Below are 230,686 nucleotides of genomic sequence, written 5' to 3' on the forward strand. Positions count from 1 at the left end.
ATGGTATCGTGAGTTAGTCCAATCGATGAACCACGCATTTACAAGCATTCATACTTTTCCAGATGTGCCTCTTTTGCTAATGCAAGCTGGGGATGATTTAATTGTAGACAAAGAAGCCTCAGCTATTTGGTTCAATTCCTTATCGATAAAAGCAAAAAGCTATCGAGAGTGGGAAGGACTCTACCACGAGATTTTTAATGAGCCAGAGAGAGATCAGGTCTTTCGCTATGCCAAAGCCTTTTTTAATTTACAGTTAGAAGGAAGTGAATAAGCTTGAAGGTACCCACTCATCCATTTTCTCTCATGAAAAGGGTGTATCGAGATGTATTTCCGGTAGTTTATGAGGAATTAGGTTTTTGGAAAAAAAAAGCGCTGGATATTCCTAATCCAGAACTAAAAGCGCAGGCATTGGCAAGTATAGAGTCCAAGGCATTTCATTGTGAAGGTGGCGGAATCCTTGCTTTGCTAGCTGGTCCGAATTATAAGGAAGCAATTAAGTTTATTGTTGCTTATCAAACCATTAGTGATTACTTAGATAATTTATGTGATCGAAGTACCTCACTTGACCCAGAGGATTTTGCCGCCTTGCATGAGTCGATGCCAGATGCGCTGACTGTTGGTGCAGCGGTAAAGAATTATTATCGCTTACGTGACGATCAGGATGATGGTGGCTATTTGGCTGAACTTGTACGAACTTGTCAACGAGTGTTGAAAGAAATGGCTAATTATGAGATTATTTTTCCTCACTTATCAAAGCTTGCTGGATTTTATTGTGATTTACAGGTACATAAGCATGTAGTGGTTGAGGAACGTGTTCCACGGTTAGAGCAATGGTTTTCAGAATATGAAGCGGAGTTACCGTCTATGAAATGGTATGAATTCTCGGCATGCTCGGGTTCGACACTTGGGATATTTTGTCTAGTATCGCAGTCTTTTCGAAAAGACTTTACAAGTGAACATGCTGAAAAAATCGTAGGAGGTTACTTTCCATACATACAGGGGCTCCACATCTTACTTGATTACTTTATAGATCAAGAGGAGGATCGTATAGGAGGAGATTTGAATTTCTGCACCTACTATTCGGATAAGTCGGTTTTAATGGAGAGGTTAAATCATTTTTTGCAAAAGGCAGATGAACATACTGCTGGCTTGCCGTTTGAAAAATTCCACCGTTTAATCAATCGAGGATTACTAGGTGTATATCTATCTGATGGAAAGGTTCATGATTGTAAAGATGTCGCTGTAATGGCGAAAAGAATGATAAAGGCGAGTGGGGGAACCGCGTACTTTTTTTATGTAAATGGACGGGCATATCGACGGATTCAGCGGTGGAGGGAAACATCGTAGAACGCCTAGAGGAAGAGAAAAGCAGGAAGGATGAGTGAGTTGACCCATCCTTCCTGCTTTTTTTAGTGTGAATATTCAGCATATTGTTGATAAGTACGAACGTATGATCTATAATGTTGTAGAAGAAGAAATATTAGAAATTAGGGGGAGAAGGATGAAAAAAGCAGCGTTACTAATAATTGATGTTCAAAAAGCGATGTTTAACGAGGAAAATCCAGTGTTTAACGGGGAAAAACTTATCATGAATTTGCAGCAACTAGTAATGAGTGCTCGAAAAGAGAATATACCTATTTTCTATATTCAGCATAATGAGCCAATTGGAGAGGAATTAGAGCCAGGTTCAGAGGCGTGGGAGGTTCATCCAGGGGTTTTCCCTACTTTAACAGATAAGTTCATCCAAAAGACTACCCCAGATTCCTTTTTAAAAACAGATTTAAATGAAGAGCTACAGAAACAAAATATCGGCCATCTAATACTAGCTGGCATTCAGAGTGATTTATGTGTAGATACAACTTGCAGAAAAGCTTTTAGCTTAGGTTATGATGTTACATTAGTGACAGACGCTCATAGCACTTGGGAATCCACCGAATTGTCAGCGCAGCAAATCATAAACCATCACAATCAAGTTTTACGGTGGTTTGCAAAAACGAAGGAAACGAAGGGAATTATCTTCCAAAATACGGAGCTAATACGGTAAAGAACAAAAGGTTGCCCGATGGTTGGACAACCTTTTAAAATGACTTAACTTACATTTTGCTGAGTTGTTTCAGCAGTTGCTGGATTTTTCTTGAATGCAGATGCTATCACCAAAAGTGCACCTCCTGCACCAATTGCTGCTAAACTAATAGTAGCACTATTCCAGCCTAAACCTTTCCCAAAGAAAAGTAACTCGCGTAGCCCCTCTACCATAAAACGCATTGGTAGCCAAGAGTAAATCCAATCACGATAAAAAGGTGACATGAACTCAGGAGCTAACGCTAATAAAGGGCCTCCAAAGAACAATGCGAGAACAAAAAGCGCAATCCCACGAATTCCTAACCAAGAAAGAACAGCAGAAATCATTAAGAAATAGCAAAAATAAGTAAGTGTTAAAAATAGTGCGGTATTCATCACTTGTGGGATATGCAAGCCTAGCAGTCCATCTGCTAACCAAGTTAGCCCAAAACCGACAGTAAAAGCAAGAATAGCTCCCATCATTATTTGAATGAATTTAGCCACCAGCGTTTCTTTTCGATTTAGTTCTCCGAGCTTCGTCATGGCTAAGAAGATAATCGCAGCCCCAGCAACGCTTGCCATCCATAAAGGCTGAAATAAAGACACAGGTGCATTCCCGTTCGCACTATTAGTCCCTATCTCATTCACATTTGTTACAATTTTCGCAACAGGTGTCACGAGGCTTAAAGCCTGTTCGGCAGTGAGGGATTCGCCTTGCTGTGTAAACTCCTCTAAAGCCTGAGTTCGCAATTGGTTATTCATATTTTCCACAATACCATTGAGAATTTGTCCGGCTACGGTAGAAGCCATTGTATTCATACCCTGGTTAATGTATATGTGCAGTTCAGGAGTAGCAGGGGAGGGTGTTCTTAGCGAAACTTGTTTCTCACTAAAATCACTTGGAATAATAAGCGCCGCATAGTACAGCTGATCATTTAAACCACTAACTACTTCCTCATAGCTCTTCATTTCTATCCAATTTACCGTTGGAACCTCTTCTGATATGGCGTTCCCATTTTCATGTATCATATCAACTATAGTCTGCCCGATATTTAATCTTGCTTGATTAGGCAATTCGAATCCTTGATCCTCGTTAACGAGTGCTATAGGTAGATTTTTTGGTGTGGGTTGTACGGTTGGAATGAGTGTTAAAGAAAAAATAAAAATAACAGTTAACGCAATGATTGGTGCTAATAGAAATAATTTGTTTTTCATCAATTCCATGATTAAGCCCCCTTTTATAATTAATGAACATCGTGTTGATTAATGTTCACGATGTATAATATAATTTTTATGAAAGGATAGCAATAAACAATAATGAAGGAACTGTCTATTAACTAACACAATCGTGAAAAATGTTTATTTCTAATTAATATTTGCTACGGAATTGGGAGTTGTTTTGAATGAAAGAGTCTACAGATAGGCGTGTTATTCGAACAAAGAGCATGATAAGAGATGCCTTAACGCAGTTAATGGAGGAAAAAGGATTTGAAGCGATAACAGTTAGAGATATTACATCACGAGCGGATATTAATCGCGGAACCTTTTATTTACATTATCAAGATAAATATGATTTATTAGAGAAAAGTGAAGATGAGATTATCCGTGAAATAGAAGAACTAGGGAGAAGAGCAAAGGAGTTAGATTTAAAAGAACTTGCAAGCCTGCATCGCGAAGGTAAACCAGTTCCATTTCTGCAAAAGCTCTTGGAATATTTACAAAGCAATGAGGCTTTGGTCAAAGTAGTTTTAGGCTCACAAGCCAACCCATCTTTTCAAATCAAACTAAAAAATGTCATGAAAAAGAATATGCTTCAAAATATGGAGACAAAATTAAAAAAAGAAGATTTGAAAGTACCAGTAGAGTATTTAACAGCCTATGTAATGGCTGCTAACATAGGCGTTATTCAGCATTGGCTGGAAACTGGTATGCAGTTGTCTCCACGTGAGATTTCTTTAGTTTTATCAAATTTAACAATATTAGGGCCTTGGCAAGTAGCAGGAATAAAGCAAGAACTACTTTGAACGAGAGTAGAGTTTTTTGACCAGACACATCCTTGTTTTCAGGAGAGCCATACAGAAAAAAGCAGTGCATCGGAATTAGAGTGCACTGCGATTGTGTGGCTATTTTTTTTCGATGGCAATAATAAACGGCGGGTTGTTTACTTGATTCATAAAACGATACTGCAAAACATGCGCTTTCTTTTGATCTAAATTCATGACAAAATCCAACAGAGCATCACGTTCTACCTGTCCTTCTGGATGACCATGATAGACAACTAGCACAATGACAGCCTCCTTTGTCATAACAGATAAGAGCTGTTCAATCGCTGTAATTGTACTTTCCGCTAATGTGACAATTTCTTTATCCCCACCAGGGAGATACCCTAGATTGAAAATCGCCCCTCTAATGTTGGAGTGGTCCTCAACCGGAATATGCTCAAGCAAGCGTGCATGACTAGCTTTAAATAAAGTTACTCGTTTTGAAGCTTCTTTTTTGTCCAGTTGCTCTGCGGTTTCTTTTATTGCTTGTTCTTGTATGTCAAAGCCATACACATGACCAGACGAGCCAACTAGTTCTGCTAAAAACACGGTATCGTGCCCATTCCCGACTGTGCAATCTACAGCAATATCTCCTTCAGTAATGGCTAGCTTCAAAAGCTTTTTACTATATGGTAAAACTCGTTCTAGCTTCATAAAATCTCCTCGTTTGATCGAACATAATATTTGCCTTGGTAGCTATCGCGGCGTTTCAATTCAGCGTCAATCGCATTTAATACCGCCCATTTATCCACACTCCACATTGGCCCAATCATTATATCAATTGGCCCATCTCCTGTGATACGGTGAACAATCATTTCAGGTGGTAAAATTTCTAATTGATCACAAACTAAGTTAATATAATCATCAAATGCTAAAAATTCAAGCATGCCCTTTTCATATTGCTTTACCATCGGGGTTCCCTTAAGTAAGTGAAGTAGATGGATTTTTATTCCTTGGACATCTAATTTTGCTACTGCTTGTGCAGTTTCGATCATCATTTTATTGTTTTCTAACGGAAGTCCATTAATGATATGAGAGCAAACTCTGATACCGTGCTTTCGGAGCTTATTTACTCCCTCTTTATAGGTATCAAATGTATGTGCGCGATTTATTAAGAGTGCCGTTCTTTCATGGACGGTTTGAAGCCCAAGCTCGACCCAAAGATAGGTTCTTTTGTTTAACTCAGCTAAGTATTCGATTACATCATCAGGCAAACAATCTGGACGAGTTCCAATGGAAAGGCCAACAACACCGTCTTGATTTAAAACCGTTTCATACTTTTCACGAAGTTCAGCTACCGGGGCATGAGTATTTGTAAAGGCTTGGAAATAAGCCATATATTTACCGTCTTTCCATTTATGATGCATCTTATTTTTAATTTGGTTAAATTGAGTAATTAAATCGTCGGCACGGTTTCCAGCAAAATCTCCAGAACCAGCTGCGCTACAAAATGTACAACCACCATGTGCCACTGTACCATCACGATTAGGGCAATCAAACCCACCGTCTAACGCAACTTTAAAAACCTTATGTCCAAAAGATTGACGTAAATGATAATTCCATGTGTGATAGCGTTTATCCTCAACGGAAAATGGAAACGGATTTTGACTAGTTGCTTTTGTCATCCGTACTCCTCCTCTTTTTATATATCTGATTAATGATTTTAGCATGTTTTACGACGTTCATCCAATGCATTGAAATAGCTTAATACTTTTTATTATATTTTCCAATTGTTCATCGCATGGTCTAGTGAAAAATGAGCAAAATAAAATGGAGCATCATGATTACTTGTGAGGTGAAAAGGGATGGCAACAAGAGATTCAGTAGAACAATTTATTCAGCAATTTGAAGAGGCCATACACAATGCAGAAGTGCAATACAGTGAAGCACAAAAGCTAGAACATAATAATGATACAGAATTTACAATGGCACAGAAACAAATGGAAGCAACCTATAATGATCTAATGCATCTTTCCTTTAGTTGTAACGCACAACAACGAGAACAACTAAATCGCATGCGTCTACAACTACAGCAACTTCAAAATGAAATGACCCTACTAAGGCATTAAAAAGGAGACTATCTTGGTGAAAAAACGTTCCAAACAAAATAACCCAGAACAAAAAACAAAAAATGCCGAAAACAGCGTGGAAATGGGAGTGGAGTACAATCCCATTAAAGAAGTAAAACAAAAGAACCTAAAGCGTGCCCAACCAATTAAATCTAAAAACCATAATGCAAAAAAATAAGAGCAGCCACGGGCTGCTCTTATTTTTTGGGATGATTTGTAAAAAAAGGGCGCCGGGTAAAAAATGGTATTAATTGGGGTGGTTTTATGATTTGGTTCATCCTAGAGTCCTCCGGGAATTGTAAGAAAAATCATTTTTTCATATTTCCAATCTTTTGTATTGAAACTATGTGCAAAACACATTACAATTGTTTTGGATTTCGAAATAATTGGTTAAGGAGGGCATGTTATGTTGAAAATGCCCAGAGCCCTTTGGTTATTGATTGTTGGAATGGCAATAAATGTAACTGGGGCTTCTTTTTTATGGCCGTTAAATACAATATATATTCATGACATTTTAGGAAAATCATTATCAGTAGCAGGACTTGTCTTAATGGTTAATGCTGGTGCCAGTGTAATAGGAAATTTAATTGGCGGATTTTTATTTGATAAAATTGGTGGTTATCGTTCCATATTACTTGGGATTTCTATCACCATTGTCGCGTTAATAGGATTGACGCTCAATCATAGCTGGAACTTTTACATTGTGTACTTAACGATTATTGGGTTTGGTTCAGGAATTGTGTTTCCTTCTATGTATGCGATGGCGGGTTCTGTTTGGAAAGAGGGCGGAAGAAGGTCGTTTAATGCCATGTATGTCGCCCAGAATTTAGGAGTTGCAATTGGTGCAGCGTTAGGAGGACTTGTAGCAGACATCCGGTTTGACTACATATTCTTAGCAAACACCTTAACGTATGCCATCTTTTTTGTCATTGCTTTATTTGGCTATAAATCGATTCAAGCAAACCCATCCAATCAAACTTCTGTCTTGGATCAATCTAAGAAAATCAAGGATCATACGAAGCTCTATGCTCTCCTTATTGTTTGTATTGGATACCTTCTTTGCTGGATGGGATATGTGCAGTGGCAAACAACGATAGCTTCTCATACTCAATCCCTAGGCATTTCGTTGAAACAATATAGCATTCTATGGACGATTAATGGTGCACTTATTGTGTTAGCGCAACCGATTATTTCGCTCATCGTCAAAAAATACACGAAAACCTTAAAAACACAAATTATCGTCGGATTAATCATTTTCATAGTATCCTTTGCAGTCGTTGGAGTGGCACAGCAATATACGGCATTTGTGGTAGCGATGGTTATCATTACAATTGGTGAAATGTTTGTGTGGCCAGCAGTCCCAACCGTAGCTAATGAACTTGCTCCAAAAGGAAGAGAAGGCTTCTATCAGGGGATTGTTAATAGTACCGCTACTGGCGGCAGGATGCTTGGACCACTTATGGGAGGAATTTTAGTAGACTTTCATGGTATGGGAATGTTGTTTGGAGTATTAATGGGGTTAATGGTCATCGCGATCTTTACTACATTGGTTTACGATCGGAAGTTGAAAGCAAACCAGGCAAAAGTTCCTGAAATGTCAAAGAGTGTGTTATAAAAAAATAGGCTCTGTTAAAGTACAGTGTGGATTTCTAGGTACCTAGCTGTTGATTGGAGCACGAGGTGAAGACTCCTGCGGGAGATAGCGTTTTGTGGAGACCCCGGAGGCGAAGCCGAGGAGGCTCCACAAGCGCCCCGTGGAAAGCGAAGCCTCGTGCGGAAATCAACAGCGGTGTTTAACAGAGCCAAAAAATAAAAGCAGTGCATTTCTATAAAGAAAATCGCATTGCTTTTTCTATTTGGGAAGATATATGATCTAACCCATTCACATATTATCCACATGAAAATTTCTCTATCCTATTGACAGAAATTCTCCAAATGTGATAATTAAATAGAGAGATTAGCACTCTGTATACTAGAGTGCTAAAATACATATATAAAATTCTGGAAGGAGATAGTATAAGATGGCAAAAAAAGAGTTCCAAGCAGAATCCAAAAGGCTATTAGAAATGATGATTAACTCCATTTACTCTCAGCGTGAAGTGTTTCTACGCGAATTAATTTCCAACGCGAGTGATGCAATGGATAAAATCTATTACAAGACATTAACGGATGAATCACTAATATTTAATAAGGATGATTACTTTATCAAAATCATTCCAAATAAAGAGAATAGAACGTTAACGATCATTGACACAGGTATTGGGATGACAAATGAAGAGCTTGAAGCAAATCTAGGGGTTATCGCTAGAAGTGGTTCTTTAGCATTCAAAAAGGAAAATGAAATTAAAGATGGTCACGATATTATTGGACAATTTGGTGTAGGTTTTTATGCTGCATTTATGGTGGCAGATGTAGTGACGGTTATAAGTAAGGCATTAGGTAGTGAAACAGCTTATAAATGGGAATCAGAAGGTGCCGATGGCTATACACTGGTGCCATATGAAAAAGCTTCCATTGGAACAGAAATTATTTTAACAATTAAAGAGAATACAGAAGATGAGAATTACGACGAATTTTTAGAAGAGTATCGCCTAAAGTCTATCATCAAAAAGTATTCAGATTTCATTCGTTATCCAATTAAAATGGATGTAACGACTACAAAACCAAAAGTAGAAGATGAGAATGAATTAGAGGAAGTGCAAGAAGAGCAAATCATCAATAGTATGGTTCCGATTTGGCGTAAAAACAAAAAGGAATTAACGACAGAAGACTATGAGAAATTTTACAATGAAAAGCACTATGGCTTTGATAAACCGCTAAAGCATCTTCACATCAGTGTAGACGGTACTATTCGATATAATGCAATACTATATATTCCAGAAAGTATTCCTTTTGATTATTATTCAAAGGAATTCGAAAAAGGCTTAGAACTGTATTCTAGTGGAGTGCTAATTATGAATAAATCTGCTGATTTGCTACCAGACCACTTCAGTTTTGTGAAAGGCCTTGTGGACTCAGAAGACCTTTCGCTTAATATTTCTCGTGAAATGCTACAGCAAGATCGTCAGTTGAAATTTATTGCGAAAAACTTAGCGAAAAAGATCAAAAGCGCCCTTCAAAGCATGCAAAAAGACGAGCGTGAAAACTATGAAAAATTCTATCAAGCTTTCGGTCGTCAGCTAAAATACGGTGTTTACTCCGATTTTGGTGCAAACAAAGAGGCTTTACAAGACTTACTAATGTTCTATTCATCCAAAGAGAAAAAGCTTGTGACGCTCGATGAATATATCTCTAGAATGCCTGAGGATCAAAAGTATATTTATTATGCTACTGGTGAATCAAAAGAACGAATTGAAAAACTTCCACAGACTGAATTAGTTGCAGACAAAGGATACGAAATTCTTTACTTTACAGAAGATATCGATGAGTTTGCGATTAAGATGTTAATGACATATAAAGAAAAAGAATTCAAGAATGTATCTAGTGGCGATTTAGGAATTGAATCGGAAGATAACGATAAGAAAACAGAAGCGGAACAAGAAGAAAATAAGGATCTATTTGACTCCATGAAAGATTTGTTAGGTGAGAAAGTAGCTTCAGTAAAAGTTTCTAAGCGTTTGAAGACTCATCCGGTGTGCTTGACTACTAAAGGTGAAGTAACTATCGAAATGGAAAAAATACTAAGCGCAATGCCTGATAATCAAAATGTCAAAGCAAGCAAAGTACTAGAAATCAATACAAACCATGAAGTGTTCCAATCCTTAAAAGAAGCACATGCAACCGATAAGGAGAAGTTAGCTCTATATACGAACTTGCTTTATAACCAAGCGTTGTTAATAGAAGGCTTACCAATCCAGGATCCTGTTGAATTTACAAACGATATTTGTAAAGTAATGGTGTGATTTTTTATAAGTGAATAAATAAAGGGCTGTTCCGAGTAATATGCGATGCGTACAAGGAACAGCCCTTTACTAGTTCTTACTCTTTTTAATTTAAACTATGTTATAATGATAAGTGGCAGTGGAATAAATTGTATATCATGGAAAACACCTTACAGTATTTAGATTTAGGCTTTTTGCTTTCTACTATACTGTATAGGTGTTTTTTTTGTTTCAGTGATATAAATAGTTGTTAGCTATAAAAAAGAGTTTTGGGAGGAAAGAGTTATGAAAAAAACTGCGCTAATATATTGTGAAAATAATTTTGGAACAATGGATGGAAAAACAGCAAATGGGTTAATAAGAAGTTCAGGAAAATATCAAATTGTTGGGGTTATTGATAGCACAAAGGATGGTATGGATACAGGTGAAGTTCTTGAGGGTAAAAAGAATGGTATTCCAATATTCGCAAGTTTAGAACATGCTTTAGAAAATTTATCGTTCGTACCAAACCAGTTCATTTATGGAATTGCACCATCAGAAGCCTTTCTAAAAAAAGAAGAGAGAGATTTATTGTTGAAAGCCATGCAGCAGGGGATGAACATTGTTAATCCGCTTCATGAATTTTTTACAGACGATCAAGAGTTTATGAAGTATTCCATCGAGTATGGAGTAGAAATTAAAGATATTAGAAAACCGCCTCTTAAAAAAGATATGCATCTTTTCTCTGGAAGAATCTTAAATATCGAAACGCCAATCGTTGCTGTGCTTGGTACAGACAGTGCTGTTGGTAAACGAACAACATCTGTCATTCTTGAAGCTGCGTTATTAGAGCATGGTTTAAATGTTGCGTTTGTGGCAACTGGACAAACTGGATTAATCCAAGGAGCGAAATATGGTGTTGCCATTGACGCAATCCCGTCGCAATTCATGACAGGTGAAATAGAAAACGAAGTCATGAAAGCCTATGAAAATGAAAAGCCCGATATTATTATTGTCGAAGGGCAAGGAGCATTAAGTCATCCAGCCTATATTAGTTCTTGTGGAATTATAAGAGGAGCAAGACCTGGAGCGGTTATCGTCCAACATCCGCCTAAGAGGAAAAATCTAGGTGATTTTGATTTTATGGAAATGCCATCTATTAAAAGTGAAATTGAGCTCATCGAAAACTTCTCAAATTCGAAGGTCATCGCAATTACTATCAACCATGAAAACATGTCAGATATAGAGGTGGATGATATTATTTCAGAATATGAAAGTGATCTTAATCTTCCAACAACGGATGTTCTGAAACAAGGATGTGACAAGCTTGTAACTAGTATTTTAGATGCTTTTCCATTATTACAGGATAAGAAGAAAGTACTTGTAAATTGACCCAATCTGGGGGACCTAGAATTGAAATAAACCTTGCAAAAATTGCCCATAATGCAGAAGCGCTCTATCGGTTGTATGGGTCAAAAGGTATTGAGCTAATGGGAGTTACAAAAGGTGTTTGTGGGGGACCAGAGATTGCAAGGGTTCTAGTGAATAATGGGATTCGAATTCTAGCAGACTCAAAAATAACTAATCTGCAAAAAATGCGCGAAGCAAGAATTAATGCGGAATTTGTGCTATTAAGAACCCCGGCACTAAGTGAAGTGGATTCTGTTGTAAAATATGCAGATATTAGTCTCAATTCCGAGCTAGCTGTTATAAAAAGTCTTTCAGCAACAGCTATAAAGCACAACACTCAGCATAAAATCATCCTAATGATAGAAATGGGTGATTTAAGAGAGGGGATTATGCCAGAGAATCTGGAGGAGTTCATTGAAGAGGTTTTGAAACTTTCTGGAATTACCTTAGTCGGCATTGGTGCAAACTTTGCTTGTTTCGGGGGAGTCAAGCCGAACGAGGAAAGTATGAAAAAACTATCTGCACTCGCCATTGAAATTGAAGAAAGGTTTTCATTATCCCTTTCCTATGTTTCAGGGGGAAACTCCGCCAATTATAGTTGGTTTATGGATACTGAAAGTACGGGACATGTTAATAATTTAAGGGTAGGAGAGTCCATACTCCTTGGACGAGAAACACTTTGTCGGATGGCAATACCTGGATTATTTACAGACGCCTTTACCTTTGTTTCTGAAGTTATTGAATCAAAAATAAAACCTTCTGTCCCTTATGGAGAAATCGCTCAGAATGTATTGGGGGTATCACCTGAATTTCAAGAACGTGGAAAAATAAGGAGGGCGATTCTTGGTGTTGGCTTTCAGGATGTGCTTGTGTCGGGACTTACACCTAGGTTAGATATAGAAATTCTTGGTTCAAGCAGTGACCACACTGTTCTTGATGCAAAGAAAATCGACTTGCAAGTAGGAGACGAAGTAGCGTTCTCCCTCAATTATGGTGCAGTACTCTCGGTTATGACCTCTCATGATGTAAGGAAGAAATATATTAATGTCATATAAGTAAGCTATTCTTTGCTGTAAGGCATTTAATCCCTCGCTTTTTCTCCTTTGTTACCCCATTTATACCCCTCGTTATTTCTAAACTCGCAATGATAGAACAAAAACTAGATTACGCTTTGTTTGGGCCTAATCTAGCTTTTTATGAAAAAATCGATACGAACAAACGAGTCCAATAAAAAATAAACCTAAAGCAACATAAGCTGGAAATAAATGAATAAACGTCGTATACCCTATGGCGAAATGAATAGATACACCAGCGATAAAGGCAGGTAAACCTCCAATGAAAAAGGTCCACCATACCCATGTATTCCCTTGTTGAAATCCCCATAGTGCAAGCATCAATACTAAGAGTCCTACACTTAACAAGGCACTTCCGAATCCAGCTCGATCATGAGCCAAAACAGGGATAAGTTGTTGATTAAAGGTTTGTAACATCTCTGGTGGCATACAAATGTATAGAATATCGGTGGAGACAAAAACAGTTGTTACACCAATATAAGAGATAATTAGTCCACCTAGAACAAACGAAAACCCTAAAAGTACGAATGCGAGTTGTCCATATATCGCTTTCTTCCAAACAGCATCATTTTTTGTATTCGTTGAAACAGGAGTACCAGTCAAGCCTCGAGTTTTGAAAAAGCCGTATAGATAAAAAGGTAAAAGTACGAGCCAAAACATTAAATGCAACCAGTCGAAATAGCCATAACCTATGAAGGCGAAGATGCCAAGGAAACCTACGATTGCAGCAGCATCAGTTGCTTGCTTTGCCCAACGCAGTCCTTTTTTTATCCCATACTTCGCAAGCTGCATATAAACAATGCCACCAGAAATCATCGTACCAGCTAATGTCATTCGATCATGTGCCATGAATAACATAATTCGTTCATTAAATAGCCAAATCTCTTCCTTTTTCATCCCGAGAAAATGTTCATCGTAAGGTAGAATAATCGAAGTCAAACTAAAAAGCAGCGCTAACACTCCACCAAGAAAGATAAACAAGCCGAAAAGCCAATAGGACAACCAGCCGGGCTGAGTAGTAGTAGTATTTACTACTCTAGCTAACAATGCTTCATTAATCCGTTTCGTTAGCCCAGGTCCGGAGAAAACATAGCCATCAGATAACATGACTAAATCTGCCCCTGCATCTAATAACTGTAGAGCCTGTTCTGGCTCTACTATTCCCCCTGAAGTAACAATGGTGTTTTTGAATCCAAGTTTCTTTAAGTGTCTAATTTTTTCCGCTAGAGCCATAACCCCATTTTTTTCCTCTAATACAATACCAAAGAAATCATCTAACTCAATAGAGGAGAGTTCAGTACTATTAGTTGTAGCTAAAAGTATTGGTTTGTTAGTTAAAGAAGAGAGAGTATGTGAGGTGGTTTCCAAAATAAAACCATCTGCAAAAGGTTCGAGTGATGCGACCATTCTAGCCAACTCTGAATCATCGCCAACAAGTCTTATGAAAATGGGCTGTTTCTTCTTTAAACTCTTAAGTTTTCCAATTGTTTTTTCCAATCCTAGCGATTCCGTCTCCACGGGAAAATCAATACGATTTTTTTCCTTAATAATTTGTGGCGCTTTTCCACTGCTAGAAGGCTGATAAGAAACAGGCCCTATTTCTAAAAAGCCAAATCCTAAATTAGAAAAAGCCTTTGTGCCTGATAGAAGCGGGTCAATTTTTCCAGATAAGCCAACAGGATTCTTAAACTTAATAGGCTCAATGGTTTTATGTAAGAGGGGGGAGCATTCTTCTCGCCCTAAAAAGTTGATAATAAAAGAGCCAAGACCAAAAGGAAGAGAAGCAATATGGTTCATGCCTCGATGGATAAACTCTCTCGCTATTACCGGGGGAAGTTTTGATAAAAAGGGCTTGAAAATTCCATGATAGGACCAATCTGGCATCATGCATTCCTCACAATCAATGTATGTTACTTATAGTGTAACATGTTGCTAAACGACAAAAATATCTTTTATAAAAGATTACAAAATTTTCTTCCATACAATCGTTCTGTAGGTATGTCTGAATTTTGTGATATATTATTAAAGGGACAAGCAGGAGGGGTAATGATGGGAATAAAGGATAGTTTGCTGACGAGTGAAATGATGGACACAATCATTGCCAATGCATTCGAATGGATTGTGGTTGTTAATCATCAAGGGGATATTATTTACATAAATGATAGTTATTGCTCTTTTTTAGAAGTAGATTACAAGACAGTCATCGGAAGGCATGTAACAGAAGTGATTGAAAATACCCGCATGCATCTTGTCGTACAAACCGGTAAAGAAGAGATGGCTGACCTTCAGTATATTCGTGGAAATTATATGATAGCCAATCGTGTACCCATATTTAATGAGGAGAAGGAAGTCATCGGAGCCTATGGGACGGTGATTTTTCGTGATACGAGTGAATGGGATAAAATGAATAGCCATGTGAAAAGCATGCTAGGGCGTATCAGAAACTACTTGCAGGAGTATGAGCAACAAACGGGTGTAAAATACACCTTAGAGGATATTATTGGAAACTCCAATGTAATGAAGACTTTGAAAGAAAAAGTGAAGCATATTGCGGCTAGTGAGGTTTCTATTCTTATTCGTGGAGAGAGCGGGACCGGAAAAGAGCTATTTGCCCATAGCCTTCATCAGCTTAGTAATCGAAGCCAAATGCCATTTATAAAAATAAATTGTGCGGCTATACCAGAGCATTTACTTGAATCAGAGTTGTTTGGCTATGAAGAAGGTGCTTTTACAGGAGCTAAAAAAGGAGGAAAGAAAGGGAAGTTTTTACTTGCTGATGGTGGAACGCTATTTTTAGATGAAATTGGAGATATGTCATTACCGATGCAAATTAAGCTTCTTAGAGTCTTACAAGAGGGAGAAGTAGAGCCGGTTGGTGCAATCAAGCCAATACAGGTGAATGTTCGAGTTATTGCTGCAACGAACCGACCATTGGAAAAAATGATGGAGGAAAAGCGTTTTAGAGAGGATCTATATTATCGGATTCATGTTATTCCGTTCCACATACCTTCTCTAAGAGAGAGGACAGAAGATATCCCGCAGCTAGTAGAACATTTTATTCAGAAAATTTGTATGAGAACAGGGAGAAGGATAACGTCTGTTACACCAGATGCTCTTTTAGCGTTATCCCGCTACAGATGGCCAGGTAATATTAGAGAACTAGAAAATGTGATTCAAGCAGCTGTGCATTTTTCAACAGGAGAAAAGCTTATACATGAGGCACTTCCAGATTATTTAACGGACACATTTTCTATTCCACTTGGCTCTAAGCCTTTGAAGGAAACCTTGGAGGATGCTGAAAAACAAGCGATTATTCAAACACTAGAGAAATTTCATCACGATAAGCTAGAAGTCGCCAAACAACTTGGAATTAGTAAGTCGAGCTTATACGAAAAAATCAAGAAATATCATATTAGTTAGCAAGTCCAGAAATCTGGAATTCATTCCGATATTCTGGACTTCTTTTTTATATAGGGAATAAAGAAAACCTATATCTCTTGTCCGAATTTTCGGAAAGTAAAAGAGTTCGAAAAATTGAAACATTTATAAGGTAAGGGTTCTTTGGTTTGGCACGCTTATTGCATATAGAAAGGGGAAGAGAAAAATTGATTCGAAATTTATGAAAGCGTTTACGTAACGCGGAGGAGGATAAAAAATGCTCAGTATGATTGGTCTTATTGGGGGACTAGCACTTTTAATTTTTTTAACGATGAGAGGAATGAATTTACTTGTAGCGGGTCCATTATCAGCATTGGTCGTTGCACTATTTAGTGGGTTGCCATTGTTTCCACAGCTTGCCGAGTCAGGTGAGGCGAATTTTGTTGGAAGCTATATGAGCGGTTTTTCATCGTTTGTGACATCCTGGTATTTAATGTTCTTATTAGGAGCGATTTTTGGAAAGGTAATGGAGGATAGCGGAGCGGCAGATAGCGTTTCGAAGCTAGTTGTAGAAAAGCTTGGGATGAAGTTTGCAGTACTAGCTATTGTTGCTGCCTGTGCCATTTTGACATATGGTGGGGTGAGTTTGTTTGTCGTAGCTTTTTCTGTTTATCCACTAGCTATTAGTCTATTTAAACAAGCAAATTTACCACGTCGATTTATTCCAGCTGCACTTGCTTTTGGTTCTGTAACCTTCACGATGACATCAGCTGGCTCACCAGAAATTCAAAACTGGATTCCCATTGAATATTTAGGGACAACGCCTTATGCAGGTTGGGAAGTAAGTGCAATTGTGGCTGTGTTCATGATGATTTTTGGTTATTGGTGGTTAAAGCGCATGATTACAAAAGCTGTGAAACGTGGAGAGGTATTTGTATCGAGAGAAAATGATCCGAAAATGGATACCGAAAGACCGTTACCAAACGCTTTCTTAAGTTTGATTCCTTTATTGGTCGTGTTATTAATATCCTTCTTCTTACATGATAGGCTCATGCAGTCGGCGTTAATTGTCGCGTTGTTAGGTGGGGTTATCACGACGTATCTTCTTGGCAAAAAATATTTTAAATCGTTTTGGAACGCTGTTTCAGAGGGTACGATGGGTGCGCTCATTGCTATCGGGAATACAGCGGCGGTAGTTGGTTTTGGTGGTGTAGCTAAAGTGGTACCTGCTTTTGATGTAGCTGTAAATGCAATGACAAGTATCCCGGGCAGTCCATTGATTGGTGCTGCTATCGCGGTAAGTGTTTTAGCTGGAATGACTGGATCGGCATCTGGTGGTCAAGTCATCGCTCTGCCACTAATTGCCCCACATTATATGGATATGGGTGTCAACGCAGAAGCGCTCCATCGTACTGTCGCGATATCTTCGGGTGCTTTAGATTCTCTGCCACATAACGGATACGTCGTTACGACGGTTCGTGCGATTTGTGGAGAAACCCATCAAGCAGCTTATGGACCGGTCGCAGCACTGACCGTAATTGTTCCTGTAATTGGGGTAGTATTAGCAATTGTATTATTCTCACTAGGTTTAGGTATTTAATTGTAGTTGGAGGGAGACGTAATGGTTGAAAATAAAGTAGTTCTTATTACTGGGGCAGCCCAAGGGATTGGCTATGAAATAGGTAAGCAATTTGCAGAAGCTGGGGCGAAAGTGGTTCTGACGGATTTGAATGAGGAGAATGTTCATCAAGCAAGCGCTCAGTTGAATGGACAAGGGTTAGTAACGATTGGTATAAAATGTGATGTAACCATAGAAGAAGAAATAAAGGAAGCGATAGAAAAAACGGTAACTGAATTCGGTCGACTGGATGTCCTGATTAACAATGCAGGTCTCCAGTATGTAGCGATGATTGAGGATTTTCCAACAGAAAAATTCGAATTGTTGACAAGGGTGATGTTGGTTGCACCATTTGTCGCTATTAAACATGCTTTTCCCGTCATGAAGCAACAACAGAGTGGAAGAATTATTAATATGGCATCGATAAACGGCTTAGTAGGATTTGCTGGAAAAGCAGCCTATAATAGTGCAAAACATGGGGTTATTGGATTAACAAAGGTGACGGCATTAGAAGGCGCAGCACACGGTATTACAGTAAATGCCCTATGTCCTGGTTATGTGGATACTCCTCTCGTTCGAAATCAATTAAAGGATTTAGCAGAAACAAGAAATGTACCATTAGAGAAAGTATTAGAGGAAGTAATCTATCCGCTTGTACCACAAAGACGGTTACTACAAGTAAAAGAAATTGCTGACTATGCCATGTTTTTAAGTAGTGATTCTGCTCGGGGAGTTACCGGGCAAGCGGCAGTCATTGATGGGGGATATACGGTACAGTAGATAGATATTCATGCGAAGGAATACTTTCAGCTAATCCGACCATACTTAATAATGAAAATATCCCTTGAATTTTTCCAATAAATTCATTACAATGAAAATTAACAACTAAAATTAATTACGTTGAAAAGGATTAGTAGTGAACGAAACGAGCAAAGAGAGTTGACGGATGGTGCAAGTCAACAAACGAGCGTTCATGAACTCGCCTTCGAGTAGCAAATGTGAATCCTTCCTAAAAGAAGGTAGTAATATTTCGCCGTATCATCCGCGTTAAGGATTCGAGTGATTATCGCATATAGTGATAATAAACTGGGTGGTACCGCGGTAGGTTGATGTATATTCAAACCTCTCGTCCCTTTATTGGGATGAGAGGTTTTTTGTATTTATTTTTTTATTTTTAGGAGGAAAAGAAGATGTCGTTTCAACATCAAGAAATTGAGAAAAAGTGGCAGCATTACTGGGAAGAAAATAAAACCTTTAAAACGCATGAGGAAAAAGGGAAAGAAAAGTTCTATGCGTTAGATATGTTTCCTTTCCCTTCAGGTGCAGGGTTACATGTGGGGCATCCAGAAGGATATACAGCAACAGATATTCTTTCCAGAATGAAAAGAATGCAGGGTTACAATGTTCTACATCCAATGGGATGGGATGCGTTTGGATTACCGGCTGAGCAGTACGCTTTGGATACTGGTAATGATCCTGCTGAATTCACGGAAAAAAATATCAATACATTCCGTAGACAAATAAAAGAGTTGGGATTCTCCTATGACTGGGAAAGAGAAGTAAGCACAACGGATCCCGCTTACTATAAATGGACGCAATGGATTTTCTTAAAGCTATATGAAAAAGGTTTAGCTTATGTAGACGAAATTCCAGTTAACTGGTGTCCTGCATTAGGTACCGTACTATCTAATGAAGAAGTGATTGATGGGAAAAGTGAGCGTGGAGGGCATCCTGTAGAACGCAGACCTATGAAGCAGTGGATGTTAAAAATTACGGCCTATGCAGACAGACTTATTGATGACTTAGATGAATTGGATTGGCCAGAGAGCTTAAAAGAAATGCAACGCAACTGGATAGGTCGCTCAGAAGGTGCCAATGTCCATTTTTCAATAGACGGAACAGAAGAATCTTTCACGGTTTTTACAACGCGACCTGACACACTATTTGGTGCTACTTATGCAGTGTTAGCTCCAGAGCATCCATTAGTGAAACAAATTGTGACAGATGAGCAGAGAGATGCAGTTGAATCTTATATTACTAAAATTCAAAGTAAGAGTGATTTGGAACGTACCGAACTTTCAAAAGATAAAACTGGAGAGTTTACTGGGGCATATGCAGTAAACCCGGCTAATGGTGAAAAGTTACCGATCTGGATCGCGGATTATGTACTAATGGGTTATGGTACAGGTGCGATTATGGCAGTACCGGCTCATGACGAGCGTGACTATGAATTTGCAACGAAATTTGAAATCCCGATTGTGGAAGTTGTAGCAGGTGGGGATGTTTCAAAAGAACCTTATATAGGTGACGGTGAACATGTAAACTCCGATTTTTTAAATGGTCTTGGCAAAGAAGAAGCCATTACAAACATGATTCAATGGTTAGAGACAAATAGAAAAGGTGAAAAGAAAGTTTCCTTCCGTCTTCGTGATTGGTTATTCAGCCGTCAACGCTACTGGGGAGAACCAATCCCAATTATCCAATGGGAAGATGGAACCATGTCAGCGATTGATGAAAAAGAATTACCACTTCTTTTACCTAAAACAAAAAATATTCGTCCATCCGGCACCGGCGAATCTCCACTAGCTGCAATAGAGGATTGGGTAAATATCACAGATCCAGTTACTGGTAAAAAAGGTCGCCGTGAAACAAATACCATGCCAAACTGGGCAGGCAGCTGCTGGTACTATTTACGCTATATTGATCCAACTAATAGTGAGCAATTAGCAGATCCAGAAAAACTAAAAGAATGGTTACCAGTAGATATTTATATAGGAGGAGCTGAGCACGCGGTACTTCACTTACTATATGCTCGTTTCTGGCACAAATTCTTATACGATATCGGAATTGTTTCAACTAAAGAACCTTTCCAAAAGCTATTTAACCAAGGTATGATTTTGGGAAGCAATAATGAGAAAATGAGTAAATCAAAAGGAAATGTAGTGAACCCAGATGATATTGTTGAAAGCCATGGTGCAGATACTCTTCGCCTTTATGAAATGTTCATGGGTCCATTGGAAGCTTCCATTGCATGGTCTACAAACGGATTGGACGGATCTCGCCGCTTCCTAGATCGTGTTTGGAGATTATTCGTAGAAGAGAATGGAGAGCTAAGCTCCAAAATTATCGCAGGCACGGAAGAAAATTCATTAGAGAAGACTTATCATGCGACTGTGAAGAAGGTTACTGAAGACTATGAAGGGCTTCGCTTTAATACAGCGATTTCGCAAATGATGGTATTCATTAATGATGCTTATAAAGCGGATGTGATTCCGAAAGAATATGTTGAAGGCTTTGCGAAACTTTTATCACCAGTTTGCCCTCACATCGCGGAAGAGCTTTGGGAGAAGCTTGGTAACGAAGGAACTATCACTTATGAAGCTTGGCCAGTATTTGACGAGGCTAAGTTGGTCGAAGATGAAGTTGAAATCGTTGTTCAAGTGAATGGTAAGCTAAAAGCTAAACTTCATGTTCCTGCAACTGCTTCTAAAGAAGAGATGGAAAAAATCGCATTTGCTGATGATACGGTGAAAGAAACGATCGAAGGTAAAACAGTTCGTAAAGTAATCGTTGTTCCTGGAAAATTAGTGAACATCGTAGCAAACTGATTTTGCTGATTGATAAGTAAGGCTGCCACAAGTTTGGCAGTCTTCTTTTGTTTTCGATATAATGGAGGTAATTAATTATTTACACTACATAAAAGCGAGGTTTTTATAAAATGGAAGAAATTCAAACAATTACGACGGAAGAGCTAAAGAGTAAGATTGAAAGTGGAGAAGAATTATTTTTGGTTGACGTTCGTGAAGATGACGAAATCGCTACAGGAAAGATCAAAGAAGCAACACATATCCGCATGGGCGACATCCCAGCAAGCTTAGACCAACTTGATAAAGAGAAGGAGTATATTTTCATTTGCCGTTCTGGACGCAGAAGCGAAAACGTATGCTACTATCTACAGGAACAAGGTTATAAAGTGCGCAACATGGTCGGCGGCATGTTAGAGTGGGAAGGCGACGTAGAATAATTCTTATTTTGAAAACCGTTAACCAGCGAAGTGGAATGCTGGTTGGCGGTTTTTTGATTTATTGAAAGTAGCAGATAATAAGGGATATCGTTAGAAAACTAATTCAGAGAATGAATTTAGAGCAGAGGGGAGATAACCGACTAAGAGTTTATATACTTCCTCATTAATATTAATTTGTGGATGTATGAAACTTTTCTTTTTGCATATGCGTATTAAAATTATGGTGCTTTCTTCTAAGAATAGGTTCATTGGTGGATTTTCCAATAAGAAAGAAATACAAACCGATTTCAGCCTGTTTTCGGCCAAAGATGGAAAACAGTTTTGTACATAGTCACTCCAACTCTATCAAACTATTAAAAAGGATTATAAATAACACATCATAAAGAAAAGACTCATACCACATAGGAGGTAAAATCAAAATTTATGGAATTTTTTCAAGGGAGTAATCTTTTTTATTACGTTATCCTATTTTGTGGTCTTGGAATTATTTTTAATGGCTTTAAAAGTTACTGGCAGCAGGGGGTTTCTGCTGAATCGAGTATGACAAGATTTTTAAGTGTCCTGATCCCTGCAGCTATTGCTGGAATCATTACTTTTACATTAAGTAATCCTGAAGATATCCATGAATCTCTGTTTTTTATAATTATGCCCTTAGCAATTTCACTTTTTATTTTCTTGAGAAAACTAAAACATTTAGAAGTAACCATAAAAAAGTATATTCCAAATGAGTTCTTTAGCATTTTAGAAAATAACCTAGAAAAAAACGGTTACGAATATGTAAAAAGTCAAAAAGGGGAAGATGAATTTATTAGTAGTAATGTTACTACCTATTATGAAATTCCTAAAACGAATGAGAAAATCAAAGTCGATTGGAGAGATCTTGATCTTTGTGATATGAAACTGGTCTTTCAGAACTTCTACGATAAAGACCTAGTAAAAGAGATTATTCGAGATTTAAAAGAGAAAAGTTCACATGTAAGCTTTTTTCAACAGACAAAGTATCAATGGTTGTTTGGGATAGCCTTCATTTGGTTTAGTGTCATGAAATTAATAGGATATTAGCCTAACACTTAGATGAAATAGGATGTAAGTCCTTCTGTAAAGAGATGGAGACGTTATAAATAGTAAGATACTAAGAAAAAGCACGGAGTTCCTGCAATTGGAACCTCGTGCTTTTTAATTATTAAAATATTGTAAAAAATAAAAAACGCTCAAAAATCCACTCATACCAACCTATTCCCTTCATTTAGTCAAAAATACCTGTGTGATTATAACTAGGAAATATTTATTTGCATTTACCATTCATTAACACCTCTTTAATAGTGGGGTGCTAAGATTTGATTATTGTAGAAATTGCTATGAAGGATGGTGTTTATGAAGTCAATTCAAGTTAAGAATTTATATAAATCTTATAACCAAGAGAATTTTGTAGTGAAAGATGCAAGCTTCCAGATAGAGGAGGGTGAGTTTTTTGTGCTTGTTGGACCTTCTGGATGTGGCAAGAGTACTATTTTACGGATGATCGCTGGGCTTGAGGAGATTAGTAAAGGTGAACTATATATTGGTGAACGGAAAGCAAATTTATTAAGTCCAAGTGAGAGAGAGCTTTCGATGGTTTTTCAAAATTATGCTCTATATCCCCATCTTTCCGTGAAGGAAAACATTATATTTGGATTGCATGTAAAGAAAGTTCCCAAAAAAGAGAGGGAGCTGCGTTGTTACGAGGTAGCTGAAATGCTGCAGCTTACAAACTATTTACATCGGAAACCAAGAGAGTTGTCTGGTGGTCAACGACAGAGGGTGGCTTTGGCAAGAGCGATTGTGAGTAGAGCTCCTATCTGTCTGATGGACGAGCCTTTATCTAATCTTGATGCTAAATTAAGAGCACATATGAGAGCTGAAATTAAACAAATTCAACGATCGCTTGGGATAACGATGGTTTATGTGACACATGATCAGACAGAAGCGATGACCATGGGAGATCGAATGATGGTTCTTAAGGATGGGGAAGTCCAACAAGTGGGTACACCTCTTCAAGTTTATAATAAGCCGAATAATCCCTTTGTTGCGACGTTTATAGGTAACCCGCCGATGAATATCCAAAATGGAACCATTCGAGGTGGGGAGCGGGAGTTGGTTCTTGAAGGAATGAAGCCTTATAAACTAAAGCAAGATTATGGTGTGCATTTTCCAGAGCGAATTATGGTAGGAATTAGGCCAGAGTCCATTCACCTTGCGAATGAAAACTCTGCAGCAGACGAGCGCTATATTGTAGAAGTGAAAAATGTGGAGATTTTAGGGAATGATACGTTGGTTTCTTTTCTAGTAGGTACTAAAGAATGGTTTATGCGCTTGAATGGGCAATGGTACATCACTATTGGGGATAGGATTCCGATTTCTTTTGATTTTAATCATGTTGCCATATTCGATGAAGGTACAGGTGAACTATTAAAGGCACCAGAATCTAGAGAAATGTTTTCGTTACGTAAGGAGGCTGTGTCTAGGTGAGCGTAATAGTTCGGGAGACTAAGCGACAAATAAAGATGCAGAAGAATACTAGTTGGAAAAAATCTAAGAATCTACGGACAGCGATTTTGTTCTTACTTCCATCGATTATACTTCTAGGTGTTTTTGTCTTTTATCCAATGGTTAAAACTCTGTATTTAAGTGTCTATTTAACCGATCAGCTTGGAAGACCTGCTATATTTGTAGGTTTTGAAAATTTCTCCTATATCATGCAGTCAGAGAGTTTTCGTAAAAGTATGGTGGCAACTGTGTTATTTGTTCTCTATACAGTTCCAACAGGGATTATCTTAGCGCTTTTTCTAGCTGTTTTGGCCAATGAGAAATTAAAAGGAATCGGTTTTTTTAGAATGATTTATTCGTCAACGATGGGGATGAGCGTTGCAGCATCTTCGGTAATATGGCTTTTTCTATTTCATCCTAGCATCGGTTTTTTTAATAGAATCTTAATGACCATTGGATTGAACGAGGTCCAATGGTTATTGGATCCGAAATGGGCATTGATTTCGATTAGTATTACAACGGTCTGGATGAATACAGGATTCTGCTTTTTGATTTTGCTAGGGGGCTTGCAAAATATTGATCCTTATTTATACGAAAGCTCCAAGATAGACGGTGCTGGATATTGGTACCAGTTGCGAAGAATTACGATACCGATGCTCTCACCTACTTTATTTTTTATTATCACAATTTCATTGATTAATGCCTTTCAAACCTTTGGACAGGTAGATATTTTAACACGCGGTGGTCCTTCAGAGTCGACGAATGTCATTGTCTATTCTATTTATAAAGAAGCTTTTATTAACTATCAATTTGGAACGGCAAGTGCACAAGCAGTTATATTGTTTATCTGTATTTTAGTAGTGACTATTTTACAGTTTAAGTTGGGAGAAAAGAAGGTGCATTATCAGTGAGATGGACAAGTAAGGTCTGGTTTTATTTCTTATTAACGCTTAGTGCTTGTGTGCTATTCTTTCCTGTTTTCTATGCTATGATGATCAGTTTCATGGAAGGAAAAGAAGTAATGAGCGGAAACATTCTTCCGACTTCTTTTACATTAGAGAATTACATAACGGCTTTTCAAAAAGTTCCACTACTAAGTTATTTGTGGAATAGTTTCATTGTTTCTCTTGTCGTTATGCTTGGACAATTGTTGGTTTGTAGTTTAGCCGCATTTGCATTTGTATTTATCTCTTTTAAGGGAAGAAACATTCTATTCTTCCTTTATCTCTCTACGATGATGATTCCATGGGAGGCGACAATGATTCCGAACTTCTTGACCATCCAGAGGTTTGGATGGACCAACAGTTATGCTGGGTTGACAATTCCTTTTTTTGCCCTAGCATTTGGGACATTTCTTTTACGACAGCATTTTAAAACAATCCCGCATGAATTGTATGAGGCTTCTCAAATAGCGGGGATGAGTAAGTTTGGATTTTTTCTAAACGTAGTGCTTCCAGTTTCGAAAACCAGTTTGATTACATTAGGTGCTTACGGTTTTTTGACCACTTGGAATATGTATTTGTGGCCGTTGCTTATTACAACTAATGAGAGTGTTCGGACTGTTCAAATTGGGATAAAACAGTTGCAAACACAAGAAATCGCAACCGAATGGGGGGTGGTGATGGCTGGAGTTGTAACGATTATCTTACCTGCGTTGCTTTTACTATTCATCGGACAGAAACATCTGCAAAAAGGGTTAACACAAGGAGCAATTAAATGATATTTAGGAGGAAAAAATATGAGAAAGTTTCAACCGATATTAATGATCTTGCTGGGGCTTATGCTGCTTTTAAGTGCGTGTGCTTCTAATACTAATACACCTGCTACTAACAAGGATGAAGAAGAAAATACTACAGAAGAAGCTAGTGAAGGAACAGATAGAGAAAGCGATGAAAAAGTTGAAATTGAATTTTGGCACTCTATGGGCGGAAACTTAGGAGAATCCATTGATGTGATTGCGAAGGAATTCAGTGAATCGCAAGACACGTATGTGGTAAATGCAGAATTTCAAGGTTCTTATGAGGAGTCTTTAACAAAATTTCGTTCAATAGGTGGGACTACTGATGCTCCTGCCATTATCCAGACATTTGAAGTAGGTACAAAATTTATGATCGATAGTGGATTTATCGAGCCGATTCATACCTTTATTGAAAAAGATGGATATGATGTCACACAGCTCGAAGAAAATATCCTAAATTACTATACGTACGATGGAAAACAATATTCTATGCCATTTAACTCCTCTACACCAGTTTTGATTTATAACAAAGATGCCTTTAAAGAAGTAGGACTAGACCCAGAAAACCCGCCACGTACATATAGTGAAATAAAGGATGCGGCGAGCAAGTTGAAAACAGATGAGCGTTTTGGCTTTTCGATGCTGACGTATGGCTGGTTTTTTGAAGAGTTATTAGCTACACAAGGTGGAATGTATGTGAATAATGACAATGGCCGTTCGAATACGGCAACAGAAGCTACATTCAATGGGGTAGAAGGGTTACGTGTTTTTAAATGGCTAGATGAAATGAACCAGGCAGGTACTTTTGGAAACTTCGGTACTGTTTGGGATGATATTCGTGCTGCTTTCCAAACGGAAAAAGTAGCAATGTATATGGACTCTTCAGCAGGAACAAAAGGTATTATCGACAATGCGGATTTTGAAGTGGGAGTAGCATTTATTCCACACCCAGACGAAGTGGAACCTAATGGAGTCATCATAGGAGGAGCTTCTTTATGGATGTCTAAAGGGATCGCAGAAGAGGAGCAACTGGCTGCATGGGAGTTTATGAAATATGTAAACAGTCCAGACGTACAAGCAAAATGGCATGTAGAAACAGGTTATTTCTCTATTCATCCAGAAGCATATGAAAACGACATCGTAAAAGAACAATGGGCAGAATATCCTCAATTAAAAGTAACGGTAGATCAACTACAAGCCACGAAAAAGGGAGTAGCTACACAGGGAGCACTTATCTCTGTTTTCCCAGAATCTCGTCAACATATCGTAACAGCATTAGAAAAGCTGTATCAAGGAAGCGATCCAAAAGAAGTGTTAGACGAAGCGGTGATTCAGTCAAACCGTGCAATAGAGATAGCGAATAAAACCCAAGGGAATTAAATTCACCTAATTAAAAAAGGCGCCAAGATAGGAACGATTATCTTGGCGCTTTTCCATCCTATATTTCAGACACACCGTACATTCGACTCAGTCCACGATAATCCATCATAAATTATTTTATATTAAAAGAAAAACTCCTGTCAGTGCCTGGCCCCAAATAGATAAAAATTAAAAGAATACAAGTATAATTTCCCTCCTTTCGTCCTATACATAGTAATAAATAAAGGTGTTTTTTCATTAATGAAGTCTGTAAAGAGGAGGAGTGATTCACGTTGATTCAAATCAAAATGTTTGATGAGGAACATGAGCGGGATTTGGAGGAGGCAGTGAATGATTTTCTTGGAGGGCTTGCTGATCGAGACTTGATTGATATTAAGTATCAAGTTGGGTGTTTAATAGAAGAGGAAGAGCAGATTTATTGTTTTTCTGCGATGGTTATATTTAGAGCCTGAAAATATCTGATAGATGTTTAACAGGCTCTTTTTTGTGGGTATAGTTTATTATGTTATTAAAATTTCAAAACAAATATTATATTCTTGCAACGTTTCGGTTACATAAACCGTCTAAGTTGTTACCAATACATATTTGAAGGGATGTAATCAATATGAAACATACACAAAACGAAACAGTATTAGTAGAAGAAAAAACATTTTTCTCCGAGTTCGCGATGTATGGAGTAGGACTTGCTCTTGTCTTCCTTTTTGTTCTAATGGTAACTGCGTAGGCTAGCCGCTTTTTTACCAGCGTTTAAGCCAGCCAATCTACCCGTTACTAATGCCGAAGTTATATTGTAACCACCTGTGTATCCATGGATATCAAGTACTTCTCCACAAAAATATAACCCATCTTTCTGTTTAGAGGACATTTCTTTCGGGTGAATCTCTTTCACAGACACACCTCCACCTGTTACGAATGCTTTTTCAATTGAAAGAGTACCAGAAACCTCGAAACGGAATTGTTTACATGCTTTTGCGAGCTCTCTTATTTTTTCGTGCGCTAAAGTAGCACCGATTTCTTGTTCGTCAATCCCGCAAACTTCTAATAAAAACAATAAATAACGCTCAGGTAATAATCCTTTAAGGACATTTTTAATCGCTTTTTTAGGATCGTCTTTTAATAATTTGTGTAGCTGTTGGAAGACTTGCTCCTCATTTAAGCTTGGAAGAACATCTAAATTCATCGTGACCGTTCGAACATTAAATTTCTTCATCGTTTTCACCACATATTGGCTACAACGCAGTACAGCCGGACCAGAAATCCCAAAATGCGTGAATATCATGTCCATCTGATGGGTTTTCACTAATTTTCCTTTCGGATTTAAAACACTTAAGGCGACATCTCGTAATGATAGTCCCTGTAATGTTTTCTCCCGAATAAAAGATTCTGAAGAAGTTAAAGGCACCTCAGTAGGAAATAAGTCTGTCACAGTATGTCCAGCTTTCTTCGCCCAAGGATAGCCATCTCCAGTCGATCCAGTATGTGGCACTGACTTTCCGCCAACAGCAATCACGACACAAGTAGATTCAATAAACTCTCCGTTTTTTAATAATACGCCACGAGTTCGATCTTCCTCATATTCAACTGTATCCACAGCTGTGTTTGTTCGAATATCTACCCTCAACTGCTTCATCTTGTCTAAAAGTGCATCGACCACACTTTGCGCTTTATCGGTAACAGGAAACATTCGTCCGTGATCCTCTTCTTTTAACTGAATCCCGAGATTTTCAAAGAATTTAATAATATCCTCATTGCTAAACTCTGAAAAGGCACTATATAAAAATCGTCCATTACCAGGAATGTGTTTAATAATCTCATCTACAGGCAGACGGTTTGTGACATTGCAACGTCCACCACCGGATATTGCTAGTTTTCTACCCAGCTTATTACCTTTATCTAAAAGTAATACTTTCGCCTTTTGTTCTGCTGCAGCAATGGAAGCCATCAATCCAGAAGGACCTCCACCAATAATAATGACATCGTATTTCATTTTTTCACCAACCAACTATTTTTTGCAATCTATTTGTTATTATATACTTTAACTTGAAGTTGGACAAAAAGGGTAACTTTCCGTATGATTTTGGGAGATAACGTTTATATAAAGGAGTACATAATAGAATGACTTACTCGCCCAATATTACAGAAGCGCATATTCCTCATGATGGGGGATGGACGGAAGATAATGGGGTTCCTGTATTACTGCTATCCATACCTTCAATAGAATCAGTTATTCCACTAAAAATCCAGCGTTATTCATACACATGGTTATATGAAGGAGAGCTGGATGCTTATATCCTTTGTGTACAAATTAATAAAAAAGAAGAATTCGGAGTGGTTTTTTCACAACAGGAAGCAGGCCAACTATTACTCGATGCTCTTGCTTACGAGGAATTTACCATCGTTATCTGTAAAGAACCGATAGAAGAAATTGATGACCACACAGCGTATCTTTCACTTCCTAAAATTTCACTTATAAGAAGTGTACAGGCTGGTTGGTAAAATTAATTCGATAAAGCAATCCTTTATGGTAAAATAACAAGGTTGGACAAAAAGTTACAAAAAGTAGGGGTTTTATGTCAACATCCAATATTTTAAGAGGTACGTTTATTCTTACTCTTGGAACGATGATTTCCAGAGTATTAGGTTTAGTATATATCTTTCCTTTTTACACTTTAGTTGGAAACGATGGTGGAGAGCTATATACGTATGCATACGTTCTATATTCTGTCGTTCTAAGCATTGCGACTTTAGGTGTGCCCTTGGCAGTATCTAAGTTTGTTGCAAAATATAACGCATTAGAAGAATATGCAGTAGGAAGAAAGCTATTCCGTTCGGGTATATTATTGATGAGTTTAACGGGAGTGGTCTCGTTTTTAGCACTTTATTTATTGGCACCTGTTCTTTCACCGTTTATTATTGAGGCTGATAGTGTACATTCTTATGAAGACGTTACATTAGTAATTAGAATGGTCAGCTTTGCGTTACTCTTAGTACCTATCATGAGTTTGATACGAGGTTTCTTCCAGGGGCATGAATCGATGGGACCGACTGCTGTTTCTCAGGTAGTGGAACAAATTGCGCGCATCATCTTTCTTTTAGGTAGTGTCTATATCGTTATTAATGTCACAGATGGTAGTCTACCAACAGCGATAGGGTATGCAACATTCGCTGCATTTATCGGAGCGGTTGCTGGTCTATTGATACTAGTGTGGTATTGGTTTAAAAGAAAGAGCCACCTCGATACTCTTTTAGAACAGGATAAGGGAAAATTAGAAGTATCCTATGAAGATATGTACAAAGAGCTTCTATTATATGCTGCACCATTTGTATTTGTTGGTCTTGCAATGCCACTGTTCCAGTTAGTTGATACTTTCAGTTTTAATAAGGCAATGGCACAAGCAGGCTTTGATGGTAATTTCTCAGGGAATGCATTTGCAATTATTAACACATATGGACAAAAATTAGTTATTATTCCAGTAACCTTGGCGACAGCTTTTGCACTTTCACTTTTGCCAGCAATAACCAAATCATTTATAAATAATGAACAAGTTGTCTTACAAAAACAACTTAGTAAAACCTTTCAAATTCTACTATTTTTAACGATACCTGCTTGTATCGGACTGTCGGTGTTAGGTGGACCTGCGTATGCAGCATTTTATAACTATGATGAGTTAGGTGGGTATTTACTTACATGGTTTGCACCAACTGCTATACCGCTAGCAATTTTCACAGTAACAGCGTCTGTTCTTCAAGGAATAAATCAGCAGAAACACACGGTTTACGGGTTAGCAATGGGTATTGGTTTAAAACTTATTCTTAACTACCCACTAATCCTCCTAATGGGAGCAGAAGGATCAATCGTTGCAACTGCAGTTGGGTATACTGTAAGTGTCGCTTACAACTTATTAGCAATAAAAAAATACACAGATTTCAATTTTTCTATCGTTCTTAGAAGAACCTTATTAATGCTTATCTTCAACGTAATCATGGTAGGTGCAGTACTCCTCGTTTTACAATTGTTACAAGGGTACGTCCCATACAGCGAAGGTCGCTTACAAGCGATTATCGTAGTTTTCGTGAGTGCGGTTGTGGGAGCCGGGGTATACTTCTTCTTAAGTTATCGAAGTAATCTATTAATGTATTTGTTCGGAAATCGTTTCTCATTTTTAAATAGAAAAGTTAATGAATAGAGGTCTCAAGAAGAGGCCTCTTTCCCTATGAAAGGAGCACGACCCATGAGATTGGATAAAATATTAGCAAATAGCGGTTTTGGAACAAGAAAAGAAGTGAAGAAGTTATTAAAGACAGGTGTAGTAAAGGTAGACGGAGCGGTTGTAAAGGATGCAAAGGTTCATGTCGACCCGAATGAGCAGCAAATAACGGTATTGGATGATTTAGTGGAATATAGAGAGTTCATTTACCTGATGATGCATAAACCACCTGGACTATTATCTGCAACAGAAGATAGCAGACAGGAGACCGTTGTTGATATTTTACAGGAAGAGGACAAAATATTTGAACCATTTCCTGTAGGAAGACTGGACAAAGATACAGAAGGATTCTTACTTTTAACGAATGATGGTCAATTAGCGCATCAGTTGCTTTCACCAAAGAAGCATGTACCGAAAACATATTATGCCAAAATTGATGGAGAAGTAACAGAAGAAGATATCGCTGCATTTCGCGAAGGAGTCACGTTAGATGATGGCTATGAAACACTGCCTGCAGAACTAACCATCCTTCAAGCTGGCCCACAATCAGAAATAGAGATCACCATTGTTGAAGGGAAATTCCACCAAGTCAAAAGAATGTTCCTAGCTGTTGGTAAATCGGTAACTTATTTAAAGAGACTAAGCATGGGGGATCTGCCATTAGACCCGGACCTAGAACTAGGTGAATACAGAGAATTAACAGAGGAAGAATTAGAACTTTTAAAAGGAAATGGCTACCCCGAAAATAGATAGGAATCTGTTAAACACCCTTTAGATCTCCGTTGCAGGTGTTCGCTTTCCGCGGGCGGTTCTAGGGAGCCTCCTCGTCGCTATCGCTCCTGCGGGGTCTCCCTTCGACACGCATTCCCGCAGGAGTCTCTCACCTTCCACTTCGATCTAAAGGGGAGAACAGTTTAATTTAACGATCAACTAATCGATTTTCATATTTCATGGTGCAAAGATATTTTTACAATAGTGATTCTTTTAAAGTAAAATGTTGATTTTTAGATAACCTAGCTGTTGGTTGGAGCACAAGGCGGAGACTCCTTGCTTAGAGATAGCGTTATGTGGAGACCCCACAGGCGAAAGCCGAGGAGGCTCCACAAGCGCCCCGCGGAAAGCGAAGCCTAGTGCGGAAATCAACAGCGGTGTTCAACAGAGAGCCAAGGAAATAAATAAAAGTGCCGGAGCCCCTTTTCTAAATATGGGGCCAGGCACTTTTTCTAATTTATATAATAAAAGACAGTATATATGTAGTGTTTATGAAGTCAACCTAACTTTTTTCTGCGTAGTAGTCCATTTACCTTTCGTAGGACTTTGAACAAGACCATTAAAAGCTAACACATTTAAATCACGCTGGACGGTTCGAGGAGTAATCCCAAATTCATCGACCAACTGCTGTGTAGACACAGTTCCTTTCTCATGAATAAACATGTAGACGGCTTTAATACGGGTTAGCATACGGTTTGTTGAAGGCTTCAAAAAACCACTCCTTATCCGGTATTTAAAAATGACACTACTAGATAAATTCTTGATGTTAGGTTAGATTTAGTTAGTTTATATTGTACACGATTATGGGGAAAAAATTCTAGAATAATGATTTAATTTACATAATATTTACATGCAATTCATTTTTTAGAGTTTTTTCTGATAAATTAGACTCATGTGAATCCTTATTCACAATTTTACAAGACTTGACAAAATGTTGCTAGTAATTTTTTAAAAAATTCGAAACTTTCTCTCTCGAATTACGTAATGGTAACAAGAAGGAGGGATACCAACCTATTGAATTTACTAACTGTGAATCTTAAACGTGCAGGCTATGATGATGATATGAAGGTAATTGAGAATATTGCTATAACTGTTTCTGCTGGTGAAATGGTCGGATTAATTGGACCGAATGGAGCAGGAAAAAGCACAACGATTAAAACATTACTTGGAATGAACCCTTATTTTGAAGGAGAGGTTACGCTTCCAGCTAATAAGTCTTATGCTTATATTCCTGAAAAACCTGTATTCTACTACGATATGACACTTTGGGAGCATATTGATTTAATGGCCTCCCTTTTAGAATTGAAAGAAGAGGAGTGGAAGGGAAGCGTTCGTCAACTTTTAGAACTCTTTGACTTGGAAAAAGTAATACATGAATCTCCAGCTACTTTTTCTAAAGGGATGCAACAAAAATCAATGCTTGTTTTTGCTTTAATGGCACGACCTGCTTTATATGTGGTGGATGAGCCATTTATTGGATTAGATCCGATAGCGACCAAAAAGCTATTACATTTATTTGCCGAAGAACAAAAGCGAGGTGCAGGAATTTTGATGTGTACCCATGTGTTGGATACTGCAGAGAAAATATGCGATCGTTTTATATTGCTTACGGATGGTAAAGTAAAAGCTTCTGGTACGCTGCAAGCAATTCAAGAATCATGCGGGCAGCCTGGAGCTTCCCTTCTGGATTGCTTTTATACGTTATCTACTAGGGATTCCGTTTCATGAATGCACGTACCCTATATCGAAGTCGTTGGAAAAAGAATTGGAACTACCAATGGAAAAATGCAAAGACAGTAATGGACTGGACTATTTTTCTGTATAGTATCCTCACTATCTTATTTTTAGGTGCACTTCTTTATGACTCTTTTTCGTCAATATTAGGAATAATCAGAAAACTTCCGTTAGTTTTAACGTTGTTCTTCCTTTATCTAATTATTTGGAAGGGGAGTATTCGAGTGCTAGTAGAACAGGCTGATTCTTACTTTTTTCTCTACCGAAAAGATATTTTACAAAAATTAAAAGGATATAGTGTACTAGCCTCTCTATTCACAAACGGAATTAAGTCATTGCTGCTAGCGTTGTTTTCTTTTTATATGCTTGATTTAATTTTACCGAATTCCTTTCCTCTTGTAATGTTTATCCTTTTTGTGCTGTTACTGCGCTACTTTTTGATTGGTTTAACTACACTAATCAATCTCTATTGGAAGGGATGGAAGAATAGGGTAATTACCTTTGGAAGTTTTGTTTCGATGGGGATAATTAGCTATCTACTCATTGTGAACAATATGTGGGTGGTTGGTAATAGTAGCTTCCTAGTTATTACTTTTGCTATTTATGTTATCTACTGGAGATCAGATAGTTTTTCCTTAGACGTAGTTGAGAATGAGAAAATCAAACAAAAGTATGTAGGAATGATTTTTTATGCATCTGAATATGTACATGTTCCACGTGTTTCTAATCGTACCAAACCCTTGTTTTTTCGCAAATCGCAACGGATTTTTGAGAACCGTCGACCAGAGAATGGGCTAAGTGAACTTTATTTAAAATATTGCTTACGTAATTTCAAGAGTATGACCTCTTATTTTCAACTAATCGGTATCACGATTGCTGTGATGGTTTATCTACCGCTTTGGTTGAAGTATGCAGTTTTCCTAGCGTTTTTCTTTTTCATTAAAGAATGGTTAAATATAGTATATGATGAGCTAACGACCCATCCATTTTTAGAAATGCATAAAGGGAAAAAACTATTGCAGGATGATTTTCAAGATAAGGTGACAAGGTGGTTATACTACCCAGCCCTTGGAATGGTTGGTTTTGTTTTATTAATGAGCACTCTTTTTTATTTTTTATTGAAGGGATGATTGTATGCAGAGTATTAACTGGTTAGAAGAAGTTGAAAAACGTAAGGAAGCAATGATTAAAGATACGCAAGCTTTTTTACAAATTAAGAGTGTGTTAAATGAAGAAGAAGCAACTCCTGATGCTCCTTTTGGTAAAGGAATTGAGGAGGCTTTGCAATATTTATTACATAAAGGAAATACAGATGGCTTCCTCACGAAAAATGTTGATCATTACGCGGGTCATATTGAACATGGACAGGGAGAAGATCTTGTTGGAATACTATGCCATGTTGACGTGGTACCTGAGGGAGATGGTTGGACTGATGAACCATATAGTGCAACCATTCGTGATGGGAAAATCTTTGCACGTGGTGCGATGGATGATAAAGGCCCAACAATGGCAGCTTATTATGCGTTGAAAATTGTGAAGGAATTAGAGTTGCCACTATCTAAAAGGGTACGAATCATTATTGGTACCGATGAAGAGAGCAACTGGAAATGTGTCGATCATTATTTCAAAAAGGAAGAAATGCCGACAATAGGTTTTGCTCCTGATGCCGATTTCCCAATAATCTATGCTGAAAAGGGGATAGGGGATATTCTTTTTCAATTGAAAGAGTCGAATCAAGATACACGTGGTTCGATGACGCTTCTTACCTTCGAAGCTGGCCGTCGGTTAAATATGGTTCCAGATCACGCGAAGGCAACTGTTGTGTTTGAAAATGCGATAGATGATTTCACAAAGTCATTTAATGACTATTTAGAGGAACATGGGGTAGAAGGCGGATACACGAAAGAAGGTAATGCTTTATTCCTTTCGATTAAAGGTGTGTCTGCACATGCGATGGAGCCGGATAATGGGAAGAATGCTGGCTACCTTTTAGCTGGATTTTTACACGCGCATTCACTAGATGCAAAGGGTGCTGCATTTGTTAGATTTGTACAAGAAAAGCTTGCATTTGATTCTCGTGGGAAGAAGCTAGGTATCTCCTTTCAAGATGACATTACCGGAGACCTTACTGTTAATACAGGCGTATTTTCCTACAATCAGAGTGGAGTTAGTAAACTGGGTGTGAATATTCGTTTTCCAGTTACATGTAATACCGATGAAACGCGTGTTACCTTAGAAAAGTTAGCAGATTCCTATGGTTTCGAGGTTGTGGAATACAAAGTTTCTAAGTCTCATCATGTTCCACAAGACCACCCGCTAATTCAAACCCTACAAAAAGTGTATGAAGAGCAAACAGGAGATAAGGCGGAGTTATTGTCTATCGGTGGGGGAACCTATGCGAGATCTCTAGAAGCAGGAGTAGCGTTTGGTCCACTATTTCCAGGACGTGAAGATGTTGCGCATCAAAAGGATGAGTATATTATTATCGAGGACTTACTAAAAGCCACAGCTATCTATGCACAAGCGATTTATGAGCTTGCAAAATAATTGTATGTTTGAATAATGGTTGTGATAGAATGAAAAGGTTACTTACAAATGGTAACCTTTTCTTTTTGTAAGAAAAGTCATTTTTATTTTGTGAAAGAAGGTTCCTCGTGATGCAAGATACTTTAAGGGAAAATAATCATAACAAAAATAGCTATTTTTATAGTTTTTATTTTCTAACTTTTTTTAGTTTTGGAGCACTTTTTCCGTTATTGACCGTTTACTTAAAAGAAGATGTGGGACTTTCTGGCTCACAGATTGGAATGATTATGTCCATAAGTCCCGTCGTGATGATTTTGATCCAACCACTTTGGGGCGTTGTGAGTGATTATACGCAAAAACCGCGGCAAATACTGATTTGGACACTCGGTTTTACTGCCATTTCTGGATTCTTATTTTCTCTAATGGGGAGTTATGTAGGTTTTATTATCATTGCCTTCGTTTTAGCAGTTTCCCAAAGTGCTTTAGTTCCTATTTCCGATAGCATCACATTGAGCTATGTACAGCGCACAAAGGGGGATTATGGGGCCATTCGGTTATGGGGAGCGGTGGGGTTTGCAATTGCTGTTTTAATCGCAGGGTGGTTATCTGACTTCTTCTCCTTAAAAGTCATATTCTATACTTTTTCTGTGGCGTTATTCTTAGGAATGTTTGTTGTCTTTTTTCTTCCGAAAGAAAGCCAAACGATCAGTGTTAATGTACGTGATGGTATCGGTACCTTAATGAAGATGCCGAGGTTCGTACTCTTTTTAGTTACAACTTTTTTGATTTTTGGACCTGTTTTTGCAAACAATTTTTATTTTGGGTTATTTATTACGGATATTGGTGGTACCGTAACAGGTGTAGGTATTGCCTTTTTGCTAGCAGCTGGTAGTGAAGCACCTTTCATGCGAATTGCAGGGAAATGGATCGCTAAGTTTGGACTGCACCAGATTATGATTAGTGCTGCCATTATTGCGGCGATTCGATGGATCTTTTATTTCTTTGAGCCGCCACTTGCGGTTGTATATGCCACCACTATTGCGCAAGGCTTCTCTGTAGGCTTGTTTATTCCAGCAGCTCTCCAATATGTGCGTGATCTTGCTCCTACATCAGCTCGTGCCACAGCTGTTTCCTTATATACTGCTGTTGGAAACGGTCTAGGCAGCTGGTTTTGTACGTTTCTTGGGGGCTTCATTGTTGAATATTATTCTGTTGCCTATGTCTATCTGTTTTTTGGAATTCTTACATTAGGTGGGCTTGGCTTAATCATAATTATTAAACAAGTTGATCAGAAAGCTTTATTAAAAGCATCTTGACTAAAAAAGTCTAACCCTTTGGTTAGGCTTTTTATTTTGAAACTTAATGTCCCTCAAATTTAAAAACCGGGCAGCGTGAAAAATGCCCGGCTTTGTGCACTATTATGATCCAAAATCAAACAAATCCGTAGATAAATATCTTTCACCCGTATCGCAGGCGATACAAACGACAACATCGTCCTCAGTTAAGCGTTTTGCTACTTGGATTGCGGAATAACATGCTGCTCCAGAAGAAGGACCTACTAATATACCTTCTAATGCAGCTAACTTTCTTGTAATGTCATAGGCATCTTCGTCTTCAATTTTGAATATTTCATCATATACTTTTTGATTTAAAATATCTGGAATAAACCCAGGGCTAGTACCAACGAGCTTATGTTTTCCAGGTTTGCCTCCAGATAACACAGGGGAACCTGCAGGCTCTACTACATGTACTGTTAAGTCTGGATAATGTTTTTTTAGTACCTCTCCTGTACCTGTAATCGTTCCACCAGTCCCAGCAGTTGCAACAAACGCTGATAAGGGTTTTCCAATTAGTTTCATCCCATCCATTATTTCGAGGGCAGTAGTGTTTCGATGTGCATCGGAGTTTGCCTCGTTTTCAAATTGCATAGGCATAAAACTGTTGGGCACCTCTTTCACAAGTTGCTTTGCTTTGTTAATCGCACCAGGCATTTTTTCCTCTCCAGGTGTTAAAACGACTTCCGCTCCATATGCTTTAAGTAAGTTTATTCTCTCTTTTGACATTGTATCGGGCATAATAAGGATAGCTTTATATCCTCTAGCTGCGGCATTCATTGCGAGACCAATCCCGGTATTTCCACTGGTTGGTTCAATAATGGTAGCGCCTGGTTTTATTAGTCCATCTTTTTCAGCTTGGATAATCATATTGTAAGCAGCTCGGTCTTTTACGCTCCCGCTTGGGTTGAAAAATTCTAATTTCAAGTATACCGAAGCAGCTCCTTTTGGAACGATTCGGTTTAATTTTACTAAAGGTGTATGACCAATTAAATCTGCCATATTCGTCACAACTTTCATTGTAAATACACGACCTTTCACAATCAATATTCCAGTTAATTATAGGTATTGTATCATAAAAAGCTGATTAAATTGATGGATAAGGGTGGTATTCAAGAGATTATTCGATCATACACTGCTACTTAGTAGATTTATTTGTTAAACTATTTGTTAAAATAAGAAAGGTGAGATATATGTCCTTACATACACATTATTTTCTAGCAGTCCCTTTACCAGAAAGTTTAATAAATAGATTCTCGATGTACATAAAGGATCTCCAGCAGGATTTTGGCTTTTCTAGATGGGTCCATCCAGAAGATCTACATATTACTTTAGCTTTTTTAGGAGTCATAAATGACGAGGATCAAAAGCGATTGACAAATGAAATGAGAAAGATAGCACAAAATTATCAGCCATTCACTCTTAAATTAAAGGACTTAGGAACATTCGGAAATCCGCAAGCCCCCAAAATTTTCTGGCATGGCGTAGAAAATTCTGAATCCCTGTCTTCATTAAGGGAGCAACTTTATAAAGCTTGTGAAGCGCTTGACTTTTCTTTGGATCAACGACGATTTCATCCACATATAACGTTAGCAAGGAAGTGGAAGGGGGTAGCTTTTTCCGAGGATAACCTGATAGAGTCGCAAGTGAAATCAGAGAGTTTCGTTGTGAGTGAATTTATCTTATATGAGACACATCTTAATAAGCTTCCAAAGTATGAGAAAAAAGAAATATTTCCGTTTAAGCAGGAGTAGGAGAAGAGAATGAAGGGAATTAAACTTGTACTGCAAATAGCGATACTCTATTTATTTTATCAAGTAGGGTTATTCATTCAAGACATTTTGGCCATTCCGGTTCCTGGAAGCATTATTGGAATGCTTCTATTATTTATCTTGCTTGTGACTGGGATAATAAAAGAGGAATACTTGGGGAATGCTGCCAACAGTTTACTGCTATACATGCCCTTGTTTTTTGTTCCAGCCACAGTCGGCGTAATGAACTATTTCGATGTATTTCTAGGAAAAGGATTTTTTCTTTTACTGGCGCTGCTACTCAGTACATTATTAATTATGGGAACAGCGGGTGTGGTAAGTCAAAAAACGGTAGCATATGTCGATAATAAAACATGGGGAAAAAAGAGAGGATTATAAGGTGAAAGTCGTAACAGGAGTATTTTTTATTTTTATTACAGTAGTACTTTACATAGGCTTTAAAAAAATTTATGAACGTGTTCGAATGCCTATTTTCGTTCCAGTTGTAACTACGACTCTTTTGTTAATTTTACTGCTTCTTGTCACTAATACAAGTTATGAAACATATATGACTGGGGGGAAATGGATAAATGAGCTTCTGGGCTCTGCAGTGGTAGCGTTAGCGTATCCGTTGTATAAATATAGAAAGAAAATCTACCATTATCGACTACCTTTATTCGCAGGAGTGTTTACTGGCATTTTGGTTGGGTTTATCTCAGGCTTTGTTTTTGTTAAAGTAGCAGGATTAAATTTATCTTATTCTGCGACCTTTCTCCCGAAATCCGTAACTTCTCCGATTGCAATGGACATTGCCGCATTAACTGGTGGAATTCCTAGTTTGGCTGCTGCCTTTGTTGTGATTAGTGGCATAATGGGTGCGGTTTTCGGACCATTAGTATTAAAGATATTTCATATTCACCACTATTTAGGAATAGGGGTAGGGTATGGTAGTGCTGCTCATGGTATAGGGACTGCAAAAGCGTTGGAGTATGGGGTAGAAGAGGCGGCCTTTAGTTCTATTAGTATGACATTATCTGCTGTAGTGTACGCGTTAATTTTACCAATGGCTATTCATTATTTATTATAGGGCTACCTTGAAAATACAGTGTCAGCTTTAAACTTCCTGTTGATCTCCGTGCCAGGTGTTCGCTTTCTTTTTCCATCAATATTGTGTGGAAATTAAAGATAAGCTTTAACATATTATAGAAAAGAGTGACAGCCTGTGGGGCAATTAATTAAATTACAAGATTATATTTCTCGTTATGAAGTGGATGTGTATCGTTATCCCAGTCAATTTATTCGGCTGAAAAAACAACAATGGGAAGTTTTTTTACAACAGAAAGATCTAGTGGCTGAAATAAACACTTCATTTTCTTTGGAAGATGAAGAACCGATAAAGCAAAATAAATTCACTGCACTCATAAACTCTTTTAAAAAGAAAGAAGAAATGGATGAAGAGCTTCCTGTAGGGAAAATCAATCAAACGGATAGGGATTTAGAAGAATGGGAGTTACCGAAGCTAATAGGACAAAAAAGTCCAGAAGAAAAGAAACAGCTTTTTTTAAATGCTATCTTACCTATTCAGTTAAAGTGGGCGAGTTCTACTATTCGACATATGTCCTATCTACAAAAAAATTATAAGCGCGAATCAACGTTGCTTTATTTTTTACAACGGTTTCCTGATACGTTTTTCGTAATGTATAAACCTATTTTCTTAGTAAAACAAGCTCCAGTTGAATTAGAGATAATTCTTATTACTCCTACAGAGATATTAACTATTTATTTTATGGAAGAAGAGAAAAATAGCGTCATCCTCGGAAACACTGATAGATTTTGGACAATTAGAGAGAAGGAAAAGGAAAGAAAAATTGTTAATCCAACGATTAGTATAAATAGAATGGGGTCTATAATAAAGAATGTGCTATCTCAACATGAGATAGACTTTCCGGTGACAAAGATTTTGTTGCATCCATATGGATATATAGACAGTACAGAGGGTCCTTCTGATATACAGGTATTGGATAAGAGAAGTTATGATAAATGGTTTGAGAAGATGCGCGCCAATAAATTACCGCTTAAACATAACCAACTAAAGGCTGCTGGTGCATTGCTTTCCCATTGTCAATCGACATATGTGGATCGACCTGAATGGAAATAATATGATCATAGAGGAATACAAATAAAGAGCAGACTCATGTATTTGGCTGTTTAAAAGGGAGGTTACAGATGTGATTTTCATTAAAAGAGAATTTGAAGCTTATTTAGATGAATTGGCTAGTATTACGATTCTTTTACCAACTGAACGTCATCATGGTGAATCCACTCATTTTACCCTCCTTTTTCAAGAAGAGAGACACCAGCTGCAGATTATAGAAAGAAACCAATTGGCTGATTATGTGAAATATAGATGTGAAACAAAGATACCTATCTTAATTGGTTCTAAGTATATGGTGGAAGATGAACATGGTAGAAAAACAGATCTCCAAATAGGCGCGGTTATTAGAACGGAAGCCTTTGATGAAGCCTATTATTATGATGGGGAAGATTTAGGAACCACTTATTATCCTGGCGAGACCGTTTTTACACTATGGGCTCCTACAGCAACCGCTGTCAAAATTAAACTGAATGCTCCCGATAGTAATGAGCTTATTTATTACAGTTTAATTAGAGAAGAAAAAGGTATCTGGCGCATCACGGTTCAAGGAGATTTAGAAGGGTTCTTATATACGTATCTTGTCTGTGTGAATTTAGTGTGGAGAGAAGCGGTTGATCCGTATGCTACAGCAGTAACGATAAACAGTGAAGCTGGTGTAATCATTAGCAAGGAAAAAATAAATCTCCCTAAGATACCACTTCCTCCATTCCGAAGGCCAACTGATGCTATCATTTATGAATTGCATATTCGTGATTTCTCATCACATCCTAAGAGTGGAATGAACCAAAAAGGGAAGTACGCTGCTTTTTCTGAGCAACCAGCCTATTCTTCAGAAGTGGGAATAACTGGCCTACCTTATATTCAAGAATTAGGGGTAACTCATGTTGAGCTTCTTCCAGTAAATGATTATGGTGGGGTAGATGAAGCAGAACCAGAAAAGGCCTATAACTGGGGATATAACCCCTTGCTTTTCAATGTACCAGAAGGAAGTTATGCACTTGATGCGAACGATCCGTACTCAAGGATTTTAGAATTAAAACAGCTTATCACTACCTTTCATCAACATGAATTAAGAGTCATTATTGATGTCGTATACAATCATGTTTATGTGAGAGAGGATTCTGCTTTTGAAAAAATTGTACCAGGTTACTATTTCAGACATGACGTACATGGAATGCCTTCCAATGGAACAGGAGTAGGCAATGATATTGCATCAGAAAGAAAAATGGTACACAAATTTATTTTAGACTCCATAAAACATTGGCTAACAGAGTATGATGTTGATGGATTTCGATTTGATCTAATGGGAATTCTAGATATCCAAACGATGAACGCTATTAAGAGTTTAGTGGATACCCATAAGCCTGGGGCAATACTTTTAGGAGAAGGTTGGGAGTTAAACACCCCTTTACAGACAGATCGAAAGGCAATGATTATCAATGCAAAAAAAATGCCAGGTATTGCTTTTTTCAACGATATGGTTCGAGATTCAATAAAGGGCAGTACCTTTAATTTATTTGATCGTGGGTTTTCGTTGGGAAATACCCATAAAACTCAAGCTCTAAAGCAATCGCTTTCAGGAAGTATAAATTTTGATCCGCATTTTAAAGGATTATTTTTAGAGCCGACTCAATCGGTAAATTACGTCGAGTCGCATGATAATCATACGATGTGGGATAAAATGGCTTTGTGCGTTAGCCATGAGGATGAAAAAATACGGCAGTCCCGTCAGATGCTCGCCACTTCCATTATTCTACTTGCTCAAGGTATCCCCTTTCTTCACGCGGGACAAGAGTTCTTTCGGACCAAAAAGGGAGAAGAAAATAGCTATAAGTCACCAGATTCCGTTAACTGGTTCGATTGGGAAAGAAAGCAGAAGTATTCAAATGAAGTAGAATATTTTAAAGGTCTGATACAACTCAGAAAAAGTCATGGGGCATTTCGATTTTCTACCAGTCTAGAAATTAAAAAACATCTGACTTTCCCAATAGAAAAAGGGCATCTTTTAATGTGTCGTCTAAATGATGTAAAGTCGTACGGTAAATGGAATCAATTACTCGTCATATTTCATAACGGACTGCAGACAGAAACGGTAGCGCTACCAAATGATTCAGAATGGGATGTCTTGGTGTATGAGGCTAAAGTAAGTTTCAATGCCGTTCAGAAGGTAAAGAAGGAAATAATGGTAGGACCAATCAGTACAGTTGTTCTGGGGCAATATTAATTGTTCCACAAGGACTTGATTTAATTGGGAAATAACGATAAAATTTATAGGATAGCTATTGTGAATTACCTCAATAGCTGTTTTTTTGCTTGTTAACTATTTTGAAGCATTTATATATAGCACTTATGGATTAAAGCAAAGTGAGAAAATTTTTCTTTAACATAATATGTACTTTAGAGCTCCAGCGCCTCAAACCTAAATGAAGGCTTACATGCGCTTGTGCTTTTCTAATTTTTGATGAAAAGTTGTGTTGAATTTGAAGGTGAAATGGTTGGAACATTTATTAGGTGATGAGTGGAAAATCAGTCCTGCTGGTGGGTTAACAGGAGACGCGTATTTTGCTCAAAATGATGGGAAAAAGCTTTTCTTAAAAAGGAATTCATCGCCATTCTTGGCTGTTCTATCTGCAGAGGGTATTGTTCCAAAACTAGTTTGGACAAAGCGGTTGGAAAATGGGGATGTCATTACAGCCCAACATTGGATTAGTGCCAGAGAATTAAAGCCGAGTGATATGAACAAAGAAACAGTGGCACAACTTCTTCATAAAATACATCACTCCAAAGAGCTACTTGATATGCTCACTCGTCTTGGGAAAGAACCTGTGGAGCCATCCACCATTTTAAATGATATAAAAAGTGGAATGGCTACAGATTTACGCTCATTAAGTGTAATTCAAAAGTCATTAGACTTCTTACTTAAAGAGGTCACTAATGTTCAATATAAAGACAAAGTGGTCTGTCACAGTGATTTAAATCATAACAACTGGCTTTTATCACATAGCAACGAGCTATTCCTCATTGATTGGGATGGTGCAGTAATCGCGGATCCTGCGATAGATTTATGCATGCTTCTTTATTGGTATATCCCTGAACAGGATTGGCAAGATTGGTTAGCTACTTATGGGATAGAGTTAACAGATGATTTACGTCATCGTATGCACTGGTACGTGATTGCGCAAACGATTCTATCCGTTCAATGGTATCATCAGAAAAATATTGAAAAAGAAAAGTTGAATTGGTTAAATTATTTGGAACGTTTACTTCCGGTTGAACTATGAGTATTGATCAATGCTATCAATCCAGCTTGTAAACTGTCCTTGGTGTGATTGAACGTGTTCATTTACATTGCTTGAATTTTTTCCAGCTTGGCTGTATGAATAGATGTCGGTTAGTACATTTTTTACATCTTGATCAATCTCGTTATTAACCATTAACGATTTAATCACTCGTTCTAGCTGCTCATATTCGGCAACAGAACCACAGCAATCAATTTGATGATCCGCCAAAATATCCTTTAATAGATGTATTTGATCATGATAATTCAACGGCATAACATGCACTCCTTTTCTAAATAAAATATATTAACTAGCTTTTGTCTTATTATCATTCTTATACACAACAAAAGAATCGGTCTTTTAGATCGGTTTTTTTCTGTGAAAAAGGGCAAGACGTGAAAAATTTATTATCAACTAATGAGGTGACAGAAGAATGAGATTTCGAAATAAACCATGGGCAAAGGACTTTATTGCCGAAAATGCTTATTATTGTATCCCAAACCCGGAAAGCAATAAGGGAAACTGGTCAGAAATATTTGGAAACAACAACCCAATTCATATAGAGGTAGGAACAGGAAAAGGCACTTTTATCACGGAAATGGCAAAGGCGAATCCTGCTATTAATTATATTGGTATAGAATTGTTTGAGAGCGTGATTGTAAAAGCATTAGAACGTGCTGTAGATGCAGCTGTTCCAAATGTAAAGTTGTTAAATGTGGATGCGAAAAAGCTTACAGAAATATTTGAAAAAGGGGAAGTAGCGCAAGTTTATCTTAATTTTTCTGATCCTTGGCCAAAAGGACGTCATGAAAAACGAAGATTAACTTATAAAGATTTTTTGGATTTGTATAAGACCGTCCTAATAGGTCAAGGTGAAATACACTTTAAGACAGACAATAGAGGATTATTTGAGTATTCTTTAATGAGTTTTTCCTCATACGGATTACTTCTTAATTATGTTAGCCTCGATTTGCATAACAGTGACTTTGAAGGCAATATTATGACAGAATATGAACAGAAATTTTCAAGTCTTGGACATCCTATTTATCGTTGTGAAGTGAAATATCAGAATTAATATAAAGGGATTACTCTTTTTGTGGTTAGTACAAAAGGGGTAATCCTTTTATATTCTCTCACCTTATGAAGGCGCTTTCTTCTTTTCTTTGGTAAAATAAAGGTAGAGATATATGAAGGGAGAGACATAAGGTGGAGACATTAAAATTTGGTGACTGGAAACTCACATGGCTTAATGGGGGAGTTACACACTTAGATGGTGGAGCAATGTTTGGTGTTGTGCCCAAAGCGTTATGGTCAAAAAAATATCCTGTAAATGAACAAAATCAAATTGAACTCCGTACAGATCCAATTCTCCTGCAAACCGCAGAAAGAAACATCTTAATTGATAGCGGGATTGGAAAAAATAAATTGTCGGATAAACAAAAAAGAAATTTTGGTGTAACAGAAGAGTCCAATATAGAAAAAGACCTTAGGGCTTTAGGATTAACACCATCTAACATCGATACGATCCTAATGACACATTTACATTTTGATCATGCTTGTGGTCTGAGTCAATGGGATGAGGAAAAAGAACAATACATTCCGTTTTTCCCTAATGCAAAAATTTTCGTGTCCAGTATAGAATGGGAAGAAATGAAGAATCCTAATATTCGCTCTAAAAACACCTATTGGGAGATGAATTGGCAAGGAATAAAAGAACAAGTATATCCTTTTGAGAATGAAGTGCTTATCTTAGAAGGAATTAAAATGATACATACTGGTGGACATAGTGATGGACACTCTATTATTGAGCTGACTCAAGGGGGTGACGTACTTTTACATATGGCCGATTTAATGCCCACACATGCACATTCACCTTCCCTGTGGGTACTAGCCTATGATGATTATCCGATGACGTCCATCTATGCGAAAGAAAAGTGGATAAAAGAAGGAATTGAACGAAATGCCTGGTTTTCCTTTTATCATGATGCCCATTATCGCACAGTAAAATGGAATCGTTCTTTTGAAATCATCGAAAAGCTTGAAAGAGAAAGATAAGAAAACGAGTAAGTGGCTGGTAAATCAATTACCAGCCACTTACTCAAACTGTTTAGCATCAACGGATAACTGAACGAGTCGGCTTCACTTTTATTACTTAAGTTGATTCACATCCAGAAGAACACCAGTTTTTTTGTCTACAACGAATTCATATTGTTCTAATACATTATTAATTCTGCGCGATATTCCACCACGATACACCGAGTAGGTGATGTCATGTTTTATCACAGTTTCAGGTACCATTTGAATCCAAGATCCATCAACAGGCCCTTTTTTCTTAAAAGCGTCTTTTGCGATTTTTAATGCCTTTTCTGGTTTAATGGCTTGTTGCTTAGAAGCTTCGGTGAAGAAATAAGCAGCAGCAATTCCGATTCCAGCACCAAGTAATAAAGATTTCCATTTCATAGTCGTACCATCCTCTCTAATATTCGTGCCTGCTTTTAAAAGTAAGCCTTTACATAGGGATTTCCGAGAGTCTTGGCATACATACAGAGAAGCGCTGGTGCCTAGACTGTTTAGGATACTCAAAAAGATAATATGGCATAAATGTAGGGAAATTATTTAGTGTTGTTATTCTCTTTATACTATCTTAATTTATAGTATAACTCGTTAATCAAAGAAATGTCATGCTTATGCTGGAAAGAGTAGAGAAAGTCCGTTACAATAATAATAAAAATATTTCGATAATCTAACGAAATATAAATATTGATCTACATAGGTTAGATTTATTAATGGGAGATGAAAATTATGAATCAAGAAACGTTAATGCTTTTTAAAACTTTAACAGAGTTGCAAGGAGCTCCAGGCTTTGAACATGATGTGCGTCGTTTTATGCGTAGTGAATTAGAGAAATATTCAGATGAAGTGGTTCAAGATCGCCTAGGTGGAATCTTTGGGATTAAAAGAGGGGATGAAACAGGCCCTAGAGTTATGGTCGCAGGTCATATGGATGAAGTAGGCTTTATGGTTACTTCCATTACTGAAAATGGTATGCTTCGCTTTCAAACTCTTGGTGGTTGGTGGAGCCAAGTGTTATTAGCACAACGCGTTCAAGTAATGACTGATAATGGACCAGTAATTGGTGTAGTGGGTTCCATTCCTCCACATTTACTTGATGAAGCAAAACGAAGTAAACCAATGGAAATTAAAAATATGTTGATTGATATCGGTGCAGATGATAAAGCAGATGCATTGAAAATTGGTATTAAACCAGGCCAACAAATTGTACCAATCTGTCCGTTTACTCCAATGGCAAATGAAAAGAAAATTCTAGCTAAGGCTTGGGATAACCGTTATGGTTGTGGACTTTCTGTGGAGCTTTTAAAGGATCTTCAAGGAGAAAACATTCCAAACGTATTATACTCTGGAGCAACTGTTCAAGAAGAGGTGGGCTTACGAGGGGCTCAAACAGCAGCTAATATGATTAAACCGGATATTTTCTTCGCGTTAGATGCTTCTCCAGCGAACGATATGACAGGTGATAAAAAGGAATTTGGTCATTTAGGAAAAGGTGCACTTTTACGTATTTATGATCGATCTATGATTACACATACAGGGATGAGAGACTTTATTTTAGACACAGCAGAATCAAACAAAATTCCTTATCAATACTTTATTTCCCAAGGAGGAACAGACGCAGGTCGTGTCCATACCTCCAATGAAGGCGTACCATCTGCTGTTGTGGGAATCTGTTCTCGTTACATCCACACACACGCATCTATTGTACACGTAGACGACTACGCAGCAGCAAGAGAACTAATCGTCAAACTAGTAAAATCAACAGACCAAACAACAGTAGACGCAATAAGAGCAAGGTAACCAGAAAAGCGAAAGCGGCTCGCCCTGCTCCGACAAGCATAAGTCAGTTTTCCGAGGGAGGTTGAACTTAACCTCCGCAGGAAAAATGGCTTATGCCTCGGGGAGCAAGCCTGTGAAACTAGACATGAAGAAAAGCGGTGGGAGTGCTCACCGCTTTTCTTCATGGGAATTCTTAAGAAAGGAAGGACACCTAGATGATAAATATCGCCATTGGATCGAAAAATCCAGCAAAATATGAAGCGGTCATCCAAGCTTTAAATGAACTTGAAATATTCTACACATGGGAAAGTTTTGAAGTGGATTCTGGAGTCAGTGCCCAGCCACTATCAGATCAAGAAACGATAAACGGCGCCATTCAGCGAGCGAAAGGTGCGCTCCTAAAAAGTGGTGGAGATTTTGCGATTGGATTAGAAGGAGGAATTGTAATAGGAGATTCACCACAAATCATGGTTTGTAATTGGGGAGGTCTTGTGGACCGCACAGGAAAAGAATTTATTGCAGGTGGAGCAAGAATTGCGTTGCCAGATTATTTTAAAGAAGCAGTTCTCGCCGGGAAAGAACTTGGAGATTTAATGGATGAATATTGCCAAAGTAAAGATATTAGAAAACATGAAGGTGCAATAGGCATCTTTACAAATGGGGCAGTTACAAGGCTAGAGATGTTTAAGCATGTTAGTAAAATGCTAATTGGACAGTGGCAATACGCTCAAAAATAAAAGCAGGAATTCCTGCTTTTATTCGTAAATATAATGAAGGACTTTTAATGCTTGGCTGACTGTTTCAACGGTTACATTTGCTTTGTTCGAAAGTTCCTTTAATGGGTGATGTAATGATTCTGGTCGAATTAATATTAACGGTTTTTGTAAAGTTAGTGCAGCGCTAGCATCCATCGCAGTATTCCATTGCTTGTACTTTTCTCCAAATAGAGCGATAACAAGATCGGATTTTTTCATAAGTAGTTGGGTTCTCAAGTTATTAATTTGAGAAGCGACTTCATCTTTCGCTATGGCATTATCTTGCTTGCCTAGTATTAATTCGCCGATTGTATCAGAACGATCATGATCGGTCATAGGACCAACAAAGCGAATAGGTAAGTCTAAAGCTTTTGCTTTATCTTGTAACTCTTCTCTCCAACTTGTATGGATCTCTCCTGCTAGATAGACTGTAAGTTCCATTCTTATCCCTCCCAAATAGTACCTCTTGTGATTATCCTTCTATTTAGTCTATCATAGATAAAGAATAAAGTGACAATTCTAAAATATCCTTGTCAACTTGAATCAGTTATAGGTATGATAGGTTTAGTGTTGTTTTATAGTTATAATGTACTAAAGGAGTGGAAGCGTTGTACTTGGGAAGAGTAGTTATTATTGTTTTTTCAATTATAGTTTTAAGCGGTTGTTCCTTATCGATTGAAGAGGCTTCAGAAAAAACGTTGAATGCTGTAGAACAATCATTGAGCGAAGAGAATAATGAAGCAAATGAAAAGAGCGGGCAAATCAGCTACTATTTACCTCCGCAATACACTGTAGATAGTGAATCAAATAACAACATCGTATTAACATATAAAGACCAAACATTTATCTTGTTCGTTAATCCATATGAGCAAAAGGATTCTGAAGTACTTTATCAATCTACTGTTGAAAGTTATGATAGTCCAGAAGTGACGGAATCATTTTCTAATGAAGGTGAGTTTGGATATGTCATAATTGATGAAATAGATAATAATGAGGATGAACTCTATGAAATAACGGTTGGTGTCGGTGGGGTAAAGATGACCACTGTAACAAACACAAACAATATGGAAGAGAGCGCAAACGTGATGATGGATGTTGTGTCTTCTGTAATAGTGGAAGAGTTGGGGAATTAAATAGGACTACATTTGGCTAACCCTATTTTAATATGGTTAGTTTTTTTCTATGGTTTTACCCTGAAAATACAGTGGCGTCTTTTAACACCCTGATGATCTCCGTACTAGGTGTTCGCTTTCCGCGGGCTCCTTTCGATTCGAATTTTTAGAAGGGGTCTCACTCCTTGCCCTACAGTAAACAGGGCTTTGTCTATAAAAAAGAGCCTAAATCTGAGAGATTTAGGCTCTTTTTTCCGTTTTTATTTATTCTTATTATTTTCTTCGTCATCTTCTGTAGTAATTGCCACTTCATCATATCCTGATTTCATATAAGAAGAATCCTCGATAGGGTCAACTTCATCGATATCATCTTGGGTTATGTCTGCTTGTTCTTCGATTGTTTCATCAAGATGTGTTTCTTCCTCTACAGTAAACTGACTTACTTCTTCTTGTAACTCTGTTGCAATGTCAGAGAGAGAGAGTGCAGCTTCGTTCACTTGTTCGATTGCAAGGATTTGGTGTTCACTTGATGCACTTACTTGTTCAGATGCCGCTGCAGCTTCTTCTGAGATATAATGAACTTCTGTTAACTTTTTCTCTAACATTATATTTGATTGTGTTACTTGCCCGATGGCTTCTTGAACATCATTTACTTTAAGATTGATTTCTAATACATTATGAGCAATCTTTTCAAAAGATGTTTTGGTTTGGTGTACAGAATTTTGTTGAAGCTCTCGATATTCATTAAATTGTAGCGCATCATTGGATAGTTTACTCATTTGACTACCCATTTCGGCAACTAGTTTCTTTATTGATAAAGCTTCATGTTTAGAACGTTCAGCTAGTTTACGAACTTCTTGGGCTACTACTGCAAAGCCGCGACCAGCTTCTCCAGCACGAGCAGATTCTATAGCCGCATTCAGTGCTAATAAATCAGTATTTTCAGCGATTTCTTGAATTGTTGCTACGATAGAATGAATTTGCTGTGATTGCTTAGTTGCTTGTTGAACTCGTTCTGTTAAATGATTGGCAAGCTGCAAGAATTGTTCGGATGATTGGTGTAGATCTTGGACAACTGTTAATCCTTCATCTCCTACGACCTTGGCACCATCAGCCTGTGTTTTAATCTCTTTACTAAAACGATCTGTCTTTTCTACAGCTTCTTTTACATGGAAAAGTATTTCCGTACTTTCATCTAAATGCCGTGCTTGGTCACTGGATCCCATTGCTACTTGTTTAATTGCTTCATTGACTTCGGTCGATTGTGCTGTCGTTTCTTCGGAAATAGCTGCTAGGTTTTGAGAAGAGGAATGGAGCTTGTCGGTAGCTGCCATTACCTTTAATAAAGATACCTGCATTTTTTCAGCCATTGCATTAAATGTATGAGCAAGATCTGCCATCTCATCTTTCGTTGTAATAGGAACCCGATATGCAAAGTTTCCTTCGCCAATTTTAGAAGCGCCATCTTTTAGAGAACGAATAGAGATAGCTATTTTTTTATTTAGTAAATAACCAGTAATGCTTAAGAATAAAAGCAATAAAACACTAATAATAAGAGTCATTAGCATGATTGATTGTGATTTTGAGTTTAAGTCTTGTTGAAGCTCAGCTTGTAACGCTGTAACACTTGTTTCCACGTCATTTACACTTGTTTCGACTTCACTACTAATCTGTTCGAAATTACGGATGTATGTAACAGAAGCAGTATAGTTTTCATACAACTTTTCCATTGTTTCTTCGTATGGCTTAAGGCGATCTAAAATTCCTGTTTTTTGGGTATCTAAGAGATCAGTCTCTGCTAAAACAGTACGAAAGGTTTCGGTAGTTTTTTTGAAATCCCGATATCTAATTTCTTGTTTGGAAGCTAAATATTGCTGTTCGTAAAGGCGAAGATCTAATAAAACTGCATCTAATTCAGCAATATTGGCACCTTTTACATTAATAGTTAGATTTCGCATAGCATTGCTCATTTGTCCTTGAAGTCCATTTGATTCACTAAAACCAATTTCCGTATATAATTCTTCTACAGGCTGAAATTCGTTTAAATAATGAGTAGTGGACGTTTGTATTTCAGAAAATAAAGTAACTAAATCGTCATATTCTGAAAATTGACCTTGTAACTTTTCTGATTCTTCAACAATGCTTGTTAGGTTTTCTTTGATTTTTTCAGAGGTTTCAGAGCTTGGTATACGTAAAAATTCCTGCTCATTTTTCCTAGTGTCTGTAAAAGTAAACTTGATATCTTTACTTTTGCTGGCAGCTTCAAAGAGTGCTGCTTCTTGTTCCTTTGCACTTGATTGGGTAAAGTAAAATAAAAAATTAAAAAGCAATACAGTAATAAGTCCAAAAATTGCGGATAATAAAATAAATCTGACTCTGCCTCGAATTGTTTTCATGGTACCCCCCTAAATAAAAATATCTTTTCGGATTTTATATGTTTTATCAAAAATCAGATATTTTAAAGTAATTATAGACATAATACAACAAATTTCACAATATGATTTTGAAAGATTATGAAAATAAGAATGGAATTTCCTATTGCGCTGATACTATATTTAGCTATTATTAAGTTTGTGGAAAAGAAATTTGCAGAAATGAGTGAGAATATGAAATCCTTTTTACATAATAAGGGTATAACTCTATCACCTCGTGTGTATTTAATCGATGGCTTAGGCTATATGGCTTTAGGGTTATTTTCATCCTTGATTATTGGTTTGATTATTAAAACGATAGGGGACCAATTGGGCTTGACTTGGTTTACAGAGATGGGTGTGTTAGCAATGGGCTTAATGGGACCAGCTATTGGTGCTGCTGTTGCTTATGGATTAAAGGCACCACCACTCGTATTATTTTCAACCGTTATTGCTGGGGCTGCTGGGGCACAATTAGGTGGCCCTGCTGGGAGCTTTATAGCAGCATTATTTGCAGCTGAAATAGGTAAGATAGTTTCCAAAGAAACAAAAGTCGATATATTAGTCACTCCTTTTTTAACAATTACTACTGGATTTTTAGTTGCGAAATTTATTGGTCCAACAATTGACTATGGAATGACTAATCTTGGTGCATTAATAATGTGGGCAACAGATCAACAACCAATTGTTATGGGAGTACTTGTTGCTGTATTAATGGGGTGGGCACTAACAGCACCTATTTCAAGTGCTGCTATTGCATTGATGCTGGGGTTGGAAGGAATTGCTGCAGGTGCTGCCACCATAGGATGTGCTGCTCAGATGGTTGGCTTTGCTGTGAGTAGCTATCGAGAGAATAAAGTGTCAGGGTTATTAGCCATTGGAATTGGAACTTCTATGCTACAGGTACCAAACATAATAAAAAATCCGTTGATACTTATACCTCCGACTATTGCTGGAATCATATTTGCACCGATTGGCACGACCGTCTTCCAGATGACGAATGTTAAAGAGGGAGCAGGTATGGGAACAAGTGGCTTTGTTGGGCAGATTATGACATTTGCTTCTATGGGTTTTTCCGTATCTGTCTTGTTTAAAGTCTTGTTACTTCACATTATTGGTCCTGCTGTGGTAAGTTTAGCAATATCCGAATGGATGAGGAAGAAAGACTATATTAAATATGGTGATATGAAAATTAATACTGGAGGGTAAGTTAATTGGAAAAATTACAATCGTTAGAGCAATTTAATCAGCTAAAAGAAGATAAGGTGGTATTCATGTTTTCGGCAGATTGGTGCCCAGACTGCAGAGTAATTGAACCAGTTTTACCGGAAATTATGGAGAAATTTAGTGAATACACATTTATCTATGTGGACCGTGATGAGTATATTGATTTGTGTGCTGAATTAAGTGTATTTGGTATTCCGAGTTTTGTTGCTTTTAAAAACGGAGAAGAGGCTGGCCGCTTTGTAAGTAAGGATCGCAAAACACAAGAAGAGATTGAAGGATTTTTAGTATCATTAGGCTAATTGATTAGCTTACAAATAGAAAAAGGATGCTTGAAACGCAGCATCCTTTTTCTATTTAAATGTCTCTGTTAAACGCCGCTATTGATTTCCGCGAAAGTCTACGACTTTCGCGGAAATCAACAGCTAAGGTTAGTCAAAAAATCAATCATATACTTTAACAAAATTAATTAAATTACTAATCCTTTTTACTCGAAGTAGCAGTACCAGGCTCATTGATGAATAATTTTCCTTCTGCAAGGGCGCGTGTGACATTGCCAAATTCATCGGAAACTTTTACTTCAATTTCAGCTCCGCTAGCAACTACATTAGATGTTGCTGTCCAATAACCAACATATTTTCCAGGTGATTGTTCTAATAATGGAAGCTCTATTGCATTATAGAGGTCATTATTGTATAGATCTTTGGATGTATTGGTTAAAGGCATGCGAATCGAGAATGTGGCACGTAATCCAGGCTCACTGTTGAATTCGATTTTCACCGATTCACCAGCTTTTAAGTGCTTATCCTCTGTTGGTTTTAAGTTTTCAATGGTTGGAGCATCATATTTTGCAAATACTGTTACATCTTGGTTTGTGCTATTTCCGGCTTTGTCTTCGGCGATAACGCTAATGGTATTTTCGCCGTTATCAAGTAAAATCCGGTGAGAGAAAGCACCATCCACAACGGAAACCTTCGTACCATTAACTTTTACGAAGTCTAGATTCTCATCCGCTACTGTACCAGTTACAGTCGTTGTTTCACGATTTGTTTTCGAACCATTTTCTGGACTAGTAATAGCAAGCTCTGGAGCAGTTTGATCTAAGATGATCGTTACAGGCTCGGATTCATCAGTCGTACCGTTTTCTGTCGATGCTTTTGCTGTTAAGACGTTTTCTCCATCTACTAGACTAACGTCTACTGCAAATGTTCCTTCTTCAGTTGCAGTTGTGGTACTAATTTCTTCTCCATTATTTAATACATGCACCGTAGTGGTTGGAGCTGCATTTCCTTCTACTGTTACAGAATCTACATTTGTAAATGTGCCATCTGCTGGAGAAGTAATGGTTGGTGCGGTGACTTCAAAATTCACTCTTGCACGAATCATGTAGTTTCCTTCTGCTTCAGGAGATGGCGACCAAGCGCCTCCTACTAACTGCCAGTTTCTTCCGGAATTTGGTCCGTTTTCATCTGTTGCAAGTCCAGGAGTATTCGGGTTTGGATGAGACTGAATATAAACCATGTAGAAGTCTTGTTCTACAATGATTCCATGTTCAGAAAGGTCCACTTCCGTCCATTCTCCATTACGAAGTGCAGTTGCGTCGAATGGTCCTGCAAGTTTATTTCCAGGAGCACCGTCAGCGCCAGTTGCATCATATACTGCTACTTGGAAAGCTGTCCCCCCAGGTACTGGCCATTCCGTATCCCAGAAGCGGTATACTCCGCCAGTTACAAGTGCACTTTCTTGCCCGTCTGGTAGAGACATTTTCACTGCCCAACCATTTCCAGCATCAAAGAAGGCACGTGCATTTTCAGCTGTTCCATCATCATAACCTATTTCGCCAGGGTAGCCGATGAATGGACGTAGTTCAAGGTTTACTTCTGTTTCTTCGTTCGCTGAAATGGATACTTCCACATTTTCACTATAGAAGGATGGGGCCATAATTCTTAATGTATAATCTCCTTCATAAGCAGTGATGGAGAAGTTTCCATTTTCATCTGTTGTGACAGGTGTAACCGCGGCATCTTCTACTAGCAATAATGTAGCATTTGTTATTGGATCACCAGTTGCGCTGTTGTTTACTGTTCCAGAAAGTGTTCCTTGTGGAATTTCTTCTAGAACAAAGTTCGCAACTGCTTCGCCATCTACCGGAATTTCTACAGTTTGTTCAGCAGGGTAGTATCCATAGCTTTCTGCTTTTACTGTGAAAGAACCAGCAGCATGAAGTAATTCATATTGTCCATTTGCTGGGTTAGTATTAACTGTTCTGCCAGATTCTAAGACAGAGACTTGTGCATGTAAAGGAAGAATGTTTGGTTGTAATGAGTCTTTTTTTACATCTTCTTTTACTGGTGTTTTCATAGGGTGGATTTTATCAGGATTTACTTTTACCTCTTTAACTGCAACTGATTTCTCTGTTTGAACTCCAAGTTGAGCTGAGTTGGAAGCTGCTGCTTCTACATTCGACTCGTCAGAAAGCACGACATCATCTATATACCAACCAGGTCGAACAACACTGCCGTCAGTTGTTACATTAAACCCGATATAGATGCGTTCTCCAGCATATTCAGATAAGTCTACTTCTCTCGCTGTCCATTCTGTTGTAACGCCATCAAAACGTAGAAGCTGAGTCCAGTTTTCTTGATCAGATGAAACAAATACATGACCAAAATCATAGCGTGCTTCTAGGTTATGCCAATTCATAAATTGTAAATAAGCTGAACTATCAGCTGGCAAGTCGATAGGAGGCATTACTAAAGTCATATTTGCACTGTTCCCATAGTCACCTGAAAGATTAGTTGCATATACTTTTTCACCAGAATATGCTGCTCCTGGGCCGCTTGTTGGAACACCCCACTCCCATGAGTTTGCCGCTCCGAAAGAGTACCAACCAATTGGATCGGTTTCAAAGTCTTGAGAATAGCCTAGTGTTATTCCAGGTTGAACAGTAACTTCATAAGTATCTGAAGTTACTTCATTTCCGCCAAAGTCAACTATGTGCCAACGGTAAGAAACAGAAGGCTCGACAATATCTTCTCCCGGAATGGAAGCGCTAAATGTGGCATCATTATAAGTACCGGATGTTCGAGTAGCTTCAAGGTTTACCCATTCACCGGCTGCATCTGTATATTGAAGAGTGACAGATGCAATGCTTACATTATCTTGAACATCGATGCTAAGTGGTAAATTCATACCTGCATATGTTTCAGCAGGAGCCGTATGGTCAAATGTAGGTGGTTCGGAATCATCACCATCTCTTGCTACTTGACCTTTAATTTTTCCTAATCCAGAGATGATAGAAGATACCGCGTCATAAGCATTAACTAATCCATACCCATACCCATTGTTCGGTGATTCTGGGAAAGTAGAATCAGTTAATGGAGTTGCAGTAGTTGTTAAAATTTCTGCAATATCATCCACTGTTAAGGATGAGTTAACTTGTTTTAATAAAGCTGCGACTGCTGATACATGTGGACCAGCCATAGACGTTCCATTCCAACCGCCTTCATATCCGTTGCCAGGAACGGAAGAACGAATATTTACGCCTGGTGCTGAGATTTCCGGCTTTAATGTTCCATAAGGAGAGGGACCTTGTAAAGAAAAGCTAGCTAAACGCATGTTTATGTCCGTTGCACCTGTTGCGAAGGATTCTGGGTAGTTAGCTGGGTTAGCAACAGATCCGGGACCTCCTGGATTACCAGCACGTGTATTTCCAGCAGAGAATTCAGGGAAGATTTCTGCGGCACGCCATGCTTGCACCATTGGACGATACCATTCATCTAAACCAGGTCCTCCACCCCAAGAATTGTTAACTACATCTGGAGCCATTGCTGGATTTGGATTTCCGTTTGCATCTTTTGGTGCTAAAATCCACTCACCAGCTGCTAATAGGGCAGCATCTGTTCCACCAGCAGCAGTGAAAGCACGAACGGCAATCCATTTTGCACCTGGGGCTACACCAATTTGGTTTGCACCATTTGGTTCCGCACCAACCATTGTACCTGTCACATGTGTTCCATGACCATTGTCATCGTATGGAACAGATTGGTTAGCGGTTGCATCAAACCAGTTGTATTCATGGCTAGCATTATCAGGGTTATTTGGATCAAACCCACGATATTGTTCCTTTAAAGCAGGGTGGTTCCATTGAACACCTGTATCGATACTAGCGACAACTGTACCAGTACCATCGATGCCCATCTCCCAAACTTGAGGCACCCCGATTTGTTCAATATTCCACTCCACATTCTCCAAACCAGCAGCTGGTTTCTTCTCCTCAACAGCTAGGCCAGCACTGCTGGATTTAGTGGTTTGTACAGTTGGGTGGAGCTCGCGAGTTTCGTTCGGTAGAATTTTATCTACTTCCGGAAATTCAGCTAGTTTTTCCATTACCTCTTTCGTAGCTGTAACAGCCATTCCGTTTACGACGAAGAAAGATTGAATGTCCTTTGCATTTCCTGCTTCTACTTCCTTGTTAAGAAAACTTGTTACATTTGCTTGTGTTTCAATTGCAGTTGTTCTTAATTCAGAAACAATTGCATTTCTTTTCATTAGTTTTTCTTGATTCGCAGTAACAGATTTCGCTTCTGCAGCTTCAGAAGCTTCTTTTGCAACTGCCATGGTGTCTACCTGCTCCTTAAATTTAATAAGGAATGTAACTTTTTCCCCGTTTTTTGAAAACTGTTTGGTTAATCGTTCAGGAATTTTATTGGCCATAACCTCCTTCGATTCACCTAAAAAAGAAACCGAAGAGCCTTTACTCTGGGCACCTGCTTTGTTCGGAGTAAAGTTTGGCACAATCAAAAGTAAGCACATAATGATACTGAACAATCTTACTAAACTACGTTTTTTCCCCATTCAACATCCCCCTTAAAGTGGTATAACCGATACTTTGAACTTCCTCCTTTCATTAAAGTAAAAAGAGCTTGTTAGCTCATGGCAGAAGTCTAGCTATACCTTTGAACATGCACTAAAATATAGCTGGTTGTATGTAGGTGGTTCTCGTTGCCACTATTAGATTAATAAAGTGGGTAGAAGAAAAGTGTCGAAAAACAAAGAAAATAATCAGAATATTCAAAAGATGATCCCTTTGATGGAGATGGCTTTTTTTTGATAGGAAATTGGTTTAGGTAGGATAAAAAAACCAAAATGCATAAATGTTGGAAAAAATACCGGCAGCTATAAGGTTTTTGAACAAACTTTTCACTACTACTATTGGAGTGTGATCAATAGGTTATATTTACTATTTTCGTTAGAACTGGATGAAGGGAAAGAAAAACGAGAGTTTTCTACTAACCAAAGTATTCCTAGAAGAATAAAGCAATCATGTGTAAGTAGGATGAACTGGAAAGTTATTATGGAAAATGAGACTTATGTACCGGTATTTGATCTTTCAGGTATCTTTTTCCTATTTGAAGGAAAAAGTAGAGAAGGAAAAATAGATATGTAATATTGCAGGGCTCCCCCATTACACGTTGTCAGTTTTTGTTGTACAATAAAGGTTGACCAAAATGAGAAGGGAATGTTCCTCATGGAGAAAATGACTGTTCAGAAAATCAGAAGAATCTTGGAAGAAAAACTATCCCATCCAAATTGGATATTTACATATGATAGAGAGAAAGAATCACTTCGAGTGGAGGATAAGGAAACCAACAAAGGAATTAATATTGCCCTTCAAGGTGTCCTTGCAAAATATGAACTAGAAGATGACCAAAAAGCGATAGAAGAATACGTATACTATGTTAAAGAGGCATTAACTAGTATGAAAATGCCCATTAAATTAAACGGTGCCGAGCGTCATATTTACCCAGTTATTCGTTCAACTTCTTTTCCTACATCAAGTAATGATATACCATTAGTATTTGATGAACATACTGCTGAAACGCGTATTTATTACGCTGTTGACTTAGGGAAATCGTATAAGTTAATAGATGAAAAATTATTGGAAAAAGAGAATTTGCAAAAGAAAACTATAAAAGAGATGGCAATGTTTAATGTTCGCTCTTTACCTTCTAATGTAAAAGAAGATACGGTTGCAGGGAATACGTTTTATTTTGTTCGATCCAATGATGGATATGATGCAAGTAGAATATTGAATGAATCTTTTTTAGATACTTTTAAACATCGAATAACAGGTTCAATGACAGTGGCGGTTCCTCATCAAGATGTATTGATTATTGCTGACATTCAAAATGAGGTAGGGTATGATGTACTAGCTGAATTAACGATGAGCTTCTTCGTGAACGGCAAAATACCAATTACTGCTTTATCCTTCTTATATGAAGAAGGGGAACTTGAGCCAATCTTCATATTAGGGAAAAATAATAAATCATAAAGAATGAAAGGAAGATGAATCATGAATGTATTTTATAATAAAGAGGGAATTGGAGACACGCTCCTAATTTACATAAAAGATATTGAATTAAAAAATAGAGTAGCCAAAACATATGGCGATGTTACAAAGATTATTGACAGTGAAACAAACGAAGTTGCAGGTTTTAATTTATTTCAAGCGTCTAAATATATAGATGCCGAGTCATTTCAGGGGTTAGTTGATCTTACTGAAGGATTAGTTGCCAAAATTAATGCAGCATTTGAGAAAAACGGACTTGATGAGAGTCTTTCTCCCGATCTAAGTCCTAAGTTTGTTGTAGGACACATTGTGGAAAAGGATAAGCATCCAAACGCGGATAAATTAAGTGTTTGTAAAGTAGATGTTGGATCAGAAGTCCTGCAAATTGTATGTGGCGCTCCAAATGTAGACAAGGGTCAACATGTGGTCGTAGCAAAAGTAGGTGCTGTTATGCCAAGTGGTTTACTTATTAAAGATGCAGAATTACGTGGTGTCGCTTCTTCTGGAATGATTTGTTCAGCAAAAGAGCTTGATCTTCCAAATGCTCCGACAGAAAAAGGGATTTTAGTACTAGATTCTACTGAATATAATGCTGGAGAATCTTTTGTGAAGTAGTGGTAGCCTGACTCCTTATTTCGTTTCACTTTTCATGCCACTAGAATGATTCTAGTGGTATTTTTGCCTAAATGAATTTCTACACAATAAGTACGAAAGAGTGTGATAGATGTGAACTGGTTTAGAAAGCTGTTTGCTCAGCTAAATGACGATGTAGAGCAGGAAAGTATTGAGCAGAGTTATGCTGAGAAACCGGAACAAAAGAAGATGCAAGCGAAAGTTTCCTACCAATACCCTACAGGGAAATTTCGCTTTCCATTAAACTTGGATACAGACGAGGTAGAACAAAAACGCACTACCCACAGTCCGTCGGTGCGGCAGGCTAGAAACAGTGCAAAGACACCGACGCCGAATAAACAGCAGCGACAAGCTGAAGCTCCTACACCACCTAAAAAAGAAAGTAAACCAAAGATAAAGGTGGCGGAAAAGAAAAAAGAAGAGGTAAAGGTGAAAAACAAGAAGCCATTTCATCCAACAGAAGTGGTGTCTCCTGTATTCGGCTATAGCCTTCGTCCACCTGTCAAAAAACAAGAAGAAATTATTCCTGAAATTGAATTGGTCAGTATGGAAGAGGAGTATATTAATGTCCGTACAGAGACAGCAGTAACAATTGATACAATTGAAAAGACAGAGAGTGAAAAGGTTCAGAATTTTAGTAATGAACTTTTACATGAAGAAAAAGAAGAAGTAGCAGTAACCGTGTTGGAACATGAGGATGAAACTGAAACAATTAAGCAAGGTCTTGAGAGTCAAAGTCAAGTAACAGAAATGGTAATAGAGCATCTAAACGAGGAAACACTTGAATTTGAAGAGTCATATGCTTGTGATGAAAACGTACAGGTTCAACATATTGATGAAGATGAGTATCTTTCCGCATCAGTTGTGCCAGATGGGGTTATTGTCGAAGAAGAGGACATAGTCCCGGCAAGTGTAGAACAGTCAGAATCACAAAAAAGCAGCTCAGATGCTAAACCAAGTTTAGATTCAGATGTTACTAGACAGAAAGATTATAAGAAACAACATATTCCGTATAATGTGATTATGTTAAAACAAGACAAACGCACGTTAGAAAAAAGAAAACAAGTGGAAGAGCAACCAGTTCACTATGTGAAACCGCCAATTAGACTTTTAAATATTCCTCCTCAGCATTCAGAGAATGATCGAGAATGGGTAGAGGCGCAAAAGCAGCTACTGGATGAGACATTACATCATTTTCGAGTTGGAGCTAAGGTGGTAAAAGCAACGCAAGGACCATCTGTGACGCAATTTGAAGTTCAACCAGATCCAGGCGTGAAGGTTAACAAAATAACAAATTTAAGTGATGATATCAAACTTAGTTTATCTGCCAGAGATATTCGAATTGAAGCCCCTATTCCAGGGAAAAATACAATTGGAATAGAAGTACCAAATCGTGTTAGTAAATCAGTATTAATTAGGGAAATTATTAGACATCCATCATTCATACAGAATAGCTCACCTTTAACAGTTGCCTTAGGGTTAGATATTTCTGGTCAACCAGTAGTATTGGATCTTCAGAAAATGCCACATGGACTAATTGCTGGAGCAACAGGTTCTGGGAAAAGTGTCTGTGTAAACTCGATTATTATAAGTTTGCTCTATAAGAGTAATCCAGATGAAGTAAAGCTACTATTAGTTGATCCTAAGATGGTAGAGTTAACACCATATAACCATATTCCACACTTAGTATGCCCAGTCATTACTGATGTGAAGGCAGCAACAGCCGCATTAAAATGGGCAGTAGAGGAAATGGAAAGAAGATATGCATTATTTGTTCATGCAGGAGTCAGAGATATAGCTAAATATAACGAAGGTGCAACAAAGCATAATCAAGAAAAATTGCCGTATATGGTTATTATTATTGATGAGCTAGCAGATCTTATGATGGTTGCCCCAAGTGATGTCGAAGAGGCTATCTGCCGTATTGCACAAAAAGCAAGGGCTTGTGGAATGCACTTGCTTATTGCGACACAGAGACCATCTGTCGACGTAATTACTGGCTTAATCAAAGCGAATATCCCTACTCGTATCGCATTTTCAGTATCTTCCCAAGTAGACTCAAGAACTATTATTGATATTGGTGGTGCGGAAAGACTACTCGGAAAAGGTGATATGCTACTGCTCGAGAATGGCGCACCAAAACCAATACGAGTACAGGGGAACTTTGTCTCAGATGAGGAAATAGAACGAGCAGTTTCACATGTCAGAAAAGAACAGAAACCAACTTACTTATTCGAACAAACTGAGCTATTAAAAGAAAGCTCCATTCAAGAGGAAGATGAATTGTTCCTAGAGGCTTGTCAGTTTGTAATAGATCAAAATGTTGCGTCTACATCAAGCTTACAACGTAGATTTAGAATTGGATATAATCGAGCAGCGCGTCTAATGGAACTAATGGAAGACCAAGGTGTAATATCAGGTCCAAAAGGGAGCAAACCTCGAGATGTCTTGCTATCCGAAGAAGAGTTAGCTAATAGAAAAGACTAATGTTTTTACTACTTCAAAAAAGCAAAGGTTGTAAACGGATATAATCCTCTTATAATATAGATAATAGCTAATAAGAAAAGCGGAGCCGGCTCGTTCAGCTTCGAAAAGCATAAGACAGATTTCCGCAGGAGGTTGCTTTTTACCTCCGAAGGAAAAATGGCTTATGACTCGAGGAGCTAGCCGGAGAAGCTAGACAATAAGAAAAGCGGAGCCGGCTCGTTCAGCTCCGAAAAGCATAAAGACATAAGGAGCTTTTTACGGATGAAAGAAATAGAGCTTAAGCTACAAGGGAAGATAAAAAGGCTTACCAATCGAACATTTAAATTTGATGAGCGTATAAAAGAAGGCTGGTTCTCGGCTGTATATTTTTTAAAGACCCGCGAAATTGTTCGTGATTATAAACCAGATAATATGGTAACTATGCAATTTTTCCAAAAGGAACATGCTGTACTTTGTGGAACTGATGAAGTAATTGCACTAGTAAAAACATTTGCTGATGATCCAGATTCTTTGGAGATTTATTCGCTAAAAGATGGCGATAAGATTAACCCATTTGAAACAGTACTAACTATTAAAGGGCCATACCAGAACTTCGGCTTTCTAGAAGGAGTTATTGATGGCATTTTAGCAAGACGTACTTCTGTTTCCACCAATGTTTACAATGTGGTAAAGGCTGCAGGACAAAAGCCAGTAATATTTATGGGGGATCGTGACGATCACTTTACACAACAAGCTGGAGATGGGTATGCTGCTCACATAGGTGGTTCAACTGCTCAAGCGACACATGCAATGAATGAGTGGTGGGGGAAAAAGGGAATGGGTACGATGCCACATGCATTAATCCAACTCTTTAACGGCGATGTAGTCGAAGCATCAAAGGCCTATCATGAAAAGTTCCCAGGAGATGATTTATTAGTACTAGTTGATTATAACAATGATGTCATTACTGATGCATTAAAGGTAGCAAGAGAATTTGGTGACAAGCTGAAGGGAGTTCGTGTTGATACATCGAGAACCATGATCGATCAACACTTTATTCGTAATCAAGATGTATTGGGAACCTTTGATCCACGTGGAGTTAATGCACCATTAATGTTTGCATTAAGAGAAGCACTTGATAATGAAGGCTTTGAACATGTGAAAATTGTGGTAAGTGGAGGCTTTACTCAAAAAAGAATTATGGAATTTGAAGAGCAGAAAGTTCCGGTAGACATCTATGGTGTTGGCGGAAGTCTACTGAAAATCCATATCGGTTTTACTGGAGATAATGTAATGCTTAACGGTGATCCCCAAGCAAAGGCTGGTAGAAAATACCGCGCTAATGAACGCTTAGAAAAAGTGGATTAATGTAATGTTGATGAACTAATCTATATAAACCAAGCTTTTTGGAAAAACTGGTAGACAAGATATTCTATCAGTTTTTTTCTCCGGATATTTTTTAGTTAGCAAACGACTTACACGAAGTGTTTTGGCTGTAAGAGGAACTTGTGCTTTTCTTAGTGGAGTAATATCGAATTTGATGTTATAATAACAAGTTGTTAGGCAAGTGACTTTTTACATAAGGTTTGAAAGGCTTGTAGTTATGGGAATTATCACTTTAAGTTGTATATCATATAATGTAACTATCGAAGTTACAAAGGCATTGCCTACAAATAAAAAACTACTATTCAGTTCGTCTGCAATGAAACCATGTAAACGAATTATATATAGATAAATGTTGGAGGTTTTTTCATGACCATTTATCATTTTGTTGGTATAAAAGGTACAGGGATGAGTGCTTTAGCGGGTATTCTTCACGATATGAAATTTGAAGTTCAAGGTTCTGATATTGAAAAGAAGTTTTTTACACAAAAAGGTTTGGAAGAAAAAGGAATAACAGTCCTTCCATTTGATAAAGATAATGTCCGAGAAAACATGACAATTATAGCGGGGAATGCTTTTCCAGATACGCATGAGGAGATAGTGGCTGCACATGCATTAAATGTTCCAGTAATCCGTTATCCACAATTTTTAGGGCAATTTATGGAGAAGTTCACGAGTGTTGCAGTAACAGGTGCTCACGGAAAAACTTCTACGACTGGCTTATTAGCTCATGTTATTCAAGGTGCGAAGCCTACCTCTTATTTAATCGGGGATGGCACTGGTAGAGGTGCAGAGGAAAGCGAATATTTTGTATTTGAGGCATGTGAGTATAAAAGACACTTTTTATCCTACCATCCAGATTACACAATTATGACTAATATTGATTTTGATCATCCAGATTATTTTGGAAGTATTGATGATGTATTCGATGCTTTTCAAGAAATGGCTCTTCAAGTGAAGAAAGGAATTATCGCTTGTGGAGATGATGAGTATCTTCAAAAAATCCAAGCCAAAGTACCAGTTATTTATTATGGATTAGGAGAAGAAAACGACTTTCAAGCGAGACATATCGAAAAGTCTACAGAAGGTACAACGTTCGATGTATTTGTGCGTAACAATCACTATGCATCATTTAAGATTAAAGGATATGGCGACCATAATATTATGAATTCGCTTGCTGTTATTGCTTTATGTCATTATGAAGGAGTACCAGCTGAAGTAATTCAAAGTCAATTGCTTACATTTGAAGGTGTAAAGCGGAGATTTTCTGAAAAAGTGTTTGGTTCCCAAGTATTAATTGATGATTATGCACATCATCCAACTGAAATTCGTGCTACCATCGATGCAGTAAACCAAAAGTATCCTAATCGTGATGTGATTGCTGTATTCCAACCACATACATTTACAAGAACACAGACATTCCTAAATGAGTTCGCGGACAGCTTGAATGGAGCTGATTATGTATACCTCTGTGATATATTTGGATCAGCACGTGAAAATCAAGGGAAATTAACAATCAACGATTTAAAAGAAAAAATAGAACAAGCGGAAATCCTTACTGAAGAAGGGACAGAAAAGTTGTCTCGACATGACAATAGTGTCATTATCTTCATGGGTGCAGGGGACATTACGAAGTTCCAAGAAGCTTATGAGAAACTACAAGTCACAGAATAAAGAGAACGGACACTTTCGATAAAGGAGGTGTCTTTTTTCTATGGACCTAGTTGGTAAAGCATTATTCCCCAGTAATTCACCTTATTTATTCGCCCAACAGCTTATCTCTACCAGTATCAAAAAGAAAAAATGGCTGCACTGCAGTGCTAGCCATTTTTTCTTAATAATTTGTTATTCTTTAAATAATAGTTCTACACTATCAACTATTATTTTAAATTCTCTGGATTTAATCCTTCTAATTCCGAAATTACAAAACGACCATCTTTTCGGATAAGAACATCATCAAAATAGATTTCTCCACCACCGTATTCAGGACGTTGAATCATGACCATATCCCAATGAATATCAGAATTATTGCCATTATATGCATCTTCATAAGCTTGACCAGGTGTAAAATGGAAGCTTCCATCAATTTTCTCGTCAAAAAGTATATCTTGCATTGGATGTTGGATATAAGGATTCACGCCTATTGCAAATTCACCGATATAACGAGCACCTTCGTCGGTATCAAAGATTTTGTTGATACGATCTGAATCATTTGCAGTTGCTTCTACAATTTTTCCGTCTCTAAATGTCAGGCTAACATTTTCATAGGTAAAGCCTTGGTATGGAGAAGGTGTGTTATATGTGATTTTTCCATTAACAGAATCTCTAACAGGGGAGGTATACACTTCACCATCTGGAATATTCATTTCTCCGGCACATTTAATAGCTGGAATATCTTTAATAGAGAAACTAAAATCCGTACCTTCGCCTGTGATACGTACCTTATCTGTTTTGTTCATCAGTTCAACAAGTGCGTCCATGGCATCACTCATTTTCCCATAATCAAGATTACACACATCAAAGTAAAAGTTTTCGAATCCTTCTGTGCTCATTTTAGCAAGCTGTGCCATAGAGGAGTTAGGGTATCTTAATACGACCCATCTCGTTTTAGGAACACGGATATCACGATGAACTTTTTTGCCAACCGTGCTACCTTGAATCTTTTGCTTCTCATCTGGAACATCAGAAAGCTCATTAATATTATCGCCTGAGCGCAAGCCGATATAAGCGTCCATGTTTTGCATCACATTTGCTTCGAAATCAGCTTTCATGTTAAATTGTTCTTCATTGGCACCTAAAAGAAGTGCGCGGTCTACTTGTACATCTTTTAAAGAAACAAATGGATATCCGCCTGCTTTGTATGCTTCTTCTACTAAAGCAACAACTAGCTCTCTTTGTAAGCCAAAGTTTTCAATTAAAACTTTTTCTCCTTTTTGAAGACGAACAGAATAGTTAATTAAATTTTTTGCTAATGTTTGTATACGAGGATCTTTCAAACGTATTACCCCCAATTATTGTTGTATTGTATGTACCTTCTTTATTGTAACCGAATTGCGTGAATTTGTTGATTTTTTTGTTTGAAGACAAGTGAAAAATTTTAAAAAGTAGGGGGGGAAGTTAGGTTCTTGTCTAACTCCACGAGACATAGACAATCTTTCCAGCAGTGGTAGATAAACCTACCCTATGCTTGTCGGAGCAACAGAAAGGGGTGTTTTTGCTTTTAATGTGATAATGTGTATTTTTTTGCAGGAATTTAATATTTTTCATAGAATAAGAAGGGGTATAAGATGTTTAAACTTATTCATGAAGGGTATAGACTTAGTATGTAACTAACACATCAGGAGGTGTCATATTTGATTGATTTGCTTTACGTAAGTGCAATTATTGTAGCTATTGCTTTTTTAATATTAGTAATTTTTGTTTCAAAAACTCTACGATCTGTGCAAGGCACATTAGATCAGGTTGCAGGTACTCTTGGAAGTATCGAGAAGCAAATGCAAGGAATAACTACAGAGACGGAACAAATTTTACATAAAACCAATGTCTTAATGGATGACATTCATGATAAATCACAGCAACTTAATACCGTAGTTACCGCTGTAAAGGATGTCGGTACTTCCATTCAAGGGTTTAATCATTCCGTATCCCGTTTATCTACTAACGTTGCGCAACAGTTAGACCAAAATCAAGATAAAGTATCACAAGTTGTACAATGGTCGAATGTAGCAATGGAACTTGTAGATAAATGGAATGAAAGAAAACAGAAAAATAAAACAAGCAAATTATGAGGAGGAATCAGAAATGAGTAAAGAAGAGACGAACAGAGATGGAATTAACACAAAGGACTTTTTAATCGGAACTTTAATTGGTGGAATTGTTGGAGCAACTACTGCACTTTTCCTAGCACCTAAATCAGGACGAGAGCTTCGTGAAGATATTACGGATCAAGCTACTCAACTCAAGGAAAAAACAGACACGTGGAAACAACAAGCTTCAGAATTTTCCACGGATTTAGCAGAGCAAGCAAAAGAAAAATCTAATCAACTTACCAAAGCCATTTCTGAACAAACTCAACAAGTAATGGATAAAGTGAAACACCTTAAAGATAAATCAATTGAGGTTTCTGCAGAATTACAAGAACAAGTACAGGAAATTATCTCTGAGGCTGCTACTGCTATTGAAAATGGGACAGAAGATATGACAGAAGAAGTGAAAAAGAAATTAGAAGACACAAAGTCTGCTTTAGAAGACGTAGAAAAACAATTAACAGAAACTAAATAACTTGAGAATCAAACGGCGAAGTGGTATGATAACTTCGCCGTTTTTATTCGGGAAAATATGGAGGAGGGTGTTAGCGTATGAGCAAAACGTTAATCCAATCTATTGAGCAATTTGATGAGTTAGTTAAGGATAAAGGCACTTTCTTATTCTTTAAAAATAGTACAACCTGCCCAATCAGTCATGCAGCTTATGAGGAATTCGAAAACTTTGTGGCAGACCATGAGGAAATCCCTTGTTATTTCCTAAATGTTCAAGAAGCTAGACCATTATCGAACTATATCGCTGAGACGTTTGCTGTTAAACACGAGTCTCCTCAAGCGCTTCTTTTTAAAGATGGAGAAGTAGCCTGGAATGCTTCCCATTGGAAAATTACTTATTCTTCTCTTCAAGAGAACGTTAAAGCTTAAAAACAAACGAACGAGTCATTTGACTCGTTCGTTTTAGTTAGAGGGAGTATTCTATAAAGAGTTATAGACCCTATCTGCCCCTTTTGAACGCCCTGTAGATTTACGTGCCAGTTGTTCCCGAGGGCTCCCTTCGACTTCGCATTCAAAGCAGGAGTCTCACACCTTGCTACCCCAATCAACAGGGGAGAGGGGTGAGACTTATCATTCCCCTTTTTCTTCATCCATAGTGCAAATTTGGTTTGCATGGGTGTCTTATTCTCTAAATATTTATTTTCTTTTCCCATTGGATATCTAATGTATCTCCCTGTTGAATAAGGTCATAAAAAGATGCTTCTTCTTCATTTCGCTTTAGTTTAAAGGAGCCAGCACCTTGTGGTTTCTCAATGTCCACAACTCTAAATATGTCCTGAAAAATAAATGGTTCTTTTCTTTTTACCATTAGTTGAAGATGGTCCCCGTTTGTAAGAATGTCCTCTTCCGTTAAAAGTACTCCGTTTCTATAAAATTCAAGCAATGGTTTTTGAAGGACTAGCTTTTTATCTTTATAGGTTACAGATATTTCTTGTTTGTATTCGTAGTTTTGGATGATAGCTAATGTTTTTACAGTAGGGACAGTGCCCTTTTTCCATTCAATACGGTCTTCAGGAGAAACCTTATCCTGAAAAGTAGCTTTCCATCCATTTTTAAAAAGCTGAACTGAGAACTGAGGAATCTCTGTTTTCTTCTCATTTAAATAAAGTATGAATGGAGAAAACACTTCGTCTAGATCTGCATCTTTTAAGCTTACTAGCTCTTTAATTGTAGTTGGATAGTGAAAGCTAACCTTATCACGGTCTGAAACCTTCTCTTCTAAGGATGCTAACTTTTCATTGAGGAGAAGAATTGGTTCAACAGTAATAGATTTTTCGTTTACGATGATGGAATAGGACGGTAAGTCTTCTCCAATTATTTCTTTAAGAGTAGCTGTGGCGGTAATTCCATCCTGCCCTTTTTTGACCTCTATCACATCGCCATTTTTGATGGAGTCATAGCTTTGAGCAAGTTCGCCATTTTTATAGATTGTAGGTGAATCGCCAAAACTACCTGGAAGTGTTATGCTCTTCCCGTTCACTTCTATCATTAATGCAAGTCCTGGCCTTCCTACAAGCTTATTTATGGCTATACCTGCAGCTAATAGGCTATCACCTATGGTGAGCTTTTTTACATCAAAGAGTCGTACTTGCAAGTCATTTACTGTAACCGACACATACTCTATAGGCTTCTGTTTGGCGGCTATAGCAATACCAATCGGAGTGACAAATTCTGGCCCATTGATTATGATATCTGAGTCCTGTAATTGTTGAATAGCATCTACGCCTCGGATGGCAACTCGATTTTCTGGAAGTTCGAGAAGACTGGCGATTTGTGCAGGTAGCTCGGGTGTTAGACTACCTCCGCCAACTAACATAACAGCTTTAGGTGATTGCTTATTATTTTGCCGCTTGATCTCATCGGTAATTGCTTTTGCAAGCTTTTTAATTGAAGGCAGTATATGTTCTACCATTTGTTCTTTCGGAAGAGTATGGACAAAACCTAAAATATCTGTAAAAGTCACTTGCTCTTTGGATATCAAGTCTCTTTTAGCTTTTTCGGCTTCTGGAAAATCCAATAAAAATTGATCACTTATACCTTCCGTAATTTCATCTCCTGCTACAGGTACCATACCATAGGCTGTTACCGTTCCCTCTTTCGTAATGGCAACATCAGATGTACCTGCTCCAATATCAACAAGTGCGACATTTAACCGGCGCATAGACGGAGGGATAAGTACATTTATTGCAGCGATTGGTTCAAGAGTAAGAGCTTCTAACTCAAGTTCGGCTCGTTGCAAAGCTGAAATTAATGATTCGACAACGATTTTTGGTAAAAAGGTAGAGATAACCTCAGTTGCAGCAAGTTCTCCTCGTTGATCAAGTAAACTACCTATTTCTTGACCATCAAGGTAGTACCGAAGAACAGAGTAGCCTACACAGAAATATTGATTTGGTCCATCATTCATCTGATCATTTAATAAATGTACTTGTGCTTCTTGAACGGCCGCTAATTCTAATAGGAAAATATCTTCCTCAGTGAATACAGACTTCCCTTTTATATCTTGAGTAGAATAGGCAGTTTGTGTCTTCAGTGCTCTTCCAGCAGCAGCAACACAGACCTTGGTTAAGGGGCCGTGCTTAATTTCAAGCTGTTCTTTTACATAGGTGATAACTTTGGAAACAGCTAGAATATCATGGATTTGGCCATCAAGCATTGCACGCTCATCATGTTCTTTTACTACCATATCCACTACTTTAAATCGTTCCTTACTTTGTTCGAGCAAGAGTCCGACTACAGATCTTGTCCCAATATCTAATGCAAATACTTTTTCGTTAGCATTCAAAATTAGTACACTTCCTTAAGATGTGTCATATAATACTTTATCGCTTAAAAGCGTTTAATTAATAAAGAGATTTTTAGTGACAATATCGATTTGTTCGTTTATAATAATCACTAATTAATAGAAATGTACCACAAGTTGGTACTGTTATAAATAAGGAAAGGATGAAATTAAATGAGTCATAACGAACTAGACGCCTTGCGTAAACAAGTAGAAGAATTAAACTTACAACTATTAGAGGTCATCAATAAGCGCGGTGAGCTTGTACAGGAAATTGGAAAGCTCAAGGAAGCGCAAGGTGTAAATCGATATGACCCTGTGCGAGAAAGAAAGATGTTAGATTTAATTACGGAGCATAATGATGGACCATTTGAGACATCTACTTTGCAACATCTTTTCAAAGAAATCTTTAAAGCAGGACTAGAGTTACAAAAAGATGATCATAGAAAAGCATTGCTAGTTTCTAGAAAGAAAAAACCTGAGGATACAATAGTCGATGTTAAAGGTGTAAAAATCGGTGATGGATCTCAGCATTTCATTATCGGTCCGTGTGCCGTAGAAAGCTATGAACAGGTTGCACAAGTTGCACAAGCAGCTAAAGCACAAGGGATTAAGTTGTTACGTGGTGGAGCTTTTAAACCAAGAACATCTCCTTATGATTTCCAAGGATTAGGTTTAGAAGGACTAAAAATATTAAAGCGTGTCGGTGATGAGTTTGATATGGCCATCATAAGTGAAATTATTAATCCAGCAGATGTTGAAACTGCCCTAGACTATGTAGATGTTATTCAAATCGGAGCACGTAATATGCAAAACTTTGAATTATTAAAAGCAGCAGGTGCGGTTAGAAAGCCAGTGTTATTAAAAAGAGGGCTAGCAGCAACGATAGATGAATTCATCAATGCAGCCGAGTACATCATTTCACAAGGAAATGATCAAATCATTCTATGTGAACGTGGAATCAGAACTTACGAGCGTGCAACTAGAAACACTCTTGATATTTCGGCAGTGCCTATCCTGAAAAAAGAAACACATTTACCTGTTTTTGTGGATGTAACACACTCTACTGGGCGAAGAGATTTATTATTACCAACTGCTAAAGCAGCATTAGCAATTGGAGCAGATGGTGTTATGGCGGAAGTACATCCGGATCCAGCTGTTGCTTTATCAGACTCTGCTCAACAAATGGATATTGATATGTTTAACGAATTCATTACAGAGCTACGCAGTCATTACGCATATAAAGCATAAATAATATTTTTCTAAAGACGAGCATAAAATAGCTCGTCTTTTCCATTTTCAAATGATAGAAGAGAAATAATTTATGCATAATAAGGCAAGATAAACAAAAAGGCTGTAAATTCGTTGCTTGTCCCATCATAATAACGTATGATAATAAGCATAAATGCGCTTTTTTCCATTTTTATTTTTCAATTATAATAATTTATCCCTACATAGATGCATGTAAATTTAAGGAGTGTATGTGAATGAATGTAACTATTTATGATGTTGCAAGAGAAGCGAATGTTTCGATGGCGACGGTTTCCCGTGTGGTGAACGGTAATCCTAATGTAAAACCAACAACTAGAAAAAAAGTATTAGAAGCGATTGAACGTTTAGGATATCGTCCTAATGCAGTAGCTCGAGGACTAGCGAGCAAGAAAACAACAACTGTAGGAGTTATTATTCCAGATATTTCGAATATCTTCTATGCTGAATTGGCACGTGGAATCGAAGATATTGCTACGATGTATAAGTACAATATAATCTTAAGTAATTCTGATCAAAATGTAGATAAGGAATTGCATTTATTAAATACAATGCTAGGTAAGCAAGTAGATGGAATCGTATTCATGAGCGGGAATATTACAGAGGAACTTGTTACAGAATTTGAAAAGTCCCCTGTCCCAATCGTATTGGCGGCATCAATTGAAAAAGATAATAAAGTCCCATCTGTTACGATTGATTATGTACAAGCAGCCTTTGATGCAGTTACCGCTTTGGTTGAAAAAGACCATAAGCGAGTAGGGTATGTTTCTGGACTATTCGATGAGCCGATAAATGGTGAATTGAAACTAACTGGTTACAAAAAAGCACTCGAAGAAGCGGGAATTTCTTATGATGAAGAAATTGTAATTGAAGGAGATTACTCCTATGATTCCGGTATCGAAGCTGTTGAAAAGTTGATTAGTTTAGAAAATAGACCAACTGCTATTTTTGTTGGAACAGATGAAATGGCACTAGGTGTGATCCATGGCGCACAAGACAATGGTCTTCATATTCCTAATGACATCGAAGTAATCGGCTTTGATAACACGCGTCTGGCTACAATGGTACGCCCTCAATTAACAACGGTGGTTCAACCAATGTATGATATTGGAGCAGTAGCAATGCGATTATTAACAAAATTCATGAACAAAGAAAAAGTGGAAGATCAAACAGTTGTACTTCCTCATAGAATTGAATTTAGGCGCTCAACAAAATAAAAAATATGTCGATATATATGTAAAAGAGGACAAAATGTTAAATGATTTGTCCTCTTTTTCTATAAATTTTTAATAAGCGCTCTAATGTCAGGAGAGAAAGTATGAAAAAGTTTGATATTCTAACACCTATTGGACTAGTTCTTGGATTTGCAATGATTATGTTAGGAATTATAAGCAGTTCAGGTATTGCTGGCTCCCTTTATTTTATTGATATTACGTCTATATTCATTGTTATAGGGGGTACGTTAGGAGCATTACTAGTCAATTTCAACTTACAAGAAATAAAATCCATGCCACGTGTTATGAGAGTAGCCTTTTCTCGTGAAGATACTAAGCTATCAAACCTTATTGAAACGTTCGTAAGGCTATCTGATCGTGCTAGACGTGAAGGTTTATTATCATTAGAAGCAGAGTTGGAAGATGTGGAAGATAAGTTTATAAAAAAAGGGGTACTATTAGCAGTTGATGGGGTAGAGCCAGAAGTAATAAATGATATTATGAATGCCGAAATCTCTGCTATGGAGGAACGTCATATAAAAGGAAGAACCTTATTAGAGAAAGCAGGAGAGTATGCACCAGCTTGGGGAATGGCTGGAACATTAATTGGATTAGTTTTAATGCTAAAGAATTTAGATGATCCAAGTTCATTGGGTCCAAATATGGCTATAGCTATTCTTACAACTTTATATGGAGTATTATTAGCAAATCTTGTTTTTCTACCGATGGCAAGTAAATTAGCTAATAAAACGGAACAGGAAGTGTTTTTTAAGCAAATAATCATTGAAGGTGTCATTGGGGTTCAATCGGGACAAAATCCCAAATTGCTAGAAGAAAAGCTATCTGCGTTCCTATCAACAGAGGAACGTAAAAAACAAGGAATAGAAGAAATAGAAGTACCGGAGGGAATGGAGGAGAAAGTTCAATGAAGATAAGGAAGCGTAAGGCGTCAAAGAGTGGAGGCGCTCCGGGATGGATGGTTACATTTTCCGACCTAGTTACACTTGTGCTTGTTTTCTTTATCTTACTCTTTTCCATGTCCCAAATAGATTTAGTAAAATTCAAAGCAGTAGCAAATTCCTTTAATAAAGTAAATATTTTAGATTATTATCCTTCTGCTGTTCCTTTTGATCATCCTAGTGACTATTCTATTGACTATGAGTCTACCAATAATAGAGATGGTGATGTGTCTAATGAAAATCAAGGAAATGCAAGCTTACAAGAACTTTTACAAGAAGTACAAGCTTTTTTAGAAGCGAATAATTTAGAGGATGTTGTAATTGCCAATCGGACAGAACGAGGGATTGTCTTAGTTCTGGAGGAAAAGGTGTTATTTGAAACTGCAGAAGCTACTATTCTACCAATTGCTCATCCATTTTTGGATAAAGTGGGAAGGTTGTTAAGCAAAATCCCTAATTTAGTCAAAGTGGAAGGACATACGGATAATCGTCCAATCTCAACTGGAAAATTCCCATCTAACTGGGAGTTATCTGCTGCTCGAGCAAGTAGTGTTATCCGTTATTTAGTAGCGGAGCATGATTTGGATGCGGAACGATTTGTTGCGGTAGGTTATGGTGAAACAAGACCAATTGTGCCAAATAATTCTAGTGAGAATTATCAAAAGAATAGAAGGGTGGAAATTGTGATTTCTGACCCACAGCATGAGGAAAGGATCAATTGATATTGGTCTTTTTTTTGTTACCCTGAAAAATAAGTAGGTTGCCTGTTAAACTCCCTGTTGATCTCCGTTGCAGGTGTTCGCTTTCCGCGGGGTCTCCTCGGCTTTGCCTGGGTCTCCACAAAGCGCTACTTCCCGCAGGAGTCTCATACCTTCCACTTCAATCTACAGGGGAGACGGGGAAACTTAACATCTCCCTTTTTCATGAACCATGATGCAAATTTTCTTTGTATTGCATGGGTGTCTATCCAGAAAATAGATAGGTTATCTGTTAAACTGCCTGATGATTTCCGTTCTAGGCGCTCGTAACAAATATCGTTTCAAAGTTAAGAAGGAGCTAAAACTTACAACCTTTTTTAGAATATAACAGGAAAAAAGCCAACCTGAATTTGGTTTGGCTTTAGTTTCTTGGTAGTATTAATATTTCTACTCGTCTGTTTTGTGCTTTGCCTGTTGCTGTTTCATTGGAAGTGATAGGTTTGAATTCGCCAAAGCCTTTAGCACTGAACCAACTTGGGTCGAGTTTATCATTTTCTATAATAATTTTCATAAAATTAACAGCTCTCATGACACTTAATTCCCAGTTTGATGAAAATTGGGAATTGTTAATTGGGACATTATCTGTATGGCCACTTATAATAATGTTTCGAGGTGGATCCAATACTAATAAATCTGAAATTTCTTTAGCAATCACCAAATCTTCTTTTCTTACTTGATCACTACCAGATGTAAATAGTACGTTATCACGAATTAAGATTAATAGTCCTTCATCTGTTAAGGAAGTATCGAGATTATTATTTAACTTTTTATCTATAATATAAGTGTTAATCTTTTTTTGTAGTGATACTAGTTCTTGCCAGTCGATCTCCTTATCCCGCTTTTCTTCCTTTTCCTTATCGTCTTGCTCTTCTTGCTCATCTAAAACGGTTGCGTTCTCGCGAGAAATGGGACTTGGATACTCGAGGATACCTGTACCCTTAGTAAAAACTTCATTAAAAACCTCAGAAAGTGCTTGAAACTTTTTGGCATCGATGGAACTCATTGAGAATAAAACAATAAACAATGCTAAAAGGAGAGTTAAGAGATCAGCATAAGGAATTAACCAAGACTCATCAATATGCTCTTCATGGTTTTGCTTCTTCCGACGCCTACTCATTCTTTTCTAAATCACTTTCTTCAAGGATTTTTTTTCTTTCACTTGCTGGCAAATAGGAGGATAGCTTACGTTCAATAACTCTAGGCGCTTCGCCTTCTAAAATGGATAATATTCCTTCAATCATCATATATTTCAATTGTGCTTCTTGTTTTGATTTCCTCTTTAGCTTATTTGCAAATGGATGCCAAAGCACATACCCTGTGAAAATCCCGAGTAATGTCGCAACGAATGCAGCACTAATGGCTTTTCCTAATCCTTCTATATCATTCATATATTGTAAGGCAGCAACTAAACCAATAACTGCCCCCAAAACTCCTAATGTCGGTGCGTATGTTCCAGCTTGAGTAAATATTAATGCTCCTGATTGATGTCTGTCTTCCATCGCTTCAATTTCTTCTGATAATACATCACTGATAAAATCTGCACTTTGTCCATCAATTGCTAATGATAATCCATTCTTTAAAAAATCATCTTCCACTTCATTTGTTTTTGTTTCAAGTGCTAGCAGCCCTTCTTTTCTTGCCACTTGAGCCCAGCTTGAGAACATTTTAATTAATTCGATTGGGTCCATTAATTGCTTTTCTTTAAATAAAATACCAAAAAGCTTTGGCACTCTTTTGATTTCAGAGCTTGGAAAGGCGATTGTTACTGCTCCTACTGTACCTAACAAAATAATTAAAAGAGCTGCTGGATTGATTAACGCAACCGGACTAACTCCTTTAAAAAACATCCCTACTCCAACAGCTATTAACCCTAAGATTAGACCTATTATCGATGACTTGTCCATATGAAATGCCCACCTGTCTTTTTTACACGGCTGTTTGCTATTGTATAAACCTCGATACATTTGAAAGTATAGACATTTATTAATAACTAAACTCCTTCTATAATTATTTCGACAAAATCTCTTATTCTTTTAGGGATTGTTACTTATTATTTTATAAAATTATTGAAAGTTTGTTTAATAATAGGGGGAGAGGTAAAATAAATTACGTGGATATGAATATCACCAATAAGTTATTCATAAATCATGGCCTTATAGTTATGCGATAAAAAACACTCCCCCTATAATTAGGAAAAGTGTTAATTTTTATTGTTCAGCCGATATTGTGGTTATCTTTACGAAGGTGGCTGATAGGGTATAGAGCTTTTAATAGTATTTGTTTATTTTTTTCTGTAATTTCTTGTTTTCGCGGGATGTCCTTGTACATATTTGTTGGATCCTCCCATGTCACTGGAAGTTCGACAGGTGAAGCATCTTGCCAGGTTTCGAGCCACTCGTTTGGTATTGCACCATGTACATTATTTTTATCAATCATTTCTGCCCAAATATGGGACCATGCTCTCGGGACTACTCTCCAGATATCATAGCCACCGCCACCTACTGCGATCCAGCGACCGTTACAGTGTTGATGTGCTAGTTTATGTGCTAGCTTTGGAATTTCACGGTATACGTTAATGGTTGTGGAGAGATGTGTAAGTGGATCATAGTAATGGGCATCTACTCCGTTTTGCGTTAAGATAATGTCTGGTTTGAAAAAGTCTGCGATTTCAGTAAGCGCTTGCTCATAAACCTCTAGAAAGGATTCGTCCTCTGTAAAAGCATCGATGGGTACATTAAAGGAATAGCCATAACCCTCACCTTGGCCACGTTCATTGACATTACCTGTTCCAGGGAACAAGTATCTACCTGTCTCATGAATCGATAAGGTGCAAACGTCAGGGTCTTCATAGAAGGCCCACTGTACACCATCTCCATGATGGGCATCGGTATCTACATATAGTACACGGGCATTATACTTTTCTTGCAAATATTTAATGGCAACAGCACTATCATTGTAAATACAAAATCCAGAAGCTTTGCCACGAAAACCATGATGAAGACCTCCACCTAGATTTAGTGCATGTTCTGCTTTTCCGTTCATCACATAGTCTACGGCTGTTAATGTACCACCAACAAGCAGTGCACTAGCCTCGTGCATATTAGGAAAGATGGGGGTATCCTCTGTTCCAAGTCCATAGTTGCTTGCTTTTTCTTTTGATAATAATCCCTTACCAGCTAGTTTTACTGCTTCGATATAACGAGGGTCATGAATGGAAGTCAATTCCTCATCAGTTGCCATTCTTGGTGGCACAACATCTTGAAAGGAAAGTAGATTACTTTTTTGAAGTAAATCGTATGTCAACTTCACTCTAAGCTGGTTAAAAGGGTGATTTTCACTAAATTTATACGTTTGAAAATCATCCGAGTAAACAAAAACCGCTTTTTTCATGAGGTAACACCTGGCAAATTCGGCCATAGAACTTCATAGCCTTCCTTTTGTAAATCCTTAATTACCCCAGTAGGATTCATCGTATAAACTCTAAAAACTAGTATTTTATAGCGCTCGTCTTCATGTGGATACACAAGTACACTTAGAATATTAAGCTTTCTTTCTCGCAAGATAGAGGTGACCTCCGCTAGTTTTCCAGAGATATTTTCAACTTTCACTTCAAATTGTGATGCTGGCTGATTGGCACCTGTGAGTTGAACAAATGTATAAAGTAAATCAGATTCTGTTACGATACCCACTAGTTTTGAATCTCTTACAATTGGAAGACAGCTAATTTTGTATTCAAAAAATAATGCTGCAACCTCCTCGACAAAATCTAGTGGATGGCCTGTTAATAGATTCGTTTTCATCACCTTTGATAAAGGCTGTGTTAAATCATCATTTTTGAAATTCTCAGAAAGTGAGGAATGCAAGACATCCCGAACATCCCGGTCTGATATAATGCCGACTAATTGCTTTTTAGCATTAACAATAGGTATATGACGAATACTCTTTTTTTCCATTAGATCCAAAGCATGTTCAACCGTATCGGTTGGAAGTAAGGTATGAACATTGCTCTTCATAATTCTTTCGACTATCATTGATTCTCCCCCTTGTTAAACAAGTTCTCCTAAGACATCATATGCTAGTACATAAAGCGGTTGTGAAAGCGAAGTTGATCAAATCTTTGAACAGATTCTGAATCGACATTTTTCCCAATTCGAGCCATTAAACAATTGGCAGGATGAGAGCTGATTTCTGGATCATCTGTTGCGTAATATTCTAATCCACCAGCATTCATCATTTTTTCCATCACTTTTCGGTATTCCCAAACATTTAATCCTGTTCCCTTTAAATCCCAGTGCCAATAATATTCGGTAGTAATCACGATATAGTCTTCCATCATCTTATCCATCATCGATACTTGTAATAGAGTTTTACCAACAGAGCTACCACGAGCTTCAGGTACTACTTCAATGGCTCCTAGCTCAATCAAATTCTCCATTTTTCCTTCTGACCATCTTTCCATAGGATCTGGATATAAATAAGTTACATATCCTACGATAGTATCTTGGGTCCTTGCGATAAGAATTCTACCCTCAGGAAGATCAGCAATTTCAATTAATGCTTTTCTCTGTTGCTCTGGTGGTCTAAAAGCAATTAAATCCTCGTGGAATTCATAACTCGCTAATTTATCTGCTGAAACAGGTCCTTCAATTATTATGCGACTATTTTTCGTTTTAATTTCTTTTGCATTATACGTTTTTCTATGTTCCATCTAGTAATCCACCCACTTTTGTCTACGATAGTATAAAACTATTTTCTCATTATACTGAAAAAAAACAAGGGAAATAAAACGCTTTCAAAATGTTACTATTCCAGTTTACAAGAAAACAGAAAATTATTCATGCAATAATACTAATTTTTTTAAAATTGAGAAAAGATAGAAACTGTACTATAATAGAGGGTATATTTTACATAAGGGGGAGTTGTAGATGAAAGTGGAAGCGTTACCAGTAACAAAGGGGAACTATAATCTAGAAGACTATCAACAAACCTATCCAACTTTTGATTGGACGGAAGTAGAGAAAAACTTTAGTTTTGCAGAAACAGGTAGGGTGAATGTGGCATATGAAGCAATAGATCGTCATGCCCTAACACATCGTAAAAATAAAGTAGCTTTATATTATCGCGACACAGAACGTGAGGAAAAATACACGTTTAAAGAAATGAAAGAAATGTCCAACAAAGCTGGAAATGTATTAAGACAAATTTGTGATGTAGAAAAAGGGGACCGAGTATTTATTTTTATGCCTCGTTCCCCCGAGTTATATTTTGCAGCACTGGGAGCAATCAAATTAGGGGCAATTGTTGGGCCACTATTTGAAGCTTTTATGGAAGGTGCTGTTAAGGACCGTCTAGAGGACAGTGAAGCGAAGGTAATCATCACAACACCTGAATTAGTAAAGCGAATTCCATTAGATGAACTTCCGGGATTAAAGCATGTTGTATTAGTTGGAGAAAATGTAAAAGAAGAAGGGTCTGTTGTTGATTTCAAAGCCCGAATGAAGGTAGCGAGTAAAAAACTTCAAATTGAATGGGTTGAAAAGACAGATGGATTAGTGCTTCATTACACGAGTGGATCTACCGGAAAACCTAAAGGAGTATTGCATGTCCATAATGCGATGGTGCAACATTATCAGACTGCTAAATGGGTGCTAGATTTAAAAGAAGAAGATGTATATTGGTGTACAGCTGATCCAGGTTGGGTTACAGGCACCGCATACGGTATATTTGGTCCTTGGCTAGTGGGAGCTTCGAATGTTGTTGTAGGTGGACGCTTTAGACCAGAAGCATGGTATCAAACAATAGAAGATTATGGAGTTTCCGTATGGTATAGTGCTCCAACAGCCTTCCGTATGTTAATGGGTGCTGGTGATGAAGTAGTGAAAAAATTCGACTTATCCTCATTACGTCATATCCTAAGTGTTGGAGAACCTTTAAATCCGGAAGTGATTCGTTGGGGAGTGAAGGTATTTAGCTTACGCGTTCATGATACATGGTGGATGACAGAAACAGGTGCACAATTAATCTGTAATTACCCTTGTATGGAAATCAAACCTGGTTCCATGGGTAAACCAATTCCAGGGGTGCAAGCGGCAATTGTTGATGATCAAGGGAATGAGTTACCTCCATATAGAATGGGGAATCTCGCAATTAAAAAAGGCTGGCCATCGATGATGCACACCATTTGGAATAACAAAGAAAAGTATGAATCTTATTTCATGCCAGGTGGTTGGTATGTTTCAGGAGATTCCGCTTATATGGATGAGGAAGGTTATTTTTGGTTCCAAGGACGTATTGATGATGTGATCATGACTTCTGGAGAGCGTGTTGGCCCATTTGAAGTAGAAAGTAAGCTATTGGAGCATCCTGCTGTTGCGGAAGCAGGAGTTATCGGGAAGCCAGATCCAGTACGTGGCGAAATTATCAAAGCCTTTGTCGCATTGCGAGATGGTTTTGAAGCGAGTGATGAACTGAAAGAGGAAATTCGTCAGTTCGTTAAACGAGGTCTTGCAGCACATGCGGCACCTCGAGAAATCGACTTCCGTGATAAATTACCAAAAACACGAAGCGGGAAGATCATGCGTCGCGTGTTGAAAGCTTGGGAGTTAGACCTACCGACTGGCGATTTATCAACGATGGAGGATTAAGGATTAATTTAGCATTGTTTTAGATGTTGTGCAGCCATCCCTATTTGTAAGGGGTGGTTGTTTTTTTATGCTGTTATTTGGTGGGAATGTTTAATACAAAAAACGAGCTTGGAACTATGTCCAAGCTCGTTTTTCTTTAGAAAGAAATGTTAATCTTCATCGCCATCGCTACTTTCATCCGTAGGTGGTTCCGTTGAGTTGTCATCTCCATTACCTCCACCATTATTGCCTCCTGGAGGTTTACTAGGAGGTTTTGGCTTTGTATCCGGTTTTGGATCAGGTTTTGGTTTTGACTCTTCTTTCTTATCTGGATCTCCACGTTTCACAGAGCTAGAAGGACTGGATTCTTTTCCGCTAGCATTTATAGCAGTTACATAGAAAACACCTGTTTCTTGTGAAAGTTTGGTACTCATATTTTTGTCTGCTTGTACAGAAGCAATTTTTTTAGCAGAACTAGAGCTGTTAGCAGCATAGTATACATAGTAACCAATTACATCTTTTTCAGAGCTTGCGGACCAGCTTAAAGTAGACCCAGATACATTAACCCCACCAACTTGCTTGGGTGCTTGGTTATTAACAGGTAGTGAATTGGGCGATAAGACGGTTATGTTCTTTAAAACAGAACTATCCGGCATATATTTAGCGAGTTCTTCAACATTTGCTATATTTAATTTCTTTAAAAACTCAGGTTTCAGCATAGGACCATTCTTTACGAATTCTGATGGAGTAGATCCTAATGGCTCATATGCTACGTCCCCAATTTGAACGTACTTTCCAACAGTTAAACTATCATCAACCTTTGATGGAGCATGTGCAGCATTAAAAAGATCCTCTCCAACAAGTCCAGCTTGACGACATAAGTCAGACGGTAGTAATCCTGAAAGCTTACAATAGCTACGTCTTACAATTCCACCTGGCATTTGGAATCGCTCGCTAGGAGCTATTAATTCAGGGTTTACTTCATGTGCTCCATTTAATAATTGAGCCCAGAGCATTTGGCTTCGCTGTGTTGGTGTATATCCACTAACAGTTCTTAATACGCGTCTTTCGTCATACCCCATCCATAATCCAAAGGTTACATTAGGGTTAGATCCCATCATCCAGATATCTTGAGTATCTTGGGTAGTACCAGTTTTTCCTGCCCAATCTGCATTAAATTGAAGGTTATTTCGAGCAGGTATAGCAGTACCTCTACTAAAGACATCACGCATAGTATCTATCATTAGATAGGCTGTTTGTGGAGAATAGATCTTAACTGGATCTACTTTATGTTCATATACGATTTCTCCATCACTAGTTTCAATTCTCTCAATTAGATATGGCTCGACATAGTTTCCTTCATTTGCAAAAGTTACGTAACCAGCAGTGTTTTCTTCTACAGTAACTCCATAAGTAGGAGATCCAAGTACAGCTGAAGGATATTCAGCATCACCAGGGGTTAAACCAGTAAAGCCTTGTTTGTATAAAAACTCCATTGGTCTCTGAGGTAAGATTTCCATATATCCACGAATTGCTGATAGGTTATGTGAAAGTCTTACCGCATCACGAGCTGTAACTAATCCGTTGTTTACATTATTCCAGTTTCTTGGTTCCCAGTATCCGCCCCCAGGTTGAGCAACTCTTAAAGGAGTATCTGCAAGAACGCTTCCAGGTTGAAGTGTTCCTAACTCATATGCTGGAGCATATCCTAGTAATGGTTTCATGGTAGATCCATTATGTCGATAAGTACTTGTTGCAAAGTTAACAGATGATAAGTTAAAGTCACGTCCACCAATAAAACTCTTAATGGCCCCAGTTTTATTATCAATTAAGACTGCTCCAACTTGTTCTGCGTTATTTTCCATTAACTCTTCTGTATCAGGATTTATTTTCTCTTGATAGCTAAAAGTGCTGTCGAAATAGGCGAAGTTGTCTTTAACCTCTTGCATTTTATCGTAAATGTCTTTATCAATCGTTGTATAAATTCGATAACCATTTTGTCGTAAAGCGGTATCTGCCAATTGGCGATATTCTGTATTCAATTCTGGGTTGTTTTCTAAGTCTGTTAATTCATAGCCATCTTGAACAGCTAGTTGTTCTGAGATAATATTTCTCGCACGTTTTTCAAGTTCAAAGGTAACATGTGGATATTCCTCAATAGCAGAAGTACCAGGCTTCGCTAAATCCTTTGTGATGTCATAAGCAATAGCCTCGTTGTATTGCTCTTCAGTTAATTTACCCATGACATGCATACGATGTAGAACATAACGCATTCTCTCTATCCCTGGTGCTAAACCTTCCTCATCTTTTACTTCAGCTGATCTTGTAAAAGGAGTATAGTAGAACGGACTTTGTGGCAGCCCTGCAATAAAGGCTGCTTGTGGAATTGTTAGCTCACTAATTTGAACGCCAAAAATGCCCTCTGCCGCTGTTTGAGCACCTGCGATATTTCTTCCAGAAGAGTCTCGTCCAAATGGAGAAACATTTAAATAAGCTTCTAGAATTTCTTCTTTCGAAAAGTAATTTTCTAAGCGTAATGCTAACAGAATTTCCTTAGCTTTTCGGTCGAATGATACTTCATTCGTTAACACCTGATTTTTGATAAGCTGTTGTGTTAACGTACTACCACCTGTTTGATTCGCAGAATTTGTAACTTCTTGAACGATTGCGCGGGCAATTGCTTTTGGAACGACCCCTTCATGTTCAAAAAAGTACTCATCTTCTGTCGAAACTAAGGCGTTGATTAAATGCTCGGAAACGTCCTCAAGGTCTACTTCTTCACGAAGTAGATCAGCTCGATACTTCCCTAAGTACACATCATTTGCAAAAAACATCTCGGTTGATTCTTCGTAGTTGTAAATGTTTTTCCTCATATCTTCATAAGATCGAACTGGCTCATCTTTTACAAGCGCAGCAAAGTAACCAGCACCAGCACCACCTGCAAAGGCCGCTCCAATTAATCCTAGAACAAGGAAAATCAATATTAAATTCCACACTACTAAATATGTAATGTTTACGCCTTTTTTCGTGTATTTATTGACAAAAAACCGATAAAAGGACTGTGTTTTTTCTTTGAATCTGTCGTAGTTTGACATCATTTATCTACCCCCCGGCAAATCATAATAATTATAGCATAATGATGTTTTATAGCGACAATCTTTTTACATTTTCCAGTATTTTGTTGACTTTTGTCTTGTTTCTATGGTAAAAAGACTGTATATTATTTTTGGATATTAATAAGTTGAAAGCAAAGATAGGAATAAGTAGTGTATATAGGCATGCTTTAAGAGAGCTGATGGTTGGTGCGAATCAGTACACCTATATAGATGAATTACCTCCTGGAGCATCTTTTGGGAAAAGCACAGTTCGGGCTTAGTAGCAAAAGACGGTGAGAACCGTTACATTTTTGAGTGGGAAAGCATTTAGTGCTTTTCAATTAGGGTGGTACCGCGTTTAAACTCGTCCCTTCTTCGTTATGGAGGGATGGGTTTTTTTGTGTTTAATTTTAGAAAAAGGCACTGTTAAAGTACAAGGTTGATTTTATTATGTCCCTAGCTGTTGATTGGAGCACCAGGCGAAGACTCCTGCGGGAGATAGCGTTTTGTGGAGACCCCACAGGCAAAGCCGAGGAGGCTCCACAAGCGCCCCGCGGAAAGCGAAGCCTGGTGCGGAAATCAACAGCGGTGTTTAAACAGAGTCTAAAAAAGGAGCTTGAATATGAATTTATTAGAGGATTTAAAGTTTAGAGGATTGATTAATCAAGTAACAGATGAAGAAGGACTAGAAAAGCTATTGAGTGAAGAAAAAGTAAAGTTATACTCTGGTTTTGATCCAACAGGGGACAGCTTACACATTGGTCATTTGCTACCAATTTTGACATTAAGAAGATTTCAACAAGCAGGTCACCATCCGATTGCGTTAGTTGGTGGAGCAACTGGATTAATCGGCGATCCAAGCGGAAAGAAAGCAGAACGTACATTAAATACTTCTGATATCGTGGTGGAGTGGTCCAACCGTATCAAGGATCAGCTGTCCCGTTTCATGGACTTTGAAGCTGCTGAGAACCCTGCAGTTATCGCAAACAACCATGACTGGATTAGCGAAATGAATATCATTACATTCTTGCGTGATGTAGGAAAAAATTTCGGGATCAACTACATGCTTGCGAAAGATTCCGTACAATCACGTATTGAATCGGGGATTTCTTACACAGAATTCAGTTACATGATTCTTCAGTCTTTGGATTTCTTACACTTGTACAAAGATGTTAATTGTAAGCTGCAAATCGGTGGTAGTGACCAGTGGGGAAATATCACTGCTGGACTTGAGTTGATTCGTAAATCAGAAGAAAATGCGAAGGCGTTCGGTTTAACGATTCCACTAGTAACCAAAGCAGACGGTACAAAGTTTGGTAAAACAGAGGGTGGAGCTATCTGGTTAGATCGTGAAAAAACGTCCCCATACGAGTTCTACCAATTCTGGATTAACACAGATGATCGTGATGTTATGAAGTACTTGAAATTCTTTACTTTCTTAACAAAGGAAGATATTGAAGCATTAGAAATGGAAGTCAAAGAAGCACCTGAGAAACGCTCTGCTCAAAAGCGCCTTGCGGAAGAAGTGACAAAAATGGTCCACGGGGAAGCTGCATTAGAACAAGCAATTCGTATCTCAAAGGCATTGTTTAGCGGAAGTATTTCTGAGCTATCAGCAGATGAAATTAAACAAGGTTTTAAAGATGTTCCTTCCTTCCAAGTTGAAGGGGAAGAGGAGCTACTGTTAGTTGATTTGTTAGTAATGAGCAAAATTGCGCCATCTAAGCGCCAAGCGAGAGAGGATATCACCAATGGTGCCATCTCGATTAATGGGGAGAAGGAGCAGGATTTAGCTCGTGTTATGACGACAGCGGATCGTATCGAAGGTCAGTTTACGGTTATTAGAAGAGGGAAGAAGAAATACTTTTTAATTAAGTACTAATTGGAGGAAAGAGGCCGGCGGTGATGTCGGTCTCTTTTTTAGGTTGATTTTGAGGTTTGGACGAATAAGTGTGCGAATCGGACGAATGGAGGGGGATTTTGGACGAATAAGCGCGTAAATCGGACGAATGCAGGCGGATTTTAGACGAATTAGGGCGTAAATTGGACGAATGACTGGATGAATAAGCACGTAAATCAGAAGATTCACGCCTAAATTTGGACGAATGAACATAATATCGTATGAATAGACACGCAATAGAGAGAATACTATGTGTAACCTAGTTAGAAAAGCAAAAAAAAGCGCAAAAAAACACCACCGAAATAAATTCGGTGGTGTTTCATTAAGATTAACGAGAGTAGAACTCTACGATTAGAGCTTCGTTAATTTCAGCAGCTAATTCAGAACGTTCAGGTAAACGAGTGAACGTACCTTCTAAACCTTCAGCGTTGAAAGTTAAGTATTCTGGTACGAAGTTGTTTACTTCGATAGCTTCTTTAACAGTGCTTAGGTTGCGTGATTTTTCACGAACACCAATTACTTGACCTGGTTTTACACGGAAAGATGGGATATCTACGCGAGAACCCTCAACTGTGATGTGACCGTGGTTAACTAATTGACGAGCTCCACGACGAGTGCGAGCTAAACCTAAACGGTAAACTAGGTTGTCTAAACGAGATTCTAAAAGAATCATGAAGTTTTCACCGTGTTTACCTTGTAATTTACCAGCAGCATCAAAAATGCTACGGAATTGACGCTCATTTACGCCGTACATGTGACGTAATTTTTGTTTTTCTTGTAATTGTAAACCGTACTCAGAAAGCTTTTTGCGTTGGTTTGGACCATGCTGTCCAGGAGCGTAAGGACGCTTTTCTAATTCCTTACCTGTTCCGCTTAATGAAATGCCTAGACGGCGAGAAAGTTTCCAACTTGGACCTGTATAACGAGCCATGAATGACTCCTCCTTCGTGTTATTATTTGTTGTAAAATAATAACAGATGTGACTCATCTATTAGGAACATTTTGTTTTCATGTATCCTCGCTCTGCAGCAAAGAGTTACACGATACACCTCCGTTTTTCATAACGGGGAACAAAATGAAACAAAACAGCATACCACATAGGCTGCAATATTTTACACAAAGGCTATTATATCGCGAAAATGGATGGAAAGTCAAGGTGGTTTTTGTAGAGTATTGGAGAAAGAGAGAGACACTTTAAATTATAGCATGAATAAATGACCAATTCTAAAGCCATTAAAGTTTCTAGGATCAACATACACCTTCCCAAAACACCTGTGATATAATTTTCAAGACAATAGCTCGAGGTGAATGAAAAATGTATAAAGAGTCTAAAAAAGAAAAGGTTCTACGTTTTATTATTATAGGATTTATCGGATTATTTACCTTATATTTATTTTCTATCCAGTATAGTCCGAATAAAGAAAATCAACATGTGGAAATTCCTGACACGTTTAAACCATTGGCAGTCGTTATTCAAGAGCAAGACGAGAAAAATGAGTTTCCTATCATTACAATGGTAAAGGAGCATGAGGAAAAACCGCTACTTGCTACTTATAAAATTAATCTAACTAATGATTATAAATTTGAAACTATTTATGCGGTGGAATTAAAGTCAGTTCCAACTGCAATGGAAAAGGATGATCACTCAAGTGGAGTCTGGCTTTTGATGAAGGGAGAATGGATTCATTTTAATGAAGAGTTAGTAATGGAACAAGACGTGGAAAAACGAGCGAATGCAGGAGAAGAAGAGACGTTCAAATTGTCGATTGAACTTACAGAAACAGAACAGTACTTACTTAAATTATCTAATGAATCAGGGATAGTGATTCAGAAAGCATTTATAGAAGAACCAATTTCTGTTTTAAAGTTGTCATCTAGTGACGATTTGTGGCTTGTTTTATTCCAAAAAGATACTGTTTTGTTAATTCCATAAAATAAAGCTAGTGAAATCGGGATGGTTACCAGTATAATATAGGTAAATAGTAATGTAAAAGGTGAAAAAATGGACTCTCTAAATAAAATTCTCAAGATAAAAAGTAGAGTATTAGATTTTTTTCTATCGTCTTCAAATTATACCGAAGCTATATTTCTGACAGAGTTGCAAACTATCTTAAAAGAAGAATTAAATGCGGATACAATTGCCATTTCAGTTGAAGAAATTGCACCAATTTACAAACAGAACAAAATTAATGAACATGGTGTCTCATATAGTGAAAAGCTTGATAATAAAGAACATAATTTGAAAAATGTGAATATGCTGCTCTATGGGGAAAACGACTTTCAAGGCTTAATAGAGTTAACGTTCACCTCTTCTAGTATCCCTCTGTCTAAAGAAAGCTTTAATGAACTATCTAAAGAGCTTTCTACTATCTTTCAACAATATAGCGAATACATATATACTAGATTTGAAGAAAAACAATATGAAGAGCTTTATAAAGTGACTTCAAAGTTCCATTCTTCCATGAAAGTAGAAGGCATTTTAACTGAAATTGTTCGAACATTAAGAAATATGTACGAGGATTTTTCTTACCAATTATTACTTACTTCTGATAATGATCATCTTCAGCATTTACCTGTAAAAAAGCTGAATTTTGATGACTCGAATACAAGTGCTATGGAAGCATATGTAACAGGAGAATTGCAGGTAGAAAGCTCATTAATGGATAGAAGAAACTATGTATATGTTCCGATTAAAGGAGAACAAGGTATCTATGGAGTGTTACAAATCATCTCTTTAGACGCTGCCAGATTACCGAATAAAGAGCTTACGTTCATTACACTTCTAGCAAATGCTACAGGTACCGCACTAGAAAATGCTCAATTGTATGAACAATCAAAGCAGGTTATTTCAGACTTACAATTGATTAATGAAACATCGCATCAATTAAACTCTAATTTAAGATTGCAAGAAGTTACAATGTATATGATAAAGAAAATTTTGTATTTCTTCCATGCAAAAGAGGTAGCGTTTATCCTCTTTAAGCAGGAGGGGGCAGAGGTGTTGCCGGGTTCGACTGATTTTTTTCTTCAAGATGATATGGAAGATTATTTATCGGATATCCATGATCACCTGTATGCTGAGGGAGAACCCTTATTTATTGGAGATCTTCGGATACAAGAGCGTCTTACCAAATTACCGTTTTGTTCTTGTATGATTATTCCGATGCATCTCTCAAATGGGGTAAAAGGAGTATGTGTGGTAACACATTCGCTACCGTACTTTTTCAGTTTTGAACAATTTAAATTGCTACAATCCTTGATTCATCATTCAACCTTAGCATTTAGTAATTCTATGCTTCGGGAGGAATTGGAAAAATACGTAATTACTGATTACTTAACTAAACTCTATTCAAGAAAATATTTAGATGACAAGATAAAAAAATCCATGAAATATGATTCATATGGTACATTTATTTTATTAGATATTGACGATTTTAAAAGAGTTAATGACACTTTTGGGCATCAAATTGGTGATACTATTTTGATTCAAGTTTCCCAAATTATTCAGTCTAGCATTCGCGAAACAGATATTGGTGCAAGGTGGGGTGGGGAGGAGCTAGCAATCTACCTTCCAAAGATTAGTCTAAATCAAGGTGAGCAAATTGCAGGAAGGCTAATAAAAAATATAGAAGATCAAACATCGCCACAGGTCACGGTTTCATGTGGTGTCTCTTTCTGGAGCAAGGAAATGCAAGATTCTGCAAGAGATCTTTTCCGGCGTGCGGATTTTGCCCTATACAAAGCTAAGGATTTAGGGAAGAATCGTCTTTGTATCGAGTTAAAAGAATATTGTGGATGAACCACTATCAAAAAAAGCGGACCAATAAATGGGATCGCTTTTTTTTAGGTTATCTTGAAAATAAGGGTAGCACATTAAAGAGCCTGTTGATCTCCGACAGGCTCTTGGTAAGTTTCATTGGCAAAAGGCAGGGGGAGAAATTTAGAAATAGAGTGCTTGTTCAGATAAAAGAAAACGCTTTCATTTTTTAGCGATTTGCCATATGCTAGTAATGGATGGGAAATTGGAAGGGAGAAATTTTTATGGATAAGAAAAAATCTAGGTTTGAGACAGAAGTCATCCATCATGGATATGATAGTTCCATCTATCATGGAAGCTTGGCACCACCAATCTTTCAAACTTCTACTTTTTCTTTTCAAACGGCGCAACAAGGGGAAAATCGTTTTGCAGGTGTTGAGGAAGGATACATCTATTCTAGATTAGGAAATCCGACGGTGAAAATGCTTGAAGACCGCATAGCGGTACTGGAAAATGGGGAAGCGGGGCTAGCCTTTGGTTCTGGTATGGCGGCAGTTTCAGCTGTATTAATTGCTTTGACAAAAAGTAAAGAACATATAGTATGTTCTCAAGGTATTTATGGTTGTACCTTTGGTTTATTACAGTTATTAAAAGAAAAATATGAAGTAACTCATAGCTTTTGTGGGATGCAAACGGAGGCGGAGATTAGAGAAGCAATTCGACCAGAAACAACTTGCATTTACATCGAAACACCGATTAATCCTACGATGGCATTAATCGACATGGAGTTAGTTGTCTCAATTGCGAAGGAACATAATATTAAAGTTGTCGTAGATAATACGTTTTGTTCCCCTTATTTGCAAAAGCCACTAGACATTGGGTGTGACCTTGTTATTCATAGTGCGACAAAATATATCGGCGGTCATGGAGACGTGATTGCAGGATTAATTGTCGGTGCTAAAGATATGATTCAAGAAATTTCAATGACGACTTTAAAGGATATTGGCGGAGTGATGTCTCCATTTGATGCATGGTTACTCATAAGAGGGTTAAAGACTTTACATGTTCGAATGGATCGTCATTGTGACAATGCAGAATATCTTATTGATAATTTAAAGAATCACCCTGCTGTGGAACAAGTCTTTTATCCAGGAGATGTATCAAGTCCATCTTACGCTATTATGAAAAAGCAGATGAAAAGAGGCGGAGGATTAATTTCATTTGCTATTAAAGGTGGAAAGGCAGAGGCACAGCAGTTACTCAACGAATTACATCTAATTAAGATTGCTGTTAGTCTTGGAGATGCGGAAACATTAATTCAGCATCCTGCGACTATGACACATGCTGTCGTACCAAAAGAAAATCGGGAGCAAATGGGTATCACAGACAGTCTTATTCGACTTTCTGTAGGTTTAGAAGCGAAAGAAGATATTTGGCAGGATTTAAAGCAAGCCTTAGACAAACTATAAAAAGCTGACTAAAAAAAGTGTCTAGTTCCCTTCAAAAAAGGGTGCTAGGCACTTTTTTTTATTAGTTTTGACTTAGTAGCATGTCAACGAATTTTTCTAAATAAACTTTATCCACTTCGTCAAAACGGTCTTTGATTGGACTATCAATGTCTAGTACGCCAATAACTTTCCCGTTTTTCACCATCGGTACGACAATTTCTGATTGAGATGCTGCGTCACACGCAATATGACCTGGGAATGTGTGGACGTCAGCAATTAACTGTGTCTTAGCCATCGAAGCTGCAGTTCCACAGACACCACGTCCAAAAGGGATTCTAACGCAAGCTGGAAGGCCTTGGAATGGGCCTAATACTAACATGTCTTCTCCATCTGTTAAGTAAAATCCAACCCAATTGATTTTATCAAGAAATACATTCAATAATGAAGATGCATTCGCTAAATTTGCAACAAAATTTGGTTCATCAGTTATTAATGCTTGGAGCTGTTTTATGACTAATTCATAATTTTCTTCTCGTGTTCCTTTGTAGTTTTCGACTTGAAACATCATAATCCCCTCACTTTTTCCTAATAAAATGCGGAATAAACTACTTATAAGTAGAATTCCTATGTACTTTGTCGACATTTAATAAAAGGATAAACGGTTATTACCTAGAAATCAATAAAAGAGATCACCAAAAGGGGTGAAATGGATGGAAACGACAAAGCAAAGAATAATTGATGCTGCCATTCTATTATTTAATGCAAATGGTTATTCAGGGACGTCTATTCGCGAAATTGCAAAAAGGGCCAAAGTAAATGTTGCACATATATCCTATTATTTTACGAATAAAGCAGGGCTACAAGAATATTTAATAGCCACTTTTCTAGAGGAATATTTATCGGTTTTAGAAAAAATCTATCAGAAACTGACTACTTACTCGGCTAAAGAGTGTGCAATCCTCAGTGTGAAAAATGTGATGGCTTTTCATCGCGAAAATCGTCAACTTGCAAGATATGTCTATCGAGAAATGACATTAGATACAATGCTGGTCCGTGAAGTGATGAGTACTTATTTAATGAAAGAAAAATACTATTTAAAATCCATTTTTGAAAAAGGGAAAAAAAATAAAGAGTTCCAACAGATTTCTATTCCGCTTGTAGTAATGCAATTAAAGAGTATGATTATTATGCCATTTTTACAATCGCAATACTTGGCAGAAGTATGGCATGTCATGCCGTATGAAACCCAGACAGTTGATCAGTATCAAAAGGTCATTATCGAGTGGTTAGAGCATGCTGTTTTTTCTCACCATAGTGTTGGGAAAATTGCCCTTTAATCTAAGTGATCTTGAATAATTTGGTGATATCCTTGAGCTAATCCTTTTATACTATGGGCGTCTGACCCATAAATTAAAGGGATTTTTCTTTTTGCAGCTTCAATTGCAACTGATTGTGGTGGATAAGAATCCAAACATAAGGGTTTTACAAAACCGGCACCATTGTAATCTAATTCATACCCTTTCGCAGCAATTGCATCTAAAATAGGATTTGTATAGTGGTGAATTGGTTGTTGATAAGGGTATTTTCTCTTGAATTTCTCTACAAGTGTTATATGTCCAATTCGATGGGGTTTATATTTCCCAAGATTACTTTCAATGGATTTGTGAAGGGTGGAGAAGTAGGCATCGTAAATCTTATTTACTCCTCCAAAAACATGTATCATTTCACCAAAGTTTTCTTCGCTATAATCCATACAATAATAGGTCTCTTCATGCTGTAAAAAATGAACAGAAAGTATACTGTCATCTAAAAAGTGACCATATTCATTTAGCAATTCCGTCGTTTCCTTTTCAAATCCATCAATATAGTCTACTTCTAAACCGATATTGATAGTTAAGGCTGATGCATAATATGACTGCCACTTCTTCAATTCTTCTAAATAAGCAGGCAACTGGTTTAGCAACATTGCACTATCTTTTTCAGGTGTTGGATCATGGAATGTCAGGGGTAGCGGAGCATGCTCAGTAAAGGAAATTTCCTTGTAATTTAAGTTTATGGCATGTTCAATATACGCAACTAAAGCATCTGTGCTACCATGAGGACAATAGGGAGTATGAACATGTTTATCGATTATCATGAATCTCACCTCACTTACTTGAAGAAATATGTAAAAAAATTTAAAATATTGGTCAAAAAATGTCGTTTACATGGTATCATAAAAACATTGAAATACAAATAAATGGCCTGTATTTTCCGCTTTTTTTAATAGTTCATTCAAAATAATAACAAATAGTGAAATAAGACGGATGAATAGACCGTATTTGTTTCGAATTAATACTATTATAAACGTGTGTTTCAAAAAGATGGACGACTTTTTGAACATTATTTATATATTCACATAACCGTTACACCATCCAGGCAAAAGGGGATTAGGTATGGAAATTATCATTGGAATTTTATTACTTGTAGTTACTTTTTTTAGCGTAAGTTTCTTAAAAAGAAAAAAGATTTATTCAGAAGTGGATCGTTTAGAGACGTGGAAAGTATCGATTATGAACAAACCCGTTTCCGAAGAGCTTTCTAAAGTAAAAGATTTAAATATGACCGGACAAACAGAAGAGCTTTTTGAGAATTGGCGTTTTCAATGGGATGATATTTTATCATCTGATCTTTTAAACATTGAAGAGTATTTATTCGATGCAGAAGATCATGCGGATAAATATCGATTTAAGAAAGCGAAAGAAGTACTAGAAATTGCAAACCAAAAATTAGAAAACATCGAAGAACGCATAAAAGCAATCTTTGAAGAATTAGATGAGCTTATTGAGAGTCAGGCAAAAAGTGTGGAACAGATTGGGAAATTAGAAATAACGTACACAGAGTTGAAAAAGCTACTTCTAAATCAACGTCATCAGTACGGTAGTACTACAGCTCTTTTAGAAAAAGAAATAGATCAATTACAACAAATCTTCTTAGAATTTCATGATAGCATCAATAATGGGAATTACTTGGAGTCAAAGGAATTAGTAACCAAGCTAGCGAAGGAATTAGAGGAGTTCGAGTATAAGGTTTCAAACATTCCAAGTCTTTTAGTGGACTGTCAGTCGGTGATACCAAGCCAGCTGGCTGAAGTGGAGTCAGGCTACAGAGAAATGTTACAAGAGGGGTACATACTCGATCATGTGAATTTAGAAGAGGACATACATAGTTTTAAAGAGAAAATGAACCACATTACGAAGCTACTACTTGAGACAAAAGTGGCAGAGGCAAAAGAAGGCATGGAGCTTATGAAAGAGGATATGGATAAGCTTTATGACAAAATTGAAAAAGAAGTGATTGCAAAGCACTATATTGTAAAGGAATTGCCTTCAGTGCAATCCATTCTTCTGACGTTATCGGAAGCTAGTCAAAAAACGAAAGAAGAAACGTTTATTGTGCAAGAGAGTTATCATTTACAAGCGGATGATATTGATACACAACAAAAGATTGAGCACTCCATGCTAACGCTTATCGACCGATATGAGAAGCTTAGTGCACACTTAGAAAACCAAACAATTGCATTTTCTATTTTAAAAGAAGAATTAGAAGATATCTGTGAGCAAATTAATTCCCTGCAGGAAATTCATAAGCAATATGTAGAAATCCTTATGGCTCTTAGGAAAGATGAAATGGCAGCACGTGATCAGTTAGCTAATCTGAGAAAAATGTTATTTGAAGTGAAGCGTAATATTGAAAAAAGTAATATCCCTGGCTTACCCGAAGCAATATTTAATGAATTAACCCGAGCAAATGAACAAATGAAGAATGTAACTGAAAAGCTTGAAGAAAAGCCATTAAACATTGTTGAGGTTAATGCAATTTTACAGCTAGCTGTGTCATCGGTGGAAAAATGCCATGAGGAGTGTATGGACATACTTGATCATGCCTATCTGGCTGAAAATATTATTCAATATGGAAATAGATATAGAAGTAAACATTCCTTCGTACATGACAGCTTAATTGAAGCAGAACAGTTATTTAGAAATTATGAATACAAGGGTGCGTTAGAAGAAGCTGCTGCTTCGCTCGAGAAGGTAGAGCCTGGAGTACTGAAAAAGATTGAACAGATTCTAGATAAGGAAAGTTAAGAACGTGAACTATTTAAAGTACCTGCTTATCATTGTTTTATGTGTAAGTGGAGCAATTACTTGGTTCACCGTTCTTTCCTCGCCTCAGTTTAAGCAAAATGAATCACTGATTATTCAAGCCCATCGTGCAAGAGAAGGGGATTGGAAAGAACCGTTAACGGTACCGAGCGTACAGCATTCTATAACAAACGCTAACATTAGAGAAGGTCTATCAGAAAAGCATGTAGCAGAACTGAATTTAGTTAATTATCGAGTTGCGATTGATGACCTTCTTACTTACATTGAAAGTAAAGAGAGAGAAGAGTAGGGAAAAGCAATGTCGGTTATTTATCAGAACATTAAATAGAAAAATGCCGCTTGGATAAGTCATCCAAGCGGCATTTTTTATGCGATTCGTTCTTCTGATTTTTTTGTGTTCGGAAGAAAGGAACCGAGAATGATTCCGATTAAAGCTCCGATAATTGCAGGAATTAACCAACCCACACCAGTACTATAAAAAGGTAAGTGGCTGAATATATTTTGAAGGAAAACAATGTTGATATCTGCAACGGCTAAGCCGTCTACGAAGCTTATGATTCCCGTGAAGAAGAGAGAAAAGCCCATTACATAACCATCATTTTTCCATCGATAGAAAGATAAGACGATAAGTACAATTGCTAATGGATAAATCATTATTAATACTGGTAAAGAAAAAGCAATTAATTGATCTAATCCAGCATTTGCAACTACTAAGCTAAAGATGCTTAAAACGATAAGAAAAGTCTTATAGGATACAGAAGGAATAACTTTATTAAAGAATGAACTTGTTGCAGATATTAATCCGACAGATGTAGTTAAGCAAGCAAAAGTGATAGCAACCCCAAGAATTACAGCACCAATGGAACCAAATAAATAGTTTGAGGAAACGGATAAAATTTGTCCGCCATTGGTAGCATTTGCAATAACACTTGAGCTAGTTGCGCCTAGATATGCTAACCCTGTATAAACTAACGCTAATCCGATAGCGGCAATAAATCCAGCTCTTAAGCAAAGGGAGGTAATTGTTTTTTTATCAGTAATACCCTTTTCTTTAATAGCAGAAATCACGACAATTCCGAAAACTAATGCGGCAATTGTGTCTAAGGTTAAATAGCCTTCTAAAAATCCTTTGAAGAATGGAGAACTAGCGTAATCAGCAGTTGGCGCGCCAATATTCCCCATAGGTGTAACAATACTCTTAATCACAACAACACCTATAACTGCTAATAGTAATGGTGTTAAAATTTTCCCGATTCGATCTACAAGCTTAGCTGGGTTTAAAGCCAAGTAAAAGGTTAATCCGAAAAATAGTACCATATATATAAAGAGTGGCCAACCTGCTGAATTTACAGAAGCAGGAAGGAATGGTGTTGCACCAATCTCATACGCCACTGTTCCAGTTCTCGGAATTCCAAAAAATGGCCCGATTGCTAAATACATAATAAAAGAAAAAATAATTCCGAAAATTGGATTTACGCGATTAGCAAGTGTTTGAAGGTCTCCACCTGAATAAGCGATTGCCATAACTCCTAAAAGTGGTAACCCTACCCCAGTGATTAAGAACCCGATGATTGCAGTTGTTAACTCAGTCCCTGCACCTTGTCCTAATAATGGTGGGAAAATCATGTTGCCTGCTCCAAAAAACAAGGCAAATAACATTAACCCCAATACGAGAGTATCTTTATTAGAATATAATTTTTTTGACATAAAAATGTCCTCCTGAAGTAAAAAGTAAAATTGGAAATGATGAATCCGTTTACATCCTACCATAGTTTTGCTGGAATTTGTCGAATAAATTTAAAATTTAACAATTCGGTATATTAGAAAAATTTTGAGATTATATAAAAATCAGACTTGCTCTGTTTTTTAGTGAAAATTATATGATGTAAAGATGAATTTCTAGCTTATTTAATTACTCCTGTCTAGTTATCTTTTCCCGGATTACAAAGTATGCTACCATTAATATTTGCTTAGTAGAAGAAATTATTAATGGAAATGAATGAAACTTTTATAGTTGTACATAAACCTAGGTGAATAGGCTTAGTGTAAAAGTTGGAGGATTTGCAATGATATATTTAGATAATAGTGCAACTACAAAACCATATAAGGAAGTAATCGATTCCTTTGTAACTGTTTCTACGGATTACTTTGGCAACCCCTCCTCCCTTCATGCGTTAGGCGGAGAGACGGAAAAGCTCCTACACCATTCAAGAGAAGTGATTGCTGACCTTTTACAAGTTCATCATAAAGAAATTATCTTTACATCTGGAGGTACAGAAAGTAATAATTTAGCTATTAAAGGAAGCGCTTATAGTAAAAGGCACCAAGGTATGCATATTATTACAACTTCTATAGAACATCCTTCTGTTACAAATGCATTTGAAGATTTAGGTAAAGAAGGGTTTGAAGTGACGATCCTTCCTGTTAATGAGGATGGAAGAGTTACCGCAGAACAAGTGGAGCGAGAAATGAGGAAAGATACAGTTCTTGTTTCCATTATTCATGTGAATAATGAGACAGGAGTGATCCAGCCAATAGATGAGATAAAAGGTATTGTGAAGAAATTCCCGCTTGCATGCTTACATGTCGATCATGTGCAAGGTGTCGGAAAAGTCCCCTTGAATCTTGATGGTATTGATCTTTGCTCTATGTCAGCGCATAAATTTCACGGGTTAAAAGGAAATGGGTTATTGGTGGTAAAGGCTGGGGTGACATTACATCCGTTACTCAGTGGAGGAAATCAAGAGTGGACATTGCGATCTGGAACAGAAAATGTGGCTGGTATAGTCGCAATGACAAAGGCTTTAAGAATGTCGTTTGATAATAATCAAAAACGGAGTGCGGCGTTAATGCAATTAAAGGATTACTTATTGGAGAATTTAAAAGCCAATGGTAGCGCATGGATAAACACTCCTTTAAGAGGATCAGCTCCACATATCGTGAATTTTTCTGTCCCCCAAATAAAATCTGAAGTTCTCGTTCATGCATTAGGCAATAAAAATATTTTTGTATCTACCACATCAGCCTGTTCATCCAAACGAAAAGCACCAAGTAAAACTTTGACTGCAATGGGGTTAAAACAGGACCGTACGGAAAGTGCGATAAGAATAAGTATGACTTACAGTACGACTAAAGAAGAATTAGATATTTTTTTAAGCGAATTAATTAAAGAAATAGCCACTATAAAACAGGTAACGAGGTAGCGAAAAATGAATTATGATCATCTATTAATTAGATATGGCGAAATGTCTACTAAAGGAAGAAATAGAAAAGAGTTTGTGCAAAAGTTAAGCTCTAACATTCTGGGAAAAGTGAAGGAGTTTCCACGCATTGTGATCGAGAAAAGTAGAGATCGCATGTTTATTAAGCTCAATGGAGAGCCGCCTGAACCAATAATTGAAAGGCTTCAAAGTATTTTTGGTATTCATTCCTTTAGTCTAGCAGTTAAAACTAAAACTGAAATTGAAGAGATAAAAGCTGGGGCATTATTTGCTTTAAAAGCACTTCCGTATGAAGGAAAAACCTTTAAAGTATCGGCAAGGAGAGCTTATAAAAACTTCGAACTAGATACTAATGGATTAAATCATGCAATTGGTTCTCATTTATTGATAAATACAGAAAATTTAACCGTTAATGTCAAGCAACCAGATATCAATGTAAGAGTAGAGGTGCGCGAAGATGCTACCTATGTTACCTGTAAGGATATTGTAGGGGCAGGTGGTCTTCCAGTCGGAACAGGCGGGAAAGGGCTGCTTATGCTCTCAGGTGGTATCGATAGCCCTGTTGCCGGATATTTATCCATGAAGCGAGGGATTGAATTACAAATTGTTCATTTTTTCAGCCCTCCATACACAAGTGAGCGAGCAAAACAGAAAGTTATAGATCTGGCCGAAAAGCTCACGGAATTTGGTCCGAAAATTCAATTGCATATAGTTCCTTTTACAGCTATCCAAGTAGCTATCCAGAAACAAGTGCCAGCAAACTATACAATGACATCCACAAGAAGGTTTATGCTGTTAATAGCTGACCGTATCAGAGAACAAGAGAAGGGGCTTGCAATTATAACAGGAGAAAGTTTGGGACAAGTAGCAAGCCAAACCTTACAAAGTATGCTGGCAATTAATGAAGTAACGACCACTCCAATCATTCGTCCGTTGATCACCATGGATAAAACAGAGATCATGGAAATTGCTAAACGAATAGATACGTTAGAGATATCGAACCGACCGTATGAAGATTGCTGTACGATTTTCACTCCATCATCTCCTAAAACAAAGCCGAAAAAGGAAAAAATCAATTTTTATGAAAGTTTCTTTGACATCGATGAGATGGTAAACGATGCAGTAGCCAATACGGAAAAACTTATAATTACTGGAAAAAAAGATAAAGAAAGCAGTGTTTTTAAGGATTTGTTTTAAAAAAAAATCAACTGTGAACAATTACCATTTTCAAAAGATGAATGACGCCATGTGTTTTGACACATTCTATACTCACAAGGAGGTGAAAACACATGGCAAACAACAGTTCAAACCAATTAGTAGTACCTGGTGTACAACAAGCTCTTGACCAAATGAAGTACGAAATCGCTTCTGAATTCGGAGTACAACTTGGTCCAGATGCAACTGCTCGCGCTAACGGTTCCGTTGGTGGAGAAATCACTAAACGCTTAGTTCAAATGGCTGAGCAAAGTTTTGGTGGACATTAAGAAAAAGTAAATAGAAATGGCTACGAGGTGGGGGAAACCCCACCTTTCTTATATTTCGGAGGTGTCTTTTTCTATGAAAGAGCAAAACCAGATTGAAAAACAACAAAAGAAGCAAGGAAGAAAACGTAGAAATGAGCCGAAGCATGCAAAGAACTCGAATGAGCAGTAGTTTTTTAAAAGAGGATGCCTTAAAAGGTGTCCTCTTTTTATATGGAAAAAATTAAAAATAATATTTTTGAAAAACAATTCAAATTATTTGAAAAATTTTGTATGATAAGGGTAGTACATAAAAAAAGGAGATGACTTCATATGTTAAAAGAGGAATTATTAGCTCCGCAAAAGTACAATTTAGTAGAAGAAGTAGAAAAGTATGCAAAAGAAACCGAAAAGATTGCACTTAAATGGGAAAATGAGCAAGGGGAAGTAGAAGAAATTACATATGAGCAATTAATAAAAGCTGCAAATAAAATTGGAAACGCTTTAATTAGTGAAGGATTGAAAAAAGGTGATGTGGTATTAGTAATGATGCCAAGGCTAATCGAGTCTTATCAAGTGTATTTAGGTGCACTAAAAGCAGGATTAGTCGTTATTCCTTGCTCTGAAATGCTGAGAGAGAAAGATCTATCCTATCGAATTGAACATGGTGATGTAAAAGGAATTATCACTTATTATCCATATGTTGAACAAGCTCAAAAACTTGAAGAAGTGAAAGGACTAGTGCGTTTCAGTGTTGGTGGCTTTATAGAATCTGGTTGGATTCATTTGAATGAAGCGATGAAAAAGCAATCAGATGTTTTATCTTTTGCCGATACTTCAAAGGATGATATGGCATTTTTATCTTACACATCCGGTACAACAGGCAATCCAAAAGGTGCGGTTCATACTCATGGATGGGCATATGCTCATTTACGTACGACAGCATCGAATTGGTTAGGAATTGAAGACAATGACGTTGTATGGGCAACTGCAAGCCCAGGCTGGCAGAAGTGGATTTGGAGCCCTTTCCTTTCTACTTTAGGATCGGGAGCAACCGGGTTTGTGTATAATGGAAAATTCGATCCAAACACCTATTTAAAGCTTTTAGAGAAATACGAGGTGAATGTTCTTTGTTGTACACCTACAGAATATCGCTTAATGGCTAAAGTGGATAATTTAGATGCTTATTCTCTCCCACATCTTCATAGTGCGGTATCCGCTGGTGAACCGTTAAATCGGGAGGTAATCGATACCTTTAGACGTCATTTTCAAGTAGATGTGCGAGATGGCTATGGGCAAACAGAAAATACTCTGCTAATAGGTGTTTTAAAGGGAATGGAGATTAAATCTGGTTCAATGGGTAAGCCAACACCAGGTAATCGGGTAACAATCATTAATGAAGATGCGCAAGAATGCGCGGTGGGTGAAGTAGGAGACATTGCGGTTCATATCGAAACACCTGCATTATTTAAGCAGTACTATAAAGATCCTGAACGTACAACAAGCCAATTTAGAGGAGATTATTACATTACAGGGGACAAGGCGAAAAAAGACGAAGACGGCTATTTCTGGTTTGAAGGACGAGGAGATGATATTATCATCAGTTCAGGTTATACCATTGGTCCTTTTGAAGTAGAAGATGCTCTAGTTAAACATCCGTTAGTTCGAGAATGTGCAGTTGTTGCAAGTCCAGATGAAATCAGAGGTAATGTAGTAAAGGCATTTGTTGTTCTCCAAGAAGGAGTAGAACAAGAGGAGTCAAAACTAACTAAATTACTTCAAGAGCATGTTAAGGAACATACTGCACCATACAAATATCCTCGAAAAATCGAGTATGTAGCTGAGTTGCCAAAAACTGCATCAGGAAAAATTAGAAGAATCGAACTTAGACAAAAAGAATTATCCATACATTCACAATAAAGCTTCAGGCAGGTAAAAATCTATTTTACCTGCCTTTGTTCTGATTTTTTTGTGGCTTTCCTATACAAATGATAATCTAGTAGTAAATTGAATTTTACATAAAGGAGCAAGATGCATGATGGGAGAAATCTGGTATGGTGGAACTATTTATACTCTAAAAGAGGAAGGAGAGACGGTGGAAGCGGTTTATACAATAGATGGAATTATCCAGGATATTGGGTCAAAAGAGGAACTCATACGAAAATACGATTCTTCAAAAGAGATGAATCTTCATGGAGCAGTGATGTACCCTGGTTTTACGGATAGTCATATGCATCTTATTGGTCATGGAGAAAAATTATTGCGTTTAGACTTATCAACCTATACTGCTGCTCATGAAATGAAAGATGCATTAATCAAAAAGGTAGCAGAAACGGCACAAGGTGAATGGATTTTTGGGGAAGGTTGGAACGAAAATAATTTTATCGATCGAAAAATATTTCATCGATTAGAGCTAGATGAAATAACTTCTGCACATCCGATGATTCTATCTCGAGTGTGCCGTCATGCTGTATTAGTTAATTCTAAAGCTTTGGAACTTGCTGGAATAACAAAAGACACAGAAAGTCCTCCTGGTGGTGTAATTGTAAAGGATGAAAAGGGAGAACCAACTGGATATTTGTTAGATCAAGCTCAGGAAATAGTGAAAGCCATCATACCTAAAGCAACAGAAGAATATCTATATTCAGCATTAAAAAAGTCTATACAAGATTGTCTTCAACTTGGCTTAGTGGGTAGTCATAGTGAGGACTTGAGCTATTATGGGAGTTACTCCAAAACTTTTGATGCTTTTATAAAGTTAATTGAACGTGATCAGTTGAAATATCGAGCCCATCTATTAGTTCATCATGAAGTGATAGACGATATGCATAATGAAGGTCATCGGTATAAGGATTCCACGGATTTTGTCACATTAGGAGCGATGAAGATATTTGCTGATGGAGCACTTGGAGGACGGACGGCTCTATTAAGCCGGCCATATAACGATGCACCAGAAATATCTGGGGTCGAGATTCATTCAAAAAAGGAATTAGAAGAACTGGTTAAAAAGGCGAGAAAGTATGAGATGCCGGTTGCAGTACACACAATTGGAGATCGAGCATTTGAATACATGTTAGATTGTATAGAACGCTATCCTGCTCCTGAGGGAGAAAAAGATCGCTTAATTCATGCACAAATATTAACATATGACTTAATTCAACGCGCTAAAAAACTACCTATCATTTTAGATATCCAACCGCGTTTTGTTGCGACGGATTTTCCTTGGATTATCGAGCGACTAGGTGAAGAACGCCTGGAGTATAGTTATGCATGGAAGACATTACTTGATGAAGGATTAATTTGTGCTGGTGGTTCAGATGCACCAATCGAACCTGTGAATCCTCTTCTAGGTATACATGCTGCTGTGACAAGACAGATCCCTAATGATACAGAAAAAACGATCTATCAGCCGGAACAAAGATTGTCTATGTATGAAGCAATTCAGTTATTTACAACTGGGAGCGCACAAGCAATAGGTACAGAAAATAAGCAAGGATTATTGGAACGCGGCTATTATGCTGACTTTACGATATTGAACAAGGATTTATTTTCTATCTCACCAGATGAAATTCTAGAAACAAAGGTAGAGATGACGGTAGTAGATGGTACGGTGATGTACCGACGGAGAAATGGTTGAAGGTAGTTTTACAAAAAACGTCTTGCCCTTTTGAAAAAGAGCAAGACGTTTTGTAGTTAATCTTATATTAAGGCTGTTTTCGCATACTTTGTTGCTTTTCGTAAATAGAATCAACCCGTCATTATTGTTGCAATCGTGCTCTTTTCCATTATGTAATCGAGGGCATTTCTTCTATTTTCTAAGCAAAATGACGGTAAAAAGTCCAAATGCCGACTTTTTACCAGCTTAAAGCAACAATCTTTACGAAAAGAGCCTATATTAAAGAAAGTTTCTTTTTACTTTTTCCCAGAAGGAATTATCTTTGAGTTTAACGGTTTTGATTCGTTGGTTCGTTAGTTCAATGTCTAGTTTTTCGACATGTCTGATACTAAGTGCTTCATTATCGATGCCGATGGTTGGATAATCGTTGCCATCTTGTACGACCTTTAGTGTTAATTTTCTTGTCCCATCTAAGATGAAGGGGGAACCAAGTGTACGGTAGTTGTTATTGTTGATGGAAGCAAGTTCGCTAACCTGGAAGCATGGAAGCATCGGATCGACCACTGCCCCACGTACCGATTTATTATAGGCAGTGCTACCTGTAGGGGTGGATACAATCATGCCGTCGCCACGGAAGGTTTCGAAATGAAGCCCATCTATGTACACATCTATTGCAAATGTTTTAATGATAGCTGAGCGAATCGTACATTCGTTTAAACAATGGAACGTAGACTTTCCGTCAACCGTTACTTGAATAGTAGGGTATCTTCTTACTTCAATCTGTTCATTGGTCATAGCTTCAACCATTTTCTCCGTTTCATCTACATGAAAGTCACAATAGAAGCTAGATGTAGTTTCAGTTGAAACGCCTGCATAAAGGCAATCTTCTTTAAAGCCTGTCTTTTGTACAGCTTGCAAAAAAGTTCCGTCTCCACCAACAGAAACGATAATATTCGCCTGATGGAAGTCTGTAACAATTTGAAAATTACTTTGTTCGGCTAAAAGTTGAAGATTTTTCACCTTATTTTCTAGAAACTCTTCTTGTTTATAAAAGAAAAATATTTTTCGACGTTCTGGCATCCTTTTTGCCTCCTTTTGATAATAATAAATGGAAGAAAAACAAAAAATAACCATGAATTATTATCATTTTTCTGATTTTTTTAGTACAATTCTATATTGTGATTAGTTTACCATTTTCATGAAACTTTTTGAACGAATTTAACGTATTAGTACAGTACTATCATTTAGGAGGTATAAGTATGAGCGGAAAACGTTGGGCAGCTTTAGGAATAGCTGCATTGTTATTTTTAGTATCGATCGTTACAAGTTTTCAAACCAGTACTACTGAGAGTACTGAAACAACTTCTAGTATGTGGGGTTTCGGAACACAACAAGAGGGCTTTATTGAAAAGGTAATAGAAGAGGGAAGCCCTAATCGAAAATTAGTAGTATTAGAAGTAAATGGAGCGATTCAAGATATAGGCACAGATGTAACATCAATTTTCAGTGCGGGGTATAACCATCGTCAATTTTTAAAAATGTTAGATCAAGCAAAGGAAGATGACTCGGTAAAAGGAATTGTTTTACGTGTGAATACACCTGGTGGAGGTGTTTCAGAAAGTGCAGAGATCTATAAAAGATTAGTAGAAATAAAAGAGGAAACAGAGAAACCGATTTACGTATCCATGGGTGCTATGGCAGCTTCAGGAGGATATTACATAGCAGCACCAGCCGATAAGATTTTTGCTACAAATGAAACAATTACAGGATCTATTGGTGTTATCATGCAAGGGATGAATTATAAAGAGCTTGCTGAACGTTATGGTGTGAAGTTTGAAACATTAAAAAGCGGACCATATAAAGACATCATGTCCCCTACTAAGGACATGTCAGAGGAAGAGCGTCAAATTTTACAAACAATGGTTGATAATATGTATGACCGTTTTGTTAAAGTAATTGTCGATGGCAGAAATATGAGTGAGGCAGAAGTTCGTACTATTGCAGATGGTCGTATTTACGATGGGCAACAGGCAAAGGACCTTAACATTGTGGATGAACTGGGTTATTTTGAAGATGTGGTTGACGCGATAAAAGAAGATCATAATCTAGGTAATGTTAAAGTCGTTGAATATGAAGAAAATCTAGGGTTTGGTTCCCTATTTAGTATGAATGTTAACTCTCTAATTAAACCTGATTCTGAGATGCAAATGCTTGCAAGGTTAATCAATCAACCTAATTCTCCAAGACTTATGTACTTGTATGCGGATTAGGAGGGATGAAAATGAGAGAAGAATCTAAGAATGAAGAATTAAACAATCAAGATAAGATACAGATAAATCCAGTTGAAGAAGAAATAACGAGAGACGAATATAGGTTCCAAGATGAGGTGCATCTTACTAATACAGCTGCGGTAGTAACACCTGCCTATCGATTTGCAGGATTTTGGATGAGGGTATGGGCATATCTTCTTGATTTAATTATTATTTGGAGTATCGGTGGGATTGTTATTTTTCCTATCTTTCGAATGCTTAATATTCCGCTCAGCCAAAGCTTCATGTACTCACCAGCAACCATAGCTACAACCATTCTATGGTTTTCTTACTTTATTATTATGACTAAGTACTTTAAACAGACACTCGGAAAAATGGTGTTTGGACTTAGAGTGGTTGATTTAAAGGATACTGAATTATCTTGGAAAACAGTCCTATTCAGAGAAGGTATCGGTCGTTATATTGCAGGATTTTATGCACCTGTAACCTTTGTAGTCTATCTAGTGGCTGCTTTTACAAACAAGAAACAAGGCATCCATGATTTATTCGCAGATACAAGTGTGGTACACGAAAAATAAAAATAAACCTGCTAGCAGATGCTAGTAGGTTTATTTTTTTGTCTCTAGGAAATAATGGAAGGATGAAGAAAGGGCGTGAGAGCATGCTTTGGATTGGTGTTTTAGTAGGAATCGCTATTCTATTATTTTTGCTAATTATCTTCACTAAAATTACGATCCATTTCTATTTCCATCACGAACAAGATAATGATCAAATGATAGTGAAACTTAGTGCATGGTTTGGACTAATTCGTTATACGATAGATGTTCCTTTAATTAAAGTAGATAAAGATTCTGCTTCTATTCAGGTAAAGGAAAAAACAAAAATGGGTGCAGCGGGAAAGACAAAAGAAAAAGAAAAAGATTATTCACCAAAAGATATATTTCAAAGTATTGGTGATACATATGAACTGGTGCGTCATGTTGTGGGGATGCATGAAATAGTGCGCAGATTTTTATCTAAAGTAGAGATAAAAAAGCTGGAATGGCACAGTAATGTAGGGCTTGGGGATGCTGCATATACTGGAATGGTGGTTGGTGCTGCCTGGTCCTTAAAAGGAGGAATAGTAGGGTTTATGAGTCAGTATACGAAAATGAAAGCAGATCCAGTTCTCTCTATTACTCCTTTTTTTCAACAAGCAGTTTCTCAAACATTAGTTAAGTGTATGATTCGCTTTCAAATCGGGTATGCTATTCTAGCAGGAATAAGAACCGTTAAATATTGGAAGGGCGGGAGACCGAAATTCAAAACTCGTCCTCTATCCTTGTTGTCTAAAGAAGATAGACAAGAATCTATGTAAATGTAAAGAAGGAGGATCTATATGTCTGAACATCCAATTAAAAGTCTTATGACGACTGCAATGGAAAATTTAAAGGATATGATTGATGTAAATACGATCATTGGGGATCCTGTTGAAACCCCAGATGGCAGTGTTATTCTAACGGTTTCAAAGGTGGGGTTTGGCTTTGCAGCCGGAGGAAGTGAATTCCAAGGTGGAAGCTCTTCCGGACCAGAAAAGCATGAGGGTGGTGGGCAGCAACAGCAATCCAAGCTCCCATTTGGTGGTGGTAGTGGTGGAGGAGTTTCCATTACACCTATCGCGTTTTTAATTGTCAGTTCTTCCGGTGTAAAAATGCTCCATCTTGATGAAAGTACACATCTGTATGAACGGATTTTGGACCTAGCTCCACAAGCGGTTGAAAAAGTTCAGCAAATGATGAACAACAATAAAAAACATAATTCCAATCATAACAACTATTCTGACCACCAACATAAACAAGATTTAGATTTCTAGGAGGTTAGCTGCTATGCAGTTGACTTCTTTTTTTTGTATATGATTGGTCGTCGAATGTGGTTTGGTTATTGGGTTACAGTGGGATGGAGATGGTTTTACCGACGAATCGGGTGGTTTTATCGGCGAATCGAGGGAATTACCGACGGAAGGAGCGTCTTTACCAACGAATGGGGGGAATTACCGACGGAAGGACCGTCTTTACCAACGGATGGGGGGAATTACCGACGGATGGAGGGAATTACCGACGGATAGCCCGTCTTTACCAACGGATCGAGGAGTTTACCCACGGATAACACGCTTTTTTTTAAAAACTAAAACATAATTACCACATTTCAATAAGATCAAAGAAGATTTATTAAATAAGAGGTAGATTAATTGCAAATAACTTAGAAGATAGCTATTATTAGCAGTGTACATAACTTTATAAGGAGGGTTCTTTTTCATGGCAAACGTTACATTCAAAGGGAATAAAATGACTTTAGTAGGCAGTGAAGTTAAAGTGGGAGATAAGGCACCTAATTTTTCTGTACTTGCAAATGATTTATCACCAGTTACACTTGAGAATTCAAAAGGCTTCAAACGTTTAATCAGTGTTGTACCATCTATCGATACTGGTGTTTGTGATGCGCAAACTCGTCGTTTCAATGAGGAAGCATCAAAGCTAGATAACGTGAAAGTAATCACAGTAAGCATGGACCTACCTTTCGCTCAGAAGCGCTGGTGTGCAGCTAGTGGTCTTGAAAACGTAGCGGTTGTATCTGACCATCGTGATGCATCATTTGGTGAAGCTTATGGAGTATTAATGCAAGAGCTTCGTTTGCTTGCTCGTTCTACGTTCGTAGTAGATTCAAACGATAATGTAACGTATGTGGAGTACGTTGGTGAAGGAACTGACCATCCTAACTATGAAGCAGCTATTGAAGCATTAAAAGCTGCGGAGTAATTATAAATACAATTTCAATGCATCGTTATGAGCAGACTGTGAGAAAAATGCAGTCTGCTTTATTTATTGCTTGGCTTGGGGTCTGAACGAGTCGCTTGCGCTTTTCTTTGTCTAGCGCAAGCGGCTAACTCCTCGAGTCATAAGTCATTTTTCGCAAGAGGTCCAAGTGCATGACCTCTTGCGAAACCTGCCTTATGCTTTTCGGAGTTGAACGAGCCGCTTGCGCTTTTCTAGTAAGTTTAAGTAAAATATAGATACTCATTAATGGTAGGAAAAGGAGAATTATGATGTCGATTACGAAATTAGAAAATACTTTTAGTTTATTTGATACAACTGCTCAAATTTTGCAAGAAGAGTTAGAATGTACGTATTTAGAGGCGTTAGCAGAAACAGCTGAAAATATCTTTCATGAAGATGTTATTCAAGATGAGGTTTCGGAAGTGACGAAACGCCGTTTAGAAAAAGAGTATAGTAAGCTAAAGCTAAAATCCTTAGAAAAAGAAGAAATACGTAAAGGATTCCAGTTGGCAATCCTTAAGGGGATGAAGGATGCTGCACAGGTGAATCACCAAATGACTCCGGATGCGATAGCTATTTTTATGGGCTATTTAGTTGGGAAGTTCACAGCAGATCAATCACAACTTTCTATACTCGATCCTGCTGTCGGAACAGGAAATTTGTTAACAGCAGTTCTCAACCAACTAAATGGTAAGAAGCTGCAGGGGTATGGGATTGATGTAGATGATTTGTTAGTTAAGCTAGCATACAACAATGCTAATCTTCAGGAACAAGCAATTAGTCTATTTAATCAGGATAGTTTAAGTAATTTATATTTAGAGCCAGTCGATGTGGTAGTGAGTGATTTACCAGTAGGATATTATCCAAACGATGTGAATGCTGAAAACTTTACTTTAAAGGCGACAGAAGGGCATTCTTATGCACACTATCTTTTTATTGAACAGAGCTTAAAGTACACCAAATCAGGTGGAGTATTATTATTTTTGATACCTAATTCCATGTTTGAAGATGAAGAAGCACCTCAACTGAATAAGCTAATAAAAGAAGAGGCTTATATCCAAGGGATGCTCCAACTACCACCTTCCATGTTCCAAAATAGTAAACATGCAAAAAGCATTTTGCTTCTACAAAAGAAAGGAATTGGGGTTGAGCAACCTAAAGAAGCATTGCTTGCGACCTTACCAAGCTTCTCTAATATCCAAGCGATGGAGAAAATGATGAGTCAAATAAATACCTGGTTTTCAGAGGGAAAAAAGAAAAAATAGAAGTGGAATTCTTCTGAAAATAACGAATATATAAGGTAAGCGTTACCAATAAGGGAAGGCTCTTGCAATTGATTTATGACGGTGTTTAAATGAAAAAGGTATATATAATGAACGTGCATTGCACAAGATAGATAAAAGCATAGTCCGCTCTTTTATAAAAGAAATTGCTCAAGCTGATTTTAGAACGGTCGCTGCCACCTGGCACGGAAATCTACAGGTGTTTAAAGAAGCCGCTTTAATTTCAGGGTAGACTTTTTATAAAAAAGAGCGACAATATAAAAGGAGTTGTACATAAACATCATGTCAAAAGTTATTGCAATAAATGCAGGTAGTTCTTCTCTTAAATTCCAATTGTTCGAAATGCCAAGTGAAGCTGTTATTACAAAGGGATTAGTAGAGCGCATCGGTTTAAATGACGCGATCTTTACGATATCTGTGAACGGTGAAAAAGTAACAGAAATTACGGACATTCCAGAACACGGGGTAGCGGTAAAATTATTATTAAGCAAATTAATTGATTTAAATATCATTCAATCCTTTGATGAAATTACAGGTATTGGTCATCGTGTCGTTCATGGTGGAGAAAAGTTCAGTGATTCAGTTTTAATTACTGATGAGGTATTAGCTCAAATTGAAGATCTTTCAGAACTAGCTCCACTTCATAACCCTGCAAATATTGTGGGTATTAAAGCGTTCCAAGAAATTTTACCAAATATTCCTGCAGTGGCTGTATTCGATACGGCGTTCCATCAAACAATGCCAGAAAAATCATTCTTATATAGCCTGCCATATGAATATTATGAAGATTATGGCGTACGTAAATATGGCTTCCACGGAACAAGTCATAAATATGTTTCCGAACGTGCGGCTGAGCTTCTTGGTCGACCAGTAGAACAATTACGCTTGATTTCTTGTCACTTAGGAAATGGGGCAAGTATTGCGGCAATTGAAGGTGGAAAATCCATTGATACGTCTATGGGCTTTACACCATTAGCAGGTGTGGCGATGGGGACACGTTCTGGTAATATTGACCCTGCTTTAATTCCATTTATTATGGAGAAAACAGGGAAAAATGCTGATGAAGTGTTGGATGTATTAAATAAACGTAGTGGTATTTTAGGAGTTTCTGGGTTCTCAAGTGATCTACGTGACATTGAATCTTCTGCAAGTGAAGGAAATGAACGTGCAGAATTAGCATTAGAAGTGTTTGCTAGTCGAATTCATAAATACATCGGTTCCTATGCAGCAAGAATGTATGGTGTAGATGCAATCATCTTCACAGCAGGTATCGGTGAAAATAGTGATGTTATTCGTGCAAGAGTACTTCAAGGTCTCGAATTTATGGGCGTATATTGGGATCCAGCTCTTAACAAAGTACGTGGGAAAGAAGCATTCATCAACTACCCACACTCTCCAGTAAAAGTAATCGTAATTCCGACCAACGAAGAAGTAATGATCGCAAGAGACGTAATGAGAATAGCATTGTAAAAAGAAAAGCGGAAGCGGCACGATCAGCTCCGACAAGCATAAGAGGGTTTCTGCAGGAGGTCATGCACTAAGACCTCTGGAAGAAATCAGCTTATGACTCGAGGAGCTAGCCGCTTACGCTAGACAAAGAAAAGCGGAAGCGGCACGATCAGCTAGTTAGAAAAAAGCCTAAACCATGAGAATAATCATGGCTTAGGCTTTTTTTTGTTGGTAATTCCTATGCTATAATGTTTTTAACGATTAAGAAAGTAGAAAGTGAGGGGAAATTAGTGTCTGTTACCGAAAATGTACAACAGTGGCAGGATAAGTTGTCCGAATGGGAAGAAGCGCTTCGTACATATGAACCATCCCAGTTTAGTAACACATTAGATTATTGGTTAGATAAGGCATTCGACTATTTACCGTCGGAAATGAAAGATATGTTCTTTTCACAAATTGATACCTGGCTTTTTCACTTACACGGTTTTATTCAACAATCTTCCTTTCAACGTCAAGCAGAGGAACGAATAATAAAAATGGCACAAAGCTATAAGGAAGAAATAGAAACAATAGAGGACATCCAAAGCTTAACACTACGCCAAAAAGCATTTATTGCTGACCAACAGATTGCAAAACAGAAGCTTTATTCCCTTGTTCAAGGGGGGATGACAGGGACTGGAAAGTTTTCCACTCTTGCTGTAGATATTCCAGCCTTTGCTGCATTAAATATTCGAACAACCCAACTGATTGCACTCTCTTACGGATATCGAGCAAGCAGTCCGAATGAGATGGTAAAAGCTTTGCAATTATTTTACTGCGCAACAGTTCCCAAAAAGTATCAATATCAGCGCTGGCAATCGTTAAAGGAAGAGTTGGGACAAGAGCAAGATTTTTATTTTGATACTCTTTCAGAAAAAGATCATCCAGCTGTATGGCTCCAACAGCCTCTATTCCATTTAGTTAAATTAATTTTCGTGATTGTTTTATCTCGCAGAAAAGTGAACGGAATACCTGTTCTAGGGATACTTACAGCTGCTGGCTCTAACTATTTTTGGACAAAGGAAGTCTCAGGGTTTGCTCATCATTATTATGTGATGCGACATCTGTCGGAGTGGGAAAACTAAGAAACATCCTTCAAAAAGACCGAAACTCCATTAAATTGCGAGGTTCGGTCTTTTTTTATTTAAGAAATCATTATTTAATAGTACGATGCTTTTGTTCTGAAGATTTATGCATGTAGCTTGTCGTGTGAAACGTCTTGATTCATTCTGTACCAGAGCCATAAATCGTTGATAATGCTTGCTAGTTCAGCAATTTGGGAATTTAATATGCATGATCGTTCAAAGTTTAACTCATTATTTAATTGCTCTTGCTTTGTGTTAATTTCCTGTTCAAGATCTTTAATTCGATCGGGTATTATTCCTTTAATTCTTTCCCACTCTAACAATATGTCTTGCTGTGTTTCTTTGCTATATTGATTCCATTCCATTTCAAGCACAGGTAAAAATATTCCTAGTCGGTTATTCATTTTAAAAGAAAACATGGCTACTCCCTTCTGCTTTTTCTTGTTTTCTTTATTGTATAATAACCACTTTAAACAATCTATGAAAAGGAGAGAGGAAACTAATTCTTATCTGCACGTACCACTAATACATCACATTTTGCATGACGTACGATATTTTCTGAGACACTACCAAGTACTAATCTTTCCGCTAAATTAAGTCCTGATGACCCACATACCAGCAAGTCAATGTGATGTTCCTCTGCTAATTCTTTTGGCACGATATGTTTAGGGGAACCATATTCTAGGATGGTTTTTATGCTTGATATTCCGCTTGCTTTTGCAATCTCTCCATATTCTTCAAGTAGCTCCTTTGCATGAACCTCAGCCTGTTCTGGCATCGTAATATTATGAGCCTCCATTGTTGGAAAGGTTTGTGTATCGATGATATGAGCTAGATATAGTGCTGCATTATTTTGTTGGCACATGGTAATGGCTTTGTTAAACGCTAATTTTCCTTCTTCTGAGCCATCCACGGCCACTAGGATATTCTGATATGTATGATTCATATCTCATCACTCTCCATTCTGTTTATACTAGTTTTTACCACCATTAAAAGGATTATAAACGAGGAATGCTAAAATGAAAAAATTAGTAGTTGAAAGGTGGAGCTTGAACATGAAAGAGAAAGATCCAAAAGAAATTTTTTCCTATGATGAAGAAGCTGTTAATCAAGTGCATAACCAAATTACAGATGCATATTCGAGTGGAGTTGTAGGAGATCAATTTAGTCAAAATACTTATCAACCAACTGAAGAAGAGCAACATAAGCAAGAGGGTCAATAAAGAAAAGGTGCCAGCAGCTATTTGTAACTGGCACCTTATTTTTTAAGAGGAAGTTATTGCAATTTTTCATATCTTTACTTCTTATATGTTGTAAAATTTTCAATTGTGCATGAAAATAGAGAGAGACTTAAGTTTAAGGGGGAAGCCTGTTTTGCGTCATGCTTTAATAACAGCTGGGTCCAAAGGTCTAGGAAGAAAAGTATCGGAAATGCTACTTGAACAAGGTTGCTCTGTGTCGATTAATTATCGAAGTGATAAAGAGGCTGTAGAACATTTAAAAGGAAAATGGGCTCATTATGGAGCTGACCGTATGCATTTTTTTCAAGGGGATGTCACGAAAAAAGAAGACATGCAACGTTTCGTGAGCGAGGCAGCAGCTAAATTCGGAAGAATCGATTACTTAATTAATAATGCTGGACCATATGTTTTTGAACGAAAAAAGCTAGCAGATTACACAGAGGAAGAGTGGTATGAAATGCTTGAGGGGAACTTAAGTGCAGTGTTCCACCTTTTCAGAAAAACAATTCCAATTATGAGACAACAAAAATTCGGTAGGATTATTACTTACGGCTTCCAAGGTGCAGAATCATCTGCTGGCTGGATCTATCGAGCTGCCTTTGCTGCTTCAAAGGTTGGTTTAGTATCCCTAACTAAAACAATTGCTATTGAAGAGGCTGAAAATGGAATTACAGCTAATATGGTATGCCCTGGTAATATTGTAGGGGAAATGAAGGAAGCGGGTATTGATTTTTCACGACAAAAGACAGACAAGGAAACACCAGTTGGACGCTCTGGAACTGGAGAAGATATCGCAAGGGTTATTCAGTTTCTCTGTGATGATAATTCCGACATGATAACAGGTACTGTAATGGAGGTAACTGGGGGAGTAGATGTTATTAATCGCTATCGATAGCGTAACTAGATTGTTGTTCATCTTTTCCTCCATGAACAGCTCTTTTAAATAACCCATCAATAAATTTAAGCGCTTACATAAATGCATAAAAAATGGTTTTACATTTTCATTTTTAATGGTATATTAGTTACGTCTTTCTGATTATATAAAGGAGGTATTTGATCCATGCGTATTGGAGTGCCTAGAGAAATAAAGAATAATGAAAATCGTGTTGCCATGACCCCAGCAGGTGTTGTGAATCTTGTTGGCTTTGGACACGAAGTATACATAGAAAAAGAAGCAGGTATAGGCTCAGGTTTTACAGATGAGCAGTATGTACAAGCAGGTGCAAAAATCGTAGAAACAGCTGAAGAAGCTTGGTCTATGGATATGGTGATGAAAGTAAAGGAGCCACTTCCATCTGAATACAGCTACTTCCGTGAAGGGCTAATTCTTTTCACTTATCTTCATCTTGCTCCAGAACCAGAATTAACAAAAGCGCTTATTGATAATAAAGTAGTTGGAATTGCCTATGAAACAGTACAACTTCCAAACGGATCACTTCCACTATTAACACCAATGAGTGAGGTTGCGGGTCGTATGGCAACGCAAATTGGTGCGCAATTCCTAGAGAAAATCAAAGGTGGAAAAGGTATTCTACTTGGTGGGGTTCCGGGTGTACGCCGTGGGAAAGTAACGATTATCGGAGGCGGAGTTGCAGGGACTAATGCGGCAAAAATGGCAATTGGTCTTGGGGCAGATGTGACGATTATTGATTTGAACCCAGATCGCCTACGTCAGCTTGATGATATATTCGGAAAAGAAGTTCAAACGTTAATGTCCAACCCTTTAAATCTTGCTCTTGCAGTGAAAGAATCTGATTTAGTAATCGGTGCGGTTCTTATCCCTGGGGCAAAAGCACCTAAGCTAGTAACAGAAGAAATGATTCAAACTATGGGTGCTGGCTCAGTTGTAGTCGATATTGCTATTGATCAAGGTGGAATATTTGAGACAACGGATCGCATTACAACTCATGATGATCCAACTTATGTTAAGCATGAAGTGGTACATTATGCCGTTGCCAATATGCCAGGTGCAGTGCCACGTACATCAACGATTGCATTAACAAATGTAACGGTACCTTATGCTGTACAGATTGCTAACAAAGGTTATAAGCAAGCATGTTTAGATAACGAAGCATTATTAAAAGGTATTAACACGCTTGATGGCTATGTAACGTACGCTGCAGTAGCAGAATCTCATGGTCTAGCATATGAGAGCGCAAGTACTTTATTAGTAAACGCGTAATATCAATGGTCGATCGTAGTGCTTCATTCACTATGATTGGCCTTATTTTATTTTTCTATTATTTTTAAGGAGGGGCTAGATGACAAGTTTTACCGAACGGGCCATTTCTATCATAAGGCAAATTCCTCCTGGGAAAGTAATGACATATGGTCAAATTGCGAGGCTTGCTGGAAGTCCAAGAGGAGCTAGGCAAGTAGTGCGAATTTTGCATTCTATGAGTAGAAAATATGAACTTCCTTGGCATCGAGTTATTAATGCAAAAGGGCAAATTGGAATGAAAGAAGAGTCCCAATTCTTTAGACAAAAAATGCTGTTAGAAGTGGAGGGGATTGAATTTATAAATAATGATACAGTTGAACTTTCTTTGTATCTATATGAACCGATAAATTAAGTTTTATCTAAATAGTAAGAATTATATGAAAAGATGAACTTTTAAAAGTAAATTAACCTCCTCTTGGTAGTGGTCGATATATGATAAGAACACTACTAGAAGGAGTTTTTTTATGAAATTTTATCGAGTTTTTATCATTTTCGTATCTATATTATTTTTACTTGGAGGTTGTTCAAATAAAACGGTCAATGTGAACATGAAAGCCACCAAAAGCGTGGGGATTATGTTATCAGATGTTGGATTAGGAGACCAGTCTTTTAGTGATGCAGCATTTGCAGGACTTGTGCGAGCAAGAGATGAACTTGGAATTGTCTTTTCTTACAAAGAATTATCCCAAACAGAAAGCTATGAAAAAGGGTTAATGGAGCTAGTAGAAGAAAAGCATGACTTAATTGTAGGTTTAGGATTTATGGTTCAGGAAGATTTAGAAAAGGTGGCTGCTGCCTATCCTGACCAACAATTTTTGCTGGTGGATTCCATTTCAGACTTATCAAATATTGCTTCGATAACGTTTAAAGAAAATGAGGGAAGCTTTTTAGCAGGAGCTTTAGCTGCACAGGCTTCTACTACAAATAAGTTAGGTTTTGTTGGTGGGGCTGATGTCCCGCTTATTCAGAAGTTTTTAGTTGGCTTTGAACATGGGGCAAAATCAATGAATCCTAGTATAGAGGTAATTCCATACTTTGCGAATGATTTTGGTAATAGCGAATTAGGAACTCAATTAGCGAAAAAATTAATCGAAAATGACGTAGATGTACTATATGCTGCAGCGGGTTTAACTGGGATCGGTGTTTTGCATGAAGCACAAAATCAAGGAAAGCTTGCTATTGGAGTAGATAGTGATCAATTCTTCTATGCAGAAAAAGCGGTCATAACTTCTATGATGAAGCATGTTGATGTAGCGTTATTTAATGTAATGGATGAGTTCGTAGCAAGTGGGGACTTTCCAACAGGTACGATAGAACTAGGATTAGCAGAGGGTGGAGTTGGGCTTTCTCCTATTAGAATCATGAACCATTCGACAGAACAACAAGAGCAGCTGGAAGAATGGAAGGAAAAAATAATCGACGGAACTATTACCGTAAAGTAAGGAGAAGCATATGACAATTAAGAGAAGACTACTACTTAACTCTATTGCGGTTTTATTCGTTGCTTTGATTATGGTTGCTTACATCATTTTTCAGATGATTGCCATGCAAACAAGTAATCGTGACGTAGTTCAAGCCCTAGTGAATGTTCAAAAACTGGAATCAAGTACTCTCACACTAAAGCAAAGCTTGAATAATGCATCTATCTTAATGAATGATGCGAGTAAGCATGAAGTGAAAGTTACAAGAGACAACACGTTGAACTGGTTTAAGGATTTAGAAGCAATACTCTTTGATCAAGAAAGTAAAGCATACTTAGAAAAGGCTGCTTTCAAGCTAGAATTACTGAATAATAATACTGTAACTGCGATCAATGCGAATAATAGCGCAGAGTTAAAACGTCAGTCTATTCGAGTTGATGGAATAGCGAATGATATTTATATGTTAAATCTATATGTAACCGAGTATTATAACCAAATGCAAACGAATCTAGAGAATCAAGTGAAGTCTATAGTTTGGTCCGCAATAATAGGTGCAATTATTTTAATCCTAATTTCCGTTGCTTCTGCATTAAAGCTTACTTATAGTATAACGAATCCTCTAGATCGGATGACCGAGCAGGCAAAAGAAATAGCTGATGGGAATTTACAGGTGGAGCCTTTTATTTATCACAAAAACGATGAACTAGGTCAGCTGAATGGATCCTTTCAACAAATGACGGAACAACTGCATTTATTAATTAAAGAGGTACAGGTTGCGAGTAATCAAGTAAATAGTTTTGCAACTTTAGTAGAAACAGAAAATACGACATTAAGCGAAATAACTAAGCAAATTGCTGTATCTACTGATGAATTATCTGCTGGTTCCCAATCGATATCAAGCGAACTGCAAGATTCTGTTCATATGATTGCGGATATGGATGAACAATTTTCATCTAATGTTGTTATCACTAAACAGAGTGAAGAGTTAGCATACAAGGCAAAGGATGCGGTGAAAACAGGGTTAGAGACTTTAGTTTCTCAACAAAAAATAGTGGCAGAATCCCAAGATGCAACGCATTCTATAGAAGTTGCAACAAAACATTTCCAAACCCATGCTGAAAAAATTGAAAATGTAGCAATTGCTGTATCATCTATTGCTGAACATACTAATTTACTAGCATTAAATGCCGCAATTGAAGCAGCAAGGGCAGGAGAAGCAGGCAAAGGGTTTGCTGTAGTGGCATCAGAAGTAAGAAAGTTAGCAGATGAATCGAAAAGTTTAATGATGGAAGTATTTGCTGTTATTGGAGAATTAAAAACAGGCCTAGAAGAAGTTATTCATTCTGTTGATCATGGAGTAAAAATGGCAATTGAGCAAAAGGAGACAATGGTTATTGTTTCTAATGCCTTCACTGTTATAAATGATAGTATGGAGCAAATGGATTCCCAGATTTCTAACTTGGTAACGGGAGTTTCGAAGTCGAAACAGCTAGGTGAACAGGTTCTTTCAAATGTAGATAATATTAGCGCAGTAGTAGAGGAAACGGCAGCTGGAAGTGAAGAAATAAGTGCTGCAACTACTGAGCAAGTTCATGCGTTTGAAACGTTAAATGAGAAGGTTGTGGAGTTAAGAGCGCTTACTGGTAGTTTGCAGAATGCGATTTCTAGATTTAGGGTTTGATGTTGAATAGGTAGGAGGGTGAGCGCTTTGTGTGCTTGCCCTTTTTTGTGTGGTAGGAGGGTGTGTTCTTTTAGGATTTTGGTGTAGGTTGGTTTTTGGGTTTTTAGTTAATAGTTTTATTGGGAATTATGATGGCCCCTTTCTTTTTATTAGGAAAGGGGCCGGTTTAGGTTTTATTAAGCCTTTATGATGTGTAGATCTTTTGGGTAGCTTGTTAGTAATTCTATGCCGCTTTCGGTTACTAGGATGTCGTCTTCGATTCTCACTCCACCGACCGTTGGTTTGTAGATACCAGGTTCGATGGTGAAGACCATTCCAGATTGAAGAAGCATTGTGTTGGTTTCGTTCATAGATGGGTATTCATGTACTTCGATACCTAGTCCGTGTCCGATACGATGGGTGAAGTAATCGCCAAAGCCGCTTTCTGTAATAATGGAACGTGCAGTTTTATCGATAAGCCCGATTTCTACTCCTGGTTTGCAGATACCTATAGCTGCTAGTTGCGCTTTTAAAACGGTTTCATAGATTTCCTGTTGTTGATCATTGACATCACCAAAGGCTACGGTTCTAGTGATATCAGAACAATATCCATCAAGGACTACTCCTAGGTCGAATAGGACAAGATCTCCGTGTTGAATCGTGTCTAATCCAGGCTTACCATGTGGAGAGGCTGTCTTTTCTCCTGTAAGTGCCATTGTGGAGAAGGACATTTGGCTGATTCCTTTTTTCTTCAGTTCGTATTCAATGATTGCTACTAGTTCTTGTTCTGTACGTCCTTTTTTTATGTTATGGACGCCAACCTCTACTCCGAAGTCGGCAAGTTTTGCTGCTTCGCGTAAAATGGAGATTTCATCCGCATCCTTTTTTAAGCGCAAGTCATACATTTTCAATTCTGCACTAGTTAGCTGAGCTTGAGGGAATGTTGACTGCAGTTTATGTAGACGGGATACAATCATATGCTCTTGTTCAATCGCGATTTTTTCGATTGTTAAATTTTGATTGGTCACATATTTTTTAATTTTTTCCCATGGATCCTCTGTGTCGCTATATCCAATAATGCCATAAGCCCATCCTGTTTTTTTGACTTGTTCAATTTCCATATTTGGACAAATGATAGCGGGTTCTGTGTCAGGGAAAGCGAGTAATCCTAATAAGCGTTCGTGAGGATCTGTGTAAAAGCCACTAATGTAAAATACGTTAGGAGTTGATGTTAATAGACATGCAGAAATATTTTCTTGTTTCAACCAATCTACTAGTTGAGTTAATCGAGATTCTTTCATTGTATTCACATCCTGAATAATTTTTTTTGATTTTTGTGCTATGAAAGCTTATGTATTCTTATGTGTTTACATTTAGATTATCAGGGAATGATACTCCTGTAAAATATTAAAAGCAGGAATTTTTCTATATAAAGAGAAACTAATGGGAGAAAACTATTGATAGGAGAGGATAGCGGTGAAAGTTTCATTTCATGGACACTCTGTTGTAAAAGTAGAAGCAAAGGGTAAAACGATCCTGTTTGATCCATTCATTACGGGTAATGGGAGTACTGATTTAAAAGCAGAAGATGTAAAAGTAGATATTATTTTGCTAACTCATGGTCATAATGATCATGTTGGTGATACGGTTGATCTAGCTCTGAAAAATGATGCATTAGTAGTTGCGCCATTTGAGCTTGCAACCTTTTTAGGCTGGCAAGGTGTAAAGGTTCATCCTATGAGCATTGGTGGATCTAATACTTTTGATTTTGGTACTGTAAAATTAACACAGGCATTCCATGGATCTAGCTATGTAGATGAAGAGAAAAAAACGATTACATACACAGGAATGCCGAGTGGTATATTGTTAACAATTGGTGATAAGACAATCTACCATGCAGGAGATACGGCGCTGTTTTCTGATATGAAACTAGTAGGAGAATTAAATGATATTGACCTAGCCTTCTTACCAATTGGTGATAATTTTACAATGGGACCAGACGATGCATTAATTGCTGCCAAATGGCTAAAAGCAGATAGAGTAGTGCCAATCCATTACAATACCTTCCCTATGATTGAACAAAATCCAGAAGAATTTGTTGAAAGGCTACCCAAAAAAGTAGGATTAGTTATGAAGCCTGGGGATTCGATAAAGCTATAAAGTAAGAAAAAGGAGCAGAAATTTGCTTCTTTTTTTTGTCCTCCCGAATATAAATGAAACAAGCTATTATTAAATTTGGAGGGACTTTTGATGAAAAATAGAATCTTATTGTGTTTACTTTGTATTGGTGCTTTGTTATATATAGCGGTACCAAGGCTTCCGATGTTTGAAGATGGACTTGCAGGATGGTTTGCGCTTGTCTGGTTAGTTCTATGTTTAATGGCAGTAGGTGGAAATATTGCGGCTATCATGTACTTGCCAAAGAGAAAGCGAATGATTCGTAAAGTAAAGCTAGATCAAGAAAAAAGGGTCAGGCTACGTCAATATTAGTAAACTCATTGAATCCCCCACCTTTCCCCCGTATAATAAAGGAATAAATAATTATTTGGACGGGTGAAGAGTGTGACTAAGCATGAACAGATTATCCATTTTATTGAAGAACTACCTATTGGTGAAAAAATATCAGTTCGGCAAATAGCGAAAGAGCTTACAGTAAGTGAGGGGACTGCTTACAGGGCTATTAAGGATGCGGAAAACAAAGGCTATGTTAGTACAATTGAGCGTGTAGGTACCATTCGAATAGAACGCAAAAAGAAAGAAAATATTGAAAAGCTAACCTTTGCTGAGGTCGTTAATATTGTGGATGGACAAGTTTTAGGAGGCAAAGAAGGCTTACATAAAACATTAAATAAATTTGTTATCGGTGCGATGAAGCTAGAAGCGATGATGCGTTACACGGAAGCGGGAAATCTCTTAATCGTCGGAAACCGTACGAATGCCCATCAATTAGCAATCGAAGCTGGAGCGGCAGTACTAATTACAGGTGGCTTTGATACGGATGATCATGTGAAAAAGCTTGCAGATGAAATGAAAATGCCGATTATTTCAAGTAGTTATGATACGTTTACTGTGGCAACGCTTATCAATCGTGCCATCTATGATCAGTTGATAAAAAAAGAAATAGTTTTGGTGGAGGATATTTTGACGCCAATCGAAGCTACTACTTATTTAACTACAGAAGATACGATTAAGGATTGGTATGCGTATAATGAGCAAATCAAGCACAGTCGTTTCCCTATTATTGATAAAAACCTCAAAGTTCAAGGTGTGGTCACATCTAAGGATGTTCTAGGGAAGGATAATAATCTTTCAATTGAAAAGGTGATGACGAAGAATCCCATTACCGTAAATGGGAAAACATCTGTCGCATCAGCCGCACATATTATGGTTTGGGAAGGCATTGAGATGTTGCCTGTTGTTGATCCGAACCATCGATTATTAGGAATTATTAGTCGTCAAGATGTTCTTAAGGCCTTACAGATGATTCAAAGGCAGCCACAGGTTGGGGAAACACTTGATGATATCGTAACCAATCAGTTTGTCGATATGACGGAAACAAAGGGTGAGGAGCACTTTCAGAGTGAGGTAACGCCACAGATGACGAACTCTGTTGGAACCATCTCCTATGGTGTTTTTACGACTATTGTGACAGAAGCTGCTAAGCGAGCTATACGGAACTTAAAAAAAGGCGATATGGTCGTAGAAAATATCACAATCTATTTTATCAAGCCAGTACAAATAGATAGTACTATTGAGATAAAACCCAAAATTCTAGAGGTTGGTCGGAAGTTCGGGAAAGTGGATGTAGAGGTGTACCATGAAGGAAACGTGGTTGGTAAGGCGATGATGATGGTGCAGTTAATTCAATAGATGCAGTAAATAGTGAAACGAGTAGGAGCTAAGAATGATGCTTCCACTCGTTTTTTAGTTTTGTCCCATCCTCAATTAGTGACCGTCTTTTCCTTCATTTCTTGCTCTTTTACTGCTTCAGCTTCTTTTATCGCGTAGGGCAGATAATAGCGGTATGCTTTCAAGCCAGCAAGAAAACTTCCTAATCCTATTAAGATTAAGACAATTCCTACCACAATAGCAACAGTAGATAGAGGATTAATAACAGTATTGACACCAAAGAAAAACACAAAGCTTCCAAGTGCCATACTCGATTTTGCACTTAGCCATTTCTTCTCAACAGGTAGATGAGTCCGAAAATATTTTACTTTATATAACATGTAAAAGATTAATGAAAAGATAATCATGAATATAAAAATAGCCATTAGGAACACTCCTTATTTATTACTTTACATGAGGATAATATTAGTGTAACAAAGAATAACATTTATATTGTAACGTGTTCGTGACAAAAATTCTACTTTTCCTCTAGTTGGAGGGAAATATTAACAAGGAAATGTGACCTTTTCTACCTAAAGCACCTTTCCTTTTTCTTTGAGAAACATGAAAACTATGATTAAATGGAAGAAAAGAATGAGATAAATGAGGGATAGTATGAAGCAGCAAATATTAGATGAGATTCAATTACATAAAACGATTATTATACATCGCCATGTTCGCCCAGATCCAGATGCTTACGGGTCGCAATGTGGATTGGCCGAATTAATAAAAGAAACATTTCCGGAAAAGATGGTCTATCGAGTTGGGCAAGAAGAACCATCCTTACAATTTCTAAGTAGGTTAGATGAAATCCCTGACTCTAGTTATGAAGATGCTCTTGTTATTGTTTGTGATACAGCGAATGCGGAGCGAATTTGCGATGAACGTTATAAATTGGGTAGTAAGTTAATTAAAATTGATCATCATCCCAATGATGATAAGTATGGGGATTTAATCTGGGTAGATACAGATTCTAGCTCAACAAGTGAAATGATTTATGAGTTGTACCTTGCCGGTGAGAATCAAGGATGGAGAATGTCAAAGGAAGCAGCTAGACTCATTTTCGCAGGAATAATTGGTGATACAGGTAGATTCCTATTTAAGAGCACTAACACGAAGACTTTTCACTACGCAGGAGACCTGTTAAGCTATGGTTTTTCAATGACAGATTTGTATGATGAGTTGTATAGAATGAAGCTACATATTGCAAAGTTGAGTGGGTATGTTTTGGAGAATTTTACTCTTCATGAAGAAGGTGTAGCATCGATGAGAATTACCCGTGAAATTTTACAAAGGTATAATGCCCTACCTTCTGAAGCGTCTCAATTAGTTGGGATGCTAGGCAATTTGGAAGGAATTAAGGCGTGGGTCTTCTTTATTGAAGAAAAGGACCAAGTTCGGGTAAGGCTTCGTTCTAAGGGACCAATCGTGAATCAAATTGCAAAAAAATATAACGGTGGAGGGCACCCACTGGCATCAGGTGCATCCATATACAATTGGGAAGATGCAGAATTAGTGCTCCATGATTTAGTAGAAGTATGTAGAGCACATATGCAAGGAGAATAAATGAAAGGAGAGACTGATATCTTAGTCAGCCTCTCCTTTATTCCAACTTTTCAATCACTAAGTCGATTTCAATCGTGGTATCTATGATGACCAAAGAATATACTCGAAAATAATATGTCTTTTCATCCAACTTATAGCCTTTATTCTCAATCGTTTTTATAAGTAATTCTTGATGTTCAGCAATGCTTTCCACTTCTTCAGATATGAGATGGCTTAAATCATCCTTAATATCAGCAATGATGGAAAAACGACTTAATGAGTTAAGCATATACTTGTCGTGATTGATAATATCAATTTTTATATCATCAATTTTGAGTTTATCTCTTTCCTCTTTTAACTTATCATTGTCTTCTGTTAAAATGTGAATGGTCTTTTCATGTTGCTCCACTTGTTTCTTATACTTAATCAAATTTCCAACTTGTTTTTCTTGTAAGGCTCCGTAAATAAGAATAAATATAACCCATCCAATAACTGCTCCAAGGACAACTCCTGCGAAAAACCTTTGCCATCCAGGCTCTTGATGATAGGGAGGTACTCGCATTTTATAACTCTTCTTGTGTCAACCAAGTAATAATTAAAGCCCCAGCTTGTGCGCCACCTGTTGCAGAAATGATTAACAAAAGTTGCTTTACTAGAAATTTTGTTTCTCCGTCAAAAAGCCCCTTTTCTAAAGTATAAAACGTATCAAAGGTTCCACCTATTGCAGCTACAATTGCCCATATTTTAAGACTATTAGCTAAGCGGAATATTCGATTCAACGGTGGATCTCCTACTAAAAAAGCAGCGATTCCGCCGATAATAGCTCCCCCTATGATTACGCCTGTTGCAATAAAAAAACTAAATATTAGTGTTGCGATAAATGGATCCTTTACATCCATATTCATCATCCTTTCTGTCCATAGTTCATATATATGGACAGGGAGTCAGAAGTATGATGTGTTACACTTGAGTTTAATAGATTGTTTTTTCATAAAAGAAAAATTTATAATGAATTTAAAAATAGGATAGTGTGAAATAAGGTGATGATTAATGAGTGTAGTCCATCTACATATAATGAGTTCGTATAGTTTGCTCAATAGCTCTGTTCGTTTTTCGAAACTTGTAGAACGAGCGAAGCAATTAGGACTTACTTCGCTTGCATTAACAGATGAAAATGTGATGTATGGAGCGGTTGATTTTTATAAGCAATGTAAAAAAGCAAATATAAAACCAATTATTGGTCTTAAGTTAACCGTCCTTCCTTCTGAAGAAGAATTGGAGAACAATTATTCTGTCGTTCTGTTAGCGGAAAATAAGCAAGGCTATACTAATTTAATGAAGCTTTCTAGTGTTATCCAGACAAAGTCAAATCAAGGCGTGCCTAAGAAATGGTTAAAGCATTATGCAAAAGGATTAATTGCTATCCTTTCCGCAACGGAGTCTGAACTTGCAATCCATGAAAACGCTACAGAATTACAAGAAATCGTGGAACAATATGAGAACATGTTTGGGAAAAATCATGTATATCTTGGAATAGATAGAAATACAAAGGAAGCGTATGAACAATCCGAAAAGTGCCGTGAGAATCTTCCATTACCAATAGTAGCTCTTAGCAGAGTTCAATATCTTCTTCAAGAGGATGCCTTTGTCTATGAATGCTTACGCTGTATTAAAGAAGGAACGAAACTAGAGTCTTATCCGAAAGATACTCCCCATTACTTAAGAGAAGCAAAGGAAATGGTAGAGTTGTTTCAGGATATTCCAGAGGCGTTAGAGAATACGCTTCATATAGGTGAGCGTTGTAAAGTCGAAATGGACTTTCATCAAAACGCTTTGCCGAGCTACCCTGTTGCTGATGGACTTTCAGCAGATGAATACTTAGAAGAGATATGCTGGCAAGGTCTTGAAGAAAGATTAGGAAATGTAACAGAAGAATATAAACAAAGATTGAGTTATGAATTAACAGTCATCAAAGGGATGAAGTTCAGTGATTATTTTCTCATTGTGTGGGACTTTATGTATTTTGCTAGAAACGAAGGGATTTTAACAGGACCAGGTCGTGGTTCGGCAGCGGGTTCTCTCGTTGCATATTGTCTCTATATTACAAATGTAGATCCAATCAAACATCAGCTATTATTTGAAAGGTTCTTAAATCCAGAGCGAATAACGATGCCTGATATAGACATCGATTTTCAAGATAATAAACGAGATGACGTCATTCACTATGTTGCAAAAAAATACGGACAATTACATGTTGCTCAAATTATCACGTTCGGTACACTTGCAGCAAAAGCAGCTTGGCGAGATGTAGGAAAAGTACTTCATTTATCTGGAAAAGAACTTGATATGATCTCTAAAATGATTCCATCAAGGCCCGGTATCACATTAGTTAAAGCGTATAAAGAAAATGAGCAATTAAGACGAGCAATTGAAGAAACGGAAGAACGAAAACGCGCATTTGAAGCAGCGAAAAAGATAGAGGGTCTACCGCGGCATACATCTACACACGCAGCTGGTGTGGTTATTAGTCATAAACCGTTAACAGAATTAATTCCAATTCAAGAAGGACAACAGGATGTTTATTTAACACAATATCCGATGGAAACATTAGAAGAGCTTGGTCTTTTGAAAATGGATTTTCTTGGTCTTCGTAATTTAACAATGATCCAAAACATTCGCTTCCAGCTAAAAAAAGAAAAAAAGAAATATAAAAACTCAGAAGAAATCCCAGAAATAGATGCACCGACCTTTCGTTTATTAAGTGAAGGGGATACATCAGGTATTTTTCAATTAGAATCTCCTGGTATGAAGAAGGTGTTAACAAGACTTAAACCAAATTCATTAGAAGATATCGTGGCAGTAAATGCGTTATATCGACCAGGTCCAATGGAACAAATTCCGCTTTTTATTGAACGAAAACACGGAAAGAAAAAGGTTGATTACCCTCACCCTGTCCTCGAGCCTATCTTGCAAAATACGTACGGAGTAATTGTTTATCAGGAGCAAATTATGCAAATTGCTGCAGTCATGGCTGGTTTTTCATTAGGAGAAGCGGATTTGCTTAGAAGAGCTGTTAGTAAGAAAAAGAAAGAAGTGTTAGCAGAGGAACGCACTCATTTTGTAAGTGGATGCTTGAAAAAGGGATATAGTGAGCAAATAGCTAATCATGTCTATGATCTTATTGTCCGCTTTGCTGATTACGGGTTTAATAGGAGCCATGCCGTTGCATATAGCATGATTTCCTATGAATTGGCCTACTTAAAAGCAAACTATCCTACCATTTTTATGGCTACGCTTCTTTCAGGTGCTGTAGGAAGTGAACAAAGAATTTCTCAATATTTAACGGAAGCCAAGAGAAAAGGAATTCAGGTCCTTCCACCTTCTATTAATAAGAGCAGTTATTACTTTCAAGTAGAAAGAGAAGGCATTCGTTTTAGTCTGCTAACCTTAAAAGGCTTAGGTGCTCAAGCAATCAAAGCCATAATAGAAGAAAGAAAAAAGAAACCGTTTCAGGACCTTTTTGATTTTTGTAATAGAGCATCCACCAAACTAAACAGAAAAACAATGGAAACACTCATATTTGCCGGAGCCTTAGATGAATTTGGCGAAGATAGAGCCGTCCTTTTAGCAACACTTGATGTGGCTTTACAGCATGCCGATTTGATGATGCCAGCTGAGGAAAACCAAATTGATTTTTTTGTGGGAGACGAGTTTAATTTAAAACCAAAGTATGTACAAGCAGAACCATTACAATTAACAGAACAACTTCAATTAGAAAAAGAAGCTCTCGGGTTTTATTTATCCAAACATCCGACGGAACCATATGCTGCCTATTTTCAATTAGCTGGGTCCTTGTTTATTCAGGATATCCTTGGAGGAGAATATAAAAAGGTGAAGATCGGTAGCTTTATCTCAAATGAACGAGTTATCCGTACGAAAAAAGGAGACTTAATGGCTTTTCTTACGTTGTCTGATCAAACAGGAGATATAGAAGCTGTTGCATTCCCTGATATCTACAGCCGCTATTCAGCTATATTACAAACAGGACAGACCCTTCTAGTAGAAGGAAATATGGAACGGCGAGATGGAAAAGAACAAGTAATCATAAAACAGATTATCGAGACAGAGAAACTTAAAGAAAACTACTCTTCCTTGATTGGAAATGTCTATCTACAAATTGAAGAACATCTTCAGGATAGTGAAGTTTTACAACAGGTACAACAAGTGTTAAAAGAACATCAGGGACCCTCTCAAGTATACGTTCATTATATTAAAGATAAAAAAACAATAAAACTTCAACAAACGTACAATGTAGCTCCGGTAGAGGAATGTCTTGTTAAATTAATGGGTGTGCTCGGTGAAGGAAACGTTGTATTTAAAAAATCTTTACAATAGATAATATTATGCTATAGTTAACTTGGAGGTGGTCAGACCACCTTCATTTCTTATTCTTACACTTCCGCTTTTCTCCTACTCCTAGTAAAATAAGGCTGTAGAGATATGATAGTTTTTTTAATAACAAGGCTTAGTTAAAGTACAGCGTTGATTATTAGGTCACTAGCTGTTGATTGGAGCACGAGGCGAAGACTCCTGCGGGAGGTAGCGTTTTGTGGAGACCCCGCAGGCGAAGCCGAGGAGGCTCCACAAGCGCTCCACGGAAAGCAAAGCCTAGTGCGGAAATCAACAGCGGTGTTTAACAAAGCAAATAACAAAAGATAGTAAACTTATGAAAAATATATAGCGCAAGTGTTTCTAGAGGCACTTGTACTTAACGAACGAGGGGGACCCTAAACGTGTCTTTAAAAGAAGAAGCATTACATATGCATAAAGTAAATCAAGGTAAATTGGAATCAAAATCAAAAGTACCGGTCAGAAATGCGAGAGACTTAAGCTTAGCGTATTCACCTGGCGTAGCTGAGCCTTGTAAAGCAATATACGATGATAAAAGCAAAGTATACGACTATACCATGAAAGGTAATATGGTAGCGGTTGTTTCGGATGGGACAGCTGTGCTTGGTCTTGGAAATATCGGCCCAGAGGCTGCATTGCCAGTTATGGAAGGAAAAGCTGTTTTATTTAAAAGTTTTGCAGGTGTAGATGCATTCCCAATTTGTTTAAATACTACAGATGTAGATAAAATAGTAGAAACAGTAAAGTTGTTAGAACCAACATTTGGTGGAGTGAATTTAGAAGATATTGCAGCTCCTAACTGTTTTGTAATAGAAGAGCGTCTAAAGAAAGAAACGAATATCCCAATATTTCATGATGACCAACACGGAACTGCCATTGTAACAGTAGCTGGTCTAGTAAATGCATTAAAATTAGTTGGGAAAAATATTGGTGAAATCAAAGTGGTAGCTAACGGAGCTGGAGCCGCGGGAATTGCCATTATAAAGCTTTTATACAGATATGGGGTTCGAGATATTACCATGTGTGATTCTAAAGGTGCTATCTATGAGGGGCGTCCTTACGGAATGAATAGTGTGAAGGCAGAGGTAGCGAAATATACGAATCGCAGTAAAATAGAGGGAACTTTAGCAGATGTAATGAAAGGCGCAGATGTATTTATTGGTGTATCTGTCGAAGGAGCTTTGACCCAAGCGATAGTCGAGAGCATGAATGAAAAGTCTATCATTTTTGCGATGGCGAACCCGAATCCAGAAATTATGCCTGCTGAAGCTAAGCTTGCGGGGGCTAGTGTTATTGGGACTGGTCGCTCTGACTTTCCTAACCAAGTAAACAATGTCCTTGCGTTCCCAGGTATATTCAGAGGGGCATTAGATGTAAGAGCAACCCATATAAATGAACAAATGAAAATAGCTGCTGTAGAGGCCATTGCTAGTCTTGTATCAGCAGAAGAGCTAAGTGCGGATTATGTCATTCCTGCACCATTTGATCCACGAGTAGCTCCTGCAGTTGCGGCTGCAGTTGCAAAAGCTGCAATGGAAACTGGGGTAGCAAGAATTCAAGTTGACCCGGAAGCAGTAGCTGAAAAAACTAGGCAAGCTGCAACCATTGGAAAAAGTGAATAGTCTATGACGGTAACCCCTACAAAAATGTATTTAGAAATCGTTAAAAAAATCCGAGCCATTATTGTGGCAGACGGATTAAAAAGTGGAGATAAAATCCCATCTGAACGTGAGTTGTCCGATCGATTAAATGTCGGGCGCTCTTCCGTTCGTGAAGCACTGCGAGCTCTTGAACTTCTAGGATTAATTGAAACAAAACGTGGTGAAGGAACGTTTATTAAGGATTTCAAAGAGCATCATCTAGTAGAACTTCTCGGCACGTTTATATTAGAACAAGATAAAACGAAAAGTGATTTACTAGAAACAAAAAGTGAAATAGAAAAATCCTGTATCCAACTCTTCTTCAGAAAAAGAGAGGAAAAGGACTTCTCCCTATTAAAAGAAATAATAGAGTCACCTGGATTTTCTCGAACTGATTTTTTTAAGGCGATGATTACTCTCGTAGATAATAGTTTGATGCTGCGAATTTGGACTATTGTCAATAGTTATGCACTTATTATTGTAAAGGATAATATGATAGAGAGTAATAAGTATGAAACTTTCTTGCATTCCTTAGAAAATCAACAAATCGATGAGGCTTTATTTCTATATGAAAATCATTTCACGGAATTTGTCGATAAAAAATAGACAAGAATCTACAACATCTATCAAGGACTTTCCGTTACATTAATATATATAAGTTTATTGGTAAGTACAGGGAATTATTTATTACTATAATTTTAATAGCCTTGCTTGCCTAAATTATAATCTATTATTAGGACCAAATCCCAAAAGTAGATGATAAGAATTTTGGGAATGCATAAAAAGTAACACATACTATTTATACTATTAATTCGGCTTCTAAACATCCTACGATAAGGATGGAGTAAATGGAGAGATATTGTTACACGTCTTCCGATTACTTAAGAAAAGGGAGGTTCTATTGTTTTGTTAAAGGATTTATTTACCAAGAAGAAAAAATATGCATCTATTCCATCAGAACTAGCGAATCAAGATGTTCCAGAAGGCATCATGACGAAGTGTCCTAGCTGTAAAAAGATTATGTATACAAAAGAATTAATGAAAAACCTTAAAGTTTGCTTACATTGTAAACACCATCACCCTATGAACGCAAAGGAAAGAATACAAAGCATATTGGATAAAGGTAGCTTTGTAGCTTACGATAGCGACATGATTTCTGAAAATCCTCTTCAATTTCCTAATTATCTCGAGAAATTAGAAGGTGACAGAAAGAAAACCGGGATAAATGAAGCGGTAGTTACTGGAGAGGGAACACTTAATAGTTATCCACTTGTAATTGCAGTGATGGACTCTACATTCCGAATGGGTAGTATGGGATCGGTAGTTGGAGAGAAAATAACTAGAGCGATTGAGAAAGCTAAAGAAAAAGGTGTGCCGTTTATAATCTTTACGGCTTCTGGTGGTGCAAGGATGCAAGAAGGTGTGCTAAGCCTAATGCAAATGGCGAAAACTAGTAGTGCCTTAAAACTTCATAGTGAAAATGGTGGCTTAATTATTTCTGTTATGACCCATCCAACTACAGGTGGGGTTTCTGCAAGTTTCGCTTCCCTAGGAGATTATAACTTTGCAGAGCCTAAAGCACTTATAGGGTTTGCGGGTAGAAGAATTATTGAACAAACGATTAGAGAGGAACTTCCAGAAGATTTTCAAACGGCAGAGTTTCTCTTGAAATGTGGTCAATTAGATGCAGTTATTTCTCGTCTTGAGTTAAAAGAAACCTTATCGAATGTATTAGACATTCACCAAGCAGGAGTTGAGCATAAATGGTAGGGGAACTAGAGTTTGAAAAACCAGTAGTAGAATTACGCAAAAAAATTGGTGAGCTACGAGAGTTCACCAAAAACAGTGACATGGATCTATCAAGCGAGATAGAGAAGCTAGAGTTAAGGTTAGAAAAGCTAGAAAGTGATATATATGGAAACCTTAACCCTTGGGATCGTGTACAAATCGCTAGACACCCTGAAAGACCAACCACATTAGATTATATCGACCGTGTCTTCACAAACTTCTTAGAATGCCATGGTGACAGATATTATGGTGACGATGAGGCAATTGTAGGCGGTATTGGAAAGTTTCAGGGCGTTCCGGTTACCATCATTGGTCATCAGCGTGGAAAAGATACGAAGGAAAATATCCGACGTAATTTTGGAATGCCTCATCCAGAAGGTTACCGTAAGGCTTTACGTCTTATGTATCAAGCTGAAAAATTCAGAAGACCTATAATCTGCTTTATTGATACTAAAGGAGCCTACCCAGGGAAGGCAGCTGAAGAGCGTGGTCAAAGTGAAGCGATTGCCAAAAATCTCTTTGAAATGGCTGGTTTAAAAGTACCTGTGATTTGTATAGTGATTGGAGAAGGAGGAAGTGGTGGAGCATTAGCTTTAGGTGTTGGGAATCATGTGCACATGCTAGAAAACTCAACCTACTCTGTAATTTCTCCTGAAGGAGCTGCTGCGATTTTATGGAAGGATGCATCTCTTGCAAAAAAAGCTGCAGAATCAATGAAAATAACGGCGCCAGATCTTCAAGAATTAGGTGTTATTGATAAAATTATTTCAGAAGCAAAAGGTGGAGCGCATAAAGACGTTGATTTTCAAGCAAGAGGAATAAGTGAGATAATTAAAGAATCCCTCCAAGATCTAATGCCATTAACAGCAGAAGAACTTATTGAGCATCGATATGCTAAATATAAGCGAATTGGAGAATTTTCTTTTATTGAGCAACCTCAAAAGGTAAATCAATAATTTACAGGGAGAGTACACTACTCTTCCTCTTTTTGTTGTATAGAATGGTGTTAAGCGAGGGAATCAATCAAGATTCGCACCTGACCCTCGCGGTGGTGGGGTGTTAAGGGGTTTGTTGAAAGTTTTTTAGGTATTTTTGGGTTGTTCTATTTGATTTTTATGGTGGGTTTATCAGAAAGAAAGAGAAAAATTCTTTGTTTCGAAACAAATAATCGACCGTTTTCTATTGTTTTCGACAAACCTTCGTGTTAATTTTTAATAAAGTAACTTTGCATTCTAAGTGAATTTCTAATAAAATATATGATTGGATGCAAAGATTAAGTAAAAATGCCTAAGAGGTGAAACAGATGAAACGAATTGGCGTTCTAACAAGTGGTGGAGATGCACCAGGAATGAATGCAGCGGTACGTGCAGTTGTACGAAAAGCCATTTTTCACAACATGGAAGTATACGGAATTTATCGTGGTTATGCGGGATTAATTGATGGGGACATTAAAGAACTAGAAGTAGGTTCTGTTGGAGATATTATTCATCGCGGGGGAACGATGTTATATTCTGCAAGATGTGAAGAATTTAAAACAATAGAAGGACAGTTAAAAGGAATTGAACAACTAAAAAAGCATGGGATTGAAGCTTTAGTTGTGATTGGTGGAGACGGCTCATACCAAGGAGCGAAGAAACTAACAGAGCACGGTTTTCCATGTATAGGTGTGCCAGGTACAATAGATAATGATATTCCTGGGACAGATTTTACGATTGGTTTTGATACAGCCTTAAACACAGTTATTGATGCAATAGATAAGATTCGTGATACAGCAACTTCTCATGAACGTACATATGTAATTGAAGTTATGGGTCGACATGCAGGAGACATCGCTCTTTGGGCAGGTCTTGCCGGTGGAGCAGAAACGATTCTAATTCCAGAAGCAAAAGATGATATGAATGAGGTTATTGCTAGGTTAAAGCGCGGCTCTGATCGTGGTAAAAAACATAGTATTATTGTAGTAGCAGAAGGTGTTGGAAGCGGAGTAGAGTTTGGTAAAAAAATACAAGAAGAAACAAAATTTGAAACACGTGTAAGTGTGTTGGGGCATATTCAACGTGGTGGCTCACCAACAGCATTTGACCGAGTACTTGCGAGCAGACTAGGAGCAAGAGCTGTGGAGCTTTTACTAAATGGTAAAGGTGGAAGATGTGTCGGAATCCAAAGTAATGAACTAGTCGACCACGACATTATTGAAGCTTTATCTAGGAAACACTCGTTGGATCATAAAATGTACGACCTTTCAAAAGAGCTTTCCATTTAACAATGTAAGCGTTTTGGAATCGTTTTCATAACCAGGTTCTGTCTCCATTTATATTACTATTTTGCTGAATTGGCTTATAATAAGGCTAGATGGAACTAGAACGCAATTATAATTAGGAGGAAAAATTACATGAGAAAAACCAAGATTGTATGTACGATTGGACCGGCTAGTGAGAGTGTCGAAAAATTAACACAGCTTATTGAAGCAGGGATGAATGTATCTAGACTAAACTTTTCACACGGTGACTTTGAAGAGCACGGTGCGCGTATCCGCAATATTCGTGAGGCTTCAGAACGAACTGGTAAAAATGTAGCGATTTTACTTGATACAAAAGGGCCAGAAATTAGAACACACACAATGCAAGATGGCGCGATTGAACTAGAACAAGGTAAAGAAATAATAATTTCAATGGAGGAAGTAATTGGAACAACGGACAAGTTCTCTATTTCCTATCCAGGCTTGATGGATGATGTAACGATTGGTTCCAGAATTCTTTTAGACGATGGTTTAATTGGTCTTGAGGTAATGGAATTAGGACATAATGAAATTAAAGCAAAAATTTTAAATAGCGGAACATTGAAAAATAAAAAAGGTGTAAACGTACCTGGTGTAAAAGTAAACCTTCCTGGAATTACAGAAAAAGATGCGAATGACATTCGTTTCGGTATTGAGCAAGGGGTAGACTTCATTGCGGCATCATTCGTACGTCGCGCATCTGATGTACTGGAGATTCGCGAATTACTAGAGGCACATAACGCTGGAGACATTCAAATCATTCCTAAGATTGAAAACCAAGAGGGTGTAGACAATATTAATGAAATCCTAGAGGTTTCGGATGGATTAATGGTTGCTCGTGGAGACTTAGGCGTAGAAATCCCAGCGGAAGAAGTGCCACTTGTACAAAAAGATTTAATTAAAAAATGTAATCTTGCTGGAAAACCGGTTATTACAGCAACACAAATGCTAGACTCTATGCAACGTAACCCACGTCCAACACGTGCAGAAGCAAGTGATGTTGCTAATGCGATCTTTGACGGAACAGATGCAATCATGCTTTCAGGTGAAACTGCGGCAGGTAGCTATCCGGTGGAAGCTGTGCAAACAATGCACAATATTGCTTCTCGTGCAGAACAAGCATTATCTTACAGAACTATTTTAAGCAATCATAGTAAACAAGCATCTACAACTGTGACAGATTCTATTGGTCAGTCTGTTGCATACACAGCAATTAATTTAGACGTATCTGCAATTGTAACTCCAACTGAGAGTGGACATACTGCACGTATGATTTCGAAATACCGTCCGAAGGCACCAATCGTAGCAGTAACTTCATGTGAAGCTGTTTCACGCAAACTGGCTTTAGTTTGGGGAGTTTACCCACGTATTGGGCGACAAGCTACATCTACGGATGAAATGCTGGATGTTGCAGTGGAAGAATCGATTAATACAGGTATTGTTTCTCATGGTGATTTAATTGTTATCACAGCTGGTGTGCCAGTCGGTGAAAAAGGTACAACTAATCTAATGAAGATCCATGTAGTAGGCGACGTACTGGCAAGTGGACAAGGAATCGGCAGAAAATCGGCATTTGGTAGAGTAGTTGTAGCTAAAACTGCAGAAGAAGCTCAATCCAAAATGACACATGGTGCAATCTTCGTAACAATTGGAACAGATAAGGATATGATGCCTGCTCTTGAAAAGGCTTCTGCACTTATTACAGAAGAGGGCGGATTAACAAGCCATGCTGCAGTTGTTGGGTTAAGCTTAGGGATCCCTGTGATTGTAGGGGTAGAAGAAGCAACATCCATTCTTCAAGATGGCCAAGAAATTACAGTGGATTCTTCTAGAGGAACGATTTACACTGGCCATGCAAGTGTACTATAAGAATTAAGATAGACAGAAACCCTTTCTAACTTTTGTTAGAGAGGGTTTTTTTGAGGAGTGAAGGTTGTTATATTCGCGTTATTAAGCTTTGATTAGATATTGATTTTGATGAAAATTGTCAGAGCTGAAAACCTTCTATATAGGTTAAAATTAGAGTTCTTTCAATTAATTTGATATAATTAAAAGGAAGTTTTTTTCTTTTAGAATGGGGATGACCTATATGTTTAAAATACTTTTAGCACTTTTTATCGTTATTCCTGTGCTTGAAATTTGGTTGTTAATAGTAACAGGACAAATTATTGGACCAGGGTTAACCATTTTACTGATTATTTTAACAGGAATACTCGGTGTATGGTTTGCGAAACACCAAGGATTAGAAGCATTAAGAAGCACGCAACAAAAAATAAACAATGGTCAAATGCCTGGTGAGGTTATTATTGATGGTTTATGTATATTAGTCGGAGGGATTTTGCTAATTGCTCCTGGATTTATAACGGATGTAATGGGAATAATTCTGTTAATACCTGTAACGAGAAGCTTAATCAAGCCACTAATAATCCGTACGCTTCGTAATAGAATGAACAGAGGGCAGTTTATCGTTATTAATAGAAGATAGAAATTCCGGGCAGTGGAAATCCATTGCCTTTTTGTTAATCTATATAGAATTAAATGGCTCCACAAGCACCCTCTGGATAAGCGAAGCCTTGTGCGGAAATCAACAGCGGTGTTTAACATAGCTAATAAAATATGGGGGATATGAAAATGAAGATGTTACTTAAATTCTTACTAGTTTTTACCTTGATACTAACAGGAGCAGGCATTACTGGAGTTGCCAATGCAGCAAATGGTGACGATGATGATGACAGTATCAATGAAAAGTTTGGATTGCCAATTGTTGTGTATGGCGGCACTCTAACTGATGCGCAAAAGCAAGAAGTTCGTGACTTATTAGGTGTTAAAAACCCTGAAATGGTAGAAGAAATAATAGTAACTGGAGAAGATTTAGTAAAGTATATTGATGGGGAAGACCGAAATGCTAGAATGTTCTCCTCTGCAAAAATTACGAGAAAAGACAAAGGAAAGGGCTTAGTAATTGATAGAGCAACCCCTGAGAATATTACACAAGTGACTGATGAAATGTATGCAAATGCCCTTTTAACAGCTGGGATTGAAGATGCAGAAGTAATCGTGGTATCTCCAGTAAAGGTTAGTGGTCATTCTGCACTTGTTGGTATTTACAAAGCGTATGAAGTGAGCGGAGAAGTGCTTGATAAAGGACGTATGGAAGTAGCTAATGAAGAGTTGAGCCTTGCTACAGACCTTGCTGAAAAAGAAGGGATGGATCAAGAAAAGGTTAGTGAACTACTAACGGAGATTAAGAAGCAAATTGCAGAACAGAACCCTGCAACGAAAGAAGATGTAGAAAGAATAGTGGAAGAGCAACTTGCAAAGCTTAACATAGAATTAAGCCAAGAGGATCGCCAGTTGTTAATTGATTTGTTTGAAAAAATGCGTGGATTAAACATTAATTTCGATAATGTAAAGCAACAATTAGAGGATATTTCAAAGGATATAAAAAATAAAATAGAGAATGTTATCGGGGATACAGGCTTCTGGCAAGGTGTTGCTGATTTCTTCAGAGAGCTATTTCAATCTATTGCAAACTTGTTTAAATAAAATAAGTTTTTAGACATAAGTACAAAAAGGACGACTACTCCAAAGTTATAGGTGGAGTAGTCGTCCTTTTTTGTGAAATAAGAAAACGTACGGCAGATGGTGTGCGTTGTAATGGAACGTACATCGAGTTTCACCACTATTGTTTTTTTGCCTATTTTATTACGCGATTTCTACCTACAATAAAGGAGTAGATCTCGTGGAAAACACCAGCTTTATATAAAGTATTGAAAATGACCAAGGTAACAGGTCCGACAATTAATCCTAAAAAGCCGATTAGTTTAAATCCAATGAATAATGAAATGAGTGTCGCTAAAGGGTCAAGACCAATACTAGATGACAGTATTTTAGGCTCCATGAGTTGGCGTTGTACGATAACTATTAAATATAATACACCGAGACCAATTGCTAATGGTAAATTACCGCTAATAGCGAGAAAAATAATCCAAGGTACAAAGATTAGTCCCGTTCCTAAGTATGGAATTAAATCAACTAACCCTATAATTAAAGCAACTGTGATAGCATACTCTACTCGTAATATAAGTAACCCGATTAATACAATAATCGTGGTAATGGAAATTAAAGTGATTTGGGCACGGAGAAATCCGAAAAATGCCTTCTTTAGGCTTGAAAATACCTTCGTTAAGCTTATTTGTAATGTACCAGGTGTGATTTTTTTTAATCGAACGTGATGACGGTACCAGTCTTTGCTGATAAAAAATGTAGCAAGTAATGAAAAAATCAAGACGGTAGCTACATTAGGAATCCATGTGATAACTTTAGGAAGAGTTTGCAGAAAAGATTGGATAAACCCACCAACAGTAGTGGCAATGGTTGCACCCATATTCTCAATATTGGTTAGTACAGATTGTTGCTGTCCTTCTTCTAGGCTGTGAAACATCGCAGTTATTTCTTCTGCAAAGGGAAGTATTTTTGTAACGATAAATTGTTCGATATAGACAACTAGCGTTTCGAAATGCCCCGGTACTACCTTTGCTAAATATTCAGTGCCTGAAACTATTTCTACAATTAATAAAGTTACGATACCTGCAACGGCTGCGAAAACAGCGAGTAGGGAGATAAATACGGCAAAACTTCTGGGGATCTTCCCTCTTTTTTCTATTACATTCACAAGTGGATTGATGAGAAATGCTAATAATAGGGCGATGATGAATGGATAAGCGATAGAAAAAAGATAATAAAAAGAAAGTATTCCAAGCACAGAGATTAACACGACGAGAAGGCTTCTAAACACTATATGAACGTAATTCCAATTCAAACGCACCACTCCTTTTTTTACCAGAAATCTCTTAATACGTATTTTACATTCTCTTAATTTCTTTGCATAGCATTATGTTTAATAATTTGTAAAATTTCAGACAATCTCATTTCTTTTTCTTTCTCTTTTTAATATGTTACGATTACTTTAGGCTCTTGTTTCTTTGGAAGGATGGAACAGAATGTTAAGTCAAGCTACTCTATTTTTAATCATTTTATTAGTAATTGGCTTTATTGCGAAAAATCCCTCACTTATGTTTGCTGTTGGAGTCCTTCTCTTAATAAAAGTTATAGGATTGGACAATAAAATATTCCCCTATCTTCAAGCGAAGGGAATTAACTGGGGCGTAACAATTATAACTATTGCTGTGCTTGTACCAATTGCAACCGGAGATATTGGATTTAAGCAATTGCAAGAAGCGGTTAAGTCCTCCTATGCGTGGGTAGCATTAGGAGCAGGCGTGGCGGTAGCCTTAATTGCGAAAAGTGGCTTAACATTACTAGCCAATGATCCTCATATTACTACTGCCCTTGTGTTTGGAACGATTTTAGCGGTGGCTTTGTTTCAGGGTGTAGCTGTTGGACCGTTAATTGGTGCTGGAATAGCGTATTTAGCAATGAAGGTTGTAGAATACTTTACATAAGGCTATTTTCAAATCAGTTATTTTTTCTGCAAGGTTGACATGCGATGAATGATCAATACTTGTACCCTTTTATGTGGAATATTTTCTATTATCAGAAAGTAACACAAAAAATCATATTTATCGCCAAAGGAAAAAAGGCTAAGAAAATAGCTTTACATAAGGTTGTTTATCACAAATTGTTTTTTTGTAATAATATTTTTTCTAGTAGTTTTGTTCTTTTCATTCACAAAGTTCAGATAATTGTTTATAATAAGGACAAGGACACATCCTTCCTACAAGCAATGCATTTTTTGTTCGCCAGAATTGCGCGCACATCCCATGATTGAAATGGTAACGGCGCTTATTTTTTTGAATGGAAATGTAAGCATTTTCTTAATTTGATAGAGTCTTAGTAGTTTTCGTATGGATGCACAGAATTTTATAATCTTGTAATGAGTTGCATTCAATCATTATGGTGAGCAAGCGTTCGGATAGGCGAGAGTAGAAAAGGATATGGGGAAGTTTATTCGTAAAGGAGATGTTTATTATGACAACGACAAAAGGTCTAGAAGGAGTTGTTGCTACAACATCAGCTATCAGTTCTATTATTGACGATACGTTGACGTATGTTGGCTACAACATTGATGATTTAGCAAATCATGCTAGCTTTGAAGAGGTAATTTACCTTTTATGGCACCAGAAATTACCGAAAGCGGAAGAACTAGCTGCTTTAAAGAAAGAACTAGCGGAGCAAGCTGCCCTACCTCAAGAGGTCATTAACCACTTTAAAACTTATCCAATTGATAAAGTACATCCAATGGCGGCATTGCGTACTGCCGTTTCACTATTAGGATTATATGATGAAGACGCTGATAATATGGATCAAGATGCGAATTACCATAAAGCAATTCGTTTACAAGCAAAAATGCCAACAATTGTGACAGCGTTCTCAAGAATCCGTAAAGGCTTAGAGCCGATCGCTCCAAAGACGGATTTAGGATTCGCTGCAAACTTTTTATACATGCTAACTGGAGAAGAGCCAACTGATATTGCGATTGAAGCCTTCAATAAAGCATTAGTTCTACATGCAGATCATGAATTAAATGCTTCCACATTTACTGCTCGTGTATGTGTTGCAACATTATCAGATATTTACTCTGGAGTGACAGCGGCAATTGGAGCATTAAAAGGACCACTACACGGTGGAGCAAATGAAGCAGTTATGAAGATGCTTTCTGATATCGGAGAAGTAGAAAATGCAGAAAGCTATATTCGTGAAAAATTAGCGAATAAAGAAAAGATAATGGGCTTTGGGCATCGTGTATATCGCCAAGGAGATCCACGTGCGAAGCACCTTCGTGAAATGTCTGAAAAGCTTACGCATCTAACTGGCCAACCGAAATGGTATGAAATGTCTGTTAAAGTAGAAGAGGTTGTTACTTCTGAAAAGCCACTTCCACCAAATGTAGATTTCTATTCTGCTTCTGTGTATCATTCATTAGGTATTGACCATGATTTATTTACACCAATCTTTGCAGTTAGCCGTGTGTCAGGTTGGTTAGCGCATATTTTAGAACAATACGCTAATAACCGCTTAATTCGTCCACGTGCGGATTATACTGGACCTGGCAAGCAAGATTATGTACCATTAGAACAAAGATAATTTAATACTTTACTATGTAAGGGAGGCGCAATGTTTCCTCCCTAAAACTTACTATTCATTGGAGGTAATTACTTTGACACAAGGAACAAAAATTACAGTTACGAACGGTGCGTTAAATGTACCTAATAATCCTATTATTCCATTTATCGAAGGAGACGGAATTGGCCCGGATATTTGGTCAGCGGCGTCTAAAGTATTAGAAGCAGCAGTGCAAAAAGCTTATAACGGTGAAAAAGAAATCGTTTGGAAAGAAGTGTTAGCCGGAGAAAAAGCATTCAACCAAACTGGTGAGTGGTTGCCGAGTGAAACGCTTGATGTAATCCGTGAATACATAATTGCGATTAAAGGACCTTTAACAACACCAGTTGGTGGCGGAATTCGCTCTCTAAACGTAGCATTACGTCAAGAGTTAGACTTATTCACATGCCTTCGTCCAGTTCGTTATTTTCAAGGGGTACCTTCTCCAGTAAAGCGTCCTGAAGATACTGATATGGTTATTTTCCGTGAAAATACAGAAGATATTTATGCTGGTATTGAGTACGCACAAGGTTCTGAAGAAGTACAAAAGTTAATCAACTTCCTTCAAAACGAAATGGGTGTTAACAAAATCCGTTTCCCTGAAACTTCAGGTATTGGAATTAAGCCAGTATCCCAAGAAGGAACTGCTCGTCTAGTTCGTGCAGCGATTAATTATGCAATCGAGCATGGTCGTAAATCTCTTACATTAGTGCACAAAGGTAACATCATGAAATATACAGAAGGTGCATTCAAAAACTGGGGTTATGAGTTAGCAGAAAAAGAATTTGGAGATAAGGTATTCACTTGGGCGCAATACGATCGTATTGCAGAAGCTGAAGGGAAAGATGCTGCAAATAAAGCACAAGAAGCTGCAGAGGCTGAAGGCAAAATTCTTGTAAAAGATTCAATTGCTGATATCTTCTTACAACAGATTTTAACTCGTCCTCGTGAGTTTGATGTTGTTGCAACAATGAACTTAAACGGAGATTACATCTCTGATGCACTTGCTGCACAAGTTGGTGGAATTGGAATTGCACCAGGAGCAAATATCAACTACGAAACAGGACATGCTATTTTCGAAGCTACACACGGAACTGCACCTAAATATGCTGGTCTTGATAAAGTGAATCCATCATCCGTTATTCTTTCTGGAGTATTAATGCTTGAGCACTTAGGATGGACAGAAGCTGCTAAATTAGTGATGGATGCAATGGAAAAATCCATCTCTTCTAAAGTAGTAACCTATGACTTCGCTCGTCTAATGGATGGAGCAACAGAAGTGAAGTGTTCTGAATTTGGAGAAGAACTAATTAAAAATATGTAAGCCCAAATGCAACAGCACCTAGTTTTAGGCTATGGCTAGACGGATAGGAGGGAGCTGGCTTTCTTGTCAGCTTCTACATATACATTTTAGTGCTGGGAGGAAAAGATATCATGACAATTAGACGTAAAAAGGTTTCTGTAATCGGTGGAGGTTTCACAGGTGCTACTACAGCATTTTTACTTGCACAAAAAGAGCTTGGTGATGTGGTATTAGTAGATATTCCGCAAATGGAAAATCCTACCAAAGGAAAAGCTCTAGATATGTTAGAAGCAAGTCCAGTACAAGGCTTTGATGCAAATATTACTGGTACATCTAATTATGAAGATACAGCAAACTCTGATATCGTTGTAATTACTGCAGGTATTGCACGTAAGCCAGGTATGAGTCGTGATGATCTTGTTACAACTAATCAAAATATCATGAAGAGTGTAACAAGAGAGATTGTGAAATATTCTCCTGATTGCTATATTATCGTATTAACCAATCCTGTAGATGCAATGACTTACACAGTATTTAAAGAGTCCGGCTTCCCGAAAAACCGTGTTATTGGTCAATCAGGTGTACTTGATACTGCTCGTTTCCGTACATTTGTATCTCAAGAGCTAAACCTTTCTGTTAAAGATGTGACTGGTTTTGTTCTAGGCGGTCATGGCGATGATATGGTACCATTAGTTCGCTATTCTTACGCAGGCGGTATTCCACTTCAAACGTTACTTCCACAGGATCGCTTAGACGCTATTGTGGAAAGAACAAGAAAAGGTGGAGGAGAAATCGTTAACCTTTTAGGCAATGGTAGTGCATACTATGCTCCTGCAGCGTCCTTAGTGGAAATGGTAGAAGCAATTCTAAAAGACCAACGTCGTGTACTTCCATCCATTGCATACCTTGAAGGAGAATATGGACATGAAGGTATCTACCTTGGAGTGCCTACAATTCTAGGTGCAGGTGGAATCGAAAAAATTATTGAGTTAGAATTAACAGAAGAAGAAAGTTCTGCACTTGCAAAATCTGTAGAATCAGTAAAAAGTGTGATGACCGTATTATCTTAATGAAATATAGAATCGGGGAAAACTCCCCGATTTTTTAAAAATATTTGTAACCGCTTTCAATACTAGACGGAGGTGTCAATATTATGTTGCTTGGAAAAAAGAGAAAGCTAGGTAGAAAACTAGATGAAATTCAAGTAGGCGAAAAACTAGCGTTGACCGAAAAGATTGAAGATAAAGATTTGTTGTTGTACTTAGGATTAACGAATGATGCTAACCCATTGTATATTCAGCATGACTATGCTTCTCAGACACCATTTAAAAAACCAATTGTTCCTAGTATTATGCTAACAGGAATAATTACCTCTGCAGTATCGAAGTATTTACCAGGCCCGGGAAGTCATGTGATTGAACAACAACTTTCTTTCCCGAAACCTGTATATCATTACGGAACCATCCAATTTTTATTTGAAATTGTGGAAGTGAATAATGAAAAACATACTATTGAAATGACTGTTCATGGAACAAATGAAAAGGAAGAGACAGTGGCGAAAGGTACGATTACTGTGTGTCCTCCTCATCGTTTAGAGCCGATGGAAAGTAGTGCAATGGATAATTTTTAAAACGAAGAGCTCATTTGGGGCTCTTTTTTATTGCTATTTTACCCTGGAAATAAAGGGACATCTTTGAAGCCTTGTTGATCTCCGTGCCAGGTGTTCGCTTTCCGGGGGTGTCGGTGAGTTTTGTTAACTTTAATTGTAAAAAAATATAGAAATAAGAAGAATTGTGAAGTATAAAGTTAAGGTGTATGATAGTAATGTAAATAGATAGATAGAGGTTTTAGGGATGGCTAGGGGATTTCCAAAACAATTGGTGGAGGAAAAAGATGAAAAAAAAGATATTAATTGTGGATGATGAGCAATCCATTGTAACGTTATTACAATATAATTTGGCGCAAGCAGGATTTGACGTAGGAATCGCAATGGATGGTGAAAAAGGTCTTGAAATGGCAGTAGGAGAACAGTTTGATATGATTGTTCTTGATTTAATGCTTCCCAAAATGGATGGTATTGAAGTATGTAAAGAATTAAGACAACGAAAAATTAACACACCAATCTTAATGCTAACGGCTAAAGATGATGAATTTGATAAAGTACTCGGACTAGAATTAGGCGCAGATGATTATATGACAAAACCTTTTAGTCCAAGAGAAGTAGTGGCAAGAGTGAAAGCCATACTAAGAAGAACACAATTACTTGCAGAAAAAGTAATAGCTGTAAAAGAAGAAGATAAAACAGAGAAAATAATCATTGGTGAAATTAAGATTCTGCCGGAGCATTATGAGGCTTATTATAGTAATGAGCGGATTGAATTAACGCCAAAGGAATTTGAATTGCTCGTGTATTTATCGAAAAATAAAGGTAGAGTGCTAACTCGTGACCAATTGTTAAGTGCTGTTTGGAATTACGATTTTGCGGGAGACACAAGAATTGTCGATGTCCATATCAGTCACCTACGAGAGAAAATTGAAAAGGACACCAAAAAACCTACATATATAAAAACAATAAGAGGGCTAGGCTACAAGTTAGAGGAACCAAAGATAGATGAGTAAGTTTAGGTCTCGATTACTTTTTGCTCTAGTAACGCTTATTATTGTCGTGCTTGTTGGTTTGGGACTTTTGTTAGGTCAACTTTTTAAGAGCTTTCATTTGAATACATTTAATCAAAGGCTTGAAAAAGAAACAAACCTTGTTACTTTACTAGTGGAAGATGAAGAAACGATTTCCCCTACATTGCAACAGCATTTACAGGAGATTGGCAAAGTGTTAACAGCAAGAATAAGTATTACAGACCTAGAAGGTAGCATTCTCTATGATACGAAGATTGCTGAAGGTAGTGATTCTCATCAGGCATTATTGGAAAGTATCATACAAAAGAACAACAATAATGAGCGTATTTATTTTGAACAGAATGAAGAAATGTATTATTATGGTACCTCACTAACAAGATCTGGTGAAAAAGTTGGTTTTGTCGTTTTAAGCACTCCAGTAGAGTCACTACATCGTGTAAACCAACAAATTTGGGGACTTCTTGTCACAAGTCTAGGTGCTGCTCTTGTTGTTATTCTATTGCTTGGGGTAAGGATAACTGCACAGTATACCAAACCAATTGAGTCGGCGACAAAAGTGGCAATGGAGCTTGCAAAAGGAAATTATAAAGCCAGAACATATGAAGAGCATTTAGATGAAACGGGTATGCTTAGTCAGACTATTAATGTATTGGCAAGAAATTTGCAAGACATGACGAAAGCGGAAGAAATGCAGCAAGACCGTCTGCGTACCTTAATTGAAAATATGGGAAGTGGCCTAATTTTAATAGATGGCAGGGGCTATGTAAATCTTATCAATCGTGCATATAAAGAAACGTTTCATGTGAAGAAATCTGATTATTTATATCGCTTGTATTATGAAGCGCTAGAGCATATTGAAGTGGTAGAACTTGTAGAAGAGATTTTCATGACCGAAGTAAAAGTACGAAAGCAATTGTTGCTCCCACTCAAGATAGAGAGAAGACACTTTGAAGTTTACGGTGCACCGATCATCGGATTAAACGATGAATGGAAAGGGATTGTACTCGTTTTTCACGATATAACGGAACTGAAAAAGTTGGAACAAATGCGTAAAGACTTCGTAGCAAACGTCTCACATGAACTAAAAACGCCTATTACTTCAATTAAAGGGTTTTCAGAGACTCTTCTTGATGGTGCAATGAATGACAAAGAAACGCTTGAAAATTTTTTATCGATTATTCTTAAAGAAAGTGATAGGTTGCAGTCGTTAGTAGAAGACTTATTGGACCTGTCTAAAATTGAGAAGCAGGGATATAAACTTAACTTAGATTTTGTCAATATTCATGAATTGTTGGAAGAAATTCTGATAATTCTTGAGGGGAAAGCAAAAGAAAAGGAAATTCAATTGGAATTTCAAAAAGCAAACAAGGATTTATTTGTGTATGCCGATAATCCAAGGGTAAAACAAATATTTATCAATCTAATTAATAATGCAATTGCCTATACCCCAGCAGGTGGAACCGTAAAGGTAGCGGTGAAGGATGATGGAAATGAGGTTGAAATAAAAGTTGCAGATTCAGGGATTGGTATGGATGAAGAGGAATTACCACGGATTTTTGAGCGTTTTTATCGGATAGATAAAGCGAGGAGTCGAAACTCTGGTGGAACAGGATTAGGGTTAGCAATCGTTAAGCATTTAGTGGAAGCGCATCATGGAAAGATAACAGTAAGTAGTGAAGTGAATAAGGGGACAACCTTTACGGTGAAACTAACTAAAGATAATGAAGCTTTACAATAGTTTTACATTTTTCTATTCACTACTTTACAAAGCTCTGCTAATATAATTTGTGAAAACCCCTTCATCCAAGAAGCCAATCTTGGATAGGCAAGAGCACATTGTGTTCTTGCCTTCTTTTTTTTGCCTAGCTGAAAATAAGGGTAAAACATTTAAACGCCCTGTTAATTTCCGTGCTAGGTTAATTGTAATGTTTAACTGATCTAAGTCTCTTTTTCAGGTAAGTGTTTTGTTTGTATATAAGAGATGAACGGGTTAACTTCGTATTTATTTTAACCTTTTTGTAAAAATAAGAAACTTTTTCGTAACTTAGTCGTATTAATCATAGAGAACAAAAAAAGGGGAGAATCCAACATTGATGAGTTTAAAACGCATTTATACTACTGTCTTTCTTGTGTTACTTGCTTTGGTATTAGGTGTTACAGCCTTGACATCCTGGTATACCGTTGATCAGTCAGAGCAAGCCGTCATCCTTACATTTGGTAAGGTGGAAGAAGGAGTAAGCGAGCCGGGCCTTCATTTTAAGATGCCTTGGCCAATCCAAGACGTTGAAAAGCTGTCTAAAGAGACATTCAGTTTACAGTTTGGCTATGAAGAGAAAGATGGTCAAGTTGTCGATTTTACAAAAGATACAAAAATGATTACCGGAGATGAAAATATCGTACTTGCCGATATGGTTGTGATGTGGAAAATCACAGATCCTGGTAAATATTTGTATAATTCAGATAATCCGCAAGCAGTACTATACAATGCTACTTCTGCTTCCTTAAGAAGTATTATTGGTAACTCCCAAATAGACGAAGCGCTTACTTCTGGTAAAGGACAGATAGAAATAGAAGTATTTGAATTGTTAACTGGGTTAATGGAAAACTACGATATTGGAATTTCTGTAACAGCCGTTAAATTACAGGATGTCGAGCTACCAAATCAAGAGGTAAGAAAGGCATTTACAAATGTAACAGATGCAAGAGAGACGATGAACACTAAAACAAATGAAGCGAAGCGATATTTGAATCAACGAGTGAATGAAGCTAAAGGTGAAGTGAATGCAATTATTTCTAAAGCAGAAGGGGAAAAAGCAGCAAGGGTAGAAAAAGCCCGTGGTGATGTAGCGCTTTTCAATTCCTTACATGCTGAATATGTGAATGCACCAGAGCTAACAAGAAAACGATTGATGTTAGAAACAATGGAAGAAGTACTACCGTATGCTGAGATTTATATCATGAACGATGATGGAAATACAATGAAGTACTTCCCTATTCGCCCGATGGATCGAGCGGAAACTACCACACCGAAGCCGTCTACGAACCAGGAAGGAAGTGGGAATAATGAGTGATCAAAACATTATTGATTTAGAAGGCCGCAAACCTTCTTATTCATGGAAAAAAACTGTTAAAGGTGGAATACTAGCTGTTGTTCTACTTATAATGCTCGGTATTGTTCTTGCTAATGTGTTTATTGTTAAAGAAGGAGAATACAAAGTAGTTAGGCAGTTTGGAGAAGTAGTGAGAACTGTTGAGGAACCAGGATTGAGCTTTAAAATACCTTTTGTTCAAACCGTGACAACAGTACCAAAATACCAAATGCTTTATGATGAAGCGGAAGCCGAGATTAATACAAGAGATAAGAAAAGAATGCTCATTGATAATTATGTGGTTTGGCGTGTGGAAAATCCTGAAGCAATGATAAGTAATTTAGCGACCATCGTCAATGCAGAAGCTAAGATGTCAGAGTTTGTATTTTCTGTTGTTCGTACAGAGCTAGGTCAATTAAACTATGATGAAATAATTAATGATGAAAAATCTTCTAGAGGTAGTTTAAATGATCGTGTAACAGAAAGAGTAAACGAACTTCTAGCAAAAGATAATTATGGAATTGTAGTTACAGATGTTCGTATGAGAAGGACAGATCTACCTCCAGAAAATGAGCAGTCGGTCTTTACTCGTATGATTTCGGAGCGTGAATCTACTGCTCAAGAGTATTTATCTAAAGGTGACTCTGATAAAAATACGATTATTGCCAACACAGACCGTGAAGTTCGAGAGCTAATAGCTAAAGCGGAAGCGGATGCAGATACAATTCGAGGAGAAGGGGAAGGAGAAGCTGCTAAGATTTATAATGAGAGCTTTTCTAAGGACCCAGAATTCTACGAATTATATCGTACATTAGAGTCTTATAAGAAAACAATCAATGGAGAAACTGTTATTGTCTTACCGTCTAATTCTCCATATGCAAGGTTGTTAATGGGCTATATGGAATAACGATTAAATACTAACTGAATACCAACGGCCACAATTTTTCTTTCTGTTCTTATCCATGATAAAATAGAAAGGAATGATTGTGGCTATTTAAGTTGTTCAAACATAGATTATGTACTTAAATGAGGAGGAACTTAGTTGTCGAATAAATTAGTTTTAATTGATGGAAATAGTATTGCTTACAGGGCTTTTTTTGCATTACCTTTACTAAGTAATGAAAAAGGGATACATACAAATGCAATTTATGGCTTTACGATGATGCTGATGAGAATTTTGGAAGAGGAAAAACCAACACATATGCTTGTTGCGTTTGATGCAGGGAAAACAACGTTTCGTCATAAAACATTTGGCGAATACAAAGGTGGACGCCAAAAAACACCACCGGAACTTTCAGAACAATTTTCTTTTCTTCGAGAATTATTAGATGCGTATAACATTAAGCGTTATGAATTACCTAACTATGAAGCAGATGATATTATTGGTACTTTGGCACGTCAAGCAGCGATTGATGATTTTGAAGTGAAAATCATCTCAGGTGACAAGGACTTAACACAGTTAGCTACAGATAAAATTACTGTTGATATTACGAAAAAAGGAATAACGGATGTAGATTCATATACTCCAGCATTCATTGAAGAAAAATACGGACTGACAGTAGACCAGATTATCGACATGAAAGGTCTCATGGGTGATTCCTCTGACAATATCCCAGGTGTACCTGGCGTGGGAGAAAAGACAGCTATTAAGCTTTTAAAAGAGTTTGGGACGATTGAAACTTTGTTAGAATCAATTGATCAAGTTAGTGGGAAAAAGCTGAAAGAAAAACTCGAAGAAAATAAACAGCAAGCGATTATGAGTAAAGAGCTAGCAACGATAATGACAGAGGCTCCAGTGGAAATGCAGATACAGGATCTAGCATATGAGGGGTTTGACAAAAAGAAAGTAATCACTATTTTTAAGGAGCTAAGCTTTAACTCATTATTAGAGAAGCTTGGAGAAGATTCTGAAACAGTGACAGAAGAATTAGTAGACATTACGTTTGAATTAGTGGAAGAAGTAACGCAAGAACTTTTCGCAACAGAAAACTTCTTTATGGTAGAAGTTTTAGAAGAAAATTATCATCGTGCAGATATCCAAGGTTTTGCCATTGTTAATGAAAAGGGAAATTTCTTCATTCCAACGGATATAGCGTTAGCTTCAGAGGACTTCAAAGCTTTTGCGGCAGACCATACTAAAAAGAAAAGCGTATTTGATGCAAAACGTGCAATTGTAGCTCTTAAATGGCAAGGAATTGAATTAAAGGGCATCGACTTTGATTTTATTATCGCTTCTTACATTATGAATCCTTCTGATACTTCCACAGATTTAGCGGAGATTGCTAGAAAAAAAGGATATCACCAGCTTGAAACGGACGAAGCTATTTATGGGAAAGGTGCAAAACGAGCAGTACCAGATCAAGCAACTGTATCCCAACATCTTGTTCGAAAAACCTTTGCCATGCAGGAGCTAAAAGAAAGTTTTGTTCATGACTTAAAAGCCAATGAACAATTAGATTTATTTGAAGAGTTGGAAATGCCACTATCCTTAATCCTAGCTGAAATGGAAGCACTCGGAATTAAAGTAGATAAAGGTCGTCTTGAACAAATGGGACAAGACTTAACTGAGAAGCTTGTAAAAATCGAGGAAAAGATTTTTGAACTTGCTGGAGAAAAGTTCAATATAAATTCTCCGAAGCAGCTTGGAGTCATCCTGTTTGAGAAACTAGGTTTACCTCCTGTTAAGAAAACCAAAACGGGGTACTCGACTTCAGCCGACGTATTAGAAAAATTGGCTGAAAAACATGAAGTGATCCAGCAAATCTTACATTATCGTCAATTAGGAAAGTTAAATTCAACCTATATTGAGGGACTTCTAAAAGTAATTCATAAAGATACAAATAAGATCCATACTCGTTTTAATCAAGCGTTGACGCAAACGGGTAGATTGAGTTCAATAGATCCTAATCTTCAAAACATACCGATTCGATTAGAGGAAGGAAGAAGAATTAGGGAAGCATTCATTCCATCAGAAAAAGATTGGGTGATTTTTGCGGCAGATTATTCTCAAATCGAACTTAGAGTACTGGCTCATATTGCCAATGATGAAAAATTAATCGAAGCATTTAGAGAAGACGCTGATATTCATACGAAAACAGCGATGGATGTTTTTCATGTGGCAGAGGATGAGGTTACCTCTAATATGAGACGCCAAGCAAAAGCAGTAAACTTTGGAATTGTATACGGGATTAGTGATTATGGATTATCGCAGAATTTAGGCATTACAAGAAAAGAAGCAAAAATATTTATTGACCGTTATTTAGAGAGTTTTCCGGGTGTGAAAGCTTATATGGATGATGTTGTATTAGAAGCAAAGGATAAAGGTTATGTTACGACGCTATTGCATCGTCGTCGTTATTTACCGGAGATTACTAGTAGCAACTTCAACTTAAGAAGCTTTGCGGAAAGAACGGCGATGAATACGCCAATCCAAGGGAGTGCCGCGGACATTATTAAAAAAGCGATGATCGAAATGGCGGTAAAATTGAAAGAAGAGAAGCTTCAGGCGAAAATTTTATTGCAGGTTCATGATGAACTTGTGTTTGAGGCGCCTAAAGATGAAATAGAAAAATTGAAGAAACTCGTACCTGAAGTAATGGAACAGGCTTTAGAATTGGCTGTGCCGTTAAAAGTGGATTACTCTTATGGCTCTACTTGGTACGATGCAAAATAACAAATAAGGAAGTGTTTGGATGCCTGAGTTACCAGAGGTTGAAACCGTCAGAAAAACACTCGTTCAACTAGTGAAAGATAAAACCATCAAGGAGGTAAAGGTACTATGGCCAAAAATGGTGAAAGAGCCAGATGATGCCTTCCTTTTTGAACAAATGCTTGTTGGTCAAAGGATTAACGATATTGGAAGACGAGGGAAGTTTCTATTATTTTATTTAGATGATTATTGCCTTGTCTCTCATCTTCGTATGGAAGGGAAATATGGGGTGTTTCGTCCTGAGGAGCCAGCTAATAAACATACGCATGTTTTCTTCTATTTTGAGGATGGAACAGAGCTACGATATCAGGATGTGCGTAAATTTGGAACGCTTCATCTTTATAAAAAGGGAGAAGAATTAGCAGCCAAATCTTTAGTGAGCTTAGGGCCAGAACCATTTGATAAGGAATTTAATTTAGAAGGATTCAAGGAAAGACTGTCACGAAAGAACCGTAATATTAAAGCTGTTTTGCTCGATCAAACAGTGGTTGTAGGGCTTGGTAATATTTATGTGGATGAAGCCCTATTTCGTTCGGGTATTCATCCAGAGAAGTTAGCTAATAGCCTAACAGATCAAGAGATAGAAGTACTACAACGAGAAATTGTGCTAACCCTTCAAGAAGCAGTGGATAAAGGGGGGAGTACGATTCGTTCTTATGTGAATTCACAAGGTCAGATAGGAATGTTTCAATTAGAATTGTTTGTGTATGGAAGAAAAGGGGAACCATGTAAAAAATGTGGGACTGCAATAGAGAAATCTGTTGTTGCTGGTAGGGGAACCCATACTTGTGCAAACTGTCAGCCAAGGTGAGATAATTCTTTTTTTAGTAAAACACATCGAATGGGCTTCTGCCATATACTATCTTAGTGATAGTCAGGGAGGAGCTCTTAATGATTCCATACATCTCACTTGTCTTATTAGCTTTTGCTGTCAGTCTAGATAGCTTTAGTGTTGGTTTGACATATGGCCTAAGGAAAATGCATATGCCGTTGAAATCCATCAGTATTATTGCGTGCTGCTCGGCCGTTTCTCTCTTGCTGGCAATGTTTGTTGGCACGATACTTACGACGTTTCTCTCTCCGGTATACGCAGAGAGTATTGGAGGAAGCATCCTTATCCTATTAGGGGTTTGGGTCCTTTATCAATTTTTTCGTTCTAATGAATCTGAGGAATCGACCTTTGTTGGAGAAAAAATTATATTCAATTTAGAAATCAAATCATTAGGGGTTGTTATTAATATTTTACGAAAGCCAACGGAGGCTGATTTTGACCGTTCTGGCTCCATCACGGGTCTAGAGGCGTTCTTTTTAGGGATTGCTTTATCCCTAGATGCATTTGGTGCGGGGATTGGTGCGGCACTCCTAGGGTACTCTCCTTGGATGATGGCGGTATCCGTTGCGCTGATGAGCTCGTTGTTTGTAATTACAGGAATTAAGCTTGGGAGAATTTTTTCAACTGTATCTTGGATTAACAAATTTTCATTTTTACCTGGAGTTTTGCTTATTGTTATCGGTATTATTAAAATGTGAAAATTTTAAAAAAGGCTATCTGTAGGCAGAAGCCTTTTTTATAATAAGGTGGAATGGACATGTCTATGATTATCGGTTTAACAGGAGGGATTGCGAGCGGAAAAAGTACCGTTGCGGCAATGATGAAGGATAAAGGAATACCTATAGTTGATGCGGATATTGTTGCTCGTGAAGTGGTGGAGGTTGGAACGGTAACGTACCAAGAAATCGTAACGAAATTCGGTCATACTATATTAAATGAGGACAAAACGTTAGATCGTACTAAACTAGGGAAAGTTATTTTTAAAAGTAAGGAAAAAAGAGAACAATTAAATGCCATTATGCATCCAAGTATCCGAAACAGGATGAAGGAAAAAACAGCAGCTTACATAGAAAGCGGACATGACGTTGTGGTGATGGATATCCCTTTATTGTTTGAGAGCAAACTTACTCACTTAGTAGAAAAGACAATACTGGTCTATGTCGAAGAAAATATTCAGCTTGAAAGGTTAATGAAAAGAAACGAGTTGTCCTTAGAGGATGCAACTGCAAGAGTAAACGCACAGATGCCTTTAAAAGAAAAAGTGAAGCTAGCAGATGCTGTGATAAATAACAATGGAAGCAAAGAAGATACCAAACGGCAGTTACATACTATATTAGATCAATGGGATATCCAAAAATAGGGATATACCCTTTTTTAAATTTTCTCATGACATGAACTACCTATATGTGTTATACTAATATCAGGTTAACACATTAAAAGTATAACACATATATAGAAAAGGGGAATTTGCATGAAAGCAAAGGTTGCAATTAATGGTTTTGGACGAATTGGGAGAATGGTATTTAGACGTGCCATCCAAGAGGAAGGTTTAAATATTGTTGCAATCAATGCGAGCTATCCAGCCGAAACGTTAGCTCATTTAATTAAGTATGACACAAACCATGGGCGTTTCGACGCAGATGTATATGCACAAGACGACGCGCTTGTTGTAAATGGAAAGCGCATTCAATTAGTAAATAACCGCAATCCTGAGGAATTACCTTGGAAGGAAATGAACATAGATATCGTTATTGAAGCTACAGGGAAATTTAATGCTCGAGACAAAGCGGCGCTACATTTAAAAGCTGGTGCCAAAAGAGTTATTCTAACTGCTCCAGGTAAAGATGAAGACGTAACAATTGTCATGGGTGTAAATGATGAGGTTTTAGATTTAGATAAGCATTATGTCATTTCTAACGCTTCTTGTACTACAAATTGCTTAGCGCCGGTTGTGAAAGTATTAGACCAGCAATTCGGAATTGAAAATGGGTTAATGACAACGGTTCATGCCTATACGAATGACCAGAAAAATATTGATAATCCACATAAAGATTTACGTCGTGCGAGAGCGTGCGGTCAGTCTATTATTCCTACTTCGACTGGGGCGGCAAAGGCGTTGTCACTTGTTTTACCACATCTTAAAGGGAAACTGCATGGAATGGCATTACGCGTACCTACGCCAAATGTCTCACTAGTAGATCTAGTAGTGGATTTGAAGCAGCCTGTCACTGTCGACGATGTTAATGATGCATTTCAATCTGCAGCAATTGGTTCTTTAGACGGGATTTTAGGTATTACGATGGAGCCATTAGTATCTGTTGACTTCAATACGAACCCACATTCTGCTGTCATTGATGGTTTATCTACGATGGTAATGGGGGAAACCAAGGTGAAAGTTTTAGCATGGTATGACAATGAGTGGGGTTATTCTTGTCGAGTAGTCGACTTAGTTCATTATGTAGCTGAAAAAATGGTAGAAGCGAAAGAAGTAATGGCTGGTTAGAAGTTTAATAAATCATGTGAAAAGTTTTTTAAAGCGATTAACGATTTCGTTAATCGCTTTTTCCTGTGGGATTTCCGAAAGGATGAGCGTTTTTTTAGAGGCGAATTTCCTTTCAAAATAAAAAAAGTCAAAAAAGCCTGTTGCAAAACTAAACTAAAAACAGTATACTATTTTTCGTGAACTTCTTGAAACGATTATGTGGCTACTTAAAGGGTTAGGACCTCTCTGGACTAACTTTCCCCCGTGGTAGTAATACATTAATCAATTATTATCTTTGAGGATTTCATGTATTCTAAAAAAAGTTAAAGGGGGAACGTGAGATGGAAACAGTAGGTCGTCACGTTATTTCAGAATTATGGGGTTGCGATTTTGATAAGTTAAATGATATGGACTACATTGAAAAAACATTCGTTGATGCTGCGTTAAAATCTGGAGCAGAGGTTCGTGAGGTTGCATTTCACAAATTTGCACCACAAGGAGTTAGCGGAGTAGTAATCATTTCTGAATCTCATTTAACTATTCATAGTTTCCCAGAGCACGGATATGCTAGCATTGACGTTTATACATGCGGTGAGTTAGATCCTAATATATCTGCTGATTATATTGCTGAAGCATTGAATGCTCAAACGCGTGAAACAATCGAGCTTCCACGTGGAATGGGTCCTGTTCAAGTAAACAAAGCAAAAGCACTTTAAAATTAAATCTAAATCGATTAGAATGGTAAGAGGTGTATAATATGCACCTCTTTTTATTATATCGTTTTCTTACATACATTTTTTGGATTTGCAGACTTAAGACATTTACATAACGAAAATAAAAAACATGTTAGTATAAAGATAAGGGGTTGTCTGATAATCGTGGGAGCCATACAAAAGTTAAAAACCATACTATCTACTCATACTGAAACAAGAGAGAATCATTTTGATGAGGAATTGCGAAGTCATTATTATAAAGTTACCAATAAAAACGCAATTAAAGCTTTACAAGAGATGTTTCAAAAACTGAATGGCTATACAGTGAAGTCTATTTCAGAGGAACATGGAGAAATTGCGGTTCATGTTAACAAAGGAAAAAAAGCATTTATGGTAGTAACGGTAATATCAGTAAGACCGTTTGAAACAGCCATTGATTTTTCAGTTACAACAGACACAGCGATCCTACCGTTTGATTTTGGATATAGTCGCAAGTTAATTTTACAAACGTATAAGGAATTAAATAAAACACTTACCTATATAGGTTCTGGATTAAATTCAGAAAGATAAATAATGGGATGGAAATGGAGCTGAAGCCCTCATGAAATGCCCTGCTTGTCAACATAATGGCACAAAGGTGTTAGATTCAAGACCAGTGGAAGAAGGTCGCTCTATTCGAAGACGAAGAGAGTGTGAGTCATGTTCCTATCGCTTCACCACCTTTGAAAAAGTAGAAGAGATGCCTTTAATCGTTGTGAAGAAAGAAGGAATCAGGGAAGAGTTTAGCAGAGAAAAGGTTCTTCGTGGACTTATTAAAGCATGTGAAAAAAGACCTGTTGCCTTAAAGCAGCTTGAAGATATAGTGATGGAAGTAGAAAAGGAATTACGTAATATTGGAATTTCTGAAGTGAAGAGTGACACTGTCGGAGAAATGGTGATGGAACGACTCTCAAAAATTGACGAAGTAGCCTATGTGCGTTTTGCTTCTGTCTATCGACAATTTAAAGATATTAATGTATTTCTTGATGAATTAAAAGAAATCATTGAAAAGGAAAGAAAATAAACTAGCGATACTAAGAAACAGAGAGGATAAGTGCCTCTCTGTTTTCAAGTTTTTAACTTTTAGCAAAGAAAGGTTTGGGTGTTTCATGCCAGAGCGCCATTGGAAAGAATTAGTGCCAATCGATCGATTTATTGTTCGTACAAGTGGAGTTCTTCAACATTTTGATCAGAAAGTGTTAACGATGCTATATCAACCTTTACTCGGATATAGAGGCTTTAGTCTATTTATGACTCTTTGGAGTGAACTAGAGCAAGAGCGCTTATGGGGAGAAGAAACAACCCATCATGGCATAATGACCACGATGCAATGTAATTTAAAGGATATCCATCAAGAACGGTTAAAGCTTGAGGGAATCGGTCTTTTAAAAACATGGGTAAAGGAAGATGACCATTCTAGAACATTTATTTATGAGCTTCAACCTCCACTTTCTCCGGATGCATTCTTTTCAGAGCCAATGCTTACCATCTACCTCTATAATCGATTAGGAAAAAATAAATATTTAAGTGTAAAAAAATATTTCTCTGACGATGTGATCCCGGAAACTGAGTATAAGCAAATTACACGCCAATTTAGCGATGTTTTTCAATCCGTTCAAGCAGAAAACATGGTGTACGCAACAAATGAGGAAACGATGGAAGAGTTAAAACTCTCAGATGATTTGGAATGGGTGGGACGTAAAGAAGGAAACGAACCGGCAGTTGGAATGGCTGAATTTGATTTTGACCTTTTTTACGCTGGTCTATCTGATGTTGTTATCCCGAAAAAAGCCATCACCGCAAAAGTAAAGCAAGCAATCCAAAAATTATCCTTTATTTATCATATTGATCCAATCTCCATGAAGGATTTAATGATGAATGTTATTGATGAAGAGGAAAAGATCGATTTAGAAAAACTTCGAAAAGTTGCACGAGACTGGTATCAGCTCGAATTTCAAAATGAATTACCATCATTAGTGGAAAAAACACAGCCAGCTAATTTAAAGCAATTTACGGATAGAAAGCCTGCTTCTAAAGAAGAGCTACTTATTCAACAGTTAGAAAATGTTTCGCCAAAACATATGCTTACAGATCTCTCAGGTGGGGCTGAGCCGTCTGTTTCTGACTTACGTATTGTGGAAGATGTGATGTTTAAACAGCAGCTATCTCCAGGCGTGGTAAATGTATTGTTGTATTATGTTCTATTGAAAACAGATATGAAGCTCAATCGTAAATATGTAGAGAAAATTGCAAGCCATTGGGCTCGTAAACAGGTGAAGACAGTAAGTGAAGCGATGGAGCTTGCGAAAGAAGAACATCGCCAATATCAAAACTGGGCGGAAACGAAAACAACAACGAAGACCACCAGTAATTTCACCAAAGAAAAACAAGTTCGCAATCGTTTCGTGAGTCAACCTGAGACGGCGGAAGGCGATGCAGAGAGTTTCCAAGCTGTTCAGGAAGATGAAAAACAAAAACTGGCAGAGCGATTAGAAAAGTTAAGGAACAAGAAGATAAAGATAGATAGGTAAGTCACATAAGGCTCTTCCACTGACTCGTACAATCGGTGGCGGGGCTTTTTTGTAGAGTAAAGGTGTAAGCCACCACTTATTCAAGTAGTAAAATCATCGTTCCTCTCTCAATATTATTATCATTTTTTTCTACCCACCTCCATATACATAGAAACAGGTGTATCAAAGGGGGGACAAACTTGTTTGAGATTTCCTTTCGCAATGAATTGGATGCTAAGACAGTGTTTTTAAGTATACATGCGACAAATCCTGAAAGTGATTCTATCCTTTCTTTACATAAAGAAAAAATCGTAGTGGAATCAAAGGATATCTTTTTTTTCAAAAATACAATAATACCTGCACTTAAAGGATTTATTACAAAGGTGAAGGAGAAGGAATGGATTATTTCAATATTAGAAAACTCTTTTTACTATAGGGACGAAGAAGAGCATGAGCAAATTCTATGTATCTTTCAATCTATCATGCAAGGAGAAAGGCAGGATATTCCTAACCTGCCTCCTATTAAAGAAAGAGAGAATCATCTAGACGCTACTATTGAAGCCTTTTTTCTCGAGCCGGTTTCCTTTTCATTTGATTCTTTTCTAACTTTTCGCTTAAAAGAATATTTTGATGTGTTGCAAGTATATGTAGAAGCAGCGATTGATGAATATAAGTTAGAACAAGAATACCAAACATTTATTTATCAATTACGTGACCTTTTATCTTCGACAGAATCGAAATTAAAAGAAGTACATTTAGTTTACCAGTATCAATTTGATTTTTATGATGAAACACATAAGCATATCCATAAAAATCAACTTATTAAGTATATGAATCGAACCCACTTTAATAATTATGCTTATTATATTGATTCAGTCGTATTAGCACCGCTTGTTTCCATCGCTCCAGAAAAGCTTTATCTATATACGGACAATATCGACCATCAGCTTGTGGAAACCATACGTAATATATTTGATGAGAGAGCGGTTATCCTTCCTTATCGTTATTTTGGGCTAAAAAAAAGTAAAATAGATTAATTCGTGTACTTGATTTTCCTAGTAGTGGAGAATATAATAACGTACATATTATACTTTTTTATAACCCACAAGTAATGATGAGGACTTGAGTGATTGAATACGAATTTCAGAGAGGGAAGTCATTGGCTGTAAACTTCCTATTACGATTGATTCACTTACCACCTCTAAACTTCAGCAGTGAAACAAAGTAGCTGTTGACGGGAAACCCCCGTTACCCTAACGAAGCCATCTTTAGTTGGATGCTTATTTTTCAAAATGAGCACCATGGAAGAAAAGATGGGAACTTGGGTGGAAACACGGATATTAAACTCGTCCCTTTTTATAAGGGGCGGGTTTTTTTATTTTTAAAAATAAATATGAAGGAGTGACAGGGATGTCTGAATTAATTAAAATCACATTTCCAGATGGAGCAGTTAAGGAGTTTGCACGTGGTACGACAACAGAAGATATCGCGGCATCCATTAGTCCTGGTCTAAAGAAAAAAGCTATTGCTGGGAAACTTAATGGAGAATTGGTGGATCTTCGTTCTCCGATTGAAATAGATGGAGAACTTAGCATTGTTATGCAGGACACAGACGAAGCGTTGGGTGTTATGCGTCACAGTACAGCCCATTTGATGGCCCAAGCAATCAAACGCTTATATGGTAATGTAAAGCTTGGTATCGGTCCAGTAATTGAAAATGGTTTTTACTATGATATTGATCTAGAAGAGCCGTTAACTCCGGAAGATCTACCGAAAATCGAAAAAGAAATGAAAAAGATTGTAAGTGAAAATCTAGATGTAATTCGTGTGGAAGTGAGCAGAGAAGAAGCTTTAAGTCGCTACGAAGTACTAAACGATGAGCTAAAGCTTGAGCTTATTCGTGAATTGCCAGAAGGAGAAGCCATTTCGATTTATGAGCAGGGCGAATTTTTTGACCTTTGTCGTGGAATTCATGTTCCTTCCACTGGGAAAATCAAAGAATTTAAGCTTTTAAGTATTGCTGGGGCTTACTGGAGAGGTAATAGCGATAATAAAATGCTCCAACGTATTTACGGAACAGCTTTTTTCAAAAAAGCAGAGCTTGATGAGCACCTTCGTTTATTAGAAGAAGCAAAGGAACGTGATCACCGTAAAATTGGGAAAGAGCTAGATTTATTTTTCAACTCCCAAAAGGTTGGTCAGGGCTTACCACTTTGGTTACCAAAGGGTGCAACAATTCGCCGTGTTATTGAGCGTTACATTGTTGATAAAGAAGTGAAGCTAGGCTATGACCATGTGTACACTCCGATAATGGGAAGTGTTGAGCTTTATAAAACTTCCGGACATTGGGATCACTATCAAGACGGAATGTTCCCGCCAATGGAAATGGATAATGAGCAATTAGTGCTTCGTCCAATGAACTGTCCACATCATATGATGGTGTATAAAAACAGCATCCATAGCTATCGCCAGCTACCGGTTCGTATTGCGGAGCTTGGGACGATGCACCGTTATGAGATGTCTGGAGCTTTAGCAGGCCTTCAGCGTGTACGTGGAATGACGCTAAATGATGCGCATATCTTTGTTCGTCCTGATCAGATTAAGGATGAGTTAAAGCGTGTCGTGAATCTTGTCTTGGAAGTATATAAAGACTTTGGCATCGAAGATTACTCGTTCCGTTTATCCTATCGTGATCCAGAAAATAAAGAGAAATATTTTGACGATGATGCAATGTGGGAAAAAGCACAAAGCATGCTAAAAGAAGCAATGGATGAGCTTGAGCTGAATTATTTTGAAGCGATTGATGAAGCGGCGTTCTACGGACCGAAGCTAGACGTTCAAGTGCGCACAGCGTTAGGAAAAGAAGAAACACTATCTACTGTCCAATTAGACTTCTTATTACCGGAGAAATTTGATCTTACTTATGTAGGAGAAGATGGCAAGCAACATCGTCCAGTTGTTATCCATCGCGGTGTTGTTTCGACAATGGAACGCTTCGTCGCTTTCTTAATTGAAGAATACAAAGGAGCTTTCCCTACATGGTTAGCACCTGTTCAAGTCCAAGTCATTCCAGTTTCACCAGATGCGCATTTTGACTATGCAAAAGAAGTCCAAGATTTACTAAAAGCAGAAGGACTTCGTGTGGAACTTGATGAAAGAAATGAAAAAATCGGTTATAAAATCCGTGAAGCACAAATGCAGAAGATTCCTTACATGCTAGTGCTTGGAGACAATGAAATCCAAGAGCGTGCAGTGAATGTTCGTAAATATGGTGAGCAAAAATCAGAAACTGTTTCCTTAGAGACTTTTGTAGCAGAAATCGCGCAGGAAGTTAAACGATAAAAAAAGTATTGCATAAGTGGAATATATCTGATAGAATTTAAAACGTTGTTTCATTTGATACGAATTCTTGACAATTAATCATCATTAATGATATAGTAAACAAGGTCAAATTGAATACTTGTTTGAGAACAAGAAGAAGCACCCGCTTCTCACCTGATTGACGCAGTAAATGCAGTTGGCAGGTTTTACGAGAAAGATTTTTATCTTTTACTTATCCAATCGTAAAGTGTGGGTGTTATATACATCCACACTTTTTTGTTTGTACAAAAGTAAATTGTTCGTCAAACGGTGTTCGGAAAAAAAACCTTGGAGGTGGCTAATTATTAGCAAGGACATGATGGTAAACGATGGCATTCGTGCTCGTGAAGTTCGTCTAATCGGTCAAAATGGAGACCAGCTTGGAATTAAGTCAAAACAGGAAGCTTTAGAAATAGCGACTCGTGCAAATCTTGACTTAGTAATGGTTGCGCCTAATGCGAAGCCTCCTGTATGTCGAATTATGGACTACGGAAAGTTCCGTTTCGAACAACAGAAGAAAGATAAAGAAGCGCGTAAAAACCAAAAAGTGATCAACCTAAAAGAAGTTCGTTTAAGTCCTACTATTGATGAGCATGATTTCAATACGAAACTTCGAAATGCAATTAAGTTCCTTGAAAAAGGGGACAAAGTAAAAGCTTCGATTCGATTCAAAGGTCGTGCAATTACACATAAACAAATTGGTCAACGTGTTCTTGATCGATTCTCTGCCGCTTGCGCAGAAGTAGCAACAATTGAGTCTCATCCAAAAATGGATGGACGTAGTATGTTCTTAGTACTAGCACCGAAAAACGAAAAGTAACGATATGAGGAGGAACACCCATGCCTAAAATGAAAACTCATCGCGGATCAGCGAAAAGATTCAAGAAAACTGGATCTGGCCAACTGAAACGTTCTCATGCTTACACAAGTCACTTATTCGCTAACAAGTCTCAGAAGCAAAAACGTAAACTACGTAAAGCTGCTGTAGTAAGCAAAGGCGATTTCAAACGCATCCGTCACATGTTAGACAACTTAAGATAATATTTAATTAGGAGGGAAATAATATGCCAAGAGTTAAAGGCGGTACAGTAACACGCCAACGTCGTAAAAAAGTCATTAAATTAGCTAAAGGTTATTACGGTTCTAAACACACTTTATATAAAGTAGCAAATCAACAAGTAATGAAATCATTAATGTACGCTTATCGTGATCGTCGTCAAAAGAAACGTGACTTCCGTAAGCTTTGGATCGCTCGTATCAACGCAGCGGCTCGCATGAATGGTCTTTCTTACAGCCGTTTAATGCACGGATTAAAAGTAGCTGGTATTGAAGTAAACCGCAAAATGTTAGCTGAGCTAGCAGTTAGCGATGAAAAAGCATTTGCTGAATTAGCAACTGCTGCAAAAAGCAGCTTAAATAAATAATTTTTCTTAAAGAGGCTATATTTCGATATAGTCTCTTTTATTGTGCGCCCGGCATGGGTGCAATCTATAGGGTGCAAGTCCCGAACTGTGAAGGCAGAAGTAACGGTTAGCTTAACGCAAGGGTGTCCATGGTGACGTGGAATCTGAAGGAAGCGGGCGGCAAACTTCCGGTCTGAGGAATACGAACTTCATAGAAGGCTAGGTATCACTGGATGAGTTTGCAATTCAAAACAAAGTCCTTTCTGCCAAAGGTGATACAAAGTAAATGAAGCAGATAGATGGAAGGAAAGATTGTACTCTTACCCGGGGAGGTCTGATTGATTAGCCAAGCACACTTGGTAACCTATTTAGCGATAAATAGCTGAACAGTCAGAAGTCAGCAGATGTCATAGTACCTTACTTACTCGAGAAAGTAAGGGAAGGACTGAACAATTAAAGAAGAACGAGAATTATGCGTACAATTCTTGTGTTGAAGCAGACAATCTCTTAGGAGACTTACTTGAAGGAGGAAGTGGTGAATCCCATGGGGGACTTCAAGAGGGTGGAGCAAGAATAACACAAATAAACTTCTCGTTCGCGTAGAAAGGAAATATCTAATGTTAATGGATAGGATACTGTCACGGGAAAACTTAATAGAAGCACTCAAACGTGTGGAAAGGAACAAAGGAAGCCACGGAATCGATGAAATGTCCGTAAAATCCCTACGAAGACATATCGTTGACAACTGGGATTCCCTTTGTCAATCCCTAAGGAATGGTACCTATAAACCGAGTCCTGTACGTCGAGTCGAAATCCCGAAATCGAACGGTGGAGTCCGTTTACTAGGAATACCTACTGTGACAGACCGATTCATTCAACAGGCAATCGCTCAAGCACTGACTCCAATCTTTGACCCAGCTTTCTCCGAGCATAGTTATGGCTTCCGACCGAATAGAAGGGGACATGATGCCGTTCGGAAAGCAAAAGGGTTTATGAAAGAAGGAAACAGATGGGTGGTTGATATTGACCTTGAGAAATTCTTTGACAAAGTAAATCATGACAAGCTAATGGGAATACTGGCTTCTAAAATTAAAGACCGGACGGTCCTTAAGCTAATTAGAAGATATCTTCAAGCTGGGATTATGATTAACGGTGTTGTCTATGAAATAGAAGAAGGGACTCCTCAAGGTGGTCCGCTAAGTCCTCTTCTCTCTAACATCCTCTTGGATAAACTCGATAAAGAGCTAGAATCCAGAGGCCACAATTTCGTCCGATATGCGGATGATTGTAACATTTATGTTCAGTCCAAGAAGGCAGGGGAAAGAGTCATGAACTCCATCACTGACTTCATTGAAAAGAAGCTGAAACTAAAAGTTAATCGAGAGAAATCGGCAGTAGACCGCCCTTGGAGGCGTAAGTTTCTTGGCTTTAGCTTTACTATTCATAAAGAACCTAAGGTTCGGATAGCAAACGAAAGTATCAAACGACTTAAAGCTAACATAAGAATTCTTACTTCCCGTTCTAAACCAATCCCAATGGAATGGAGAATAAGGAAGCTAAACCAATACCTAGTAGGGTGGTGCAGCTACTTTGCCCTCGCAGACACACCGAGCAAATTCAAAGAATTTGATGAGTGGATAAGAAGAAGGCTACGAATGATTGTATGGAAAGAATGGAAGAAACCGAAGACCAAAGTGAGGAAATTAAAAGGTTTAGGAGTTCACCCATATAAAGCATACGAATGGGGCAATTCTAGGAAGAAATACTGGAGAATCTCCAAGAGTCCAGTCTTACACAGAACCCTTGGGAACTCCTATTGGAGTTCCCAAGGGCTCAAAAGTCTATATGCAAGATATCAAAGTCTACGTCAATTTTAATTGAACCGCCGTATACCGAACGGTACGTACGGTGGTGTGAGAGGTCGGGGGTTAGTCATCCCCTCCTACTCGATTTCATTTTATCCTAACAGGCAACGACTACTCCAGTTCCCGGCCTTTGTAGTATACTTGAGGAAGAAAACGTTATCCGGAGGGGAAGAATGGAACTATTTTTGGTTATTTACATACTTATAAATATCTTTACGTTTCTATTAATGAGAGTGGATAAAAAAAGGGCTATCAACCGACAATGGAGAGTAGCGGAAGTGTATCTTTGGGGTACAGCTATTGGCGGAGGAGCACTTGGAGCTTGGATCGGAATGCGAACTTTTCGCCATAAAACGAAGCATTTTACCTTTAAATATGGTCTGCCATTGCTAACGATTATCCAACTAATCTTGATAGGCTATTTTGTATCAGGGCTAACATAATAGAAGAGTTCTTGAATAAGCTTTACTATTTACTATTAATAAATTTGAGAGGTGAGACCATAATGGAAGAAAAATTAAATGTGCTATTTGTCATAATAGAAAGTCATTGGTTGTTAGCTTCTCTCGGTTTTATTTTATTCCATGTATTAAGACAAGTCCTATTCATACCTGTAGTAATCATTTGCATAGCAGGTGGTGCCCTTTTTGGAGGCTTTGTAGGTAGTATCTATTCAATTTTGGGATTAACACTTTCCAGTCTGTTTTTTTATTTTCTTTACAAGCAGATGCCAGGCGTCTTTGGAAAGGTGTTAACCATGAAGGAAAAGCTGTTTGGTAATCGTGGTAATCTTTCGGTTGGTCAAGTTACGGTATTGCGCCTTATCCCTTTCATCCATTTCCACCTACTCTCCCTATGTTTAATTGAAACAACCAAGACATTTTCAAAATATGCGAAAGCCTCTTTTCTAACGAATATCCCTCTCGCTATTATTTACACGGTTTTTGGACAATTTATAAAAGAGTTTTCCCCAACTGCAATGCTAGTAGTTTTGATTGGCTTAAGTATTCTCTTGCTCATCATGAGACAAAAGGTAGTCGTCATGAAATGGGAGCAATTTTTCCAGAAAGAAAAACAATATAAAAGAGGTTAACCTTAGTATCGTTGGCACTTGACCAGGAACTAAAGTTAACCTCTTTTTTTACTCTTCTTGCAAAAATTCTTTAATGGGGCTTTTCCAGTCAATAAGTGCATCTGGATATTGTTTACGCACTTCCTTTTGGATGAAAGCGAAATCCTGTTTCTTTAACCCTTTTAGCTTTTCAGGATTCTTCGGCCAAATAAAGATAGAAATGACTTCAAAAGCTTTATCGGTCGTTCCTAAATATTTCTCCCCTTCGAACAGCACGCCTTTGTAGGTAAGCAAAAAATTTCTTCTAACATTATTTTTTTGATCTAATAAATAGAAGTTCTTTTGCTCATGGGCAAGTTCTAATTTTCGTTTCGGATTTAGCAGATACTTGAAAATCGAATAAATGATAAAAATGACAAGTGCAATCATAGCTAGACGGATGAGAATAATAAACATACTCGCTACTCCTTCGCAAAATACAAAATTTATTATAAAATACCTACTATACGGTTAAGTAAGATTAAAAGTTTCACTTTTTACAAAAAAAAATTTTGAAGGCGGTACATATGGAACTAAAAAAGCTTTATACAATGCAACTAGAACTAGATTCGAAAATTGAAAAGCAGCATGGTCTAAAAAATCAGGATTTAGTGGAGCAAAAGATTTTAGCTCTTCTCGTTGAATTAGGGGAGCTGGCAAATGAAACAAGATGTTTTAAATTTTGGAGTGTGAAGCCAGCTTCTGAGCAAAGAGTTATTTTAGAGGAATATGTGGATGGGGTACATTTCTTACTCTCAATAGGTCTGACTCTTGGTTATACCTCCGACATTCCTCGTGAAGTTGGAACAAAAACAGAGTCCCTAACCGAGCAATTCCTGTCTATCTATGAACTAGTGACCTTATTCAAGGAAGAAAAGCAGGAAGAGCCGTTCTTAGTATTATTTGCAACATTTATGGAATTAGGAGCGATGTTAGGCTTCACTTGGGATGAGGTAGAGAATGCCTATATGACAAAAAATAAAGTGAATCATGACCGTCAACAACAAGGATACTAATGTTAAATGAGTATTAGAGAGTTACCAAACACTTTCATTCAGCATAATGGAGTATGGGCCTCTACTTTGTCTATAATCTATTGTGATGTTTTTTTACATTAATATGAGTTTTCTGTATAATATTCTATGAGAGAAATTAAGGGGGTCGAAATAAATGGCGAAGTTAGATGAAACATTAACAATGCTAAAAGATTTAACAGATGCAAAAGGTATTCCAGGTAACGAAAAAGAACCACGCGATGTCATGAGAAAATACATAACTCCTTATGCAGATGAGGTATTCACTGACGGTTTAGGAAGCTTAATTGCGAAGAAAATCGGAAAAGCTGATGGGCCGAAAGTAATGGTAGCAGGTCACTTAGACGAAGTTGGCTTTATGATAACAACTATTGACGAACGTGGATTTCTACGCTTCCAAACAGTTGGCGGCTGGTGGTCACAAGTAATGCTAGCTCAACGTGTAACAATCGTAACGAACAAAGGCGATGTGACAGGTGTCATTGGTTCTAAACCACCTCATATCCTGCCTCCAGAAGCACGTAAGAAGCCGGTAGATATTAAAGACATGTTCATTGATATCGGTGCATCTAGCCGTGAAGAAGCGCAAGAATGGGGCGTGCGTCCTGGCGACCAAGTTGTTCCTTATTTTGAATTCACAGTAATGAACAACGAAAAAATGTTATTGGCTAAAGCCTGGGATAACCGCATCGGATGTGCAATCGCAATCGATGTGTTAAAGCAGCTTAAGGATGCTGACCATCCAAACGTCGTGTACGGAGTAGGAACGGTTCAAGAGGAAGTAGGACTACGTGGAGCGAAAACCTCCGCAAACCTTATCCAGCCTGATATCGGATTTGGAGTGGACGTTGGAATTGCTGGTGATACTCCAGGTGTCACTGAAAAAGAAGCGTTAAGCAAAATGGGCAAAGGTCCACAAATCATCCTATACGATGCATCAATGATTTCCCATAAAGGACTACGTGACTTTGTAACAGATGTTGCAGATGAAATGGAAATCCCTTATCAATTCGACTCTGTTGCAGGTGGCGGAACGGACTCTGGTGCGATTCACTTAACTGCACAAGGTGTACCAGCATTGTCGATTACTATTGCAACACGCTATATCCATTCTCATGCTGCGATGTTACATCGCGATGATTATGAAAATGCGGTGAAGCTGATTACAGAAGTAATTAAGCGTTTGGATACTGATACGGTTAATAAGTTGACGTTTGATTGATAGTGAGAGTGAGAACCTGCCGTCTGAGGACGGCGGGTTTTTATTTGGGGGTTCGGAAGGTCGGAGGGTCGGATTCTATAGAGGTTGGATGTGGTTAATATCCAACAAATTAGCTTTGCGGATGGAAGAGTGGACGTGGCTCTGAAAATAAGGAAGCTGGCTCAGAAAGTGATGAGTGCGGCTCATAAAAGTAGTCCGAGCCGCTAAAAAAGTGGTAATGGCTCATAAAGAAGGGAAGCTCGCTCATAAAATATCGAAACTGGCTCAGAAAGCGGTGAGTACGGCTCACAAAAGTGGAGCGACCCGATAAAAAAGCGAACATGACTCATAAAAGGTGGAACCTAGCTCATAAAATACTGAAACTGGCTCAGAACCCCGTAACTCTCCCCTCCCAAAAACAAATTTCCTAACTTTCAGAGAAAACAAAAGAAATAATTCGGAATTTTTGATAATATATAAGGCATACCTATATGAGGAGGAATGAAATGATAAATAAAGAAAGAGAAGTACCTTTGATCATCGTTGTATTAGAAACATTATTAAGAAGGCTACCGGAGTTGCACCCAAAACGAAAATTGATTCTTGATGATTATGCCAAGTGGGTAGCGGGTTACAAAGGCGAAGTTTCATTGGATTATCATTTAAACTTACTCGATCAAAGGAAATATTTTATACTCCATGATCTTCGATTGATGCACCAAGCTAATAATTTCTTCCAAATAGACACTCTCCTACTAACCCTTAAATATATCCTCATTTTAGAAATAAAAAATATCTCTGGTACAGTGTTTTTTGACAGTAGTTTTAATCAATTCACGAGAACACTTAACGGTAAAGAAGAGAGATTTACTAATCCGCTATCTCAAATTCATAAACATGAAAAACGCTTGAAAATATGGCTACACGATAATAGCATAGTACCTCCTCCAATTAAATCTCTAGTAGTCTTCTCTAGCCCTCATACCATTATCAAAGCAGATTCAAAATTTAAAGACTATCAAAAAGTAGTTCATAGTGAAAATCTCCTTGCTAAAATAGACCAATTCGAAAAAAATCATACTAGTAATATCTTTACTGAAAAGGACCTAAAGAAAATATCGCGTTTACTTTTAAAAAAGAATTCAATAGCAGAAATAGATATTTTAAAAAAATATGGTATTAACCCGGATGAATTGATAAGGGGAGTTCATTGCCCAAAGTGTATGCATATGCCCTTACAACGAAAAGGAACCTGGTACTGTCCTCAGTGTAATGATTCATTTAAAGATGCACATAAGGAAGCGTTAAAGGACTATTTCCATTTAATTGGACCAACTATTAATCATCAACAGTTTAAAGAATTTCTCCAAATTGAATCTCGTTTTATTGCAACTAAGCTACTGGCCTCGTTAAATTTACCCTATTCTGGTTCGAATAAAAATAGAGTGTATCACCTTGTTAATATTTAAAAAAGACAGCCCCCAAACAGGAACTGCCCCACAAAACCCAATACTATTTTAATCCATCCTCGAGCGTTGAGAGCATTTCGGATTTTTCTTGCTCGGAAGAATTCTCCCAAATTACTTCAAACAATACGCCTAAACCAGGAAGCATCTTTTCTTCGCCTTTTTGTATCGCATCTAAGATTGTATCTCTAAGTTGATCTTGAGAGTTGCCTTCCACATTTTGACGGATTGCGTGACGTAAATTCAAATTCATCCTTATCACCTCTTCGGGAAAATAGTATCATCCACTAGGATGCACGATCGTTGCTTTAATTATGTATGTAAAATGCGTATAATAGCAGTAATGAAGAAGTAAAAAGGAGAAAGAAAACGTTGAAGCATATTGAATCAGTGAAAAATGCAAGAGTAAAGCAGTGGAAAAAGCTGCATAAAAAGAAAGAGCGCGAAGAGTCAGGCACATTCCTGATTGAAGGTTTCCATTTAGTCGAGGAAGCATTAAAAGTTGAGGGGTTAGTGGAGGAAATTATCCTTGCAGAAGACCGTTCGATACCTGCGCAGTGGAACCTAGACTATGTACAATTAACTTATGCTGTGCCGGAAGTATTAAAAGCAATGAGTGACACCGAAACACCACAGGGGATTGCGGCAATTTGTAAAATTCCAAGAAGTGATGAAGTTACAATCAAACCTAGTCATCGAATATTAATGCTGGATAATGTACAAGATCCCGGAAATGTGGGCACAATGATAAGAACAGCGGATGCTGCTGGATTAGATTTGATTATTTTAGGTGAAGGTTGTGCAGATGTATACAGTTCAAAAGTCATTCGTTCCACTCAAGGCTCATTGTTTCATCTACCGATAATCCGTGGCAACCTAACAGAATGGATCAAGAAAACAAAGGAAGAGGGCTTTCCAGTATACGGTACATCCCTGCAAAACGGGGTTTCCTATCACGAAATTACACCTCCACCATCCTTTGCTCTTATACTCGGCAATGAAGGAAAAGGAATGGCAGCAGAACACTTGGCTCAAACGGATCAAAATCTATTTATTCCGATTTATGGGCAGAGTGAATCGTTAAATGTTGGGGTAGCAGCGGGTATTTTAATGTATTATTTACGCGGATAGCAGTTGCATATGCTCCCCCTTTTCAATATAATATAAAAATAGTTACATAAAGAATAAATCGATGACAGAGGCAAGTAGCTTAAACTGTACTTTTCAGGGAGAAAATGCCGTAGACTGCAAGCATTTTTAAGGAAAGTTAAGTGAACATTTCACCTCTTGAGTTGGCACTTAGACCAGCAAATTAGCTGTAAAGGTGTACCGGTTGGATAGCCGTTATCTCAGAATGAAGCGAACAAAGATGACCAACATCTTTGTTAACTAGGGTGGTACCGCGAATATCTCGTCCCTTTTTGAGGGGCGAGTTTTTTATTTGGAAAAAAACAATATCAAAGGAGGAATCAACGTGGAAGAGCGTTTAAAAGAATTAGAAACTCTTGCATTACAACAAGTAAGTGAAGCACAGGATTTAAAGCAGCTGAATGAAGTACGTGTTGCTTATCTTGGGAAAAAAGGTCCTATTACAGAAATTTTAAGAGGAATGGGGCAGCTTTCAGCGGAAGAAAGACCGAAAATGGGAGCGCTAGCTAATGTCGTTCGTGAAGCGATTGCCGGCAAAATTGAAGAAAAACAAGCAGAGTTAGAAAAAGCTGCAGTAGCTGCAAAGCTTGCCTCTGAAACAATCGATGTTACCTTACCAGGTCGTCCAACACCAACTGGAAGCCAACACCCACTAACAAAAGTAGTGGAGGAAATTGAAGATCTATTCTTAGGGATGGGCTATACCATTGCTGAAGGTCCAGAAGTGGAAAAAGATTATTATAATTTCGAAGCGTTAAACTTACCGAAAGATCATCCAGCACGTGATATGCAGGATTCTTTCTATATCACAGATGAGATTTTATTACGTACTCATACTTCCCCTGTTCAAGCGAGAACGATGGAGAAGAATGAAGCGAAAGGTCCAATTAAGATTATCTGCCCAGGAAAAGTTTACCGTCGTGATGATGACGATGCGACCCACTCCCACCAATTCACACAAATTGAGGGACTTGTCATTGACGAAAACATTAGCATGAGTGATCTTAAGGGAACTCTTGAAGTATTTGCTAAAAAAATGTTCGGAGACGAGCGTGAAATTCGTTTACGTCCAAGTTTTTTCCCATTCACAGAGCCATCAGTTGAAGTGGATGTTTCTTGTGCGAAATGCGGAGGAAAAGGCTGTAATGTATGTAAGCAAACGGGTTGGATTGAAATTTTAGGAGCAGGAATGGTTCATCCACGAGTACTTGAAATGGCTGGCTATGACTCAAAAAAATATCAAGGTTTTGCATTTGGAATGGGACCTGAGCGTATTGCGATGCTTCGTTACGGCATTGATGATATTCGTCATTTCTACACGAACGATCAACGTTTCGTGAAGCAATTCAATCGAGTTTAAGAGGAGGGGAAAACATGTTAGTATCTTATAATTGGTTAAAAGATTATGTAAATATAGATGGTGTAACCGCTGAAGAGCTTGCTGAGAAAATCACAAGAAGTGGGATTGAAGTAGAAACAGTAGAGGTATTAAACGAAGGCATACAAGGTGTTGTAATTGGTCATGTTGTAGAAAGAGAGCAGCATCCTAATGCAGATAAATTAAATAAATGTTTAGTTGATGTTGGTGACGAAGAACCGGTTCAAATTATTTGTGGAGCTTCAAACGTAGATAAAGGACAAAAGGTAGCTGTTGCGAAGGTTGGTGCAGTTTTACCAGGAAACTTCAAAATCAAACGTGCGAAGCTTCGTGGTGAAGAATCAAACGGTATGATTTGTTCCTTACAAGAAATCGGAATAAGTTCGAAGTTAGTTGCCAAGGATTTCTCCGAAGGAATTTTCGTATTTCCAAATGATGTAGCAGTTGGAGAAGATGCACTTGAATACTTAAATCGTAATGATAAAGTATTGGAGCTTGGCTTAACACCAAACCGTTCTGATTGTTTAAGCATGCTAGGAGTAGCATATGAGGTAGCTGCTATTTTAGGAAAAGAAGTACAATGGCCAGAAGCTACTTACACTGCAAATAGCGAGTCTGCTTCCGATTATATTTCAGTTCGAGTTGATGCAGAAGCGGATAATCCTTTATATGTAGCAAAGGTAATCAAAAATGTGAAGATTGGCCCGTCGCCACTGTGGATGCAATCACGCCTAATGGCAGCAGGAATTCGTCCTCATAACAATGTAGTCGATATTACGAACTATATTTTATTAGAATATGGCCAACCTTTACACGCGTTTGATTACGATCGTCTTGGAAGCAAGGAAGTAGTAGTAAGACGTGCACATCAGGATGAAAAAATTATTACGCTTGACGATGCAGAGCGCAAATTATCCCAAGAGCATTTAGTGATTACAAATGGCGTGGAACCAATCGCTCTTGCAGGAGTGATGGGTGGAGCAAATTCCGAGGTTCAATCGGATACGACAACTATCCTATTAGAATCCGCTTATTTTAATGGCGTTACTGTACGCCGTGCATCAAAAGAACATGGCTTACGTAGTGAAGCAAGTGCCCGTTTTGAAAAAGGTATTGATCCAAACCGTACACACCAAGCAGCAGAACGTGCAGCAGCATTAATGGCTAAATATGCTGGTGGAGAAGTAGTAGGCGGTTCTGTAGAAGTAAACACATTAAACGTGGAGCCTGCTGTTGTAACGACTACAGTAGAGAAAATCAACTCCGTTTTAGGAACTTCTATAGCAGCGGCAGAAGTAAAAGCAATCTTCACAAAGCTTCAATTTGAAGTGTCAGAGGATAACAATACATTTACCGTAACAGTTCCGACACGTCGTGGAGATATTACGATTGAAGAAGATCTAGTAGAAGAGGTAGCGCGATTATACGGCTATGATAATATTCCAACTACTTTACCGATAAGTGCCGCAACACCAGGAGTGTTAACACCTTACCAAGCAAAACGCCGTAAAGTACGCAGTTATTTAGAAGGCTCAGGTCTTTTGCAAAACATTACGTACTCCTTAACAAGTGAAGGTCGTGCCAAACAATTTGCTTTAGAAGAAGGGAAAGCGATTAGACTTGCAATGCCAATGAGTGAAGAAAGAAGCACCTTGCGTTTAAGCTTAGTGCCTCATTTATTAGAAGTTCTTCAACATAACATTGCCCGCTCCTTGCCTGCAAATGCAGTCTATGAAATCGGGTCCGTATTCATTGGGCAAGAAAACGATGTGCTTCCTTTAGAAAAAGAGCGTTTAGCAGGAGCATTAACCGGTCTGTGGGAACAGCACCCTTGGCAAGGCGAGAAAAAAGCGGTCGATTTCTTCGTCGCAAAAGGTATTCTTGAAGGCATGTTTGCTATGCTAGGTTTAAAAGAACGTATCTCTTATCGCCGTGCCGAAAAGGATGGCTTACACCCTGGTCGTACAGCAGAAATTTTACTGAATGGTGAAAGTGTTGGATTCCTTGGACAGCTGCATCCTGAGAAATTAAATGAGCTTGATTTACCAGAGACGTATGTGTTTGAGTTATCTTTAACTTCTTTATTAAAAGAAGAAATTGCGGAAATCAGCTACGATGCAATCCCGCGTTTCCCATCCATTGGACGCGATATTGCGCTTGTCGTTGATCGCAGTACTGCAGCAGGTGAGCTTGAACAAGAAATTAAAGCTGCTGGTGGAGCATTATTGAAAGAGGTACAGGTGTTTGATGTATACGAAGGAGACAAGATTGATGCTTCTAAAAAATCAGTAGCCTTTGCATTACGTTACTACCACCCTGAGCACACGCTAACAGATGAAGAAGTAACAAAGGTTCATAATAAAGTATTACAAGTAGTAGAAGAGAAATTTAATGCAGTATTGAGAAGCTAAATATCGATGTGAAAAGCGAACTAGAATCCTTAAAGGGATTTTAGTTCGCTTTTTTGTAGTTTTCATGTAGGGCTCTGTTAAACACACCGCTATACTTTAACAGAGCCTAATAAAAAATAGGTAAAATGAATGATTTGTACGAACTTATGTTCTGTTTTTATGATAGAATGGTATAATAGAGTAGACAGTATAATAGGAACGGGTGGTGCGGTGAATCCTTGTGGGGGACGGGGGTGACCGTATGAGTGAACTGCAACTATTTTTGACGTCAGGACTATTCCTCTTTGCATTAGTGAATCTAGTAATTGTTTTAATTAGGGAGATGACAAAAAAATAACCCACCCGTGACGACTAATTGGCTGTTAGGCAGTCGGGTGGATTAATCTAAATCGTTCGATTCCACAGTAGCCGTGCTTCTGCGGGGGTTATACTGTTAAGAGTCAAAGTGAGTCCAACACTTTGGCTTCTTCAAGCATACGTATAAGTAAAGTATAGCATAACGACTTTTAGAATTGTAAGTGTGATACTATACTAATTTTTTTGCTTTTAAAGTGTTAGCAAAATGTACTTTCGCAACCTTGTTCAAAAAGGACTCACCATGTTTTTTTATTACTTTAGCAGCTGCTACGTCTACTTTAGACCCTGCTCCTTTTGGAATGGTAATACCGGCTAGCTCGCTTAGTTTGTCCATTTCTTTTAAGAAGGAATAGCGAGCAATGATCGATGCTGCTGCAACGGATAAATGAAGACCTTCTGCTTTCGTATGAAAATAGACATTTTCCTTCACGATATTTTTTTGCTGTGCAATATGACGATAATAAACGCCTGCTTCGGCAAATTGATCAATAAGAATAGCATCAGGCTTTTCAGGGGCAATTTTGGCAAGAACATGCTCTAGCGCTTTATTATGCAAGAGCGCTTTAATTTTTCCTTGGGTCATGCCGCTTTGCTGCAACTCATTATATTTCTCATTATGTAAAACTAACAAGCTATATGGAAGATGTGGTAAAATATCTTTTGCGATTCGAATGATTTTCTCATCTGTTAATGCTTTCGAATCCATCACGCCAAGCTCTTTTAAACGTGCCATTTGTTCCCTTTTTACATAGGCGGCACAGACTGTAATTGGACCAAAGTAATCACCTGTTCCAACTTCATCTGAACCGATGACGGAAAGTGAAGCAAAACCGACAGGCAATTTGGATTTTACAACGGGTGATGCTGCTTTTGTTTTGCTGGCGGATTTCGAAGGCGCTGTTGTACCACCAAACTCTCTCCAAATATTCGCTTCTTCATCAGCTGCTTTCCCTTGGAATAAAACCTTACCTGATTTATAGGCAGTGATGGCACATTGTGGTGATTTCGCAGCGAAAACAGCACCTGCTGGTAGTTTCTCTATTTGATGTGGATGATAAAAATCTTTTATTTTTGCTAAGATATTGCTAGGCACTTGTATGACTTGATATGACAAATTTTTCACTCCTACTACAAATTTTTACATTTTTCTGTTGTTTCCATTAGGTTTGCTTTCCACTTTCTAATCTTTCATGGTATTATTAAGATTAGGATTTTATGAATGGGGGCATACACGTTGTCAGAGCAAAAAACTCGCACAACTGTCGACATATATGGACAACAATACTCGATTGTTGGTACGGAAAGTATAAGTCACATTCGACTTGTTGCTTCCATTGTCGATGAAAAAATGAGAGAAATCAATGGTAAAAATTCAAACTTAGATATAAGTAAATTGGCAGTACTTACAGCTGTAAATGTTGTACATGATTATATCAAATTAAAAGAGGCATACGATATACTTGAAAGAGAAATGAAGAAAAAGGATTGAGTACGATGTTAAATTTAATTATCATCTTTCTATTTATTATGGGATTAATTATAGGGATACGTCGCGGTTTTATTATGCAAATTGTTCATTTGTCAGGATTTATTGCTGCATTTGTCGTTGCATATATGTTTTATGCAGATTTAGCACCAAAATTAAAGCTATGGATTCCTATGCCAAGCTTTGGAGATCCTGCTACCACTTCAGTCTTCTTTGAAACATTAAGCTTAGATACTGCGTATTATAGAGCGATTGCGTTTGCGATATTGTTTTTTGGAACACGTATTGCTGCCCAAATAATTGGTTCCATGTTAGACTTTCTAACGCATTTGCCAATTTTAAAGCAAGTTAATAGTTGGGCTGGTGCTTTATTAGGTTTTGTGGAAATCTATTTAATTGTGTTTGTATTACTTTACATTGGTGCACTAGTACCAGTAGAAATAGTACAAACTTCTATCAGTGAATCGTCTATGGCGAAAGGGATTGTGGAAAATACCCCTGTGTTCTCTGATAAATTAAAAGACATTTGGTCTGGTTATATGGCTGGAAACTAAAACTCCTCTATTGGTTTGAGGGGTTTTTCTTTGTATTACAATTGGAAAATGAATATCTAGTCCAATTGATTGTACTTTTCCGAAGAATATTTGTATGATTTTAATAGGACAAACTCATAAGGTTAGGTGATACCAATGAACAAAAAACAAATCGTAAAATGGTTAGAAACCATTGCTACATATATGGAATTAAAAGGAGAAAACGGTTTTAAAGTGTCTGCATTTAGGAAAGCGGCATTAGCATTGGAGAATGATGAGAGAAGTATTAGCCAAATAGAAGATGTCACAAAGATTAGTGGAATCGGGAAAGGAACAGCGGCTGTGATTGAGGAGCTGCTAGAAACGGGAAAATCAACAGTGCTAGAGGAATTACAGCAACAAGTACCAGAGGGCCTTATTCCACTATTAAATTTACCTGGTTTAGGTGGTAAGAAAATCGCGAAACTTTACCAGGAGTTAAACGTAGTAGATATCGTTACATTAAAGGAAGCTTGTGAAATGGAGAAGGTTCAGGCTTTAGCTGGGTTTGGCAAAAAAACAGAAGAAAAAATTCTAGCAGCTATCGGTGAGGTTGGAAAGCGACCAGAGCGGTTACCGATCTCCTTTATGACAGAAATTGCTGAAAAAGTAGAAGAATATTTAGCAACTGTTAATGGTATCGAAGCATTTTCGCGAGCGGGGAGTCTACGGAGATATAAAGAAACGATTAAAGATTTAGATTTTATCATTTCGACGAATCAACCTTCCGAAGTTCGTGAACAATTGCTAAAAATGGATCGTCAAGTGGAAATCATTGCAAACGGAGATACGAAGGTATCGATTGTGCTTGGTTATGATTATGATGTCTCAGTGGATTTCCGTTTAGTTGAACCGATTAGCTATCCAACAACTCTCCACCATTTTACAGGATCCAAAGATCATAATGTCCGAATGAGACAATTAGCCAAGGAACGTGGAGAAAAGATTAGTGAATACGGAGTAGAAAATGTTGAATCAGGAGAAATGATTCATTTCAATTCAGAGGAAGAATTTTTCGAGCATTTTAACTTGCCTTTTATCCCACCGGAAATAAGGGAAGATGGGACTGAGGTGGATTATGCTATTAATAATGGAACAATCCCACTCGTTTCTTTGTCTGATATCAAAGGTGATTTACATATGCATACGACTTGGAGTGATGGTGCCTACACATTAGAAGAAATGATAGAGGCCTGTCGTGCTAAGGGGTATAAATATATTGCTATTACCGATCATTCGCAATATTTAAAAGTAGCCAATGGTCTAACATCCGAAAGATTGCGTCTGCAAAAGGAAGAAATAAGAAAATTAAATGAAAAGTATCATGATATCACGATTTTATCAGGGGTGGAAATGGATATTTTACCAGATGGAACACTAGATTATGACGATGAATTAATGGAAGAGATGGATCTTGTGATTGCTTCCATTCACTCTAGTTTTTCTCAAAAAAGAGAAGTCATTATGGCTAGACTAAAAGCGGCCTTAGAAAACTATCATGTGGATATCATTGCACATCCAACAGGAAGACTAATAGGAAAGCGTGAAGGTTATGATGTGGATATGGAGATGCTTATTCAGCTAGCAAAAGAAACAGATACTGCGCTAGAGTTAAATGCAAATCCTCATCGACTTGATTTAGGAAGTAAATATGTAAGATTAGCACAAGACGCTGGTGTTAAACTAGTGATTAATACAGATGCGCATAGTATAGAAATGCTAGAACATATGGAAACAGGTGTCGCGACCGCTCGAAAAGGTTGGATAAAAAAAGAAAATGTAATAAACACCTGGACAGAAGAAGAGTTGAAGAAATTCTTAACACGTCATCATACGTAAGGCAAGTATAGAAGGGAGTTATGGTAACGTGCAACAAAGAGTATTAAAGGTATTGGAATTTAATAAAGTTAAAGATAAATTAGCATCATTCGCAGCTTCTTCCTTAGGGAAGGAAAAGGTAGCGCAATTATTACCATCTACAAGTTTCGAGGATGTTGTTGCAAGCCAAGCACAAACGGACGAAGCGGCAAAGATTATCCGATTAAAAGGAGAAGTGCCCCTTGGCGGAATTAAGGATATCCGTGCCCATGTCAAAAGAGCGGAAATCGGAGGGGCATTAAACACACATGAACTTCTTGATGTAGCTGGAACTATTTATGCAGCTCGGAAATTAGATCGCTTTGTAGAAGCAATCTTGGAAGAGGACATCCAAGTGCCGATTCTGAAAAATTATATGCAACAGCTTAATATTTACCCTGATTTAGAAAGAAACATAAAAAATTGTATTGATGAATACGGAGAAATGTTAGATGGAGCAAGTGACAAGCTACGTGGTATTCGTCAACAACTGCGTTCTACGGAATCTCGTGTTCGCGAAAAACTAGAAAGTATGATTCGCTCCTCTAACGCCCAAAAGATGCTGTCGGATGCGATTGTAACGATTCGTAATGAGCGCTTCGTTATACCAGTTAAACAAGAATATCGAGGAGCATATGGTGGGATAGTACATGATCAATCTTCCTCAGGTGCGACTCTTTTCATAGAACCTCAGCAGGTAGTGGATTTAAATAACGTTCTTCAAGAAGCTAAAGTAAAAGAAAAGCTAGAGATTGATCGTATTTTAAGTGAACTTTCAGGAGAAGTGGCCGAAGTAGCGAGAGAACTACTTGCAAACGTCATGATATTAGCTGAAATTGATTTTATGTTTGCTAAAGCGAAATATGGTAAACATATTCGTGGAACAAAGCCAGCTATAAATGATGAGAAATTTGTTCGTCTCGTACAGGCAAGGCATCCTCTAATTGCAGAGGATGTGGTGGTTCCTAATACGATTGAATTAGGAAAAGATTATACATCAATCGTAATTACTGGCCCCAATACAGGGGGGAAAACGGTCACGTTAAAAACACTTGGTTTGCTGACGATCATGGCACAGGCTGGATTACATATACCGGCTCAGGACGGCTCAGAGGTTGGTGTGTTTTCTGCAGTGTATGCTGATATCGGTGACGAACAATCCATCGAACAAAGTTTAAGTACATTTTCTTCCCATATGGTTAATATTGTTGAAATTCTAAAAAACGTTGATCACAATAGTTTGGTTTTATTCGATGAACTTGGTGCTGGAACTGATCCTCAAGAGGGGGCGGCACTTGCGATATCTATCCTGGATGAAGTATACAGCCGTGGGGCTTGTGTAATTGCGACGACCCATTATCCTGAGTTAAAAGCTTATGGGTATAATAGAGATGGTGTGGTAAATGCAAGTGTAGAGTTTGATGTGAATACACTAAGCCCCACTTACCGTCTGCTTATTGGTGTTCCTGGTAGAAGTAATGCATTTGAAATATCCAAACGACTAGGATTATCCATGGATGTTATCGAGCATGCAAAAGGCTTCGTTAGTGAGGATAGTAACAAAGTAGAAAATATGATTGCATCTTTAGAAAGTTCGCAAAGAAGAGCAGAGGAAGAGTGGAACGAAGCGGAAGAGTTAAGAAAATCTTCGCAAAAGTTGCATGAAGAGCTGGAACAGCAAATACAAGAGTTAAATGAACAACGCGATAAGCTATTAGAGAAAGCATCGCTAAAAGCAGAGAAACTGGTTGAGGATGCTAAACAAGAGGCTGAACAGGTAATTAAAGAGCTTCGTAAAATGCGAATCGAGCAGCATGCAAATGTGAAAGAGCATGAATTAATCGATGCGAAAAAAAGATTAGAGGGTGCTGTTCCTACTTTTAAAAAGTCAGCTACTACGAAAAAGCAGGAGCCTTCAACTCAGACTCTTAAACCAGGAGATGAAGTGAAAGTATTAAGTTTGAACCAAAAAGGACATTTAGTAGCGAAAACCAATGATAAAGAATGGCAAGTCCAAATTGGGATTTTAAAAATGAAGGTTAAAATAAAGGATATCGAGTATGTTAGTAGACCAAAACCTATCGAAACCAAGCCATTGGCCACGATAAAAGGAAAAGATTATCATGTGAATATTGAATTAGATTTACGTGGTGAGCGATTTGAGGATGCTTTAATGCGTGTAGAAAAGTACCTTGATGATGCAACACTTGCAGGGTATCATCGCGTATCCATTATCCACGGAAAAGGTACAGGGGCCTTGCGTGTCGGTGTACAAAATTATTTAAAAAACCATCGTTCTGTGAAAAACTATCGCTTTGGGGAAGCCTCAGAAGGTGGAACAGGAGTAACAGTGGTCGAGCTGAAATAACAGGGGGATCGAGAGATGTCTAGTTTTTGGGAGAATGAATTAGTAAGAACTACTGCCAACTACAGTGTGGTAGTTCTCTGTTTGATTTTATTTCTAGCGATATTAGAGTTAGTGACTAAATACAAAAATATGGAAGAGATTAAAAAAGGAAACCTTGCTGTCGCCTTGGCAACGGGCGGAAAAATCTTAGGAATTGCAAACATTTTTCGTTATTCCATAAGTGATCATGCTACTTTTCTTACCATGATTGGCTGGGGAGCACTAGGATTCATTTTTTTACTATTGGGTTACTTTATTTTTGAATTCTTGACACCGAACTTTAATGTTGATGATGAAATTAGAAATGATAATCGGGCAGTTGGCTTCATATCGTTTGTCATTTCAGTGGGCCTATCATATATTATTGGAGCAAGCATAGGGTAAGGTAAGGAGCTTAAGAGAATGGAAACTTTAGCAAAAGTATTAATCGGACTATGCGGATTGTTTATGTTAATAGGTGTTATTTATTTATTATTTTTAGCATAGTGTAAAAGGAGTTCAAATCATAACGAATTATGATCTGAACTCTTTTTTTATTCCATGGCGCTATTAAACTCCGCTGCTGATTTTTGCACTAGGCTTCGGCATGTGCGGAAATCAACAGCTAGGGCCCAGAAAATCAACACTGCTAATTAACATAGCTTATTCAACAAAGAAAAAAACTCTTCTAGATGAATGAAAAGAAAAGATTGTAATTTTCGAAAAGTTAAAATAATGTTATAATTTACAGTGGATTACTGATATACTATAACAAACAGATATGGGCCTTTTGTAGTAGTACAGGCCGAAGAGGGAGGGAATAGAATGGAACAAAAAGTGAATAAGCCTTGGCTGTCACTTTATCCAGAAGAAATACCTCATGAAATCGACTTCGATGAAAGAACGCTACAATCTTATTTGAAAGAAGCGGCAATTGAATATCCGAACAAAACGGCTATTCATTTTCTTGGAAAAAAACTGACGTTTCAAGAAGTGTATGATCAAGCTTTAAAACTCGCAAATTACTTAAAAGACCTTGGAGTAAAAAAAGGGGATCGTGTAGCAATTATGCTACCAAACTGTCCACAAGCTGTAATAAGCTATTATGCGGTACTATTTTCAGGTGGAATTGTTGTACAAACAAACCCACTTTATATGGAAAGAGAGCTAGAGTATCAGATTAATGATTCTGGTTCTGAGATTATTATTACGTTAGATATTCTTTATCCGAGAGTTTCTAAAGTGAAAGCGCTAACAAAATTAAAAGATATTATTGTGACAGGAATAAAAGATTATTTACCATTCCCTAAAAATATGTTTTATCCTTTTGTACAAAAAAAGCAGTATGGAATTGTCGTAAAGGTAGAGCATAGTGGCGAAAATCATTTATTTACAGAAATTATTAAGCAGACAGCTGTGAATGAAATAGATGTAGAAATTGATCCAAAAGAAGATTTGGCATTGTTACAATATACAGGTGGGACAACTGGCTTTCCTAAAGGTGTAATGCTGACTCATATGAACCTAGTTGCCAACACGTCTATGAGTGTGAAGTGGTTATATAAATGCAAAAAAGGTGAAGAAAAAGTTATCGGTATTTTGCCATTTTTCCATGTTTACGGTATGACTGCAGTAATGAATTTATCAATAATGCAGGCGTTTGAAATGGTTTTATTGCCGAAGTTTGATCCAGAAATGACATTAAAAGCTATTCAAAAGGAAAAACCGACATTATTCCCAGGGGCACCGACCATTTATATTGCATTATTAAATCATCCTGATTTAGCAAAATATGATTTATCATCAGTTGATGCTTGCTTAAGTGGATCAGCGGCTCTGCCAGTTGAGGTTCAGGAGCAGTTTGAACGGATAACAGGCGGTAAGCTAGTCGAAGGATATGGTCTTTCTGAAACGTCTCCAGTTACACATGCAAACTTTTTATGGGACGAAAGAGTGACAGGGAGTATCGGAATCCCATGGCCAAATACTGACTCTAAAATCTTATCGATGGAAACTGGAGAAGAAGCAGAGCTCAATGAAATTGGGGAAATCATTGTAAAGGGTCCTCAAGTCATGAAAGGTTATTGGAATAGGAAAGAGGATACGGAAGCTACTTTAAAAGATGGCTGGCTCTTAACTGGTGATTTAGGTTACATGGATGAACGCGGATATTTTTATGTCGTTGACCGTAAGAAAGATATGATTATTGCTGGTGGCTTTAATATTTATCCACGTGAAATAGAGGAAGTCCTTTATGAACACGATCAAATTCAAGAAGTTGTCGTCGCGGGGATCCCTGACCCGTATAGGGGAGAAACAGTGAAGGCGTATATTGTGACGAAACAAGGAGCTACCATAACGGAAGAGGAATTAGATAAATATGCTCGTAAACATCTAGCTGCGTATAAAGTACCAAGATTATATGAATTTAGAGATGAACTTCCGAAAACAGCGGTTGGGAAAATTTTAAGAAGAGCGCTAATTGAAGAAGAAAAGCAAAAAATTGCTAAGTAAGATGGAGCATAAGGATTAGCTAGTAACTTTGCCGAGATGGTGGAGACATCATCTCTTTCTCATTTAAGGTAAGTATAGTTTTTTACGATTCTATTATGATAAGATAATGATTGACAGTTCTTTCAGGGTAAAGTATTATGAGGTTATGAATGATTATTCATTCATTTTACAAAAGGAGAGAACGGGTTGAAACAACACAAACCTAAATACAAGCAAATAATAGATGCAGCTGTTATAGTTATGGCTGAAAATGGCTATCACCAAGCACAGGTTTCCAAAATTGCGAAACAAGCTGGTGTGGCAGATGGAACGATTTATTTATATTTTAAAAATAAAGAAGACATACTGATTTCGTTATTTCAAGAAAAAATGGGTCTTTTTATTGAAAAAATTCGTGTTGAAATTGCAGGAAAATCGACAGCAAACGAGAAGTTATTAACATTGATAGAAAAACATTTTTCTATGCTTGCTGCTGACCATCATTTAGCGATTGTTACGCAACTAGAATTAAGGCAATCAAATAAGGAACTTCGCTTAAAAATTAATGAAGTTTTAAAGGGCTATTTACAAGTTGTGGATGAAATTTTAATTGCTGGAATAAACAATGGTGAACTTCGAGAGGATCTTGATGTCAGGTTAGCAAGACAGATGGTGTTTGGTACAATCGATGAATCCATTACAACATGGGTTATGAATGATCAAAAGTACGACTTAACAACGGTAGCACCTCGTCTACATGATTTATTAATCAAAGGTTTTGGAGCTACTCTTTAAAGTAGCTCTCTAGCGGTAGATAACGTATACTAGAATGAAATTCTGACTGAATGATAGCTTGGGGCTTTTGTGTAAGGGGAGATTGAGCGCTCGCTCGCCAAGTATCAGTGTAGGACCACGCTATTAGAAGTTCTTAGTTTTCTAAACATAACGAGGGGGTATGATTGGTGGAATTTTTACATTACAATGTGGAAGAACAAATTGCTACAGTTACTATTAGTAAAGCTCCTGCTAATGCGTTATCGTCTGCAGTTTTGAAAGAGCTTTCAAAACTATTAGATGAACTAGAAAGTAATGAGGAAGTTCGAGTCGTCCTGCTTCATGGGGAAGGGAGATTCTTCTCTGCAGGTGCTGATATTAAGGAATTTACGACGGTCAAAACCGGTGAAGAGTTTGCACAGTTAGGGAAAGTTGGGCAAGATTTGTTCGAAAGAATGGAAACATACCCTAAACCAATAATTGCAGCTATTCATGGTGCCGCACTTGGCGGAGGCTTAGAGCTTGCAATGGGCTGCCACATTCGCCTTGTGACGAAAACGGCAAAGCTTGGTTTACCTGAGCTTCAGTTAGGTCTAATTCCTGGTTTCGCTGGAACACAACGATTACCTAGATTAGTAGGTTCTGCGAAAGCATTTGAAATGTTATTTACAAGTGATCCTTTAACTGGGGAAGAAGCGGTACAATGGGGCCTTGCTAATAAAGCTTTTGAAGAAGAGAATTTGATGGAAGAAGCCTTAAAAATGGCAAAGAAAATTGCTAAAAAAGGTCCAGTTTCCGTAGCATCTGTTATCGAATTATCACGATATACGAAATCCCAAGAATTTTACAATGGGGTCGAGAAAGAAGCAGAGCTATTTGGGAAGGTATTCTCATCTGAAGATGGAAAAGAAGGTATTCAAGCGTTTATAGAAAAAAGAGCTCCCGAATTTAAAGGGAAGTAATTTTTTTTATATATAAAAAACAGAATATTACCAATAAAACTAATGTTTAAACAGGAGGTACAGGGATGAATATTTATGTACTACTAAAAAGAACGTTTGATACAGAAGAGAGACTTACCGTGTCAAATGGTGGGATAAATGAAGAAGGTGCTGAATTTATCATCAATCCTTATGATGAGTATGCAGTAGAAGAGGCAATTCAATTAAAAGAAGCGCATGGTGGAGAAATTACAGTTGTTACAGTGGGCTCTGAAGAAGCAGAAAAAGAGTTACGTACCGCTTTAGCGATGGGTGCTGATAAAGCTGTATTGATCAATACTGAAGATGATATTGAAAATGGTGACCAATTTACAACAGCGAAAATTTTAGCAGAATACTTAAAAGATAAAGATGCAGATATAATCTTAGGTGGAAACGTTGCAATTGACGGTGGCTCTGGTCAAGTAGGTCCTCGCGTGGCAGAGTTGCTTAATATTCCTTATGTTACGACGATTACGAAGCTGACTATTGAAGGGGAAAAAGCGACGATTGTTCGTGATGTAGAAGGAGATTCAGAAGTAATTGAAACTTCTCTTCCATTATTAGTAACTGCTCAGCAAGGCTTAAATGAACCGCGTTACCCATCTTTACCAGGGATCATGAAGGCGAAGAAAAAACCTTTAGAGGAATTGGAATTAGACGATTTAGATTTAGAGGAAGACGATGTAGAGGCAAAAACAAAAACACTTGAAATTTATTTGCCACCGAAAAAAGAAGCAGGAAGAGTCCTGCAAGGCGACCTAGATCAACAAGTGAAGGAATTAGTAGCTGCATTAAGAAACGAAGCAAAAGTAATCTAACATAAAAATAGATACGTAGATACATGGACAGGAGGAGACAAACATGGCAAGAAAAGTTTTAACTTTAGCAGAAGTACGTGATTCAGCATTACGTAATGTATCCTATGAAGCGATTGCAGCAGGGAAAATCGTAGCAGAGGGTGGAGAAGTTGTTTCCGTACTAGTAGGGGAAAATGTAGGAACGCTAGCTCAAGAACTTATTGCATACGGTGCAGATCGAGTTATTACTGTAGAACACGCTAATTTGAAAACGTATACATCTGATGGATACGCTCAAGCTTTATTGGCTGCTGTAGAAGCAGAACAGCCAGAAGGTTTAATTTTAGGCCACACAGCCTTAGGGAAGGACTTATCTCCTAAGCTTGCAAGTAAATTGAATTCTGGATTAGTTTCAGATGCAACAGAAGTAGAAGAAGTAGGTGGAAATTTAGTTTTCACACGACCAATCTATTCTGGTAAAGCGTTTGAAAAGAAAATCGTAACAGATGGCATAATCTTTGCTACAATTCGTCCGAATAATATTGCCTCTCTGGATAAAGATGATGCGAGAACAGGTGAAGTCTCTTCACTTGATGTAGATGTAAAAGACTTACGTACTATTATTAAAGAAGTTGTACGTAAAGCAACTGATGGAGTAGACCTTTCAGAAGCCAAGGTTGTAATTGCAGGGGGCCGTGGTGTGAAGAGCACTGAAGGCTTCGAACCATTAAAAGAGTTAGCGGATGTATTAGGTGCAGCTGTTGGGGCTTCTCGTGGTGCATGCGACGCAGACTATTGCGATTACTCACTTCAAATCGGTCAAACAGGTAAGGTTATTACACCGGACTTGTATATCGCTTGCGGTATCTCAGGGGCTATTCAACATTTAGCTGGTATGTCCAACTCTAAAGTAATTGTTGCCATTAACAAGGATCCAGAAGCAAACATTTTCAAGGTTGCAGACTATGGAATAGTTGGTGACTTGTTTGAAGTCGTGCCAATGTTAACAGAAGAGTTTAAAAAACTTTTAGTGACGAACTAATTGTACAAAATTCAGGCACCAGCTAAGCGCTTATGATGACGCTTAGCTGGTGCCTTTTTCGAAATTATATCTTTTCGGAATTAGGTAAATTGTATGAATCTAAAACATCTATTACTGTTACTGGTCAGCTAATGATTCGGCGCGATGCAATTACTATGACACCAAATGGAACGTTTGAAGGTATAGTTAAATACATTGCTTTTGAAGGGGAATATAAACAAGGAACCTTAAGGTTAGGTAAACAAGCCATAGCTTGCTTTACAGCAAATCCTGATTTCAAGTTCCGAAGCGATGGAGAAAGTAAGATTTAATATAAGTGGATATTGTTTCCTACCTGATGCTCATGAAGAAGTTAAAGAAATCGCAAATTAATTTTTCAAAATAGGCAAAGCTAGAGTGAAGCATATAATTAGCGTCAGAAAATAGGAAATGCTATACTTAGCTGTAATAAAACTCTGGAAGATTTTCCATCTAACAGAGAATCAATTATCTGAGTTAAAAGGCTTAGGAGGAATTTAAATGGCTATTTCAAATGTAACAGATCAGAATTTCACACAAGAAACAAACGAAGGACTAGTATTAGCAGATTTCTGGGCACCTTGGTGTGGACCTTGTAAAATGATTGCTCCAGTTCTTGAAGAATTAGATCAAGACATGGGCGACAAAGTGAAAATCGTGAAAGTAGATGTAGACGAAAACCAAGAAACAGCAGGGAAATTCGGCGTTATGAGTATCCCAACGTTACTAGTTATTAAAAACGGAGAAGTTGTCGACAAAGCAGTTGGCTACCAACCAAAAGAAGCATTAGCAGAACTACTAAACAAGCACGCATAAGCATACCTAAAAAGCCTAGTGATCATCACTGGGCTTTTTTATGTTGGTTCTGTTAAAGTACAGTGTTAATTTTTAGGTATTTAGCTGTTGATTGGAGCAATAGGCGAAGACTCCTGCGGGAGATAGCGTTTTGTGGAGACCCCGCAGGCATGCCGAGGAGGCTCCACAAGCGCCCTCTGGATAAGCGAAGCCTAGTGCGGAAATCAACAGCGGTGCTTAACAGAGTCTTTATGTTAAAAATGGTACAATCACCATGAGATAGGTATAATAAAAGAGAAGAAATCTTAGGTTGGGGTGAAGGTGAATTGGAAAAATCATTAAAGGAAAAATTAGCGATATTGCCTGACCAACCAGGATGCTATCTGATGAAAGATAGACAAGGGACAATCATCTATGTCGGAAAGGCAAAAGTATTAAAAAATCGTGTCCGATCATATTTTACAGGGAGTCACGATGGAAAAACACTCCGTTTAGTAAATGAAATCGTTGATTTTGAATATATTGTTACCTCGTCTAATATCGAGGCATTAATTCTTGAATTGAATTTAATAAAAAAGCACAATCCTAAATATAATATCATGCTAAAGGATGACAAACGCTACCCCTTCATTAAAATAACAGCAGAACGTCATCCCCGTTTACTTATCACAAGAAAAGTAGCAAAGGATAAAGGGAAGTACTTTGGGCCATATCCAAATGTACAAGCAGCAAATGAAACAAAGAAATTACTAGATCGAATATACCCTTTACGAAAATGTATGACATTGCCTGACCGTGTTTGTTTATATTTCGATTTAGGTCAGTGCTTAGCACCATGTGTAGAGCAAGTCTCTGAAGACACGAACAAAGAGATGGTTGATGGGATAGTTCGATTTCTAAATGGTGGATATAAAGAGGTAAAAGAAGAGTTGTCTGGTAAAATGCATAAGGCTGCAGAAAACCTTGAATTTGAAAGAGCAAAAGAGTTTCGAGATCAGATAATAAATATAGAGACTACGATGGAAAAGCAAAAGATGGAAATGAACGATTTTGTGGATCGTGATGTGTTTGGTTATGCCTTTGATAAAGGTTGGATGTGTGTGCAAGTATTTTTCATCCGTCAAGGGAAACTAATTGAGCGTGATGTATCGTTATTTCCCATCTATAATGAGCCAGAAGAAGATTTTTTGACTTATCTTGGCCAATTTTACTCGAAGCAAAATCATTTTATTCCCAAAGAAATATTGCTGCCAGGAGAAATCGAATTAGAATTGGCACAGCAACTATTGCAAACAAATGTCATGCAGCCACAACGAGGTAAGAAAAAACAACTTGTTGATTTAGCAAAGAAAAATGCAAAAGTTTCTTTAAGTGAGAAGTTCTCTTTAATTGAACGTGATGAAAAAAGGACAATTATAGCGGTGGAGAATCTAGGAGAAATTCTAGGTATTTCTACCCCGATGAGAATTGAAGCGTTTGATAATTCCAATATTCAAGGAACTGACCCCGTTTCTGCAATGGTTGTTTTTATTGATGGAAGACCGGAAAAAAGAGAATATCGAAAGTACAAGACGAAAAGTGTGCAGGGGCCAGATGATTATGAGTCGATGAGGGAAGTAGTAAGAAGGCGGTATGCTAGGGTGTTAAAGGAATCCTTACCGTTGCCGGATTTAATTATCATTGATGGTGCGAAAGGACATATGTCAGCAGTTCGAGATGTCTTAGAAAACGAATTGAACCTTTTTATTCCAATCGTAGGTCTTGCAAAGGATGATAAGCATAGAACGAGCAATCTGTTAGCAGGTAGCGAAGCGGCAATTGTACCACTCGAGCGTACTAGTCAGGAGTTTTATTTATTGCAACGTATTCAAGATGAGGTTCATCGATTCGCGATCACCTTCCATCGCCAACTTCGTAGTAAAAATGTGTTTCAATCAATTCTAGATGATATCCCAGGAGTAGGAGCCACTAGGAAAAAAGCACTTCTTAAACATTTCGGTTCTGTTGTGAAACTAAAGGAAGCGACTGTAGAAGAAATGCAACAGGCAAAAATTCCTCGAGCAATTGCTGAAGAAATATTTAAAAAATTACATGAATAGGTGTTGTAAGTAGACTTATAGTTTGATATAATCACTATTAATTTCATAATGTGCCACTTCAAATTAATGAAGTGTTGATAGAGGTGCGAACTTCAAAAGTATGTAATCCGAGAAGAAAGAGCTTCCGAGAAGATTACGGAAAGGGGAGGATCGCCGAAGTAAAAAAAAGTCTCTTTTTCTTTTTTTTACTGGTTCTGCGTTTAAGAAATGTAGGACTGTCAGGTAGTATTTGTGCTGCCTGGAGAGCTATCTCACGCGTGAACGGTTATCTGTTTTTTTCCAATCACAGCAATGAGACAAAGCTCATTGCTGTTTTTTTTATACCTTCATACAGGAATAGCGATACTAAATTATGTTATTTATGTAACACGAGGTGCTAGGCTGAGCTTTCTATCTTAACATTATGATGAAATAAACAGAAAAGGAATTGGTGGTCATGTCAACGATTGTTGTTCAAAAATTTGGAGGAACTTCCGTAGGGTCAGTTGAGAGAATTCAGCATGTTGCGAAAAGAGTCATCAGTGAAGCGGAAAAAGGGCACAAAGTAGTAGTAGTGGTATCTGCAATGGGAAAAACGACAGACCAGCTTTTAACATTGGCAAATGCAATTAATCCTCATCCAAGTAAACGAGATATGGATATGCTTCTAACAACAGGTGAACAAATCACGATTTCCTTATTAGCAATGGCCTTACAAGTACAAGGGCATGAGGCAGTTTCGCTAACAGGTTGGCAGGCTGGGATTAGAACGGAGCCTGTACATGGCAACGCAAGAATCACTCATATTGAAACAGATTTATTAGCAAGCCATCTTGCGGCTGGAAAAATTGTTATTGTTGCAGGTTTCCAAGGAATCACGGAAAAAAATGAGATTACAACACTTGGCCGTGGTGGTTCTGATACAACAGCAGTTGCATTGGCAGCAGCATTAAATGCAAAAAAATGTGATATCTATACAGATGTAACGGGAGTGTTTACGACAGATCCTCGTTTTGTTAAGGATGCTAGAAAATTAGCGTCAGTTTCTTATGATGAAATGTTAGAATTGGCCAATCTAGGTGCTGGTGTCCTGCATCCGCGAGCGGTAGAGTTTGCAAAAAATTATGGCGTATCACTTGTGGTGCGTTCAAGTATGGAAGAGGAAGACGGTACGATTATTGAGGAGGAAGTTTCCATGGAAAAAAACTTAGTAGTAAGAGGCATAGCATTTGAGGATCAAGTTACACGTATTACCGTTTGTGAATTACCAAATGAGCTACATACTTTATCAACCATTTTTACAACTTTAGCTCAGCATAGTTTAAATGTAGATATCATTATTCAAACAAGCTTAAACAAGGATACAACTAACATTTCCTTCTCTGTTAAAACGAAGGATGTTCAAGAAACTATCAATGTGCTAGAAGCGCATAAGGAGCGTCTTGGCTATACAAAAATTGATCAAGAAAGCAACTTAGCAAAGGTTTCTATTGTGGGATCAGGTATGATTTCTAATCCAGGTGTTGCAGCTGAAATGTTCCAAGTTTTAGCGACTGAAGGTATTCATGTGAAGATGGTTAGTACTTCTGAGATTAAGGTTTCTACGGTTGTGGATGTTAATGTGATGGTGAAGGCTGTTGAAGCGTTGCATGTTGCGTTTAAACTTGGGGAAGAGGCAGTGGAGAAAGTGTTGAGTTAAATAGCAGTTAGTTGGAGTGCCCTTTATGAAGTGAGGGTGCTTTTTTTGATTTTTAGAGGAGGGAGATAGAAAAAAGCGCATCGTAATTTTGGGTACGATGCGCTGGGTAGTTTCTGTTTATTTGTCCCATTGGACGGTGATGTAGATTACTTGGCGTTTTTTTTGTTCCTCGATGGCTTCAGCGGTTTTGCCTTTTTGGCGTTGGGTTTGCTCGGCAAGGAAACCTGCTTCTAGTTGAAAGGATGCGTCTTTGTTAAGTTCAAGACGTCGCTTTACCATTTCGCCACAAAGTTGGTATTTTATTTCGTTCTTTTTTTGTTCGATAATCTCGAGATCGCCCCATCCAGCTTCTTTGAAAAACTGGGAGATTTGTTCTTGGGTATCGATGGTGAATTTTCTGGCTAATTGTTTTCCGGACCAGTAGATAATTTGTGTGTGATCTTTTCCTAATAGGTCTGGAAGTAGCATGTCGCGAATTAATTCATACCCAAATACTGGGACTTGTAAGGTTGTGTCATTAGCTTCTTGTTGGTTGTTCGCTTCAGTCAATTTACTTCCCCTCTTTCTATTACCCTCATTATATAATAAAGGTGATACATAAATAAATGAAGCAGAAGAAGTAATTTATTCTAGGAAAGTATTTTCTTATTTTTCTGACTTATTTTAACTCTGTTGACTTTTTCTAAAATTACAATTTTTGTACGCGTTTTCTTGACGCTTGCTATATGGGAGAGTAAAATAAACTTGTCACATATTTGTCGATATATCTGTAAAGGCTTTCATTTTATTGGAAGTTTAAAAAAAGGATGCGGGAGTTCGAGTGATTTTTTACTATAATAGATAGTGAAAGAGAGAACTTGTAAACATCTAATCTATTTTTTACTTGAAAAAGGGGGTTAAGTAATGGCAACAGAACGTGAATTTTTACTTCGAAGACTCCACTCTCTTCTAGGGGTCATACCAGTTGGTCTCTTCTTAATTCAGCATTTGGTTGTAAACCATTTTGCAACAAAGAGTCCAGAGGCGTTTAACACGGCGGCACACTTTATGGAGAATTTGCCGTTTCGCTATGTTTTAGAAATTTTTGTGATTTTCCTTCCAATCATATTCCACGCTATCTATGGCTTATATATTGCTTTTACAGCAAGAAACAATGTAAGCAATTATGGATTTGTGCGTAACTGGATGTTTATGCTCCAGCGTTTCACTGGAATTATTACATTAATTTTTATCGTATGGCATGTATGGGAAACGAGAATCGCAGCTGCTATGGGAGCGGATGTAAACTATGATATGATGGCAAGCATTCTTTCTAGCCCTGCTATGTTCTGGTTCTACATTGTTGGTGTAATTGCAACTATCTTCCACTTTGCAAATGGACTGTGGTCTTTCTGTGTAAGCTGGGGAATTACTGTAACTCCTCGTTCTCAACAAATTGCTACCTACGTGACACTAGGTATTTTCATTGCCTTATCAGTAGTAGGAGTTCGTGCAATCCTAGCATTCGTATAATTAGCAACTAGCAACTATTAAGGAGTGAGTTACCATTGAGTAAAAAAATTATCGTGGTCGGCGGTGGATTAGCGGGCTTAATGGCTACCATTAAGATTGCAGAAGCCGGTGTTCCAGTAGATTTATTTTCATTAGTACCAGTTAAACGTTCTCACTCAGTTTGTGCTCAAGGTGGAATTAACGGAGCGGTAAACACAAAGGGAGAAGGAGATTCTCCATGGGAACATTTTGATGATTCCGTATACGGTGGAGATTTCTTAGCAAATCAACCACCTGTTAAGGCAATGTGTGATGCAGCACCTGGAATTATCCATTTACTAGACCGTATGGGAGTTATGTTTAATCGTACACCTGAAGGATTACTAGATTTCCGTCGCTTTGGTGGAACGCAGCATCACCGTACAGCTTTTGCTGGAGCAACAACTGGGCAGCAATTACTGTATGCGCTAGATGAGCAAGTTCGTCGCCATGAAGTATCTGGTCTTGTAACAAAGTATGAAGGATGGGAATTCTTAGGTTCTGTAATTGATGATGAAGGCGTATGTCGTGGAGTAGTTGCGCAAAACTTAACATCTATGGAGATAGTTTCTTTCCCAGCAGACGCGGTTATTATGGCCACTGGTGGACCTGGAATCATTTTCGGGAAATCAACAAACTCTGTTATCAATACTGGTTCAGCAGCATCCATTGTTTATCAACAAGGGGCATATTACGCAAATGGGGAATTTATTCAAATCCATCCAACTGCAATCCCTGGAGATGACAAACTTCGTCTAATGAGTGAATCTGCTCGTGGAGAAGGTGGACGAGTTTGGACATATAAAGATGGAAAGCCTTGGTACTTCTTAGAGGAAAAATACCCTGCCTATGGTAACCTTGTTCCTCGTGATATTGCAACGCGTGAGATCTTCGACGTGTGTGTAAATCAAAAATTAGGAATTAACGGCGAAAACATGGTGTATCTGGATCTTTCTCATAAGGATCCAAAAGAACTAGATATTAAACTTGGTGGAATTATTGAAATCTATGAAAAATTCATGGGTGATGACCCACGTAAAGTTCCAATGAAAATCTTCCCAGCAGTTCACTACTCAATGGGTGGTATTTGGGTTGATTATGATCAAATGACGAATATTCCTGGTCTTTTTGCTGCAGGAGAATGTGATTACTCACAGCATGGTGCTAATCGCTTAGGAGCAAACTCACTTCTATCTGCTATATACGGTGGTATGGTGGCAGGACCAAAAGCAGTTGAATATATGAATGGCCTTGAAAAATCTACGGATTCTCTACCAAGTTCTCTTTTCGAACGCTATGTGAAAGAAGAGGAAGAAAAATGGAATCGTATTATGACAATGAATGGTACTGAAAATGCGTATGTTCTTCATAAAGAGCTAGGTGAATGGATGACAGATAACGTAACAGTTGTACGTTATAATGATAAGCTTCTAAAAACGGATGAGAAAATCCAGGAACTTTTAGAACGTTTTGACAATATCAATATCCATGATACGGCAAAATGGAGTAATCAAGGAGCGGCATTTACACGCCAACTTTTCCATATGCTTCAACTAGCTCGTGTTGTAACGATCGGTGCTTATAACCGTAATGAAAGTCGTGGAGCGCATTACAAGCCAGATTTCCCTGAGCGTAATGATGAGGAATTCTTAAAAACAACAATGGCGAAATTTACTGGTCCGAAATCTGCACCAGCATTCCATTTTGAAGAGGTAGATGTTAGCTTAATCCCACCTCGTAAGCGTGATTACTCTAAGAAAAAAGGGGGTAAAGAATGATGGCTGAACAAACAAAAACTGTAACGTTTAAAGTGAAGCGTCAAGATGGTCCTGATGGATCCCCTTATTTTGAGACATTTGAATTACCTTACAGACCGAATATGAACGTAATTTCTGCTTTAATGGAAGTACGTCGTAACCCTGTTAATCAGGATGGAAAAGCAACAACTCCTGTAAACTGGGATATGAACTGTTTAGAGGAAGTATGTGGAGCTTGTTCGATGGTTATTAACGGCAAGCCACGTCAATCCTGTACAGCACTGGTTGATCAGCTGGAGCATCCAATCGTGCTTGAGCCAATGAGCACATTCCCTGTTGTTCGTGACCTACAAGTTGACAGAAGTCGTATGTTTGATTCCTTGAAAAAAGTAAAGGCTTGGATCCCAATCGATGGAACATATGATTTAGGGCCTGGGCCACGTATGCCGGAGAAAAAGCGTCAATGGGCTTATGAACTTTCTAAATGTATGACATGTGGAGTTTGCTTAGAAGCATGTCCAAACGTTAATAGTAAATCTGAGTTTATTGGACCTGCCCCACTTTCTCAAGTGCGTTTATTTAATGCGCATCCAACCGGAGAAATGAATAAGGCAGATCGTCTAGAAGCGATTATGGGTGATGGCGGACTTGCAAACTGTGGTAACTCACAAAACTGTGTCCAATCTTGTCCAAAAGGTATTCCTTTAACCACTTCTATTGCGGCGCTTAACCGTGATACAACCATTCAGATGTTCCGTAACTTCTTCGGAAGCGACGAAGCTTAATACACAATTATAAAACAGAACGCCTCTTATTTTATATAGGGGCGTTTTTTTACAAATAGGGGGAGAATTTAATGAAAAAAACTGCTTATATTAAAGATACCCAAAATTGGATGAATGAGTTCTCATTCAGTCATGAAGTTAGTGTGCGTTTTTCAGAGACGGATATGTTTGGACATATGAATAATACGGTACCTTTTATTTATTTTGAAGAAGCGCGTATCGAGTTTTTTAAAGCACTAGGGTTTATGCAGAATTGGACAGTTGCTTCTAGTGATACAATTCCAGTTGTTGCGGATCTCCAATGCGATTTTTTAAAGCAAGTGTATTTTGGCGAAAAACTGCGAATATATGTGAAAGCAAACGAACTTGGTACATCTTCAGTTGATTTGCATTATATGGGAAAGAGAGAAAATGGGGACCTTTGTTTTGTGGGGAGAGGACGAATGGTACAACTCAATAAACATTCTGGAAAAGGGGAGGCGTGGAGTGACGAACAGAGAAATCTATTTTTTTCTCCAGTTTCTATAAAAAAATAACGCCTTTTTTATATTTCATTAGAAATCTGTACAATTTTATGTAACTTCAACCTACCTCGTAACATATTATACCATGACTAAATATACACCCATCCGCTAGTTCAGCTCTGGCTAAGGCAAGGAGGGTTACAATTATTGAAGGAGAAAGAGTTTCAACCAAAGCCATTGCTTACCAAAAGAGAAAGAGAAGTATTTGAGCTGTTAGTTCAAGATAAAACCACAAAAGAGATTGCTGGTGAGTTATTTATCAGTGAAAAAACAGTTCGGAACCACATTTCAAATGCTATGCAAAAGCTGGGAGTTAAGGGGCGTTCCCAAGCAGTTGTCGAGCTTCTTCGCATGGGAGAGTTAGAGCTTTAATAAATCTGCCGGCTATCTGATAACTATTCGTTATAAAAGATAGTCGGTTATTTAATTTGAAGATTCACCCAAATCCAAGTATTTCGATGGGGTCAAATATGATTTATATTTGTACATCTTGCATTTTAGAGAAAAACGTAAGAGAATAGTATAGTGAAGAGTAATTTCGTAACACTAATAACTTCAAAAGTGTATGCAGAATATAGATAAAAAGACATAATACGAGAAAGAGGAAAGAGGGTCGAGAATGACTAAGCAAAATGAGTTAGTAACACACGATCAATTAGTAGCGGATATTGAGAAATCCCTTAGATACATAGCGACTTTAGTGAAACAAAAAGGACGCGAAATCTTAAGTAATTATACAATTACACCTCCACAATTTGTTGCGCTGCAATGGTTGTTAGAGGGTGGAGATATGACGATTGGTGAGTTGTCGACCAAAATGTACTTAGCTTGCAGTACAACAACAGACCTTGTAGATCGCATGGAGAAGAATGAACTCGTGCAACGTGTCAAGGATCCTAACGATCGCCGAGTAGTACGCATACATCTTCTTGAAGAAGGTGAGCGTATTATTGAAGAAGTAGTACAAAAGCGCCAAGAGTATTTACAAAACATTCTAAAGAACTATTCACAAGATGAAATTTTCATGTTAGAAAAGTGTTTAGCACGTTTACATCTAGAAATGAAAGAATGAGGGATTTAGTTGCAAAGACCAATTGGAGTTATTGATTCGGGTGTGGGAGGTTTAACCGTTGCAAAGGAAATAATGCGACAGCTTCCGAAAGAAAGAATTATTTACTTAGGTGATACTGCACGTTGTCCTTATGGGCCAAGACAGGCTGATGAGGTGCGCCAGTTTACATGGGAGATGACTAGATATTTATTAAGTCATAACATTAAAATGCTTGTAATAGCGTGTAATACAGCCACTGCGGTTGTATTAGAGGAGATTAGGGAGCAATTAGATATCCCGGTAATTGGAGTAGTAGATCCTGGTGCCCGAACAGCTTTAAAAGTTACATCTAATAAGCATGTTGGTGTTATTGGAACAGTAGGGACGATAAATAGTGGTGCATATGAAAATGCACTTAAATCGATTAACAACGAGGTAACGGTAGATAGCTTGGCATGTCCTAATTTTGTTCCTTTAGTAGAAAGTGGCGAGTTTGACGGAGTTTCTGCGCTTGAAATTGTACAGGAGACGTTAATGCCCTTCCAAGGAGTTGAAATGGATACGTTAATTCTTGGCTGTACGCACTATCCGCTTCTCCGTCCTGTTATTCAAAAAGTGATGGGTCCGAACGTTCAATTAATTTGTTCAGGAGATGAAACTGCTCGAGAAGTGAGTACGATTTTGAATTTTAAAAAGCTTCTTAATAAAAAGGCTTCCAAACAGCCTCACTTGTTTTATACAACTGGTTCGAAAGAGCTTTTCGAAAAAATAGCATCAAAACTATTTGAGCAACAGGTGAATAATGTGCAAACTATCACATTAGAGCCGGTTTCCATCTAATGATTGAACAGGTACTGCAGTATACACTAAAAGACTCGTTCTCTTCCTAAATTAGGAAGAGAACGAGTCTTTTTTTTATTCCCAGCTTCCAAGCAACGGAAATCGAAAGGGAGTTTGACAGTTAACCCTTATTTTCAGGATAGCTTTTGATTTTTTTGGACAAATCTTTTTTGTAAGTCGGTCTATTTTGGACATAGGGCTCGTATACATGTTAGTACAAACCGTCTTAGGAGGGAAACCTATGTCTAATAAAAAAGTAAAAATGACTGCTGCAGCTGTTCTTGCATCTTCGGTATTTTTATCAGGATGTGGATTATTTGGAGGCGATGATGATCAAGCCGGACAAGAAAATGAATTGCCACAGGATGTTAGTTATGTGGATGAGGTAGATGATGTAACAGATGAAGAGGCTACAGAAGAAGGTACTGAAACGGATGGCGAGGACGTGGCGGTAACCGATAAGGTGCAAAGAGAAATATACTTAATTGATAGCAATGGTTATGTGGTGTCTCAAACCTTGGAAATTCCTAAAGCAGAGGGTACTGCTAAACAAGCATTAGAATACTTAGTAGTTGGTGGACCTGTGGAGGAGTTATTGCCAAATGGGTTCCGTGCTGTGCTTCCAGCTGGGACGGAAGTGGATGTAAACTTGAAAGAGGATGGAACGATTGTAGCGGATTTTTCTAGTGAATTTGCTAACTATGAAGCGGCAGATGAGAAGAGAATCCTTGAATCAATCACGTGGACATTAACACAATTTCCTAATGTGAATAAGGTGCAAATCCAAGTAAATGGGCATAATCAAGATGTAATGCCGGTTAATAAGACACCGATTGGTGATGGGATTAGTCGTACAAACGGGATTAACTTAGATACGACGGAAACGGTAGATATTATGAATACTCGGCCTGTTACTCTCTACTTTGTAGCAGATAGCAATGACGGGGAGCCTTACTATGTACCGATTACGAAACGATTGGCTATGAATGGAGCAGTTGATTTCGCAGCTGTTGTTAATGCGCTAATTTCAGGACCAGCTCATCAATCTGGTCTAACAAATGAGCTGACAACAGAAATAGAGTTACTCTCTGAACCGAAATACGAGAATGGAAACCTAGCTTTGGATTTTAATGAAAAGATTCTCGGACTAGAAGGGAAAGTTGTGTCAAAGGCAATTGTGGATTCCTTAGTTCTAACGTTAACGGAACAAAAGGGTGTGGAAACCATCGCTATTACGGTTAACGGAGAAGGTGACTTAATGGCAACAGATGGTACGAACGTATCTGAGCCAGTTGCTCGTCCGGAAAAAGTGAACACAGGTAGGTTTTAATTAGTAATATTTGATATACTAATGAAGGACATGTGAAGAGGTAGGATATCTGCCTCTTCTTTCCTATTTTATTCGTGTTACATACTTGTTTATTTTTAGTAAAGGAGTTTAGATAATGTCTAGAGTAGATGGAAGAAAACTTAACGAAATTAGAGAAATTGAAATTATACCTAATTACATAAAACATCCTGAAGGATCTGTATTAATAACGGTTGGAGATACAAAAGTGATTTGTACGGCAACAATTGAGGATAGAGTTCCACCATTTATGAGAGGTCAAGGAAAAGGCTGGATTACAGCAGAATATTCCATGCTTCCAAGAGCAACTGAAAAAAGAACAATGAGGGAATCAACAAAGGGAAAAGTAACTGGTAGAACGATGGAAATTCAACGTCTTATTGGTAGAGCACTTCGATCAGTGGTGGATTTAGAGAAGCTAGGGGAAAAAACTATCTGGATCGATTGTGACGTCATTCAAGCAGATGGTGGAACAAGAACTGCTTCCATTACAGGTGCTTTTGTTGCGATGGTTCTTGCTTTTCAAAAATTAGTAGAAACTAAGAAAATTAAGTCATTGCCTATTACGGATTATTTAGCTGCAACATCTGTAGGTATTGATGAGGATACAGGTCCGATACTTGATTTGAATTACATAGAAGATTCAAAGGCACTAGTGGATATGAATGTTGTAATGACTGGTTCTTTAGATTTTATAGAAGTGCAAGGAACTGGAGAAGAAGCAACGTTCTCTAGGAAGCAACTTAACGAACTATTAGATTTAGCTGAAGAAGGAATTCTTCAACTAGTTGAACACCAAAAGATTGCGTTAGGTTCTTTAGTTGAAGGTATTGGCCAAGCGAAAAAGGTAGGGAAATAAAATGAAAGAAATCATTATTGCAACCAATAATCCTGGAAAAGTAAAAGAATTTCAAACTATTTTCGGTCCAAAAGGTTTTTTCGTAAAATCTTTAGCAGATTTTCCTGAGATACCTGAAATAGAGGAGACTGGTACAACTTTTGAAGAAAATGCTCTGTTAAAGGCAGTAGCGATGTCTGAGCACTTAGGGAAAATAGTAGTAGCGGATGATTCTGGCCTAGAGGTAGATGCTTTAAACGGTGAGCCTGGTGTGTACTCAGCTAGATATGCGGGTACAGATAAAAATGATACAGAGAACTATCTGAAAGTGTTAAACGAACTTATCGATGTGCCAGAAGAAAAAAGAACGGCAAGATTTGTTTGTGTACTTGCAGTAGTACAGCCAGGTGGAAAGGAACGAACCTTCCGCGGAACATGTGAAGGTACTATTACGAGAGATCCAGTAGGGGATAATGGCTTTGGTTATGATCCAATATTCTTTGTAGCGGAAAAAAGTAAAACAATGGCACAACTCTCGAAAGAAGAAAAAAATGAAATTAGTCATCGAGGGAATGCGATCAAGAAATTAACTAGTCAATGGGATGAGCTTTTTCTCGCAGAATAGGAGTGAGAGAATGAAAGTAGTAATTGTTAGTGACAATCATGGACAAAAAGAGGTATTACAGCAAATAAAAACTAGACACCACGAGGATGTCGACCATTTTATTCATTGTGGAGATTCAGAATTACCATTAAAAAGTGGTGAAATGAACGGTTTTGATGCAGTAAGAGGGAACTGTGATTTTGATAGTAATTATCCAGAACAATTAACAAAAAAAATTGAAGAAAATCGTCTATTTGTCACACACGGACATCTTTATCAAGTGAAATCCTCACTTCTGCCACTAAGGTATGCAGCAGAAGAAGTAGGGGCCAATGTCGTTTGTTTTGGTCATTCACATATTGCAGGTGCAGAATATTTGGATGGCATTCTCTTTGTTAACCCTGGTAGTATCGCATTGCCGCGTATGACACGTGACAAAACCTATGCTATAATAGAAGATACAAATCTCGTTTTTTTCGTACATTACTATAATGAAAAGGGAGACAGATTGTCCTCCCATACATTTAAGAAGTAAAGGAGAGAAGGTATTCCCTCTCCTTTATCTCTTCTGAAAATTATATGAGAAAAATTTTGAAAAAGTGTTGACTTTAGATTCCGTATCTCATATAATAAATCTTGTCGCTGATGAAATTAGTAAATATTTCTTGTGATTAAAACAAATACGAAATAACTATTTTATATGTCCCAGTAGCTCAGCAGGATAGAGCAACGGCCTTCTAAGCCGTGTGTCGGGGGTTCGAATCCCTCCTGGGACGCCAATTTTATTTTTGCTTAATTATTACATATATAACTTACGCAGATAGCGTCCATATAAACACCCTTAAATGCAGTTAAATCAGCGTTTGAGGGTGTTTTTTATTTTTTACTCTGATATAAAGGACAGTGTTGATTTTTAGGACGATAGCTGTTGGTTGGAGCACAAGGCGAAGACTCCTGCGGGAGATAGCGTTTTGTGGAGACCCCACAGGCGTAGCCGAGGAGGCTCCACAAGCGCCCCGCGGAAAGCGAAGCCTAGTGCGGAAATCAACAGCGGTGTTTAACAGATACGTAGAAATAAAAATTCTATACACAAATTTTACACAAACCTTGTCTAGAATTATTTCATCCTAAATCAGCTCGGATCCCCCTAATCACTTGTACTCCTGACCAAACATTGATACACTTGTTTCAAATATTTCCACTATAAAAATAGGACGGCAAAATATAAATGAAAAACAAATCAAATGAGAAAAAGAAGATTGTAGAGTTTCCGAATCTTAAGCATCGTCTATTAGAAAAAGCAATGAATACCATGAAAGAGAAGAAATTTGCAGAGGCACTTGCCTTATTTGAACAAGCAAGAGAAAGTGAGTATGCCTATGCAGAAGTGGAACTTGGAATGGTTGTTTGCTTCATGGAGTTGGGGCAGTTAACAGAGGCGAAAAATCGTTGTAAGAAGATGCTGAGAGAAGATGTTGGTGATTATTTTCACATCCTTCAAATTTATATTACGATATTAATTCAGTTGAAGGAGTATGGAGAAGTCAAAACGACGATTGAGGCAATTTTGGAAGAGGATAGGATTCCGGCTCAGTACGCTCAGAACTTTTATCAGCTGTTGGAGTTTGCGAGAAAGATGCTACCTAGCGAAGAAAACGAAAGTGAATTACATACAGAAGTAGAACAGGATGACAATAGCTTTCATTCGTTTCCAATTGAAGAGCTTCATTTAGGGGCTATACAAAAGCAATACGAACTCATCCAGCAGTTAAAAAGTATGCATATTCGCCCCTTTCTTTCTGAGGTTGAATTATATCTTAAAAATGAGGAAATGCATCCAGTTTTAAAAACATTTTTACTTCATATATTGAAGGAGCAAGGGGTGGAGAAGGAAATTCAGCTGATAAAGCTAGGTAAATCCGTAAGCGTCATACCAAAGGATTTACCATCAGGTGAGGAAGATCCTTTTTTAAATAAAGTAATAGGTGTCTTAGATGATACAGTGAATAGCGAGAATCCCATTCTTTTTGAGAGTCTAAAAGAAATGCTCGTGCGACTACATACAGTTCATTTTCCGCTTCCTTTTTATCCAAACTCCCCTAAGATATGGGCCGCGGGCTTACATAAGATTGGCAATGATTTATATGGGATGCTTGTCGATGAAGAAGTGTTTTTAGAAGAATATCATATATCTACCCATGAATTAGAGGATATTTTACAAAAAATAAAGAAACTTGAAGATTTTTCATTTTTACATTTATAATGGTATCTGTTGAACTCATTGCAGGTTATGTTATAATGTAAGGGTTGTAAACTGTATATACCATATAGGATTCTTAGATTGCTCTATTTCTAGATGCAATCAAGAGTGTGCTTGCAGCAAAAAAAATGTAAAAAAAACCACCGATAATAAGTGGTTAAGCAGATAAGATAGTGCTTGTTCGAACGACCATTATCTTTTTCGAAAATAGATTGTTGGAGGGAAAATTATGTCTGCTAAATGGGAAAAGTTAGAAGGAAATCAAGGTGTATTAACGATTGAAGTTGACGCAACTGCAGTTAACAAAGGCCTTGACGAAGCATTCAAAAAAGTTGTAACAAAAGTAAACGTACCAGGATTCCGTAAAGGTAAAGTACCTCGTGGAATGTTCGAGCAACGTTTTGGTGTAGAAGTATTATACCAAGATGCTCTTGATATCATTCTTCCAGAAGCGTATGCAAAAGCTGTAACTGAAACTGGAATCGAGCCGGTTGACCAACCTGAGATCGACATCGAAACAATCGAAAAAAATCAACCTTTAGTATTCACTGCTAAAGTTATTGTGAAGCCTGAAGTAAAATTAGGCGAATACAAAGGCTTAGAAGTGGAACGTTTAGAGTCTACTGTATCTGATGAAGATGTAGATGCTGAATTAAAAGGTCTTCAAGAGCGTCAAGCTGAGCTTGTTGTGAAAGAAGAAGGCGCGATTGCAAATGGTGACACAGTGGTTATGGACTTTGAAGGTTTTGTAAATGGTGAAGCTTTTGAAGGTGGAAAAGCGGAGAACTATTCTTTAGAAATCGGTTCTAACACGTTTATTCCTGGTTTTGAAGAGCAACTTGTTGGCCTTGAAGCTGGAGCGGAGAAAGAAGTGGAAGTTTCTTTCCCTGAAGAATACCATGCAGAAGAATTAGCTGGTAAGCCTGCAGTGTTCAAAGTAACAGTTCACGAAATCAAAACAAAAGAACTTCCTGCACTTGATGACGAGTTTGCAAAAGACGTAGACGAAGAAGTAGAAACTCTTGATGAGCTAAAAGCTAAAACTAAAGCTCGTTTAGAAGAAACGAAAAAGACAGAAGCGGACAACCACCTTCGTGACACTATAGTGGAAAAAGCAGCTGAAAACACAGAAGTTGAAATTCCAGAAGCTATGGTTAAAACAGAAGTAGACCGCATGGTTCGTGAATTCGAACAACGTCTTCAAATGCAAGGTATGAATTTAGAGCTTTACTTCCAATTCTCTGGTCAAGACGAAGAAGCACTTCGTACGCAAATGAAAGAAGATGCAGAAAAGCGTGTGAAAATGAACTTAACGCTTGAAGCTATTTCTAAAGCAGAGAACATTGAAATAACAGACGAAGAAGCAAACGAAGAAGTTGAAAAAATGGCTGGCATGTACAACATGTCTTTAGACCAAATTAAGCAAGCTTTAGGTAGCTTAGAAGGTCTTAAAGAAGATTTAAAAATTAGAAAAGCAATTGATTTCCTTGTAGAAAACAGTAAAGATGTTGCATAATAAGATATAAGAGACAAGGCGCGACTTGATCGTGCCTTGTTTTGTACCATTAGGAGTTCATTTTGATTAGAATTTCCACTATTTCCAACCATCGCTGTGTTATTTATCTATATCATGGATACAATAGTACGGACTCTTCCTCTAAAATATCCATACATAACCAAAGAGATATTATTAGAAATCTTAGGCAAAAATGTGGTAAAATGCAGTACATAACTATTTGTTTTGGATTAAATAAGAAATTTTCTTTCTTATTGAATAAGAAATGCTAAGGTGGATATACGTCTGCTCTAGTTTTTTTATTCATTGTTTTTAAGTTTTACCAGCCGGTGGATGAGAATAGAGAGAAATGATAAGGGGTGAAACAATTTGTTTAAATTTAATGATGAAAAAGGACAATTAAAATGTTCTTTCTGTGGGAAAACACAGGATCAAGTTCGTAAACTTGTTGCTGGGCCAGGTGTATACATATGTGATGAATGTATTGAACTTTGTACAGAGATTGTGGAAGAGGAACTAGGTACAGAGGAAGAAGTAGAGTTTAAGGATGTTCCAAAGCCAAAAGAAATCCGTGATATTTTAGACGAATATGTTATTGGCCAGGAGTCTGCAAAAAAATCACTATCTGTAGCGGTGTATAACCACTATAAGCGTATTAATTCCAACAGCAAAATCGATGATGTAGAGCTTGCAAAGAGTAATATTGCTATGATTGGACCAACTGGTAGTGGTAAAACTTTACTAGCTCAAACTTTAGCAAGAATTTTAAATGTTCCATTTGCTATTGCTGATGCAACTTCTTTAACAGAAGCTGGTTATGTTGGGGAAGATGTAGAGAACATTCTACTTAAATTAATCCAAGCAGCGGATTATGATGTAGAAAAAGCGGAAAAAGGGATCATCTATATTGATGAGATTGACAAAGTAGCACGTAAATCAGAAAATCCGTCTATTACACGTGATGTTTCTGGTGAAGGGGTACAGCAGGCACTACTGAAAATTCTTGAGGGTACAGTTGCAAGTGTTCCTCCTCAAGGTGGAAGAAAGCATCCACATCAAGAGTTCATTCAAATTGACACTACAAATATCCTGTTCATTTGTGGGGGAGCATTTGATGGAATCGAACAAATCATTAAACGACGCTTAGGAAAGAAAGTTATTGGTTTTGGTACAGAAGCAATAACGGAAGACTTAGAACAAAAAGAACTACTTTCTAAAGTGTTACCAGAAGACTTGCTTAGATTTGGGTTAATCCCAGAGTTTATTGGACGTCTTCCAGTAACAGCTAGTTTAATGCCTTTAGATGAGGATGCATTAATTGAAATCTTAACCAAACCGAAAAATGCCCTAGTAAAGCAGTATCAAAAGATGTTAAATCTTGATAGTGTAGAGCTAGAATTTGAAGAAGGTGCTCTAACGGAAATTGCGAAAAAAGCAATTGAACGTAAAACGGGAGCGCGTGGTTTAAGATCTATTATTGAAGGTATTATGCTTGATGTAATGTATGAGCTTCCTTCAAGAGATGATATCAAAAAATGTATTATTACAGCAGAAACAGTTGCTGATAATGTTGCACCTAAACTAATTTTAGACGATGGCTCTGAATTAGAAGAGGATGAAAAGACTTCAGCATAAGTGAAAAAAGAGTATTCCTATAGTGGGAATGCTCTTTTTTTTATGTATGGAAAATTTTAAAAATATACAAGGATTTTCATAATTTAACCAAATGCTTTTTATTGGTTTATTCCCTCTTTTGCACGGAAATACTAGCAAATAATCACATCAAGAATGCAGGAGGGTAATTATGTCTTGGACAGGTATAGCACTGTTTATTCAGCTTTTCTTTGGAATAGTAATTGGACTCTATTTTTGGAACCTGCTACGCAATCAGCGGACACAAAAAGTATCTATTGATAAAGAATCAAAAAAGGAAATGGAACAACTTCGTAAAATGAGAAATATATCTCTATCAGAGCCTTTGGCAGAGAAAGTTCGGCCAACTAGCTTTAAAGAAATCGTTGGACAAGAGGATGGGATTAAAGCATTAAAGGCTGCCATCTGTGGGCCTAATCCACAACATGTAATCATTTATGGACCGCCTGGTGTAGGGAAAACTGCTGCAGCTCGTCTCGTTTTAGAGGAAGCGAAGAAGAATCAAAAATCGCCATTTAAATCTTCAGCTGTTTTTATTGAGCTTGATGCGACAACCGCTCGTTTTGATGAAAGGGGGATTGCAGATCCGTTAATAGGATCCGTACATGACCCGATATACCAAGGTGCAGGAGCGATGGGACAAGCTGGAATTCCTCAACCAAAGCAAGGAGCAGTAACCCATGCCCATGGTGGAATGCTGTTTATTGATGAAATAGGTGAACTACACTCTATTCAGATGAACAAACTACTTAAAGTATTAGAAGATAGAAAAGTATTTCTTGATAGTGCCTATTATAGCGAGGAAAATCACCAAATACCGACGCATATTCATGATATTTTCCAAAATGGTTTACCAGCCGATTTTCGACTAGTAGGGGCTACTACACGAACTCCTAATGAAATTCCACCTGCAATTCGTTCTAGATGTATGGAAGTTTTTTTCCGCGAATTAGATAAAGATGAATTGGAAAGTGTGGCGAGGAATGCAGTTTCTAAAATTCATATGACTGCGGAAGAAGAAGGGATTAGCATGTTAGCATCGTATACTCGTAATGGCCGTGAGGTAGTAAATATGATGCAAATTGCCGCTGGACTTGCTATTACAGAAGATAGATATGAAGTAAAGTTAGAGGACATTGAATGGGTAATTCATTCCAGTCAGCTTGTACCAAAATATGAAAATAAAATTAAAGAAGAAGCGCAACTTGGTCTCGTAAATGGATTAGCTGTTTTTGGACCGAATTCCGGTGCTTTATTAGAAATTGAAGTGACAGCTATCCCAACGGAAACAAAGAAGGGGACAGTAAATATTACTGGTATTGTAGAAGAGGAAAGTATAGGTGGACAAGGTGGAAAATCTGTCCGTCGTAAAAGTATGGCTAAGGGCTCTGTAGAAAATGTTATCACTGTATTGCGGTCTCTAGGTGTTCCGGCGGCTGACTACGATATACATGTAAACTTCCCGGGGGGCATCCCGATTGATGGACCTTCAGCTGGTATTGCGATGGCAACAGGAATTTATTCAGCCATCTTCAAATTACCAGTCAGCAATCTTGTCGCGATGACAGGAGAGATAAGCATTCATGGAACTGTGAAACCAATTGGTGGTGTCATTCCGAAAATAAAAGCTGCCAAACAAGCTGGTGCACAAAGAGTTATCATACCTGCTGAAAACATGCAGTCCATTATTAGAGAAATCGAAGGAATTGAAATTATCCCAGTCAGAGAGTTCCAAGAAGTGCTCGACCTTGCTCTCATAAGAGAAAAAGCAACCGAAAGTACCTTCGATAATATCATCCAAGCGCCAATCTCCATTTCTCAAACAGAATCGATGTAGAGAGTAGAGGGCGACAGGTTATTATGTAAAATAATTTTAAAAAATGGTCAGGCCCCAAATGGATTATTCTGCAAGTTGTAGTTTGCAGTAACTATTTGGTGCCTGATTTTTTTGTTAATCGTGCCCTCAAAACGCCCAAAAAGAAAATAGAGGGAACGATCAGAGCGCAATCGTGCCCTCAAAATCCAAAAAAAGAAAATAGAGGGAACGATCAGAGCGCAATCGTGCCCTCCAAACAAGCAAAAAGAAAATAGAGGTCACGATCAGGGTGTAATCGTGCCCTCAAAACCCCAAATAAGAAAATAGAGGGAACGATCAGAGCGCAATCGTACCCTCAAAACCCCAAAAAAGAAAATAGAGGTCACGATCAAAGTGTAATCGTTCCCTCAAGACACCCAAAAAGAAAATAGAGGGAACGATTAGAGCGCAATCGTACCCTCAAAACCCCAAAAAAGAAAATAGAGGTCACGATCAAAGTGTAATCGTTCCCTCAAGACACCCAAAAAGAAAGTAGAGGGAACGATCAGAGCGCAATCGTGCCCTCAAAACCCCAAAAAAGAAAATAGAGGGAACGATCAAAGCGTAATCGTGCCCTCAAATCGCCCAAAAAGAAAATAGAGGGAACGATCAAAGCGTAATCGTGCCCTCAAAACCCCAAAAAAAGAAAATAGAGGGAACGATCAGAGCGTAATCGTACCCTCAAATCGCCCAAAAAGAAAATAGAGGGAACGATCAGAGCGTAATCGTACCCTCAAAACCCCCAAAAAGAAAATAGAGGGAACGATCAGAGCGCAATCATGCCCTCAAAACGCTCAAGAAGAAAATAGAGGTCCACGATCGAGGTGTATTCATGCGTAGAGCGATAAGAAATTTCAATTGACTAATTCTCTCTTTAAAATGTAATTAATTCCCGTTCGTGCTTTTGTTCTACAGGGGGCTTTTAAAAAAACCCGCATCCCTCAAAAATAAAATTGATGAACTAGGACCCTTCCCATTGCACTTCCCCAACGAACAAGGTAAAATTTTTACTACTGGTTTTGTTTATTTGATAATAACTTCATGAAACAAGTAAAAGATAATAAAACAATCTCTTTTCATTAGATTTGTCACCTGTTAATTAGACAGGGCTATTTAATTAGGATAGAATTGAACAAAGATACAACAAAGGATAGCGTACGGGGGTGTTACCATGGCAGCAAACAAGGAATTTCATGTTCCATTATTGCCTTTAAGAGGACTTATGGTTTTTCCAACAATGGTGCTCCATTTAGATGTTGGTAGAGATAAATCGATTCAAGCTTTGGAAACAGCAATGCTAAACGATCATATTGTAGTCCTATCTACACAAAAGGAAGTAAGTACAGATAATCCATCTGAAGAGGATTTGTACGAATGGGGAACATTAACGAAAGTGAAGCAAATGCTTAAGCTTCCAAATGGAACGGTTCGTGTTTTAGTAGAAGGATTAAATCGTGCGAAAATTGAAGAGTTTGTCGAAAAAGAAACCCATTGGGAAGCAAAGTTGCTGACTTATCCTGATTCGGAAGATACGGATTCGGAAGATGAAGCACTGATGAGAACCTTATTGGAATATTTCCATACATATACGAAGCTTTCAAAGAAGACGACTATTGAAACTTATCATGCAGTTGCTGATATTGCTGAGCCAGGAAGAATGGCTGATATTGTTACCTCGCATTTGCCACTTAAAATGAAGGAAAAACAAGCAGTACTTGAAACGAGAGATATCAAGGATCGCCTTCACAAAGTTATCAAGTATGTGAATAATGAAAAAGAAGTCCTTCAGTTAGAGAAGAAGATTGGCCTTCGTGTAAAACGTTCTATGGAACGCACTCAAAAAGAGTATTACCTTCGTGAACAAATGAAGGCTATTCAAAAAGAGTTGGGAGATAAAGAAGGCAAAACAGGCGAAATTCAAGAGCTTAAAGAAAAGCTCGTTAAAATAGGGATGCCTGAAAATGTAAAGAAGACAGCACTAAAAGAGATAGAGCGTTATGAAAAAGTACCTTCTAGTTCAGCAGAAAGTTCCGTTATCCGTAACTATATTGACTGGTTATTATCCTTACCATGGGATACAGCTACAGAGGATCAGTTAAATATAATTCGAGCGGAAGAAATTCTAAATGCTGATCATTTTGGTTTAGAAAAAGTAAAAGAACGTGTATTAGAATATTTGGCTGTACAACAACTAACGAAATCGTTAAAAGGACCTATACTATGCTTGGCAGGACCTCCGGGAGTCGGAAAAACGTCATTAGCACGATCCATTGCAAAATCATTAGATCGTAAGTTTGTCCGAGTATCTTTAGGTGGTGTCCGGGATGAGTCTGAAATTCGCGGCCATCGAAGAACCTATGTTGGCGCGATGCCAGGGCGAATCATTCAAGGGATGAAAAAAGCAGGTACCATCAATCCTGTATTCCTTTTAGATGAAATTGACAAGATGTCTAGTGACTTCCGTGGAGATCCATCTTCTGCATTATTAGAAGTATTAGATCCTGAGCAAAACCATAACTTCAGCGATCATTATATTGAAGAGCCATATGATTTATCTAATGTAATGTTTGTCGCAACAGCAAATAATTTAGCAACGATTCCTGGTCCACTGCGAGATCGAATGGAAATTATTACGATTGCCGGTTACACAGAGATTGAAAAACTTAATATAGGTAAGGATCATTTGTTGCCAAGACAGGCAAAAGAACATGGGCTACAAAAAAATCTTCTTCAAATACGCGATGAAGCGATTCTTTCTATTATCCGTTATCATACTCGAGAAGCAGGCGTACGAAGTTTAGAAAGACAGCTTGCATCTATTTGCAGGAAAGCAGCGAAGATAATTGTGTCTGGACAGAAAAAACGTGTTATCATCACCAATAAGAATTTACCTGAGTTTTTAGGAAAGCCAAAGTTCCGTTATGGACAGGCTGAACTAGAGGATCAAGTTGGTGTTGCAACTGGATTGGCATATACTACGGTCGGGGGAGATACCTTATCGATTGAAGTATCTTTATCACCTGGAAAAGGGAAATTACTTTTAACCGGTAAACTTGGAGATGTCATGAAAGAGTCGGCCCATGCGGCATTTAGCTTTATTCGATCAAGAGCGAAAGAATTAAATATAGACCCTGATTTTAACGAAAAGAATGATATCCATATCCACGTACCAGAGGGTGCTGTACCGAAAGATGGTCCTTCAGCAGGAATTACGATGGCAACTGCGTTAGTTTCCGCATTAACGGGGAAACCTGTACGTAAGGATGTAGGAATGACTGGTGAAATCACTTTAAGAGGACGTGTATTACCTATTGGTGGCCTAAAAGAAAAATCACTTAGTGCGCATCGAGCAGGGTTAAAGAAAATAATTTTACCAAAAGATAATGAAAAAGATTTGGATGATATTCCAGAAAGTGTGCGGGAAGATTTGACGTTTGTCTTAGTATCACATTTAGATGAAGTGTTAGAACACGCATTAGCAGGAGAGAAACTATGAAAGTTACACAAGCAGAAATAGTAATTAGTGCAGTAAAGCCAGAACAATATCCAACAGATTTAATGCCTGAGTTCGCATTAGCAGGACGATCAAACGTAGGGAAATCATCCTTTATTAATAAGATGATTAACCGTAAAAACCTTGCGAGAACGTCCTCTAAACCGGGGAAAACACAAACATTAAACTTTTATTTAATTAACGAAATGCTTCATTTTGTAGATGTGCCTGGTTATGGGTTCGCAAAAGTTCCTAAATCCGAACGCGATGCATGGGGCAGAATGATGCAAACCTACTTAACAAGTAGAGAGCAGCTTCGTGCGGTGTTATTAATCGTCGATCTTCGTCATGCGCCTTCTAAGGATGATGTGACGATGTATGAATACCTAAAGCATTATGAATTGCCAGTTATCGTCATTGCAACAAAGGCCGATAAGATTCCTAAAGGAAAATGGCAGAAGCATTTAAAAGTAGTCCGAGAAACACTAGACATGCAAAAAGAAGATGAGGTTGTACTATTCTCTTCTGAAACAGCTCAAGGAAAAGATGAAGTATGGGGTATTCTGCAAAAAAGAATGCGTTAAAGAAGAAAGCGACAGGATTTTTATCCTGTCGCTTTTTTAAAATATGTTTTTTCAGAAAAATATAAAAAGTTGGTTTATTATGAAAGCGATTAGGGAATAAGCAGTATACGGGAGTATCTGAGAGCATCTATAAGATAAATACATAGTAACTTTCTCTCAGGTTTAAAAATACAGAATTATCAAACAAAACCAATTTATATCATATTTGTGGCAATTTTCCGCAAATGCTACCATAAAGAAAGATATAAAATTGGCTGAGAAGGGGGATTTAGGAAAATGAAAAAGAGAGTACTATTAACGACATTATTTTTACTATCTACTATTCTAGCTGCATGTGGTGGAAAAGTAACCACTGGCGAAGGATATGAACTAGTGGATGAAGGGAAGTTCACTTTTGCAACTTCTGGTGAATTTAAACCATTTAGTATGACAGATGGTTCAGGGACAATGACTGGGTTTGATATCGACGTGGCAGAAGCGATTGCCGAAGAATTAGGTCTAGAGCCTGAGCAAAAAAAATATACGTTTGCTAGTATCGTAGAAGGTGTGAAAAGTGGTAGGTTTGATGCAGCAGTTGCCAGTCATACTATTACGGAAGAGCGTGCTGTGGAAGTAGATTTCTCTACTCCATACTACTATTCTGGTCCTCAAATTTTTGTACGCCCTGATAGTGATATAGAAACTTTAGCAGATTTAGAAGGAATGGAAGTTGCGGTATCTAGAGGATCTACATATGCAAGTATTATGGATGGCGTTTCTGATAATGTCATCAATTATGATAGTGATGTAGTAGCTTTGGAAGCATTAAACAATGGTAGACACGATGCAGTTGTGACGGACTTCGTTACAGGAAGAGAAGCGATTGGAGCAGGAATGACTTTAGAAGGTCGTGAATTGCTTGAGCGAAGTGAGCAGGCGGTCGGCATTGCCAAAGGAAACGAGGCATTACTGGAGGCTGTAAATAAAGCTCTCGAAACATTACGTGAAAATGGCAAGCTAGCAGAAATTAGTGAACATTACTTCGGAGAAGATATCACCACAGATCCTAATGAGTAAGCTATCTATTACTTACTTCGATTGACATTAATGTGTGGTGTTCATTCACCACACATTTTTTAAGCTTAAAAATGCAACGAGGAGAGTGAAGCGCATGCCTAGCTTTGCACATTTTATCGAGGTATTCTTTAGTACCTATGATATGTTTTTAAGAGGGATGGTTAAAACCCTTCAGGTGACAGCAGTTTCAATATCAATTGCACTATTTATCGGTTTATTTTTTGCCTTTCTTAAAATATCTAAAATTAAGATTCTAGAATGGTTCGCTAATATTTATATTTATCTTGTTCGTGGGACACCTCTAATCGTGCAAATTTTTGTTTTCTATTTTGGGTTTGTGCAATTTAATATTTCCGCTTTTTGGTCGATAGCACTAGCACTTGCTTTTCATAATGGAGCATACATAGCAGAAATATTTAGAGGGTCTATTCAATCTATAGATAAGGGTCAAATGGAAGCTGGTCGCTCTTTAGGAATGACGAGAGCATTAACAATGAGAAGAATTATCTTACCACAAGCAACTAGGCGAGCATTACCACCACTTGGTAATCAATTTATTATTTGTTTAAAGGATTCGTCTTTAGCAGCTTTCATTGGATTTTACGAACTATTTAATGTCGCTCAAACGCAAGGAGCTAACACATATGATGTAATGACATATCTCCTTGTAGGAGCGGTTTACTACTTAATTCTAGTTGGATTGATTGCAGGAATTATCAATCTATTAGAAAGAAAGTTTTCAGCAAGTGACAGATAGGAGGTCAATGATATGGAAACAAAAATAGAAGTGAACGGTCTAAATAAATCGTATGGAACTTTACATGTGTTAAAGGATATTTCTATGACTGTTCAAAATAAAGAGGTTGTTTGTTTAATCGGAGCAAGTGGATCAGGTAAAAGTACACTCTTACGCTGTATGAATTTTTTAGAATTGAAGGATAGCGGAACAGTTATTATAGATGGCAGAGAAGTTGATGTGAAAAATGATAATCTTAATAAAGTTCGCCAAAAAGTAGGAATGGTGTTTCAACACTTTCATTTATTTCCTCATAAAACGGTGTTGGAGAATGTTATGGAAGCTCCTGTACATGTAGTAGGAATGAAACACAGTGAAGCAAAAAAGATTGCCTCTGACTTGCTTGCAAAAGTAGGTCTATCGGATAAAGAAAACGTCTACCCCGGGAAGCTATCTGGAGGACAGAAGCAGCGTGTTGCGATTGCACGTGCCCTTGCAATGCGTCCAGAGGTCATGCTATTTGATGAACCAACCTCTGCGTTGGATCCAGAGCTTGTAGGCGAAGTTTTAAAAACGATGAAAGAACTCGCAGAAGAGGGTATGACAATGGTGGTTGTGACGCATGAGATGGGGTTTGCGCAAGAAGTCGCGGATCGTGTTGTATATATGCATGATGGGAAGATCGTGGAAGAAGGGGCACCAGAGCAGCTATTTAACGCTCCGCAAAATCAGCGTACGAAAGAATTCTTAGAAGCTGTATTGTAACTCAACATAGAAAAGACCTACAACAAAGGTAAGGTAACCCTATTTGTTGTAGGTCTTTTCTTCATTTCTTTTTAAATAATAGGAAAGCTCCTACTACAATTAAAACGACTGGCCAAAAGGTTTGTATCGTAGAAAGTCCAATTCCGACGATTCCTAGTGTGTCTAAAAGGGTATTGGAGAAAAGAAAGAAGCTAGCGATACATACGAGAATTACTCCTTCAAACATGCCGTTCTTTGTTTTTTGAGCGCGTAAGATAAAGCCGATCCCGACTATCAGAATAATCATCGCGAAATGATCAGGCCATATGGAGAGATGTCCTTTTAAATGAAAATGTAAACCAACTCCTAGTAAAACTACGCCAGGAAGTAGGTTTGCAGGGTCATTCTGTTTATAAGATTGTAATAAAAGTGCAAGGCCAGTAATAACTAGTAGCGATGGCCATGTGAAAATACCATGCCATAGTTCGATGTTCATTTGTTGTAGTAGGAAATAAACTCCAAACAATAGTAAGATTAATCCTGGTAGAAAGCTGTTTTTTCTCATTTTATCCTCCTTGAAATCAAGCCTGAAACCTTGATAATGAATAGAATTTCTGTTAATGTACAAGTTGGTGAATAAAAGAAATGTAATGTTTGTAATATATAAGAGAGAAATAATTATTTTATAGTTTAATTTTAGCCAACGAGCCTGCTCCGCTTTTCTTGTTGTCTAGCTGCGCAGGCTAGCTCCTCTTTTCTTTTAAAATGTAAACTATTTGTTCACATTTTAACAAATGTTTCATTAGTTAGTCATGTTATAATTTTTATAGATCATACTTTTCTGGGGGTGTACGAACAAAGTGCATATTATAGTAGTCGGCGTTAATTATAAGACGGCCCCTGTTGAAATCCGTGAAAAATTAACTTTTAATCCAGCTGATCTGGAAAATGCAATGGTAGCTTTAAAGGATCGAAAATCAATCCTTGAAAATATCATTGTCTCTACCTGTAATCGTACAGAAGTATATGCAGTAGTCGATCAGTTGCATACTGGACGTTATTATATTAAATCTTTCCTTGCTGAATGGTTTGATTTGGACAAGGAAGAGTTTTCTCCTTACTTAAATATCTATGAAAATGATGGGGCGATTGAACATTTGTACCGAGTTTCCTGTGGGTTAGATTCCATGGTACTTGGGGAAACCCAAATTCTTGGACAAATTCGTACTAGCTTCCTTTCCGCACAGAAGAATCAAACAGTGGGGACTATTTTCAATCAACTTTTTAAACAAGCTATTACGCTTGCAAAGCGTGCCCATTCCGAAACGGAAATTGGCTCCAATGCTGTATCTGTTAGTTATGCGGCAGTAGAGCTTGCAAAGAAAATCTTCGGAGATTTAACGGATAAGCATGTTTTAATTTTAGGTGCAGGAAAAATGGGAGAACTCGCCGTCCAGAATCTTCACAGCAACGGGGTAAAGAAAGTAACGGTCATGAACCGGACATTAGAAAAAGCAGAAAGCTTAGCAAATCGTTTTGATGGGCAGGCCAAGTCCATGCAGGAGTTATCCTGTGCGTTGGTAGAAGCGGACATTTTAATCTCTTCTACCGGAGCAAAAGGGTATGTCATTACGAAAGAGGACATGACCTATGTAGAAAGAATGAGAAAAGGTCGTCCATTATTTATGGTGGATATTGCAGTTCCAAGAGATTTAGACCCAGAGCTAGAGCAAGTAGAAAGTGTTTTCTTATATGACATTGATGATTTACAAGGGATTGTTCAATCGAATCTTTCTGAGCGTAAAAAAGCAGCAGAAGAAATTGAACTGTTCATTGAAGAGGAAATTGTTGAGTTTAAGTCATGGTTAAACACGCTAGGAGTTGTTCCAGTTATTTCAGCTTTACGTCAAAAAGCTTTGGAGATTCAATCCGAAACGATGCATAGTATTCAACGCAAGCTTCCAAATCTGAGTGAACGCGAAATAAAAGTGTTAAATAAGCATACAAAAAGTATTGTTAATCAGATGCTGCGTGATCCAATTTTACGTGCAAAGGAGCTATCCTCTGATCCAAATGCACAAGAGTCTCTAGAGTTATTTACTAAAATTTTTAATATTGAAGAAGCGGTACAACAGGAAGTCCAAACCCAATATTATTCGGTGAAAAAGGAGAAGAGCAAGAGCTCTCCAGTGGGTATTCCGCTTCCTCATGCAGCGACGTTTCAGTCGTAAGAGAGGCTTGAAAATATGTTAGAGATGACAATAGCAAGGCTATACGAGTTCACCATTATTATATATGCCTTGAGCGTACTGCTATATTTTATTGATTTTCTCCATAATAACCGGAAGGCTAACAAGATAGCCTTCTGGTTACTTGCAATTGTTTGGGTACTACAAACAATTTTTTTATTTTTACGTATGATTGATACAGGGCGATTTCCAATTCTGACACTGTACGAGGGAATGTACTTCTATACATGGGTACTCATTACGTTTTCTCTTGTCATTAATCGGATATTACGAGTAGACTTTATCGTATTTTTTACGAATGTAATTGGCTTCTTAGTATTGGCGTTACATACCTTTACACCTATACAGCATGAATCCCAGGTAGTAGCACAGGCTTTAGTATCTGAGCTTCTGATTATTCATATAACGATGGCAATCCTTTCATACGGTGCCTTCTCGCTATCCTTTGTATTTTCGCTTCTCTATATCATTCAATTCAATTTATTAAAGCGAAAAAAATGGGGTAAACGCTTATTACGAATCCAAGATTTATCGAAGCTAGACCACATGTCGTATGTATTAAATGTCATTGGTGTTCCAATGCTTTTACTGGCATTAATTTTAGGGAGCGTTTGGGCTTCGATAAAGCTTTCCAATTTTGAGTGGTATGATGCGAAAGTGTTAGGCTCTTTCTTTGTTATTACAGCGTATAGTTATTATTTTTATCAGCGGTTGGCAAAAGGAATTACTGGCAAGGCTATTGCTAATTGGAATATAGCCGCATTTTTAGTTGTTTTAATCAACTTTTTCTTATTTGGTAGACTATCAAATTTTCATTTCTGGATTCTGTAGAGAACCCCTTTGCGTATGTTTTGCGTTAGGGTAAGGAGGATATATGAGAAAAATTATTGTAGGTTCTAGAAGAAGTAAGCTTGCTTTAACACAAACCAATTGGGTGATAGAACAGCTAAAAAGCTTAGGTGCCCCGTTTGATTTTGAAGTAAAGGAAATTGTAACAAAAGGGGATCAAATCTTGGATGTAACATTATCTAAGGTTGGAGGAAAAGGTCTTTTCGTAAAAGAAATTGAACAAGCAATGCTCGATAAAGAGATTGATATGGCTGTTCATAGTATGAAAGATATGCCTGCAATCCTTCCTGAGGGATTAATGATCGGTTGTATCCCATTTCGCGAAGACCATCGGGATGCATTTATTTCTAAAAATCACGTAAAATTTGCCGATTTACCGAGCGGTTCTATTGTCGGAACTAGCAGCTTACGACGTGGTGCGCAATTGCTTGCAAAGCGTCCAGACTTAGAAATCAAATGGATTCGTGGAAACATTGATACACGCCTTGATAAGCTTCAAAATGAAGATTATGATGCCATTATTTTGGCTGCAGCAGGCCTTGCGAGAATGGGCTGGTCAAAGGATGTAGTAACAGAATTTTTAGATGAAGATATTTGTTTACCAGCAGTAGGGCAAGGTGCTCTATCTATTGAGTGTCGGGAAGATGACCAGGAATTATTAGAAGCTTTGAAGCTTTTCACCGATTCGGTTACGGAAAAAGCAGTTATAGCGGAACGTGCGTTTCTTCATGAAATGGAAGGTGGCTGCCAAGTACCGATTGCAGGTTTTGCAACTGTTGATCAAGCGGACATGGTGACTTTAACGGTATTAGTCGGTGCACCAGATGGTTCTATTTTATATAAAGAAAGAATTGTCGGATCTGATCCACTTAAGGTTGGCCATGAGGCGGCTGAAAGCTTGACAGAACAAGGTGGTAAAAACCTTATTGATCAGGTAAAAAAGGAGCTCGAGCAATAATGGAACGTACTTTGCCGTTAGCGGGTAAACGCATTCTTATCACAAGAAGCAAAGAGCAGGCATCGTACTTTTCTAACCAAGTTCAAGCTTTAGGAGGGACCCCATTGGAAGTCCCTCTTATTCAATTTTCTCTTCCACTCAATGTTGAAAGGGTAAAGGATGAGCTAGAATGTGCAGTTTATCAATATGATTGGCTCGTTTTTACTAGTGTAAATGGTGTAAACTTTTTTTTCGAATTAGTTAATAAGCGACTACCAAATAAGATAGCTGCAGTGGGAAACAAAACAAAAGAAGCCTTATCTGAATGGGGATACAATGCTGAACTTGTTCCAGCAAAATTTTCAGCTGAGGATTTAGTGGAAGCGTTTAAAAAAGAAGTGAATCCAATGCATTCATCCGTTTTGTTGATACAAGGAAATCTTGCTCGACCTATTTTACGTGAAGAACTACTAAGATTAGGGTACAATGTAAAGCAGATAACTGTATATGAAAATCATCCATTTCCACTTATCCAAGAGGAAATAGAGAGTATCTTATCTAAGAAAACAGACCTTGTTACTTTTACAAGTCCATCTACCGTTACGAACTATCAAAAAGTTTTTGGTATACAAGACGTACCAGTGGCCGTAATTGGGCCAGTGACAAAACAAGCAGCAGAAAAAGCGGGCTATTCCGTTGTCATCTGTCCTGATGAATACACAATTGAGGGGTTAATAAAAGCTATTGTGACTTTTTTCTCAAAAAGCAAGGATAACCTTATATAGTTATCGTCTAGCTTAAACGCCTAAGCTGTCAAGGTCATATGGCGCTAGTGCTTTGCTTAACAAAGGGAGGATACATAAAAAATGAAAGACTTACAATTTACACGTCATCGTCGCTTAAGAACGTCCGATAATATGAGAGCGTTAGTGCGTGAGACTTACTTGAATAAAGAGGATTTAATTTATCCTATTTTTGTAGTAGAAGGCGAAAATATAAAAAAAGAAGTTCCTTCGATGCCAGGTGTATTCCATCTTTCTTTAGACTTACTGAATGAAGAAATGGGAGAAGTACACGATTTAGGAATTAAATCAGTGATCGTTTTTGGTGTACCTAATGAGAAGGATGAAGTAGGAACACAAGCTTATCATGATCATGGAATTGTTCAAAAAGCAATTTCCCAAATTAAAGAAAACTATCAAGAATTAGTTGTAATCGCGGATACATGTTTATGTCAGTTTACAAACCATGGTCATTGTGGAGTGGTAGAAGAAGGACAAGTATTAAATGATCCAACTCTAGACTTATTAGCTCGTACTGCAGTAAGTCAGGCAAGAGCAGGAGCAGATGTAATTGCGCCTTCGAATATGATGGATGGATTTGTTGCAGCAATTCGTCAAGGCTTAGATGAAAATGGCTTTGAGCATATTCCAATTATGTCTTATGCGGTTAAGTATGCTTCTGCATTTTACGGACCATTCCGTGATGCAGCTCATAGTTCTCCGAAGTTTGGCGATCGTAAAACGTATCAAATGGACCCCGCGAATCGTCAAGAAGCTCTGCGTGAAGCCGAATCCGACATTATGGAGGGTGCAGACTTCTTGATAGTGAAGCCAGCTTTATCCTATCTTGACATCATTCGCGATGTAAAAAACAATTTTAACGTACCGGTTGTCGCTTACAACGTTAGTGGCGAATATTCCATGATTAAAGCAGCTGCGCAAAACGGTTGGGTTAATGAAAAAGACATTGTGATGGAAATGCTAATAAGTATGAAACGAGCGGGAGTAGATTTAATTTTGACCTACTTTGCAAAAGATGTAGCTCGTTGGTTGGACGAAAAGTAAGAGGACAAATAGCGGTTCTTCATGAGGGTATCTTATAGGAACCGCTTTGATCTATCCATTCGATAGTAAGAAAGGATGATAGGAAAATGAGAAGTTATGAAAAGTCAAAGAAAGCATTTGCAGAAGCAGAAAAACTAATGCCAGGTGGGGTAAATAGCCCTGTTCGTGCTTTTAAATCGGTTGACATGGATCCAATTTTTATGGAGCGTGGAAAAGGTGCGAAAATCTACGATATCGATGGAAACGAATACATAGATTATGTTTTATCTTGGGGTCCACTTATTCACGGGCATTCCAATGAACGAGTGGTAGAAGCCATAAAAAAAGTAACGGAATCAGGAACAAGCTTTGGTGCTCCTACTCTTATTGAAAATGAACTAGCAAAGTTAGTCATTGAACGTGTTCCCTCCATCGAAGTCGTTCGAATGGTAAGCTCTGGAACAGAAGCAACGATGAGTGCGCTTCGTCTAGCTCGTGGTTATACTGGCCGCAATAAAATAATAAAGTTTGAAGGCTGCTATCACGGACATGGCGATTCTTTATTAATTAAAGCAGGTTCTGGAGTAGCAACCCTCGGCTTACCTGACAGCCCAGGAGTACCAGAAGGTGTTGCTAAAAACACGATAACAGTTCCATATAATGATTTAGAAAGCATTAAATTTGCCTTTGAGCAATTTGGCGAAGACATCGCAGCGATCATTGTAGAGCCAGTTGCAGGAAACATGGGAGTAGTCCCACCTCAACCAGGCTTCTTAGAAGGCTTGCGTGAAGTAACAGAAAAACATGGTGCACTTCTAATTTTTGATGAAGTAATGACCGGATTCCGTGTTGATTACCATTGTGCTCAAGGCTATTATGGCGTAACACCTGATATTACCTGCCTTGGAAAAGTAATCGGTGGCGGACTACCAGTAGGTGCTTATGGTGGAAAAGCAGAAATCATGGCAAAAGTAGCTCCAAGTGGACCGATTTATCAAGCAGGAACACTTTCTGGAAATCCCCTAGCGATGACAGCTGGTTACGAAACTCTATCTCAATTAACACCTGAAACGTATAAAGAATTTACTAAAAAAGCCGACAAACTAGAAACTGGTATTTTAGCTCTAGCTAAGCAATACGAAGTGCCACTTACCGTAAATCGTGCTGGATCCATGATTGGCTTCTTCTTCACAAACGAAAAAGTCATCAACTACGATAAGGCAAAATCATCTGATCTGGAGTACTTTGCAGCATTCTTCCGAGAAATGGCAAACAATGGTGTATTCCTACCACCATCTCAATTTGAGGGGCTTTTCCTATCAACGGCGCATAGCGACGAAGATATCGACAAAACCCTCGAAGCAATCGAAAAATCATTTGCAACCCTAAAAAAATAAACAATCACACCCGTCCCCACACCAAAGGGACGGGTGTTTTTTAAATTCAAAGGCTCTATTAAAGTACAATGTTGATTTTTTAGGACGCTAGCTGTTGAGTGGAGCAATAGGCGAAGACTCCTGAGGGAGATAGCGTTTTGTGGAGACCCCGCAGGCGAAAGCCGAGGGAGGCTCTCGTAAGCCCCGCGGAAAGCGAAGCCTAGTGCGGAAATCAACAGCGGTGTTTAACAGAGCCACTTCAAAAAGAAAAACCAAAAAATACCCAAACCATTTTCACTTACCCCAAAACTCCAGTAACCAACATCGGAAGAGCGTAATCCCAACAACACTAACCCAAATAAAATCCACAATTAATCATAATCCCGAACATCTTCACATACATCTTTATTGATATAGTAAATTTTTTTAGGTGTGAAAGGAGGAACCCCTTTGTCTTCAGAACAACAATCGTGCTTGCGGTTTTCAGTAGAAGAATCTGTATGGTTTCAAAAGGGACAGGAAGTATCTGAGCTCATCTCCATTGCTTTAGATCCAGATATACAAATCTATGAGCAGGACCAATATGTTTCCATCAGGGGAGCTTTATTATTATCAGGAGAATATCATCCGAACGCTGAAGAAGAGGATGAGGTAGAGGAATATCGTCCTTTTACTCAAGCAAGAGTGGTGCAAGAGGTAGAAGTGGGGGAGGACGGAGTTTGTGCATTAAAGCATCGTTTCCCTGTTGATATTACGATTCCAAAAAATCGTATACAAAGCCTCGACGAAATTTACGTTTCAATTGAATCATTCGATTACAGTGTGCCAGAGCGCGGCTGCTTACAACTAGATGCAGAGCTTTCAATTTCCGGTATTTATGGGCATCAGCAAAGTACACCTGTGGTAGAAGAGGAAGAAATCTATAACCCTGAGCAACAGCTAGAACAAGAGATCTATAACCCTGAGGAACAGCTAGAACAAGAGATCTATAACCCTGAGGAACAGCTAGAACAACAAGAAGAGCGGGACTTAGAGCCGATGTATCGGAATTCTGAATCGGACCATGAGCAAGAGGAAGAAAATTATCAATATTACACAAACGATGATGACGATGAAGAGGAAGAAATCTTAAATCAGCATGAGTTAGATGCAAATGTACAATACGAGTATAACGATGATGGCGAGTATGAGCCATTCGAAGTGGAAGCTAGAAAAAGTGCTATTTTAGATGAAGTAAATTTCGCTACAGACACGCATCATCATAAAGATGATAAAGTATATCCAGAAGATCCATTCTCTCCGATTTATGCATTTCAACCTAATAATAAATCGGAATCAGCTACAGAGGATAACCCGCAAGACATCGCATCATTTTTTGAAAAGCGAAAAAACAGACAGGAAGAACCTGTGGCGGAAGTGGAAGAGTATGTGGCACAGGAAGAACAGGATGAAAATTCTTTATCCTTAACTAAAATCTTTGCAGAAGAAGAGGACGAAGAGTTTACAAGGCTGAAAATATGCATCGTACAACAAGGAGAGACGATTGATCATATTGCAGATAAATATGATGTGACCATCCAACAACTTATTCGAATTAACAGACTGTCTACCGAAGACAATGTGAATGATGGGCAACTATTATATATTCCGGTAAAAGCGGTGTCTAAATCATAAAAAGTTTTTAATTCAAATAGTAAAAAATAGTTACATGGATAGAAGAAAGTTTGTGAGGGAGGGTGGACCTTTCTCACTTCTTTTTTAACAGAATAAGAAAGCAAAAAGCCGCGGTGAATGTGTGTAGTAAAGGTAGTTACGTCTAGTTACAGCACCTAGTATTTCTGGGGTCATAAGTCATTTTTCTACTACGGAGGTCAAGGAGTAATCTTCTCCTCCGAAAACTGTCTTATGCTAGTCTTAAGCTGAAACGAGGCGCTTGCGCTTTTGTTCCCTCGTTCCTATCGATAACTTCCGAGGAAAGAGAGTAATGCAAATGATGACACAAGAAGCTAATTTAGATGAATTATTGAGTCAGTATGGTGTAAGAGCTGAGTATGTAGAGAAGCATGGGGATGTCTGGCGAGTTTCCACACAAAATGGTGCATTTGCGTTAAAAAAGATTCGAAAAGAACATGCTTATCCACTATTTAGGAATATTCATTCTTTGTATCAGAGAGGAATCAAGACGATAGTTCCAATATATCAAACGAAGCAAGGGCATTATTTTATCGAAAATTATGCGGATGCCTACTATTTGATGCCGTGGATTGAGGATCAGGAAGAGCGTGAGCTAGATTTTAAAGATAATTTAATGTTTAAGGAACTTGCTAAGCTTCATGGCATGACTGTTCAAGAAAAAGAATACGAGGAAGAAGAAATCACTAGTTATTATGAACGGGTTTCAGGGGAGTGGACGAAGGAACAAGAAGAGCTAGAGAAATTTGTAGGCGAGTGTGAAAAGAAAATATATATGTCTCCATTTGAGCTTCAAGTGTGTACTTATGCACATGAAATTTCACTTGCACAAAAATTTTCTCTGCAAAAGCTTGAAGGTTGGCAAGAAGCTATTAAAGAAACAAAGCAACATCGGGTAGCAATGACCCATGGTAGAGTTTCCTTTCATCATTTTGTTAAAGACACCGAGGGAAGAGGCTATTTTATTAGCTGGGAAAGAGCGAAGCAAGGACCGCCGACCAATGATATTATTTCCTTTTATCACCGATATTTAAAAACCTATCCACTCTACTGTGATGATTGTATTGATTGGTTTTATGAGTATCAAAAAGGATTTAGTTTACTAGGGCATGAAAAAGACTTAACGTTAAGCTATTTGTCGTATCCAAAAGCATTTCTCCAAGCAGTTCACCAATCTCAGCTACCAAAAGATCAATCCAGAAGAAATATCTCCGAAAGAGAGCTCGTCAAAAGAATCCAAAGTAGCTATTGGATGGCAAAAAACATTGAATACGTAGCAGGCAGAATCAATCAAATCGAAGAACAAAATAAAAACAAAGAGGCCAACACCGGATAAATGGTGTGGCCTTTTCTTGTTTAAAAAATAATTCACAACAAAAAATGAGAAAGATAGACACCAAACCAAAACTTCCACCATGGCGGATGAAATTGAAACCCAGATTAGTTAAACTTCATGTTAACCCGTATCCCCTGATGATTGTAGTGCAAGGCGTGAGACTCCTGCGGGAATACGAGTCGAAGGGAGACCCCACAGGCGCTCTTCGCCGAGGAGGCTCCCGAGACCGCCCGCGGAAAGCGAACGCCTGGCACGGAAATCATCAGGGTCTTCAAAGGTGTCCCCTTATTTTCAGGATAGTCGAAGGCGGCTAACCAACTTTTAAATCCATTCTAAGTGAAAAGAAAGAGCAAGCACGATACATACGGCTAATATTAAAACATCAAACGTAGTAGGAAGGAAAATAGTACGTATCCCTTGGAAAACACAAATAGGAATAATAAATTGCGCACACAATCCTCGTACCTGTCTAAGCCACTGCGGCAAGGAGTAAGGGTTATATTTTCGCATAGATGTACCTCCTTCAAATGCATAACGCATCTCTAGCTATATATACAAGATATGATTTAGATAAAAAAATAGTGCCCATTTTTGCACATTTGTTTATTTTTTTGAATATCTTACTAAAAAGTTGGAGAAGCTTATTGACTATTAGCTTATATTTTTTGTAACATAGAAGGATAATATAATCATACACAAATACTGTGATAGGGAAGAGTACAACACTAACTCCTTTAGAGAGAGAAACCATTTGCTGAAAGGTTTCTTAGGAAAGTCAGGTTGGAAGGTCGCCCTTGAGTAGCTTCAATGAACGAGATGCTCTATTAGTTGAAGCCGGTGAAGAGCCGTTAGCAAATTTTGAGTGTACAGGGGGTAGTTTATCTATTTCTTGTGAAAAAAGGTGGTACCGCGAAACTTAACTCCTTTCGTCCTTTTATTTGGATGAGGGGAGTTTTTTGTTTTTTTACAGATATTAAGGAGGAACAAAGATGGAGACAAAAGAAGTTAATCTTCCAACTAAATACGATCCACAAACTATTGAGAAAAATCGCTATCAATATTGGCTAGACGGTCGTTTTTTTGAAGCAACAAATGATCAGGACAAAACACCGTATACAATCGTTATTCCACCACCAAATGTAACAGGGCGACTGCATTTAGGTCATGCTTGGGATACGACTTTGCAAGATATCGTAACACGCATGAAACGTATGCAAGGCTTTGATGTTCTATGGTTACCTGGAATGGACCACGCAGGAATAGCGACTCAAGCTAAGGTAGAGGAAAAGCTTCGTAATCAAGGAATTTCCCGCTATGACCTTGGTCGTGAGAAGTTTGTAGAGGAAACATGGAAATGGAAAGAGGAATACGCTAGCCATATCCGTCAGCAATGGTCTAAGCTTGGTTTAGGACTTGACTATAGCCGTGAGCGTTTCACATTAGATGAAGGCTTATCGAAAGCGGTTCGTGAAGTTTTCGTAAACCTTTATAAAAAAGGTTTAATCTATCGTGGGGAGTACATCATTAACTGGGATCCTGCAACAAAGACAGCTCTTTCTGACATCGAAGTTATTCACCAAGATGTGCAAGGTGCGTTCTATCATATGAGATACCCATTAACAGACGGATCTGGACATATTGAAATTGCAACAACTCGTCCAGAAACGATGCTTGGAGATACAGCGGTTGCCGTTCATCCAGAAGATGAACGCTATAAACACTTAATCGGGAAAAGTGTTACGTTACCTATTACAGGTCGTGAAATCCCGATCGTTGCAGATGACTATGTAGATATGGAGTTTGGTTCCGGTGCTGTAAAAATCACACCTGCGCATGACCCAAATGACTTTGAAATTGGAAATCGCCATAATCTAGAGCGTGTTCTTGTAATGAATGAAGACGGTACGATGAATGAAAAAGCACTTCAGTATAAAGATTTAGATCGTTTCGAATGTCGTAAACAGCTTGTAAAAGACTTGCAAGATCAAAGTATTCTTTTCAAAATTGAAGAGCATATGCACTCAGTTGGTCATAGTGAAAGAAGCGGCGCAGTAGTAGAGCCATATCTTTCTACTCAATGGTTTGTAAAAATGCAGCCATTAGCTGATAAGGCAATTGATTTGCAGACACAAGAAGACAAAGTTAACTTTGTCCCTAACCGTTTTGAAAATACGTATCTTCGCTGGATGGAGAACATTCGTGATTGGTGTATCTCGCGTCAGTTATGGTGGGGACACCGTATCCCGGCTTGGTATCATAAAGAAACGGGAGCAGTGCATGTTGATCATGAACCACCGGCAGATATCGAGAATTGGGAGCAGGATACTGATGTATTAGATACATGGTTTAGCTCTGCTTTATGGCCGTTTTCT

207 protein-coding genes, 1 tRNA gene, 1 riboswitch and 5 other annotated features (2 of these 214 cut by a window edge) are annotated in these 230,686 nt (G+C 37.8%); of the genes, 170 read left to right on the forward strand and 38 right to left on the reverse strand.

Annotated elements, in window-relative coordinates:
• From BK580_RS05240 to BK580_RS05250, 3 genes are all read left to right on the forward strand, one after another.
• Positions 1–271: the end of an alpha/beta hydrolase gene (locus BK580_RS05240; protein WP_078379317.1), read on the forward strand. Its footprint begins 521 nt before the window's first position; the window shows 271 of its 792 coding nt (coding positions 522–792); its start codon lies off the left edge, out of view; it ends in the stop codon at positions 269–271.
• Positions 272–273: 2 nt separating this feature from the next.
• A complete protein-coding gene (locus BK580_RS05245) occupies positions 274–1,347 on the forward strand; it encodes a tetraprenyl-beta-curcumene synthase family protein (protein WP_078379318.1) in 1,074 nt (357 codons plus the stop codon).
• A 154-nt stretch (positions 1,348–1,501) separates the two neighbouring features.
• On the forward strand, positions 1,502–2,044 hold the full coding sequence (locus BK580_RS05250) for a cysteine hydrolase family protein (RefSeq protein ID WP_078379319.1): 543 nt from the start codon (positions 1,502–1,504) through the stop codon (positions 2,042–2,044).
• 44 nt (positions 2,045–2,088) lie between these two features.
• Here BK580_RS05250 and BK580_RS05255 read toward each other — a convergent pair whose 3' ends face one another.
• Complete coding sequence (locus BK580_RS05255) at positions 2,089–3,279, reverse strand: YhgE/Pip domain-containing protein (RefSeq protein WP_078382645.1); 1,191 nt, start codon at positions 3,277–3,279, stop codon at positions 2,089–2,091.
• Positions 3,280–3,464: 185 nt separating this feature from the next.
• Here BK580_RS05255 and BK580_RS05260 point away from each other — a divergent pair, with 185 nt between their 5' ends.
• Positions 3,465–4,085: a TetR/AcrR family transcriptional regulator gene (locus BK580_RS05260; protein WP_078379320.1), complete on the forward strand. Its 621-nt coding sequence runs from the start codon at positions 3,465–3,467 to the stop codon at positions 4,083–4,085.
• A 99-nt stretch (positions 4,086–4,184) separates the two neighbouring features.
• Here BK580_RS05260 and BK580_RS05265 read toward each other — a convergent pair whose 3' ends face one another.
• Positions 4,185–4,757, reverse strand: coding sequence for a tRNA 5-(aminomethyl)-2-thiouridylate-methyltransferase MnmM (locus BK580_RS05265; protein WP_078379321.1), 573 nt, complete (start codon positions 4,755–4,757; stop codon positions 4,185–4,187).
• Positions 4,754–5,728: a tRNA modification radical SAM protein MnmL/YtqA gene (locus BK580_RS05270; RefSeq protein ID WP_078379322.1), complete on the reverse strand. Its 975-nt coding sequence runs from the start codon at positions 5,726–5,728 to the stop codon at positions 4,754–4,756. The genes BK580_RS05265 and BK580_RS05270 overlap by 4 nt, the downstream gene beginning before the upstream one ends.
• Before the next feature lie 180 nt (positions 5,729–5,908).
• Here BK580_RS05270 and BK580_RS05275 point away from each other — a divergent pair, with 180 nt between their 5' ends.
• The 6 genes from BK580_RS05275 to BK580_RS05300 all read left to right on the forward strand — a co-directional run bounded on the left by BK580_RS05275 (position 5,909) and on the right by BK580_RS05300 (position 12,497).
• Positions 5,909–6,172, forward strand: coding sequence for a YtzC family protein (locus BK580_RS05275; RefSeq protein WP_078379323.1), 264 nt, complete (start codon positions 5,909–5,911; stop codon positions 6,170–6,172).
• Between the two features lie 16 nt (positions 6,173–6,188).
• A complete protein-coding gene (locus tag BK580_RS05280) occupies positions 6,189–6,350 on the forward strand; it encodes a glycogen biosynthesis protein GlgD (protein ID WP_078379324.1) in 162 nt (53 codons plus the stop codon).
• 237 nt (positions 6,351–6,587) lie between these two features.
• Entirely contained in the window at positions 6,588–7,787 is a 1,200-nt protein-coding gene (locus tag BK580_RS05285) for an MDR family MFS transporter (RefSeq protein WP_078382646.1), read from the forward strand.
• Between the two features lie 406 nt (positions 7,788–8,193).
• Entirely contained in the window at positions 8,194–10,074 is a 1,881-nt protein-coding gene (gene htpG, locus BK580_RS05290) for a molecular chaperone HtpG (protein WP_078379325.1), read from the forward strand.
• Between the two features lie 264 nt (positions 10,075–10,338).
• Complete coding sequence (locus tag BK580_RS05295; protein ID WP_078379326.1) at positions 10,339–11,424, forward strand: N-acetyltransferase DgcN family protein; 1,086 nt, start codon at positions 10,339–10,341, stop codon at positions 11,422–11,424.
• A complete protein-coding gene (locus BK580_RS05300; RefSeq protein ID WP_078379327.1) occupies positions 11,421–12,497 on the forward strand; it encodes an alanine/ornithine racemase family PLP-dependent enzyme in 1,077 nt (358 codons plus the stop codon). The genes BK580_RS05295 and BK580_RS05300 overlap by 4 nt, the downstream gene beginning before the upstream one ends.
• A gap of 126 nt (positions 12,498–12,623) precedes the next feature.
• Here BK580_RS05300 and BK580_RS05305 read toward each other — a convergent pair whose 3' ends face one another.
• Complete coding sequence (locus BK580_RS05305) at positions 12,624–14,402, reverse strand: dihydroorotate dehydrogenase (protein ID WP_408055235.1); 1,779 nt, start codon at positions 14,400–14,402, stop codon at positions 12,624–12,626.
• Positions 14,403–14,561: 159 nt separating this feature from the next.
• On the opposite strand from BK580_RS05305, the gene BK580_RS05310 reads away from it, so the two are divergent.
• The 11 genes from BK580_RS05310 (at position 14,562) to BK580_RS05360 (ending at position 27,631) form a co-directional block, all read left to right on the forward strand.
• Positions 14,562–15,935 (forward strand): sigma-54 interaction domain-containing protein, encoded by a 1,374-nt coding sequence (locus BK580_RS05310; protein WP_408055236.1) that lies wholly within the window; start codon positions 14,562–14,564, stop codon positions 15,933–15,935.
• Positions 15,936–16,170: 235 nt separating this feature from the next.
• On the forward strand, positions 16,171–17,493 hold the full coding sequence (locus BK580_RS05315) for a GntP family permease (protein ID WP_078379329.1): 1,323 nt from the start codon (positions 16,171–16,173) through the stop codon (positions 17,491–17,493).
• A 21-nt stretch (positions 17,494–17,514) separates the two neighbouring features.
• The gene (locus tag BK580_RS05320) at positions 17,515–18,291 is read left to right on the forward strand and encodes a 3-hydroxybutyrate dehydrogenase (protein ID WP_078379330.1); all 777 of its coding nucleotides are present in this window, start codon (positions 17,515–17,517) and stop codon (positions 18,289–18,291) included.
• A gap of 111 nt (positions 18,292–18,402) precedes the next feature.
• Positions 18,403–18,648: a binding site (T-box leader), on the forward strand.
• Between the two features lie 53 nt (positions 18,649–18,701).
• Positions 18,702–21,119 (forward strand): leucine--tRNA ligase, encoded by a 2,418-nt coding sequence (gene leuS / locus BK580_RS05325; protein ID WP_078379331.1) that lies wholly within the window; start codon positions 18,702–18,704, stop codon positions 21,117–21,119.
• Between the two features lie 110 nt (positions 21,120–21,229).
• Entirely contained in the window at positions 21,230–21,535 is a 306-nt protein-coding gene (locus BK580_RS05330) for a rhodanese-like domain-containing protein (RefSeq protein ID WP_078379332.1), read from the forward strand.
• A gap of 423 nt (positions 21,536–21,958) precedes the next feature.
• Positions 21,959–22,597, forward strand: a complete 639-nt coding sequence (locus BK580_RS05335; RefSeq protein WP_078379333.1) for a hypothetical protein — start codon at positions 21,959–21,961, stop codon at positions 22,595–22,597.
• Between the two features lie 312 nt (positions 22,598–22,909).
• A complete protein-coding gene (locus tag BK580_RS05340; RefSeq protein ID WP_078379334.1) occupies positions 22,910–24,043 on the forward strand; it encodes an ABC transporter ATP-binding protein in 1,134 nt (377 codons plus the stop codon).
• Between the two features lie 35 nt (positions 24,044–24,078).
• On the forward strand, positions 24,079–24,972 hold the full coding sequence (locus tag BK580_RS05345; protein WP_078382649.1) for a carbohydrate ABC transporter permease: 894 nt from the start codon (positions 24,079–24,081) through the stop codon (positions 24,970–24,972).
• Positions 24,969–25,781, forward strand: coding sequence for a carbohydrate ABC transporter permease (locus BK580_RS05350; RefSeq protein ID WP_235863995.1), 813 nt, complete (start codon positions 24,969–24,971; stop codon positions 25,779–25,781). The genes BK580_RS05345 and BK580_RS05350 overlap by 4 nt, the downstream gene beginning before the upstream one ends.
• An 18-nt stretch (positions 25,782–25,799) precedes the next feature.
• Complete coding sequence (locus tag BK580_RS05355) at positions 25,800–27,179, forward strand: ABC transporter substrate-binding protein (protein WP_078379335.1); 1,380 nt, start codon at positions 25,800–25,802, stop codon at positions 27,177–27,179.
• 272 nt (positions 27,180–27,451) lie between these two features.
• Positions 27,452–27,631, forward strand: coding sequence for a sporulation protein Cse60 (locus BK580_RS05360; RefSeq protein WP_078379336.1), 180 nt, complete (start codon positions 27,452–27,454; stop codon positions 27,629–27,631).
• A gap of 254 nt (positions 27,632–27,885) precedes the next feature.
• Here the strand turns inward: BK580_RS05360 and BK580_RS05365 are convergent, their stop codons facing one another.
• The gene (locus BK580_RS05365; protein WP_078379337.1) at positions 27,886–29,166 is read right to left on the reverse strand and encodes a BaiN/RdsA family NAD(P)/FAD-dependent oxidoreductase; all 1,281 of its coding nucleotides are present in this window, start codon (positions 29,164–29,166) and stop codon (positions 27,886–27,888) included.
• Positions 29,167–29,294: 128 nt separating this feature from the next.
• On the opposite strand from BK580_RS05365, the gene BK580_RS05370 reads away from it, so the two are divergent.
• The 3 genes from BK580_RS05370 to BK580_RS05380 all read left to right on the forward strand — a co-directional run bounded on the left by BK580_RS05370 (position 29,295) and on the right by BK580_RS05380 (position 32,140).
• Positions 29,295–29,675, forward strand: a complete 381-nt coding sequence (locus BK580_RS05370; protein WP_078379338.1) for a hypothetical protein — start codon at positions 29,295–29,297, stop codon at positions 29,673–29,675.
• 74 nt (positions 29,676–29,749) lie between these two features.
• Positions 29,750–31,366 carry a putative polysaccharide biosynthesis protein gene (locus tag BK580_RS05375; protein WP_078379339.1) on the forward strand — a complete coding sequence of 539 codons (1,617 nt, stop codon included), beginning with the start codon at positions 29,750–29,752 and terminating at the stop codon, positions 31,364–31,366.
• Between the two features lie 45 nt (positions 31,367–31,411).
• Complete coding sequence (locus tag BK580_RS05380; RefSeq protein ID WP_078382650.1) at positions 31,412–32,140, forward strand: pseudouridine synthase; 729 nt, start codon at positions 31,412–31,414, stop codon at positions 32,138–32,140.
• Between the two features lie 507 nt (positions 32,141–32,647).
• Here the strand turns inward: BK580_RS05380 and BK580_RS05385 are convergent.
• Complete coding sequence (locus tag BK580_RS05385; RefSeq protein ID WP_078379340.1) at positions 32,648–32,869, reverse strand: DeoR family transcriptional regulator; 222 nt, start codon at positions 32,867–32,869, stop codon at positions 32,648–32,650.
• Positions 32,870–33,172: 303 nt separating this feature from the next.
• Here BK580_RS05385 and BK580_RS05390 point away from each other — a divergent pair, with 303 nt between their 5' ends.
• From BK580_RS05390 to BK580_RS05405, 4 genes are all read left to right on the forward strand, one after another.
• The gene (locus tag BK580_RS05390) at positions 33,173–33,886 is read left to right on the forward strand and encodes an ABC transporter ATP-binding protein (RefSeq protein WP_078379341.1); all 714 of its coding nucleotides are present in this window, start codon (positions 33,173–33,175) and stop codon (positions 33,884–33,886) included.
• On the forward strand, positions 33,883–35,022 hold the full coding sequence (locus BK580_RS05395) for an ABC transporter permease (RefSeq protein WP_078379342.1): 1,140 nt from the start codon (positions 33,883–33,885) through the stop codon (positions 35,020–35,022). The genes BK580_RS05390 and BK580_RS05395 overlap by 4 nt, the downstream gene beginning before the upstream one ends.
• A gap of 4 nt (positions 35,023–35,026) precedes the next feature.
• Complete coding sequence (pepV, locus tag BK580_RS05400) at positions 35,027–36,439, forward strand: dipeptidase PepV (RefSeq protein WP_078379343.1); 1,413 nt, start codon at positions 35,027–35,029, stop codon at positions 36,437–36,439.
• Between the two features lie 110 nt (positions 36,440–36,549).
• Positions 36,550–37,734, forward strand: coding sequence for an MFS transporter (locus BK580_RS05405; protein WP_078379344.1), 1,185 nt, complete (start codon positions 36,550–36,552; stop codon positions 37,732–37,734).
• A 102-nt stretch (positions 37,735–37,836) separates the two neighbouring features.
• Here BK580_RS05405 and cysK read toward each other — a convergent pair whose 3' ends face one another.
• A complete protein-coding gene (cysK, locus tag BK580_RS05410; RefSeq protein WP_078382651.1) occupies positions 37,837–38,772 on the reverse strand; it encodes a cysteine synthase A in 936 nt (311 codons plus the stop codon).
• A gap of 173 nt (positions 38,773–38,945) precedes the next feature.
• Between cysK and thpR the strand changes: the two genes are divergently transcribed.
• The 6 genes from thpR to BK580_RS05440 all read left to right on the forward strand — a co-directional run bounded on the left by thpR (position 38,946) and on the right by BK580_RS05440 (position 44,939).
• On the forward strand, positions 38,946–39,506 hold the full coding sequence (gene thpR, locus BK580_RS05415) for an RNA 2',3'-cyclic phosphodiesterase (RefSeq protein WP_078379345.1): 561 nt from the start codon (positions 38,946–38,948) through the stop codon (positions 39,504–39,506).
• A 9-nt stretch (positions 39,507–39,515) separates the two neighbouring features.
• Positions 39,516–39,902 carry a CidA/LrgA family protein gene (locus BK580_RS05420; protein ID WP_078379346.1) on the forward strand — a complete coding sequence of 129 codons (387 nt, stop codon included), beginning with the start codon at positions 39,516–39,518 and terminating at the stop codon, positions 39,900–39,902.
• A gap of 1 nt (position 39,903) precedes the next feature.
• A complete protein-coding gene (locus BK580_RS05425) occupies positions 39,904–40,590 on the forward strand; it encodes an LrgB family protein (protein ID WP_235863996.1) in 687 nt (228 codons plus the stop codon).
• A gap of 135 nt (positions 40,591–40,725) precedes the next feature.
• Positions 40,726–41,661, forward strand: coding sequence for an NERD domain-containing protein (locus BK580_RS05430; protein ID WP_078379348.1), 936 nt, complete (start codon positions 40,726–40,728; stop codon positions 41,659–41,661).
• Between the two features lie 70 nt (positions 41,662–41,731).
• A complete protein-coding gene (gene pulA / locus BK580_RS05435; RefSeq protein ID WP_078379349.1) occupies positions 41,732–43,882 on the forward strand; it encodes a type I pullulanase in 2,151 nt (716 codons plus the stop codon).
• A gap of 262 nt (positions 43,883–44,144) precedes the next feature.
• Positions 44,145–44,939 (forward strand): phosphotransferase family protein, encoded by a 795-nt coding sequence (locus tag BK580_RS05440; RefSeq protein WP_211279075.1) that lies wholly within the window; start codon positions 44,145–44,147, stop codon positions 44,937–44,939.
• Here the strand turns inward: BK580_RS05440 and BK580_RS05445 are convergent.
• On the reverse strand, positions 44,934–45,212 hold the full coding sequence (locus BK580_RS05445) for a YtzH-like family protein (protein WP_078379351.1): 279 nt from the start codon (positions 45,210–45,212) through the stop codon (positions 44,934–44,936). The genes BK580_RS05440 and BK580_RS05445 overlap by 6 nt on opposite strands.
• 157 nt (positions 45,213–45,369) lie before the next feature.
• Between BK580_RS05445 and trmB the strand changes: the two genes are divergently transcribed.
• Entirely contained in the window at positions 45,370–46,011 is a 642-nt protein-coding gene (gene trmB, locus BK580_RS05450) for a tRNA (guanosine(46)-N7)-methyltransferase TrmB (RefSeq protein WP_078379352.1), read from the forward strand.
• Between the two features lie 131 nt (positions 46,012–46,142).
• Positions 46,143–46,991: a YtnP family quorum-quenching lactonase gene (locus BK580_RS05455; RefSeq protein WP_078379353.1), complete on the forward strand. Its 849-nt coding sequence runs from the start codon at positions 46,143–46,145 to the stop codon at positions 46,989–46,991.
• 93 nt (positions 46,992–47,084) lie between these two features.
• Here the strand turns inward: BK580_RS05455 and BK580_RS05460 are convergent, their stop codons facing one another.
• Complete coding sequence (locus tag BK580_RS05460; RefSeq protein ID WP_078379354.1) at positions 47,085–47,396, reverse strand: PepSY domain-containing protein; 312 nt, start codon at positions 47,394–47,396, stop codon at positions 47,085–47,087.
• Positions 47,397–47,738: 342 nt separating this feature from the next.
• On the opposite strand from BK580_RS05460, the gene BK580_RS05465 reads away from it, so the two are divergent.
• Together BK580_RS05465 and BK580_RS05470 are read left to right on the forward strand one after the other, a co-directional pair.
• Positions 47,739–48,809, forward strand: a complete 1,071-nt coding sequence (locus BK580_RS05465; protein WP_078379355.1) for a M42 family metallopeptidase — start codon at positions 47,739–47,741, stop codon at positions 48,807–48,809.
• Positions 48,810–49,003: 194 nt separating this feature from the next.
• Positions 49,004–49,525: a DUF84 family protein gene (locus tag BK580_RS05470; protein ID WP_328589040.1), complete on the forward strand. Its 522-nt coding sequence runs from the start codon at positions 49,004–49,006 to the stop codon at positions 49,523–49,525.
• 18 nt (positions 49,526–49,543) lie between these two features.
• On the opposite strand, the gene BK580_RS05475 is transcribed toward BK580_RS05470, so the two are convergent.
• Positions 49,544–49,984: a YtoQ family protein gene (locus BK580_RS05475; RefSeq protein WP_078379356.1), complete on the reverse strand. Its 441-nt coding sequence runs from the start codon at positions 49,982–49,984 to the stop codon at positions 49,544–49,546.
• A 167-nt stretch (positions 49,985–50,151) separates the two neighbouring features.
• Here BK580_RS05475 and BK580_RS05480 point away from each other — a divergent pair, with 167 nt between their 5' ends.
• The gene (locus tag BK580_RS05480; protein WP_078379357.1) at positions 50,152–50,676 is read left to right on the forward strand and encodes a hypothetical protein; all 525 of its coding nucleotides are present in this window, start codon (positions 50,152–50,154) and stop codon (positions 50,674–50,676) included.
• Between the two features lie 239 nt (positions 50,677–50,915).
• Here BK580_RS05480 and BK580_RS05485 read toward each other — a convergent pair whose 3' ends face one another.
• Complete coding sequence (locus tag BK580_RS05485; protein WP_078379358.1) at positions 50,916–53,051, reverse strand: methyl-accepting chemotaxis protein; 2,136 nt, start codon at positions 53,049–53,051, stop codon at positions 50,916–50,918.
• A gap of 210 nt (positions 53,052–53,261) precedes the next feature.
• Between BK580_RS05485 and BK580_RS05490 the strand changes: the two genes are divergently transcribed.
• Complete coding sequence (locus BK580_RS05490; protein ID WP_078382653.1) at positions 53,262–54,275, forward strand: PTS sugar transporter subunit IIC; 1,014 nt, start codon at positions 53,262–53,264, stop codon at positions 54,273–54,275.
• Positions 54,276–54,280: 5 nt separating this feature from the next.
• On the forward strand, positions 54,281–54,592 hold the full coding sequence (locus tag BK580_RS05495; RefSeq protein WP_078379359.1) for a thioredoxin family protein: 312 nt from the start codon (positions 54,281–54,283) through the stop codon (positions 54,590–54,592).
• A 175-nt stretch (positions 54,593–54,767) separates the two neighbouring features.
• On the opposite strand, the gene BK580_RS05500 is transcribed toward BK580_RS05495, so the two are convergent.
• Positions 54,768–59,147: a S8 family peptidase gene (locus BK580_RS05500; protein ID WP_078379360.1), complete on the reverse strand. Its 4,380-nt coding sequence runs from the start codon at positions 59,145–59,147 to the stop codon at positions 54,768–54,770.
• 364 nt (positions 59,148–59,511) lie between these two features.
• On the opposite strand from BK580_RS05500, the gene BK580_RS05505 reads away from it, so the two are divergent.
• From BK580_RS05505 to murC, 6 genes are all read left to right on the forward strand, one after another.
• Positions 59,512–59,739 carry a hypothetical protein gene (locus BK580_RS05505; RefSeq protein WP_078379361.1) on the forward strand — a complete coding sequence of 76 codons (228 nt, stop codon included), beginning with the start codon at positions 59,512–59,514 and terminating at the stop codon, positions 59,737–59,739.
• An 81-nt stretch (positions 59,740–59,820) separates the two neighbouring features.
• Positions 59,821–60,624 (forward strand): DUF1444 domain-containing protein, encoded by an 804-nt coding sequence (locus BK580_RS05510; RefSeq protein WP_408055237.1) that lies wholly within the window; start codon positions 59,821–59,823, stop codon positions 60,622–60,624.
• A gap of 21 nt (positions 60,625–60,645) precedes the next feature.
• Positions 60,646–61,257: a YtpR family tRNA-binding protein gene (gene ytpR, locus BK580_RS05515; RefSeq protein WP_078379362.1), complete on the forward strand. Its 612-nt coding sequence runs from the start codon at positions 60,646–60,648 to the stop codon at positions 61,255–61,257.
• A 111-nt stretch (positions 61,258–61,368) separates the two neighbouring features.
• A complete protein-coding gene (locus BK580_RS05520; protein ID WP_235863997.1) occupies positions 61,369–63,762 on the forward strand; it encodes a DNA translocase FtsK in 2,394 nt (797 codons plus the stop codon).
• Between the two features lie 261 nt (positions 63,763–64,023).
• Positions 64,024–65,109, forward strand: coding sequence for a nicotinate phosphoribosyltransferase (locus BK580_RS05525; protein WP_078379363.1), 1,086 nt, complete (start codon positions 64,024–64,026; stop codon positions 65,107–65,109).
• Between the two features lie 384 nt (positions 65,110–65,493).
• Positions 65,494–66,798: a UDP-N-acetylmuramate--L-alanine ligase gene (murC, locus tag BK580_RS05530; protein WP_078379364.1), complete on the forward strand. Its 1,305-nt coding sequence runs from the start codon at positions 65,494–65,496 to the stop codon at positions 66,796–66,798.
• Between the two features lie 206 nt (positions 66,799–67,004).
• On the opposite strand, the gene BK580_RS05535 is transcribed toward murC, so the two are convergent.
• The gene (locus tag BK580_RS05535) at positions 67,005–68,120 is read right to left on the reverse strand and encodes an aminopeptidase (protein WP_078379365.1); all 1,116 of its coding nucleotides are present in this window, start codon (positions 68,118–68,120) and stop codon (positions 67,005–67,007) included.
• Between the two features lie 357 nt (positions 68,121–68,477).
• Between BK580_RS05535 and BK580_RS05540 the strand changes: the two genes are divergently transcribed.
• The 3 genes from BK580_RS05540 to ytxJ all read left to right on the forward strand — a co-directional run bounded on the left by BK580_RS05540 (position 68,478) and on the right by ytxJ (position 69,812).
• On the forward strand, positions 68,478–68,912 hold the full coding sequence (locus BK580_RS05540) for a DUF948 domain-containing protein (protein ID WP_078379366.1): 435 nt from the start codon (positions 68,478–68,480) through the stop codon (positions 68,910–68,912).
• Positions 68,913–68,925: 13 nt separating this feature from the next.
• On the forward strand, positions 68,926–69,405 hold the full coding sequence (locus BK580_RS05545; protein WP_078379367.1) for a YtxH domain-containing protein: 480 nt from the start codon (positions 68,926–68,928) through the stop codon (positions 69,403–69,405).
• 77 nt (positions 69,406–69,482) lie between these two features.
• Complete coding sequence (ytxJ, locus tag BK580_RS05550) at positions 69,483–69,812, forward strand: bacillithiol system redox-active protein YtxJ (protein ID WP_078379368.1); 330 nt, start codon at positions 69,483–69,485, stop codon at positions 69,810–69,812.
• A gap of 259 nt (positions 69,813–70,071) precedes the next feature.
• Here ytxJ and pilM read toward each other — a convergent pair whose 3' ends face one another.
• Positions 70,072–72,228: a pilus assembly protein PilM gene (gene pilM, locus BK580_RS05560; RefSeq protein WP_078379370.1), complete on the reverse strand. Its 2,157-nt coding sequence runs from the start codon at positions 72,226–72,228 to the stop codon at positions 70,072–70,074.
• Positions 72,229–72,399: 171 nt separating this feature from the next.
• Between pilM and BK580_RS05565 the strand changes: the two genes are divergently transcribed.
• The 4 genes from BK580_RS05565 (at position 72,400) to motS (ending at position 76,389) form a co-directional block, all read left to right on the forward strand.
• The gene (locus tag BK580_RS05565; RefSeq protein WP_078379371.1) at positions 72,400–73,476 is read left to right on the forward strand and encodes a bifunctional 3-deoxy-7-phosphoheptulonate synthase/chorismate mutase; all 1,077 of its coding nucleotides are present in this window, start codon (positions 72,400–72,402) and stop codon (positions 73,474–73,476) included.
• A 236-nt stretch (positions 73,477–73,712) separates the two neighbouring features.
• The gene (ccpA, locus tag BK580_RS05570) at positions 73,713–74,711 is read left to right on the forward strand and encodes a catabolite control protein A (RefSeq protein WP_078379372.1); all 999 of its coding nucleotides are present in this window, start codon (positions 73,713–73,715) and stop codon (positions 74,709–74,711) included.
• A gap of 101 nt (positions 74,712–74,812) precedes the next feature.
• Entirely contained in the window at positions 74,813–75,637 is an 825-nt protein-coding gene (gene motP, locus BK580_RS05575) for a flagellar motor protein MotP (RefSeq protein WP_078379373.1), read from the forward strand.
• Positions 75,634–76,389, forward strand: a complete 756-nt coding sequence (gene motS, locus BK580_RS05580; protein ID WP_078379374.1) for a flagellar motor protein MotS — start codon at positions 75,634–75,636, stop codon at positions 76,387–76,389. Before motP ends, motS begins: the two co-directional genes overlap by 4 nt.
• A gap of 397 nt (positions 76,390–76,786) precedes the next feature.
• Here the strand turns inward: motS and motB are convergent, their stop codons facing one another.
• The 5 genes from motB to BK580_RS05605 all read right to left on the reverse strand — a co-directional run bounded on the left by motB (position 76,787) and on the right by BK580_RS05605 (position 81,133).
• Complete coding sequence (motB, locus tag BK580_RS05585) at positions 76,787–77,542, reverse strand: flagellar motor protein MotB (RefSeq protein ID WP_078379375.1); 756 nt, start codon at positions 77,540–77,542, stop codon at positions 76,787–76,789.
• The gene (motA, locus tag BK580_RS05590; RefSeq protein ID WP_078379376.1) at positions 77,535–78,329 is read right to left on the reverse strand and encodes a flagellar motor stator protein MotA; all 795 of its coding nucleotides are present in this window, start codon (positions 78,327–78,329) and stop codon (positions 77,535–77,537) included. Before motA ends, motB begins: the two co-directional genes overlap by 8 nt.
• Before the next feature lie 310 nt (positions 78,330–78,639).
• On the reverse strand, positions 78,640–79,842 hold the full coding sequence (locus BK580_RS05595; protein ID WP_078379377.1) for an acetoin utilization protein AcuC: 1,203 nt from the start codon (positions 79,840–79,842) through the stop codon (positions 78,640–78,642).
• Positions 79,812–80,456: an acetoin utilization AcuB family protein gene (locus BK580_RS05600; RefSeq protein ID WP_078379378.1), complete on the reverse strand. Its 645-nt coding sequence runs from the start codon at positions 80,454–80,456 to the stop codon at positions 79,812–79,814. The genes BK580_RS05595 and BK580_RS05600 overlap by 31 nt, the downstream gene beginning before the upstream one ends.
• A gap of 44 nt (positions 80,457–80,500) precedes the next feature.
• Complete coding sequence (locus tag BK580_RS05605) at positions 80,501–81,133, reverse strand: GNAT family N-acetyltransferase (RefSeq protein WP_078379379.1); 633 nt, start codon at positions 81,131–81,133, stop codon at positions 80,501–80,503.
• A gap of 217 nt (positions 81,134–81,350) precedes the next feature.
• Here BK580_RS05605 and acsA point away from each other — a divergent pair, with 217 nt between their 5' ends.
• Positions 81,351–83,069, forward strand: a complete 1,719-nt coding sequence (gene acsA, locus BK580_RS05610) for an acetate--CoA ligase (protein ID WP_078379380.1) — start codon at positions 81,351–81,353, stop codon at positions 83,067–83,069.
• Between the two features lie 149 nt (positions 83,070–83,218).
• Here the strand turns inward: acsA and BK580_RS05615 are convergent, their stop codons facing one another.
• On the reverse strand, positions 83,219–86,146 hold the full coding sequence (locus BK580_RS05615) for a transglycosylase domain-containing protein (RefSeq protein ID WP_235863999.1): 2,928 nt from the start codon (positions 86,144–86,146) through the stop codon (positions 83,219–83,221).
• Positions 86,147–86,289: 143 nt separating this feature from the next.
• Positions 86,290–86,518: a binding site (T-box leader), on the forward strand.
• Positions 86,519–86,765: 247 nt separating this feature from the next.
• Between BK580_RS05615 and tyrS the strand changes: the two genes are divergently transcribed.
• On the forward strand, positions 86,766–88,025 hold the full coding sequence (gene tyrS, locus BK580_RS05625) for a tyrosine--tRNA ligase (RefSeq protein ID WP_078379382.1): 1,260 nt from the start codon (positions 86,766–86,768) through the stop codon (positions 88,023–88,025).
• A gap of 346 nt (positions 88,026–88,371) precedes the next feature.
• Here the strand turns inward: tyrS and rpsD are convergent, their stop codons facing one another.
• On the reverse strand, positions 88,372–88,974 hold the full coding sequence (rpsD, locus tag BK580_RS05630; RefSeq protein WP_078379383.1) for a 30S ribosomal protein S4: 603 nt from the start codon (positions 88,972–88,974) through the stop codon (positions 88,372–88,374).
• A gap of 384 nt (positions 88,975–89,358) precedes the next feature.
• Here rpsD and BK580_RS05635 point away from each other — a divergent pair, with 384 nt between their 5' ends.
• The 3 genes from BK580_RS05635 to megL all read left to right on the forward strand — a co-directional run bounded on the left by BK580_RS05635 (position 89,359) and on the right by megL (position 93,269).
• Positions 89,359–89,976: a hypothetical protein gene (locus BK580_RS05635; RefSeq protein ID WP_078379384.1), complete on the forward strand. Its 618-nt coding sequence runs from the start codon at positions 89,359–89,361 to the stop codon at positions 89,974–89,976.
• Positions 89,977–90,045: 69 nt separating this feature from the next.
• A complete protein-coding gene (locus BK580_RS05640) occupies positions 90,046–91,842 on the forward strand; it encodes a sensor domain-containing diguanylate cyclase (protein WP_078379385.1) in 1,797 nt (598 codons plus the stop codon).
• A 242-nt stretch (positions 91,843–92,084) separates the two neighbouring features.
• Positions 92,085–93,269 carry a methionine gamma-lyase gene (gene megL, locus BK580_RS05650; protein ID WP_078379387.1) on the forward strand — a complete coding sequence of 395 codons (1,185 nt, stop codon included), beginning with the start codon at positions 92,085–92,087 and terminating at the stop codon, positions 93,267–93,269.
• 61 nt (positions 93,270–93,330) lie between these two features.
• Here megL and BK580_RS05655 read toward each other — a convergent pair whose 3' ends face one another.
• Positions 93,331–93,813: a GAF domain-containing protein gene (locus BK580_RS05655; protein ID WP_078379388.1), complete on the reverse strand. Its 483-nt coding sequence runs from the start codon at positions 93,811–93,813 to the stop codon at positions 93,331–93,333.
• 145 nt (positions 93,814–93,958) lie between these two features.
• Between BK580_RS05655 and refZ the strand changes: the two genes are divergently transcribed.
• Positions 93,959–94,585, forward strand: a complete 627-nt coding sequence (gene refZ / locus BK580_RS05660; RefSeq protein ID WP_078379389.1) for a forespore capture DNA-binding protein RefZ — start codon at positions 93,959–93,961, stop codon at positions 94,583–94,585.
• Here the strand turns inward: refZ and hisJ are convergent.
• Positions 94,582–95,385, reverse strand: a complete 804-nt coding sequence (gene hisJ / locus BK580_RS05665; protein ID WP_078379390.1) for a histidinol-phosphatase HisJ — start codon at positions 95,383–95,385, stop codon at positions 94,582–94,584. The genes refZ and hisJ overlap by 4 nt on opposite strands.
• Positions 95,386–95,683: 298 nt before the next feature.
• Here hisJ and ezrA point away from each other — a divergent pair, with 298 nt between their 5' ends.
• Together ezrA and BK580_RS05675 are read left to right on the forward strand one after the other, a co-directional pair.
• Positions 95,684–97,375 carry a septation ring formation regulator EzrA gene (gene ezrA, locus BK580_RS05670; protein WP_078379391.1) on the forward strand — a complete coding sequence of 564 codons (1,692 nt, stop codon included), beginning with the start codon at positions 95,684–95,686 and terminating at the stop codon, positions 97,373–97,375.
• 4 nt (positions 97,376–97,379) lie between these two features.
• Positions 97,380–97,682 (forward strand): hypothetical protein, encoded by a 303-nt coding sequence (locus tag BK580_RS05675; protein ID WP_078379392.1) that lies wholly within the window; start codon positions 97,380–97,382, stop codon positions 97,680–97,682.
• 77 nt (positions 97,683–97,759) lie between these two features.
• On the opposite strand, the gene brnQ is transcribed toward BK580_RS05675, so the two are convergent.
• A complete protein-coding gene (gene brnQ / locus BK580_RS05680) occupies positions 97,760–99,100 on the reverse strand; it encodes a branched-chain amino acid transport system II carrier protein (protein WP_078379393.1) in 1,341 nt (446 codons plus the stop codon).
• Positions 99,101–99,459: 359 nt separating this feature from the next.
• On the opposite strand from brnQ, the gene BK580_RS05685 reads away from it, so the two are divergent.
• From BK580_RS05685 to BK580_RS05705, 5 genes are all read left to right on the forward strand, one after another.
• Positions 99,460–100,596 carry a cysteine desulfurase family protein gene (locus BK580_RS05685; protein WP_078379394.1) on the forward strand — a complete coding sequence of 379 codons (1,137 nt, stop codon included), beginning with the start codon at positions 99,460–99,462 and terminating at the stop codon, positions 100,594–100,596.
• Positions 100,597–100,602: 6 nt separating this feature from the next.
• Entirely contained in the window at positions 100,603–101,811 is a 1,209-nt protein-coding gene (thiI, locus tag BK580_RS05690) for a tRNA uracil 4-sulfurtransferase ThiI (protein WP_078379395.1), read from the forward strand.
• Positions 101,812–101,903: 92 nt separating this feature from the next.
• Complete coding sequence (locus BK580_RS05695) at positions 101,904–102,098, forward strand: alpha/beta-type small acid-soluble spore protein (RefSeq protein ID WP_078379396.1); 195 nt, start codon at positions 101,904–101,906, stop codon at positions 102,096–102,098.
• Between the two features lie 309 nt (positions 102,099–102,407).
• Positions 102,408–103,994 (forward strand): acyl-CoA synthetase MbcS, encoded by a 1,587-nt coding sequence (mbcS, locus tag BK580_RS05700; RefSeq protein WP_078379397.1) that lies wholly within the window; start codon positions 102,408–102,410, stop codon positions 103,992–103,994.
• Positions 103,995–104,112: 118 nt separating this feature from the next.
• Positions 104,113–105,711, forward strand: a complete 1,599-nt coding sequence (locus BK580_RS05705; RefSeq protein ID WP_078382657.1) for an amidohydrolase — start codon at positions 104,113–104,115, stop codon at positions 105,709–105,711.
• A 258-nt stretch (positions 105,712–105,969) separates the two neighbouring features.
• Here BK580_RS05705 and BK580_RS05710 read toward each other — a convergent pair whose 3' ends face one another.
• Positions 105,970–106,770: an NAD kinase gene (locus tag BK580_RS05710; RefSeq protein ID WP_078379398.1), complete on the reverse strand. Its 801-nt coding sequence runs from the start codon at positions 106,768–106,770 to the stop codon at positions 105,970–105,972.
• 179 nt (positions 106,771–106,949) lie between these two features.
• Between BK580_RS05710 and sppA the strand changes: the two genes are divergently transcribed.
• From sppA to BK580_RS05755, 8 genes are all read left to right on the forward strand, one after another.
• Complete coding sequence (gene sppA, locus BK580_RS05715; RefSeq protein ID WP_078379399.1) at positions 106,950–107,960, forward strand: signal peptide peptidase SppA; 1,011 nt, start codon at positions 106,950–106,952, stop codon at positions 107,958–107,960.
• Positions 107,961–107,971: 11 nt separating this feature from the next.
• Complete coding sequence (locus BK580_RS05720; RefSeq protein WP_078379400.1) at positions 107,972–108,538, forward strand: RDD family protein; 567 nt, start codon at positions 107,972–107,974, stop codon at positions 108,536–108,538.
• Positions 108,539–108,600: 62 nt separating this feature from the next.
• Complete coding sequence (locus BK580_RS05725) at positions 108,601–109,317, forward strand: DUF2953 domain-containing protein (RefSeq protein WP_139364843.1); 717 nt, start codon at positions 108,601–108,603, stop codon at positions 109,315–109,317.
• Between the two features lie 21 nt (positions 109,318–109,338).
• The gene (gene ytfJ, locus BK580_RS05730) at positions 109,339–109,812 is read left to right on the forward strand and encodes a GerW family sporulation protein (RefSeq protein ID WP_078379401.1); all 474 of its coding nucleotides are present in this window, start codon (positions 109,339–109,341) and stop codon (positions 109,810–109,812) included.
• A 442-nt stretch (positions 109,813–110,254) separates the two neighbouring features.
• Positions 110,255–110,755 carry a thiol peroxidase gene (gene tpx / locus BK580_RS05740; protein ID WP_078379403.1) on the forward strand — a complete coding sequence of 167 codons (501 nt, stop codon included), beginning with the start codon at positions 110,255–110,257 and terminating at the stop codon, positions 110,753–110,755.
• Positions 110,756–111,042: 287 nt separating this feature from the next.
• The gene (locus BK580_RS05745; RefSeq protein WP_078379404.1) at positions 111,043–112,038 is read left to right on the forward strand and encodes a class I SAM-dependent methyltransferase; all 996 of its coding nucleotides are present in this window, start codon (positions 111,043–111,045) and stop codon (positions 112,036–112,038) included.
• Positions 112,039–112,338: 300 nt separating this feature from the next.
• Positions 112,339–113,526: an acetate kinase gene (locus tag BK580_RS05750; RefSeq protein WP_078379405.1), complete on the forward strand. Its 1,188-nt coding sequence runs from the start codon at positions 112,339–112,341 to the stop codon at positions 113,524–113,526.
• Positions 113,527–113,795: 269 nt separating this feature from the next.
• Positions 113,796–114,629: an EcsC family protein gene (locus BK580_RS05755; protein WP_169864824.1), complete on the forward strand. Its 834-nt coding sequence runs from the start codon at positions 113,796–113,798 to the stop codon at positions 114,627–114,629.
• A 104-nt stretch (positions 114,630–114,733) separates the two neighbouring features.
• Here BK580_RS05755 and BK580_RS05760 read toward each other — a convergent pair whose 3' ends face one another.
• Both BK580_RS05760 and BK580_RS05765 read right to left on the reverse strand, forming a co-directional pair.
• Positions 114,734–115,048 (reverse strand): hypothetical protein, encoded by a 315-nt coding sequence (locus BK580_RS05760; RefSeq protein WP_078379407.1) that lies wholly within the window; start codon positions 115,046–115,048, stop codon positions 114,734–114,736.
• An 80-nt stretch (positions 115,049–115,128) separates the two neighbouring features.
• On the reverse strand, positions 115,129–115,575 hold the full coding sequence (locus BK580_RS05765) for a universal stress protein (protein ID WP_078379408.1): 447 nt from the start codon (positions 115,573–115,575) through the stop codon (positions 115,129–115,131).
• Positions 115,576–115,648: 73 nt separating this feature from the next.
• Between BK580_RS05765 and BK580_RS05770 the strand changes: the two genes are divergently transcribed.
• The 6 genes from BK580_RS05770 to BK580_RS05795 all read left to right on the forward strand — a co-directional run bounded on the left by BK580_RS05770 (position 115,649) and on the right by BK580_RS05795 (position 121,193).
• Entirely contained in the window at positions 115,649–115,852 is a 204-nt protein-coding gene (locus BK580_RS05770) for a hypothetical protein (protein WP_078379409.1), read from the forward strand.
• Between the two features lie 151 nt (positions 115,853–116,003).
• Positions 116,004–116,765: an SDR family oxidoreductase gene (locus tag BK580_RS05775; RefSeq protein ID WP_078379410.1), complete on the forward strand. Its 762-nt coding sequence runs from the start codon at positions 116,004–116,006 to the stop codon at positions 116,763–116,765.
• 165 nt (positions 116,766–116,930) lie between these two features.
• On the forward strand, positions 116,931–118,052 hold the full coding sequence (gene ald / locus BK580_RS05780) for an alanine dehydrogenase (protein WP_078379411.1): 1,122 nt from the start codon (positions 116,931–116,933) through the stop codon (positions 118,050–118,052).
• Between the two features lie 79 nt (positions 118,053–118,131).
• Positions 118,132–118,443: an MGMT family protein gene (locus BK580_RS05785; RefSeq protein ID WP_078379412.1), complete on the forward strand. Its 312-nt coding sequence runs from the start codon at positions 118,132–118,134 to the stop codon at positions 118,441–118,443.
• A gap of 112 nt (positions 118,444–118,555) precedes the next feature.
• A complete protein-coding gene (locus BK580_RS05790) occupies positions 118,556–119,533 on the forward strand; it encodes a BMP family lipoprotein (protein WP_078379413.1) in 978 nt (325 codons plus the stop codon).
• Between the two features lie 10 nt (positions 119,534–119,543).
• Complete coding sequence (locus tag BK580_RS05795) at positions 119,544–121,193, forward strand: methyl-accepting chemotaxis protein (protein WP_078379414.1); 1,650 nt, start codon at positions 119,544–119,546, stop codon at positions 121,191–121,193.
• 176 nt (positions 121,194–121,369) lie between these two features.
• Here BK580_RS05795 and BK580_RS05800 read toward each other — a convergent pair whose 3' ends face one another.
• Positions 121,370–122,473 (reverse strand): M24 family metallopeptidase, encoded by a 1,104-nt coding sequence (locus BK580_RS05800; RefSeq protein ID WP_078379415.1) that lies wholly within the window; start codon positions 122,471–122,473, stop codon positions 121,370–121,372.
• A 175-nt stretch (positions 122,474–122,648) separates the two neighbouring features.
• Between BK580_RS05800 and BK580_RS05805 the strand changes: the two genes are divergently transcribed.
• From BK580_RS05805 to BK580_RS05815, 3 genes are all read left to right on the forward strand, one after another.
• Positions 122,649–123,332 (forward strand): metal-dependent hydrolase, encoded by a 684-nt coding sequence (locus BK580_RS05805; protein ID WP_078379416.1) that lies wholly within the window; start codon positions 122,649–122,651, stop codon positions 123,330–123,332.
• 90 nt (positions 123,333–123,422) lie between these two features.
• The gene (locus BK580_RS05810) at positions 123,423–123,662 is read left to right on the forward strand and encodes a hypothetical protein (RefSeq protein ID WP_078379417.1); all 240 of its coding nucleotides are present in this window, start codon (positions 123,423–123,425) and stop codon (positions 123,660–123,662) included.
• A 72-nt stretch (positions 123,663–123,734) separates the two neighbouring features.
• Complete coding sequence (locus tag BK580_RS05815) at positions 123,735–125,042, forward strand: CBS domain-containing protein (RefSeq protein WP_211279002.1); 1,308 nt, start codon at positions 123,735–123,737, stop codon at positions 125,040–125,042.
• A gap of 71 nt (positions 125,043–125,113) precedes the next feature.
• Here BK580_RS05815 and BK580_RS05820 read toward each other — a convergent pair whose 3' ends face one another.
• Entirely contained in the window at positions 125,114–125,446 is a 333-nt protein-coding gene (locus BK580_RS05820) for a YtpI family protein (RefSeq protein ID WP_078379419.1), read from the reverse strand.
• Positions 125,447–125,675: 229 nt separating this feature from the next.
• Between BK580_RS05820 and BK580_RS05825 the strand changes: the two genes are divergently transcribed.
• The gene (locus tag BK580_RS05825) at positions 125,676–126,626 is read left to right on the forward strand and encodes a DHH family phosphoesterase (RefSeq protein ID WP_078379420.1); all 951 of its coding nucleotides are present in this window, start codon (positions 125,676–125,678) and stop codon (positions 126,624–126,626) included.
• A 37-nt stretch (positions 126,627–126,663) separates the two neighbouring features.
• Here the strand turns inward: BK580_RS05825 and ytrI are convergent, their stop codons facing one another.
• Entirely contained in the window at positions 126,664–127,167 is a 504-nt protein-coding gene (gene ytrI, locus BK580_RS05830; RefSeq protein ID WP_078379421.1) for a sporulation membrane protein YtrI, read from the reverse strand.
• 1 nt (position 127,168) lies between these two features.
• On the reverse strand, positions 127,169–127,504 hold the full coding sequence (locus BK580_RS05835) for a sporulation membrane protein YtrH (protein ID WP_078379422.1): 336 nt from the start codon (positions 127,502–127,504) through the stop codon (positions 127,169–127,171).
• Positions 127,505–127,655: 151 nt separating this feature from the next.
• Here BK580_RS05835 and dnaE point away from each other — a divergent pair, with 151 nt between their 5' ends.
• From dnaE to BK580_RS05880, 9 genes are all read left to right on the forward strand, one after another.
• Positions 127,656–131,000: a DNA polymerase III subunit alpha gene (dnaE, locus tag BK580_RS05840; RefSeq protein WP_078379423.1), complete on the forward strand. Its 3,345-nt coding sequence runs from the start codon at positions 127,656–127,658 to the stop codon at positions 130,998–131,000.
• A 398-nt stretch (positions 131,001–131,398) separates the two neighbouring features.
• On the forward strand, positions 131,399–132,637 hold the full coding sequence (locus BK580_RS05845; RefSeq protein ID WP_078379424.1) for an NADP-dependent malic enzyme: 1,239 nt from the start codon (positions 131,399–131,401) through the stop codon (positions 132,635–132,637).
• A gap of 3 nt (positions 132,638–132,640) precedes the next feature.
• The gene (locus BK580_RS05850) at positions 132,641–133,261 is read left to right on the forward strand and encodes a FadR/GntR family transcriptional regulator (RefSeq protein WP_078379425.1); all 621 of its coding nucleotides are present in this window, start codon (positions 132,641–132,643) and stop codon (positions 133,259–133,261) included.
• A gap of 300 nt (positions 133,262–133,561) precedes the next feature.
• Complete coding sequence (gene accD, locus BK580_RS05855) at positions 133,562–134,425, forward strand: acetyl-CoA carboxylase, carboxyltransferase subunit beta (RefSeq protein WP_078379426.1); 864 nt, start codon at positions 133,562–133,564, stop codon at positions 134,423–134,425.
• A complete protein-coding gene (accA, locus tag BK580_RS05860) occupies positions 134,419–135,399 on the forward strand; it encodes an acetyl-CoA carboxylase carboxyl transferase subunit alpha (RefSeq protein ID WP_078379427.1) in 981 nt (326 codons plus the stop codon). Before accD ends, accA begins: the two co-directional genes overlap by 7 nt.
• A gap of 347 nt (positions 135,400–135,746) precedes the next feature.
• Positions 135,747–136,706, forward strand: a complete 960-nt coding sequence (pfkA, locus tag BK580_RS05865) for a 6-phosphofructokinase (RefSeq protein WP_078379428.1) — start codon at positions 135,747–135,749, stop codon at positions 136,704–136,706.
• A gap of 129 nt (positions 136,707–136,835) precedes the next feature.
• Positions 136,836–138,590, forward strand: coding sequence for a pyruvate kinase (gene pyk / locus BK580_RS05870; protein WP_078379429.1), 1,755 nt, complete (start codon positions 136,836–136,838; stop codon positions 138,588–138,590).
• Positions 138,591–138,810: 220 nt separating this feature from the next.
• Complete coding sequence (locus BK580_RS05875; protein WP_078379430.1) at positions 138,811–139,206, forward strand: FxsA family protein; 396 nt, start codon at positions 138,811–138,813, stop codon at positions 139,204–139,206.
• A 146-nt stretch (positions 139,207–139,352) separates the two neighbouring features.
• Positions 139,353–140,267: a DUF1002 domain-containing protein gene (locus tag BK580_RS05880; RefSeq protein WP_078379431.1), complete on the forward strand. Its 915-nt coding sequence runs from the start codon at positions 139,353–139,355 to the stop codon at positions 140,265–140,267.
• A 151-nt stretch (positions 140,268–140,418) separates the two neighbouring features.
• Here the strand turns inward: BK580_RS05880 and ytvI are convergent, their stop codons facing one another.
• A complete protein-coding gene (ytvI, locus tag BK580_RS05885; protein WP_078379432.1) occupies positions 140,419–141,543 on the reverse strand; it encodes a sporulation integral membrane protein YtvI in 1,125 nt (374 codons plus the stop codon).
• Positions 141,544–141,724: 181 nt separating this feature from the next.
• On the opposite strand from ytvI, the gene BK580_RS05890 reads away from it, so the two are divergent.
• The 26 genes from BK580_RS05890 (at position 141,725) to BK580_RS06025 (ending at position 168,881) form a co-directional block, all read left to right on the forward strand.
• Positions 141,725–142,186 carry a DUF441 domain-containing protein gene (locus tag BK580_RS05890; RefSeq protein ID WP_078379433.1) on the forward strand — a complete coding sequence of 154 codons (462 nt, stop codon included), beginning with the start codon at positions 141,725–141,727 and terminating at the stop codon, positions 142,184–142,186.
• 526 nt (positions 142,187–142,712) lie between these two features.
• Positions 142,713–143,828 carry a citrate synthase gene (gene citZ / locus BK580_RS05900; RefSeq protein ID WP_078379435.1) on the forward strand — a complete coding sequence of 372 codons (1,116 nt, stop codon included), beginning with the start codon at positions 142,713–142,715 and terminating at the stop codon, positions 143,826–143,828.
• A gap of 73 nt (positions 143,829–143,901) precedes the next feature.
• Positions 143,902–145,170 (forward strand): NADP-dependent isocitrate dehydrogenase, encoded by a 1,269-nt coding sequence (gene icd / locus BK580_RS05905; protein ID WP_078379436.1) that lies wholly within the window; start codon positions 143,902–143,904, stop codon positions 145,168–145,170.
• Positions 145,171–145,280: 110 nt separating this feature from the next.
• Positions 145,281–146,219, forward strand: coding sequence for a malate dehydrogenase (gene mdh, locus BK580_RS05910; protein ID WP_078379437.1), 939 nt, complete (start codon positions 145,281–145,283; stop codon positions 146,217–146,219).
• Between the two features lie 83 nt (positions 146,220–146,302).
• Entirely contained in the window at positions 146,303–146,779 is a 477-nt protein-coding gene (locus BK580_RS05915) for a MaoC/PaaZ C-terminal domain-containing protein (protein WP_078379438.1), read from the forward strand.
• 263 nt (positions 146,780–147,042) lie between these two features.
• Entirely contained in the window at positions 147,043–147,768 is a 726-nt protein-coding gene (locus BK580_RS05920; protein WP_078379439.1) for a response regulator transcription factor, read from the forward strand.
• Entirely contained in the window at positions 147,761–149,524 is a 1,764-nt protein-coding gene (gene pnpS / locus BK580_RS05925; protein WP_078379440.1) for a two-component system histidine kinase PnpS, read from the forward strand. The genes BK580_RS05920 and pnpS overlap by 8 nt, the downstream gene beginning before the upstream one ends.
• A gap of 355 nt (positions 149,525–149,879) precedes the next feature.
• Positions 149,880–150,857 (forward strand): FtsH protease activity modulator HflK, encoded by a 978-nt coding sequence (gene hflK / locus BK580_RS05930; protein WP_211279004.1) that lies wholly within the window; start codon positions 149,880–149,882, stop codon positions 150,855–150,857.
• On the forward strand, positions 150,850–151,782 hold the full coding sequence (hflC, locus tag BK580_RS05935; protein WP_078379442.1) for a protease modulator HflC: 933 nt from the start codon (positions 150,850–150,852) through the stop codon (positions 151,780–151,782). The genes hflK and hflC overlap by 8 nt, the downstream gene beginning before the upstream one ends.
• Before the next feature lie 135 nt (positions 151,783–151,917).
• Positions 151,918–154,548: a DNA polymerase I gene (polA, locus tag BK580_RS05940; RefSeq protein WP_078379443.1), complete on the forward strand. Its 2,631-nt coding sequence runs from the start codon at positions 151,918–151,920 to the stop codon at positions 154,546–154,548.
• 19 nt (positions 154,549–154,567) lie between these two features.
• On the forward strand, positions 154,568–155,395 hold the full coding sequence (gene mutM, locus BK580_RS05945; RefSeq protein ID WP_078379444.1) for a DNA-formamidopyrimidine glycosylase: 828 nt from the start codon (positions 154,568–154,570) through the stop codon (positions 155,393–155,395).
• Positions 155,396–155,475: 80 nt separating this feature from the next.
• Positions 155,476–156,114, forward strand: coding sequence for a sporulation membrane protein YtaF (gene ytaF, locus BK580_RS05950; RefSeq protein ID WP_078379445.1), 639 nt, complete (start codon positions 155,476–155,478; stop codon positions 156,112–156,114).
• Positions 156,115–156,173: 59 nt separating this feature from the next.
• The gene (gene coaE / locus BK580_RS05955; protein ID WP_078379446.1) at positions 156,174–156,776 is read left to right on the forward strand and encodes a dephospho-CoA kinase; all 603 of its coding nucleotides are present in this window, start codon (positions 156,174–156,176) and stop codon (positions 156,774–156,776) included.
• Positions 156,777–156,887: 111 nt separating this feature from the next.
• The gene (locus tag BK580_RS05960) at positions 156,888–157,919 is read left to right on the forward strand and encodes a glyceraldehyde-3-phosphate dehydrogenase (protein WP_078379447.1); all 1,032 of its coding nucleotides are present in this window, start codon (positions 156,888–156,890) and stop codon (positions 157,917–157,919) included.
• 320 nt (positions 157,920–158,239) lie between these two features.
• Positions 158,240–158,614: an adenosylmethionine decarboxylase gene (speD, locus tag BK580_RS05965; protein ID WP_078379448.1), complete on the forward strand. Its 375-nt coding sequence runs from the start codon at positions 158,240–158,242 to the stop codon at positions 158,612–158,614.
• Between the two features lie 162 nt (positions 158,615–158,776).
• Positions 158,777–159,181: a cytosolic protein gene (locus BK580_RS05970; RefSeq protein ID WP_078379449.1), complete on the forward strand. Its 405-nt coding sequence runs from the start codon at positions 158,777–158,779 to the stop codon at positions 159,179–159,181.
• A gap of 31 nt (positions 159,182–159,212) precedes the next feature.
• The gene (nrdR, locus tag BK580_RS05975) at positions 159,213–159,674 is read left to right on the forward strand and encodes a transcriptional regulator NrdR (protein ID WP_078379450.1); all 462 of its coding nucleotides are present in this window, start codon (positions 159,213–159,215) and stop codon (positions 159,672–159,674) included.
• A gap of 85 nt (positions 159,675–159,759) precedes the next feature.
• The gene (locus tag BK580_RS05980; RefSeq protein ID WP_078379451.1) at positions 159,760–161,181 is read left to right on the forward strand and encodes a replication initiation and membrane attachment family protein; all 1,422 of its coding nucleotides are present in this window, start codon (positions 159,760–159,762) and stop codon (positions 161,179–161,181) included.
• Between the two features lie 179 nt (positions 161,182–161,360).
• Entirely contained in the window at positions 161,361–162,197 is an 837-nt protein-coding gene (gene ytxC / locus BK580_RS05985; RefSeq protein ID WP_169864827.1) for a putative sporulation protein YtxC, read from the forward strand.
• A gap of 373 nt (positions 162,198–162,570) precedes the next feature.
• Entirely contained in the window at positions 162,571–164,502 is a 1,932-nt protein-coding gene (thrS, locus tag BK580_RS05990; RefSeq protein WP_078379453.1) for a threonine--tRNA ligase, read from the forward strand.
• A gap of 124 nt (positions 164,503–164,626) precedes the next feature.
• Positions 164,627–164,765, forward strand: a sequence feature (ribosomal protein L20 leader region).
• Between the two features lie 56 nt (positions 164,766–164,821).
• Entirely contained in the window at positions 164,822–165,340 is a 519-nt protein-coding gene (infC, locus tag BK580_RS05995; RefSeq protein WP_078382659.1) for a translation initiation factor IF-3, read from the forward strand.
• 20 nt (positions 165,341–165,360) lie between these two features.
• Positions 165,361–165,561, forward strand: a complete 201-nt coding sequence (rpmI, locus tag BK580_RS06000; RefSeq protein ID WP_078379454.1) for a 50S ribosomal protein L35 — start codon at positions 165,361–165,363, stop codon at positions 165,559–165,561.
• A gap of 23 nt (positions 165,562–165,584) precedes the next feature.
• A complete protein-coding gene (gene rplT, locus BK580_RS06005) occupies positions 165,585–165,944 on the forward strand; it encodes a 50S ribosomal protein L20 (RefSeq protein WP_078379455.1) in 360 nt (119 codons plus the stop codon).
• A 596-nt stretch (positions 165,945–166,540) separates the two neighbouring features.
• Entirely contained in the window at positions 166,541–167,800 is a 1,260-nt protein-coding gene (gene ltrA, locus BK580_RS06015) for a group II intron reverse transcriptase/maturase (protein ID WP_078379456.1), read from the forward strand.
• A gap of 161 nt (positions 167,801–167,961) precedes the next feature.
• Positions 167,962–168,231 (forward strand): DUF1294 domain-containing protein, encoded by a 270-nt coding sequence (locus BK580_RS06020; RefSeq protein WP_078379457.1) that lies wholly within the window; start codon positions 167,962–167,964, stop codon positions 168,229–168,231.
• A 62-nt stretch (positions 168,232–168,293) separates the two neighbouring features.
• A complete protein-coding gene (locus BK580_RS06025; RefSeq protein WP_078379458.1) occupies positions 168,294–168,881 on the forward strand; it encodes a TVP38/TMEM64 family protein in 588 nt (195 codons plus the stop codon).
• A 48-nt stretch (positions 168,882–168,929) separates the two neighbouring features.
• Here the strand turns inward: BK580_RS06025 and BK580_RS06030 are convergent, their stop codons facing one another.
• Positions 168,930–169,316: a sigma-w pathway protein ysdB gene (locus BK580_RS06030; protein ID WP_078379459.1), complete on the reverse strand. Its 387-nt coding sequence runs from the start codon at positions 169,314–169,316 to the stop codon at positions 168,930–168,932.
• A gap of 110 nt (positions 169,317–169,426) precedes the next feature.
• Here BK580_RS06030 and BK580_RS06035 point away from each other — a divergent pair, with 110 nt between their 5' ends.
• The 3 genes from BK580_RS06035 (at position 169,427) to BK580_RS06045 (ending at position 172,603) form a co-directional block, all read left to right on the forward strand.
• Entirely contained in the window at positions 169,427–169,915 is a 489-nt protein-coding gene (locus BK580_RS06035; RefSeq protein WP_078379460.1) for a dUTP diphosphatase, read from the forward strand.
• Positions 169,916–170,069: 154 nt separating this feature from the next.
• Positions 170,070–171,155, forward strand: coding sequence for a M42 family metallopeptidase (locus BK580_RS06040; RefSeq protein ID WP_078379461.1), 1,086 nt, complete (start codon positions 170,070–170,072; stop codon positions 171,153–171,155).
• Between the two features lie 485 nt (positions 171,156–171,640).
• Positions 171,641–172,603 carry a nuclease-related domain-containing protein gene (locus tag BK580_RS06045; RefSeq protein WP_169864829.1) on the forward strand — a complete coding sequence of 321 codons (963 nt, stop codon included), beginning with the start codon at positions 171,641–171,643 and terminating at the stop codon, positions 172,601–172,603.
• A gap of 43 nt (positions 172,604–172,646) precedes the next feature.
• On the opposite strand, the gene sspI is transcribed toward BK580_RS06045, so the two are convergent.
• Positions 172,647–172,853, reverse strand: a complete 207-nt coding sequence (gene sspI, locus BK580_RS06050) for a small acid-soluble spore protein SspI (protein WP_078379463.1) — start codon at positions 172,851–172,853, stop codon at positions 172,647–172,649.
• Between the two features lie 119 nt (positions 172,854–172,972).
• Here sspI and BK580_RS06055 point away from each other — a divergent pair, with 119 nt between their 5' ends.
• From BK580_RS06055 to pheT, 3 genes are all read left to right on the forward strand, one after another.
• Positions 172,973–173,731, forward strand: coding sequence for a TrmH family RNA methyltransferase (locus tag BK580_RS06055; RefSeq protein ID WP_078379464.1), 759 nt, complete (start codon positions 172,973–172,975; stop codon positions 173,729–173,731).
• Positions 173,732–173,783: 52 nt separating this feature from the next.
• Positions 173,784–174,022 (forward strand) — a binding site (T-box leader).
• Positions 174,023–174,074: 52 nt separating this feature from the next.
• Positions 174,075–175,109, forward strand: coding sequence for a phenylalanine--tRNA ligase subunit alpha (pheS, locus tag BK580_RS06060; RefSeq protein WP_078379465.1), 1,035 nt, complete (start codon positions 174,075–174,077; stop codon positions 175,107–175,109).
• Positions 175,110–175,123: 14 nt separating this feature from the next.
• The gene (pheT, locus tag BK580_RS06065) at positions 175,124–177,538 is read left to right on the forward strand and encodes a phenylalanine--tRNA ligase subunit beta (RefSeq protein ID WP_078379466.1); all 2,415 of its coding nucleotides are present in this window, start codon (positions 175,124–175,126) and stop codon (positions 177,536–177,538) included.
• A 526-nt stretch (positions 177,539–178,064) separates the two neighbouring features.
• Here the strand turns inward: pheT and rnhC are convergent.
• Entirely contained in the window at positions 178,065–179,009 is a 945-nt protein-coding gene (rnhC, locus tag BK580_RS06070; RefSeq protein ID WP_078379467.1) for a ribonuclease HIII, read from the reverse strand.
• Between the two features lie 105 nt (positions 179,010–179,114).
• Here rnhC and zapA point away from each other — a divergent pair, with 105 nt between their 5' ends.
• From zapA to BK580_RS06140, 14 genes are all read left to right on the forward strand, one after another.
• The gene (zapA, locus tag BK580_RS06075) at positions 179,115–179,384 is read left to right on the forward strand and encodes a cell division protein ZapA (protein ID WP_078379468.1); all 270 of its coding nucleotides are present in this window, start codon (positions 179,115–179,117) and stop codon (positions 179,382–179,384) included.
• Positions 179,385–179,389: 5 nt separating this feature from the next.
• Positions 179,390–179,935, forward strand: a complete 546-nt coding sequence (locus BK580_RS06080) for a CvpA family protein (RefSeq protein ID WP_078379469.1) — start codon at positions 179,390–179,392, stop codon at positions 179,933–179,935.
• Positions 179,936–180,070: 135 nt separating this feature from the next.
• Entirely contained in the window at positions 180,071–181,792 is a 1,722-nt protein-coding gene (gene polX, locus BK580_RS06085) for a DNA polymerase/3'-5' exonuclease PolX (RefSeq protein WP_078379470.1), read from the forward strand.
• A 28-nt stretch (positions 181,793–181,820) separates the two neighbouring features.
• Positions 181,821–184,178 carry an endonuclease MutS2 gene (locus tag BK580_RS06090; protein WP_078379471.1) on the forward strand — a complete coding sequence of 786 codons (2,358 nt, stop codon included), beginning with the start codon at positions 181,821–181,823 and terminating at the stop codon, positions 184,176–184,178.
• A 15-nt stretch (positions 184,179–184,193) separates the two neighbouring features.
• Entirely contained in the window at positions 184,194–184,601 is a 408-nt protein-coding gene (locus BK580_RS06095) for a DUF350 domain-containing protein (protein ID WP_078379472.1), read from the forward strand.
• Positions 184,602–185,021: 420 nt separating this feature from the next.
• Entirely contained in the window at positions 185,022–186,710 is a 1,689-nt protein-coding gene (locus BK580_RS06100; protein WP_078379473.1) for an AMP-binding protein, read from the forward strand.
• Positions 186,711–186,896: 186 nt separating this feature from the next.
• Entirely contained in the window at positions 186,897–187,484 is a 588-nt protein-coding gene (locus tag BK580_RS06105) for a fatty acid metabolism transcriptional regulator FadR (protein WP_078379474.1), read from the forward strand.
• A gap of 167 nt (positions 187,485–187,651) precedes the next feature.
• Positions 187,652–188,425, forward strand: coding sequence for an enoyl-CoA hydratase (locus tag BK580_RS06110; protein WP_078379475.1), 774 nt, complete (start codon positions 187,652–187,654; stop codon positions 188,423–188,425).
• A gap of 65 nt (positions 188,426–188,490) precedes the next feature.
• Positions 188,491–189,264 (forward strand): electron transfer flavoprotein subunit beta/FixA family protein, encoded by a 774-nt coding sequence (locus BK580_RS06115; RefSeq protein WP_078379476.1) that lies wholly within the window; start codon positions 188,491–188,493, stop codon positions 189,262–189,264.
• Positions 189,265–189,307: 43 nt separating this feature from the next.
• Positions 189,308–190,285: an electron transfer flavoprotein subunit alpha/FixB family protein gene (locus tag BK580_RS06120; protein ID WP_078379477.1), complete on the forward strand. Its 978-nt coding sequence runs from the start codon at positions 189,308–189,310 to the stop codon at positions 190,283–190,285.
• An 89-nt stretch (positions 190,286–190,374) separates the two neighbouring features.
• The gene (locus tag BK580_RS06125; protein WP_078379478.1) at positions 190,375–190,596 is read left to right on the forward strand and encodes a hypothetical protein; all 222 of its coding nucleotides are present in this window, start codon (positions 190,375–190,377) and stop codon (positions 190,594–190,596) included.
• A gap of 208 nt (positions 190,597–190,804) precedes the next feature.
• Positions 190,805–191,119 carry a thioredoxin gene (trxA, locus tag BK580_RS06130; RefSeq protein WP_078379479.1) on the forward strand — a complete coding sequence of 105 codons (315 nt, stop codon included), beginning with the start codon at positions 190,805–190,807 and terminating at the stop codon, positions 191,117–191,119.
• A gap of 305 nt (positions 191,120–191,424) precedes the next feature.
• A complete protein-coding gene (gene uvrC, locus BK580_RS06135; protein WP_078379480.1) occupies positions 191,425–193,197 on the forward strand; it encodes an excinuclease ABC subunit UvrC in 1,773 nt (590 codons plus the stop codon).
• Between the two features lie 70 nt (positions 193,198–193,267).
• A riboswitch (Lysine riboswitch) is annotated at positions 193,268–193,454 on the forward strand.
• Positions 193,455–193,633: 179 nt separating this feature from the next.
• The gene (locus BK580_RS06140) at positions 193,634–194,875 is read left to right on the forward strand and encodes an aspartate kinase (RefSeq protein WP_078379481.1); all 1,242 of its coding nucleotides are present in this window, start codon (positions 193,634–193,636) and stop codon (positions 194,873–194,875) included.
• A gap of 117 nt (positions 194,876–194,992) precedes the next feature.
• Here the strand turns inward: BK580_RS06140 and BK580_RS06145 are convergent, their stop codons facing one another.
• The gene (locus tag BK580_RS06145; RefSeq protein ID WP_078379482.1) at positions 194,993–195,424 is read right to left on the reverse strand and encodes a YslB family protein; all 432 of its coding nucleotides are present in this window, start codon (positions 195,422–195,424) and stop codon (positions 194,993–194,995) included.
• Between the two features lie 354 nt (positions 195,425–195,778).
• Here BK580_RS06145 and BK580_RS06150 point away from each other — a divergent pair, with 354 nt between their 5' ends.
• From BK580_RS06150 to BK580_RS06250, 21 genes are all read left to right on the forward strand, one after another.
• Positions 195,779–196,387 (forward strand): succinate dehydrogenase cytochrome b558 subunit, encoded by a 609-nt coding sequence (locus tag BK580_RS06150; protein WP_078379483.1) that lies wholly within the window; start codon positions 195,779–195,781, stop codon positions 196,385–196,387.
• Positions 196,388–196,422: 35 nt separating this feature from the next.
• Positions 196,423–198,183, forward strand: a complete 1,761-nt coding sequence (sdhA, locus tag BK580_RS06155) for a succinate dehydrogenase flavoprotein subunit (protein ID WP_078379484.1) — start codon at positions 196,423–196,425, stop codon at positions 198,181–198,183.
• A complete protein-coding gene (gene sdhB, locus BK580_RS06160) occupies positions 198,180–198,947 on the forward strand; it encodes a succinate dehydrogenase iron-sulfur subunit (RefSeq protein ID WP_078379485.1) in 768 nt (255 codons plus the stop codon). The genes sdhA and sdhB overlap by 4 nt, the downstream gene beginning before the upstream one ends.
• Before the next feature lie 71 nt (positions 198,948–199,018).
• Positions 199,019–199,483 carry an acyl-CoA thioesterase gene (locus tag BK580_RS06165; RefSeq protein ID WP_078379486.1) on the forward strand — a complete coding sequence of 155 codons (465 nt, stop codon included), beginning with the start codon at positions 199,019–199,021 and terminating at the stop codon, positions 199,481–199,483.
• Positions 199,484–199,618: 135 nt separating this feature from the next.
• Positions 199,619–199,843 (forward strand): spore germination transcription factor GerE, encoded by a 225-nt coding sequence (gene gerE, locus BK580_RS06170; protein WP_047972062.1) that lies wholly within the window; start codon positions 199,619–199,621, stop codon positions 199,841–199,843.
• Between the two features lie 247 nt (positions 199,844–200,090).
• Complete coding sequence (locus BK580_RS06175) at positions 200,091–200,543, forward strand: MarR family winged helix-turn-helix transcriptional regulator (protein ID WP_078379487.1); 453 nt, start codon at positions 200,091–200,093, stop codon at positions 200,541–200,543.
• A 9-nt stretch (positions 200,544–200,552) separates the two neighbouring features.
• Complete coding sequence (racE, locus tag BK580_RS06180) at positions 200,553–201,362, forward strand: glutamate racemase (RefSeq protein ID WP_078379488.1); 810 nt, start codon at positions 200,553–200,555, stop codon at positions 201,360–201,362.
• 241 nt (positions 201,363–201,603) lie between these two features.
• Positions 201,604–202,692, forward strand: coding sequence for a GerMN domain-containing protein (locus tag BK580_RS06185; RefSeq protein WP_078379489.1), 1,089 nt, complete (start codon positions 201,604–201,606; stop codon positions 202,690–202,692).
• 115 nt (positions 202,693–202,807) lie between these two features.
• Positions 202,808–203,569 carry a ribonuclease PH gene (rph, locus tag BK580_RS06190; RefSeq protein WP_078379490.1) on the forward strand — a complete coding sequence of 254 codons (762 nt, stop codon included), beginning with the start codon at positions 202,808–202,810 and terminating at the stop codon, positions 203,567–203,569.
• Between the two features lies 1 nt (position 203,570).
• Entirely contained in the window at positions 203,571–204,173 is a 603-nt protein-coding gene (locus BK580_RS06195) for an XTP/dITP diphosphatase (protein WP_078379491.1), read from the forward strand.
• Positions 204,174–204,183: 10 nt separating this feature from the next.
• Positions 204,184–204,687 carry a metallophosphoesterase gene (locus tag BK580_RS06200; protein WP_078379492.1) on the forward strand — a complete coding sequence of 168 codons (504 nt, stop codon included), beginning with the start codon at positions 204,184–204,186 and terminating at the stop codon, positions 204,685–204,687.
• A gap of 167 nt (positions 204,688–204,854) precedes the next feature.
• A tRNA-Arg gene (locus BK580_RS06205) sits at positions 204,855–204,931 on the forward strand.
• Positions 204,932–205,380: 449 nt separating this feature from the next.
• A complete protein-coding gene (locus BK580_RS06210; protein ID WP_078379493.1) occupies positions 205,381–206,415 on the forward strand; it encodes a tetratricopeptide repeat protein in 1,035 nt (344 codons plus the stop codon).
• A 226-nt stretch (positions 206,416–206,641) separates the two neighbouring features.
• Entirely contained in the window at positions 206,642–207,928 is a 1,287-nt protein-coding gene (tig, locus tag BK580_RS06215; RefSeq protein ID WP_078379494.1) for a trigger factor, read from the forward strand.
• Between the two features lie 369 nt (positions 207,929–208,297).
• A complete protein-coding gene (gene clpX, locus BK580_RS06220; RefSeq protein WP_078379495.1) occupies positions 208,298–209,563 on the forward strand; it encodes an ATP-dependent protease ATP-binding subunit ClpX in 1,266 nt (421 codons plus the stop codon).
• A gap of 169 nt (positions 209,564–209,732) precedes the next feature.
• Positions 209,733–211,418 (forward strand): ATP-dependent protease LonB, encoded by a 1,686-nt coding sequence (gene lonB / locus BK580_RS06225; protein ID WP_078379496.1) that lies wholly within the window; start codon positions 209,733–209,735, stop codon positions 211,416–211,418.
• A gap of 1,189 nt (positions 211,419–212,607) precedes the next feature.
• Positions 212,608–214,932, forward strand: coding sequence for an endopeptidase La (lon, locus tag BK580_RS06230; protein WP_078379497.1), 2,325 nt, complete (start codon positions 212,608–212,610; stop codon positions 214,930–214,932).
• Positions 214,929–215,513 (forward strand): ribosome biogenesis GTP-binding protein YihA/YsxC, encoded by a 585-nt coding sequence (gene yihA / locus BK580_RS06235; RefSeq protein ID WP_078379498.1) that lies wholly within the window; start codon positions 214,929–214,931, stop codon positions 215,511–215,513. Before lon ends, yihA begins: the two co-directional genes overlap by 4 nt.
• A 276-nt stretch (positions 215,514–215,789) precedes the next feature.
• Positions 215,790–216,569, forward strand: a complete 780-nt coding sequence (locus BK580_RS06240) for a transporter substrate-binding domain-containing protein (protein WP_078379499.1) — start codon at positions 215,790–215,792, stop codon at positions 216,567–216,569.
• A 94-nt stretch (positions 216,570–216,663) separates the two neighbouring features.
• The gene (locus tag BK580_RS06245) at positions 216,664–217,326 is read left to right on the forward strand and encodes an amino acid ABC transporter permease (RefSeq protein WP_078379500.1); all 663 of its coding nucleotides are present in this window, start codon (positions 216,664–216,666) and stop codon (positions 217,324–217,326) included.
• Positions 217,327–217,338: 12 nt separating this feature from the next.
• Complete coding sequence (locus BK580_RS06250; RefSeq protein WP_078379501.1) at positions 217,339–218,070, forward strand: amino acid ABC transporter ATP-binding protein; 732 nt, start codon at positions 217,339–217,341, stop codon at positions 218,068–218,070.
• Positions 218,071–218,131: 61 nt separating this feature from the next.
• Here BK580_RS06250 and BK580_RS06255 read toward each other — a convergent pair whose 3' ends face one another.
• Entirely contained in the window at positions 218,132–218,614 is a 483-nt protein-coding gene (locus tag BK580_RS06255; protein WP_078379502.1) for a LiaF transmembrane domain-containing protein, read from the reverse strand.
• Positions 218,615–218,909: 295 nt separating this feature from the next.
• Between BK580_RS06255 and hemA the strand changes: the two genes are divergently transcribed.
• The 8 genes from hemA to ysxE all read left to right on the forward strand — a co-directional run bounded on the left by hemA (position 218,910) and on the right by ysxE (position 228,314).
• Complete coding sequence (gene hemA / locus BK580_RS06260; protein WP_078379503.1) at positions 218,910–220,280, forward strand: glutamyl-tRNA reductase; 1,371 nt, start codon at positions 218,910–218,912, stop codon at positions 220,278–220,280.
• A gap of 15 nt (positions 220,281–220,295) precedes the next feature.
• Complete coding sequence (locus tag BK580_RS06265) at positions 220,296–221,129, forward strand: cytochrome c biogenesis protein (protein WP_078379504.1); 834 nt, start codon at positions 220,296–220,298, stop codon at positions 221,127–221,129.
• A gap of 43 nt (positions 221,130–221,172) precedes the next feature.
• Positions 221,173–222,105: a hydroxymethylbilane synthase gene (gene hemC, locus BK580_RS06270; RefSeq protein WP_078379505.1), complete on the forward strand. Its 933-nt coding sequence runs from the start codon at positions 221,173–221,175 to the stop codon at positions 222,103–222,105.
• Entirely contained in the window at positions 222,105–222,869 is a 765-nt protein-coding gene (locus tag BK580_RS06275; RefSeq protein WP_078379506.1) for a uroporphyrinogen-III synthase, read from the forward strand. The genes hemC and BK580_RS06275 overlap by 1 nt, the downstream gene beginning before the upstream one ends.
• Before the next feature lie 81 nt (positions 222,870–222,950).
• The gene (gene hemB, locus BK580_RS06280; RefSeq protein WP_078379507.1) at positions 222,951–223,931 is read left to right on the forward strand and encodes a porphobilinogen synthase; all 981 of its coding nucleotides are present in this window, start codon (positions 222,951–222,953) and stop codon (positions 223,929–223,931) included.
• 86 nt (positions 223,932–224,017) lie between these two features.
• Positions 224,018–225,307, forward strand: a complete 1,290-nt coding sequence (hemL, locus tag BK580_RS06285) for a glutamate-1-semialdehyde 2,1-aminomutase (protein WP_078379508.1) — start codon at positions 224,018–224,020, stop codon at positions 225,305–225,307.
• 429 nt (positions 225,308–225,736) lie between these two features.
• Positions 225,737–226,960, forward strand: a complete 1,224-nt coding sequence (gene spoVID / locus BK580_RS06290) for a stage VI sporulation protein D (RefSeq protein WP_169864835.1) — start codon at positions 225,737–225,739, stop codon at positions 226,958–226,960.
• A 310-nt stretch (positions 226,961–227,270) separates the two neighbouring features.
• Entirely contained in the window at positions 227,271–228,314 is a 1,044-nt protein-coding gene (gene ysxE, locus BK580_RS06295; protein WP_078379510.1) for a spore coat protein YsxE, read from the forward strand.
• 321 nt (positions 228,315–228,635) lie between these two features.
• Here the strand turns inward: ysxE and BK580_RS06305 are convergent, their stop codons facing one another.
• Positions 228,636–228,824 carry a hypothetical protein gene (locus BK580_RS06305; protein ID WP_078379512.1) on the reverse strand — a complete coding sequence of 63 codons (189 nt, stop codon included), beginning with the start codon at positions 228,822–228,824 and terminating at the stop codon, positions 228,636–228,638.
• Between the two features lie 185 nt (positions 228,825–229,009).
• Positions 229,010–229,251 (forward strand) — a binding site (T-box leader).
• Between the two features lie 52 nt (positions 229,252–229,303).
• Here BK580_RS06305 and BK580_RS06310 point away from each other — a divergent pair.
• On the forward strand, positions 229,304–230,686 hold the 5' portion of the coding sequence (locus tag BK580_RS06310) for a valine--tRNA ligase (protein WP_078379513.1). It continues 1,260 nt past the right edge of the window; 1,383 of the gene's 2,643 nt are visible here — the first part of the coding sequence; its start codon is at positions 229,304–229,306; the stop codon falls past the right edge of the window.

This window comes from Sutcliffiella halmapala (assembly GCF_002019665.1).
GTDB classification, from domain to species: domain Bacteria; phylum Bacillota; class Bacilli; order Bacillales; family Bacillaceae_I; genus Sutcliffiella_A; species Sutcliffiella_A halmapala.

What these genes read in the sequence shown, in the direction of transcription:
- BK580_RS05250 (WP_078379319.1), top strand. Translation starts at nt 1,502, where the DNA reads ATGAAAAAAGCAGCGTTACTAATAATTGATGTTCAAAAAGCGATGTTT.
- BK580_RS05260 (WP_078379320.1), top strand. Translation starts at nt 3,465, where the DNA reads ATGAAAGAGTCTACAGATAGGCGTGTTATTCGAACAAAGAGCATGATA.
- BK580_RS05265 (WP_078379321.1), bottom strand. Translation starts at nt 4,757, where the DNA reads ATGAAGCTAGAACGAGTTTTACCATATAGTAAAAAGCTTTTGAAGCTA.
- BK580_RS05270 (WP_078379322.1), bottom strand. Translation starts at nt 5,728, where the DNA reads ATGACAAAAGCAACTAGTCAAAATCCGTTTCCATTTTCCGTTGAGGAT.
- BK580_RS05275 (WP_078379323.1), top strand. Translation starts at nt 5,909, where the DNA reads ATGGCAACAAGAGATTCAGTAGAACAATTTATTCAGCAATTTGAAGAG.
- BK580_RS05285 (WP_078382646.1), top strand. Translation starts at nt 6,588, where the DNA reads ATGCCCAGAGCCCTTTGGTTATTGATTGTTGGAATGGCAATAAATGTA.
- htpG (WP_078379325.1), top strand. Translation starts at nt 8,194, where the DNA reads ATGGCAAAAAAAGAGTTCCAAGCAGAATCCAAAAGGCTATTAGAAATG.
- BK580_RS05295 (WP_078379326.1), top strand. Translation starts at nt 10,339, where the DNA reads ATGAAAAAAACTGCGCTAATATATTGTGAAAATAATTTTGGAACAATG.
- BK580_RS05305 (WP_408055235.1), bottom strand. Translation starts at nt 14,402, where the DNA reads ATGATGCCAGATTGGTCCTATCATGGAATTTTCAAGCCCTTTTTATCA.
- BK580_RS05310 (WP_408055236.1), top strand. Translation starts at nt 14,562, where the DNA reads ATGATGGGAATAAAGGATAGTTTGCTGACGAGTGAAATGATGGACACA.
- BK580_RS05315 (WP_078379329.1), top strand. Translation starts at nt 16,171, where the DNA reads ATGCTCAGTATGATTGGTCTTATTGGGGGACTAGCACTTTTAATTTTT.
- BK580_RS05320 (WP_078379330.1), top strand. Translation starts at nt 17,515, where the DNA reads ATGGTTGAAAATAAAGTAGTTCTTATTACTGGGGCAGCCCAAGGGATT.
- leuS (WP_078379331.1), top strand. Translation starts at nt 18,702, where the DNA reads ATGTCGTTTCAACATCAAGAAATTGAGAAAAAGTGGCAGCATTACTGG.
- BK580_RS05330 (WP_078379332.1), top strand. Translation starts at nt 21,230, where the DNA reads ATGGAAGAAATTCAAACAATTACGACGGAAGAGCTAAAGAGTAAGATT.
- BK580_RS05335 (WP_078379333.1), top strand. Translation starts at nt 21,959, where the DNA reads ATGGAATTTTTTCAAGGGAGTAATCTTTTTTATTACGTTATCCTATTT.
- BK580_RS05340 (WP_078379334.1), top strand. Translation starts at nt 22,910, where the DNA reads ATGAAGTCAATTCAAGTTAAGAATTTATATAAATCTTATAACCAAGAG.
- BK580_RS05345 (WP_078382649.1), top strand. Translation starts at nt 24,079, where the DNA reads ATGCAGAAGAATACTAGTTGGAAAAAATCTAAGAATCTACGGACAGCG.
- BK580_RS05355 (WP_078379335.1), top strand. Translation starts at nt 25,800, where the DNA reads ATGAGAAAGTTTCAACCGATATTAATGATCTTGCTGGGGCTTATGCTG.
- BK580_RS05365 (WP_078379337.1), bottom strand. Translation starts at nt 29,166, where the DNA reads ATGAAATACGATGTCATTATTATTGGTGGAGGTCCTTCTGGATTGATG.
- BK580_RS05370 (WP_078379338.1), top strand. Translation starts at nt 29,295, where the DNA reads ATGACTTACTCGCCCAATATTACAGAAGCGCATATTCCTCATGATGGG.
- BK580_RS05375 (WP_078379339.1), top strand. Translation starts at nt 29,750, where the DNA reads ATGTCAACATCCAATATTTTAAGAGGTACGTTTATTCTTACTCTTGGA.
- BK580_RS05380 (WP_078382650.1), top strand. Translation starts at nt 31,412, where the DNA reads ATGAGATTGGATAAAATATTAGCAAATAGCGGTTTTGGAACAAGAAAA.
- BK580_RS05395 (WP_078379342.1), top strand. Translation starts at nt 33,883, where the DNA reads ATGAATGCACGTACCCTATATCGAAGTCGTTGGAAAAAGAATTGGAAC.
- pepV (WP_078379343.1), top strand. Translation starts at nt 35,027, where the DNA reads ATGCAGAGTATTAACTGGTTAGAAGAAGTTGAAAAACGTAAGGAAGCA.
- BK580_RS05405 (WP_078379344.1), top strand. Translation starts at nt 36,550, where the DNA reads ATGCAAGATACTTTAAGGGAAAATAATCATAACAAAAATAGCTATTTT.
- cysK (WP_078382651.1), bottom strand. Translation starts at nt 38,772, where the DNA reads ATGAAAGTTGTGACGAATATGGCAGATTTAATTGGTCATACACCTTTA.
- thpR (WP_078379345.1), top strand. Translation starts at nt 38,946, where the DNA reads ATGTCCTTACATACACATTATTTTCTAGCAGTCCCTTTACCAGAAAGT.
- BK580_RS05420 (WP_078379346.1), top strand. Translation starts at nt 39,516, where the DNA reads ATGAAGGGAATTAAACTTGTACTGCAAATAGCGATACTCTATTTATTT.
- BK580_RS05445 (WP_078379351.1), bottom strand. Translation starts at nt 45,212, where the DNA reads ATGCCGTTGAATTATCATGATCAAATACATCTATTAAAGGATATTTTG.
- trmB (WP_078379352.1), top strand. Translation starts at nt 45,370, where the DNA reads ATGAGATTTCGAAATAAACCATGGGCAAAGGACTTTATTGCCGAAAAT.
- BK580_RS05460 (WP_078379354.1), bottom strand. Translation starts at nt 47,396, where the DNA reads ATGAAATGGAAATCTTTATTACTTGGTGCTGGAATCGGAATTGCTGCT.
- BK580_RS05465 (WP_078379355.1), top strand. Translation starts at nt 47,739, where the DNA reads ATGAATCAAGAAACGTTAATGCTTTTTAAAACTTTAACAGAGTTGCAA.
- BK580_RS05470 (WP_328589040.1), top strand. Translation starts at nt 49,004, where the DNA reads ATGATAAATATCGCCATTGGATCGAAAAATCCAGCAAAATATGAAGCG.
- BK580_RS05475 (WP_078379356.1), bottom strand. Translation starts at nt 49,984, where the DNA reads ATGGAACTTACAGTCTATCTAGCAGGAGAGATCCATACAAGTTGGAGA.
- BK580_RS05485 (WP_078379358.1), bottom strand. Translation starts at nt 53,051, where the DNA reads ATGAAAACAATTCGAGGCAGAGTCAGATTTATTTTATTATCCGCAATT.
- BK580_RS05490 (WP_078382653.1), top strand. Translation starts at nt 53,262, where the DNA reads ATGAAATCCTTTTTACATAATAAGGGTATAACTCTATCACCTCGTGTG.
- BK580_RS05500 (WP_078379360.1), bottom strand. Translation starts at nt 59,147, where the DNA reads ATGGGGAAAAAACGTAGTTTAGTAAGATTGTTCAGTATCATTATGTGC.
- BK580_RS05510 (WP_408055237.1), top strand. Translation starts at nt 59,821, where the DNA reads ATGGAGAAAATGACTGTTCAGAAAATCAGAAGAATCTTGGAAGAAAAA.
- ytpR (WP_078379362.1), top strand. Translation starts at nt 60,646, where the DNA reads ATGAATGTATTTTATAATAAAGAGGGAATTGGAGACACGCTCCTAATT.
- BK580_RS05525 (WP_078379363.1), top strand. Translation starts at nt 64,024, where the DNA reads ATGAAAGAAATAGAGCTTAAGCTACAAGGGAAGATAAAAAGGCTTACC.
- murC (WP_078379364.1), top strand. Translation starts at nt 65,494, where the DNA reads ATGACCATTTATCATTTTGTTGGTATAAAAGGTACAGGGATGAGTGCT.
- BK580_RS05545 (WP_078379367.1), top strand. Translation starts at nt 68,926, where the DNA reads ATGAGTAAAGAAGAGACGAACAGAGATGGAATTAACACAAAGGACTTT.
- ytxJ (WP_078379368.1), top strand. Translation starts at nt 69,483, where the DNA reads ATGAGCAAAACGTTAATCCAATCTATTGAGCAATTTGATGAGTTAGTT.
- BK580_RS05565 (WP_078379371.1), top strand. Translation starts at nt 72,400, where the DNA reads ATGAGTCATAACGAACTAGACGCCTTGCGTAAACAAGTAGAAGAATTA.
- ccpA (WP_078379372.1), top strand. Translation starts at nt 73,713, where the DNA reads ATGAATGTAACTATTTATGATGTTGCAAGAGAAGCGAATGTTTCGATG.
- motP (WP_078379373.1), top strand. Translation starts at nt 74,813, where the DNA reads ATGAAAAAGTTTGATATTCTAACACCTATTGGACTAGTTCTTGGATTT.
- motS (WP_078379374.1), top strand. Translation starts at nt 75,634, where the DNA reads ATGAAGATAAGGAAGCGTAAGGCGTCAAAGAGTGGAGGCGCTCCGGGA.
- motB (WP_078379375.1), bottom strand. Translation starts at nt 77,542, where the DNA reads ATGAGTAGGCGTCGGAAGAAGCAAAACCATGAAGAGCATATTGATGAG.
- motA (WP_078379376.1), bottom strand. Translation starts at nt 78,329, where the DNA reads ATGGACAAGTCATCGATAATAGGTCTAATCTTAGGGTTAATAGCTGTT.
- BK580_RS05595 (WP_078379377.1), bottom strand. Translation starts at nt 79,842, where the DNA reads ATGGCCGAATTTGCCAGGTGTTACCTCATGAAAAAAGCGGTTTTTGTT.
- BK580_RS05600 (WP_078379378.1), bottom strand. Translation starts at nt 80,456, where the DNA reads ATGATAGTCGAAAGAATTATGAAGAGCAATGTTCATACCTTACTTCCA.
- BK580_RS05605 (WP_078379379.1), bottom strand. Translation starts at nt 81,133, where the DNA reads ATGGAACATAGAAAAACGTATAATGCAAAAGAAATTAAAACGAAAAAT.
- acsA (WP_078379380.1), top strand. Translation starts at nt 81,351, where the DNA reads ATGAAAGTGGAAGCGTTACCAGTAACAAAGGGGAACTATAATCTAGAA.
- BK580_RS05615 (WP_235863999.1), bottom strand. Translation starts at nt 86,146, where the DNA reads ATGATGTCAAACTACGACAGATTCAAAGAAAAAACACAGTCCTTTTAT.
- tyrS (WP_078379382.1), top strand. Translation starts at nt 86,766, where the DNA reads ATGAATTTATTAGAGGATTTAAAGTTTAGAGGATTGATTAATCAAGTA.
- rpsD (WP_078379383.1), bottom strand. Translation starts at nt 88,974, where the DNA reads ATGGCTCGTTATACAGGTCCAAGTTGGAAACTTTCTCGCCGTCTAGGC.
- BK580_RS05635 (WP_078379384.1), top strand. Translation starts at nt 89,359, where the DNA reads ATGTATAAAGAGTCTAAAAAAGAAAAGGTTCTACGTTTTATTATTATA.
- BK580_RS05640 (WP_078379385.1), top strand. Translation starts at nt 90,046, where the DNA reads ATGGACTCTCTAAATAAAATTCTCAAGATAAAAAGTAGAGTATTAGAT.
- megL (WP_078379387.1), top strand. Translation starts at nt 92,085, where the DNA reads ATGGATAAGAAAAAATCTAGGTTTGAGACAGAAGTCATCCATCATGGA.
- BK580_RS05655 (WP_078379388.1), bottom strand. Translation starts at nt 93,813, where the DNA reads ATGTTTCAAGTCGAAAACTACAAAGGAACACGAGAAGAAAATTATGAA.
- refZ (WP_078379389.1), top strand. Translation starts at nt 93,959, where the DNA reads ATGGAAACGACAAAGCAAAGAATAATTGATGCTGCCATTCTATTATTT.
- hisJ (WP_078379390.1), bottom strand. Translation starts at nt 95,385, where the DNA reads ATGATAATCGATAAACATGTTCATACTCCCTATTGTCCTCATGGTAGC.
- ezrA (WP_078379391.1), top strand. Translation starts at nt 95,684, where the DNA reads ATGGAAATTATCATTGGAATTTTATTACTTGTAGTTACTTTTTTTAGC.
- brnQ (WP_078379393.1), bottom strand. Translation starts at nt 99,100, where the DNA reads ATGTCAAAAAAATTATATTCTAATAAAGATACTCTCGTATTGGGGTTA.
- BK580_RS05685 (WP_078379394.1), top strand. Translation starts at nt 99,460, where the DNA reads ATGATATATTTAGATAATAGTGCAACTACAAAACCATATAAGGAAGTA.
- thiI (WP_078379395.1), top strand. Translation starts at nt 100,603, where the DNA reads ATGAATTATGATCATCTATTAATTAGATATGGCGAAATGTCTACTAAA.
- BK580_RS05695 (WP_078379396.1), top strand. Translation starts at nt 101,904, where the DNA reads ATGGCAAACAACAGTTCAAACCAATTAGTAGTACCTGGTGTACAACAA.
- mbcS (WP_078379397.1), top strand. Translation starts at nt 102,408, where the DNA reads ATGTTAAAAGAGGAATTATTAGCTCCGCAAAAGTACAATTTAGTAGAA.
- BK580_RS05705 (WP_078382657.1), top strand. Translation starts at nt 104,113, where the DNA reads ATGGGAGAAATCTGGTATGGTGGAACTATTTATACTCTAAAAGAGGAA.
- BK580_RS05710 (WP_078379398.1), bottom strand. Translation starts at nt 106,770, where the DNA reads ATGCCAGAACGTCGAAAAATATTTTTCTTTTATAAACAAGAAGAGTTT.
- sppA (WP_078379399.1), top strand. Translation starts at nt 106,950, where the DNA reads ATGAGCGGAAAACGTTGGGCAGCTTTAGGAATAGCTGCATTGTTATTT.
- BK580_RS05720 (WP_078379400.1), top strand. Translation starts at nt 107,972, where the DNA reads ATGAGAGAAGAATCTAAGAATGAAGAATTAAACAATCAAGATAAGATA.
- BK580_RS05725 (WP_139364843.1), top strand. Translation starts at nt 108,601, where the DNA reads ATGAAGAAAGGGCGTGAGAGCATGCTTTGGATTGGTGTTTTAGTAGGA.
- ytfJ (WP_078379401.1), top strand. Translation starts at nt 109,339, where the DNA reads ATGTCTGAACATCCAATTAAAAGTCTTATGACGACTGCAATGGAAAAT.
- tpx (WP_078379403.1), top strand. Translation starts at nt 110,255, where the DNA reads ATGGCAAACGTTACATTCAAAGGGAATAAAATGACTTTAGTAGGCAGT.
- BK580_RS05745 (WP_078379404.1), top strand. Translation starts at nt 111,043, where the DNA reads ATGTCGATTACGAAATTAGAAAATACTTTTAGTTTATTTGATACAACT.
- BK580_RS05750 (WP_078379405.1), top strand. Translation starts at nt 112,339, where the DNA reads ATGTCAAAAGTTATTGCAATAAATGCAGGTAGTTCTTCTCTTAAATTC.
- BK580_RS05760 (WP_078379407.1), bottom strand. Translation starts at nt 115,048, where the DNA reads ATGTTTTCTTTTAAAATGAATAACCGACTAGGAATATTTTTACCTGTG.
- BK580_RS05765 (WP_078379408.1), bottom strand. Translation starts at nt 115,575, where the DNA reads ATGAATCATACATATCAGAATATCCTAGTGGCCGTGGATGGCTCAGAA.
- BK580_RS05770 (WP_078379409.1), top strand. Translation starts at nt 115,649, where the DNA reads ATGAAAAAATTAGTAGTTGAAAGGTGGAGCTTGAACATGAAAGAGAAA.
- ald (WP_078379411.1), top strand. Translation starts at nt 116,931, where the DNA reads ATGCGTATTGGAGTGCCTAGAGAAATAAAGAATAATGAAAATCGTGTT.
- BK580_RS05785 (WP_078379412.1), top strand. Translation starts at nt 118,132, where the DNA reads ATGACAAGTTTTACCGAACGGGCCATTTCTATCATAAGGCAAATTCCT.
- BK580_RS05790 (WP_078379413.1), top strand. Translation starts at nt 118,556, where the DNA reads ATGAAATTTTATCGAGTTTTTATCATTTTCGTATCTATATTATTTTTA.
- BK580_RS05795 (WP_078379414.1), top strand. Translation starts at nt 119,544, where the DNA reads ATGACAATTAAGAGAAGACTACTACTTAACTCTATTGCGGTTTTATTC.
- BK580_RS05800 (WP_078379415.1), bottom strand. Translation starts at nt 122,473, where the DNA reads ATGAAAGAATCTCGATTAACTCAACTAGTAGATTGGTTGAAACAAGAA.
- BK580_RS05810 (WP_078379417.1), top strand. Translation starts at nt 123,423, where the DNA reads ATGAAAAATAGAATCTTATTGTGTTTACTTTGTATTGGTGCTTTGTTA.
- BK580_RS05820 (WP_078379419.1), bottom strand. Translation starts at nt 125,446, where the DNA reads ATGGCTATTTTTATATTCATGATTATCTTTTCATTAATCTTTTACATG.
- BK580_RS05825 (WP_078379420.1), top strand. Translation starts at nt 125,676, where the DNA reads ATGAAGCAGCAAATATTAGATGAGATTCAATTACATAAAACGATTATT.
- ytrI (WP_078379421.1), bottom strand. Translation starts at nt 127,167, where the DNA reads ATGCGAGTACCTCCCTATCATCAAGAGCCTGGATGGCAAAGGTTTTTC.
- BK580_RS05835 (WP_078379422.1), bottom strand. Translation starts at nt 127,504, where the DNA reads ATGGATGTAAAGGATCCATTTATCGCAACACTAATATTTAGTTTTTTT.
- dnaE (WP_078379423.1), top strand. Translation starts at nt 127,656, where the DNA reads ATGAGTGTAGTCCATCTACATATAATGAGTTCGTATAGTTTGCTCAAT.
- BK580_RS05850 (WP_078379425.1), top strand. Translation starts at nt 132,641, where the DNA reads ATGACGGTAACCCCTACAAAAATGTATTTAGAAATCGTTAAAAAAATC.
- accA (WP_078379427.1), top strand. Translation starts at nt 134,419, where the DNA reads ATGGTAGGGGAACTAGAGTTTGAAAAACCAGTAGTAGAATTACGCAAA.
- pfkA (WP_078379428.1), top strand. Translation starts at nt 135,747, where the DNA reads ATGAAACGAATTGGCGTTCTAACAAGTGGTGGAGATGCACCAGGAATG.
- pyk (WP_078379429.1), top strand. Translation starts at nt 136,836, where the DNA reads ATGAGAAAAACCAAGATTGTATGTACGATTGGACCGGCTAGTGAGAGT.
- BK580_RS05875 (WP_078379430.1), top strand. Translation starts at nt 138,811, where the DNA reads ATGTTTAAAATACTTTTAGCACTTTTTATCGTTATTCCTGTGCTTGAA.
- BK580_RS05880 (WP_078379431.1), top strand. Translation starts at nt 139,353, where the DNA reads ATGAAGATGTTACTTAAATTCTTACTAGTTTTTACCTTGATACTAACA.
- BK580_RS05890 (WP_078379433.1), top strand. Translation starts at nt 141,725, where the DNA reads ATGTTAAGTCAAGCTACTCTATTTTTAATCATTTTATTAGTAATTGGC.
- citZ (WP_078379435.1), top strand. Translation starts at nt 142,713, where the DNA reads ATGACAACGACAAAAGGTCTAGAAGGAGTTGTTGCTACAACATCAGCT.
- mdh (WP_078379437.1), top strand. Translation starts at nt 145,281, where the DNA reads ATGACAATTAGACGTAAAAAGGTTTCTGTAATCGGTGGAGGTTTCACA.
- BK580_RS05915 (WP_078379438.1), top strand. Translation starts at nt 146,303, where the DNA reads ATGTTGCTTGGAAAAAAGAGAAAGCTAGGTAGAAAACTAGATGAAATT.
- BK580_RS05920 (WP_078379439.1), top strand. Translation starts at nt 147,043, where the DNA reads ATGAAAAAAAAGATATTAATTGTGGATGATGAGCAATCCATTGTAACG.
- pnpS (WP_078379440.1), top strand. Translation starts at nt 147,761, where the DNA reads ATGAGTAAGTTTAGGTCTCGATTACTTTTTGCTCTAGTAACGCTTATT.
- hflK (WP_211279004.1), top strand. Translation starts at nt 149,880, where the DNA reads ATGAGTTTAAAACGCATTTATACTACTGTCTTTCTTGTGTTACTTGCT.
- hflC (WP_078379442.1), top strand. Translation starts at nt 150,850, where the DNA reads ATGAGTGATCAAAACATTATTGATTTAGAAGGCCGCAAACCTTCTTAT.
- mutM (WP_078379444.1), top strand. Translation starts at nt 154,568, where the DNA reads ATGCCTGAGTTACCAGAGGTTGAAACCGTCAGAAAAACACTCGTTCAA.
- ytaF (WP_078379445.1), top strand. Translation starts at nt 155,476, where the DNA reads ATGATTCCATACATCTCACTTGTCTTATTAGCTTTTGCTGTCAGTCTA.
- coaE (WP_078379446.1), top strand. Translation starts at nt 156,174, where the DNA reads ATGTCTATGATTATCGGTTTAACAGGAGGGATTGCGAGCGGAAAAAGT.
- BK580_RS05960 (WP_078379447.1), top strand. Translation starts at nt 156,888, where the DNA reads ATGAAAGCAAAGGTTGCAATTAATGGTTTTGGACGAATTGGGAGAATG.
- speD (WP_078379448.1), top strand. Translation starts at nt 158,240, where the DNA reads ATGGAAACAGTAGGTCGTCACGTTATTTCAGAATTATGGGGTTGCGAT.
- nrdR (WP_078379450.1), top strand. Translation starts at nt 159,213, where the DNA reads ATGAAATGCCCTGCTTGTCAACATAATGGCACAAAGGTGTTAGATTCA.
- BK580_RS05980 (WP_078379451.1), top strand. Translation starts at nt 159,760, where the DNA reads ATGCCAGAGCGCCATTGGAAAGAATTAGTGCCAATCGATCGATTTATT.
- thrS (WP_078379453.1), top strand. Translation starts at nt 162,571, where the DNA reads ATGTCTGAATTAATTAAAATCACATTTCCAGATGGAGCAGTTAAGGAG.
- rpmI (WP_078379454.1), top strand. Translation starts at nt 165,361, where the DNA reads ATGCCTAAAATGAAAACTCATCGCGGATCAGCGAAAAGATTCAAGAAA.
- rplT (WP_078379455.1), top strand. Translation starts at nt 165,585, where the DNA reads ATGCCAAGAGTTAAAGGCGGTACAGTAACACGCCAACGTCGTAAAAAA.
- ltrA (WP_078379456.1), top strand. Translation starts at nt 166,541, where the DNA reads ATGTTAATGGATAGGATACTGTCACGGGAAAACTTAATAGAAGCACTC.
- BK580_RS06020 (WP_078379457.1), top strand. Translation starts at nt 167,962, where the DNA reads ATGGAACTATTTTTGGTTATTTACATACTTATAAATATCTTTACGTTT.
- BK580_RS06025 (WP_078379458.1), top strand. Translation starts at nt 168,294, where the DNA reads ATGGAAGAAAAATTAAATGTGCTATTTGTCATAATAGAAAGTCATTGG.
- BK580_RS06030 (WP_078379459.1), bottom strand. Translation starts at nt 169,316, where the DNA reads ATGTTTATTATTCTCATCCGTCTAGCTATGATTGCACTTGTCATTTTT.
- BK580_RS06035 (WP_078379460.1), top strand. Translation starts at nt 169,427, where the DNA reads ATGGAACTAAAAAAGCTTTATACAATGCAACTAGAACTAGATTCGAAA.
- BK580_RS06040 (WP_078379461.1), top strand. Translation starts at nt 170,070, where the DNA reads ATGGCGAAGTTAGATGAAACATTAACAATGCTAAAAGATTTAACAGAT.
- BK580_RS06045 (WP_169864829.1), top strand. Translation starts at nt 171,641, where the DNA reads ATGATAAATAAAGAAAGAGAAGTACCTTTGATCATCGTTGTATTAGAA.
- sspI (WP_078379463.1), bottom strand. Translation starts at nt 172,853, where the DNA reads ATGAATTTGAATTTACGTCACGCAATCCGTCAAAATGTGGAAGGCAAC.
- pheT (WP_078379466.1), top strand. Translation starts at nt 175,124, where the DNA reads ATGTTAGTATCTTATAATTGGTTAAAAGATTATGTAAATATAGATGGT.
- zapA (WP_078379468.1), top strand. Translation starts at nt 179,115, where the DNA reads ATGGGGGCATACACGTTGTCAGAGCAAAAAACTCGCACAACTGTCGAC.
- BK580_RS06080 (WP_078379469.1), top strand. Translation starts at nt 179,390, where the DNA reads ATGTTAAATTTAATTATCATCTTTCTATTTATTATGGGATTAATTATA.
- polX (WP_078379470.1), top strand. Translation starts at nt 180,071, where the DNA reads ATGAACAAAAAACAAATCGTAAAATGGTTAGAAACCATTGCTACATAT.
- BK580_RS06095 (WP_078379472.1), top strand. Translation starts at nt 184,194, where the DNA reads ATGTCTAGTTTTTGGGAGAATGAATTAGTAAGAACTACTGCCAACTAC.
- BK580_RS06100 (WP_078379473.1), top strand. Translation starts at nt 185,022, where the DNA reads ATGGAACAAAAAGTGAATAAGCCTTGGCTGTCACTTTATCCAGAAGAA.
- BK580_RS06115 (WP_078379476.1), top strand. Translation starts at nt 188,491, where the DNA reads ATGAATATTTATGTACTACTAAAAAGAACGTTTGATACAGAAGAGAGA.
- BK580_RS06120 (WP_078379477.1), top strand. Translation starts at nt 189,308, where the DNA reads ATGGCAAGAAAAGTTTTAACTTTAGCAGAAGTACGTGATTCAGCATTA.
- trxA (WP_078379479.1), top strand. Translation starts at nt 190,805, where the DNA reads ATGGCTATTTCAAATGTAACAGATCAGAATTTCACACAAGAAACAAAC.
- BK580_RS06140 (WP_078379481.1), top strand. Translation starts at nt 193,634, where the DNA reads ATGTCAACGATTGTTGTTCAAAAATTTGGAGGAACTTCCGTAGGGTCA.
- BK580_RS06150 (WP_078379483.1), top strand. Translation starts at nt 195,779, where the DNA reads ATGGCAACAGAACGTGAATTTTTACTTCGAAGACTCCACTCTCTTCTA.
- sdhB (WP_078379485.1), top strand. Translation starts at nt 198,180, where the DNA reads ATGATGGCTGAACAAACAAAAACTGTAACGTTTAAAGTGAAGCGTCAA.
- BK580_RS06165 (WP_078379486.1), top strand. Translation starts at nt 199,019, where the DNA reads ATGAAAAAAACTGCTTATATTAAAGATACCCAAAATTGGATGAATGAG.
- BK580_RS06175 (WP_078379487.1), top strand. Translation starts at nt 200,091, where the DNA reads ATGACTAAGCAAAATGAGTTAGTAACACACGATCAATTAGTAGCGGAT.
- BK580_RS06185 (WP_078379489.1), top strand. Translation starts at nt 201,604, where the DNA reads ATGTCTAATAAAAAAGTAAAAATGACTGCTGCAGCTGTTCTTGCATCT.
- rph (WP_078379490.1), top strand. Translation starts at nt 202,808, where the DNA reads ATGTCTAGAGTAGATGGAAGAAAACTTAACGAAATTAGAGAAATTGAA.
- BK580_RS06195 (WP_078379491.1), top strand. Translation starts at nt 203,571, where the DNA reads ATGAAAGAAATCATTATTGCAACCAATAATCCTGGAAAAGTAAAAGAA.
- BK580_RS06200 (WP_078379492.1), top strand. Translation starts at nt 204,184, where the DNA reads ATGAAAGTAGTAATTGTTAGTGACAATCATGGACAAAAAGAGGTATTA.
- BK580_RS06210 (WP_078379493.1), top strand. Translation starts at nt 205,381, where the DNA reads ATGAAAAACAAATCAAATGAGAAAAAGAAGATTGTAGAGTTTCCGAAT.
- tig (WP_078379494.1), top strand. Translation starts at nt 206,642, where the DNA reads ATGTCTGCTAAATGGGAAAAGTTAGAAGGAAATCAAGGTGTATTAACG.
- lonB (WP_078379496.1), top strand. Translation starts at nt 209,733, where the DNA reads ATGTCTTGGACAGGTATAGCACTGTTTATTCAGCTTTTCTTTGGAATA.
- lon (WP_078379497.1), top strand. Translation starts at nt 212,608, where the DNA reads ATGGCAGCAAACAAGGAATTTCATGTTCCATTATTGCCTTTAAGAGGA.
- yihA (WP_078379498.1), top strand. Translation starts at nt 214,929, where the DNA reads ATGAAAGTTACACAAGCAGAAATAGTAATTAGTGCAGTAAAGCCAGAA.
- BK580_RS06240 (WP_078379499.1), top strand. Translation starts at nt 215,790, where the DNA reads ATGAAAAAGAGAGTACTATTAACGACATTATTTTTACTATCTACTATT.
- BK580_RS06245 (WP_078379500.1), top strand. Translation starts at nt 216,664, where the DNA reads ATGCCTAGCTTTGCACATTTTATCGAGGTATTCTTTAGTACCTATGAT.
- BK580_RS06250 (WP_078379501.1), top strand. Translation starts at nt 217,339, where the DNA reads ATGGAAACAAAAATAGAAGTGAACGGTCTAAATAAATCGTATGGAACT.
- BK580_RS06255 (WP_078379502.1), bottom strand. Translation starts at nt 218,614, where the DNA reads ATGAGAAAAAACAGCTTTCTACCAGGATTAATCTTACTATTGTTTGGA.
- BK580_RS06265 (WP_078379504.1), top strand. Translation starts at nt 220,296, where the DNA reads ATGTTAGAGATGACAATAGCAAGGCTATACGAGTTCACCATTATTATA.
- hemC (WP_078379505.1), top strand. Translation starts at nt 221,173, where the DNA reads ATGAGAAAAATTATTGTAGGTTCTAGAAGAAGTAAGCTTGCTTTAACA.
- BK580_RS06275 (WP_078379506.1), top strand. Translation starts at nt 222,105, where the DNA reads ATGGAACGTACTTTGCCGTTAGCGGGTAAACGCATTCTTATCACAAGA.
- hemB (WP_078379507.1), top strand. Translation starts at nt 222,951, where the DNA reads ATGAAAGACTTACAATTTACACGTCATCGTCGCTTAAGAACGTCCGAT.
- hemL (WP_078379508.1), top strand. Translation starts at nt 224,018, where the DNA reads ATGAGAAGTTATGAAAAGTCAAAGAAAGCATTTGCAGAAGCAGAAAAA.
- ysxE (WP_078379510.1), top strand. Translation starts at nt 227,271, where the DNA reads ATGCAAATGATGACACAAGAAGCTAATTTAGATGAATTATTGAGTCAG.
- BK580_RS06305 (WP_078379512.1), bottom strand. Translation starts at nt 228,824, where the DNA reads ATGCGAAAATATAACCCTTACTCCTTGCCGCAGTGGCTTAGACAGGTA.